The organism is Delftia sp. DT-2 (genome assembly GCF_028401915.1).
In the GTDB taxonomy this organism is placed as follows: Bacteria; Pseudomonadota; Gammaproteobacteria; order Burkholderiales; family Burkholderiaceae_C; genus Comamonas; species Comamonas tsuruhatensis.
The window spans coordinates 56,118-281,854 of record NZ_JAQOTI010000002.1; the positions used below are offsets into that span (position 1 = coordinate 56,118).

General features: G+C 67.3%; 207 protein-coding genes (2 of these 207 cut by a window edge). 87 read left to right on the top strand and 120 right to left on the bottom strand.

Annotation, left to right across the window (positions count from 1 at the left end):
• On the top strand, positions 1-278 hold the end of the coding sequence (locus PO605_RS02790) for a S9 family peptidase (RefSeq protein ID WP_156136052.1). The gene continues 1,615 nt to the left of window position 1, outside the view; the window shows 278 of its 1,893 coding nt (coding positions 1,616-1,893); its start codon lies beyond the left edge, outside the window; its stop codon occupies positions 276-278.
• Between the two features lie 52 nt (positions 279-330).
• Here PO605_RS02790 and PO605_RS02795 read toward each other — a convergent pair whose 3' ends face one another.
• Complete coding sequence (locus PO605_RS02795) at positions 331-2,157, bottom strand: ABCB family ABC transporter ATP-binding protein/permease (protein WP_047472074.1); 1,827 nt, start codon at positions 2,155-2,157, stop codon at positions 331-333.
• Between the two features lie 41 nt (positions 2,158-2,198).
• Between PO605_RS02795 and PO605_RS02800 the strand changes: the two genes are divergently transcribed.
• Positions 2,199-2,675 carry an acyl-CoA thioesterase gene (locus PO605_RS02800; protein WP_012203278.1) on the top strand — a complete coding sequence of 159 codons (477 nt, stop codon included), beginning with the start codon at positions 2,199-2,201 and terminating at the stop codon, positions 2,673-2,675.
• 75 nt (positions 2,676-2,750) lie between these two features.
• Here the strand turns inward: PO605_RS02800 and PO605_RS02805 are convergent, their stop codons facing one another.
• Positions 2,751-3,416, bottom strand: a complete 666-nt coding sequence (locus PO605_RS02805; protein WP_047217710.1) for a bactofilin family protein — start codon at positions 3,414-3,416, stop codon at positions 2,751-2,753.
• Positions 3,417-3,634: 218 nt separating this feature from the next.
• Here PO605_RS02805 and PO605_RS02810 point away from each other — a divergent pair, with 218 nt between their 5' ends.
• On the top strand, positions 3,635-4,102 hold the full coding sequence (locus tag PO605_RS02810; RefSeq protein WP_013804191.1) for a MarR family winged helix-turn-helix transcriptional regulator: 468 nt from the start codon (positions 3,635-3,637) through the stop codon (positions 4,100-4,102).
• Complete coding sequence (locus tag PO605_RS02815) at positions 4,099-5,478, top strand: MATE family efflux transporter (RefSeq protein ID WP_047472073.1); 1,380 nt, start codon at positions 4,099-4,101, stop codon at positions 5,476-5,478. The genes PO605_RS02810 and PO605_RS02815 overlap by 4 nt, the downstream gene beginning before the upstream one ends.
• A gap of 40 nt (positions 5,479-5,518) precedes the next feature.
• Here the strand turns inward: PO605_RS02815 and PO605_RS02820 are convergent, their stop codons facing one another.
• The 19 genes from PO605_RS02820 to PO605_RS02910 all read right to left on the bottom strand — a co-directional run bounded on the left by PO605_RS02820 (position 5,519) and on the right by PO605_RS02910 (position 27,357).
• Positions 5,519-6,010 carry a thioesterase family protein gene (locus PO605_RS02820; RefSeq protein WP_043819902.1) on the bottom strand — a complete coding sequence of 164 codons (492 nt, stop codon included), beginning with the start codon at positions 6,008-6,010 and terminating at the stop codon, positions 5,519-5,521.
• Positions 6,004-6,798 carry an enoyl-CoA hydratase gene (locus tag PO605_RS02825; protein ID WP_013804194.1) on the bottom strand — a complete coding sequence of 265 codons (795 nt, stop codon included), beginning with the start codon at positions 6,796-6,798 and terminating at the stop codon, positions 6,004-6,006. Before PO605_RS02825 ends, PO605_RS02820 begins: the two co-directional genes overlap by 7 nt.
• A gap of 16 nt (positions 6,799-6,814) precedes the next feature.
• Positions 6,815-7,645 carry an acyl-CoA thioesterase gene (locus PO605_RS02830; protein WP_016446427.1) on the bottom strand — a complete coding sequence of 277 codons (831 nt, stop codon included), beginning with the start codon at positions 7,643-7,645 and terminating at the stop codon, positions 6,815-6,817.
• 37 nt (positions 7,646-7,682) lie between these two features.
• The gene (locus tag PO605_RS02835; RefSeq protein WP_047474638.1) at positions 7,683-8,585 is read right to left on the bottom strand and encodes an alpha/beta hydrolase family protein; all 903 of its coding nucleotides are present in this window, start codon (positions 8,583-8,585) and stop codon (positions 7,683-7,685) included.
• 104 nt (positions 8,586-8,689) lie between these two features.
• Positions 8,690-9,886, bottom strand: coding sequence for an acetyl-CoA C-acyltransferase (locus PO605_RS02840; protein WP_017405913.1), 1,197 nt, complete (start codon positions 9,884-9,886; stop codon positions 8,690-8,692).
• A gap of 140 nt (positions 9,887-10,026) precedes the next feature.
• A complete protein-coding gene (locus tag PO605_RS02845) occupies positions 10,027-12,429 on the bottom strand; it encodes a 3-hydroxyacyl-CoA dehydrogenase/enoyl-CoA hydratase family protein (protein WP_017405914.1) in 2,403 nt (800 codons plus the stop codon).
• Positions 12,430-12,483: 54 nt separating this feature from the next.
• Positions 12,484-12,924, bottom strand: coding sequence for a DUF2147 domain-containing protein (locus PO605_RS02850; RefSeq protein WP_047474640.1), 441 nt, complete (start codon positions 12,922-12,924; stop codon positions 12,484-12,486).
• A gap of 80 nt (positions 12,925-13,004) precedes the next feature.
• The gene (locus PO605_RS02855) at positions 13,005-14,810 is read right to left on the bottom strand and encodes an acyl-CoA dehydrogenase C-terminal domain-containing protein (protein ID WP_017405915.1); all 1,806 of its coding nucleotides are present in this window, start codon (positions 14,808-14,810) and stop codon (positions 13,005-13,007) included.
• Positions 14,811-14,872: 62 nt separating this feature from the next.
• On the bottom strand, positions 14,873-15,580 hold the full coding sequence (locus PO605_RS02860) for a TetR/AcrR family transcriptional regulator (RefSeq protein WP_016446433.1): 708 nt from the start codon (positions 15,578-15,580) through the stop codon (positions 14,873-14,875).
• 149 nt (positions 15,581-15,729) lie between these two features.
• On the bottom strand, positions 15,730-16,272 hold the full coding sequence (locus PO605_RS02865; RefSeq protein ID WP_047474641.1) for a hypothetical protein: 543 nt from the start codon (positions 16,270-16,272) through the stop codon (positions 15,730-15,732).
• Positions 16,269-17,369 carry a hypothetical protein gene (locus tag PO605_RS02870; protein WP_047474643.1) on the bottom strand — a complete coding sequence of 367 codons (1,101 nt, stop codon included), beginning with the start codon at positions 17,367-17,369 and terminating at the stop codon, positions 16,269-16,271. The genes PO605_RS02865 and PO605_RS02870 overlap by 4 nt, the downstream gene beginning before the upstream one ends.
• Positions 17,369-18,070: a hypothetical protein gene (locus tag PO605_RS02875; protein WP_016446436.1), complete on the bottom strand. Its 702-nt coding sequence runs from the start codon at positions 18,068-18,070 to the stop codon at positions 17,369-17,371. The genes PO605_RS02870 and PO605_RS02875 overlap by 1 nt, the downstream gene beginning before the upstream one ends.
• Positions 18,048-18,989 carry a hypothetical protein gene (locus tag PO605_RS02880; protein ID WP_016451810.1) on the bottom strand — a complete coding sequence of 314 codons (942 nt, stop codon included), beginning with the start codon at positions 18,987-18,989 and terminating at the stop codon, positions 18,048-18,050. The genes PO605_RS02875 and PO605_RS02880 overlap by 23 nt, the downstream gene beginning before the upstream one ends.
• On the bottom strand, positions 18,986-23,869 hold the full coding sequence (locus PO605_RS02885) for a tape measure protein (RefSeq protein WP_047474645.1): 4,884 nt from the start codon (positions 23,867-23,869) through the stop codon (positions 18,986-18,988). Before PO605_RS02885 ends, PO605_RS02880 begins: the two co-directional genes overlap by 4 nt.
• A 70-nt stretch (positions 23,870-23,939) precedes the next feature.
• Complete coding sequence (locus PO605_RS02890; protein WP_016446439.1) at positions 23,940-24,230, bottom strand: DUF1799 domain-containing protein; 291 nt, start codon at positions 24,228-24,230, stop codon at positions 23,940-23,942.
• A 29-nt stretch (positions 24,231-24,259) separates the two neighbouring features.
• Entirely contained in the window at positions 24,260-24,715 is a 456-nt protein-coding gene (locus PO605_RS02895; protein ID WP_012203259.1) for a hypothetical protein, read from the bottom strand.
• A 43-nt stretch (positions 24,716-24,758) separates the two neighbouring features.
• Positions 24,759-25,685: a phage tail tube protein gene (locus tag PO605_RS02900; protein WP_047474647.1), complete on the bottom strand. Its 927-nt coding sequence runs from the start codon at positions 25,683-25,685 to the stop codon at positions 24,759-24,761.
• A gap of 130 nt (positions 25,686-25,815) precedes the next feature.
• A complete protein-coding gene (locus PO605_RS02905; protein WP_016446440.1) occupies positions 25,816-26,301 on the bottom strand; it encodes a hypothetical protein in 486 nt (161 codons plus the stop codon).
• 441 nt (positions 26,302-26,742) lie between these two features.
• The gene (locus tag PO605_RS02910) at positions 26,743-27,357 is read right to left on the bottom strand and encodes a S24 family peptidase (protein WP_013804208.1); all 615 of its coding nucleotides are present in this window, start codon (positions 27,355-27,357) and stop codon (positions 26,743-26,745) included.
• A 146-nt stretch (positions 27,358-27,503) separates the two neighbouring features.
• Between PO605_RS02910 and PO605_RS02915 the strand changes: the two genes are divergently transcribed.
• Positions 27,504-28,016 carry a Mor transcription activator family protein gene (locus PO605_RS02915; protein WP_047474649.1) on the top strand — a complete coding sequence of 171 codons (513 nt, stop codon included), beginning with the start codon at positions 27,504-27,506 and terminating at the stop codon, positions 28,014-28,016.
• Between the two features lie 102 nt (positions 28,017-28,118).
• Here PO605_RS02915 and slmA read toward each other — a convergent pair whose 3' ends face one another.
• The 6 genes from slmA to PO605_RS02945 all read right to left on the bottom strand — a co-directional run bounded on the left by slmA (position 28,119) and on the right by PO605_RS02945 (position 33,995).
• Positions 28,119-28,814 carry a nucleoid occlusion factor SlmA gene (gene slmA / locus PO605_RS02920; RefSeq protein WP_012203254.1) on the bottom strand — a complete coding sequence of 232 codons (696 nt, stop codon included), beginning with the start codon at positions 28,812-28,814 and terminating at the stop codon, positions 28,119-28,121.
• A gap of 82 nt (positions 28,815-28,896) precedes the next feature.
• Entirely contained in the window at positions 28,897-30,384 is a 1,488-nt protein-coding gene (locus tag PO605_RS02925) for an ATP-binding protein (RefSeq protein ID WP_047474651.1), read from the bottom strand.
• A 37-nt stretch (positions 30,385-30,421) separates the two neighbouring features.
• Positions 30,422-31,141 (bottom strand): response regulator transcription factor, encoded by a 720-nt coding sequence (locus PO605_RS02930; RefSeq protein WP_016446445.1) that lies wholly within the window; start codon positions 31,139-31,141, stop codon positions 30,422-30,424.
• Between the two features lie 121 nt (positions 31,142-31,262).
• Entirely contained in the window at positions 31,263-32,153 is an 891-nt protein-coding gene (gene argB / locus PO605_RS02935) for an acetylglutamate kinase (protein WP_012203251.1), read from the bottom strand.
• 109 nt (positions 32,154-32,262) lie between these two features.
• Positions 32,263-33,366: a glycosyltransferase family 4 protein gene (locus PO605_RS02940; protein ID WP_082001651.1), complete on the bottom strand. Its 1,104-nt coding sequence runs from the start codon at positions 33,364-33,366 to the stop codon at positions 32,263-32,265.
• Positions 33,367-33,371: 5 nt separating this feature from the next.
• Positions 33,372-33,995, bottom strand: coding sequence for a glycosyl transferase (locus tag PO605_RS02945; protein ID WP_231574550.1), 624 nt, complete (start codon positions 33,993-33,995; stop codon positions 33,372-33,374).
• 499 nt (positions 33,996-34,494) lie between these two features.
• Here PO605_RS02945 and PO605_RS02950 point away from each other — a divergent pair, with 499 nt between their 5' ends.
• The gene (locus PO605_RS02950) at positions 34,495-38,286 is read left to right on the top strand and encodes a methyltransferase domain-containing protein (RefSeq protein WP_047474655.1); all 3,792 of its coding nucleotides are present in this window, start codon (positions 34,495-34,497) and stop codon (positions 38,284-38,286) included.
• Between the two features lie 110 nt (positions 38,287-38,396).
• A complete protein-coding gene (locus PO605_RS02955) occupies positions 38,397-40,949 on the top strand; it encodes a DUF7657 domain-containing protein (protein WP_047474657.1) in 2,553 nt (850 codons plus the stop codon).
• Positions 40,950-40,975: 26 nt separating this feature from the next.
• Here the strand turns inward: PO605_RS02955 and PO605_RS02960 are convergent, their stop codons facing one another.
• The 19 genes from PO605_RS02960 to PO605_RS03050 all read right to left on the bottom strand — a co-directional run bounded on the left by PO605_RS02960 (position 40,976) and on the right by PO605_RS03050 (position 60,170).
• Entirely contained in the window at positions 40,976-41,836 is an 861-nt protein-coding gene (locus tag PO605_RS02960) for a class I SAM-dependent methyltransferase (protein ID WP_016446450.1), read from the bottom strand.
• Positions 41,837-41,876: 40 nt separating this feature from the next.
• On the bottom strand, positions 41,877-42,773 hold the full coding sequence (locus PO605_RS02965) for a class I SAM-dependent methyltransferase (protein ID WP_016446451.1): 897 nt from the start codon (positions 42,771-42,773) through the stop codon (positions 41,877-41,879).
• A gap of 54 nt (positions 42,774-42,827) precedes the next feature.
• Complete coding sequence (locus tag PO605_RS02970; protein ID WP_046987374.1) at positions 42,828-44,117, bottom strand: ABC transporter ATP-binding protein; 1,290 nt, start codon at positions 44,115-44,117, stop codon at positions 42,828-42,830.
• The gene (locus PO605_RS02975) at positions 44,114-44,914 is read right to left on the bottom strand and encodes an ABC transporter permease (protein ID WP_016451821.1); all 801 of its coding nucleotides are present in this window, start codon (positions 44,912-44,914) and stop codon (positions 44,114-44,116) included. Before PO605_RS02975 ends, PO605_RS02970 begins: the two co-directional genes overlap by 4 nt.
• An 80-nt stretch (positions 44,915-44,994) precedes the next feature.
• Positions 44,995-45,924: a peptidylprolyl isomerase gene (locus tag PO605_RS02980; RefSeq protein WP_047474660.1), complete on the bottom strand. Its 930-nt coding sequence runs from the start codon at positions 45,922-45,924 to the stop codon at positions 44,995-44,997.
• Between the two features lie 88 nt (positions 45,925-46,012).
• Entirely contained in the window at positions 46,013-47,725 is a 1,713-nt protein-coding gene (locus PO605_RS02985; RefSeq protein WP_047474662.1) for a hypothetical protein, read from the bottom strand.
• A 232-nt stretch (positions 47,726-47,957) separates the two neighbouring features.
• Positions 47,958-48,392 carry a hypothetical protein gene (locus PO605_RS02990; protein ID WP_016446456.1) on the bottom strand — a complete coding sequence of 145 codons (435 nt, stop codon included), beginning with the start codon at positions 48,390-48,392 and terminating at the stop codon, positions 47,958-47,960.
• A gap of 58 nt (positions 48,393-48,450) precedes the next feature.
• Positions 48,451-50,907, bottom strand: a complete 2,457-nt coding sequence (gene gspD, locus PO605_RS02995) for a type II secretion system secretin GspD (protein WP_272206043.1) — start codon at positions 50,905-50,907, stop codon at positions 48,451-48,453.
• Complete coding sequence (locus tag PO605_RS03000; RefSeq protein ID WP_016451827.1) at positions 50,904-51,413, bottom strand: hypothetical protein; 510 nt, start codon at positions 51,411-51,413, stop codon at positions 50,904-50,906. Before PO605_RS03000 ends, gspD begins: the two co-directional genes overlap by 4 nt.
• A gap of 146 nt (positions 51,414-51,559) precedes the next feature.
• On the bottom strand, positions 51,560-52,135 hold the full coding sequence (gene gspM / locus PO605_RS03005) for a type II secretion system protein GspM (protein WP_047469265.1): 576 nt from the start codon (positions 52,133-52,135) through the stop codon (positions 51,560-51,562).
• Positions 52,132-53,295 (bottom strand): PilN domain-containing protein, encoded by a 1,164-nt coding sequence (locus PO605_RS03010; protein WP_223275137.1) that lies wholly within the window; start codon positions 53,293-53,295, stop codon positions 52,132-52,134. Before PO605_RS03010 ends, gspM begins: the two co-directional genes overlap by 4 nt.
• Positions 53,296-53,390: 95 nt before the next feature.
• Positions 53,391-54,182 carry a general secretion pathway protein GspK gene (locus PO605_RS03015; protein ID WP_047469271.1) on the bottom strand — a complete coding sequence of 264 codons (792 nt, stop codon included), beginning with the start codon at positions 54,180-54,182 and terminating at the stop codon, positions 53,391-53,393.
• Positions 54,179-54,859 (bottom strand): prepilin-type N-terminal cleavage/methylation domain-containing protein, encoded by a 681-nt coding sequence (locus PO605_RS03020; protein WP_047469273.1) that lies wholly within the window; start codon positions 54,857-54,859, stop codon positions 54,179-54,181. Before PO605_RS03020 ends, PO605_RS03015 begins: the two co-directional genes overlap by 4 nt.
• A complete protein-coding gene (locus PO605_RS03025) occupies positions 54,856-55,260 on the bottom strand; it encodes a type II secretion system protein (RefSeq protein WP_231574349.1) in 405 nt (134 codons plus the stop codon). The genes PO605_RS03020 and PO605_RS03025 overlap by 4 nt, the downstream gene beginning before the upstream one ends.
• Complete coding sequence (locus PO605_RS03030) at positions 55,260-55,706, bottom strand: GspH/FimT family pseudopilin (protein WP_047469281.1); 447 nt, start codon at positions 55,704-55,706, stop codon at positions 55,260-55,262. Before PO605_RS03030 ends, PO605_RS03025 begins: the two co-directional genes overlap by 1 nt.
• A gap of 61 nt (positions 55,707-55,767) precedes the next feature.
• Positions 55,768-56,208: a type II secretion system major pseudopilin GspG gene (gene gspG, locus PO605_RS03035; protein ID WP_047469284.1), complete on the bottom strand. Its 441-nt coding sequence runs from the start codon at positions 56,206-56,208 to the stop codon at positions 55,768-55,770.
• A 32-nt stretch (positions 56,209-56,240) separates the two neighbouring features.
• Entirely contained in the window at positions 56,241-57,458 is a 1,218-nt protein-coding gene (locus PO605_RS03040) for a type II secretion system F family protein (RefSeq protein WP_047469286.1), read from the bottom strand.
• The gene (gene gspE / locus PO605_RS03045) at positions 57,451-59,157 is read right to left on the bottom strand and encodes a type II secretion system ATPase GspE (protein ID WP_016446467.1); all 1,707 of its coding nucleotides are present in this window, start codon (positions 59,155-59,157) and stop codon (positions 57,451-57,453) included. Before gspE ends, PO605_RS03040 begins: the two co-directional genes overlap by 8 nt.
• 200 nt (positions 59,158-59,357) lie before the next feature.
• Entirely contained in the window at positions 59,358-60,170 is an 813-nt protein-coding gene (locus tag PO605_RS03050) for a type III pantothenate kinase (RefSeq protein ID WP_016446468.1), read from the bottom strand.
• 185 nt (positions 60,171-60,355) lie between these two features.
• Between PO605_RS03050 and lysM the strand changes: the two genes are divergently transcribed.
• The gene (gene lysM / locus PO605_RS03055) at positions 60,356-60,826 is read left to right on the top strand and encodes a peptidoglycan-binding protein LysM (protein ID WP_016446469.1); all 471 of its coding nucleotides are present in this window, start codon (positions 60,356-60,358) and stop codon (positions 60,824-60,826) included.
• Between the two features lie 167 nt (positions 60,827-60,993).
• Here the strand turns inward: lysM and PO605_RS03060 are convergent, their stop codons facing one another.
• Complete coding sequence (locus PO605_RS03060) at positions 60,994-61,752, bottom strand: maleate cis-trans isomerase family protein (protein WP_047469289.1); 759 nt, start codon at positions 61,750-61,752, stop codon at positions 60,994-60,996.
• A gap of 1 nt (position 61,753) precedes the next feature.
• Positions 61,754-62,728 carry a Bug family tripartite tricarboxylate transporter substrate binding protein gene (locus PO605_RS03065; RefSeq protein WP_016446471.1) on the bottom strand — a complete coding sequence of 325 codons (975 nt, stop codon included), beginning with the start codon at positions 62,726-62,728 and terminating at the stop codon, positions 61,754-61,756.
• Positions 62,729-62,833: 105 nt separating this feature from the next.
• Here PO605_RS03065 and PO605_RS03070 point away from each other — a divergent pair, with 105 nt between their 5' ends.
• Complete coding sequence (locus PO605_RS03070; protein ID WP_272206047.1) at positions 62,834-63,769, top strand: LysR family transcriptional regulator; 936 nt, start codon at positions 62,834-62,836, stop codon at positions 63,767-63,769.
• A gap of 9 nt (positions 63,770-63,778) precedes the next feature.
• Here PO605_RS03070 and PO605_RS03075 read toward each other — a convergent pair whose 3' ends face one another.
• A complete protein-coding gene (locus tag PO605_RS03075; protein ID WP_082001581.1) occupies positions 63,779-64,678 on the bottom strand; it encodes a LysR family transcriptional regulator in 900 nt (299 codons plus the stop codon).
• A 201-nt stretch (positions 64,679-64,879) separates the two neighbouring features.
• Between PO605_RS03075 and PO605_RS03080 the strand changes: the two genes are divergently transcribed.
• From PO605_RS03080 to PO605_RS03090, 3 genes are read left to right on the top strand one after another with little or no spacing between them, the layout of a single operon-like run.
• Positions 64,880-65,869: a tripartite tricarboxylate transporter substrate binding protein gene (locus PO605_RS03080; protein WP_334313797.1), complete on the top strand. Its 990-nt coding sequence runs from the start codon at positions 64,880-64,882 to the stop codon at positions 65,867-65,869.
• Between the two features lie 2 nt (positions 65,870-65,871).
• Complete coding sequence (locus tag PO605_RS03085) at positions 65,872-66,897, top strand: NADPH:quinone oxidoreductase family protein (protein WP_047473173.1); 1,026 nt, start codon at positions 65,872-65,874, stop codon at positions 66,895-66,897.
• Positions 66,897-68,048 carry a CaiB/BaiF CoA transferase family protein gene (locus tag PO605_RS03090; RefSeq protein WP_047473171.1) on the top strand — a complete coding sequence of 384 codons (1,152 nt, stop codon included), beginning with the start codon at positions 66,897-66,899 and terminating at the stop codon, positions 68,046-68,048. The genes PO605_RS03085 and PO605_RS03090 overlap by 1 nt, the downstream gene beginning before the upstream one ends.
• Here PO605_RS03090 and PO605_RS03095 read toward each other — a convergent pair whose 3' ends face one another.
• From PO605_RS03095 to glyQ, 6 genes are all read right to left on the bottom strand, one after another.
• Entirely contained in the window at positions 68,049-68,489 is a 441-nt protein-coding gene (locus PO605_RS03095) for a rhodanese-like domain-containing protein (RefSeq protein ID WP_047473170.1), read from the bottom strand.
• Positions 68,490-68,579: 90 nt separating this feature from the next.
• Positions 68,580-69,500: a M48 family metallopeptidase gene (locus PO605_RS03100; protein ID WP_047473168.1), complete on the bottom strand. Its 921-nt coding sequence runs from the start codon at positions 69,498-69,500 to the stop codon at positions 68,580-68,582.
• 13 nt (positions 69,501-69,513) lie between these two features.
• A complete protein-coding gene (locus PO605_RS03105; protein WP_016446474.1) occupies positions 69,514-70,254 on the bottom strand; it encodes a lysophospholipid acyltransferase family protein in 741 nt (246 codons plus the stop codon).
• A 150-nt stretch (positions 70,255-70,404) separates the two neighbouring features.
• Positions 70,405-70,974, bottom strand: coding sequence for a D-glycero-alpha-D-manno-heptose-1,7-bisphosphate 7-phosphatase (locus PO605_RS03110; protein ID WP_047473165.1), 570 nt, complete (start codon positions 70,972-70,974; stop codon positions 70,405-70,407).
• A gap of 180 nt (positions 70,975-71,154) precedes the next feature.
• Positions 71,155-73,266 (bottom strand): glycine--tRNA ligase subunit beta, encoded by a 2,112-nt coding sequence (gene glyS / locus PO605_RS03115; RefSeq protein ID WP_047473163.1) that lies wholly within the window; start codon positions 73,264-73,266, stop codon positions 71,155-71,157.
• A gap of 34 nt (positions 73,267-73,300) precedes the next feature.
• Positions 73,301-74,239 carry a glycine--tRNA ligase subunit alpha gene (gene glyQ / locus PO605_RS03120; protein WP_016446477.1) on the bottom strand — a complete coding sequence of 313 codons (939 nt, stop codon included), beginning with the start codon at positions 74,237-74,239 and terminating at the stop codon, positions 73,301-73,303.
• Positions 74,240-74,597: 358 nt separating this feature from the next.
• Here glyQ and PO605_RS03125 point away from each other — a divergent pair, with 358 nt between their 5' ends.
• Positions 74,598-75,701: an SPFH and helix-turn-helix domain-containing protein gene (locus tag PO605_RS03125; protein WP_272206050.1), complete on the top strand. Its 1,104-nt coding sequence runs from the start codon at positions 74,598-74,600 to the stop codon at positions 75,699-75,701.
• A gap of 73 nt (positions 75,702-75,774) precedes the next feature.
• Positions 75,775-76,950 carry a zinc ribbon domain-containing protein gene (locus PO605_RS03130; protein WP_034365104.1) on the top strand — a complete coding sequence of 392 codons (1,176 nt, stop codon included), beginning with the start codon at positions 75,775-75,777 and terminating at the stop codon, positions 76,948-76,950.
• Positions 76,951-76,966: 16 nt separating this feature from the next.
• On the opposite strand, the gene PO605_RS03135 is transcribed toward PO605_RS03130, so the two are convergent.
• From PO605_RS03135 to PO605_RS03160, 6 genes are all read right to left on the bottom strand, one after another.
• Positions 76,967-78,082: a TIGR03364 family FAD-dependent oxidoreductase gene (locus tag PO605_RS03135; RefSeq protein ID WP_272206051.1), complete on the bottom strand. Its 1,116-nt coding sequence runs from the start codon at positions 78,080-78,082 to the stop codon at positions 76,967-76,969.
• Between the two features lie 33 nt (positions 78,083-78,115).
• Complete coding sequence (locus tag PO605_RS03140) at positions 78,116-79,882, bottom strand: putative 2-aminoethylphosphonate ABC transporter permease subunit (RefSeq protein WP_272206053.1); 1,767 nt, start codon at positions 79,880-79,882, stop codon at positions 78,116-78,118.
• A complete protein-coding gene (locus PO605_RS03145; RefSeq protein WP_272206054.1) occupies positions 79,879-80,952 on the bottom strand; it encodes an ABC transporter ATP-binding protein in 1,074 nt (357 codons plus the stop codon). Before PO605_RS03145 ends, PO605_RS03140 begins: the two co-directional genes overlap by 4 nt.
• A 14-nt stretch (positions 80,953-80,966) precedes the next feature.
• Positions 80,967-82,010, bottom strand: coding sequence for a putative 2-aminoethylphosphonate ABC transporter substrate-binding protein (locus PO605_RS03150; protein ID WP_126311299.1), 1,044 nt, complete (start codon positions 82,008-82,010; stop codon positions 80,967-80,969).
• A gap of 178 nt (positions 82,011-82,188) precedes the next feature.
• Positions 82,189-82,929, bottom strand: a complete 741-nt coding sequence (locus tag PO605_RS03155) for a GntR family transcriptional regulator (protein WP_272206055.1) — start codon at positions 82,927-82,929, stop codon at positions 82,189-82,191.
• A 10-nt stretch (positions 82,930-82,939) separates the two neighbouring features.
• Entirely contained in the window at positions 82,940-84,391 is a 1,452-nt protein-coding gene (locus tag PO605_RS03160) for an NCS1 family nucleobase:cation symporter-1 (protein WP_272206056.1), read from the bottom strand.
• A gap of 213 nt (positions 84,392-84,604) precedes the next feature.
• Between PO605_RS03160 and PO605_RS03165 the strand changes: the two genes are divergently transcribed.
• Positions 84,605-85,486 carry a LysR substrate-binding domain-containing protein gene (locus tag PO605_RS03165; RefSeq protein WP_016446486.1) on the top strand — a complete coding sequence of 294 codons (882 nt, stop codon included), beginning with the start codon at positions 84,605-84,607 and terminating at the stop codon, positions 85,484-85,486.
• Between the two features lie 6 nt (positions 85,487-85,492).
• Here PO605_RS03165 and rfbC read toward each other — a convergent pair whose 3' ends face one another.
• The 10 genes from rfbC to PO605_RS03215 all read right to left on the bottom strand — a co-directional run bounded on the left by rfbC (position 85,493) and on the right by PO605_RS03215 (position 95,056).
• Entirely contained in the window at positions 85,493-86,041 is a 549-nt protein-coding gene (rfbC, locus tag PO605_RS03170) for a dTDP-4-dehydrorhamnose 3,5-epimerase (protein WP_016451844.1), read from the bottom strand.
• Positions 86,038-86,928 carry a glucose-1-phosphate thymidylyltransferase RfbA gene (gene rfbA / locus PO605_RS03175; RefSeq protein ID WP_016451845.1) on the bottom strand — a complete coding sequence of 297 codons (891 nt, stop codon included), beginning with the start codon at positions 86,926-86,928 and terminating at the stop codon, positions 86,038-86,040. The genes rfbC and rfbA overlap by 4 nt, the downstream gene beginning before the upstream one ends.
• 40 nt (positions 86,929-86,968) lie before the next feature.
• Entirely contained in the window at positions 86,969-87,871 is a 903-nt protein-coding gene (rfbD, locus tag PO605_RS03180; RefSeq protein WP_047469453.1) for a dTDP-4-dehydrorhamnose reductase, read from the bottom strand.
• Complete coding sequence (gene rfbB, locus PO605_RS03185) at positions 87,868-88,938, bottom strand: dTDP-glucose 4,6-dehydratase (protein ID WP_047469450.1); 1,071 nt, start codon at positions 88,936-88,938, stop codon at positions 87,868-87,870. The genes rfbD and rfbB overlap by 4 nt, the downstream gene beginning before the upstream one ends.
• A gap of 164 nt (positions 88,939-89,102) precedes the next feature.
• Positions 89,103-90,326, bottom strand: a complete 1,224-nt coding sequence (gene fabB, locus PO605_RS03190) for a beta-ketoacyl-ACP synthase I (RefSeq protein ID WP_016446491.1) — start codon at positions 90,324-90,326, stop codon at positions 89,103-89,105.
• Positions 90,323-90,847 (bottom strand): bifunctional 3-hydroxydecanoyl-ACP dehydratase/trans-2-decenoyl-ACP isomerase, encoded by a 525-nt coding sequence (gene fabA / locus PO605_RS03195; RefSeq protein WP_016446492.1) that lies wholly within the window; start codon positions 90,845-90,847, stop codon positions 90,323-90,325. The genes fabB and fabA overlap by 4 nt, the downstream gene beginning before the upstream one ends.
• Before the next feature lie 178 nt (positions 90,848-91,025).
• Positions 91,026-92,633 carry an apolipoprotein N-acyltransferase gene (gene lnt, locus PO605_RS03200; RefSeq protein ID WP_052195751.1) on the bottom strand — a complete coding sequence of 536 codons (1,608 nt, stop codon included), beginning with the start codon at positions 92,631-92,633 and terminating at the stop codon, positions 91,026-91,028.
• 91 nt (positions 92,634-92,724) lie between these two features.
• A complete protein-coding gene (locus PO605_RS03205) occupies positions 92,725-93,606 on the bottom strand; it encodes an HlyC/CorC family transporter (RefSeq protein WP_016446494.1) in 882 nt (293 codons plus the stop codon).
• A 106-nt stretch (positions 93,607-93,712) separates the two neighbouring features.
• Positions 93,713-94,438 carry a GNAT family N-acetyltransferase gene (locus PO605_RS03210; protein WP_016446495.1) on the bottom strand — a complete coding sequence of 242 codons (726 nt, stop codon included), beginning with the start codon at positions 94,436-94,438 and terminating at the stop codon, positions 93,713-93,715.
• 135 nt (positions 94,439-94,573) lie between these two features.
• Entirely contained in the window at positions 94,574-95,056 is a 483-nt protein-coding gene (locus PO605_RS03215; RefSeq protein WP_016446496.1) for an Lrp/AsnC family transcriptional regulator, read from the bottom strand.
• Positions 95,057-95,430: 374 nt separating this feature from the next.
• On the opposite strand from PO605_RS03215, the gene PO605_RS03220 reads away from it, so the two are divergent.
• Both PO605_RS03220 and phhA read left to right on the top strand, forming a co-directional pair.
• Positions 95,431-96,549, top strand: a complete 1,119-nt coding sequence (locus PO605_RS03220; protein WP_235434573.1) for a Bug family tripartite tricarboxylate transporter substrate binding protein — start codon at positions 95,431-95,433, stop codon at positions 96,547-96,549.
• A 64-nt stretch (positions 96,550-96,613) separates the two neighbouring features.
• Positions 96,614-97,525, top strand: a complete 912-nt coding sequence (gene phhA / locus PO605_RS03225; protein ID WP_047471760.1) for a phenylalanine 4-monooxygenase — start codon at positions 96,614-96,616, stop codon at positions 97,523-97,525.
• On the opposite strand, the gene PO605_RS03230 is transcribed toward phhA, so the two are convergent.
• On the bottom strand, positions 97,459-98,448 hold the full coding sequence (locus tag PO605_RS03230) for an esterase/lipase family protein (protein ID WP_047471759.1): 990 nt from the start codon (positions 98,446-98,448) through the stop codon (positions 97,459-97,461). The genes phhA and PO605_RS03230 overlap by 67 nt on opposite strands.
• Positions 98,449-98,648: 200 nt before the next feature.
• Here PO605_RS03230 and PO605_RS03235 point away from each other — a divergent pair, with 200 nt between their 5' ends.
• The 4 genes from PO605_RS03235 (at position 98,649) to PO605_RS03250 (ending at position 105,154) form a co-directional block, all read left to right on the top strand.
• Positions 98,649-100,349, top strand: a complete 1,701-nt coding sequence (locus PO605_RS03235) for an AMP-binding protein (protein ID WP_047471757.1) — start codon at positions 98,649-98,651, stop codon at positions 100,347-100,349.
• 81 nt (positions 100,350-100,430) lie between these two features.
• Positions 100,431-101,390 (top strand): MBL fold metallo-hydrolase, encoded by a 960-nt coding sequence (locus PO605_RS03240; protein ID WP_047471755.1) that lies wholly within the window; start codon positions 100,431-100,433, stop codon positions 101,388-101,390.
• 672 nt (positions 101,391-102,062) lie between these two features.
• Positions 102,063-104,363: a catecholate siderophore receptor Fiu gene (locus PO605_RS03245; protein WP_047471751.1), complete on the top strand. Its 2,301-nt coding sequence runs from the start codon at positions 102,063-102,065 to the stop codon at positions 104,361-104,363.
• 110 nt (positions 104,364-104,473) lie between these two features.
• Positions 104,474-105,154, top strand: a complete 681-nt coding sequence (locus PO605_RS03250; protein ID WP_047471749.1) for a Fe2+-dependent dioxygenase — start codon at positions 104,474-104,476, stop codon at positions 105,152-105,154.
• 14 nt (positions 105,155-105,168) lie between these two features.
• Here the strand turns inward: PO605_RS03250 and PO605_RS03255 are convergent, their stop codons facing one another.
• A complete protein-coding gene (locus PO605_RS03255) occupies positions 105,169-105,732 on the bottom strand; it encodes a DUF4124 domain-containing protein (RefSeq protein ID WP_046983872.1) in 564 nt (187 codons plus the stop codon).
• Between the two features lie 108 nt (positions 105,733-105,840).
• Complete coding sequence (locus tag PO605_RS03260) at positions 105,841-107,820, bottom strand: lytic transglycosylase domain-containing protein (protein WP_047471740.1); 1,980 nt, start codon at positions 107,818-107,820, stop codon at positions 105,841-105,843.
• Positions 107,821-107,835: 15 nt separating this feature from the next.
• Here PO605_RS03260 and PO605_RS03265 point away from each other — a divergent pair, with 15 nt between their 5' ends.
• Positions 107,836-108,408 carry a 5-formyltetrahydrofolate cyclo-ligase gene (locus PO605_RS03265; protein WP_016446506.1) on the top strand — a complete coding sequence of 191 codons (573 nt, stop codon included), beginning with the start codon at positions 107,836-107,838 and terminating at the stop codon, positions 108,406-108,408.
• A 139-nt stretch (positions 108,409-108,547) separates the two neighbouring features.
• Here PO605_RS03265 and queC read toward each other — a convergent pair whose 3' ends face one another.
• Positions 108,548-109,306, bottom strand: coding sequence for a 7-cyano-7-deazaguanine synthase QueC (gene queC, locus PO605_RS03270; RefSeq protein ID WP_442874693.1), 759 nt, complete (start codon positions 109,304-109,306; stop codon positions 108,548-108,550).
• A gap of 88 nt (positions 109,307-109,394) precedes the next feature.
• Here queC and PO605_RS03275 point away from each other — a divergent pair, with 88 nt between their 5' ends.
• Both PO605_RS03275 and PO605_RS03280 read left to right on the top strand, forming a co-directional pair.
• Positions 109,395-110,087 carry a glutathione S-transferase family protein gene (locus PO605_RS03275; RefSeq protein ID WP_047471738.1) on the top strand — a complete coding sequence of 231 codons (693 nt, stop codon included), beginning with the start codon at positions 109,395-109,397 and terminating at the stop codon, positions 110,085-110,087.
• Positions 110,088-110,299: 212 nt separating this feature from the next.
• Positions 110,300-111,553, top strand: coding sequence for a multifunctional CCA addition/repair protein (locus PO605_RS03280; RefSeq protein WP_047471736.1), 1,254 nt, complete (start codon positions 110,300-110,302; stop codon positions 111,551-111,553).
• A gap of 25 nt (positions 111,554-111,578) precedes the next feature.
• Here PO605_RS03280 and PO605_RS03285 read toward each other — a convergent pair whose 3' ends face one another.
• On the bottom strand, positions 111,579-113,531 hold the full coding sequence (locus PO605_RS03285; protein WP_046239667.1) for a sensor histidine kinase: 1,953 nt from the start codon (positions 113,529-113,531) through the stop codon (positions 111,579-111,581).
• 73 nt (positions 113,532-113,604) lie between these two features.
• Here PO605_RS03285 and PO605_RS03290 point away from each other — a divergent pair, with 73 nt between their 5' ends.
• Positions 113,605-114,288 (top strand): response regulator transcription factor, encoded by a 684-nt coding sequence (locus tag PO605_RS03290; RefSeq protein ID WP_272206070.1) that lies wholly within the window; start codon positions 113,605-113,607, stop codon positions 114,286-114,288.
• A 42-nt stretch (positions 114,289-114,330) separates the two neighbouring features.
• Here the strand turns inward: PO605_RS03290 and trxC are convergent, their stop codons facing one another.
• Together trxC and PO605_RS03300 are read right to left on the bottom strand one after the other, a co-directional pair.
• Positions 114,331-114,765 (bottom strand): thioredoxin TrxC, encoded by a 435-nt coding sequence (gene trxC, locus PO605_RS03295; protein WP_016451857.1) that lies wholly within the window; start codon positions 114,763-114,765, stop codon positions 114,331-114,333.
• 76 nt (positions 114,766-114,841) lie between these two features.
• A complete protein-coding gene (locus PO605_RS03300) occupies positions 114,842-115,036 on the bottom strand; it encodes a DUF2905 domain-containing protein (RefSeq protein WP_012203183.1) in 195 nt (64 codons plus the stop codon).
• A 133-nt stretch (positions 115,037-115,169) separates the two neighbouring features.
• Here PO605_RS03300 and PO605_RS03305 point away from each other — a divergent pair, with 133 nt between their 5' ends.
• A complete protein-coding gene (locus PO605_RS03305; RefSeq protein WP_272206071.1) occupies positions 115,170-116,060 on the top strand; it encodes a hypothetical protein in 891 nt (296 codons plus the stop codon).
• A gap of 20 nt (positions 116,061-116,080) precedes the next feature.
• Here PO605_RS03305 and PO605_RS03310 read toward each other — a convergent pair whose 3' ends face one another.
• Positions 116,081-117,094 carry a class I SAM-dependent methyltransferase gene (locus PO605_RS03310; protein WP_272206155.1) on the bottom strand — a complete coding sequence of 338 codons (1,014 nt, stop codon included), beginning with the start codon at positions 117,092-117,094 and terminating at the stop codon, positions 116,081-116,083.
• A gap of 116 nt (positions 117,095-117,210) precedes the next feature.
• Here PO605_RS03310 and PO605_RS03315 point away from each other — a divergent pair, with 116 nt between their 5' ends.
• From PO605_RS03315 to PO605_RS03340, 6 genes are all read left to right on the top strand, one after another.
• Positions 117,211-117,996, top strand: a complete 786-nt coding sequence (locus PO605_RS03315) for an SDR family oxidoreductase (RefSeq protein WP_272206072.1) — start codon at positions 117,211-117,213, stop codon at positions 117,994-117,996.
• Positions 117,997-118,038: 42 nt separating this feature from the next.
• Positions 118,039-118,410 carry a dihydroneopterin aldolase gene (locus PO605_RS03320; RefSeq protein WP_016446516.1) on the top strand — a complete coding sequence of 124 codons (372 nt, stop codon included), beginning with the start codon at positions 118,039-118,041 and terminating at the stop codon, positions 118,408-118,410.
• On the top strand, positions 118,404-119,375 hold the full coding sequence (ttcA, locus tag PO605_RS03325; protein ID WP_016446517.1) for a tRNA 2-thiocytidine(32) synthetase TtcA: 972 nt from the start codon (positions 118,404-118,406) through the stop codon (positions 119,373-119,375). The genes PO605_RS03320 and ttcA overlap by 7 nt, the downstream gene beginning before the upstream one ends.
• 77 nt (positions 119,376-119,452) lie before the next feature.
• A complete protein-coding gene (locus PO605_RS03330; RefSeq protein ID WP_272206074.1) occupies positions 119,453-120,148 on the top strand; it encodes a DUF4136 domain-containing protein in 696 nt (231 codons plus the stop codon).
• A 146-nt stretch (positions 120,149-120,294) separates the two neighbouring features.
• Positions 120,295-120,654 carry a type II toxin-antitoxin system RelE/ParE family toxin gene (locus tag PO605_RS03335; RefSeq protein WP_047474052.1) on the top strand — a complete coding sequence of 120 codons (360 nt, stop codon included), beginning with the start codon at positions 120,295-120,297 and terminating at the stop codon, positions 120,652-120,654.
• Positions 120,651-120,974, top strand: a complete 324-nt coding sequence (locus tag PO605_RS03340) for a helix-turn-helix domain-containing transcriptional regulator (RefSeq protein ID WP_012203174.1) — start codon at positions 120,651-120,653, stop codon at positions 120,972-120,974. Before PO605_RS03335 ends, PO605_RS03340 begins: the two co-directional genes overlap by 4 nt.
• Before the next feature lie 27 nt (positions 120,975-121,001).
• Here PO605_RS03340 and PO605_RS03345 read toward each other — a convergent pair whose 3' ends face one another.
• Genes PO605_RS03345 through PO605_RS03360 form a run of 4 tightly spaced genes read right to left on the bottom strand, consistent with a single transcriptional unit; the run spans position 121,002 to position 126,225 of the window.
• The gene (locus tag PO605_RS03345; protein WP_061287157.1) at positions 121,002-122,729 is read right to left on the bottom strand and encodes a dipeptide ABC transporter ATP-binding protein; all 1,728 of its coding nucleotides are present in this window, start codon (positions 122,727-122,729) and stop codon (positions 121,002-121,004) included.
• The gene (locus PO605_RS03350) at positions 122,726-123,664 is read right to left on the bottom strand and encodes an ABC transporter permease (protein ID WP_012203172.1); all 939 of its coding nucleotides are present in this window, start codon (positions 123,662-123,664) and stop codon (positions 122,726-122,728) included. The genes PO605_RS03345 and PO605_RS03350 overlap by 4 nt, the downstream gene beginning before the upstream one ends.
• Entirely contained in the window at positions 123,661-124,626 is a 966-nt protein-coding gene (locus PO605_RS03355) for an ABC transporter permease (RefSeq protein ID WP_016446522.1), read from the bottom strand. Before PO605_RS03355 ends, PO605_RS03350 begins: the two co-directional genes overlap by 4 nt.
• 6 nt (positions 124,627-124,632) lie before the next feature.
• Entirely contained in the window at positions 124,633-126,225 is a 1,593-nt protein-coding gene (locus tag PO605_RS03360; RefSeq protein ID WP_012203170.1) for an ABC transporter substrate-binding protein, read from the bottom strand.
• A 355-nt stretch (positions 126,226-126,580) separates the two neighbouring features.
• Between PO605_RS03360 and PO605_RS03365 the strand changes: the two genes are divergently transcribed.
• Positions 126,581-127,072: a DUF2501 domain-containing protein gene (locus PO605_RS03365; RefSeq protein WP_016446524.1), complete on the top strand. Its 492-nt coding sequence runs from the start codon at positions 126,581-126,583 to the stop codon at positions 127,070-127,072.
• Positions 127,073-127,288: 216 nt separating this feature from the next.
• Positions 127,289-127,930, top strand: coding sequence for a histidine phosphatase family protein (locus tag PO605_RS03370; protein ID WP_047472511.1), 642 nt, complete (start codon positions 127,289-127,291; stop codon positions 127,928-127,930).
• A 24-nt stretch (positions 127,931-127,954) separates the two neighbouring features.
• Here PO605_RS03370 and PO605_RS03375 read toward each other — a convergent pair whose 3' ends face one another.
• Positions 127,955-128,959 (bottom strand): Bug family tripartite tricarboxylate transporter substrate binding protein, encoded by a 1,005-nt coding sequence (locus PO605_RS03375; RefSeq protein ID WP_047472510.1) that lies wholly within the window; start codon positions 128,957-128,959, stop codon positions 127,955-127,957.
• A gap of 239 nt (positions 128,960-129,198) precedes the next feature.
• Here PO605_RS03375 and PO605_RS03380 point away from each other — a divergent pair, with 239 nt between their 5' ends.
• The 5 genes from PO605_RS03380 (at position 129,199) to PO605_RS03400 (ending at position 135,762) form a co-directional block, all read left to right on the top strand.
• Positions 129,199-131,034, top strand: a complete 1,836-nt coding sequence (locus PO605_RS03380) for a lysoplasmalogenase family protein (RefSeq protein WP_047472513.1) — start codon at positions 129,199-129,201, stop codon at positions 131,032-131,034.
• Between the two features lie 290 nt (positions 131,035-131,324).
• A complete protein-coding gene (locus tag PO605_RS03385; protein ID WP_016446528.1) occupies positions 131,325-131,561 on the top strand; it encodes a hypothetical protein in 237 nt (78 codons plus the stop codon).
• Positions 131,562-131,775: 214 nt separating this feature from the next.
• Positions 131,776-132,195 (top strand): hypothetical protein, encoded by a 420-nt coding sequence (locus tag PO605_RS03390; RefSeq protein WP_047472509.1) that lies wholly within the window; start codon positions 131,776-131,778, stop codon positions 132,193-132,195.
• A gap of 18 nt (positions 132,196-132,213) precedes the next feature.
• Entirely contained in the window at positions 132,214-134,982 is a 2,769-nt protein-coding gene (mgtA, locus tag PO605_RS03395; protein ID WP_047472508.1) for a magnesium-translocating P-type ATPase, read from the top strand.
• 63 nt (positions 134,983-135,045) lie between these two features.
• A complete protein-coding gene (locus tag PO605_RS03400; protein WP_012203158.1) occupies positions 135,046-135,762 on the top strand; it encodes an MgtC/SapB family protein in 717 nt (238 codons plus the stop codon).
• Positions 135,763-135,769: 7 nt separating this feature from the next.
• On the opposite strand, the gene ruvB is transcribed toward PO605_RS03400, so the two are convergent.
• Positions 135,770-136,855 (bottom strand): Holliday junction branch migration DNA helicase RuvB, encoded by a 1,086-nt coding sequence (ruvB, locus tag PO605_RS03405; RefSeq protein ID WP_047472507.1) that lies wholly within the window; start codon positions 136,853-136,855, stop codon positions 135,770-135,772.
• Between the two features lie 7 nt (positions 136,856-136,862).
• The gene (gene ruvA, locus PO605_RS03410) at positions 136,863-137,435 is read right to left on the bottom strand and encodes a Holliday junction branch migration protein RuvA (RefSeq protein ID WP_016446532.1); all 573 of its coding nucleotides are present in this window, start codon (positions 137,433-137,435) and stop codon (positions 136,863-136,865) included.
• A gap of 125 nt (positions 137,436-137,560) precedes the next feature.
• Here ruvA and PO605_RS03415 point away from each other — a divergent pair, with 125 nt between their 5' ends.
• The gene (locus tag PO605_RS03415; protein WP_016446533.1) at positions 137,561-138,532 is read left to right on the top strand and encodes a PhoH family protein; all 972 of its coding nucleotides are present in this window, start codon (positions 137,561-137,563) and stop codon (positions 138,530-138,532) included.
• Positions 138,533-138,608: 76 nt separating this feature from the next.
• The gene (gene ybeY, locus PO605_RS03420) at positions 138,609-139,067 is read left to right on the top strand and encodes an rRNA maturation RNase YbeY (protein WP_016446534.1); all 459 of its coding nucleotides are present in this window, start codon (positions 138,609-138,611) and stop codon (positions 139,065-139,067) included.
• Positions 139,068-139,091: 24 nt separating this feature from the next.
• Here the strand turns inward: ybeY and acuI are convergent, their stop codons facing one another.
• From acuI to PO605_RS03435, 3 genes are read right to left on the bottom strand one after another with little or no spacing between them, the layout of a single operon-like run.
• Positions 139,092-140,078, bottom strand: a complete 987-nt coding sequence (acuI, locus tag PO605_RS03425) for an acrylyl-CoA reductase (NADPH) (RefSeq protein ID WP_012203153.1) — start codon at positions 140,076-140,078, stop codon at positions 139,092-139,094.
• A gap of 42 nt (positions 140,079-140,120) precedes the next feature.
• Positions 140,121-141,377 (bottom strand): CaiB/BaiF CoA transferase family protein, encoded by a 1,257-nt coding sequence (locus PO605_RS03430; RefSeq protein ID WP_047472505.1) that lies wholly within the window; start codon positions 141,375-141,377, stop codon positions 140,121-140,123.
• Positions 141,378-141,399: 22 nt separating this feature from the next.
• Entirely contained in the window at positions 141,400-142,371 is a 972-nt protein-coding gene (locus tag PO605_RS03435) for a tripartite tricarboxylate transporter substrate binding protein (protein WP_047472504.1), read from the bottom strand.
• Positions 142,372-142,489: 118 nt separating this feature from the next.
• On the opposite strand from PO605_RS03435, the gene PO605_RS03440 reads away from it, so the two are divergent.
• Complete coding sequence (locus PO605_RS03440; protein WP_047472503.1) at positions 142,490-143,434, top strand: LysR family transcriptional regulator; 945 nt, start codon at positions 142,490-142,492, stop codon at positions 143,432-143,434.
• A gap of 190 nt (positions 143,435-143,624) precedes the next feature.
• Entirely contained in the window at positions 143,625-144,383 is a 759-nt protein-coding gene (locus PO605_RS03445; protein ID WP_012203149.1) for a sulfite exporter TauE/SafE family protein, read from the top strand.
• A gap of 28 nt (positions 144,384-144,411) precedes the next feature.
• On the opposite strand, the gene PO605_RS03450 is transcribed toward PO605_RS03445, so the two are convergent.
• Entirely contained in the window at positions 144,412-144,783 is a 372-nt protein-coding gene (locus PO605_RS03450; protein WP_047472502.1) for an Arc family DNA-binding protein, read from the bottom strand.
• 109 nt (positions 144,784-144,892) lie between these two features.
• Here PO605_RS03450 and PO605_RS03455 point away from each other — a divergent pair, with 109 nt between their 5' ends.
• Positions 144,893-145,288: a hypothetical protein gene (locus PO605_RS03455; protein WP_047472501.1), complete on the top strand. Its 396-nt coding sequence runs from the start codon at positions 144,893-144,895 to the stop codon at positions 145,286-145,288.
• A 126-nt stretch (positions 145,289-145,414) separates the two neighbouring features.
• Here PO605_RS03455 and PO605_RS03460 read toward each other — a convergent pair whose 3' ends face one another.
• The 3 genes from PO605_RS03460 to PO605_RS03470 all read right to left on the bottom strand — a co-directional run bounded on the left by PO605_RS03460 (position 145,415) and on the right by PO605_RS03470 (position 148,838).
• Positions 145,415-147,238, bottom strand: a complete 1,824-nt coding sequence (locus tag PO605_RS03460; RefSeq protein ID WP_047472500.1) for a dipeptidase — start codon at positions 147,236-147,238, stop codon at positions 145,415-145,417.
• 122 nt (positions 147,239-147,360) lie between these two features.
• Positions 147,361-147,831 carry a D-aminoacyl-tRNA deacylase gene (gene dtd / locus PO605_RS03465; protein WP_034366821.1) on the bottom strand — a complete coding sequence of 157 codons (471 nt, stop codon included), beginning with the start codon at positions 147,829-147,831 and terminating at the stop codon, positions 147,361-147,363.
• On the bottom strand, positions 147,828-148,838 hold the full coding sequence (locus PO605_RS03470; protein ID WP_047472499.1) for a cation diffusion facilitator family transporter: 1,011 nt from the start codon (positions 148,836-148,838) through the stop codon (positions 147,828-147,830). The genes dtd and PO605_RS03470 overlap by 4 nt, the downstream gene beginning before the upstream one ends.
• 86 nt (positions 148,839-148,924) lie before the next feature.
• Here PO605_RS03470 and PO605_RS03475 point away from each other — a divergent pair, with 86 nt between their 5' ends.
• The 8 genes from PO605_RS03475 (at position 148,925) to PO605_RS03510 (ending at position 158,684) form a co-directional block, all read left to right on the top strand.
• A complete protein-coding gene (locus PO605_RS03475; RefSeq protein ID WP_272206080.1) occupies positions 148,925-150,463 on the top strand; it encodes a sensor histidine kinase in 1,539 nt (512 codons plus the stop codon).
• Positions 150,460-151,101 carry a response regulator transcription factor gene (locus PO605_RS03480; RefSeq protein WP_272206082.1) on the top strand — a complete coding sequence of 214 codons (642 nt, stop codon included), beginning with the start codon at positions 150,460-150,462 and terminating at the stop codon, positions 151,099-151,101. The genes PO605_RS03475 and PO605_RS03480 overlap by 4 nt, the downstream gene beginning before the upstream one ends.
• Positions 151,102-151,258: 157 nt before the next feature.
• Complete coding sequence (locus PO605_RS03485; RefSeq protein WP_197065206.1) at positions 151,259-151,762, top strand: GlcG/HbpS family heme-binding protein; 504 nt, start codon at positions 151,259-151,261, stop codon at positions 151,760-151,762.
• Between the two features lie 209 nt (positions 151,763-151,971).
• Entirely contained in the window at positions 151,972-154,044 is a 2,073-nt protein-coding gene (locus PO605_RS03490) for a putative bifunctional diguanylate cyclase/phosphodiesterase (RefSeq protein WP_047475023.1), read from the top strand.
• A gap of 3 nt (positions 154,045-154,047) precedes the next feature.
• Positions 154,048-155,544 carry an AMP nucleosidase gene (locus PO605_RS03495; RefSeq protein ID WP_016446546.1) on the top strand — a complete coding sequence of 499 codons (1,497 nt, stop codon included), beginning with the start codon at positions 154,048-154,050 and terminating at the stop codon, positions 155,542-155,544.
• A gap of 62 nt (positions 155,545-155,606) precedes the next feature.
• On the top strand, positions 155,607-156,890 hold the full coding sequence (locus tag PO605_RS03500; protein WP_047475021.1) for a GGDEF domain-containing protein: 1,284 nt from the start codon (positions 155,607-155,609) through the stop codon (positions 156,888-156,890).
• 24 nt (positions 156,891-156,914) lie between these two features.
• Positions 156,915-157,856, top strand: a complete 942-nt coding sequence (locus tag PO605_RS03505; RefSeq protein ID WP_047475019.1) for an ATP-binding cassette domain-containing protein — start codon at positions 156,915-156,917, stop codon at positions 157,854-157,856.
• 6 nt (positions 157,857-157,862) lie between these two features.
• A complete protein-coding gene (locus tag PO605_RS03510; RefSeq protein ID WP_016446549.1) occupies positions 157,863-158,684 on the top strand; it encodes an ABC transporter permease in 822 nt (273 codons plus the stop codon).
• A 14-nt stretch (positions 158,685-158,698) separates the two neighbouring features.
• Here PO605_RS03510 and PO605_RS03515 read toward each other — a convergent pair whose 3' ends face one another.
• Positions 158,699-160,291 (bottom strand): GMC family oxidoreductase, encoded by a 1,593-nt coding sequence (locus PO605_RS03515; RefSeq protein ID WP_272206086.1) that lies wholly within the window; start codon positions 160,289-160,291, stop codon positions 158,699-158,701.
• A gap of 157 nt (positions 160,292-160,448) precedes the next feature.
• Here PO605_RS03515 and PO605_RS03520 point away from each other — a divergent pair, with 157 nt between their 5' ends.
• The 4 genes from PO605_RS03520 (at position 160,449) to PO605_RS03535 (ending at position 163,267) form a co-directional block, all read left to right on the top strand.
• Positions 160,449-161,297, top strand: coding sequence for a 3-hydroxybutyryl-CoA dehydrogenase (locus PO605_RS03520; protein ID WP_016446551.1), 849 nt, complete (start codon positions 160,449-160,451; stop codon positions 161,295-161,297).
• Between the two features lie 98 nt (positions 161,298-161,395).
• Complete coding sequence (locus PO605_RS03525) at positions 161,396-162,211, top strand: crotonase/enoyl-CoA hydratase family protein (RefSeq protein WP_034366841.1); 816 nt, start codon at positions 161,396-161,398, stop codon at positions 162,209-162,211.
• 102 nt (positions 162,212-162,313) lie between these two features.
• Positions 162,314-162,784 (top strand): MarR family winged helix-turn-helix transcriptional regulator, encoded by a 471-nt coding sequence (locus PO605_RS03530; RefSeq protein ID WP_047474528.1) that lies wholly within the window; start codon positions 162,314-162,316, stop codon positions 162,782-162,784.
• A gap of 66 nt (positions 162,785-162,850) precedes the next feature.
• Entirely contained in the window at positions 162,851-163,267 is a 417-nt protein-coding gene (locus PO605_RS03535; protein WP_016451896.1) for an organic hydroperoxide resistance protein, read from the top strand.
• Here the strand turns inward: PO605_RS03535 and PO605_RS03540 are convergent, their stop codons facing one another.
• Complete coding sequence (locus tag PO605_RS03540; protein ID WP_047474526.1) at positions 163,268-164,020, bottom strand: 2'-5' RNA ligase family protein; 753 nt, start codon at positions 164,018-164,020, stop codon at positions 163,268-163,270.
• A gap of 30 nt (positions 164,021-164,050) precedes the next feature.
• Between PO605_RS03540 and PO605_RS03545 the strand changes: the two genes are divergently transcribed.
• Positions 164,051-165,115 carry a serine/threonine protein kinase gene (locus PO605_RS03545; RefSeq protein ID WP_272206087.1) on the top strand — a complete coding sequence of 355 codons (1,065 nt, stop codon included), beginning with the start codon at positions 164,051-164,053 and terminating at the stop codon, positions 165,113-165,115.
• Positions 165,116-165,231: 116 nt separating this feature from the next.
• Positions 165,232-166,182 (top strand): diguanylate cyclase, encoded by a 951-nt coding sequence (locus PO605_RS03550; RefSeq protein WP_016446559.1) that lies wholly within the window; start codon positions 165,232-165,234, stop codon positions 166,180-166,182.
• A 74-nt stretch (positions 166,183-166,256) separates the two neighbouring features.
• Here the strand turns inward: PO605_RS03550 and PO605_RS03555 are convergent, their stop codons facing one another.
• Positions 166,257-166,724: a hypothetical protein gene (locus tag PO605_RS03555; protein WP_272206088.1), complete on the bottom strand. Its 468-nt coding sequence runs from the start codon at positions 166,722-166,724 to the stop codon at positions 166,257-166,259.
• Between the two features lie 271 nt (positions 166,725-166,995).
• On the opposite strand from PO605_RS03555, the gene PO605_RS03560 reads away from it, so the two are divergent.
• A complete protein-coding gene (locus PO605_RS03560) occupies positions 166,996-168,207 on the top strand; it encodes an MFS transporter (protein ID WP_432430804.1) in 1,212 nt (403 codons plus the stop codon).
• A gap of 28 nt (positions 168,208-168,235) precedes the next feature.
• Here the strand turns inward: PO605_RS03560 and soxR are convergent, their stop codons facing one another.
• A complete protein-coding gene (gene soxR / locus PO605_RS03565; RefSeq protein ID WP_017407202.1) occupies positions 168,236-168,706 on the bottom strand; it encodes a redox-sensitive transcriptional activator SoxR in 471 nt (156 codons plus the stop codon).
• Between the two features lie 128 nt (positions 168,707-168,834).
• On the opposite strand from soxR, the gene PO605_RS03570 reads away from it, so the two are divergent.
• The 10 genes from PO605_RS03570 to ureG all read left to right on the top strand — a co-directional run bounded on the left by PO605_RS03570 (position 168,835) and on the right by ureG (position 176,796).
• Positions 168,835-169,362, top strand: a complete 528-nt coding sequence (locus PO605_RS03570) for a RidA family protein (protein WP_034366849.1) — start codon at positions 168,835-168,837, stop codon at positions 169,360-169,362.
• Between the two features lie 46 nt (positions 169,363-169,408).
• The gene (locus tag PO605_RS03575) at positions 169,409-170,647 is read left to right on the top strand and encodes an MFS transporter (protein WP_272206089.1); all 1,239 of its coding nucleotides are present in this window, start codon (positions 169,409-169,411) and stop codon (positions 170,645-170,647) included.
• A 201-nt stretch (positions 170,648-170,848) separates the two neighbouring features.
• Positions 170,849-171,757, top strand: a complete 909-nt coding sequence (locus PO605_RS03580; protein WP_272206090.1) for an urease accessory protein UreD — start codon at positions 170,849-170,851, stop codon at positions 171,755-171,757.
• 17 nt (positions 171,758-171,774) lie between these two features.
• Positions 171,775-172,077 (top strand): urease subunit gamma, encoded by a 303-nt coding sequence (locus PO605_RS03585; protein WP_012203116.1) that lies wholly within the window; start codon positions 171,775-171,777, stop codon positions 172,075-172,077.
• An 11-nt stretch (positions 172,078-172,088) separates the two neighbouring features.
• Positions 172,089-172,700 carry a HupE/UreJ family protein gene (locus tag PO605_RS03590; protein ID WP_272206092.1) on the top strand — a complete coding sequence of 204 codons (612 nt, stop codon included), beginning with the start codon at positions 172,089-172,091 and terminating at the stop codon, positions 172,698-172,700.
• 27 nt (positions 172,701-172,727) lie between these two features.
• Entirely contained in the window at positions 172,728-173,033 is a 306-nt protein-coding gene (locus tag PO605_RS03595; RefSeq protein WP_179217966.1) for an urease subunit beta, read from the top strand.
• Positions 173,034-173,045: 12 nt separating this feature from the next.
• Positions 173,046-174,749, top strand: a complete 1,704-nt coding sequence (gene ureC / locus PO605_RS03600) for an urease subunit alpha (protein WP_047469646.1) — start codon at positions 173,046-173,048, stop codon at positions 174,747-174,749.
• Between the two features lie 7 nt (positions 174,750-174,756).
• Positions 174,757-175,425 (top strand): urease accessory protein UreE, encoded by a 669-nt coding sequence (gene ureE / locus PO605_RS03605; RefSeq protein ID WP_272206094.1) that lies wholly within the window; start codon positions 174,757-174,759, stop codon positions 175,423-175,425.
• A complete protein-coding gene (locus PO605_RS03610) occupies positions 175,418-176,134 on the top strand; it encodes an urease accessory protein UreF (RefSeq protein WP_047472625.1) in 717 nt (238 codons plus the stop codon). The genes ureE and PO605_RS03610 overlap by 8 nt, the downstream gene beginning before the upstream one ends.
• 20 nt (positions 176,135-176,154) lie before the next feature.
• Positions 176,155-176,796: an urease accessory protein UreG gene (gene ureG, locus PO605_RS03615; RefSeq protein ID WP_016446573.1), complete on the top strand. Its 642-nt coding sequence runs from the start codon at positions 176,155-176,157 to the stop codon at positions 176,794-176,796.
• Between the two features lie 19 nt (positions 176,797-176,815).
• On the opposite strand, the gene PO605_RS03620 is transcribed toward ureG, so the two are convergent.
• From PO605_RS03620 to htpG, 4 genes are all read right to left on the bottom strand, one after another.
• Entirely contained in the window at positions 176,816-177,571 is a 756-nt protein-coding gene (locus PO605_RS03620) for an exosortase H-associated membrane protein (protein ID WP_012203109.1), read from the bottom strand.
• Between the two features lie 10 nt (positions 177,572-177,581).
• On the bottom strand, positions 177,582-178,133 hold the full coding sequence (gene xrtH, locus PO605_RS03625) for an exosortase H (protein ID WP_034390117.1): 552 nt from the start codon (positions 178,131-178,133) through the stop codon (positions 177,582-177,584).
• Between the two features lie 149 nt (positions 178,134-178,282).
• Positions 178,283-181,873, bottom strand: coding sequence for an IPTL-CTERM sorting domain-containing protein (locus PO605_RS03630; RefSeq protein ID WP_047472624.1), 3,591 nt, complete (start codon positions 181,871-181,873; stop codon positions 178,283-178,285).
• 365 nt (positions 181,874-182,238) lie between these two features.
• Positions 182,239-184,185, bottom strand: a complete 1,947-nt coding sequence (gene htpG / locus PO605_RS03635; protein ID WP_047472623.1) for a molecular chaperone HtpG — start codon at positions 184,183-184,185, stop codon at positions 182,239-182,241.
• A 243-nt stretch (positions 184,186-184,428) separates the two neighbouring features.
• Here htpG and aqpZ point away from each other — a divergent pair, with 243 nt between their 5' ends.
• From aqpZ to PO605_RS03650, 3 genes are all read left to right on the top strand, one after another.
• Complete coding sequence (gene aqpZ, locus PO605_RS03640; RefSeq protein WP_016446578.1) at positions 184,429-185,133, top strand: aquaporin Z; 705 nt, start codon at positions 184,429-184,431, stop codon at positions 185,131-185,133.
• Between the two features lie 238 nt (positions 185,134-185,371).
• Positions 185,372-187,597, top strand: coding sequence for a TonB-dependent receptor (locus tag PO605_RS03645; protein WP_047472622.1), 2,226 nt, complete (start codon positions 185,372-185,374; stop codon positions 187,595-187,597).
• 133 nt (positions 187,598-187,730) lie between these two features.
• Positions 187,731-188,411, top strand: a complete 681-nt coding sequence (locus tag PO605_RS03650; RefSeq protein ID WP_047472621.1) for a Fe2+-dependent dioxygenase — start codon at positions 187,731-187,733, stop codon at positions 188,409-188,411.
• A gap of 13 nt (positions 188,412-188,424) precedes the next feature.
• On the opposite strand, the gene PO605_RS03655 is transcribed toward PO605_RS03650, so the two are convergent.
• The 4 genes from PO605_RS03655 to PO605_RS03670 form a co-directional block, all read right to left on the bottom strand.
• On the bottom strand, positions 188,425-190,872 hold the full coding sequence (locus PO605_RS03655) for a TonB-dependent siderophore receptor (protein ID WP_272206098.1): 2,448 nt from the start codon (positions 190,870-190,872) through the stop codon (positions 188,425-188,427).
• A 119-nt stretch (positions 190,873-190,991) separates the two neighbouring features.
• Positions 190,992-192,071, bottom strand: coding sequence for a FecR domain-containing protein (locus PO605_RS03660; RefSeq protein WP_272206099.1), 1,080 nt, complete (start codon positions 192,069-192,071; stop codon positions 190,992-190,994).
• Entirely contained in the window at positions 192,071-192,568 is a 498-nt protein-coding gene (locus tag PO605_RS03665) for a sigma-70 family RNA polymerase sigma factor (RefSeq protein WP_272206100.1), read from the bottom strand. The genes PO605_RS03660 and PO605_RS03665 overlap by 1 nt, the downstream gene beginning before the upstream one ends.
• Positions 192,569-192,763: 195 nt before the next feature.
• Positions 192,764-194,653: a pseudouridine synthase gene (locus PO605_RS03670; RefSeq protein ID WP_197065182.1), complete on the bottom strand. Its 1,890-nt coding sequence runs from the start codon at positions 194,651-194,653 to the stop codon at positions 192,764-192,766.
• Between the two features lie 176 nt (positions 194,654-194,829).
• Between PO605_RS03670 and PO605_RS03675 the strand changes: the two genes are divergently transcribed.
• Complete coding sequence (locus PO605_RS03675) at positions 194,830-195,369, top strand: hypothetical protein (protein WP_016446585.1); 540 nt, start codon at positions 194,830-194,832, stop codon at positions 195,367-195,369.
• Between the two features lie 17 nt (positions 195,370-195,386).
• Here PO605_RS03675 and PO605_RS03680 read toward each other — a convergent pair whose 3' ends face one another.
• On the bottom strand, positions 195,387-196,211 hold the full coding sequence (locus PO605_RS03680) for an IclR family transcriptional regulator (protein WP_017405420.1): 825 nt from the start codon (positions 196,209-196,211) through the stop codon (positions 195,387-195,389).
• A gap of 99 nt (positions 196,212-196,310) precedes the next feature.
• Here PO605_RS03680 and PO605_RS03685 point away from each other — a divergent pair, with 99 nt between their 5' ends.
• Genes PO605_RS03685 through PO605_RS03695 form a run of 3 tightly spaced genes read left to right on the top strand, consistent with a single transcriptional unit; the run spans position 196,311 to position 199,707 of the window.
• Positions 196,311-197,486, top strand: a complete 1,176-nt coding sequence (locus PO605_RS03685) for an acyl-CoA dehydrogenase family protein (protein WP_047473866.1) — start codon at positions 196,311-196,313, stop codon at positions 197,484-197,486.
• Between the two features lie 14 nt (positions 197,487-197,500).
• Entirely contained in the window at positions 197,501-198,499 is a 999-nt protein-coding gene (locus tag PO605_RS03690; protein WP_047473865.1) for a Bug family tripartite tricarboxylate transporter substrate binding protein, read from the top strand.
• A complete protein-coding gene (locus PO605_RS03695; RefSeq protein ID WP_272206104.1) occupies positions 198,499-199,707 on the top strand; it encodes a CaiB/BaiF CoA transferase family protein in 1,209 nt (402 codons plus the stop codon). The genes PO605_RS03690 and PO605_RS03695 overlap by 1 nt, the downstream gene beginning before the upstream one ends.
• Before the next feature lie 28 nt (positions 199,708-199,735).
• Here the strand turns inward: PO605_RS03695 and PO605_RS03700 are convergent, their stop codons facing one another.
• Entirely contained in the window at positions 199,736-200,464 is a 729-nt protein-coding gene (locus PO605_RS03700; RefSeq protein WP_016446592.1) for a Crp/Fnr family transcriptional regulator, read from the bottom strand.
• A gap of 320 nt (positions 200,465-200,784) precedes the next feature.
• On the opposite strand from PO605_RS03700, the gene PO605_RS03705 reads away from it, so the two are divergent.
• The 8 genes from PO605_RS03705 (at position 200,785) to PO605_RS03740 (ending at position 210,630) form a co-directional block, all read left to right on the top strand.
• Positions 200,785-202,722 carry an AMP-dependent synthetase/ligase gene (locus PO605_RS03705; RefSeq protein ID WP_047473863.1) on the top strand — a complete coding sequence of 646 codons (1,938 nt, stop codon included), beginning with the start codon at positions 200,785-200,787 and terminating at the stop codon, positions 202,720-202,722.
• A gap of 14 nt (positions 202,723-202,736) precedes the next feature.
• Complete coding sequence (locus tag PO605_RS03710) at positions 202,737-203,522, top strand: ABC transporter ATP-binding protein (protein WP_012203089.1); 786 nt, start codon at positions 202,737-202,739, stop codon at positions 203,520-203,522.
• A gap of 10 nt (positions 203,523-203,532) precedes the next feature.
• Complete coding sequence (locus PO605_RS03715; RefSeq protein ID WP_016446594.1) at positions 203,533-204,462, top strand: branched-chain amino acid ABC transporter permease; 930 nt, start codon at positions 203,533-203,535, stop codon at positions 204,460-204,462.
• Between the two features lie 24 nt (positions 204,463-204,486).
• Positions 204,487-205,551 (top strand): branched-chain amino acid ABC transporter permease, encoded by a 1,065-nt coding sequence (locus tag PO605_RS03720; RefSeq protein WP_016446595.1) that lies wholly within the window; start codon positions 204,487-204,489, stop codon positions 205,549-205,551.
• Positions 205,552-205,630: 79 nt separating this feature from the next.
• Positions 205,631-206,947 (top strand): ABC transporter substrate-binding protein, encoded by a 1,317-nt coding sequence (locus tag PO605_RS03725; RefSeq protein ID WP_016446596.1) that lies wholly within the window; start codon positions 205,631-205,633, stop codon positions 206,945-206,947.
• A 175-nt stretch (positions 206,948-207,122) separates the two neighbouring features.
• Positions 207,123-207,956 carry an ABC transporter ATP-binding protein gene (locus PO605_RS03730; RefSeq protein ID WP_016446597.1) on the top strand — a complete coding sequence of 278 codons (834 nt, stop codon included), beginning with the start codon at positions 207,123-207,125 and terminating at the stop codon, positions 207,954-207,956.
• 194 nt (positions 207,957-208,150) lie between these two features.
• Positions 208,151-209,398: a phenylacetate--CoA ligase family protein gene (locus PO605_RS03735; RefSeq protein WP_016446598.1), complete on the top strand. Its 1,248-nt coding sequence runs from the start codon at positions 208,151-208,153 to the stop codon at positions 209,396-209,398.
• Positions 209,399-209,640: 242 nt separating this feature from the next.
• Positions 209,641-210,630: a tripartite tricarboxylate transporter substrate-binding protein gene (locus tag PO605_RS03740; protein WP_016446599.1), complete on the top strand. Its 990-nt coding sequence runs from the start codon at positions 209,641-209,643 to the stop codon at positions 210,628-210,630.
• Between the two features lie 109 nt (positions 210,631-210,739).
• Here PO605_RS03740 and PO605_RS03745 read toward each other — a convergent pair whose 3' ends face one another.
• Both PO605_RS03745 and PO605_RS03750 read right to left on the bottom strand, forming a co-directional pair.
• Entirely contained in the window at positions 210,740-211,255 is a 516-nt protein-coding gene (locus PO605_RS03745) for a hypothetical protein (RefSeq protein ID WP_016446600.1), read from the bottom strand.
• 64 nt (positions 211,256-211,319) lie between these two features.
• Positions 211,320-212,204, bottom strand: a complete 885-nt coding sequence (locus tag PO605_RS03750; RefSeq protein ID WP_272206106.1) for a LysR family transcriptional regulator — start codon at positions 212,202-212,204, stop codon at positions 211,320-211,322.
• A 151-nt stretch (positions 212,205-212,355) separates the two neighbouring features.
• Between PO605_RS03750 and PO605_RS03755 the strand changes: the two genes are divergently transcribed.
• On the top strand, positions 212,356-213,339 hold the full coding sequence (locus PO605_RS03755; RefSeq protein WP_047472828.1) for an aldo/keto reductase: 984 nt from the start codon (positions 212,356-212,358) through the stop codon (positions 213,337-213,339).
• 22 nt (positions 213,340-213,361) lie between these two features.
• Here PO605_RS03755 and PO605_RS03760 read toward each other — a convergent pair whose 3' ends face one another.
• From PO605_RS03760 to PO605_RS03770, 3 genes are read right to left on the bottom strand one after another with little or no spacing between them, the layout of a single operon-like run.
• A complete protein-coding gene (locus PO605_RS03760; protein ID WP_016446603.1) occupies positions 213,362-213,691 on the bottom strand; it encodes a DUF1840 domain-containing protein in 330 nt (109 codons plus the stop codon).
• A 33-nt stretch (positions 213,692-213,724) separates the two neighbouring features.
• Positions 213,725-215,053: a class I SAM-dependent methyltransferase gene (locus tag PO605_RS03765; protein WP_016446604.1), complete on the bottom strand. Its 1,329-nt coding sequence runs from the start codon at positions 215,051-215,053 to the stop codon at positions 213,725-213,727.
• 24 nt (positions 215,054-215,077) lie between these two features.
• Positions 215,078-215,686: a hypothetical protein gene (locus tag PO605_RS03770; protein ID WP_016446605.1), complete on the bottom strand. Its 609-nt coding sequence runs from the start codon at positions 215,684-215,686 to the stop codon at positions 215,078-215,080.
• A 22-nt stretch (positions 215,687-215,708) separates the two neighbouring features.
• Between PO605_RS03770 and PO605_RS03775 the strand changes: the two genes are divergently transcribed.
• Entirely contained in the window at positions 215,709-216,998 is a 1,290-nt protein-coding gene (locus PO605_RS03775; protein WP_272206156.1) for an aminopeptidase, read from the top strand.
• Here PO605_RS03775 and PO605_RS03780 read toward each other — a convergent pair.
• Positions 216,950-218,377 (bottom strand): ATP-binding protein, encoded by a 1,428-nt coding sequence (locus PO605_RS03780; RefSeq protein WP_043789275.1) that lies wholly within the window; start codon positions 218,375-218,377, stop codon positions 216,950-216,952. The two genes, PO605_RS03775 and PO605_RS03780, sit on opposite strands and share 49 nt — an antisense overlap.
• Complete coding sequence (locus tag PO605_RS03785) at positions 218,370-219,044, bottom strand: response regulator (RefSeq protein ID WP_016446608.1); 675 nt, start codon at positions 219,042-219,044, stop codon at positions 218,370-218,372. Before PO605_RS03785 ends, PO605_RS03780 begins: the two co-directional genes overlap by 8 nt.
• 149 nt (positions 219,045-219,193) lie before the next feature.
• Here PO605_RS03785 and PO605_RS03790 point away from each other — a divergent pair, with 149 nt between their 5' ends.
• Positions 219,194-220,960 carry a phosphoethanolamine transferase gene (locus PO605_RS03790; RefSeq protein WP_272206107.1) on the top strand — a complete coding sequence of 589 codons (1,767 nt, stop codon included), beginning with the start codon at positions 219,194-219,196 and terminating at the stop codon, positions 220,958-220,960.
• Positions 220,961-220,978: 18 nt separating this feature from the next.
• Here the strand turns inward: PO605_RS03790 and PO605_RS03795 are convergent, their stop codons facing one another.
• From PO605_RS03795 to PO605_RS03820, 6 genes are all read right to left on the bottom strand, one after another.
• On the bottom strand, positions 220,979-221,494 hold the full coding sequence (locus PO605_RS03795) for a nucleoside deaminase (RefSeq protein WP_082001457.1): 516 nt from the start codon (positions 221,492-221,494) through the stop codon (positions 220,979-220,981).
• Positions 221,495-221,508: 14 nt separating this feature from the next.
• A complete protein-coding gene (locus PO605_RS03800; protein WP_012203071.1) occupies positions 221,509-222,276 on the bottom strand; it encodes an ABC transporter permease in 768 nt (255 codons plus the stop codon).
• 16 nt (positions 222,277-222,292) lie between these two features.
• Positions 222,293-223,135: an ABC transporter ATP-binding protein gene (locus PO605_RS03805; RefSeq protein WP_017406667.1), complete on the bottom strand. Its 843-nt coding sequence runs from the start codon at positions 223,133-223,135 to the stop codon at positions 222,293-222,295.
• A 68-nt stretch (positions 223,136-223,203) separates the two neighbouring features.
• Positions 223,204-224,241, bottom strand: a complete 1,038-nt coding sequence (locus tag PO605_RS03810) for an ABC transporter substrate-binding protein (RefSeq protein WP_017406666.1) — start codon at positions 224,239-224,241, stop codon at positions 223,204-223,206.
• 55 nt (positions 224,242-224,296) lie between these two features.
• A complete protein-coding gene (locus tag PO605_RS03815; RefSeq protein ID WP_047468392.1) occupies positions 224,297-224,812 on the bottom strand; it encodes a nucleoside deaminase in 516 nt (171 codons plus the stop codon).
• 10 nt (positions 224,813-224,822) lie between these two features.
• Positions 224,823-225,737 carry the 3' portion of an ABC transporter substrate-binding protein gene (locus PO605_RS03820; RefSeq protein ID WP_047468389.1) on the bottom strand. 114 nt of this gene lie beyond the right edge of the window, so 915 of the gene's 1,029 nt are visible here — the last part of the coding sequence; the start codon falls outside the window, past its right edge — the gene reads right to left on this strand; its stop codon occupies positions 224,823-224,825.

Sequence of the window (225,737 nt, forward strand, 5' to 3'; positions counted from 1 at the left end):
TGGGCGATCCCGAGCGCGACAGGGAGCGCCTGGCCGCCACCTCGCCGGCCCTGCATGTGGACCGCATCAAGGCCCCGCTGTTCATCGCCCAGGGCGCGCGCGATCCGCGCGTGAACAAGGACGAGAGCGACCAGGTGGTGAAGGCGCTGCGCGAGCGCGGCGTCGAGGTGCAGTACATGGTCAAGGACAACGAGGGCCACGGCTTTCACAACGACGAGAACAAGTTCGAGTTCTACGAGGCCATGGAGCAGTTCCTGGTCACGCACCTCAAGCCCTGAAGCCGTCCAGGCACCCGGCCACCCGGCCGCCCGGTCCCTCGGCCGCCCCGCGCTACAGCACGGCGGGCTCCCCGCTTTGCTGCAGCGCCCACATGTCCGCATAGCGCCCGCCCGCCGCGACCAGCTGGGCGTGGGTGCCGCGCTCGACGATGCGGCCCGCGTCCATGACCAGGATCTCGTGCGCATCGACCACGGTGGACAGGCGGTGGGCAATCACCAGCGCCGTCTTGTTGCGCGCGGCGCTTTGCAGCTCGGCCTGGATGGCGCGCTCGTTGGCCGAGTCCAGCGCCGACGTCGCCTCGTCGAAGATCAGGATGGGCGGGTCCTTGAGCAGGGTGCGAGCAATCGCCACCCGCTGCTTTTCGCCGCCCGACAGCTTCAGGCCGCGTTCGCCCACGCGCGTGGCATAGCCCTGGGGCGTGGCCTCGATGAAGTCGTGGATGCGCGCGGCGCGCGCGGCCGCCACCACCTGCTCGCGGCTGGCGCCAGGGCGGCCGTAGGCGATGTTGTATTCCACCGTGTCGTTGAACAGCACCGTGTCCTGCGGCACGATGCCCACGGCGCCGCGCACGCTGTCCTGGGTCAGCTCGCGCAGGTCGTGCCCGGCGATGCGCACATGGCCGGACTGCACGTCGTAGAAGCGGAAGATCAGCCGCGCCAGCGTGCTCTTGCCAGAGCCCGAAGGGCCGACCACGGCCACGGTCTTGCCGGCGGGAATGGTGAAGCTCACGTCCTTGAGGATGGGCCGCTCGGGGTCATAGGCGAAGTCCACATGCTCGAAGCGCAGCTCGGGCGGTGCGCCATGGGTCTGCAGCGGCTGGGCGCCGGGCGCGTCGGCCACCTCGCGTTCCTTGTCCATGAGGGTGAACATGCGCTCCAGGTCGGTCAGGCTCTGCTTGATCTCGCGGTAGATCACGCCCAGAAAGCCCAGCGGGATGTAGAGCTGGATCATGAAGGCGTTGACCATGACCAGGTCGCCCAGCGACAGGCGGCCATCCACCACGCCCTGCGTGGCCCGCCAGAGGATGGCGACCAGGGCCGTGGCGATGATCAGCTGCTGCCCGCAGTTGAGCAGGCTCAGCGTGCTCTGGCTCTTGAGGCGAACGCGGCGCAGCGCCTCCAGGTTCTCGTCGTAGCGCCGCGCCTCGAAGCCCTCGTTGCCGAAGTACTTGACGGTCTCGTAGTTCAGCAGCGAGTCGATGGCCTTGGTGTGGGCCGCCGACTCCTGGGCATTGGCCTCGCGCCGAAAGCGCGTGCGCCACTCGGTCACCGTGACCGTGAACGTGATGTAGAACACCAGCGCCGCCAGCGTGATGGCCGCGAACCAGATGTCGAAGCGCAGCGCCAGGATGCCCAGCACCAGCGCCATCTCGATGAAGGTGGGCAGGATGCTGTAGAGCGAATACGAGATCAGCGACTCGGTGCTGCGCACGCCGCGCTCGATGTCGCGCGTCATGCCGCCGGTCTGGCGCTCCAGGTGAAAGCGCAGGCTCAGCGCATGCAGGTGCTCGAAGGTGGACAGCGCAATCGCCCGCGAGGCGCCCTGCGTGGCCTTGGCAAAGACCAGGTCGCGCAGCTCGGTGAACAGCGAGCTGGAAAAGCGCAGCAGCCCGTAGGCCAGCAGCAGGGCCACGGGCACGACGAGCACCGCGCGGGCATCGCCGGCCTTCAGATCCAGCGCATCGACCAGGTGCTTCAACAACACCGGCACGCCCACGTTGGCGAGCTTGGCCCCGATCATGAAGCCCAGCGCCGCCAGCACGCGCCACTTGTATTGCCACAGGTAGGGCAGCAGGCGCCGCAGCGCGTTCCAGTCCCGCGACGGTGCCGGGGTTGGGACTAAGGGTAAATCCGTAGGGGAAGCGCTCTCGCGTCGCATGAAAGACAATTCTCGGTTGTTATATTGACCCGATTGTGCCCATGCCACCCCGCCCAGACCTCCCGCCCCATCCCTTGCCCGCAGACAAGGAGCTGGTTCTCAAGGTCATTCCCATGCCTGCCGATGTCAACGCCAATGGCGACATCTTCGGCGGCTGGGTGATGGCGCAGGTTGACTTGGCAGGTTCGGTGCTGCCCTCGCGCCTGGGCCAGAGCCGCATGGTCACCGTGGCCGTGAACGAGTTCATCTTCAAGCAGCCCGTGCGTGTGGGCGACATCCTGTCGTTCTACTCCAGCGTGCAGCGCGTGGGCCGCACCTCGGTCACGGTCGATGTCGAGGTCTATGCCGAGCGCTTTGCCGACCAGGGCCGCTTCGTCAAGGTGACCGAGGCCCTGCTGACCTACGTGGCCATCGACGGCCAGGGCAAGCCCCAGTCGCTGCCGGACAACGACCAGGTGCGTTCCTGGCGCGCAGCGGCCGAGCGCAATGCAGAACGCAAGCAGCAGCAGGCCGGCTGAACCCGCCCCACTTCTGCAGCCATGAAAAAAGCGACCTTTGCAGGTCGCTTTTTCATTTCCGGCAGCAGAGATGGCTCATGCCAGCGACGGCGTGACGCGCGGCTGCAGCGAGGCCGCTGCGGTGGCCGCAGCCAGGGCCGCGGAACTGCTGGCGGCGCTGTCGCTGGAGACGGCCGACGAGGAAGAGGACAGGCTGGAGGCGCTGGACGCCACGGCCGAACCCGAAGATGAACGCGGCGAGGAACCGGCCTCGATCTGGCCCGTGAGCTCGCCGCCCTCTTCGATCACCACCTTGCCGTAGCGGATCTTGCCGCTGACCTTGCCCGTGCCGTAGATGACCAGCTTCTCGCGCACGGTCAGCGTGCCGTCGAACACGCCATGGATCTCGGCGATGTCGATTTCGGCCGTGCCGTGGAAGGCACCCTGCTCGGCGATCTGGATCACGCGCGAGTCCATGGTGGCTTCCACCGTGCCTTCGACGACCAGCGTGTCGCAGTCGGTGATCTCCACGCCCTTGAGCTTGATATTGGGGCCTACGGTGAGCTTGCTGCCCTGGGAGTCCTGCGCCACGGCCGATGCCTGGCGCTGGGCGGTCGACGGACTTGTCACGCTGGAGCTGGGCGTGACGGCACCGGAGGGGCTGCCGCCCGTACCGGTGGCGCCTATGCCGCTGCCCAGGGTGTTGCGGGAGGTGAAAGCATCGTTGTCGCGCTTGCCAAAGAACGGGTTCTGAACAGCCATGGGTGGGTCTCCTTCGGAAAAATCCGATGCTACGCACACGAACTAGCAACAAATGCCGGCATCTCGCAAGAAAAGTAACCAGATGGTTCTCCCGTTTCATGTGCTTGCAAGCCTTTCTCGATCACACACCGCGCATGCGCAGGTCGCGCAGCGGACATGCGCAAATCAATAGGTGCATCTACACTCATTTCCATTCCAGGCCACCTGCCCCACGCCCCATGACCTCCTCCACCTCAAGCGCCGCCAGTCCGGTCTGCACCTGCTTCATGGTGCGCAGCCTGTCGCGCAAGATCTCCCAGCTCTATGACGACACGCTCGCGCCCAGCGGCCTGCGCGGCACGCAGTTCAGCCTGCTGGTGCAGGCGCGCAATGCGCCCGACGGCCCGCCCACGGTCTCGGCCCTGGCCGAGCAGCTGCACACCGACCGCACGACGATGACGCGCAATCTGCGCACGCTGCAGCAGGCTGGCTTCATCGACCTGGTTCCCGGCGCGGATGCGCGCAGCCGCTGCGTGGTGGTCACGCCCGAAGGCCGCGCCCGCATCCGCGAGGCTGCCGCCCTGTGGCGCCAGGCCCAGCAGCGCGTGCGCGAGCTGTGCGGCAGCGAGCAGATCGGCGCGCTGGAAAGCCTGGTGCTGGGCATGCTGCCCGTGCTGGAAACCGCCACGCAGGAGAGCGCGGAATGAACGCCGCCCTGCCCTCCGCAGCCCCTGGCGCTGCGGCCAGCGGGTCCGCGCATCCGTTGGTCAGCGGCCCCATCGCCTCCACCCTGGTGCGCCTGGCCGTGCCCAACATGGTGGCGCTGAGCATGTCGGTGCTGGTCGCCGTGGCCGAGACCTACTACGTAGGGCAGCTGGGAACCGTATCGCTGGCGGCCATGGCCCTGGTGTTTCCGCTGGCCATGCTCACGCAGATGATGAGCAACGGCGCCATGGGCAGCGGCGTGTCCTCGGCCATCAGCCGCGCGCTGGGCGCAGGCGACGGCGCGCGTGCCTCGGCACTGGCCCTGCACTCCATCGTCATCGGCACCATCGCGGGGCTGCTGTACTCGCTCATCTTCGTGCTCTGCGGCGCCACCTTCTACGGCTGGCTGGGCGGGCGCGGCGAGGTGCTGGCAGCGGCCACAGGCTTTGGCGCCGTGCTGTTCAGCGGCGCCATCCTGGTGTGGCTGTGCAATACGCTGGCATCGGTGGTGCGGGGCACGGGCAATATGCGCATGCCGTCGGCCGTGATCTTTGCGGCCTCGCTGGTGCAGATCGCTGTCGGCGGCACGCTGGGGCTGGGCCTGGGACCCATGCCGCGCTGGGGCATGCCGGGCGTGGCCGTGGGCAACATCGCGGCCATGGCACTGGCCGTCGCAGTCTTCCTGGCCTATCTGCAATGGGGCCAGCAGCGCCTGCAACTGGACTGGCGCAGGCCCCGCCTGGCCTGGCCCATGTTCCGCGACATCCTGCGCGTGGGGGCCCTGGCCTGCCTGTCCCCCGTGCAAACGGCGCTGGCCGCGCTGCTGCTGACAGGCATGGTCGCCCGCCTGGGCCCGCTGGCACTGGCCGGCTACGGCATAGGCCAGCGGCTGGAGTTCCTGCTGATCCCCATGGCCTTCGGCGTCGGCATGGCCGCCGTGCCCATGGTGGGCATGGCCATGGGCGCAGGCCAGGTGGCCCGCGCGCGCCGCGTGGCCTGGTCGGGCGGCGCCATGGCCGCCGCCCTGCTGGGCGTGCTGGGCCTGGTGGTCATGGTCTGGCCGCAGCTGTGGTCGGGCATCTTCACCGGCGACCCGGCCGTGCGCGCCTATGCCGACCTCTACCTGCGCACCGTGGGCCCGGCCTTCGGGCTGTTCGGCCTGGGACTGGTGCTGTACTTCGCCTCCCTGGGCGCAGGCCGCGTCTGGGCGCCCGTGCTGGCCGGCACGGTGCGCCTGCTGATCGTGGTGGTGGGCGGCGGCTGGCTCATGTCCAGCGGCCTGGGCAGCGCCCAGTCGCTGTTCATTCTGGTCGCCGTGGCCATGGCCGCCTATGGCGCCGGCACGGCCTGGGCCGTGTGGCGCACGCGCTGGGGGTGAAGAAACGCAAAAAGAAGGCCCGCAGTCAGCGGGCCATGCTTCAAGAAACGATGTACGCCGCCGTCCCCGTGGACAGCAAGCTGCCATCGGCCCCCAGGAATTCCATGCGCGTGTTGGCCACGCGCGAACCCAGCCGCAGCACCTCGGCGCGCAGGATGAATTCGCTGCCGATGCCGGGGCGCAGGTAGTCCACGCGCAGGTCGATGGTGCCCAGGCGCGAGAAGCGGTGCAGGCGCTGCAGCGGTGCGTCGTCCATATGCTTGGCGCCGATGGCCGCCATGACGGCCAGGCCGCCCATGGAGTCCAGGCCGGCGCTGATCACGCCGCCGTGGATGCGCTGGTAGGCCGCGTGGCCTATGAGCTCGGGCCGCATGGTGATGCGGCCTTCAACCCGCTCGGGCAGCACTTCGGTGATGCGCAGGCCCAGCACCTGGTTGAAGGCGATCTGGCGCTCGAACACCTCGCGCAGCCCGGCGATGAACTCGGGCTCGAACTGCACGGGCGCCTCAGAGGCCTTCGTGGATTTCAGCACTGGCTGAAGTCCGGCTTGCGCTTCTCCATGAACGCGGTGAACGCCTCCTTGGCAGCAGGCCCGCCCATCAGCTTGCCGAAGCTCGCACCCTCCTCGGCCATGCGCTCGCGCACCAGGCCGGACTGGCCGGCCTTCATGAGGCGCTTGGTCTCGATCAGGGCCGACAGCGGCTTGGCGGCCAGCTTCCTGGCCTGGGCCTGGGCCAGCGCATTGCATTCGCTGGGCGGCACGACGCGGTTGACCAGGCCCACTTCCAGGGCGGCCTCGGCCAGGAAGGGCTCGCCCAGCAGCAGGGCCTCGGCCGCGCGGTGGTAGCCGAGCATCTGGGGCAGCAGCAGGCTGGAGGCCGCTTCGGGGCACAGGCCCAGGTTCACGAAGGGCAGCGAGAAAGCCGCGTTGTCGCCCGCATAGACCAGGTCGCAGTGCAGCAGCAAGGTCGTGCCGATGCCCACGGCCGGGCCGCAGACGGCGGCGATCACGGGCTTGGGAAAGGCGGCGATGTTGTGCAGGAAGCGCCAGACGGGGCGCTGCTCGCCCTCCGGCCTGGCGGCGCCGCCGGCCGACTGCTTGAGGAAGTCGGCAATGTCGTTGCCCGCGCTGAAGATGGCCATGTCGCCCTGGAAGACCACGCAGCGCACGGCGGCGTCTTCGCCGGCCTGGGCCAGCGCATCGGCCATGCTGGCGTACATGGCCTCGGTGATGGAGTTCTTCTTGTCGGCGCGGTTGAAGGTGATGGTGCAGACACCGGCTTCGGTGTGCACGAGGATGTCCTGGGTGGTTTCGCTCATGATGGTCTTGCCTTGCTTATTCCTTGAAATACACGATCTGGTGGCTGCTCGCCAGCATCACGCCGGCCTCGCTCCACAGCTGGGCGCTCTGGTCGAAGAAGCCGTTGCGAAATTCCTGGCCGCGCGCCTGGGCCAGCAGGTGGCCCGTGCCTGCGGCAGCCAGTTCCTCGCGCCCCGCATGGAAGTAGACGGTGATGGACACCGTGCCCGCCGGGGTGCGCTGTGCGCGGCGCAGCCACACGCGCGGGAAGAATACGTCAGCCAGGCCGGCCAGCGCGCAAAAATCCAGTGCGCGCGGCGGCTCGTCGCGCACCCACAGGCGCGTGAGGCTGTCGGTCTCGCGGCCATCCCAGGTCTGGGGAATGATGCCGTCGAGAAAGCGCATGTCGTAGCGGTTGAGCCATTCCACGCCGCCCAGCGGCGGCACGCGCGGCACGGCGGCGGGCGACGGCACCTCGGGCATGGCCAGGTCGGTGCCGCCCCAGGTGCTGCGCCGCACGGCCGTGACGGCCGTGGCCGTGGTGACGACCTGGGCATCGCCGTCCTGGTCGGGCTGGGTGATGGTCAGCAGCCAGTGCTGGGTGGAGCGGTTGGTGCGAACGGGGCGGGCCTCGATGTCGAAGCGCCCCGCGCCCAGCGCGGCCGCGTAGTTGACGGTGATGGACAGCGGATCGCCCAGGCACAGCGGATGCTGCTGGATGGCCCGCACCAGCGCGGCGGCGGTGATGCCGCCGTACGGGCCCACCATGTTCCAGTAGTCCTGCGTGGTCTGGCCCTGGTAGTGGCCCACGGCGCCGGTGGGCGTGAGCGCCACGGCCTGGTCGAGAGGATGGATGTCTGTGCTCATGGCAAACGAGTGTGATGGCAAGCGGCGCCCGCGTCCGTCAAGCCGGCGACTCTGCGGGTGAGGGAAAGCGCGGGTGGGCCGCGGCGGCCGGCGCCTTGGTCCAGCCCGAGAACACGTCCACGGCCCGGCCCCAGAGCGCGTCGCGCATATCGGCGCGGAAGAAGCCGAAATGCCCTATGCGCCGCAACTGCAGGGCCTTGGGTTCGATGCGCTCGATGCGGCTGGGGGCATTGGCGTAGAGCGCGAACAGGTGCTCGGTGCCGCGCCAGGTCATGAGTTCGTCGTCGCTCATGGACAGCGCCATCACCGGAAAGCGCACGGCGGCGTAGCTGCGCGCGGCGGCCTCGCCCTCAGCACCCACGCTGTAGCGCGGATTCAGGCACCAGCGGCGCCACTGCAGCATGACGCCGGCCGGCAGGTCGCCCACCTTGCGCAGGCGCCTGCCCGGAAAGTAGCCGCACAGGCGCGTGGCCACGGGCACCAGCACATGCCAGAAATAGGGAACCAGGCGCTTGAGGCGGGGCGCATTGTCGCGCCAGTAGCCGCTGCCGGCCGCAATGCTCAAAAGGCCGTCCACCAGCTGCGGGGAGCGCAGCAGGCCCGGCAGCTGGGCGCCCAGGCTGTGGCCGATCAGGAACAGCGGCTGGTCCGGCAGCTGCGCCTTGGCATGGGCGATGACCGCCTCGTAGTCGCGCGCCCAGTCGCACAGGTCGGCACGCACCTGGCGCAAAGAGCCTTGCAGGGAATCGCCATGGCCCCGGTAGTCAAAGCTGGTCACCCGATAGCCCTGGCCCGCAAGCCAGGTGGCAAAGGCCTCGTAGAAGGCCTGGCGCACCCCCATGGCCCCGCCGATGACCACGCTGGCGCGTGGCGGGCCAGCGGGCGTGTAGACGCGCAGCGCCAGCGTGGCGCCGTCGCTGCTGAGTTGGTGTTGTTCCATGGCTGTCTCCTGGTCGGTGCCGTTTCTGTGCCGGCTCGCATGGATGGGAAAAAATGGGATGAGCGAAAAAGACAAAGCCCCGCGAACGGGGCCTTGAGCAACGGTCAGACCCGCTCGAAGATGCCGGCGGCGCCCTGGCCCATTCCGACGCACATCGTCACCATGCCGTAGCGCAATTGCTTGCGGCGCAGCGCATGCACCACGGTGGCCGAGCGGATGGCGCCTGTGGCACCCAGCGGGTGGCCCAGGGCGATGGCGCCGCCCATGGGATTGACCTTGGCGGGGTCCAGCCCCAGCGTGTTGACCACGGCCAGCGACTGGGCGGCAAAGGCTTCGTTGAGCTCGAACCAGTCGATGTCGTCCTGCTTGAGGCCCGCATAGCGCAGCGCGGCCGGGATGGCTTCGATGGGGCCGATGCCCATGATGGCCGGCGGCACGCCCTTGCTGGCATAGCTCACGAAGCGCGCCAGCGGCGTGAGGCCGAAGCGCTGCACGGCGGCGCCGCTGGCCAGGATCAGCGCGCCTGCGCCATCGCTGGTCTGCGAGCTGTTGCCGGCCGTCACCGAGCCGCGCGCCGCGAACACGGTGCGCAGCTTGCCCAGGCCTTCGAGGCTGGTGTCGGGGCGTGCGCCCTCGTCCAACTCCACGGTGCGCGTGCGCACCACGGGCTCGCCCTTGGCCAGGTCCAGGCTCCGGTCAGTGACCTCGATGGGCGTGATCTCGTCCTTGAACTCGCCGGCCTGCTGCGCGGCCAGGGCACGGCGGTGCGACTCCAGCGCAAAGGCGTCCTGCGCATCGCGCGAGACCTTCCACTGCTGGGCCACCTTCTCGGCCGTCAGGCCCATGCCGTAGGCAATGCCCACGTCGCCGTCGCGTTCGAAGATGGACGGCGACAGCGAGGGCGCGTTGCCCATCATGGGCACCATGCTCATGCTCTCGACGCCGGCCGCGATCATCACGTCGGCCTCGCCCACGCGGATGCGGTCCGCCGCCATGGCCACGGCCGACAGGCCCGAGGCGCAGAAGCGGTTCACGGTGATGCCGCCCACGCTGGTGGGCAGGCCCGCCAGCACGGCGCTGATGCGCGCCACGTTCAGGCCCTGCTGGGCCTCGGGGATGGCGCAGCCGCAGATGATGTCCTCGATGGCAGCCGGGTCCAGCCCCGGCACCTGGGCCAGCGCGGCCTTCAGCGTGGTCGCCAGCAGGTCGTCGGGACGGTAGTTGCGGAAAAAGCCCTTGTGCGACTTGCCGATGGGCGTGCGCGTGGCGGCGACGATGTAGGCGTCTTGGATTTGTTTCATGGAGATTGCTCCTAGATCTCAGTTATTCGCGGCCCGCAACGCACGCATGTCCCAAGTCAGGGACAGCAAGCAAGGGCCGCCCCGCCGCGAGGCTGTCGTCCCCCTGGGGGGAAGGCGCGAAGCGACTCAGGGGGGGCATATCAATTGCGGACGGGCTTGCCGGTGTTCAGCATTCCGAGAATGCGTTCATGGGTCTTCGGATGGCCGATCAGGTGGCAGAACGCCTTGCGTTCGAGCTTCATCAGATAGGCCTCGTCCACCAGGGTGCCCGCATCCACGTCGCCGCCGCAGACCACGTTGGCGATCAGGCTGGCCACATGCTGGTCGAACTCGCTGATGAAGCCGCCGTCACGCATGTTGACCAGCGAGCCCTTGATGGTGGCCACGCCGCTGCGTCCCGCCACGGGGAAGCTGCGCGGCAGCGGCGCGCGCCAGCCGCCTGCGGCCATGGACTTGGCCTCGTTGATGGCGACGAAGAGCAGCTCGTCCTTGTGCGGCACGATGAGGTCGCTGTCCAGCAGGTAGCCCAGCTTGCGCGACTCGATGGCGCTGGTGCCCACCTTGGCCATGGCCGCGGCCGTGAAGCCTTCGGTCAGGAAGGGCAGCAGGTCCTTGCCCGTGCTGGTGGCGGCGTTCTCTGCCGCGCGGCGCGCGATGTAGGTCAGGCCGCCCGCGCCGGGCACCAGGCCCACGCCGACTTCCACCAGGCCGATGTAGCTTTCCATATGCGCCACGCGGCGTGCGCTGTACACAGCCAGCTCGCAGCCGCCGCCCAGCGCCATGCCATGGATGGCCGCAACCACGGGCACCTGGGCGTAGCGGATGCGCAGCATCAGGTTTTGCAGCTCCTGCTCCACGCTTTCGATGGCGTCGGCGCCGCCGATCACGAAGGCCGGCATGGTGGCTTCCAGGTCAGCGCCCACGCTGAACGGCGCATCGCCCGACCAGATGACCATGCCCTGGAAGTCGGTCTCGGCCACGTCCACGGCCTCCATCAGCGCTTCCATGACTTCGGGGCTGATGGCGTGCATCTTGTTCTTGATGCTGGCGATCAGGATCTGGCCGTCCAGCGTCCAGGTGCGCAGCGCCTTGGATTCGGCGATCGTGGTACCTGCCGTCTTCCAGTCGGGCAGGCTGTCTTCGCCCAGCAGCTTCTCGGGGAAGATCTGGCGCTCGTAGACGGGCAGCACGCGGCGGGGCACGAACTGGCCCTTGGCAGGGCTCCACGAGCCCTGCGCCGTGTGCACGCCGCCGGCCTCGGCCACCGGGCCTTCGAAGACCCACTTGGGCAGAGGTGCCTTGCTCAATGCCTTGCCGGCATCGATGTCCTCCTGGACCATCTTCGCCACTTCCAGCCAGCCGGCTTCCTGCCACAGCTCGAACGGGCCCTGCTTCATGCCGAAGCCCCAGCGCATGGCCTGGTCCACGTCGCGTGCGGACTCCGCAATGCTCTCCAGGTGGATGGCCGCGTAGTGGAAGCTGTTGCGCAGGATGGCCCACAGGAAGCGGCCCTGCGCCCCCTCGGCATTGCGCAGCAGCTTCAGGCGCTCGGCAGCAGGCTTCTTGAGCATGCGGCCATAGACCTCGTCGGCCTTGCCGCCTGCGGGCACATAGTCCTCGCTGTCCAGCTCGAACTGCAGGATGTCGCGGCCGACCTTCTTGTAGAAGCCCTTCTTCGCCTTCTGGCCCAGGTTGCCCAGCTCGATCAGCTTGGCCAGCACGGGCGGCGTGCCGAAGCTGGCGTAGAAGGGATCGGTCTCGGCGCTGAGGTTGTCCTGCAGCGTCTTGATCACATGGGCCATGGTGTCCAGGCCCACCACGTCGGCCGTGCGGAAGGTGCCGCTGGATGCGCGGCCCAGCTTCTTGCCGGTGAGGTCATCGACCACGTCGAAGGTCAGTCCGAAGTTCTCGACCTCCTTCATCGTGGCCAGCATGCCGGCGATGCCGATGCGGTTGGCGATGAAGTTGGGCGTGTCCTTGGCGCGCACCACGCCCTTGCCCAGGCCGCTGGTGACGAAGGCTTCGAGCTGGTCCAGCACCACGGGCTGCGTGGTCGGCGTGGCGATCAGCTCCACCAGCGGCATGTAGCGCGGCGGGTTGAAGAAGTGGATGCCGCAAAAGCGCGGCTTGATCGCGTCGGGCAGCGCCTCGGACAGCTTGGTGATGGACAGGCCCGAGGTGTTGGACGCCACGATGGCGTGCTTGGCCACATGGGGCGCGATCTTGGTGTACAGGTCGAGCTTCCAGTCCATGCGCTCGGCAATGGCCTCGATGATCAGGTCGCAGCCCTTGAGCAGCTTGAGGTGCTCCTCGTAGTTGGCGGGCTGGATCAGGTCCGCGTCCTCGGCCACGCCGATGGGCGAAGGCTTGAGCTTCTTGAGGTTGGCGATGGCGCGCTCGGCGATGCCGCTTTTCGGGCCTTCCTTGGCAGGCAGGTCGAACAGCACCACGGGCACCTTGACATTGACCAGATGGGCCGCGATCTGCGCACCCATCACGCCAGCGCCGAGCACGGCGACTTTCTTCACATTGAATCGGGACATGGATGTTCCACAAGTGGGAGGGAGGTGGCCGCTGCGGCCGCCTTCCGGAATGGTTTACTGCACGCGCACCCAGGTCTGGGTGCGGCCAAAGGGGCCGATGGAGCCGCGCACCTCGAGCTTGGCGCCGCCCTCGATGGGCGTCAGGCGCAGGGTGTAGGTCTTGCCGTTTTCGGGGTCGAGGATCTTGCCGCCTTCCCAGACGTCCTTGCCCTCGGCCTTCTTGGCGCCGCGGATGATCTCCAGCCCCTTGAGCGGCTGGCCCTTGCGGTCGTCAGAACATTCGGTGCAGGTGGCGGCCGGATCGGCGCCCTTGCGCAGGATCTGCTCGATGCGGCCCGTGACCACGCCGTCGTTCTCGGCCACGCGGATCTCGGACTTGGCTTCGCCGCTCTTGTCGTCCACGCTCTTCCACAGGCCCACGGGCGTCATCTGCGCCTGCGCCGCGACGGCCGCGAGGCCCAGCACCATTGCTGCCAGTGCTTGATATGCCTTCATTTCAAACCCCTTTCGCCTAGAAAGGCGCACAGGCCACGCTGATGCGCACAGCCCGTGCTCCCATGTTGGAGTGAAGCCGTTCAGGCCAGCGCCGCGTCCGTGTCCATCAGGGACTTGCTGCCTGCGCGGGCCGTGCGCATCAGCGTCGCGGTCTCGGGGAACAGCTTGGCGAAGTAGAAACGCGCGGTCTGCAGCTTGGCCTGGTAGAACGGGTCGGTGTTGCCCTTGGCGATTTCACGCAGCGCCACCTGGGCCATGCGGGCGAAGAAGTAGCCGAACACCAGGTGGCCCGCCACACGCAGGTAGTCCACAGAGGCGGCGCCCACCTCGTCGGGGTTTTGCATGCCCTTGAAGCCGATCTCGGTGGTGAACTTGGTCATCTGGTCGCCCAGGTAGGCGATGGGATTGATGAACTCGGCCATCTTCTCGTTGACGCCCTCTTCCTCCACCAGTTGCGCCACCAGCTTGCCGAACTTCTTGAGCGATGCGCCCTGGTTGCCCAGCACCTTGCGGCCCAGCAGGTCCAGCGCCTGGATGCCGTTCGTGCCTTCATAGATCATGTTGATGCGCGCATCGCGCACGAACTGCTCCATGCCCCATTCGGTGATGAAGCCATGGCCGCCATAGACCTGCTGGCTCATGGTGGTGGCCGTCCAGCCGTTGTCGGTGATGAAGGCCTTGACGATGGGCGTCAGCAGCGCCACCAGCTCGGCGCTGTCCTTGCGCACCTTTTCGTCGGGGTGGTTGAACTCCTTGTCGATCAGGAAGGCGCAGTAGGTCACCAGCGCGCGGCCGCCTTCGGCATAGGCCTTGGCCGTCAGCAGCATGCGACGCACGTCGGGGTGGACGATGATGGGGTCGGCCGGCTTGTCCTTGGCCTTGGTTCCCGACAGGCTGCGCATCTGCAGGCGGTCCTTGGCATAGGCCAGGGCGTTCTGGTAGGCCACCTCGGTCAGGCCCAGCGACTGGTTGCCCACGCCCAGGCGGGCGGCATTCATCATCACGAACATGGCCTGCAGGCCCTTGTTCGGCTGGCCCACCAGGGTGCCGATGGCGCCGTCGATATTGATCTGAGCCGTGGCATTGCCATGGATGCCCATCTTGTGCTCCAGCGCACCGCAGAAGATGGGGTTGCGCTCGCCCAGCGAGCCATCGGCCTTGACCACGAACTTGGGCACCACGAACAGGCTGATGCCCTTGGAGCCCGGGGGCGCATCGGGCAGGCGGGCCAGCACCAGATGGACGATGTTCTCTGTGAAATCGTGCTCGCCAGCGCTGATGAAGATCTTGTTGCCGGTGATCTTGTAGGTGCCCTCGGGCGCGCCGGCCACGGGCTCGGCCTTGGTGCGCAGCAGTCCCAGGTCGGTGCCGCAATGGGGCTCGGTCAGGCACATGGTGCCGGTCCACTCGCCGCTGGTCAGCTTGGGCAGGTACAGCTTCTTTTGCTCTTCCGTGCCATGCACATGCAGGGCCTCGTAGGCGCCGTGCGACAGCCCGGGGTACATGGTCCAGGCCTGGTTGGCGCTGTTGAGCATCTCGTACAGCGCCGAGTTCACCGCAAAGGGCAGGCCCTGGCCGCCATAGGCCGTGTCGCAGGACAGTGAAGGCCAGCCGCCTTCCACGTACTTCTGGTAGGCCTCCTTGAAGCCCTTGGGCGTGGTGACCTCGTGGGTTTCCTTGTTCAGCACGCAGCCCTCGGCATCGCCGCTGATGTTCAGCGGAAACGTCACATTGGCCGCGAACTTGCCCGCCTCTTCCAGCACGGCGTTGATGGTGTCGGCATCGACCTCGGCATGCGCCGTCATCTGCCGGTAGTCATCCGTGACCTTGAACACCTCGTGCATGAGGAATTGCATGTCGCGCAGGGGCGGGTTGTAGCTGGGCATTTGTCTTCTCCTGTGTTGGCGGGGTTTGCAGTGGATGCGGTGAAAACGGTGAAACTGAAAAATCAGGTCGGGCTGGCGTAGCGCGCCAGAATGCTCTCGAAGCCGTCGATGGCGCGCTGCATGGAGCCTTCGTTGCGCAGGAAGCGCGCCTCGTAATGCAGGGCCAGGATCAGGCCGTGGATCTCGAACAGCAGCTGGTTCTCGTCCAGGTCGGCACGCAGGTCGCCGCATTCGCGGCACTGCACGATGGTGCGGCGCATGGCTGCGTGCCAGGTCTGCACCGAGGCCGTCAGCGCATCGCGCACCGGCCCCGTGCGGTCGTCGAACTCCACGGCGCCGCTGATATAGATGCAGCCCGAGTCCAGCTCGATGGAGGTGCGCTTCATCCAGTTGTCGAACAGCGCCCGCAGACGCGCCACGCCGCGCGGCGCCTGAAGCGCCGGAAAGAACACTTCCTGCTCGAAACGGTCGTGGTACTCATGCACCACGGAAATCTGCAGCTCCTCACGCGAGCCAAAATGCGCGAACACGCCCGACTTGCTCATGCCCGTCAGCTCGGCCAGAGCGCCTATGGACAGGCCCTCAAGCCCGATGTGCGTGGCCAGGTTCAGGGCAGCCTCCACAATGGTGGCCTTGGTCTGCTGACCCTTGTGCAGCGCGCGGCGCGGCGCGGGCGCAGCCGCTTCGTGCACGGAAGAGCCGGCCTTGGGATCGGCATTGGAGTTGGTCGGAGAGCGAGCGGTGCGGCGTGGGGCGGAAACGCTGGACATGCGAAATTCTTGTTAAAACGAACGTTCGTGCTATTTTGCATGGAAAGCTTGTCGCGGCGAAGACATGCGGGGGAAAACACCTAGCTTGTGGGCAGGCGCAAAAAAGCCGGCAGGTGCCGGCTTGGTTGGTTGTCACGCCTCAGAGCAAGTCATGCCTCCACGGCAAATACCTTGATGCCCTTGAAGCGCATGTGGCGTTCGGGAGGAAGGTCGGAATTGACCATGGCTTCGGTCACTTCCCAGACCCGACTGTCTTCGAAGTGGACAGAGAAACGGATGAAGCCCTTGGCCATGGAGGCCAGCACCACGCGCTCGCGGCCATCGCGCGACCGGATGGGCAGTCGAAAGCTGTCATCCTTGGCCAACACCTGCGCGCCTGCCCGCAGCTCGGCAGAGAAGGCCAGCGTGGCGCCTACCGGCACCGTCGCATCGGTAAAGTCGGGAGTATGTACAAAGTCCTCCTTGTCGGCCGCGATGCCGGTGATGACGATCTCCGGCATCGCGGGTTCGGGCACCGGCTCGGGCAGGGCCTCATAAGGCAGTTCGACCCAGGCCAGGCCCGTGAAGTTGCTGCGCGGACGGCCCGGTGCGTCGTGGGTCTGCATGTTGTCAGGCGGCAGCGTGGTCGTGCGCTCGCTGGGCGACGTGGCCATGCCCACATACCAACCCCACAGGTCATATTCGTAATTCATGCGGCCCCCTGTTCGTAGTAGAACTCACGGTCGTTGTCGACGTCGGATAGCAGTCCCATGCCTTGGGTCCCGAGAAACAAGCCCTTACCAGGCTCCAGGGCAAAGATGGGGGTTGTCACATCGACTACCCCTGTTCGAGGGACGAATGCTGGGGGGAACAAGCGCCAGTTCGCCCCAGCGTCGTATGAGGCCACAAGGCGTAAGCGGCTCGCATTGGCGTTGTCCAGCGTCACGGCCCGCGCATAGATCACGCCGTCCAGCACGATTGCGCTCGTGATGCTCTGGACATCTTCTCCATCAAGCAGGGGCAGCAGTTGGACCTTCAGGTCGAAGTTGTGCCCATCTTCGGACGTTGCCGTCCACATCCGCTTCCCCACCGCACCAAACAGCACGAACTTTGTGCCGACCGCAATGCCCTGATTGAGCGCGGCCGATGCTGCTGATACCGTGTTGCGCAGCGCGTTGAACCCGGTGGAGCTGATGAACGAGGCCCCGGAGTCTGACACTGCAGCGTTGATCCAGGAGGGGCCTGCTCCAGACAATGCCAGATAAGCAGACCCGTTGAAAAGGAATTTATGCCATGGGTCTCCCGAAGGCATGGGCGTGTTCAGCCAGGTATCTGTCCCTGCGACGGACCTGTAGCAGTAGGAGAGGCCGGTCGACGTCTGCTGACCAAAAAAGAACCCACCGGCCCGGCTGATCGCGGCCACGGCTTGAGCGCCAGCGGGCGCCGTGAACGACACATCATTCGTGCTCGCGCGCAGGCCGTATTGCGATCCATCGACATAGCTGACGACGATGGTGCCGTTGTGCTGTGCCAAGCCCTGGATCGTCCCGGTCGTCACAAACCTGGACGTGATGGTGCGCAGGTCCGGTGTCGTGTAGAGCGTCGTGGCAGTGGCGACGGCATACACGCGGCCGTTCCACACTGCTCGAGTTGGAACCCCTAACGAAAAATTCGGCAGGAAGCCCTGGTGCGCCTTGAACATGTTTTCCACGCGCACACTGGCTGCAGGCAGCTTGCGCTCCTCGCCGCTCCAGATGCGCCGGCGCATGAGCGCAGCCGGTTGGCCATACAAGGTATTGAACGAAAGCATCAGATCCACCCCAGGGTTGCGGTTTGTGTAAAGGTGCGGTCGGCGAAGCGCGAATCCAGCACCAAGTCGTCCTCGATGCCGGAGAACTTGCCGCCGTTGCGGCGCAGCACGGGCGTCAGGGCGTTGGAGCGGTTGGTGACGCGCAACTGGTCCTGAGGCGCGGCGCCTGCAGGCATCAGGCACACGCACAGGGGATGCGTGACCAGATAGTGCATGCCGACGATGAGCTGGTGCGGCCCAGCTGAGGTCAGATCCTGCTGCGGCATCGACATGGGAGAGCCTGACAGCCGCCAGCCGGCAGGGTCCTGTGCGGGGTCAATGGCGCTGGCTGAGAGCCCCACTTGTACACGCCGATAGGTCAGCAGCGAGATAGGCGACCAGACTGCATCGCCCTGGGCATAGTTGCCCGGCTCCCAGCGCTGCGCCCCGGCGACCAAGGCGGCGTTCTGTGCGCTAGTGGCCGAAGCTGCGGCGGCAGCCTGGGCGGCGTTCTTATTGGCTTCAACTGTCTGCAGTGCCTGGACTAGTTCCGCAAGAAAGGTCTTCAGCCAACCGGCCAGACCCGCTGTCCAGCTTCTGAAGCCGGAAAGCCAATTCAGGTAGACATCAGTCTTGACGTCGAATACATCCTGCGGGTCGGTTCGTCGGTTGGGTATCGACACTCCTTCATCCGGTGGATCAGGTGGTTGCGTGAAGTTCATCGTCTTCCAGTCCTTCAATGGTTAGGTTGCAATCGGAGAAGCCATGGGCCACCAGTACCTGGTCGAAGCCCGTGATGTAGCCATACGTGGTGAGCACGCTGTAGCCTCGCGCACCTATCCATACGACCGGCCTGGCGCGGTACGCCAAGATTTCGTTGCGCACGCGCTCGTACTGCGTGCCGTGAACGAGTACCTGCAGCTTCAGGCGATCGCTGTATGCGCCGGGCTCGGCTACCCAGCCCCCCCAGTCGTCGCGCTTCTTGAGGCTCCAGTCGTCAAAACTGATGGAGGGTCGCCACTGTGTGTTGCCCAGCCACACGGCACGACCGATGACTGCCTCCGCACAGCGCGCCTTGGCCCCACGGTTGCTGATGCGAATCGTGATGGTGGCCTGGGTGTATGCCGGCAGACCCGTAAGGGAGAACTTGTGTTCGCGAGCGATGGGGGCGAAGAAATAGTTCCAGTGGGAGTTGCCCGACGGCTTGAGCATGAGTTGCGCGCCACTGTCGAATACGTCGCCATCGACGGGATCGCGCATCAGCACTTGGACCGTGTGAGCCTGAATACCCAGCAGCTCGATATCCGTCACGATGCAACCTGGCTTGATCTGCACCTCAATCAGGTCGTCAGCCTCCGTGTAGGAACCCAGACTTGCATCGAACATGCGCAAGCGGTTTTCCACACCGCGCCGTTGCCATTTCCCTTCGGACGTTGCTGGAGCATTGCCCGTATTGCCTGCGACCAGGGATCGCCAAATGAGTCCTGTGACGTCAATGATCTCGTCACCCAGGGCATACGTCTTGTTGACCATCCAGGGCGCCAGTTCACTGGGTGCAACGTTTGTTGTCATATTGGAAAGCGTGACGGCGATGGGAGGCAGAAAGCCCATGCCTTTCGTGAATGCGCCATTCGTGCTCATGCTGCGACCCTCCGCTTGATACCCAACGCATCGGCCTTGCGTGCCAAGCCCTCCATGCTGTGCAACAGCACAATCTGCTGACGGCCTATGTCAAAGATCAACTGATGCAATGCCTGGATCTGCCTGGATGTTTCACCGCCCCCCATTCCGGCGAACAGTTGCTGGGTTCTCTGTGCGCTGTAGATGCGCGATGGGCCGGTGAATTCCAGCTCAGGCCCCAATTCGCCGACCATGCGCACGCCTCCGGCGTGATCGCCACCTCGCGCGAATCGGGGGATTCCCATCTGGTCTAGAACAGCATTCACGTCGCCCAGCGCATAGCCTCCCAGATTCGCGATATCTTTTGCCGTCCCGCCAGCCGCCTTGATATCTCGCACCAAGCCTGCGACATCCCCAGTCCCCTCGTACCTGCGATAGGTCTCAGCGATGCGCTTTGCCCGATCAGCGCCTGAACCATCTCCACCGCCAGGGCCGAAGCCGCTTTCGCTCTTGCCGTCAGCCCCGTCCAGATCGCCTGCGCTGCCATGGCCTACACTCTCCTTGAGCAGTGCCGCGCGGAATTCCGCCCATGCGAGATCGGACGACAGCAGCCGCGTGTCGATGCCACGCGCTATGTCCAGCGCCTCCTTCTCGGTCTTGAGCAGCCGGTCCAACGCATCGACCTGGCTTTTTTCCTGCTCCAGAATCAATTCATCGGCAGACAGCTGCTCGCCCGCCGCGTCATGCAGCACTTCGAGCTTGTTGGCCAGGATCAACTGCGCGGCCTCATAGTCCAGGCGCGAGCGGAAGTTGCCCGAGGAAATACCGCCGCGCGCAGCCGAGACGGCCTCGCCGATGTCAGCCGATTCGGGCAGATAGCCCGTGCGCCGGTACGCAGCCAGTGCCTGGTCAATGACCTCGTTGGCTCTGGCCAAGGCCATGGCCTGGGTGCTCTCGATCTGGCCGCGCAGTTCGACGACATGCCCGCGCAAGGTGTCCATGAGGGCGCGCTCGGTATCCACGCGCTCCTGCGCGACATCGATGCGTGCCTGTATGGCCGAGCGCTCCGCATCGACGGAACGCTGCAGCAGGCTCCACGCCGCATCCGTATCGGCCTCGTTCTTCTTCTTCGCCTCCTGCGCCTGCTCCTCCTGCTTGCGCTTGGCTTCCTCCGCCTGTTTGGCCGAAGCCGCCGCAGCATCCTCGGATGTCTTGGTAACGGCCTTGAACGTGTCGTTGAGCTTGAGCAGCTCGGCAGCGGTCTCGGCCGAAGACTTGCCGGTGCCGCCGATATTGCCGATCAGCTTGTCCATACCGGCAGTGAAGTCGGCCAGCGACGTGCTGGTGTTTGCCAGGTTCTCGAGATCAGCCGCGAGTTTCCCGATATCGCCCGAACCTTCTCCCAGGGTGGAGCTGGCCCAGTCCTTGAAGGCGCCAGTCTTGGCCATGTCCTTGAGGCCTTGCGTGCCCTGGACCTTCGAGATGGCGTCCTTCAATACCTTGGCATTCGCCTCCTCGGAGTTGGCTGCCTTGAGCTTGTCCTCCACCAGCTTGCGGAACCGGGCCTGGGCGTCGTCGGCATCCAGGTCGATGTCCACGCCCAGGTCCTTGAGCTTGCTGCCCACCTCGCGCTTGGCGATGGTCTTGCGCTCATCCTCGCTGTAGAAGTTCTGGTAGAAGCTGCCCGCGTTGGTATTCAGCGCCTCGATGCCGCCCGAAGCCTTGATCAGGGACTCGAAGGCCAGGTCGGTCAGGTCGGCAAAGCCCGTGATCTTCTTGCCCAGTTCCTCGAAGGAGCGGCCGATCAGGTCGATGGTCTGGAAGGCGGCCTGCAACGCCTCGACATTGGGTGCTTCGCCCAGCGAGTCCAGCGTGGTGCGCATCCAGCTGGGCAGGTCCGCCTTCTTGAGTTCGGACACCAGCAGGGAACCGGTCTGGCCCAGGAAGGCCTTGTAGGCCTCTTCCGGGTTGTTGCCCAGCGAGCGGTTCTCGAAGCCGGCCAGGATCATGCCGGTCGTCTTGTCGATGATCTTGGCGTAGCCGTAGGCGTCCTCGTCGGTGTACTTTCCGTTGGCGGCAAAGCCGCCCACCAAGTCGATGTCGCGCACTCCGCCCGTGGCGTACTTGCCCAGGGATCCGTAGACCAGGGCCAGTCCGTCCAGACTGGTCTTGAGCTGCTTTTCGATGCCATCGCTGTGGCGGCGTGTCAGATCGTCGTACCAGTCGCCTGCCGCGCGGCCGAACAGCTGCTCGGCCGCCTTGTCATTGCCAATGCCGGCCGTGCTGTAGGCCGCGCCGCCATGGTTGGCGCCGCGGGAGCCGAAGGCCTTGTCGAGCGCTCCACCTAGGAAGCTGCCGATCATCGAGCCGATGCCCGGAAGGATCCAGGTTCCCACCGCCTGACCCACAGCGGCTCCGTACTGTCCTTGGGACAGGCTGTACAGGCTTCCCAGGTAACCGGCAGCAGAGCCAATCCCTCCCTGGAAACCGGGAATGTCTTTCAGCCAGGTGTCGAACCGGCCCACGGTCTTGCCCAGGTCCTGCAGTGCTTCACCGGCCATGTTCCAGCCATTGGACATGAGCTTGAGTGCGGATTCATTCAGGTACTTCTGCGCCGAGGTGCCCCAGGTGGACCAGTCCGTCAATCCACCGCCCAGGCCCGTGCCCTGCGCATCACCAGCGCCCGCTGTTCCCGGAGCACCGCCTTGACCGAGGAAGTTGCCGACGAACCCCCTGAGCTGAGCGAAGACAGGCACGAGAAACGGCCGCGCAAACGCCTTGTACATCTCATCGGCCACAGAGGCCTTGAACGTCGCACTCAGGCTCTTGGTGAAGGTACGCCAGCCTTCGGTGCCGTTGGCCAGCATGTCCGTGAAGCCCTTGCGGAACATCTCGTCCATCTGGTCGACCGATTTCTGGGTCTCCTGCATGCGGACACGTTCGGCAACATTGGCCTTGGCCTGGTTGGCTGCGGCCGTGGCGTCGTCCTTGAGTTTCTGGGCGCCAGCCGCATCATCCGGATTCTTGGCCGAGATGTCTTCGAGCTTTTTCTTGAGCTCGATCGCGACCTGGTACTGCTCCAGCGCGATCTTGCGGTCGCGTTCCGACATGGCTGCCAGAGACTGCTCGAACTGCACCGCCTCACTGGCCGCCTTCACGCTTTTGGTGTACTCGTCCACCTTGCTGGCAGACTCGTTGTAGCCCTTGACCCGGGCGAGTTCGCGCGTGGCCTCGGCCTCTTTGCCAACGGCCTCGGCGACCTCCCTGGAGCAGCGGACACTCTCTTGCCCGGCCGCGTTGTCTTCCATCTCCGCGATGGTCTTCTCGACCTGCTCCTGGCGCAGTTGTCCCAACGCCTCACCGGTCAGGCCAATCGCGCGCGTTTCCTGCCGGGCGAGGTCCAGGTTCTTTTCAGCCAGTTCGGCCTTGGCCTGGTGTTCCTTGACGAGTTGCGCCACCTCCTGCTGCCTTTTCTGCAGTTCCTGATCGCGCTTGAGCTCCTCATCGTCCTGCTGCGTTCTGGCTGGCACGGCCGGTGGTGCGTAGCTGACGGTGCGGGGTACCGCAGGCGGCTCTTTCTTCTGCGCAGGCGCATCGGTTTTCTTGCTTTGCTCCTGCGGCTGTGGCTGTCCCACCAGCGGCGGATTGATGAACCCGCGGCCGCCGCCTGCATTGCGCTGACCCTGTGCCGCCATCAATTCGCGCTGCACCTGCTGCAATTTTTCGACCAGCCGCTGGGCATCGTCATGGGCCGTGCGCACCCATACATTGCGCGATGTGGCTGCCCCCTTGGCCTGCAGCATCTCCAATTCAGCCCTGGCGCGCGGAAGCTCCTTGGCCAGATAGGCTGCCTTTTCCGCATTCGACTGGAAGGCCGTGCTGATGTATTGCAAGCCCACCGCGCGCCCGGCGATGTTTCCCAGCCCGCTGCTGATCTGGCCCAGGAAGCCCGACCCGTTGTCACGCGCGCGCGACATAGACTCCGAAAAGGCGTTCATGTCGTTGGCCGCTGCATTCATGCCAAAGGAGATCATATGGCTGATGCCGGAATCTCCCACGGCGGACTTGAGCTTGTCCCAGGCGTTGGCCATGCGTTGGGTGCCGGCATCCAGCCTGTCCGCCGCCTTGTCCGTCCCCTCTCCCAGGGAGCTTTGCAGCGCCTGCGAGAAACGGGGCAGAAAGTCCTGCGTCACGACCTCGCCGGTCTGCAGCATCTGGGAGAACCGCTCCTGTGTCACACCCAGGGCCTGAGCGCCGACCAGCGCCGCCTCCGGGATATGTCCCAGTTTCTCGCTGAAGTCCGACGCGCCTATCGTCCCCTTGCCCATCAGGTCGAGTACGGCTGCCAACGAGGCATTGCCCTGCTCCACGGAAAGGCCCATGGCCGCGTTGGCCGAGGCAATCCCCGTGAAGATGGTCTGCACCTGCGCGCCCTCCAGCGCCGTACCTCGCGCCTTGGTGGCGAAGTCGGCGTAGGCCTGGCCGGTGGCATTGAGCTGCAGGCCCAGCCGATCGGCCAGGGCCGTGACATAGGCCAGTTCCTGCGCGCCCTTGCCGCCGGTGGCAAGGTCCAGCCGTGTACGCAGATTCTCTGTCTGGGCACTGGCCGTGTAGAGCGCCTCTCCCACCTTGGCCGCCGAACCCGCCACTTCCAGCATGGCATTGGCGCGGCCTGCAATCTTGCCCATGGAAGTAGACAGGCTCTCGATATCGACGCTGGCACGCGCCGACACAAGCGCCGTGTCCGTTGAGGCACCTGCGAACTGCGACATGCCGGCATACGCCTGCTGCAGCTTGCCGTGGAGTTTGTCGAGCTCCTGGGAGAACTGGGCATTCTGCGCACGCAGCTCGCTCAGGCTGGGCGTCTCGGCGATGCCTATGCTTTTGACCGCTGTACTCATGCTGATCTCTGTTCGGTATGCTTGACCGCTTGTGTTTGTCTTGAAAGGCCGGAGCCGAGGCCCCTATGCCTCAGCCCCGGTTGAGCTGGCGCAGCGCCTGCGCCTCCAGTACCTGCAATTGCGCGAAGACCTCGCCGCGCTGCGCGGCGGGCACCGCGTAGCGGCGCATCACGATCTCGACCCCGGCGTAATCCAGCCCGTCCCAGTGCCACTGGCCCCAGGGCGTGGCCGTCCTACGCCACTGGGTGGAGCAGCCGAGGTACACGCTCCAGGCCATCGCATGCTCCGGCCACAGTTCGTAGTCCTCGGGGTGCTGCCGTTGCAGATCGCCGGGCACCATCCGGTCGGGGTCGATCCCCATCTGCGCGCACTGGGTGCGCAGCTCGTCGTCTACGAGATAGCGGTCTGCGCCGTCGAGGCCGAGGTGATGCCGGACAGCGCCACGGAGTTTTTTGTGGCGGCATCCCGCTGGTGCACGTTGAGTCCGTCGAACCAGGCCACGGCCATGGCCTGCTCCAGTCCCGGGTAGGCCTCCTCGGCCGCCAGGCGCTCGTCGCGGCTGTAGGGCACGGGTGTTCCTTCGTCGCCCAGCATCCCCTCCCAGCCCACAACCACTTCGTCGAGCAGTTCAGGGATGGTCATGCGCCGTACCTCCTGCGAGCCATCGGGCTGCGTGGCGGGCTTGCCGACGACGATGAGTTCATTGATCTCGTCACGCCGCGCCTTGCCCAGGCGCTTGAACACGACGGCAAAGTGATGGGCTCCGAACCTGCCCTCATCGACGGGCAGGTACAGCGTTGCGGGAACGGAGATGGTGGGCTTGAGCCCGGAAATCTTGACGGCCATGGTGATCCTTGGATGTGTAGTTGTCAGGCAGGGAGGTGAGGCGTCAGATCTCGATGGACCATTCGTCGTTGCCCGCGTCGGAGGGAATGAACGACAGGGGGATCGTGATCATCTGCACGCCATCGCTGTCGCTGTAAGTCGGCTTGCCGATCTGGGCGCGCGCGCTCTTGAAACTGACGGTGTTGGTGGCGCCGGGGCCATGCTTGAGCGTGACGGGCACGATGGCGCTGGCGCGCGCCAGGCCGATCCAGTCCTTGGTGGCCACGCTGGTGTTCTCGAAGGTGACGCTACCCGTGGACTTTCGGTCCGTGATTTCCACGGTGTCCACGTTCATCAGGTCTCGCTTGACCACCTGGTTGCCGCACTTGAAGCTGAAGGCGCTGCAGGCCACCGCCAGGCCATCGAGGGTCAGTTGGGTGTTGGTCTTGTTGACGCCCAGAGGAGCGACGAAGTCGCTGTAGTCCACAGCCGGCAGGGCCTCATCCACGGCGGGGACAAAGGAGCCCGTGAACTCGAACTTCCACTTGGGAATGGCCTTGGCATCGGTGCTGAACTCCACCTCGCCGCGTGCACCATGCATCTTGTAGAGGGTGCCGTCCACGTTGCCGTAGATGGTCACGCTCTGGATGCCGTCGGTCACGGGAGAGAAGACTGTCTTCACGCCAGTCTCGGTGCTGGCGCTGGCGGCGCACGCACGCAACAGGTCGGTCACGCCGGGACGCTCACCCGCTGCGGCCACACCCGCGAATTCCACGGAGAACGACACCTTCTGGTATTCGGTGACCAGGGTGCTGCCGCTGGAGCCGAAGAAGGGACGGATGTTGTTGCGCTCGACCACGTCGCCCTCGATGGGGGTCAGGGTCACGTCGCTGACCAACATGGCATTGGCCGCCAGCGGTACGACAGCCGTGCCGACAACGGTTTCAACCAGGGCCAGGAGGGCCATCTTGCGCATGATTTTTGCTGCCATTTGGAGAATCCTTTGAAGAGATGAAGAGATGTTTCGCGACCTTGGGCGCCGTCCTCCAGCGCCGCGGGCCACAGGGGTTGCGGGAAAGGTGCGGGTTATCCGGTCTAGGCCCGGTTCGGGGGTGTGCAGGTCACAGGTAGCTCCAGGTTCTGAGTTGCAGGACAACGGAGTGGCAACGCACTCCCGCGAAATCCACAGGCTCGGCACGCATGAGCTGCACGCCATCGGTGCTGTCGTCGCTGCCTGCCAGGGGACCGGGCTGGCACGCGCCGCCCAGGGTCGGATCGGCTCGCACCAGGGCGCGGAACTGCTCGACCAGGTCGTCCAGCAACAACTCGCTGGCCTGGGCGTCGGCAATGGCCAGGTAGCCATGCAGCGTCCACTGGTGCACGCTTACCGTGCGGGCCGTGCTGCTGCCGTGCTCGGCCGTGCTGCTTCTGCGCAGCCACCAGCCGCGGACATGGGCCGTGCCTGCTGCAGGCGGCGTGTACGTGAACAGGGCTGCCAGTTCGGCATCGCTGGCGGCATGGCGTTCGCGGTCCTGCACAACGCCGATCTGCGGCACCGAGGCCAGGATGGCCACGATGGCGTTGCGATGCTGGGCCAGTGCATTCATGAGCGCAGCACCGGAAAGGCCGCCACCACACTGGCCGCAGCCTCGGCCACGATGGGCCGCAGATGAGCGGCAAAGAGCAGGAACAGTTGTGCGATGGCGTACATGGGTCACTCCGTTGGGGGACGCAGAAAAAGATGCGTCGTTGCGATGGAGTGACTGTGCCGAGGCAGGCAAAAATGAATAAGGCCTGCATATGCAGGCCCGGTTTCAGCGTCCACAGGCGCGCGCCTTCTCAGGCGCAGCGGACCTGGATGCCAGCCACATGTGCCTTGGCCCGGCACATCCCAACGGCCAGGCAAGCGCAAACGTCCTGCCGCTCGGGCAGGCACGGACGCACGAAAGAGGAGGACGAGAAAGGCTGGGTGAAGACGGAAGCGCGCAGGCTGGCCTCAGGCCCGCGGCAAAGTCTTTGGAGCGATGCTGGGCGGCGCGGCCCGGGGGCTAGAGTTCTCCGCCGTGCCAGAGAACCCGGCCGCAGATGCGCAGCCGGTTGGCCGCTTCGCCTTCCAGAACCTGGGGCGGATAAGCGGGGTTGTAGCTGACGATGCGCACACCGCCCGTGCTGAAGTCGCGCTCCAGCAGCTTGACGTAGTTCTCACCCTCCAGCTCGATCACATAGACACCATCCTGGGTCAGCGTATCGACCGAGGTGTTGACCAGCAGGATGTCGCCATCGTTGATGCGGTCCGCCATGGATCTTCCACGGGCACGCACGATCTTGGCGTTGTGTCTGCCCAGCCCCTTGGACTGCAGCCAGGACGAACGGAAGGCGAAGCGGCCTATCACCTCGTCGGGGCCGTTGACGGCCCCATGCCCTGCGCTGACGTGCGCATCGAGCATCTCGATCTGCGTGAACTCGTCTTCGGCCGCCCCACCATGCCGAGCCCCAGGCTTCGCTGCGCCCGTGCCGTTGAAATACTCCAGCGGCCGGCCCGCTCGCTGCGAGGCCCGCAGCAGTTGCCGTGCTGGCACTTCCCCGCGCTTGCGCCAGGTCCGCACCGTTTCAGGCTGAACCTCCATGCCCGCCATCCAGTCGGGTCCCAAGGCTTCAGCCATGCGCGCCAGTACCTCATCAACGTTGGATGTAAGCGCATCAGTCACTGGTTTTGCAGGCATGGCGAATCTTGACAGTGGTTCGTTATGGACCAAGAATATGGTTCAAATTGAACCGTTTCCTTTTGAACCAAGAGCGTACAGCCAAAATGCATTCCGAACACCATCCGGCACCTGTCTTCCAGGGCTTTCGGCCTGCTACCCTGCCCCCCACCATCGGCATACCCACGCCCGGAGCAGCTGCCATTGACCCGCGCCATGGCACTTGCAGTGATCTGCTCCCGCCCCTGCTGCAGGACTTCGAGCGCCTGATCGGACTGCAGCCCACGATGGCCTTGGTGCAGCGCTGGGGTGGGCTGCGCATCTACGTTCCCACGCCGGACAAGGTCACACCCGAGCATCCCTATGCGGCCACCATAGGCGTGAAAGCCTTGCTCCAGCTCGCCCGTGAGTATGGAGGCCTGCCCCACTTCCAGCTGCCCAGGGCAGCGCGCGCACTGCAGGCACTACGCAACCAGCGTATCGCCGCAGACTACGCCACGGACAAGACGGCCCGGCAACTGGCTGCCGAGCATGGGATTACGGAAGGCCAGGTGGGGCGCATCGTTGCGGCGCTGGGCGTGACAGCACCGGCCAGGCGACGGCGCAATCTTGCCGGCTGAGCACTGCCACCGCGAAGAAGCAAGGCCCTGGTCGCAAAAAAGCCACCGGCGCAAGCGGGTGGCTTTGCTGCAGAGCGGACCCTGGGGTCCGCTGGGCCGTGTTCAGACCATCAAGGCCAGGCTGGCTTCCAGATGCTCGGTCGGCAGGCGGCGGAAACCCGAGCGTGCGTAGCGCTGCAGGCGGCCCAGCGCGAACGACGTCAGCACGCTGGCGGCGACCTGGGCATCGACCGTCGGGGCGGAGGAGCCCAGCGCACCGGCGGCGGGGCGCAGGCACTGGCGCAGCGTGGATTCGATGCGGTCGAAGAACTGGTTCATGCGGGCCTGCAGACGCTCGTGCTCGAAGACGATGGCATCGCCCACCATGACGCGCACCATGCCGGGGTTGCGCTCGCCGAACTGCAGCACCAGCGAGATCACGCGGCTGGCCTGGCGCATGCCATCCACTGCGGGACGCTCTTCCTCCGGCACATCCCGCCCGACGATCTGCTGCACCAGCGTGAAGACGGATTGCTCGATGAACTCGATCAGGCCTTCGAACATCTGTGCCTTGCTGGCGAAGTGGCGGTACAGGGCCGCCTCGCTGACGCCCAGGTGAGCGGCCAGCGCTGCCGTGGTGATGCGTTCTGCGCCGGGCTTTTCCAGCATGGCCGCAAGCGCCTGAAGGATCTGCTCGCGCCGCTCCCCGGGTTTGGGGCGTTTGCGCGCAGGCGTGGGGGCGGAAGCGGAGGCGGCTTCGTCGGAAACGACATCAGCGCCAGGAGCGGATAAAGGCGACAGGACTTCAGACTCGGACATAAGCAGATCAACTATTTGTAAGTAATTCTCTCACAGCCCTCGGCGGCAACTCCGCACAAAGCTGTCCCCATGAGCGCAACCGTCAGGATCGCGTCCCTGTTGGCTGCGCTGCTACTGTTTCCGAGAGCACGGCCGGCATTTGCAATGGAAGCTCCAAGCGTACCAGCAGGCCCTTGCCCTGCGCGCCAGCGCCAAAGGCCAGAGTGCCCTGGTGCAACAGGGCGATTTCATCGGCAATCGCCAATCCCAGCCCCGTTCCATCGCCGGACGCACCCTGGGCGCGGTAAAAGCGCTGCGTGATCTGCGAGCGCTCGGCCTCGGGCACGCCGGGGCCATCGTCCTCGATCTCCAGGAAGGCCCACCCTGGCGGCTCATCCGCAGACTGCACCGCGCCATGGTACATGCCGCAGCGCAGCGTGACGCTACCGCCGGGCGGCGTGTACTTGATGGCGTTGTCCACGAGATTGGACACCAGTTCGCGCAGCAGCCAGCTGTGACCCCAGACACTGGCCGGAGCAACGTCAAGGCCGAAGTCCAGCCCCTTGGCGCTGGCCTGGTCGAAGAACATTTCCAGCATGCTTTCGCACAGGTCCTTGAGGTCCACCTGCTGCAGCGGCTGGACTTCGGCATTGCGGGCGTCGGCACGTGACAGCGCCAGCAACTGGCGTGCCAGCTGCGAGGTGCGCCGCGTGGCGTCGCGCAATTGCTCGATCTGCGTCACGCTGAGCACCACCTGGGCCTCGGTGCCCTTGCGCCTCGCTTCGGCCTGGGCAGCCTGCGCGCTCAGCGCCCAGGCCTCGACCTGGGCTTGCAAGGCCGCCAGAGGCGTGCGCAATTGATGGGCGGCATCGGCCACAAAGCGCCGCTGGCCTTCGGCCTGGGCGTTGACCAGTGCAAACAATCGGTTGAGCGAGCGCACCAGCGGGCGGACCTCGGCCGGCGAGCTGTGCTCAGAGATGGGACTGAGGTCGCGCGGCGAGCGCCGCTCCACAGCCTGGGTCAGGGTCAGCAGCGGCCGGAAGGCCCGGCTGACCGACCAGTAGATGGCGATGCCAGCGCCCGCGATCAGCAGAACGCTGGGCAGCAGCACATGCAGCAGCAACTGGCGCACCCATTGCTGGCGTACGTCGCCACCGTCGGCCAGCACGAGCACCATTTCACCGGCGCCATAGGTTTCGGCGCGCATGACGGCCACGCGGTAGGTCAGGCCGTCATGCTCCTGGCTGTGGAACTCGGCCAGCGGCGTGGAAGGCACATCGAAGCGGATCCAGGTGTCGCCGGCAACGACATGGCCCTGCAGGTCGCCCACGGCATATCCGACGTCGTTGCCGCGCTGGCGCAAGACTTCCTCGATGGCGGGCGTCAGCGCGACCAGCGGCGGCGTTCCCTCGGCAATCGACGGTGCCAGCACGGAGTCGGCCAGCGCGGGCAGCAGGCGCAAAAGGCGCTGGTCATGCTGGGTGGAGGCCTCGTCTGCCGAGCGGTAGCCGAACCAGCCGCCCATCAGCGCCAGCAGCGTCAGCGGCACCACCAGCAGCACCAGCAGGCGAAGTCGCAGATTGGCTGTCATGGGCGGTCAGCGCCTGGGGCCATGCGCCATGTCCGCATCAGGCAACGGTATGCGAGAGTTCCAGCCGATAGCCGAAGCCCCGGATGGAGCGCAGGGCCACGCCGTGCGGCTCCAGCTTGCTGCGCAGGCGAGAGACATAGACCTCGACCGCATTGGGCGTGATCTCTCGGTCCCAGCCCGTGAGCGCCTGCAGCAGCTTGTCCTTGCTGGCCGGCTTGGGCGCGTGGATCAGCAGGTATTCCAGCACGGTCCATTCGCGCGGGCCCAGGTCGATGGGCAGCAGCTTTCCCTCGCTCTCATCGTCTTGTGCAGGCTGGCGCGCGCCGGCGCGGCGGCCTGCCGTGTCCAGCTCGATGGGACCGAAGCTGAGGACGGCCGATGTGGCTGCCTGTGATCGGCGCAGCAGCGCGCGCAGCCGGGCCAGCAGTTCAGGAAGCTCGAAGGGCTTGACCATGTAGTCGTCGGCGCCCTGGTCCAGGCCCTGCACGCGGTCCTGCAGCGCGTCGCGCGCCGTCAGAATCAGCACGGGCATGGCCGAGCTCTCCACCGCGCTGCTGCGCAGGCGGCGCGTGAGCTCCAGCCCGTCGATACCGGGCAGGCCGATGTCGATCACGGCCAGGTCGAAGGCTTCCTGGGCCAGCACCTCCAGGGCGCGCTCGGCACTGCCGACCCAGTCCACGGCATACCCCGCATCGGACAGCCCCAGCTTGATGCCGCTGGCCACCATCACATCGTCTTCCACAAGAAGCAAACGCATATCAAACCTAAAAAACAAAAGCCGCCCAAAGGCGGCTTGCAGCAGACCGGCCCAGGCCGTCAGACCACGCCCGGGCCATGCGCGATGGTAACGCGAACCGCAAAGTCCGCGCCATCGGGCCTCAATGGCTGCGGATCATGGTGCCGTAGGCCTGGTCGGTCAGGATTTCCAGCAGCATGGCATGCGGCACGCGGCCATCGATGATGTGCACGGCGTTGACGCCGGCCTTGGCGGCATCCAGGGCGCCGCTGATCTTGGGCAGCATGCCACCCGAGATGGTGCCGTCGGCGAACAGGGCGTCGATCTCGCGCGCCGTGAGGTCGGTCAGCAGGCTGCCCGCCTTGTCCAGCACGCCGGGGGTGTTGGTCAGCAGCACCAGCTTTTCGGCCTGCAGCACCGTGGCCAGCTTGCTGGCGACCACGTCGGCGTTGATGTTGTAGCTCTCGTTTTCCTCGCCAAAGCCGATGGGGCTGATCACGGGGATGAAGGCGTCATCCTGCAGCGCGCGCACCACGCTGGGGTCGATGGAGACGATGTCGCCCACCTGGCCCACGTCGTACTCGATGTTCGGATCCTTGTTGTCGACCATCTTGAGCTTGCGTGCGCGGATCAGGCCGCCATCGCGCCCTGTCAGGCCCACGGCCTTGCCACCGGCCTGGTGGATCAGGCCCACGATGTCCTGCTGCACCTCGCCGGCCAGCACCCATTCCACGACTTCCATGGTCTCCGCGTCGGTCACGCGCATGCCCTGGATGAACTCGCCCTTCTTGCCCAGGCGGTTCAGGGCCGTCTCGATCTGCGGCCCGCCGCCATGCACCACCACCGGATTCATGCCCACCAACTTCAGCAGCACCACGTCTTCCGCGAAGTCGGCCTGCAGGGCCGGATCGGTCATGGCGTTGCCGCCATACTTGATGACCATGGTCTTGCCATGGAACTTGCGGATGTAGGGCAGGGCCTGGGCGAGGATTTCGGCCTTGTCGCGGGGGGCAATCGAGAGGATATCGTTCATGGTGCTAGCCCGGGGGCGTGGAAGTAGTCAACAACAAGGCGGGCATTGTGCCGCAACTGCGCGGCAGTGTTGCATGCCCGGATGACGGAACGCCCATGGCGCCCGGTCATCATCCATTGTTCTGCATCCAGCCCGGCAGCTTGAAGCGCACGATGGCCAGATAGGCCACCACGTAGCTGACCACGAACAGCAGGCAGAACCCCACCAGGACCGGTGTATTGCTCCAGAACAGCAGCGCAGGCACCACGGTCAGCAGCGTGAAGGCCCACAGATAGGGGGAGGTCCGGTTATTGCGGCGAAGCATGCGCCGGGCCAGATCATCGTCGAACACGCCGCGCACGATGCGCCGATAGATGAGCTGGTGGAAATGCAGGGCATCCGCCATGCCCGGCGACATGCCGCGCATCAGCTTGCGGTAGATGGAGAACACCGTCTCCCAGACCGGATAGATCAGCAGCAGCATGGGAAACCATGGAGAGACTGCGGAATTGCGCTGCACCAGGGCGATGCTGGCCAGGGCAATCGCCAGGCCCCAGACATAGGCTCCGCCATCGCCGGCAAACATCATGCCGCGCGGGTAGTTCCAGACCAGGAAGCCGCAGGTGGCGGCGGCCAGCGTCACCAGCATGGCGGCCAGCGTGCGGTCGCCCACCTGCAAGGCCACATGGGCCAGCGCCAGGCAGATGATGGTGGCCACCATGCCCGCCAGCCCGTTGTAGCCGTCGATGATGTTGAAGGCATGGGGCAGGCCTGTCAGCGCCAGCACCGCCAGGCCCATGCCCAGCCAGGGCATGGCAGGACCCAGCGCCTGTTCCAGCCAGGGCCAGCCGAGCCGGGGCACGGTGAGGCCGCACAGCAAAACCGCCAACACGGCGCTCAGCAGGGTCAGCACCAGCCGGTAGCGCACGCTCAGGCGCTGCGATACATCCTCGATGATCCCCCCGACCACGGCCGGCAGCATGGCGGCCAGGCATACGACGACCCACAGCTGCATGCGCAGCGACGAAGGATCTCCGCGCATGCTCAGCCAGGTGCCGACTCCCCAGGAGACAGCCAGCCCGAGGTACATGGGCACGCCCCCCAGCCGGGGTACCTCGCCCATGTGGAAACGCTGAGGCTTGTCGTATCCGTAGGAGGACGTTGCGGACCGCCGGGCCCAGCGCAGCAGCAGCGCACAGCCGATGAAGGAGACCATGAAGGCCAGTACCGACATCCAGATCACGATGGTTCTCCACGCAGGCTGCGCAGCGAGAGCGCTGCCTGCGGCAGGGCCCTGGCCTTGCGGTAAGCCGGCCGGCTCCACAGCCGCAGCAGGCTGGCCACGTGCCATGCGCCGTGGCGCAGGCTGCGCCGGCTCGCCCTCTGGCCCGCATGGACCACAGGCAAACCGCCGCGCCTGAGTTCTCCGCCCAGCACCCGCAGGCGAAGGCACAGATCCACATCCTCACAATACATATAGAAACCTTCGTCAAACCCACGCAGCCGCAGCCAACTGTCCCGGCCCAGCACCAGGCAGGCCGCATTCACCCATTCCACACGCCGCTCCACGCGCCCGCGCAGCTTGCGCCGCAGCAAATTCCACAGCGATGGCAACTCCCGTTCGAAATCCTGCAGCGCGCCGTCTTCACCGATCTGCGGGGGATAGGCCAGGGCCAGTCCCGGACGGGCCACCAGCGCCAGAAGGTCTTGCAACGGCTCCTCCTGCTCGCTCCAGAACACATCGGGATTGATCACGCAGACAAACGGCTCCCGTGCGCTCGCCAGCGCCCGGTTGTGGTTGCAGCCGAACCCCAGAGGCTGCGCATTGCGCCGGATCTCCAGAGCAAAGGGCCAGCCGGCCACGGGCGCCTGGGGCTCCGCCTCGGGAATGTTGAGCGTCAACACCACACGGGACACCGGCGCAAGGCGCGCCGAAGCCAGGCACTCAAGCAGCCTCTGGATATGAGCGCCATGTCCGTGGCTCACCACCGACACGACCAACGATGAACCCATCAATGCCGCCCTTCAAATCTTCAAATTCCCGCACGGGAATCACGCGCCGCAGAAACGGCGGCACAGAGTATTCCGCCGACAGCCTTTGTCAAGCGTCAGCGGCCATGCCGTAATGCAAAAAAAATGCAACAGCCGCGCAATATGTCATTACCCGGCCATGCCATGCAGTCACTGCAGTGGCCGGGATTATGATGCGCGACAATCTGCCGCCCGGACTTCCGGGATTTTTTGCGCCCTGACGTGGGCGCAGCTTGCTGCCCGCTGCGGACTGGCCAAGGCCGTCTGGCATGAATGAATACGGCCGCGGCACCTGCTCCCAGCGGAGAGATTGCCCGGCACCCCTTTTCCTATGACCACACCCATTCCCGATCCCCACGTCTACCTGCGCACCGTCGATCTGAACGAGCGCACGTCGCTGTCCGTGCTGGCCGGCCATGTCCGGGCCCAGGCGCACATACTGGATCTGGGTTGCGGCAGCGGCGCGCTGGGCGCCTTTCTCGCCGAGCACAAGCAATGCGTCTGCGACGGCGTCACCCTGAGCCAGGAAGAGGCACGCCATGCAGCGCCCTTCTACCGCCATGTCCATGTGGCCGACCTGGAAGACTGCGACCTGGACCAGCTCTTCGGCGAAGCACGCTATGACTACATCGTCTGCGCCGACGTGCTGGAGCACCTTCGCCAGCCCGAGCGCATCCTGGCTGCATGCCGCAAGCGGCTGACGCCCGAAGGCCGTCTGCTGATCTCCGTGCCCAATGCAGGCTACAGCGGCCTGGTGGCAGAACTGCTGCATGGCGAATTCCGCTACCGCGAAGAAGGCCTGCTGGACCGCACCCACCTGCGTTTTTTTACGCGGCGCTCGCTTTCGCGCTTTCTGGCCGAGCAAGGCTGGCAGGTGGACGACATCGACACCATCGAACGGGCGCTCCCCGAATCCGAATTCCGCGTCGCCTACGACAGCCTGCCCCCTGCCGTTGCCCGCCACCTGCTGGCCACGCCCGATGCACTGGCCTATCAGTTCATCGCCAGTGCCGCCCCGGTGGCCCAGGCACAGGCCATCGAGCCGCCGGTGAACTATCCACAGGCACATGCCCTATTCACGGCACAGCTCTACATGGCACGCGCTGGCCGCTATGACGAAGAAAGCAAGCTCTCCACCACGGGCATCATTGGCCAGGCACGCCAGACACTGCGCTTTGCGCTGCCCGACCACAACACTTCACTGAGCCATCTGCGTCTGGACCTGGCCGACCGGCCGGGCTTCATACACCTGCATCGGCTGGCCTTGCTCGATGCGCAAGGCGCCGTCGTCTGGCAATGGCTGCCCGAGGATTCGGACGCTGCCCTGCTGGGGCAACGCCCGCATCATCAGCTCGTGTGGAATGGACTTCATCCGGCAGGCGCCTTCTCGCTGATGCTGCTTCTGACCGGCGATGACCCCTGGTTCGAACTGCCCATTCCCGCAGAAACCCTGGCTGCACTGCGTGGCGCCTCGCTGGAGATCGAGATGGGATGGCCCATGTCGGCCGACTATCTGGCGCTGGCGGGCGCCGTGCAGCCGCTTGAACGGCAGATCGCGCAAGAGCGCAGCCGGGCCAATGATCTGCAGGATCAGTGGCACACACAGCGCATGCGGCTTGAGCAGCAGCACGCGCAGGATGTCCAGCAACTGGAAGAGCGAAGCGCTGCGATCCATAGGCTGCAGCACCGCAACGCCCTCCTGGAAGACAGCCACCAGTCGCAGAGCAAGGAGCGCGCCATCTGGCAGCAAGAGGCCACCCGCGTGCAGCGGGACTTCGCGCGCCTGGAGCAGCACCTGCGCGATATCGAGAACTCCACCGTCTTCCGGGCCACGCGCCCTCTCGTCCACGCCAAGATGCGCATTGACCGCCTGCTGGGCCGCACGTCCGTGCCTGCCCCTGTCCTCCACACACCCGTGCCCCAGCCGATGCCGCAGCAACCCGTCGATGTGATCGTGCCCGTGTACCGCGGCCTGGACGACACGCGCAACTGCATCGAATCCGTTCTGGCCAGCCCCTGCCGCACGCACTGGCAACTCGTGGTCATCAACGATGCCAGCCCGGAGCCCGAAGTCACGGCCTGGCTGCGCGAGAAGGCTGCGCAGGAGCCCCGCATCACTTTGCTGGAGAACGAGGAGAACCTCGGCTTCGTCGGCACCGTCAACCGCGGCATGGCGCTGAACACCGCCCATGACGTGCTGCTGCTCAACAGCGACACCGTGGTTGCCAATGACTGGCTGGACCGCATCCGCCAGGCTGCCTACGGCGATGCACGCATCGCCTCCGTCACGCCGTTTTCCAACAACGCCACCATCTGCAGCTACCCGCGCTTTTGCGAGGGCAACGACCTGCCGCCCGGCATGGACACGGCCGCCATCGACGCACTGTGCGCGCGCACCAACCCCGGCCAGGTGGTGGACGTGCCGACCGGCGTGGGCTTTTGCATGTACATCCGCCGCGACAGCCTGAACGCCGTCGGCCTGTTCGACACCGAGCACTTCGGCAAGGGCTATGGCGAGGAAAACGACTTCTGCCAGCGTGCCGCAGCCGCTGGCTGGCGCAACCTGCATCTGCTGGACACCTTCGTGCTGCACACAGGCGGCGTGAGCTTCGGAGAAAGCAAGAGCCCGCGTGAACGTGCCGCCATGGAAACCCTGCGCAGGCTGCATCCGCGCTACGAAGCCGATGTCATGGCCTTCGTCCAGGCCGACCCTGCGCGCACGGCACGCCTGGCGCTGGATGTGGCACGCCTGCAGGCCGAGGCAGCGCAGCAGCCCGTGGTGCTGGCCGTGCTCCACGATCGGGCGGGCGGCACCGTGCGCCATGTCCGCGAACTGGCGCAGTTCCTGCAAGGCAAGGCACTGTTCCTCATGCTGTCCCCAGCCGCAGGTGGAGTCGTGGTCCTGCGCCGTGCCGAAGAGAAGGAAGCCTTCGAGCTCGCCTTCCGCATCAACGACCAGATGGAGGAGCTGGTGCAGGCCCTGCGCCAGCTGGGCGTGGTGCACGTGCACTACCAGCATCTCCTGGGCCACAGCGAAGCCATCCTGGACCTGCCCGCACGCCTGGGAACGGCCCATGACTTCACGGCCCATGATTTCTACACCTACTGCAAGAATATCTCGCTGACCGGCATCGACAACCGCTACATCGTGCCGCCCCGCGCGGGCGAATGCGGCTGCTGCGAACCAACGGACACAGCCCCCTATGCCGGCACCGTGGCCCAGTGGCGCCACCGCAATGCGCTGCTGCTGAACAACGCGCGCCATGTGCTGGCCCCCAGCCAGGACACAGCCAGCCGGATCGCCGGCTTCGTGCCCGGGGCACGCGTCCAGGCCGTTGCCCACACCGACATGCCGGCACAGTTGCCGACCCCAACGGCACGCACATTGGCCGCCACGGCCCCACTCAAGATCGTCGTGCTGGGAGCCATGAGTGCCATCAAGGGGGCCGACGTGCTTGAAGCCGTGGCTATCGAAGCCGCCAAACGCGGAGCTCCTGTGGAATTCCATCTGCTCGGCTATGGCTACCGCAGCCTGCAGACCCAGCCACGCGCACGCCTGACGGTGCATGGTGGCTACAAGGAAGAGGAATTGCCTGCGCTGCTGGAGTGGCTGCAGCCCGACCTGGCCTGGTTCCCCGCCCAATGGCCGGAGACCTACAGCTACACGCTCAGCGCCTGCCTGGCCGCCGGACTGCCCATCGTCGCGCCCGACATAGGGGCCTTCCCCGAAAGGCTGGCAGGCCGCGACTGGTCCTGGGTCATGCCCTGGGACGCCAGCACCGCCCAATGGCTGGACTTCTTCGCGCAAATACGCGAACGCCACTTCATTGAAGGACAGCTGCCGCAGCAACCGGCCGCAACAGGGAGTGCCGCCGCCCAGCCGGGAGCGGCTTTCTATGGCGACGGTTATCTCCAGGGGCTGCAGCCGCGCGATCAGGCCCTGCTCCAGCCACTGGATGCGGCCTTCCTGGCCACACATCGCCTGCAACGCCAGGACCATGCTGCAAGATCGGGGGCCTTGATCCTGCTGGCCCACCTGCGCTCGCTACCCATCCTGCGCGGCGTGGCAAGGCGTATTCCCGCGCACTGGCAGCGCCGGGTCAAGAATTGGCTGCAGGCCTGAGTCAGAAGGCAAGACCGTCGCTGGCGGGCTTGCAGCCCCGACTGCCCTGAACCTTGCGCGCTTCAAGGCAAGGTCCGCATCGCACAAAGGTTGACAACGCTTCTCAGGCCATGCACTCCATACGCCAGTCATTCCACAGGGTCATCCATCGGATATCCTTCCTGCTGCTGACCATACTGCTTTGCGGCTTCCTTCTACCGGCCGGTGCAACTGATACGGCCTTCCATGACCAAGGAGTACTGGAGGATATCCATTTCGATGCGGCCAAACAGCAGTTGATCGCCAAGGGTTGGAGCGCCTCCGGACGCAGCCACGCCTTTCCGACCCAGGCTTCGATCTTCCTGGACGACCACCTTGTCTACCAAGGCCGGCTCAATGCCCTGTCGTATCCCAGGCCCGACGTTGTGGCGGCTACAGGCAATCCGAACTGGGCCAACGCCGGATTCCACATCCGTGCCCCGCTCGACCCGGACTTTGCCTCCGGCACCTACACCGTACGCATGGAAATCATGACCACGGACGGCAGGCGTTTTGCGCTGACCACCATGGACAAGGCGCGACAGATCACGCTGCACCAGGCTGCCCGCGCCGGCCTGCTGCCCAGAGCCGGCGCCCTTGTGGCCTTCTGCCTGCCTGCGCTGCTCCTGTTGCTGTCCCTGTCCGGATGGCAGTCCAGGCTGCGCATTGGTGCCAGGGCTTTTGGTGCGGCAACCGCAGCAGCCTTCATCATTCTGGTGGCGGGTGGATGGACCGGCTCCTCCGTTGCCCTGCTCTTTCAGAACGACGAGCTTGTTACCCATGACGAAAATGCCTGGCTTGGTACCCCCCAGATCATTCGCAGCGATGAATGGCAGGTCATCACCGCCATGGCCATCAGCCAATACCATGCCGCCGCACCCGGACACCTGCTGAAGAGCTTCGAGAACACCAGCACGGTTTTTTCCAGCGCCGGCCACAACATGAACACTGTGGGCATGAGCGGCGTGCCCGTCTCCAACCTGTCTGCGCTTGCCAAGCCAGCTACTTGGGGCTTTTTCATCCTTGACCTGCGGCGGGCGCTCGCATGGTACTGGTGGTTTCCTTACTTTGCCGGATTCGCTGCATGCCTGTGGGTCCTGGTGCGCATCGCACAACTGCGCTGGCAGCCCGCAGCTGTTCTTGCACTTAGCGTAAGTGCGTCCCCCATGTCAGTTGGCTGGTCGGGCTGGCCTGTCTACATCCTGTTTTTCGCACTGCTCGCCTTCGGCATGTTCCTGACCGCTTGGACAAGGCAATCCATCCGGCAGGTGCTGCCCAGGGCGTTGGTGGCAGGCTGGGCACTGGCAGGCTTTGCCCTTACCCTGTACCCGGCCTGGCTCGTAGTGGTGGCCAGCCTGCTGGGCCCGCTCGCCATAGCATGGCTGTATATGCACCGCGGGGACTGGCGCTGGAACTGGCAACAGGCACTGCTCGTGGTGGTCATGGCGCTTGTGCCCGCCCTTTTGCTCTACGCATGGTGGCTTCATGCTGCAGACGCCGTGTCGTCGATTGCTGCCACGGTCTACCCGGGAAGGCGCATGGAGACAGGGGGATACATGGATCCCTGGTATCTGACCAGAGGGCTTTTCGGTCCGGATCAGATGTTCCACATCACCGACATGCTTGTACCCAGCGATGCCGGCTCCTACATTTTCCTGGCCATTCCGCTGGCCTTGCTGTTTGCCTGGCAGCAAACGCAGGACATGCGGTGCAGGACGCCACGGCAACTGGATCTGGCGGGGTGCCTCTGCCTGACCTTCATTGGCTGGACCCTGTACTTTTCATACCAAGGCATACCTGCCTGGCTGGCTCAGGCGACGCAATGGGCCAAGGTTCCTGTCTACCGCACGGATATCGGCTTGCTGCTGGCTCAGACCTGGCTGCTGGCCAGCGTGCTCAGGAAACAATGGCCCACCCAGGCCTCGGAAATCATTCCAACCATCCCGGAAAGGCAGCGCCAGTTGTCGGCACTTGCGGTAACGGGAGCAACCGCCTGCGCATGGCTTGCGGTTTTCACCTATTCAACGCTGCCTGCGGCGATCTCCGAGACCATCAGTCCTGGGGTCGCCGTCATCACGGCAACGGCCTTTGCCGTCCTGGCCCTGCTGCTGGCAAACCGGCAATTTGTTGCCGCAATGGCCATCTACATGGTCTGGATGCTGGGAACAGCCCTGCCCTTCAACCCCTTGCTGCAGGCGCCATTGCATGTGGAACCAGGGCCAAAGCTGCAACAGCTGGACGCCGATGCCACGAGCCGCCAGGCCCGCTGGGTCGTGCTGGACAACAATCGGCAGGCCATGGCGCTGGCGGCATCTGGCATCAGGATCAGTTCAGGGATCTTCTACCACCCGCCTCTCGCGTTCTGGGAAAGACTGGACCCCGGGAGAAAATACTACGGTATCTACAACCGCTATCAGCACCTGACCATAGAAGGCGCCGAACTGCAAGGCACGGATTTCGAGCCCGTCCTCCATAGCCTGGACCATGTGCTGCTGCGTGTGAACACACGCAGCTTCGACTTCTCGAAGATTGCTGCCACCCACATCGCAGCACCGCAACGGCATGAGCAGGGCCTGAATCAGAATCCGCACCTGCGGCACCTGAAGTCCGAGGGCAGCTGGAGCTTCTATCGCACGATAGATTGATGGACGGGCCTGAGGCCCGATCCCGGCTATGGTTTACCCAGCAGCAGCAGGATCTCGTTGTTGCGCAACCAATCTTCGGGATAACGTCCCTGCAATGCCTCGGGAATGGGCATGTCCACATGGCGCCGCTCCTCACGCAACACCTCGAAACCGGCCTGCCGGGCGATATCGATCAGTTCATCAGCAGTGAGCCGGTTCAGCGCCTGGTATTCCTTGAACACGAAGCGCTTGTAGCCATCCGCACCGAAATCCGCAAAGCCAAAATCCACCTCGGCGGCATCGAGAGGGCCCTCATGCTTTTCGATGGTGTTCCACAACTCCTCTTCCGAGGCCATCAAATGGTGCCAGGGCATATCATCATAGCGACGCAGATGCGAGCCCCAAGGGGAGTGGAACAGGGGCTCGATCTGCAGGAAGAAGACGCCACCCGGCCGCAGACAGGCATGCAGGTCCGCCAGGATGGGCAGCACCTTGTCTCGCTGCACATGCTCGAAGGTGGACCAGCTCAGCAAGCCATCGTAGCCTGCATGCCTGCCCGCCAACGGCGAGTTTGGCACGATGGTCTCGAAGCTCAGCGCGGCGGGAATGCGCGACATGCCCAATTGCTCTCGTGCAATCCGGGGCAGCTTGGCATACTCCTGTCGAATGTCTATGCCGTGGATGGATGTCGCGCCGTGGCGCAATACCAAAGCTAGGTCGGTGATGCCGTCGCCACAGCCGAAATTCAGCAATTTGGCCTGGGACAGATTCAGCGACCGTCCCAGCCAGTCGTGGGCCAGATCAGCCGCATAGTTGAAATGCGCACGAAACCATTCATCCGTGATCTTGTCGGCATTCCATGGGGAAATGCCTAACAGCCGCTCCTGCAAACGCAGCATCCAACTCATGCGATCGTCCTCTTTGTTCTTTCTTTAGCCCAGATAACGTCTACAACAGCTGCAGTACATAGGCATCCTGGTGATTCCAGAAATGCACAAGAGAGCGATGGCGCAGCGCATCACTGCCCCAAGTCTCGGCAATGCGGTCCAGCACAAAGCGCTCAGAGGTAAAAGCTGTTCCGTATTCATTGGCGTCGATGGCGCTCGACTCGCTGGATGGGGCGAAGAAAAAACCATCATCATCGAGCTTCACGCTATCGAAGTCCGCCGCCTTCACACCATGCGTGCTGAACACCAGCAAACCGCCTGGTGCCACCGCATCGCGCAATACCTTCAGCCAGCGTGTCCAGGTCGAGCGCGGCAGATGGCTGAACAGCGACAGCACAAACACCAGCTCGTACTGCTGGGGCCAGCGTACCTGCTCCGGCACGCTGGCCGACGCAAAGCCGTTCACGCCGAATGTCTGCTGCGAGAAATCCACGGCATCGGCCACGATATCCGAGACCGTGACGCGTTCAGCCCCCAGGGCCTTGACCAAGTGCCGCGTGAAGCGGCCATGGCCGCTGGCGAACTCCAGCACGCTGGCCGTGCGCAACAGCGGCTTGTCCACGGCCTCCAGCAGCAGCATGAGTTCCGACAGCGTGCGCCAGCCGTCGGCGAAGTAATCGCGCAGCGGATTCACACTGGACGGATGACCTCGGAAGAAGCCAAAAATATCGTCCTTCGGGGAAATTCTGCAGTCCAGTCCCATTATGTTGGAGAACGAGCCCACAAGCCCATGGGCTTCTATCAGCGCATGCGCCTGCAGCAGGCTGTCGTCGTTTTCGCGTGCACGGACCAGCACCTGCGCAGCACCTGCGCGATCGCCACGCTCCAGGAGATGCAAAGCCTCCTGCAGCAATCGCTGCCCTTCACCGAGGGGATTCGAAGAATTGTCGGATGTCATGGGGTGTGGATTATGGAGCCAACGACAGGCAGCCGTGTATCCCGCCGTACGGGCTCAGCTCCAGTGGTGGGGCAACCGCACCAAGCCCGGCAAGGGTTTGGGAAAGATGAAGCGCAGGTGCAGGAACTGGAACCACTCGTCATAGACGGCCAGCCCTGTCTCATCGAACAGGAAAGCGCTGATCACGTAGTCGCCGCTGTGGAGCGGCAGCTCCGGGAACGTCAGTACGGTCTGCCAGGTTCCATCGGGCAACTGGCGAGGGACCGCTCCATCCTCATGCGTGGCCAGGGAGGTGATGCCCACGCCCTTGGACTGCTCGATCATGAAGCCGATATGGGGCCGCTCGCTCCCCCGGCCGCGCGCTGTGATGGTCACGACCAGATCCTGGCTTTGCAAGAGACCGGGCTGGTCGCCGGCAGGTTCGGCCAGATCCTTCACATCCACGGAAAGAATGCAGGCCGAACCACTGTCAACGGCCGCGACGGGACCTGCAGGCTCAGGCTGTACCTCCTGGTGTCCGGCACCCTCGCCCGCAGACACCTGCAGTGCGGCGACGGGAGCCTCCAGCGACTGCTGCTCACGCTCCTGGCGCTCGCGCGTATGCAGATCGTACGCGGCCAGCACTGGTTCGGTCGGGCCGAACTGCGCCACTTGGCCACCCCGCAGCCACAGGGCGGCATCGCAGAGATGGCGAATGTGATAGGGGCTGTGCGAGCAAAACAGGATGGTGCAGCCGCTTTTGCGGAACGCCATGATGCGTTCGATGCATTTCTTCTGGAAATGCTGGTCGCCCACAGCCAGGGCTTCATCGATGATCAGCACGTCCGGCTGCACCGCCGTCACCAGCGCAAACGCCAGCCGCACCGTCATACCGGATGAATAGGTCTTGACGGGCCGGTCCAGTGCTTCGCCCAGCTCGGCGAACGCCGCGATCTCGGGCTCGAGCTCGCGCATACGCTCATGGCTAATGCCGATCAGGCTGCCGCCGAAATACAGGTTGTCGCGCCCACTGAAATCAGGGTGGAAGCCCGCGCCCAATTCCAGGATGGCCGTCACCCGCCCCACGCGCTCGATCTGTCCGCAACTGGGCTGCAAGGTCCCCGCCAGCAGCTTGAGCAGTGAGCTCTTGCCAGCGCCGTTGTCACCGATCACGCCAATGCACTGCCCGCGCCGCAACTCGAAGGACACGTCCCGCAGTGCCCAATGGCTGCGGTGCGTGGCAGCACCTGTCAACAGCGCCTTCAGGCGCGAACGCGGAGAGGGATAGAGCTTGTATTCCTTGCCCAGTTGGCGCACACGCAGCACCATGTCATCGGGCAGGGCATTGCCATGCTTCATGCTCATAGCCAATCCACCAACTGGTCACGGCTGCGCCGCACCAGCGCATTCAAAACGATGGCGCCGCCCGCAAGCCAGGCCAGCGACACCCACCACACACTCAGCGGCGGCCAGGCCCCCTGCAAAAGCACCTGCTGATAGCCCTGGACCAGCCCCGTCATCGGATTGAGCCAGAGCACCCAGCGCCAGCGCTCGGGGAACATGCTCAACGGAAACAGAACAGGGGTCAGGTAGATACCTACGGACAACAGAAAGCCCACCACCTGTACTGTATCGCGCAGGGCGGCGGCCAGAATGGCCAGCACATACGCAAGCACCAGGCACAGCAGCACCTGCAATGCCAGCAGTGGCAACAAGGCCAGGACGGCGGGCTGCAGTCCATGGGAGGGAATATAGGCCAAGGCCACCAGCAGCAACAGCGGGCCATAGATCAGCGCACTGGCCAGCACCGAGCGCGTGACGAAAAGCACGGGGGGCAAGGGGTTCTTCTGCAACAGCCCGCCTGCGTCGATCAGGCTGTTCATGCCCCGCGAGACGGCATCGCAGAAGGCCATCCAAGGCAAAGCACCCACCACGAGAAATGCCCCCACCGCACGTGTTGGTGCGTGCTCACCCAGCCGCATGCCGAACACCACATCGAATACCAGGTAATAAGCTGCCACAGTCAGCAGCGGCTGCAGGTAGGGCCAGGCAATGCCCAGGGCCGTGCCGGTGTGGCGCGAAGCGATCTCGCGGCGTATCAGCACCCACGCCAGACCGCGCCCGCGCCACAGCGCAAGCGCCTCGTTCCATAAAGCGTTCATCGTAGAAAAACTGGAGGCTGCCCGCCAGCGCCATCGAGGCACAGGCAGGGCAGCCTTTGGATCAGACAGGATACGCCGTATCAGCGCTGTGTCGCGGCAGCTTTCTGTGCAGAAGGTGCCTGGCGTTCGACAAACGCGTCGAGCGCCTTGTCATCGGCCACCATATTTTCCTGCACCTTGCGCACCAGCGCCATGCGGGCGTCATTGGCAGACTCTGTTCGAACCTCGCGCAGCAATTCGTCCTTGACTTCATCAAACGGGCGGACCGAGGGCGCACGCCGCTCTTCCAACTGGATCACATGGTAGCCGAACTGGGTCTGGACCACGTCGCTAAGGTCTCCTTTTTTCTGCAGGGCAAAGACGGCCTTGTCGAACTCTGGAACCATGCGACCCTGCGTGAAGAAGCCGAGATCGCCACCGCGCGCCGCGCTGCCCTTGTCGGCTGAATTTTCTTCAGCAAGTTTCGCGAAATCGGCACCCTTCCTGGCCTGGGCCAGCAGTTCTTCCGCTTTGGCACGCGACTCGGGCGTCGTGCCAGAAATCAGGATGTGCCGGGCCTTCACCTGCTCACCCACCTTGAAGCGCTCAGGCTTGGCCTGGTAGATAGAACGCGCCTGTTTCAGCATGGCCGCCTCGCTGGCCCCGCTGTTGCCAGCCGCACGGTTCAACAACTCGTCAGACAGCACCTTGTCGCGTGCCACCTGCAGGGCAGCAGCCACCACAGGATCCTTGTCCAGCCCATCGGCCAGAGCCTGCTTGCCCAAGGCCCGGCGGACAAAGAGATTCTGTGCAATCTGCCCCACAGTCTGCTTGCTGGCCAACGCCTGCGAACGCACCTCGACAGGCAAGCGCATCTGCACATCGGCCTCCACATCAACCGCAGTGACGGCGGTCTGGCCATCGTGCACCAGCGTGACCGCATCGGCGGCGTGCACCACTGGCACAGCAGCTACCAGCGCTGCCACGGCCCAGGCTTGCAACGGAGAGAAACGGATGGTCGAAAGCTTCATGGAATTGAAAACGTATAGTGAAATAAAAAAAAGGCAGGGGAAACCCCTGCCTTTTCGGATCGCGTTACCGCGAAAAAGTGCCCACTAATTAGGGAGCAACGCGCGTGTAGCGGTGAGGCCAAGTCACGCCGTAGGTGCCGGACATGCCTTGACGAGCGGAGGGGTTCTCCAGCTTGATGAAGGCGGAGCCGATCAGGGGCAGGCCCAGGCCGGAGTTGGTGGTCGTCAGAACACCCCAGCCGTTTTCGTAGGTGCCGGAAGTAGCCGTGGTACGGGCCACCGAGGCGCCCAGCACGGAGTTGCCGGTGTCCTTGAATGCCAGCACGCTGACTTCACCGCAGAACTGCACGGAAGTGGTACCGCCGGGCGAGAACTCGGGGATCACGCCGCTGGTGGTTTCTTCACGATCCCAGAACTTCTGACCGTCAGCCAGCACGCAGATGTTGCCCTTGGAGTCAACCGTCGTGTTGCCGTTGCCCTTGTAGGCACCTGCGCCAGCGGCAATATCGTTAGCAGCAGCGGGGTAGAACCAGTTGTTAGTTTGGCTAGCTGCAGCAGTGTTCAGGTTGGTGAACAGGCGGTAGTTGGCATCGCTGGTCTTCGCAGCAGCGTAGTTGGCCACCACGTTGTAACGGCGTGTGGGCATGGAGAACACCCAATCCGTCTTGGCCGAGATGATGGCGTCCGTAGCGTACTGGTTGGTCACCGAGGTGGCAGCCAGGGCCGTGGTCAGGTTGGAGGCCTGAACGCGGGGATCGGTCACACCGCCAGTGTAAGGCGTGGACATGTCGGGCAGGTCGCTGAAGTTCATCGTCAGCGCTGCAGTCGCGATGTTCTTGCCATCTTGACCGTACACGTTGGCCGTGCGGAACAGCGGATCAGCCGTGGTAGCGTTGGCAGAGACGCCAGCAGCTTCCTGGTTGACCTGCGGGAAGTGCACGAAGTTGCCACGGCCCGTAGCCTGGATGGCGGTTGCAGCACCCGAGAACGTGGTGGTTTGAGCCACGTTCAGGATGTACCAGTCAGCCATCAGGCCGCTGGTGGGAGTCTGCAGGCCGGCTTGGGCAGCAGTGGCTTCTGTGAAGTTCGTCACGGCCACGGTGTCGACCAGCGAGCGGGCGGCAGAGCCAGCCACCGAGCAAGGCGCCACTGCGTTCACGTGCTTGACAGCAGTGTACAGGGGCGAGCGACGGTTGCCGCTCAGATCAACAGGAGCCACGCCGTCAGCGTTCCATGCAGCAGCGCTGGTGATGTCAGCCATGTTGAAGATTTCAACGTAGCCTTCACGGGTCTGGTTGGCCTTGTCTGCATCAGACAGGCTGGGATTCAGACGACGGGTGCCGAAGGGCACGGCCACGTTCTTGGTCAGAGCGGGCACCGTGCAGGTGTTGTCGGCGCTGACCAGAGTGGCACCATCGGTACCGTTGGCGGACACAGCACCGGTCCAGACGTCGCCGGGCGACAGGTAGATCTGGAAGTCCAGCAGGTCGTCAGAGTTCGCGGCGCTGCGGAAGCGGATCTTCACTGCCTTACCGTTCACGGTGTCCGTGTTGGTCAGGTGCAGAACGGTAGCGTTGCCGTTCTGGGCGTTGAAGTAAGGCACGACCAGAGCGTGACCGACACCACCGTGGGCGAGAGTCAGGCCGCCGTTGGTAGCCTGCAGCAGCTGCGAAGCAGCGGCAGCAGCCTTGGCATCCGTGCCGGCGTTCGAACCGCCGATAACGGCAGCCGAAGCCACGCCGGCAAAGCCCAGGCCACCAACCATGGCAGCAATGCTCAGGGCCAGAACATTTTTCTTCATAAGAACTATCTCCAGTAAAAAGATAAGGTAGTTGCAACCACCACGATTGATCGCCGAGGAATCGTAGCACAGCCATTTGCGCCACTTACCGCTTATTTCGGGCGCTCAAATCGTGTTTCGGAAAAAAACAACACTTTCAGGGCACCCACAAGTGGAGGACTGGATTATTGCAAACATCTGCGTCCCTGCCTAGCGTTTGCGAGCGGTCAGAGGCGAGCTGCCGATTCCCGGCCTACTCCAGGAACAGCCACCACTGGCCGTCCTCACGGATCCAGACTTCCTGCATGCCCATGGGCACGACAGCTCCCTTGGCCATGGGCAATTGCGCCTTGAACTTGATGTTGAACTCGCAGCGATCCGCCTCGCACTGAGCCTTGCCGGCCTCAAGGTCCTCGACGGCGGGCGGCGTGCCATAGGCACGGCGGAACTGCTCCTGGGTCTTGACCGCACGGTAGCCAGGCGAGGTGAAGCCATAGGCCTTTGCCACATCCCCATCCACGCGTGCTTGCCAGTAGGCCAGCGAGCGCTCGGCCACGATGGTTTCCGGGTCCTTGGGCTTGCCCAGGCCTGCACAGCCGGCCAGCACGGCGACGCCGGCCAGGGCTGCGCCCCATTGCAGCCAGCGCACCCGGCCCGGCACAGGACGTTGGTTCGTCAAGAGATTCATGAGCTTGTTTTCTCCAAAAAGAAAGTTTCGAGGCATGGCGCCTGCATTGGTTCCGGCCTCAGCGCACACTGCTCGACGACAGGGGACCGATCTCCACCTCCGCCTTGGACCCGGCGGGCTCCGGCGTCTTGAGCAGCGGGACCAGGGCACGCATCTGATCGCGCAGATCATCGCTGACGCTGCGGATATCGACATCGGAGCGGACTACGCGCGGTGTGATGATGACCAGCAGCTCGGTGCGCCGCCCGGAGTTGGAGGTTGAGCCGAACAGGTTGCCGACCACGGGCAAGTCGTGCAGGAACGGCACGCCATTGCGGCTATTGGTATTCGTCTCCTGGATCAGGCCGCCCATGACAATGGATTCGCCGGAGCGAACAGACACTCGGCTGGAGAGTTGGCGCTGCAGGAAGGCAGTTTGCTTGGTAATCTTGTCCTCGCTACCCACGTCAATGACCTGCTGGTTGACCGTCATGGTGACAAGGTTGCCGGCATTGACCGAAGGCGTAACCTGCAGGTTGACGCCCGTGTCCTTGTACTGATAAGAATTGGTCGTGGTAGTGCCCACCGTCGCGCTAGTGGAGGTCTCGCCGGACCGATAGGGCTGCTGCGTGCCCACGGCGATGGCGGCCGTGTGGTTGTCCAGCACCATGAGGGAAGGGCTTGCCACCACCTTCACATTAGTTTTGGTCGACAGCGCGTTGAGCGTAGCCCGCACCCTGCTGGCAGAAGACCTCACCGTGTAGTTGAAGCCCATGCCCAGGGCCTCACCAAGGTCGGATGTCGTGCTATCCGCTGTGCGCAGCGTACCGGTGCCGTCGGCATTGCTGTTATGCAATCCACCATTGAAGGACCATTGCAAACCGAATTGCAGTCCATCATTGAGCGTCACCTCGACGATGCTGGCCTCGATCAGCACCTGGGTTGGAGGCAGGTCCAGCTTCTTGAGTGTTACCTCGATGCGCTCGAATTCTGCCGGTGTTCCCCAGACCAGCACGGAGTTGTTGAGTTCGTCGGCCATGACGCGGATGTTGCCGATGCTGGCCGTGCCGCCGCCCTGACCGCCTACACCGGTTTGCCCCAGGCGCTGCTGGTTGTTGCCGAAGCCACTGTTGCCAAGGCCACTGCTACCGAAACCGCTGTTGCCGAAGCCGCTGTTGCCGAAGCCGCTGTTGCCGAAACCGCTGTTGCCGAAGCCGCTGTTGCCGAAACCGCTGTTGCCGAAGCCGCTGTTGCCGAAGCCGCTGTTGCCGAAACCGCTGTTCCCCATGGAGGTCCCCAGCCCCGGCGCCACGCCGCTGTTGGTTGATGAGCCACCACCCGATCCGCCAAAGATGCCCGACAGGACGCCCGCCAGATGCTTGGCATTGCCGTTCTGTACGTGATAGATGTTCAGTTGGGGCTGCGCGCCGCCCGAACCGGGCTGATCCAGCTTGGCGATCCAGCGGCGTGCTTCCTCGAGGTAGGCAGCGCGGGGCGTGATCACCAAAATGCTGTTGAGCCGCTCGATGGGCATGATGCGCAATGCGCCAAACAGCGGGTTGCCTTCGCCCAGGGCGGTTGCAGCATTGGGTGCGGCTGCGGCCGCAGCCCCCCCCGGCCGAGCGGCGCCGGCCGTGCCCGCCGCGCCTGCAGCCGGTGCTGCCGCCTGGGCAGCAGCGCCCCCGCCGCTCATCAATTGCAGAGCAGCATTGACTTCCTGGATGGTCACATACTTGAGCGGGAACACGCCCACCGACATGCCCTCCAGCAGGTTCACGTCAAAGGTGCGCACCATCTCCAGCCAGCCTTCGGCCTGGGCGCGCGACCCCACCATGACCAGCAGGTTGCGGACATTGTCCACGCGCACGATGGCATCACCCGGCACCATGGGGCGCAGGATGGACGCCATCTCGTTGGCGCCAATGTACTGAAGCGGAACGATGATGGTCCCATACCCAGGCGCAAGCGGTTTGTCGACCACTGCCTGGCGCACCGTTGCGCCGATGCTCTTGAGCGCATCGACACGACCCACATGGTAGGTCCCTCGCGCGTCGCGGACCATGGCCATGCCATTGGCCTGCAAGGCCGTCTCGAGAAGGTTCAGCGCCTGGTCGGCGGGAACTTCCTTTTGCGTGCTCAGCGTGACGGTGCCTGCAATGGGCGGATGCAGCACATAGTCCAGCGACAGGATGTCGCCCAGCACGGTACGGACCACTTGCGCGAGCGGAGCATCTTCGAAACTGAGCTTGACCGGCGCGCCGGAGACAGGAGGCAGCGCCTTGGGCTCGCCGATCAGCCTGCCCGTCCCTTCCATGATGCGGGGCTGGCGGCCTTCGTCCGCTTTGGAGTCGGATTTCTTTTCCTCCTCCGGCTCAGTGAAGAAATATTCCTGGGTGTGGCCGGTGCCGAAGTGGCTGACGAAGCTCTTCTGGGCCGGTTGCGCGCACGCCAGCAACAACTGGCATACAGCGACGGCCAATACGGTTTGGACGGGACGGTAGTGGAATTTCATGATTTTCTGACCGATCTCTTTCATTTCTGCGGCTTGGCAACGGCAGGGCCACTGCTGCCGAACGACGGCACAGGCGCTCCCTGGCCGCTTCGGGTCAGCCCGGCGGGCAGCGGGAACTGCGGCTCTTCCGGCGCGGAGTTCGCCTGGGCAGGGGATCCCGGCCGTGGAGCGGCTCCCTTGTCCATACTGGATCTGGCGATGGTGAGCGTGCGCCGGCTGCCTTCACGCTCCAGCTCAACCTCACGTCCATCCACCCGGATGAGCTTCCAGCCATTGAGGCTCTGGTTCACCATCAGACGCTGCTCCTTGCCGTCGACGCGCAGGATGATGCCCGTCACCTTGCCCGCGAACGAGCCCAGCACCTGGGCATTGGCCAGGCGGTCGGGCTCGGGCTCCTTGGCAGGTGGCGGCGGTGGTGGCGGCGGCGGCGGCGGGCGGCGTGTCATGGCGAACAGCGGACGCTCCTGCATCTGCAGGAGTTGCCGGTCATCCTGGCGGGGGGCAGACCCGGACGGAGACTGGGGAACCATGGCCTGGATATCGCCTCGCTGCACTCCTGGCGGTTGCCAGGTCGTGTTCCGAAGTTGAAGCTCGGGCGTCAGCCACAGGGCAGCCAGCCCTGCGCACAGTATGAGCTGGGTGCCTGCAATGCCCCAGACCGGTAAATTAGGCCGCCTCACGAGATTTTGCTCCGGAGAATGCTGAACGTGAATTGCGCGCTGAGCTTGGGTACGGCCTTGGGATCATTGCTCAGCAGGCTGCCCTGCAGGCTGATTTCCAGATCGTCGAGCCATACGGTGGGAGAGAGGTCCTTGAGAGCCACCAGCGCCAACTGGATGGCGGACCATGCGCCCTCGGCCGTCATGGCCACGCTGATGCGTTCATAGGCGCCATCGTCGGTCACCGGCTTGACCTGGCTGCTGACCACCGACAGGCCCGCCGCATCGAGCATGGTGCGCAACCTCTGCTGCATGCCATTGCCGGTCTGGGTCGCATCCAGCTCTCCGGGATAGACATGCTTGGCCTTGATTTCCGCCACCTGGACCAGGGCCTGGCGGATTTCATCTTCCTGGTCGCGCATTCCCAGCAGCCGCGCATACCGGGGCGCCAGCGTATCAAGGGCTTCCTGCGCGGCCTGATGCCGGCCATGGATCCAGAGTCCAGCCAGGCTCACAGGAACGAGCACCAGCAAAACGAGCGCGCCCAGCAGCAGCAACTGGCGTGCCAGGGGGGCAGGTATCGCGATTTTCATTGGCCCTCCTTGGCAGCCGGGGGCACAGAGGCAATACCAGGCTCCGCAGAGGTGCCTTCCGCCGGCGTGGCCGGCTCGTCAGGCAGAGCATGGGAGCCAAACACCTTGGGGTCGATCACGGCCTCCAGGACAAAACTGTCCTTGCTGGTCCCTGCGGCCCGCGTGACGGCACTGGGCAGTTGCACATCGACGAACCCCGGCACCTTGGAGAGCAGGTCCACAGCGTGCGACACATTGCCGCTCAACCCCAGCACCGTGAGCTTGTTTCCCTTGAATTGAATGCGCTGCACAGCGGTGTCGTCGGGCAAGGTGGCCGTCAACGCGGACAGGACACGCAGGTGGTCGAGTTGCTGGCGCTGGCGGTCCAGCAAGGTGGCCACATCCTGCCCCCCTTCCGCCAGACCCTGCCGGGCAGCCACGACCTCCGAGACAGAACGTGAAAGCTGGGTGAACTGCCGCTGGGCATCCAGCGCGCGAAACCGCAGTTGCAAAGAGGGCGTGGCAGCGATCGCCAGAGCCAGGGCCAGCACGGCGCCCAGGCCCAGCATCAGCCAGCGCCAGCGCCATGCTTCTTTTTTCAGGCGCTGCTGCTCGCCGAAGCCGTCAAGCATGACCGGGATACCCGATGCGCTCATCGCCCAGACCTCGGGCTCGGCGCCCTTGGCCAAGGCCGGATGGTCGGCGAACGCCTTCAGAAGCCCGTCGATGTGAGCACGCGAGACGATCACCACATCGACCGGACCCTGCGACGGAATAGCGCCATGCGCCGCGTCGGGGGCCTTGCGCCGGACGTAACCGCAGACGGTGTCCAGCGCGGAAAACGGGGACATGGTCTGCACGTCCAGCGCAACCGCCCCCTGCAGTGAGGCGGGCGGCATGGCAGGCAGGCGAAGGCTGCGTGACAGGACATTGCCTTCATCCACGAGCACCGCCACGCCAGCGGGGACGGAGCTGCCCTGCCCCGGCTCCTGCCAGCTCAGCCAGCGGCCTGCACGCACCCACGCACCTGCCTTGTGGCCCAGCACCTCGATCCCAGAGGCGGGCATGAGGCGGCGGAGCACCGGCCAATCCATCATCTGCGGCCATGCTTCCTGCCATTGGCGCCCCAGCGCCGACAGGTCCAATCCAAAAAGCTTGGCGTCGGAGGTCATCAATCCCATGAAGCCTGCCATTTCCTACAAAAAAACTGTCTCATCACGACGAATCCTTCTAGCAATTGCAGCGCGCTGCCCTGTACATCGCCACGGGGCACCCACTACATACGTCCTTGCCATACCTGCATGGAAGAGAAATCCGTCCACGGCAATTGCCCCATAGGCCGCTGCTGGCGCACGTCCACCTGGCGCATGACCAGCACCGCCCCCGCTGCATCAAAAGGAACGCGCGCTATCACGGTGTACCGCGAACTGGACTGCGCCTGGCGAATCCCACCCACGTCCGCCGTCTCCAGCACCGCCCTCAGTGCCAGGGGCGATGCTTCGAGGTTGACGCCCGGGCGCCCATCTGAATCCGCGACGACGAAATGGCGCAGAGGTGCGTAGATGGCATAGGTCATACCGGGCACCTGCAGCAGGTCTTCAGTGGTTTCGAAAGGCACTCTTATAGAGCGCCGCCTCATCTCCTCGCGGGTCTGGACAATGGCCTGGGCCATCGCTTCCGCCTGCCCGCTTCCGAGTCCCGAAAACCGGGACAGCACCAGTGCCAGCAGGGCAGGCGGCGCATTGTTGATGTTGACCAGGCCACTCCAGGGTATGACTTCGACCGGGATTATCCGTCCCGCGACCGGAACCGTCACCGATTCAAAGGCCTTCAGGTTTGTCGGGCTGGCCGCCATGCGCTGCAAAGTCAGGTAAATCGCCGCCTCACCCACGGCCCGGCCTTCGGCCATGTTGCGGGTCACCCCTCCAACCGCAGCCTCCTGGCGGACGACCCCGCCCAGGCTGCTGGCAAAAATGGCCAGTGCAGCGACAATCCAGAGCACCAGCACCAGCGCCATGCCCTGATCGCCCCTTGCCATGGCCGCCCGCCGTCTGACGCGCGACATCATTGCTGACCTCCACCGAACGAAGGCATCAGAACGCTTCGAGGGTTCGATCCAACCGGTGTGCGCATGGCGATGACCATCATGGGCCACACACCCGACGCCGCCTGCAACTCGATCTGCACAGCGGATGGCAGCTCCTTTTCATTGTCTTTCTCGGGTCCCCATTGCGGCTGCCAATGTGCCACGCCCAGCTTGGCATTCTGGTAACGCAAGGCAAAAGCCGTGACACCGCGATCAATCACATAGGACTGGCTCTGCCCCCAGTCGGGCATGACATCGGGCCCCTGCCAGGGCGCGAAGCGCAACACCAGAGCATCCCCCTCGACCGAGAGCTGGAAGTGGGTTCGGCCACCCATGCCGAAGCGCGCGGGCATGATACCCAGCCAGCGCATACCTTGTGGGCCGCCTTCGAAGAACAGTTCGCTCTCGCCCTGCTTGCGCAGACCCGCCTGCCGCCGTATGGCAGAGGCCTGGCCCAGGACGGAACGCAGGAACGCGACGGACACGCGCTGGTGGTCCATGCGGTCCAGCCGCGCATCGACACGCTCCTGCGTCTGTGAAACCGTGGACATGGCCGAGGCCAGTCCCAGCATGAGCAGGGACAGCAAGGCCATGACCACCAACAACTCGACCAGGGTGAAACCTCCTTGCCCTGCCGGCAAACGGCTATGCCGGCTCATCGGGCTACCTCGCCCTGCTGCAACGGGCGCTGTGGGCGCAGGGTCTCGAAGACCCAGTTGCGCCCTTCGGTGGAGATGGTGATGCGCAAGGCGTGCAGTGGAACAGCGGTCTCGGGCAGATCGGCCACGGGAAAAGGAGCCGATGCCACCTGCCATGCATAGGCACCGTCCTGCCCAGAAACCTGCGTGCCTCCGGGATCGACCATGGGAAATGCATCCATCAGCGAATCTGCCAGCATGGCCACGCCCTGGCTCTGCTCCAGCTTGGCAACGCCCCTTGCGGATCCGCCGACTGCACGGTAGATAAGGGCCAGTGAGAGGGCCATGATGGATAGCGCCACCAGCAGCTCCAGCAGGGTCATGCCCCGCACCCTGGGGCGGAAACCGGTGCGCCGACGCACTACAGTGCCTCTTTGGTGACCTGGCCGGACAGCCAGTCAACGCGCAGGCGCACGCCGCCGCCGCTTTGCGCGCGAGCCAGAGAGATGCTGCCCCCCGTGGCACCGCCCTCCGGCAGGAAGATGATGGTCTGGCTGCCGTCGGGCAGGGCCATACCCGCCGCCGTGGTCAGTTGCACGGTCAGGCTGTCCGGCAGCCTGGCCGGGGCCTGCCCGGCGATGCCGTACTGGCGGCTGTTCGTATTGACCGCAAAGGTCACGGGCATGCCCTGCATCGCGGCCTGCTGGCGCGCCTTGCGCAGCAGGGCCGTCACGTCCTGGACCGTCTGCCGGTAGTCCACGGCATCGCGCAGCTTGCCCATGGCAGGCGGCACGATGCCGATGATGGCGCCAAGAATGGCGAACACCACCAGCAACTCGATCAGCGTAAAACCCTGGGCGCGCTTCAAGACTCATCCTTGGCGAGACGGTACGGCAACGGCTGCTGCTGAGAGGGTGTTGCGCAACGCGTTACTTGGTGTTGCGCACGTCGGCGGCCTCACCCTCGCCACCAGGAGCGCCGTCCGCGCCCAGCGAGAGGATTTCCACATCGCCGTTGGCCGCCGGATAGGTGTAGCGGTAGGGATTGTTCCAGGGGTCGTTGGGCACGCCACCCTTGAGGTAGGGGCCAGCCCAGCCTGCTGCACCCGCAGGCTGCTTGACCAGCGCATCCAGGCCCTGCTGCGAGGTGGGGTAGCGGCCCACGTCGAGCTTGTACAACTCCAGCGCCTTTTCGATGTCGGCAATCTGCACGCCGGCCGTCTTGGTCTTGGCTCCGCCCAACTGATTCAGCACCTTGGGGCCGACCAGGCCGGCCAGCAGGGTCAGGATGGCCAGCACGACCAGCAGTTCGATCAGCGTGAAGCCACGCTTGCGGGCGCGGGAGGACAGTTGCTTTTGCATGCGCATCATCTTCTACATACCTTTCAGACAATTCAGATTCATCAGACGGCCAGATCGTTGACGGACAGGATTCCGAGCAGGATCGACACGATGATGGAGGCGATAAGGATACCGAGGACCAGGATCAGCGCCGGCTCCAGCATGGTCAGGAGGCGTTTGATCGCGTTTTCGACCTCGCGGTTCAATATGTTGGACAGCTCCAGCATCATGTCGCCCAGGCGGCCGGTTTCCTCGCCCACCCGCACCAGATTCAGGGCCAGGGGCTCGAATTCTCCGGTTTTCTGGGCAGCATGGGCCATGCGATGGCCTTCCTTGACCATGGGACCCATTTTTTCCAGGCGCTCGCGGATGGCGACGTTGGAGACCGTGTCGCTGGCAATGCGCAGTGCGGTCAGCAGCGTGACGCCGTTGCCCAGCAGCGTGCCCAGCGATCGGCTGAACAAGGTGAGCTGGTACTTGCGCACCACGCCACCCAGGCCCGGCAGGCCCAGCAGCCACGATTGCCAAGTCTGGCGGCCCTTGGGGCTCTTGACCCAGCGGGAAAAGGCCCAGCCCAGCGCGCCCAGCACGATGAACACCGCCCAGCCGTAGCTGCGAAACGCATGGCCCAACCCCATCACGAACTGCGTGGGAAGGGGCAGCGCGTCGCCCATGTCGTTGAAGAGTTGCTCGAACTGCGGGACCACGAAGCCCAGCATGGCCACCAGGGACAGCACGGCCACGCCCAGCAGGATGGCCGGATAGATGGTGGCCGAGACCACGCTGTCGCGCAGGGCACGCTGGCGCGCCATGTGTTCCACCAGCCGGTTGAGCACGCCCGACATCTGGCCGCTGGCCTCGCCCGAGCGCACCATGTTGATATAGAAGTCGCCGAACAGGTCATGGTGCTTGCCCAGCGCCTGGCTCAGCGGCATGCCGGCCTTGACGCTGTCGAGCACGGACTGGAGCATGGCCTGCATCTGCACCTTGTGGCTCATCTCCACCAGGACCTTGAGCGCATTGTCCAGCGACAGGCCGGCACGCATCATGATGGCCAGTTCCGTGGTCATGCCCTGGATGTCGTCGGCCTTGATGCGGCCTTTCTTGAGCGCACGCGCCGCCAGCGGCACATTGCCCAGGCTTGCGGCTTCCTCGACCTTGATGGGCGACAGGCGGCTCTTGCGCAGGTGCACCACCACCTCGGCCACGGCCGCAGCGGAAAAAGTGCCCTTGACCATCTGACCGCGGCTGTCCACGGCCTCCCAGCTGTAATCAGGCATCGCTCTGGTCCTGGGTCACGCGCAGCACTTCGTCGAGCGTGGTGACGCCCGAAGCCACCTTGCGCAGGCCGTCGTCATAGAGGCTCAGCATGCCGCTCTTGGCGGCCATGGCATGCAGGGCGTTGGCATCCTGGCCTTCGATGATGGCGCGGCGCAGCGGCTCGTCGATGACCATGAGTTCGTGGATGCCGGTACGCCCCTTGTAGCCCGTGCCGCGGCAGTGCTCGCAGCCGACGGCGCGGTAGATGGGCGAGCCCTCGCGCAGAAAGCGCTTGAGGCCGCTGCCCTCGATGGCGGCCGTCGGCAGTGTGTCGGGCTGCTTGCAGCGCGAGCACAGCGTGCGCACCAGCCGCTGGGCCAGCACGCCGTTGACCGAGGAGGTGATCAGGTAGCTCTCCACCCCCATGTCGCGCATGCGGGTGACGGCGCCTGCGGCGGTGTTGGTGTGCAGCGTGGACAGCACCAGGTGACCTGTCAGGGCGGACTGCACGGCGATCTGCGCGGTTTCTCCGTCACGCATTTCGCCGATCATGATGATGTCCGGGTCCTGGCGCAGGATGGAGCGCAGGGCGTTGGCGAAGGTCAGGTCGATCTGGGGATGGACCTGGATCTGGTTGATGCCGTCGAGCTGGTATTCGACCGGGTCCTCGACGGTGATGATCTTGTTGGAAACCGCGTCGATCTTGGACAGGGCTGCATACAGCGTGGTGGTCTTGCCAGAGCCCGTGGGGCCCGTGACCAGCACAATGCCGTGCGGCTTGGCCAGCAGCGTGTTGAATTTCTCGAGCGTGTCCGCCTCGAAGCCCATGCTTTCCAGGCGCAACCTCACGCTGGCGCGGTCCAGCACCCGCATGACGATGCTCTCGCCATGCACCGTGGGGGCGGTGGAGACGCGCAGGTCCAGTTCGCGGCCCTTGGCGCGGGTCTTGATGCGGCCGTCCTGCGGCAGGCGGCGCTCGGCAATGTCCAGATGGGCCAGCAGCTTGACGCGCGAGCCGACGGCCGCGCTCAGGCGCGGCGGCACGAGTTCGGCCGCGTGGATCACGCCGTCCATGCGGTAGCGCACCTGCAGGCCGGCTTCAAAGGGCTCGAGGTGGATGTCGGAGGCGTGCAGCTCGATGGCGCGGGAAATGATGCCTGTGACCAGGCGGATGACGGGCGCCTCGCTGGCCAGGTCCTTCAGATGTTCGACGAAGTCGCCACCCGTGGCGTCCGATTCCCAGTCCTGGCCTTCTTCCCCTTCGGGTTCCTGGCCTGCTTCGGACAGTGCCTTGCGGATGTCGGCCTCCAGCGCCAGCACGGGCTTGATCTGCAGCCCCGTGGCCAGGCGCAGCGCCTTGGTGATGAAGGGGTCCTGCGGCACGGACATGGCCACTTCGAGCACGCCGTCCTGCAGCGAAATCGGGCAGACGCACTGCGCATCCAGAAAACTGGCCAGCAGGCCCGGCACGTCGGGCAGCAGGTCGGGAAACTCTTCCGCACGCAGCCAGCGCATCTGCAGCTGCTCGGCCAGCGCCTGGGCCACGTCGGTTTCCGCCACCACACCCAGCTGTACCAGCACCTGGCCCAGGTAGCCGCCCAACTCCTGCTGCGCCTGCAGGGCGTTTTGCAGATCGCGCTCGTTCAGCTTGCCGGCGGAAAGGAGGCGTTCGCCCAGCCGCCCCTTGATCGGGGCTTCGACAGCGGCAATCGGTTCCATGAGGTGATTGGTGGAAGACATTGCCGCGGATTATCCACTGTCGCCGCATCCCCCGCCAAAGGCATAGCATGCGACACCCAGGGGGCGCCGCCTTCCCGTCATCAACTGTTACGCGCTCAATCGTGCGGCGCGATGCTGCGCTGCACGATGAAAAGTGGCCTCAGGCGGTTTCAGGCGTTGTCAGGTGGTTCAAGGCGGCTTCAAGCCGCCTTCACCGCCTCTGCGGGCAGGCCGCTGGCATCACCCCAGCGGCGCTGGGCCATGACCAGCAGCCCCTCGAAGATGAGGTTGTCCACCAGTTCGAAAGGCCGCGTCATGCTGGGCACCATCTTCCAGCCGGCGCCGCCGGCCATGACGCAGGCAGGCTCCATGCTGCAGTGCATGTAGAGATGCTGGTACATGCGCTCCACGGCACCGGCGATGGCGTAGGTGCCGCCGCTGGTCAGGGCGTCGCTGGTGTTGGTGGGAAATGGCGTGACCGCGCCCGTGGGCACATGCAGGCCGGCCGTGCCGCTTTCCAGGGCGCGCAGCATGATGCCGTGGCCCGGAAGAATCAGCCCGCCCATGAAGTGGCCATGCTGGTCCAGCGCGTCCACGGTGACGGCCGTGCCGACCATGACCACGATCAGGGGCCGCTCGGGGCCGCGCTGCAGGATGTGCTGGCGCGCACCGATCATGGCCACCCAGCGGTCTGCGCCCAGGCGCGACGGAAAATCGTAGCCATTGGTGACGCCGGCCTCGGCTGCGCTGGGCACGGCCCACTGCGGCTCGAAATCCCAGCCCAGCATCATGTCGATCTGGTCGTGCACGCGCCGTCGCGCCGTGTCGCCAGCCACCACGCAGCCCAGCATGCGCGTGGGCGTGGGCAGGTCGCTCCACGGCCCTTCGGCCAGGTGCTCGATGTGCTCAAGGAACTCGGCGCCGTGCGCCAACAGGGCAGCGCCAGGCCGATGCGCGTCGTACATCGCCCATTTCAAGCGGGTGTTGCCGATGTCTATGGCCAAAAAAGTCATGGGCGGGATTATCGGAGTTTTCCGGAGGATAGCGTCAGCCATGGACGACAACTGAGTGAGGACGTGAACGCAAGAATGGCGCAAATGTCAAAAATCCGGGAGCGCTCCTGCCCGGCAGCGCGCGCTGCCACTGTTAGGCGTTACATTGGCCTTTCCGTTTTTCCACCCACCAACAGGAGTCACCCATGGGACTTTTCAGTTTCATCAAGGAAGCCGGCGAAAAGCTGTTCGGCGGCAGCGCCGCACAGGCAGCCGAGCCTGCGCAAGACCTGAATGCCAAGGCGGCCAAGGCCATCGAGACCTATATCGGCACGCAGAACCTGGGCGTCAGTGACGTGAAGGTGCAGTTCGACGGCTCGCAGGGCAAGGTCACGGTGCTGGGCACGGCACCTACCCAGGCGGCCAAGGAAAAGGTGACGCTGTGCTGCGGCAACGTCTCCAGCGTGCAGTCCGTGGACAACCAGATGACGGTGACCAACCCCGAGCCCGAAGCCCAGTACCACGACGTGGTGCGCGGCGACACGCTGTCGGCCATTGCCAAGAAGTTCTATGGCGATGCCAACAAGTACCCGGTGATCTTCGAGGCCAACAAGCCCATGCTGAGCCACCCCGACAAGATCTACCCCGGCCAGAAGCTGCGCATTCCGGCAATCTAAGCCCCCTGAGCGGCGTCGCCGCTTCCCCCTGAGGGGGACGACACCCTCGCGGCGGGGCGGCCCTTGCTCGGTGTCTCTGACCTGGCTCATGCCAGTTCTGGATGCCGCGAATTAGACCTACCCCGCTCCGAGAAAGGCCGCAATAGCGGCCTTTCTCAAGGAAAGATTCAGTATTTACCGCTCAACAGCGCACCGAACCCCGGAACGGCTGTCGGCAAGCCCAGGCGCTTGAGCATCATGAACGTCGTGGCCACCGAGGAAGACAGTACCGGCAGGCCCACGCGGTCCTCGATGGGCTGCACCGAGGCCAGCGAGGGCATCTGCACGCAGGCCGAGGCGATGACCGCGTCGGCATTGGCCGTGTTCAGGCGCCGCGTGATCTCGATGGGTGCGCGCGCATCCTGGGCGCCCACCTGCAGGTTTTCGGCAATCTCCAGCGAGATGCTGTCCACCACTTCGATGCCTTCGTTCTCTATGTAGTCGATGACCAGCTGCGTCAGCGGCTTCATATAGGGCGCCAGCAGCGCCACCTTCTTCGCGCCGATGGCGTGCAGGCCATCGACCAGGGCGCCGGCGCTGGTGACCACAGGCGCGGGGCCGCCGTTGTCCACGGTGCGCTGGTGCAGGCGCGCCTCGGAGACCCGGTGGTAGCCGCGCCCCATGCTCATGATGGCCACCAGGCAGGCATAGCCGAGCACATCGACACGCGCATCCGACAGTTCCAGCGCGCAGCGGTCGCTGTCGCCGTCCATGGCGGCCAGCTCCTCCTTGGTCACATGCTTCATGCGCATGCGGCTGGAGTGAAAGGTGAAACGCTCGGGCGCCAGGGCCTCGCGGGCACGCAGGATGGCAGGGATCTCGGTCTCCATCGTAGTGTTGGAGCTGGGCACGATCTGCCCGATACGGAAATGGGTTTTGGCTGTCATGTCAATCCATCGTGATGTGGTTGGCCTTGATGACCTTGCCCCAGTGGTCCGTCTCGCGCTGGACCAGGGCGGCCAGCGCCTGCGGGCCGAGGAATCGCGGCTCCACGCCCTGCAGGGCCGCGCGCTTTTGCACGTCAGGCGACTCCAGGGAGGTCTTGAGCGCGTCCGACAGCCTGGCGATGGCGTCGGGCGGTGTGCCCGCAGGCGCGAACAGGCCGACCCAGGCCTCCAGCTCGAAGCCCGGCAGGCCCGCTTCGGCCGTGGTGGGCACATCGGGCAGCATGGGGTGGCGCGTCTTGCTGGTCACGGCCAGGGCCCTGAGCTTGCCCGTCTGCACATGGCCCAGCACCGAAGGCGGCGTGGTGATGAACATCTGCACCTGGCCGCCCAGCACGTCCTGGATGGCCGGGCCGGACCCCTTGTAGGGCACATGCGTGATCTGGGTCTGGGTCACCTGGGCGAACACGGCCGTGCCCACGTGCGACAGCGAGCCATTGCCCTGCGACGCATAGTTGACCTTGCCCGGGTTCTTGCGCAGGTAGGCAATGAATTCCTGCAGACTGTTCGCCGGCACCGAAGGATGGACGGCGATCACATTGGTGGCGGCCACGATCAGTCCCACGGGCACCAGCTCGGACTGGGCCCAGGGCAGCTTGGGAAACAGCGCCGGATTGCCCACGTGGTAGGCCGAATACGAAGCCAGCAGCGTGTAGCCGTCCTTGGGTGCCCTGGCCACCATCTGGTAGGCAATGTTGCCGCTGGCCCCGCCCCGGTTGTCCACCACGACCGACTGCCCCAGCAGGCGCGACATCGGATCGGACGCCAGGCGTGCCGCCGTGTCCACCACGCCTCCGGGCGGATTGGGGACCACGAGGGTGATGGACTTGGCTGGAAAGGCCTGGGCCTGGACGGTTCCTGCGCCCAGCAGGGCGGCTGCTGCCAGGCCGGCGGCCTGCAGCACAATGCGTCGATTCATGCTTGTCTCCATGTTCTCTTTGTACCGGCGCATTCTTGCGGGCCTGCTCGCGGTCGAACAGCCGTATCTCGTTGATCCATCCTTCGTCTCTGGTGGAGGATGGGAATGATCAACCTCCACCGCTTCGATCTGCTGACACTGCGCCTGTATGTGGCCGTGGTCGATGCCGGCAGCCTGACGGCCGGCTCGCGCACGCTGGGGCTGTCACTGGCAGCCGCCAGCAAGCGCGTGGCCGAGCTGGAGCAGCACTGCGGCGTGACCCTGCTGGTGCGCAGCAAGCGCGGCGTGACGCCCACGCCTGCCGGCCAGAGCATGTACCACCATGCGGTGGATGTGGTGGCCCGGCTGGAGCACCTGGCCCTGGCCATGGACGACTTTCGCAGCGGCGCCACGGGCCAGTTGCGCCTGTGGGCCAACAACTCGGCGTTCGCAGGCTTTCTGCCCCGGCTGCTGGCCGACTTCATGGCGGCCCACCCGGGTGTGTCGGTGGACCTGGAGGACGCGCTCAGCGAGGAGTCCGTGCGCGCCGTGCTCAGCGGCGTGGCCGAGCTGGCCATCATCGGGGAGAACACGCCCCTGGAAGGCCTGAGCACCCAGGTCTGCGATGTGGACGAGCTGGTGCTCGTCATGCCGCGCGGCCATGCGCTGGATACGGACGACGCCTCCCCCGTGCCCCTGGCCACCGTGCTGGACCACGACTTCGTGAGCCTGGCCCGCTCCACCTCGCTGATGCGGCGCATTGCGGCCGAGGCCGAATCCATCAACCGCCCCGTGCGGATCCGCATCCAGGTGCGCAGCTTCGACGCCATGTGCCACATGGTCTCGGTGGGTCTGGGCCTTGCCATCCTGCCGCGCGCCGCCACTGCGCCGCACCTGGCAGCGCGGGCACTGCGGCTGCGCCCGCTGGGCGCGCTCAACACCCGGCGCCGGCTGCTGCTGGCCATGCGCTCGCAGGCCACGCTGTCAGGGCCGGCCCAGGCCCTGGTGGACATGGTGGCCGCCCGGGCGGTGGCACTGGGTTTTGCGGAGCCGGAGTGCTGAAACCCCTTGTCAAACGCCGTGCTCGCCGCACCACTGCGTGACCGCATCGCGGAAATCCAGGCACAGCGGCGACAACCTGGCGCCTGCACGCCAGCAGACGGCCAGCTCATGGCTCCAGGCCATGCCTTCACCGCACAGGGCCACCAGGCACTGGCCCTCGGGCTGCTGCAAGGCACGCGACAGCATCAGGCCGAGCAGGTCCGACTGACGCAGCAGCTGGGCAAAGGCCACGGGCGAGGCCGTGCTTTCCACTGCCACACGCGGCGGTGTCAGCCCGGCCAGGGCGAACTTCTCATCCAGCCATTGCCGCAGGTACAGCGAGGCGGCCGGCATGGCCCAGCGCTCGCCCACCAGATCCGGCCAGCCGCGCAATCGGCGAAGCCTTGGATGGCCCTCGCGCGCCACGATCTGCATGCGCATGGGCCCCAGCGGCAGGCACTCCACATCCGCAGGAATCTGCGCCGGCACGGCCACCAGGGCCAGGTCGATGTGGCCCTTGCGCAGGAGGGTCATGAGGTGCGCGCTCAGATGGGTTTCTATTGAAAAGGTGGCCAGCGGGCGCTGTACGAAGAAGCGCGCCAGCAGCGGCGAGACCAGCGACGGCATCAGGTAGGGAATGGAGCCCAGGCGCACTTGGCCGGCATGGCTGGCGCGCTGATCGTCCAGCGCGCTGCGCAAGGCCTGCATGGACTGCAGCACGCCGCGCGCATGCGCAAGCATGCCGGTGCCCGTGCGGGTCAGGGCCAGCCCCTTGGCCGCGCGCTCGAACAGGGCCAGGCCAGCCTCGTCCTCCAGCCGCGCCATGGCCTTGGACAGTGCCGACTGGGTGAGTCCCCTGGACTCGGCCGCCCGTTGCTGGCTGCCGTGCTCGGCCACGGCCACAAACAACTCCAGGTCATCGATGCGCATGCGGTATCCCTCCACGAATGGCCCGCGCGCATTCCCGCATGCCCGGCAGGCATTCCAAGTTTCCACATGGGAATACCGGCGCACCAGGGGGATACCTAGACTGGTTTTTGTCGCCAGCCGTGCCAGACCCTTCCCAATCCACAGGAGACAGACATGCGGCAACCCTTGCAAAGAGCGCAGCCCCCATGCGATGGGGCAGCCATGACACGCCGCCGATTCGGTCTGTGCGCTGGAGCGGGGCTGCTGGCCCCGGCGGCCATGGCGGCCGCGCCGGACGGGCCGGACGGACCTTCCCGCTATCCGCGCAGACCCATCACCATCGTCGTGCCGTCGGTGGCAGGCAATGTCAACGATGCCGTGGCGCGCCTGCTGGGCCAGGGCCTGACCGAGCGCTGGGGCCAGCCGGTGGTCATAGACAACCGTCCGGGCGCTGGCACTACCACAGGCACCAAGCTGGTGGCACGGGCACCTGCCGATGGGCACACCGCCTTGCTGACCTTCACTGCCCATGTGCAAAACCCGGCCCTCTATGCGCAGGTCGGATACGACCCGATTGCCGACTTCGAGGCCGTGAGCCTGGTCGCAAAATCCTCGGTCATCCTGGCCGTCTCGGCGGACTTTCCGCACCGCAGCCTGGCCTCCCTGGTACAGGCCGTGGCAGCGGAGCCGGACAGGTACGCCTACGGCTCCTACGGCGTAGGAACCACGGGGCACATCCTGGGCGAGCTGCTCAAGCGCCAGGCCAGGCTGAAGATGGCGCATACGCCCTACAAGGGCGGCGTCCCCCTGGGCAACGATCTGGCGGCAGGCCACATTCCCATCGGACTGATCGCCGTGGGCACGGCCATGCCGCTGCTGCAGGCGGGCCGCATCGTGCCCGTGGCCATCACCGGGGCCCGGCGCTCGGCCCTGCTGCCACGAGTGCCCACCTTCCTGGAGCTGGGCTACCAGGGCTTCGAGCCCGACGCGTGGATGGGACTGCTGTTTCCAGCCGGCACACCGGAGGCCATCACGACGCAACTCTCACGCGAAATTGCGCACTTGGTGCGGCAGCCCGCCATCGTGCAGCGCCTGCATGACCTGAACCTGGAGCCTGTGGGCAGCACGCCCCAGGCCTTTGCCGCCACGCTGCGCACCGACCAGGCCAAATGGGCGCAACTGGTGCGCGAGCTCGACATCCGGCTGGAGTAGAAATGCCCGACAAACACTACCAAGCCCTGGTCTGCACCCACTGGGGCCACTGGAATGAACTGGAACTGCAGGCACTGCAGCGGCCCGCGCTGGCACCCGGCCAAGTCCGCATCCGTGTACGCCATGCTGGCATAGGCTTTGCGTTGAGCCTGTTCGTCGCCGGCACCTACCAGCGCCGCCCGCCCCTGCCCTTCACGCCGGGCACCGAGGTGGCGGGTGAAATCATGGAGGTCGCCCCCGATGTCCGCCAGTTGCGCCCGGACCTGCGCACGGGCCAGCGTGTCATTGCGGCCTTGGACTGGGGCGCGCTGGCGCAGGAAGCGGTGGCTTCGGCCCACACCGTCTATGCCCTGCCCGATGCCGTCCCGCTGTGCGCAGCGGCCGCCCTGCCCATCACCTATGCCACCTCCTGGTCGGCACTGCAGTGGGCAGCCCGGCTGCAGGCCGGTGAAAGCGTGCTCGTGCACGGAGCCAGCGGCGGCCTGGGCATGGCGGCCGTGCAGATCGCCAGCCACCTGGGCGCGCAGGTCATCGCCACGGCCAGCACCGGGGAAAAACGCTCGGCAGCGCTGGCCCATGGCGCCGCCCATGCGCTGCCATCCGACGCCGTGGCGCTGCCCGTGGCCGTGAAGGCGCTGTGCCCCGGAGGCGGGGTCCAGGTGGTCTTCGACCCCGTGGGCGGCGACCTGACCGACGCCTCCCTGCGCTGCATGGCGCCCGGAGGCCGCCTGCTGGCCATGGGCTTTGCCAGCGGGCGCATTCCGCAGATTCCCGCCAACCTGCTGCTGGTGAAGAACCTGGGCGTGCTGGGCTTCAACTACGGCCGCTATATCGGCTGGGGACTGACCGACGAGCGTGCTGTCCACGCACCGGCCGTGCAGGCCCTGGTCGGGCAGATCACGCAGGCCATCGCCAGCGGAGCCATTGCGGCGCCGCGCACCATGCACTTTCCCTTGCCGCAGTGGCAGCAGGCACTGGACACCACCATGTCCCGCCGCGCCGTGGGCAAGGTCATCCTGGATTTCTGATGTCTTCGACTCCCCACCCATTCGACGATGAGCCACTGCTGGCCGGCATCACCGTCCTCGACATCAGCCAGGGCGTGGCCGGCCCCTATTGCGGACTGCTGCTGCGCCAGCAGGGCGCGCGGGTGATCAAGATCGAACCGCCCGGGGGCGACTGGAGCCGCCAGATGGGCAAAAGCCGTGATGGCCAGACCGCCATCTCGGTGGCCTGCAACGCCGGCAAGCACAGCGTGGTGCTGGACACGCGTGCGCCCGAAGGGCGCGCGGCGCTGCAGGCGCTGGCCTTGCATGCCGACGTGGTGCTGCAGAATTTCCGACCCGGCGTGGCGGCCCGCATGGGCGCTGATCCCGTGCAACTGGCCGCAGGCAACCCGCGCCTGGTCTATGTGTCCATCTCCGGCTATGGCAGCGAGGGGCCGATGGCCGGCCTGCCGGCGCTGGACACGACCATGCAGGCCTACGGCGGCCTGATGCACACCAACCGCGACCCGGCCACGGGCCAGCCCCGCCGCATCGGCCTGCTGCTGGCCGACCTGGCCACGGCCCTGTATGCCGCCCAATGCGCCACGGCAGCGCTGTTGCGGGTTGCACGCACGGGCCGGGGCCAGCACCTGGAACTGTCCATGCTGCAGGTCTGCGCGGCCCTGCAGTCCTACCTGGTCATTGAAGGCGCCCTGTTTCCCGGCGCGAAGGCCTCGCCCTTCAACGCGCCCACGGGCCTGTTCCCCGTGGCCGATGGCATGCTCTACCTCAGCATGCTGGACGACGCCATGTTCGCCCGCCTGTGCAAGACCATGGGTTTTGACGATTGGCTGCAGGACCCGGCCCTGCGCAGCAGCGCGGGCCGGCTGCCGCAGGCGCAGCACCTGTCTGCCCGGCTGGCGCAGGCCCTGCTGCACCAGCCACTGGCCCATTGGGAGCGGCTGTTCAAGCACAACGACATCCTGTTCGGACGCGTGCGCCACCCCTTTGAACTGCTGGACGATCCCCAATCGGCTGACCTGTTCCAGCGCACGCCCGACCACTGTGCCTGGCCAGGCCTGCCCCTGCCGCGCCTGCCGGGACAGACGCATGCGACGGATGCCCAGGCCCTGGTGCCGCCCGCGCTGGGCGAACACACGCAGGCCGTGCTGCGGGAGTTCGGCCTGCGCTGACTACTGGCGCCAGGGCAGGCCGCGCAGGCGCCAGCCGCCGACATGGCCGCGCTGGCCGTTGGCGTCCACATCGCCCTCGAAACCTTCGAGGATGTTGTAGGCCTCGATGCCCAGTTGCGCCGCGCGCTGGGCGGCGGCCACCGAGCGCACGCCGCTGCGGCACAGCAGGACCACCTTGCCGCCTTCAGGCACGGCGGCGCGCAGCTGGCTGTCGAAATCGGGGTTCATCGCCATGGACGGCCACTGCTTCCAGGCCACGGCCACGGCGCCGGGTACGCGGCCCACCCACTCGCGCTCGGCATCGGTGCGCACGTCCACCAGCACGGCTTCGCCGGATTGCAGCCATTGCCAGGCGAGTTCGGGAGGAATGTCGCCTGCATAGCCCTGTGCGGGCTGGACGGTCAGGGGAATGGCTGCGGGAACGGGAGCGCTTGCGGACATGGATTGGCTTTCTTGATAGGACGCGGTTGTGTGCCCGGCAAGAATAACCGTCCAGCCCGACTGGCGCCGCCTCGCCGGTGCCCGGATCGCCTATTCCCAGGGCGGCAGCAGCCTGTCGCGCAGCACCTGGCGCTGCGCCTCCCAGCCCGGCATCACGCTGGCCACCGTGGCCCAGAAGCGCGGGCTGTGGTCCATGTGGCGCAGGTGGGACAGCTCGTGCACGACCACGTAGTCGATGACCTCGGGCGTGTGCTGCATGAGCCGCCAGTTCAGGCGGATGGTCCCTGCAGTGTTGGCGCTGCCCCAGCGCGTGCGCGCGCTGGTCAGGCGCAGGCTGGTCCATTGCACGCCCAGCAGCGGCGCATGGCGCTGCAGGCTGGCCGTGAACCAGGAGCGGGCCTCGCGCAGCATCCAGGCCTGCACGCAGGCACGCACCTCGGCAGCCGATGCGTCTGGCGCCAGGGGCAGGTGCAGGGACTGGCTGCCGTCGGCCGCCTGTTCGCGGTGGACCTGGCGGGTGCGCAGCGGCTGGGCTTCGCCACCGGTGAGAAGCAGTGCCAGGGGGCGCCCCAGATAGTCGATCTGGCCGCCGTGCTCCCACCGGATGCGTGCCGACTGCTGGGCCCGCTGGCGCTGCCCGGCCTCCTGGAGCTTGCGCAGTATCCAGCCCGACTTCGCATCCAGTGCCTGCCCGATGGCCGTCATGCTCACCCATGCGGGCGCGCTGACCACCAGCCCCTGCGTGCCGATGGTGAAGCCTATGGTGCGCCGGCGCGACCGCTGCAACCGATAGTGCAGCACCTGCCCCTGGAGAACCGCCTGCTGGTTGGCTTGCGGATGAACGAAGGAACTGTGCACGGAGCCGGCGGGCGGGGTGGGTGCAGGTGCAGGCAAAGCCTGCGGCGCTTCGGGTTGAGCGGATCGCTCACGGCGCGGCCTCAGCCCGCCGTCCTGTCTTTCCACGGCGGGCGGCACCAACCAGTCCCAGGAACGCTGTGCCGTGTCCGCCATGCCGACTCCTGCCTCAGGCGCGGTAGGCCTCGGGGTCGAGGCGCTGCATCTCGGATTCGATCCAGTTTTCGACTTCCACCATCAGCTCCTCGTGCTTGCGGCCCACGGAAGGGATGGGCTTGCCTATGGAGACATCGACCACGCCCGGGGTCTTGATGAAGGCCTTGCGCGGCCAGCACTTGGCCGAGGTGACGGCAATGGGCACCACGGGCACGCCGGTCATGATGGCCAGGCGCGTGGCGCCGGTCTTGTACTCGCCGCGTTCGCCGCGCGGGATGCGCGTGCCTTCGGGGAACATGATGACCCAGGTGCCCTGGGCCAGCAGGCGCCGGCCCTGCTCCACGACCTTGTGGAATGCGCGCGAGCCGTGCTTTCGGTCGATATGGATCATGTCCATGCTGCCGATGGACCAGCCGAAGAAGGGCACCATGAGCAGTTCCTTCTTGAACACATAGGCCAGCGGGCGCGGCATGATCGCCGGCATGAGGAAGGTTTCGTAGGTGGATTGGTGCTTGACCAGCAGCACCACGCCCTGCTTGGGATCGGTGGGCAGGTTCTCCATGCCCTGCACGCGGTGGCGCACGCCCATGATCACGCGGGCGCTGTCCACCGACAGCTTGAGCCAGGCGCGCGCCACGGCATAGACGCGGCGCGGCCCGCCGCCCAGCCAGCGCGTGAGCAGCACGGCCAGGGTGTAGGGGATCACGGTGATGCCCATCCAGAGCATGTGGAGGGTGGAGCGGATCAGGGACATGGCGGCAGTGTGGTGCAGAAAGCGGCGCAGGGGCCGGGCGGCAGGCCCGGGCCTTGCGCCCTCAGGAATCGGAATTCACAAAGATAGCATTGTGCGCAGGACGGCAGGCCGGCGGCGCATGGGCAAAGCGCCATTCGGGCGTTCAGGCGTTCAGGGAGCGGGTGCGGCATCTGCCGGAACCAGCGCATCGGCCAGCGCGGCCAAGCTGGCATGGCGCCGGGTGCCGGCAGGCAATCCGGGCGGAAGTTCGCCGTCCAGAGACACTCCGGCGCTGGCGCCCGTGCAGACCAGGTGCAGGCGCGCGCCCATGGCGGCGCCGGCCTGCAGGTGGGCCACGCAGGAGCCGACCACCCACAGCTGATGCCCCTCGACGCCGAAGCGCTCGGCAATCTGCTCGAACAGCGCCGTGCCGGGCTTGCGGCAATGGCATTCCTCGTCCGGGGCATGGGGGCAGTAGAAAACCGCATCGACGCGCGCGCCTGCCGCCGCCATTTCGCGGTGCATGCGCGCGTGCACGGCATTGAGCTCGGTCACGTCGAACAGGCCCCGGCCCAGGCCCGGCTGGTTGGTGGCGACCACCACATGCCAGCCCGCCCGGTTCAGGCGCGCCACGGCTTCCAGCGCACCGCGCTGGGCCTTCCAGGCCTCGGCCGAGCCGATGAAGCCCTCCTCACCGATCTGGTTGAGCGTTCCGTCACGGTCCAGGATCGCAATTTTCATGGTCGAGGTTCCCGAAAGTTTAGGACTCAATCGCCAGCCAAACCCGCAGCGTACGAGACAGGCATGACCCAAGACAGGGGACACCGAGCAAGGGCCGCCCCGCCGCGAGGGTGTCGTCCCCCTCCCTCGCGCAGCGAGAGAGAGGGGGAAGGCGCAAAGCGCCTCAGGGGGTGCCCCATTTCACGCCAGTCGCGAAAGGTCCGCCACGCGGTTCATGGCTTCGTGCAACGTGGCCAACAGGCCCAGGCGGTTGGCCTTGAGCGCCGGGTCTTCGGCGTTGACCATCACATGCTCGAAGAAGGCATCGACCGGGGCGCGCAGCGCGGCCAGGGTCTGCAGGCTGGCCGTGTAGTCGCCGGCAGCAAACTGCTGCTGCGCCTTGGGCGCCACCGATTGCAGGGCTGCGTACAGGTCCTTCTCGGCCACCTCGGCCAGCACGGCCGCGTCAACCTGGGCCTGCACGGCCTGGTCGGCCTTCTTGAGGATGTTGCCCACGCGCTTGTTGGCGGCGGCCAGGGCCGGTGCCTCGGGCAGCTCGCCGAAGGCGCGCACGGCTTCCAGGCGCTTTTGCACGTCGGACAGGCGCTGCGGGCGCAGGGCCAGCACGGAGTCCACTTCCTGGGCCGAGAAGCCCTGCTCGCGCAGGTTGCCGGCCAGGCGGTCGTAGATGAAGTCGGCCAGCTGGGGCGTGGCGTCCTCGATCTTGTCGCCGAAGGCGGGCAGCACGCTGACCAGTAGGGTTTCCAGATCCAGCGCCAGGTCCTTCTCGACCAGCATGCGGATCACGCCCAGGGCGTGGCGGCGCAGCGCGAAGGGGTCGCGGTCGCCCGTGGGCAGGTTGCCGATGCCGAACATGCCGACCAGGGTTTCCAGCTTGTCGGCCAGGGCCACGACCACGCCGGCGTTGCCGCGCGGCAGTTCGTCGCCCGCAAAGCGGGGCTTGTAGTGGTCCTCGATGGCATCGGCCACGGCCACGTCCAGGCCATCGTTGAGCGCGTAGTAGCGGCCCATGGTGCCCTGCAGTTCGGGAAACTCGCCCACCATGTCGGTCACGAGGTCGGTCTTGGCCAGTTGCGCGGCCAGGTCGGCCTGCTGGGCCAGGCCCGTGTCGCCCAGCTGGCGGGCAATGCTCTTGGCGATGGAGCGCACGCGCTCCACGCGCTCGCCCTGGGTGCCGAGCTTGTTGTGGTAGACCACCTTGCCCAGCCCGTCCACGCGCGAGGCCAGGGTCTTCTTGCGGTCCTGGTCGAAGAAGAACTTGGCGTCGGCCAGGCGCGGGCGCACCACGCGTTCGTTGCCGCCGATGACGGCGCTGGCATCCTGGGGGCTGATGTTGCTGACCACCAGGAACTGGTGGGTCAGCCGGCCGGCGGCGTCCAGCAGCGGGAAGTACTTCTGGTTGGCCTTCATGGTGAGGATCAGGCATTCCTGCGGCACGTCGAGGAATTCCTTTTCGAACTCGCAGACCAGCACATTGGGGCGCTCGACCAGCGCCGTGACCTCGTCCAGCAGGGCCTCGTCCTCGATGGGACGGACACCGCCGCCCACGCGCTCGGCAGCGGCCTGCAGCTGGCGCGCGATCTCGGCACGGCGCTCGGCGAAGCTGGCGATGACGGCGCCTTCCTCGCGCAGCTGCGCGGCGTAGTCATCGGCGGAGCGGATGACCACGGGATCGACCGCCGCCTCGAAGCGGTGGCCATGCGTGGCCGTGCCGGCCGTCAGGCCCAGGGCCTTGACGCCGATCAGCACCTCGGTGCCGTGCAGCACCACCAGGCCGTGGGCCGGGCGCACGAAATGGACGCTGCTCCAGCCGTCGGCCAGCTGGTAGCGCATGACCTTGGGGATGGGCAGCCTGGCAATGGCTTCGTCCAGCGCCTTTTGCACGCCGTCGGCCAGCATCACGCCGCGCACGGTGGAGGCGTGGAACAGGGCTTCGGCCTTGCCTTCGCCCTGGCGGGTCAGGCTGGCAACGGCTTCTTCGCCGGCGCCCAGGGCGGCCAGCTTCTTGATCAGTGCGGGCGTGGGCTTGCCGTCGGCGTCCAGGCCCACGGAGACGGGCATGAGCTTTTGCGACACGGCCTTGTCCTCGGCCTGGGGCAGCACTTCGGTGATGTGGGCGGCCAGGCGGCGCGGCGAGGCATAGGCCGTCAGGCGCGCTTCGCTGGAGGCCAGCAGGCCCTGGGCCTTGAGCTGCTCGAACAGCACGCCGGCAAAGGCGTCGCCCAGCTTTTGCAGCGCCTTCGGGGGCAGCTCTTCGACAAACAGTTCAACAAGAAGATTCGATGCGTTCATGGTCTGGTGTTCTCTCGGTGCAGCGGTGTCCGCCTCAGGCGGCCTTCTTGCCCTGTTGTTCGGCGGCCTTGGCCAGCTCGGCCAGCACTTCGTCGGCATGGGCCTTGGGCGCCATGGGGAAGCCCAGGCGCGCACGGCTGTCCATATAGGCCTTGGCCACGGCGCGGGCCAGGTTGCGGATGCGGCCGATGTAGGCGGCACGCTCCGTCACGCTGATGGCGCCGCGCGCATCGAGCAGGTTGAAGGTGTGGGCGGCCTTGAGCACCTGCTCGTAGGCCGGCAGCGCCAGCTGTTCGCCGATCAGGTGGTTGGCCTGCTTTTCGTGGGCGCTGAAGGCGGTGAACAGGAAGTCGGCGTCCGAGTGCTCGAAGTTGTAGGTGGACTGCTCCACCTCGTTCTGGTGGTAGACGTCGCCGTAGCTCAGGCCGTCGGTCCAGGTCAGGTTGTAGACGTTGTCCACGCCCTGCAGGTACATGGCCAGGCGCTCCAGGCCATAGGTGATCTCGCCGGTGGCGGGCTTGCAGTCGATGCCGCCGACCTGCTGGAAGTAGGTGAACTGGGTCACCTCCATGCCGTTGAGCCAGACTTCCCAGCCCAGGCCCCAGGCGCCCAGCGTGGGGTTTTCCCAGTCGTCCTCGACAAAGCGGATGTCGTTCTTCTTGAGATCGAAGCCCAGGGCCTCGAGCGAGCCCAGGTACAGCTCCAGGATGTTGTCGGGCGCGGGCTTGAGCACGACCTGGAACTGGTAGTAGTGCTGCAGGCGGTTGGGGTTGTCGCCGTAGCGGCCGTCCTTGGGGCGGCGGCTGGGCTGCACGTAGGCGGCCTTCCAGGGCTCGGGGCCCAGGGCGCGCAGGAAGGTGGCGGTATGCGAGGTGCCCGCGCCCACTTCCATGTCATAGGGCTGGAGCAGCGCGCAGCCCTGGTCGGCCCAGTAGGACTGCAGCTTGAGGATGATTTGTTGGAAAGTGAGCATGACTTGTTTCAGGCGTCGCACGCAGGCCGGGGCCGCGCCGGTGAATGAGAGGCGGCTCGCGCCGCGCAAACGACGATTTTAAGGCGCCGCCCGGCCCTGCGCCGTGGCGCGGGCCTGCGGCCCCACGGCAGACGCTCCACAGGGCGATCTGCATCAAAAAACGGAGCAAGCGACACATGCCGGCAAAGGCCGTGGCGCGCGAAGCCCCGAAAGCCCGCCTTGCACGACGCATCCGGATCATTTTTTGACAATTCACCGGGGCAGCGGCCGGTGGCCGTTCTCCCCGCCGCCATGCACGCCGCCTAGAATGGCCCATTGACCTTTTTTGTCGTGGACCACCACCGTTTCGGAGCCTGCCATGAACCTGATGAACATCATCACCAAGCAACTGATAGAGATCATCGAGTGGACCGATGACTCGCGCGACACGCTCTCCTACCGCTGGCCCGACGACGACAAGGAAATCAAGAACGGCGCACAGCTCATCGTGCGCGAGTCGCAGCAGGTGCAGTTCGTCTCGGCCGGCCAGTACGCCGACCTGTTCAGCCCCGGCAAGCACACGCTGACCACGCAGAACATTCCCATCCTGTCCACCATCCAGGGCTGGAAGTACGGCTTCAACTCGCCGTTCAAGTGCGATGTCTACTTCATCAACACGCGGCTGTTCACGGGCAACAAGTGGGGCACCTCCAACCCCGTGATGGTGCGCGACCAGGACTTCGGCGCCGTGCGCCTGCGCGCCTTCGGCACCTATGACTTCCGCATCGTCGAGCCGGCCAAGTTCCTCAAGGAAGTGGCCGGCACGGACCAGAACTTCCGCATCGACGAGTTCGCCGACACCATGCGCTCGCGCATCATCAGCGTGTTCACCGAGTCGCTGGCCAAGGCCCGGGTGCCCGTGCTGGACGTGGCCCAGCGCTATGGCGAGCTGGGCGATGCGCTGCTGCCGCTGATCAACCCGGCCATGACGGACAAGTACGGCCTGGAGATCACCAGCTTCGTGCTGGAGAACGTGTCCGTGCCGCCCGAGGTGGAGCAGGCCATCGACAAGCGCTCCAGCATGACGGCCATCGGCAACCTCAACGACTACGTCAAGTACCAGATGGGCCAGGCCATGACCACGGGCGGCGAAGGCGCTGCCGCAGCCACCCTGCCCGCCACCATGGCCATGGGCTTCGGCATGGCGCAGGAGATGATGAAGAGCATGCAAAACGGCGGCGGCGCCGGTGGCGCACCGGCCGGCCAGGCCTCCGACCCGTTCTCGCCTGCCGCCGCCCAGGCGCCGGCAGCACCCGCCGCCGGTGGCCTGCAGGTGCTGACTCCGGCACAGGCGGCCCAGGTGCTGGGTGTCAGCGAGGCCGATGTGCTGGCCGAGATCCAGGCCGGCAACCTCAAGGCGCGCCAGATCGGCAGCCAGTGGCGCATTGCGCAAGCCGCACTCGATGACTTCCTGCGCGGCTGACATTTCCGTGGTTTGACCCTTTGCGGCGCCAGGCCCTGCCTGGCGCCGCGTCCCGTTTTCCAGGACCGATGCCGTGAGCGCGCCCTCCTCCAGTTCCTCCAGCACCTCGACTTCCCCCGCCTCCGGTTCCTGGGAGGCCGCTGCCGCCGCGCCGGCCATGGTGCGCAAGCACCCCTGCCCCGAATGCGGCGCCAACCTCGAATGGAATGCCCAGGCCCAGGCGCTCAAGTGCCCGTACTGCGGCACCACGGTGCCCTGGAGCGAGGAAACGCGCGAGGAACTGGGCCGCGATGTGGTCGAGCAGGACCTGGCCGAGGCACTGCGCAACCCAAAGTCCGGCCGGGGCTGGGGCACGGAGGACCGCTACGAGGTCCAGTGCCAGAACTGCCGCGCGATCTCGGTCTTCGTCAACCGAACCGTGGCCCAGCGCTGCGACTTCTGCGGCTCGCCCTCCATCGTGGCCCACGAGGGCCAGGGCGATGCCATCACGCCGCAGAGCATCCTGCCCTTCAAGATCAGCGACGGCCAGATCCGCGACCGCATACGCCAGTGGTACGGCAGCCGCTGGTTCGCGCCCAACCGCCTGAAATCCGCCGCGCTGACCGACACGCTGCACGGCGTCTACCTGCCCTACTGGACCTTCGACGCCCACGCCAGCGCCGACTGGCAGGCCGAGGCGGGCTTCTACTACTACACCACCGAGTCTTACCGCGACAGCAACGGCAACGTGCAGACGCGCCAGGTGCGCCATGTGCGCTGGGAGCCGGCCTCGGGCAGCCTCGCCCATTTCTTCGACGACGAGCTGGTGCCAGGCACCGTGGGCGTGCACGCCAACCTGCTGCGCCAGGTGGAGCCCTTTCCCACCACCACCGACCTCAAGCCCTACACGCCCGAGTTCGTGCGCGGCTGGACCGTGGAGCGCTACCAGATCGACCTGGGCAAGGCCGCCCAGGTCAACGTGCAGGACATGGACGAGCAGCTGCGCGCCCTGTGCGCACGCCAGGTGCCCGGCGACACCTACCGCAACCTGCAGATGCAGCGCGAGTACCAGGGCCGCACCTTCAAGCACATCCTCGTGCCGGTCTGGCTGGTGGGCTACACCTACGGCAGCAGGACCTTCCAGATCATCGCCAACGGCTACACGGGCCAGATCGCGGGCGAGCGCCCCTACAGCGCCCTCAAGATCACGCTGGCCGTGCTGGCCACGATCATGGTGCTGGCGCTGCTGTGGGTGATGTTCGGCCAGTAAGTAGGCCGGCTGCCGCTCACCACGCGCTCCAGACCTCCTCGGCCAGACCGAACGCCGTGCTGGCGCCGGACCCACCCGTCACAGCGACCACGCGCGTGGCCTCGTCGGGCGCATGCACCACGCAGGGCGCGTCCTGCGCGCTCGGGTAGACGCCCACCCAGCGCTCCACCACCTGCGCATCGCGCAAGTGCAGGGCCTCGTTCATGTGGCGCAGCATCAGCCGGTCCACGGCCTCGCTGGCAAAGGGCGGGGGCGCTGCGCCGTAGTGGTGGGAGTCGCCCACCACCAGGCTGCCGTCGGCGCTTTGCACGGCGATCAGGTGGATGCCGTGGGCCAGGCTCTCGCCCTCCTCCCGCTCCAGTTCGGCGCGCAGCACGGCGGCTTCGGGCAGGGCGCTGTAGCCCTCGTATCTGACCATGCTCAGGTCCCCCATGACCGAGCCCTTGAGCTGCAAGCCCGGCTGCGGCCGCACGCGCAGCATCTGCAGCTGGCACAGCTGGATGCGGTGCGGCGTCCACAGGCCGGCGAACAGGCCGCCCGGGTCGGCGTTGTTGCAGACCACCACGCGTTCGCCGTGGTAGCTGGCGCGCGTGCTGCGCACCCGGGGCGCGGCCACGTCGAGCACGGCCTCGCCAAAGCGGAAATCCACGCCCATGGCCTGCTCCAGCCACTGCGCCAACCTGGCAATGGCTGTGCGCGACTCCACGCGCAGCTCATGCGGGCTGTAGAGCACGGCGCTGAGGTCTTCGGTGCGCAGTGCCGGGTGGCGTTCGGCGGCCTGGGCCGGCGTGAGCAGCTCGCAGCGCTCGCCCATGGAGGTGCTCAGAAAGGCGTGGAGCACGGCCTCGGCGCTGGCCCGGCGCGCCGTCAGCCACAGGCCGCGGTGCACGACCTCGATGCCGGCCTGCGGCGCGATCTCGGCCCAGGTATCGCGCGAACGCATGGCCCGCTGCCAGTGGGCGCCCGCCTGCTGCCCCGTGACAGTGACAAAGCCGAAATTGCGGATGGAGGCGGAGATGCAGGCCGCGTCGCGCTCGATGACGAGCACGCTGCGGCCACGGCGCGCAGCCGCATAGGCGTGGGCCAGGCCGACAATGCCGGCCCCCACCACGATCAGGTCGTAGTTCTTCATGGGAGAAAACAGAGGAGAGGGAAAGGAAAAAAGTCAGCGCTGGCGCCAGCGCTGCGTGCGCCGCTGCACCCAGGCATCCAGCGCCGCGATCAGCAGCCGGCCCGCAGCGGCCGTGGCAAAGATCAGCGTGGCCATGGCGGCGGCCGGCGCGGTGTCGCCCGCGTCGTCCATGGCCAGCACGGCCACCGAGGCCAGCGTGGTCTCGGGCGAGTACAGGAACACCACGGCCGACACCGTGGTCATGGCGTTGACGAAGAAATAGCCGGCCACCTGCATGACCACGGGCAGGCATACCGGCAGGTGCACGCGCCACAGCAGCGTCCAGAAGGCCACACCCATGGAATCGGCCACGCGCTCGTACTCGGCATCGAGCTGCTGCAGCGCGGCCAGTTGCGTGATGTGCGCCACCGAGAAGAAATGCGCCACCGAACACAGCACCAGGATGGCCATGCTGCCGTACAGGAAGTGCAGCGGATTGCCCTGGGCATTGAAGAACAGGATGTAGCCCAGGCCCAGCGCCAGCCCCGGCACGGCCATGGGCAGCGTGGCCACGGCATGCAGCCACTGGCGCGTGCGCGCCCAGCGCACGGGCTTGGCCACCAGGTAGGCGGTCACAAAGCTCAGCACCGCGCCCAGCACGGCCGTGGCCAGCGCCATGGACAGCGAGTTGCCATAGCTGGCCCAGCCGCCGCCGTCCATCATGTCGAAGCGGTAGTTCTTGAATGTCAGCGTGAGGTTGTACGGCCAGTAGCTGACCAGGGAGGCCAGCACGGCCGTGCCCAAGACGGCCAGCAGCGCCAGCGCCACCAGCGCGCAGTAGGCGAACAGCGCGCGGTCCAGCGGCGCATGGGGCTGGGGCACCAGCGGCACGGAGCGCACGCCCATGGTGGCCGCCTGGCGCGCACGCAAATGGCGCTCGGCCGCAAAGGCCAGGCCGGCCGGCACCAGCAGCAGCATGGCCACCACCGCACCCATGGACAGGTTTTGCTGGCCGATGACCTGCTTGTAGATGTCGGTGGCCAGCATGGCCGTGTTGCCGCCAATGACCTTGGGCACGCCGAAGTCGGTCACCACGAGCACGAAAACCACGATCCACGAAATCATCAGCCCGTAGCGGCTGGCCGGCAGCGTGACCTGGCGGAAGCTGCGCCAGCGGCTGGCGCCCAGCGTGGCGGCCGCCTCGTACAGGCGCGCATCGCCCGAGGCCAGCGTGGTGCACAGGATCATCAGCGCATGCGGAAAGGTCCAGAGCACCGAGCCCACGATGATGCCGAAGGGCCCGTAGGCCGAGCCCCCCTGCAGCCAGCCCTTGAGCAGGCCCTGGCTGCCGAACAGGTAGATCAGGCTGATGGCCATGAGCAGCGAGGGCGCCAGCAGCGGCACCAGGGCCAGCGCGCGGAACCAGCGCGCCAGCGGCATGCAGCTGCGCACCACGCCATAGGCGTAGGCATAGGCCAGCAGCACGCAGACCGTGCTGCTCACGGCCGACAGCCACAGGCTGTTGAACAGCGATTGCGTCACGCCCGGCATGCGCGCATAGGTGATGAACTGGGCCAGGCCCGTGAAGCGGCCCGTGTCGTCCCAGAAACTCCTGCCCAGCAGGCTGGCCACCGGCAGGGCGATGGTGGCCAGCAGCCAGGCCAGTGCGCCCAGCACCAGGGCGCCCAGCCACCAGCGCTCCCAGCCTGCGCTGCGCCCCTGCGGACGCACGGGTCCTGCAGGCGCGCTGCGGCGTGCGCAAGCGAAGCGGTCCACCGGCACCGGCACGGAAACGGCCGTGTCCATGGGATGCGCGCTCATGCGGCCTTCCTCGCATCGGGCGCCGCCAACGGCTGCAGCGCAGCGGCGGGCAACTCCATCAGCACCTCGCCCTGCAGCCAGTCGGGCAGGCCGACGTCGTGGCGCAGGGGCCACTGGGCGTCAACCTGGCATTGCAGCGTGGGGCTGTACAGGCGCACCAGGGCCATCGATCCGAGGAAGGAGGTCTCCACCACGCGGGCGCGCAACAGGTTGGGCAACGCCGTGGGCTGGGCCGGGTGCAGCACCACGCTTTCCGGACGCACGCCGACCAGCAGCGCGTCGCCACGCTCGAAGCCGGCCGGCGCACAGCGCAGGCTGGCTTCGCCGATGCGCACCTGGTCCGCCCCCTCGGCCGTGGCCGGCAGCAGGTTCATGCGGCCCACGAAACCGGCCGCGAACTGGCTCACGGGCTGGGCATAGAGCTGCTCGGGCGAACCCTGCTGCTCGATGCGGCCCTGGTGCATGAGCACCACGCGGTCGGCCATGGACAAGGACTCTTCCTGGTCGTGCGTGACCATGATGGAGGCGATGCCCAACTGGCGCTGCAGTTGGCGGATCTCGCTGCGCAGCTCGGTGCGCACCTGGGCATCGAGCGCGGACAGCGGCTCGTCGAGCAGCAGCAGGCGCGGCCGGGGCGCCAGCGCGCGGGCAAGTGCCACGCGCTGCTGCTGGCCGCCCGACAGCTGGGCCGGGTAGCGCTGGGCCTGCGCGCCCAGACCCACCAGGGACAACATCTCGGCCACGCGCTCGCGCGCCTGCGCCGCAGGCTGCCCGTTCAGCCCGAAGGCCACGTTCTGCGCGGCCGTCAGGTTGGGAAACAGCGCATAGCTCTGGAACACCACGCCGAAGCCACGGCGCGCGGCCGGCCAGCGCGTGATGTCATCGCCCTGGAACAGCACCCTGCCCTCGTCAGGCATGTCGATGCCGCAGACGATGCGCAGCAGCGTGGTCTTGCCGCAGCCCGAAGGGCCGAGCAGGCTGACGAACTCGCCCGCCTCCACGTTCAGGTCAATGCCGCGCAGCACCTGCTGCTCGCGGTAGCGCTTGGCGATATGGTCTATGCGCAGCATGGCGTGGCTCCGGCTTACTTTTTCTCTGCCTTGGCTTCGTAGCGGCGGCTCCACTCGGCCAGGATGCGCTCGCGGTTGGCCGCGGCCCAATCGAAGTCGTTCTTCGCCAGCCGCTTTTCGAGGTCGGCAGGAATGAACTCCAGCTTTTCCTGCGCCTCGGGCAAGGCCAGCACGGCGAAGTTGGCGGCGTAGAGCTTGTTGGCCTCGGGCGTGACGGCCCAGTCGGCCAGGGCCTTGGCGGCTTCCTGCTTCTTGCTGGTCTTGAGGATGGCCGTGGCCTCCACATCCCAGCCCAGGCCTTCCCGGGGGAAAACGATGTCGATGGGCGCACCGTCCTTCTTGGTCTTGCTGGCTCGGTATTCGAAGCTCAGGCCCACGGGAAACTCCCCGGCCCCTGCCTGGCGGCAGGGCTTGGAGCCGCTGTGCGTGTACACGCCCATGTTCTGGTGCAGGCCGTCCATGTAGGCCCAGCCCTTGTCCTCGCCCATGATCTGCAGCCAGGCCGCGACCATCAGGTAGCCCGTGCCGCTGGAGGCCGGGTGGGGCATGGTGATCGTGCCCTTGAACTCGGGCCTGACCAGGTCGGCCCAGCTGGCGGGCACCGGCAGCTTGCGCTTGCCGGCCTCCACGGTGTTGAAGCAGATGGCCGAGGACCACAGGTCCATGCCCACCCAGGTCGGCTGGGCGCGCGGATCGCGCATGTTGGCTCGCACCTTGTCCAGGCCCTTGGGCGCGTAGGGCTGGAGCATGCCCTGCTTGTCCAGCAGCATCAGCGAGGTGGCGGCCACGCCCCAGATCACGTCGGCCTGGGGATTGGCCTTCTCGGCCAGCAGGCGGGCCGTGATGATGCCCGTGCTGTCGCGCACGAACTTGAGTTCGATCTCGGGATGGGCCTTCTCGAAGCCGCTCTTGTAGGCCTTGATCTGGTCGGCCTCCAGCGCGCTGTAGACCAGCAGCTCGGTCTTGGCCGCGTGGGCCAGGGAGGCGAAGGAGGCGACGGTCAGCGCCGCAGAGGCAATGGCGAGGCGGCGGCCCAGGGAGGCAAGGGTGTGGCGCATGGCGTGTCAGTTCCGTTGTGGGTTCGTGGACAGGCGGCAGGGTCGCCACCTCTGACACCCACTGTAGAAAGCGCAGGTGAAACGTCCGTGTCACACAACGGAAATTTAGCGAAGCGGGTATTGGCGGATTTGGGTGCCCTCCGCCCCTCGGCGCCCCCTCGCCCCGCTCCCGCCTTCTTCAGCGGCGCGGCTTTACCCTGCCCGGGCGCTCACCCTGGGCCGTCTGCGGCTGCAGCGCATCCAGCAGCCGGTCCTGCAGGCGCGCGCGGTGGGCAAGGTCCTCGTCCAGCCGCGCGGCCAGTGCGTCGATGTGATCGCGCATCAGCTGCTCGGCGCGCGCCATGTCGCCGGCCGCCAGCGCATCGACGATGGCCTCGTGGTCGGCATTGGAGTGCTGGGCCTCGGTCTGCGACTGGTACAGCGCAGACACCAGGGTGGTGCGCGCCGACAGGTCGGCCATCATGGCCGTGAGAAAGCGGTTGCCCAGTTGCTCGGCCAGGCAGACGTGGAAGTCGGCCAGCAGCACGCTGCGCTGGCCGGCGTTGTCGGCCTCGGCGATGGCGCCGCGCTCCTGGGCCACATGCTCGCGCAGCGTGCGTATGGCCGCCTGCAGCGGCCGGCCCGCGTCGCGCAGCATGCCGGACTCCAGCACGCGGCGCGCGGCATAGGTTTCCTGGGCTTCCTCGAACGAGGGCTCGACGACGTACCAGCCCTGGCGCGAGCGCACCTCGACGAAGCCGCGCGCCTGCAGCTGCATCAGCGCCTCGCGCACCATGGTGCGGCTCACGCCGAAGACCTCGGCCAGTTCCTTTTCGCCCAGGCGTTCGCCAGGGCGCAGCTTGCGCTCGACGATGGAGCGCATCACGCGCTCGGCAATCAAGGCCGGCCCGGTGGCCGGCGCATCCTGCGGCTCGGACATGGCGGCCTCCTCAGGCTGCGGCCGGAATGCGGCGCGGGCGCAGCGTGGCCATCACCCAGTACACGCTGCCGCCGATCAGCACGCCGAAGAACCAGCCGTAGGTGCCCCACCAGGCCGGCAGCAGGCTGGTGAAGTTCGGCAGGATGGTGGAGAACACGCTGCCGATGCCCGTGGCGATAAGCGCGTTGACGTTCCAGCCGCCCTCGTAGCGGTATTCGCCATGCTCGTCATACAGCGCCGCCACGTTGATGTTGCCCTTGGCCACCAGGTAGTAGTCCACCAGGATGATGCCCAGCAGCGGCCCCATGGTGGCGCCGATGGCGTTCACGAAGTGGCCAGCGCCGCCCTCCCATGGTGCAAAGGGGTAGAGAGCCAGGGCGATCAGTGCGGCGATGTATCCGCCGCGCTTGAAGTCGATGCGCTTGGGAAACACGTTGGAAATATCGAAGGCCGCCGAGACGAAGTTGGCCACCACGTTGATGCCCAGCGTGGCCACGGCAAAGGTGACGGCGGCCAGCAGGGCCAGCACCCAGCTGTCGAACTTGGCCGAGATCTGCTCGGGATGCAGCAGCACCTCGCCATAGACCTTGAAGGCCGCAATCGTGGTGATGCCGGCCACCAGCGAGAACGCGATCAGGTTCACGGGCAGGCCCCAGAGGTTGCCCTTGGCCACCGCCTCCTTGTTCTTCGCATAGCGCGAGAAATCGCAGAAGTTCAGGTACAGCGCCGCAAAGTAGGTGATCCAGGTCGCGCCCACGGCCATCAGCGCCCAGAAGCTGCCCGGCGCGCCGCTCACCCCCGCATCCTTGGTCTTGTCCAGCAGCACATCCATGGGAATGCCGTGGTCGAAACTGAAGCCGCCGGCCTTCACGCACAGGCCGATGGCCAGCACCAGCATGGCGATCCACACGGCAGGCCCGGCCCAGTCCTGGAATCGCCGCACGGTCTCCATGCCCCTTTGGATGATCAGCAGCTGCAAGGCCCAGATGACCACGTAGCAGATCACCTCCAGACCCGAATGGCCCAGCCAGTGCGTGGTCTGGTGGAAGGACAGCAACGCCTCATTGCGCACCAGCAGCGCCACCATGGCGCCCGAGGCCGCCGCCGTCTGCGCCCCGTACCAGAAGCAGGCCACGATGGCTCGCACCAGGGCAGCCAGATTCGCGCCCCATACCCCGAAGGACGCACGCGCCAGCACCGGATAGGGCACGCCGGTCTTCTCGCCCGCATAGCCCACCAGGTTCATCAAGAAGAAGATGACCAGGGAGCTGATGCCGATGGCGATCAGAAAATTGACGAAGCTGCCGCACAGCAGAAACAGGCTGGCCGCCAGGTAGTAGCCCCAGAGGCTGTGCACGTCCGAAGTCCAGACGTTGAAAATGCTGAAGGCGCCCCAGCGGCGGTCCTTGGTGGGCGCCAAGTCTTCGTTGTAAAGACCCGGCGAGGGATTGCGAATATCCATTGCTGCGCTCCTTGATCACGAGCAATCACTGACACAAGACCAGCCGAGACCCATGAATCAGCTGGCACACAAATTGGCACGCAAACTGGTATGCAAGAAGTGTGCCTTCAGGCGCAGGAGTTGTTTCCAGGGACATACCCGGCCACGCCGGCCCTGCGCATCACGGCGCCATGTTGAAATGGCGCCAGGCATTCCTGACCCCAACACCCCGCCATGTTCGTCACGCAGCTCAAGTCCTTCTTCTGGGTGGCCCGCCTGGGCAGCATCACGCAGGCGGCACGCCAGCTTTCGCTGAGCCAGCCCACCGTGACCACCCAGATCCGCGCACTGGAAGAGCACTATGGCGTGGAGCTGTTCCATCGCCAGGGCGGGCGCCTGTCCATCACCGATGCCGGGCTGCGCCTGCTGCCCCAGGTCGAGCAATTGCTGCTGCAGACCATCCAGCTGGAGTCGGCGCTGCGCCATTCGGGCGATGCCAGCCAGGGCCAGTTGCGCATCGGTGCGACGGCGCCCTACTACGTGCTGGACATCGTCAAGCGCTACCAGCGGCGCTTCGAGCGGGTGGAAGTGGCCATCGTGGGCGGCAACTCGCGCCAGATGGTGCAAGCGCTGGTGGACTACCAGGTGGACCTGGCGACCTCATCGCACCTGGAAGGTGATCCGCGCCTGCTGCGCGTGGAGCTGGGCCAGGACCCGCTGGCCCTGCTGGTGCACCGCAGCCACCGGCTGGCGCAGCGCACCATGGTGCAGGCGTCCGATCTGGTGCAAGACACGCTGATCCTGCGCGAGCGCGGCTCCATGACGCGCCAGCTCACCGAACAGATGCTGGCCGCCGCCGGCCTGGCACCGCGCCACATCATGGAAATCGCCAGCCGCGAAGCCATCCGCGAGGCCGTGATCCGCGACATGGGCATCAGCGTCTTCGCCCGGCATGAAGCCTCGGCCCACCCCGACATCGTCGTCCTGCCCTTCGCAGGCCCCGTGCCGCGCCTGCCCGAGTACCTGTACTGCCTGCGCGAACGCCGCCAGGCCCGGCTGATCGCCGGCTTTCTGGAGGAAGCCGTGCCGGGCGGGATGCTGCCGGACCAGATGTGAACTGGCTCAGGCCAGCTCGGCATCCGCCAGCAGCGGCTGCCTGAGGTCCTTGTCCGACAGCGATAGCTCCACATCGAGCTGCGGCCACTGCACGCCGATGGCCGGGTCGTCCCAGGCAATGCCGCGATCGGCCTGGGGCGCGTAGAAGGCCGTGGCCTTGTAGAGGAAGTCGGCGCTGTCGCTGAGCACCATGAAGCCGTGGGCAAAGCCTGGGGGCACCCACAGCTGGCGGTGGTTGTCTTCCGTCAGCTCGGCGCCCACCCATTGGCCGAAGGTGGACGAGCCCTTGCGGATGTCCACGGCCACATCGAACACGGCGCCGCGCACCACGCGCACCAGCTTGCCCTGGGCATGGGGAGGCAGCTGGTAGTGCAGGCCGCGCAGCACGCCCTTCTTGCTGCGGCTGTGGTTGTCCTGCACGAACTGGTGGTCCGTGCCCGTGGCCTGGTTGAAGGCCTGCTGGTTGAAGCTTTCGAGGAAGAAGCCGCGATCGTCACCAAAGACCTTGGGCTCGATCAGCATCACCTCGGGAATGGCCAGGGGTGTTGCTTTCATGCGTGCACCTTTTCCTTGAGGATCTGCAGCAGGTACTGGCCATAGCCGTTCTTGGCCAGCGCCTGGCCCAGCGTCTCGAGCTGGGCACGGTCTATCCAGCCCTGGCGGAAGGCGATCTCCTCGGGGCATGACACCTTCAGGCCTTGGCGCTGCTGCAGCGTGGCGATGAACTGGCCGGCCTCCAGCAGGCTGTCGTGCGTGCCCGTGTCCAGCCAGGCATAGCCACGGCCCATGAGCTCCACATTGAGCTGGCCCTTGTCCAGGTACAGGCGGTTGAGGTCGGTGATTTCCAGCTCTCCGCGCGCCGAGGGCTTGATGGACTTTGCCAGCTCAACGACCTGGCTGTCGTAGAAATACAGGCCCGTGACCGCGTAGTTGCTCCTGGGCTGCCTGGGCTTTTCCTCCAGGGAAAGAACCCGGCCCTGGGCATCGAACTCGGCCACGCCATAGCGTTCCGGGTCCTGCACATGGTAGGCAAACACCGTGGCGCCTTCGCTGCGCGCGTCAGCGCGTTCGAGCAGGCGGGGGAAATCGTGTCCGTAGTAGATGTTGTCGCCCAGCACCAGGGCGCTGGGGGCGCCGGCCAGGAAGTCTTCGGCGATCAAAAAGGCCTGGGCCAGGCCATCCGGGCTGGGCTGGACTGCATATTCGAGCTTCAGGCCCCATTGCGAACCATCGCCCAGCAATTGCTCGAAGCGCGGCGTGTCCTGCGGGGTGCTGATCACGAGGATCTCGCGGATGCCCGCGAGCATGAGGGCGCTCAGCGGGTAGTAGATCATCGGCTTGTCGTAGACCGGCAGCAGTTGCTTGCTGATGGCCAGCGTGGCCGGGTGCAGGCGGGTGCCGGAGCCGCCCGCGAGGATGATGCCTTTGCGTGTCTGGTTCATGTCCTGGATCCTGGGGTTCTGCCGAAGCGCGCAGCCGCGCTCAGATGATTTCCTGCAGCATGCGGTCCACGCCTGCCTGCCAGTGGGGCAGGCGCAGGCCGAAGGTCTGCTGCAGCCGGTCGGTGTTCAGGCGGGAATTGTGCGGACGCTGCGCCGGGGTGGGAAAGGCGCTGGTAGGCACGGCAGCTATGCGCTGCACCTTCCAGGGCCGGTCGGGCGCGAGTTCGCGGGCGCGGGCGATCACGTGGCTGGCGTAGGCATGCCAGGTGGTCTCGCCACCGGCCACCAGGTGGTACAGGCCCTGGTCGCCGGGTTGGCGCTGCAGCTGGCGAATGGCATGGGCCGTGACGTCGGCGATGAGGTCCGCGCCCGTCGGTGCGCCCCATTGGTCGTCGATCACGCTGAGTGCTTCACGCTCCTGGGCCAGGCGCAGCATGGTCTTGGCGAAGTTGCCGCCGCGCGCCGCATAGACCCAGCTGGTGCGAAAGATCAGGTGGCGGCAGCCCGAAGCCTGGATCAGCTGCTCGCCTTCGAGCTTGCTGCCGCCATAGACGGACAGCGGCGCCGTGGCCTCGGTCTCCGTGCGCGCAGCGCTGCCGCTGCCGTCGAAGACGTAGTCCGTGCTGTAGTGCACCAGCAGCGCGCCGGTCTGCGCCGCCTCGCGGGCCAGCACCTGGGGAGCCAGCGCATTGAGCAGCCGCGCCTGGTCCGGCTCGCTTTCGGCCTTGTCCACGGCCGTGTGGGCGGCGGCATTGACGATGACATCGGGACGCAGAGCGCGCACGGTCCGTGCGAGTTCATCGAGGAGAGAGAGATCGCCGCACAGGCCCTGGCCACCGGCGTCGCCCTGGCGCTCCAGCGCGACCAACTCGCCCAGCGGCGCCAGGCTGCGCTGCAGCTCCCAGCCCACCTGTCCATTGCGGCCCAGCAGCAGCAGCTTCATGCGCCGGCTCCCTCCGTGTACTGGCGGCTGACCCATTCGCGGTAGGCGCCGGACTGCACATCGGCCACCCACTCGGGATTGTCCAGGTACCACTGCACGGTCTTGCGGATGCCGGTCTCGAAGGTCTCCGCGGGCTTCCAGCCCAGTTCGCGCTCGAGCTTGCGCGCGTCGATGGCATAGCGCCGGTCGTGACCGGGGCGGTCCTTCACATAGGTGATCTGGGCAGCGTAGCTGGTGCCATTGGCCTTGGGGCGCAGCTCGTCGAGCAGCGCGCAGACGGTGTTCACGATCTCGACGTTGGGCTTTTCGTTCCAGCCGCCCACGTTGTAGGTCTCGCCCAGCCTGCCGGCCTCCAGCACGCGGCGGATGGCGCTGCAATGGTCGCGCACATAGAGCCAGTCGCGCACCTGCATGCCATCGCCATAGATGGGCAAAGGCTTGCCGGCCAGGGCGTTGACGATCATCAGGGGGATCAGCTTCTCGGGGAAATGCAGCGGGCCGTAGTTGTTGCTGCAGTTGGTGGTCAGCACGGGCAGGCCGTAGGTGTGATGCCAGGCGCGCACCAGGTGGTCGCTGGCGGCCTTGCTGGCCGAGTACGGGCTGTTGGGTTCGTAGTTATGGTCTTCGGTGAAGGCCGGTGCCGCTGGCGCCAAGCTGCCATAGACCTCGTCAGTGGAGACATGCAGGAAGCGGAAGGCCGCCCTGGCCTCGGCATCCAGCGCGCTCCAGTAGCCGCGCACGGCCTCGAGCAGGCGGAAGGTGCCGACCACGTTGGTCTGGATGAAGTCCTCGGGGCCATGGATGGAGCGGTCCACATGGCTTTCGGCCGCAAAGTTGACCACGGCGCGCGGCTGGTGCTCGGCCAGCAGGCGGGCCAGGACTTCGCCATCGCCGATGTCGGCCTGCACGAAGACATGGCGCGCATCGCCCTGCAGGCTCTCCAGGCTCTTGAGGTTGCCCGCGTAGGTGAGCTTGTCCACGTTGAGCACCGGCTCATCGCCGGCAGCCAGCCAGTCCAGCACGAAATTGGCGCCGATGAAGCCGGCGCCGCCTGTGACAACAATCATGGTTCAACCTTGCAAAATTTCATTGTTCTTGGTTCGGGGTTCGGGCAGCAGCCTGCCGTGCTGCCTCCCGCGCGACCTGGGCATTGTCGGCGTTCACCAGTGAAAAAGCCCGCAGGAGGCGGGCTTTTTCCTTCAGGACACGCCTTTTACACACCAGGGCGTATTCACTGGCCCTGCCAGCGGCGCAGCACCAGCGAGGCGTTCGTGCCACCGAAGCCGAAGCTGTTGGACAGCACGGTGTTCAGCTGGGCATCGCGTGTGCGCGTGACCAGGGGCATGTCGTTCAGCGCGGGATCGGGCGTGTCCACGTTGACCGAACCCGCGATGAAGCCCTTGTTCATCATGATCATGCAGTAGATGGCTTCCTGCACGCCGGTGGCGCCCAGCGAGTGGCCGGTCAGCGACTTGGTGGAGGAGAACGGCGGCACCTGGTCGCCGAACAGCGCGCGCATGGCGCGCACTTCCTGCATGTCGCCCACGGGCGTGGAGGTGCCGTGGGTGTTGATGTAGTCCACGCCGCCTTCGAGGCCTTCAAGGGCCTGCTGCATGCAGGCGATGGCGCCGTCGCCCGAGGGCGCGACCATGTCCTCGCCATCGCTGGTGGCGCCAAAGCCCACGACTTCGGCCAGGATGTTCGCACCCCGGGCCTGGGCGTGCTCCAGGCTTTCCAGCACCACCGCGCCGCCGCCACCTGCGATCACGAAACCGTCGCGGTGGGCGTCATAGGCGCGCGAAGCCTTTTCGGGCTGGTCGTTGTACTTGCTGGACATGGCCCCCATGCCGTCGAACAGCAGTGCCATGCCCCAGGACAGCTCTTCGCCGCCGCCGGCAAACATCACGTCCTGCATGCCCCAGGCGATCTGCTGCGCCGCTGCGCCGATGCAGTGCGCCGAGGTGGAGCAGGCCGAGGTGATGGAGTAGTTGATGCCCTTGACCTTGAAGTTGGTCGCCAGGCAGGCGGACACCGTGGAGCTCATGCAGCGCGTGACCTGGTAGGGCCCGACGCGGCGAATGCCTTTTTCGCGCAGCGTGTCGGCCGCCTCGATCTGGTTGGCCGGCGACCCGCCGCCCGAGCCCATGATCAGGCCGGTACGCGGATGGCTGACCTGCTCGGGAGCCAGGCCGGCCTGGGCGATGGCATCTTCCAGCGCGATCTGCGCATAGGCAGCGGCATCGCCCATGAAGCGCAACTGCTTGCGATCGATACGTGCCTCGACGTCGATCTCCGGCACACCGGCCACCTGGCTGCGCATGCCCAGTTCGGTGAACTTCGGCATGGCCTTGATGCCCGTGCGCCCCTCGCGCAGCGAGGTCTCCACGGTATCGAGGTCGTTGCCGATGCACGAGACAATGCCCGCGCCGGTGATGACTACGCGACGTTTGGTCATGCTGCCGTTCCCTGGCCTTCACCCTCGCGCAGGAACAGGCCCACGCGCAGGTCATTGGCGACGTAGATTTCCTTGCCGTCGGCCAGCAGGCGCGCATCGCCGATGGCCATGTTGAGCTTGCGCTTGATCACGCGCTTGATGTCGATTTCGTAGGTCACGAGCTTGACGTCAGGACCCACTTCGCCCGTGAACTTGACTTCGCCGGCGCCCAGCGCACGGCCCCGGCCGGGAAGGCGCAGCCAGGTCAGGTAAAAGCCGATCAGTTGCCACATGGCGTCCAGACCCAGGCAGCCGGGCATGACGGGGTCGCCCCGGAAATGGCAGTCGAAGAACCAGAGATCAGGCTTGATGTCGAGTTCGGCGACGATCTTGCCCAGGCCGTGGGCGCCACCATCCGTGTCGATGTGCGTGATGCGGTCGAACATCAGCATGGGAGGCAGTGGCAGACGCCCGCTGTCTGCGGAAAACAGCTTGCCTTCGCCCGAAGCGATCAGTTGCTCATACGAAAAAGAATCGGCCATTGTCTAACTTGCTCCACGGCGGCACTGACGCCACCTCTATCTCTGAATGGGTGCGGCCCGCAGCGGACCATGCAGCCGCGCATTATCGGGGCTGAACGTTGCCAGACTGCAACAAAACCCCGAGGCCGCATCAAAACTCTGCCACAAAAGCCACGCCGACCCAGGTCGCGGGACTTGGCTACAGCCCCTGAACCGAGGCCCTGCGGCGGCCGATCCAGGCCACCAGCAGCACCGCCGCAGCAGCGGCGCACAGCGGGACCAGACCTGCTGCATTCACCCAGCGCGCAAACGGTGTCAAGGCCTCGCGGCCCTGCACACTGGCCTCAAGCACCGCGCGCTCGTAAGGCACCAGCGCGTGCGTCACCACGCCCCGGTGGTCGATGGCCACCGTGGCGCCGGTATTGGTGGCGCGCAGCATGGGGCGCTCGAACTCCAGCGCCCGCATGCGGCTGATGGCCAGATGCTGGTCGATCGCCACGCTGTCGCCAAACCAGCCGATGTTGCTGAAATTCACCAGCACCGTGGGCGCCGTCGCTGCATTGCCGAAATGTGCACCCAGCTCTTCGCCAAACAAATCCTCGTAGCAGATGTTGGGTGACAGCCGCTCGCCAGCCCAGGCCATGGAAGGCTGGCCCAGCGCGCCGCGGTTGAAGTCGCCCAGCGGTATGTTCATCATCTGCGTGAACCAGCGAAACAGCGGCGGGATGAACTCCCCGAAGGGCACCAGATGGTGCTTGTCGTATTGGTAGTCCTGGATCTGGCCAGGCTGCCAGCCCACGACCGAGTTCGTATAGCCGGCCTCTTCCGAGCCCAGCGGAATGCCCAGCAGCGCCGCCTGCCGGCCTCCCTTCTTCAGATACGGTTCGCGCAGCAGGTCCAGGTATTCCTCGGGCAACTGCTGGGGCAGCAGGGGCACGGCCGTCTCGGGTGCGACCACCAGCTGCGCCGTGGCCGCGCGCAGCTCCCGCCCGTACCAGCCCAGGGCCAGCGGAATGCCGCTGCCGGCCTCGAACTTCTCATCCTGCGGGATATTGCCCTGCAGCATGGCCACGCTCAGCGCTGGCCGTTCGGCCGATGGTGCATTGATGGCGGCATCGCGAAGCCACCACAGCCCGCCCCAGGCCAGAACCAGGGCCGCCACAGTGGCCGCGCACCGTGCAGGCTGAAGGGCTTGTCCGCCCCGCGAACCGGCCGCCAAGGCGGCCAGCCAATATGCCAGCCAGGACGCCACCGCCCCCGTGCCGTAGACGCCGATCCAGCGCGGCAGCACCGACAGGGGCCCTTCGACGTGGGCATAGCCCCCCGCGCCCCAGGGAAAGCCGGTCCACAGCCAGCCACGCGCCAATTCGGCCAGCAGCCAGACGGCGGCGAACAGCAAGGCGCCGCCCGCCGTGCTGGTGGGGCGCAGCTTGTGCCAGCCCCAGGCGGCCACCGCGTAGTAGCTGCCCAGGAAGGCCGCAAGCGCCAGCACGGCGGCAACGGCCAGCGGCGCAGGCAGGCCGCCATAGACATGCATGGAGATGAACAGCCACCAGAAGGTGGCCACCAGCCAGGCGGTGGCATAGAGCATGGCCCGCCCCGCCGCCTGGGCCGGGCGCTGTGCCGTCTGCAGGGCGCGTGCCAGCACGGCCAGCGACAGAATCTGCAGCCACCACAGCGGGCGGCCATAGCCGCCGACCAGGCTCAGCGGCCCGTCGCCCTGGCCGCGCGCCCAGGGCCAGGCCAGCGACAGGGCCTGGGCTGCACCCGCAAGCAGCAGCAGCACGCCCACGGCGAGCCGGCCCATGCGCCGGCCGTCTTGCGAAAAAGCGGAAGAACTGGACAGGGGCATCGGCCAGGTACGGGAGAGATGTCGGTGGGGATAGAAAGGGGCAGCCTCAGCTGCGCAGCAGACTGTCGGCTGCGGGATCGCGCACCACCTTGAACCAGCGCACGGCGCCGCCCTTGGTGTGCAGCACGGTGAATTCCAGGCCGGCCAGATGGATCTGCTCGCCGCGCTTGGGCACATGGCCCATTTCGTGGGCGATCAGGCCTCCGATGGTGTCGAACTCATCTTCGGGATCGCGGGCATGCAGGGCGACCTCGAAGGCTTCGTTCACATGCTCGATGGTGGTGTCGCCCGCCACGCGGTAGCTGTTGTCGGCCAGGGCGAAGATGTCGCCCTCGTCCTCGGGGATGTCGAACTCGTCCTCGATCTCGCCGACGATTTCCTCCAGCACATCCTCGATGGTCACCAGGCCTGCCACGCGGCCGAACTCGTCGATGACCACGGCCAGATGGTTGCGGTTGCCCCGGAACTCGCGCAGCAGATCATTCAGGCCCTTGCTCTCCGGCACGAAGGCGGCGGGGCGCAGCAGGGCGCGGATGTTCAGGTCCGGTGAACGCTGCAGCTTGAGCAGGTCCTTGGCCAGAAGGATGCCGATGATGTTCTCGCGCTCGCCCTGGTAGACCGGGAAACGCGAATGTGCAGTGGTGATGACCTGGTGCAGCAGTTCATCGAACGGAGCGTCGATGTTGACCAGGTCCATGCGAGGGGCTGCGACCATGACGTCGCCGGCCGTCATGTCGGCCATGCGTATCACGCGTTCGAGCATGACGCGGGACTCGGGGCCGATGACCTGGTTGTCCTCGGCGTCGGCCAGGGTCTCGATCAGCTCGTCAGGAGAATCAGGGGCCGGGTGGATGAACTCGGCCACCTTTTGCAGGAAGCTTCGCTTGCTTTCCTTCTCGGAAGAGCGCGCAGGATGGGGGTCGGACACTGTCTTGGAGTGCAGGACGTGCGGTAGTGAAACAAGCCGCAAGGATAGCGGATTGCTCCGTCACCCCTGCATGCGCTGCGCCAATTCCCTTTGCGGCGTTTTGCGCCTATTCGCCGGCCTGGTGGCGGCCATCCTGCACGCCACGGCGGATTTCCTGCACGTCGGCCAGGAAATCCCAGAACTGCTTGGCCTGCTTCTTGAGCTGGTAGTCCACCTCGCCGATGTGCTCGGTCATCAGCGACGCCATGTGCGTGTCGATGCCGGCGGGCGGCAGCTGCAGGTAGGCCTCGGACTCGGAGCCATCGCGCTTGATGGTGGCGCCGGCCTTGCGCGCAATCTTGAGCATGGCCGTGTTCTCCGACAGCGCGTGGATGAACATCATGGACACGCCCTTGGTGCGTGCATGGATCACCGCGCGGTTGAACAGGCGCCCGCCGTAGCCGCGGCCGCGTGCCTGCTTGAGCACGGAAACGCCGAATTCGGCGCAGCTCTTGTGCTCGGGATGCGAGGCAAAGGCCAGATGCGCCATGGCGATCAGCTCGAGCCGGCGGTTGTAGATGCCGAAGATGTCGTCGCGCTCGAAATCAAGCTGCATCGCATAGCGGCGAACCTGCTCGTCGCTGGCGGCATAGCCGAAGCGCAGGTAGCGGTCGCCTTCATCGAGCTTGAGCAAATGCGCCACCACGCGTTCGCGGTGGGACGGGCCCAGCGAACGAATGGGCACCATGGACGCGGAGCGCCCATCGGGACGGTGCGGCTGGCCTGCGCTCGCACGCAACATGTCCCGGCCGGCCTGCCAGGACGCCTTCAACCAGTCTTTGGATGCATTCATGGCTCAAATATAGGTAAAAACCCGAGGTCGAGCAACGAAGATATTGCAATGCAACAAAACCGTAAGGTTTTGGCATGCAAACCAATTTCTCCTCCCTGCAACACCCAACGGCCTGGCGCCTGTCGAGCCCGAAGGCTACAAAGGCACGGCCGTGGTCACCTTGACGCGATCCATCACGAAGCTGGTCTTGCAATCCTGCACGCTGGGATGCTTGAGCAAGGTGTCCATGACGAAGCGCGTGTAGTGCTGCATGTCGGCCACGACCACACGCATCAGATAGTCCATCTCCCCGGTCAGCGACACGCACTCCACCACTTCGGGCCAAGTCTGCACGCTGGCGCGGAACACGTCCATGGGGTTGCGCTTGCTGGTCTCGGTGTACTTCTCCAGGCGCACGTTGAGATAGGCGGTCAGCCCCAGGCCCACGGTCTCCGGCTGGACCAGGGCCACATAGCGGTCGATCACGCCGCTGTCTTCCAGGCGCTTGACCCGGCGCAGCACGGCACTGGGAGACAGGCCGACCTGCTCCCCGATGACGTCATAGGTTTCCCGGCCGTTGGCCTGCAGGCGGCGCAAAATGGCCCGATCCAGTTTGTCGATGGTGTGCGTGGCGCTCATGGCGGTGGACTCGTAAATAAGTACGGATTTCTTCAGGGTTAACCCGAATTAACCAGTTAAATTGCGATAAACAAAAGAATTCCGCAATTTTCATGCATTCCGCATTTTCCCACCAAGGGCAAACGGCAAAAAGCTGAAGCCCCTCCCGCCTACAGTGACAGCACTGATCGCAAGCCCGCAGGCCATGCCTGGGGCGCCCGAAACACTGTCCTGCACAAAAAGGCCGGAGACCCCCATGAAAGCCCCGCTGAACCTGGCCCAGTTCCCCGCCCGCGCACAGACGGCCCGGCGCGCGCAGGACATGGGCGCGTGCGGCCTCAGCGGCAGTCGGCGCTGCCTATACTGCGGGGATCGCCTCCATTTCGCTTCACGCCATGACGCCCCGCCACGACGCCACCCGCGCCATGCCACGCGATGCCCGTGCATCTGCGCCAGTACGTGCACCTGCGGCAGCCGGCCCGCAGCCGTCGGCCCGGATGGCGCGGCGCAGCCTGCTGGCGGCCCTGGCCGCCCTGCCCTGGCTGCCGGCTTCGGCACAGCCCCAGCCGCCCCAGCCGCCCCCGACAGCCTTGACAGCCCCGGCGCGCGACGCGAAATCCGACGCCCTGACCCTGATCGTTCCCTATGCAGCCGGCGGCCCCCTGGACCGCACGGCGCGTCCTCTGGTCGAGGCCAGCTCCGCGAAGCTGGGGGCCATCCACATTCTTTACGTGCCGGGCGAAGGCGGCGCCAAGGGCTCGAACATGGTGGCCCAGGCCACGGCCCAGGACCGCTTGCTGCTGATGGGCGCGGCCGCCACGCACGCCGTGCTGCCCTGGCTGCAGCCCCAGCTGGGCTACGACCCGCTGCGCGACTTCCAGCCGCTGGTGCTGGTGGCGCGCATGCCCAATGTGCTGGTGATGCGCAGCGATCTGGCGCGCCAGTGGCGCATACGCACGGCGCTGGACCTGCAGCGCTTTCTTGCCAAGCACCGCCAGCCGCTGCGCTATGCCTCGGGCGGGCCGGGCAGCAGCGGGCACCTGTCGGGCGAGATGTACCAGATGCTCACGCGGCTGCCGCTGCTGCATCTGCCGTTTGGCGGAACGCAGCCGGCGCTGTCGGCCCTGCTCGACGGATCGGCCGATCTGCTGTTCGACAGCCTGGCGTCCTCGCTGCCGCACATCCGTGCAGGCCGGCTGCAGGCCCTGGCCGTGACCACGCTGGAACGCGTGCCGCTGCTGCCCGAGGTGCCCAGCCTCAACGACACGGTACCGGGCTTCAACCTCGCCAACTGGTTCGGCCTGTTCGCGCCTGCCGGCTGGCCCGCCGACCTGGCCCAGCGCCATGCCGCCGTGTTCTCGAAGGCCATGCGCAGCAGTCCGGTGCAGGAAACGCTGACCGCCATGGGCGTGCTGCCCGAAGACCTTCAGCTGCAGGAGTTCGCGCGCTTTGTGCGCTCCGAGCACAGCAAATACGGCCTGCTGGTGCAGGCCGCCCGAATCCGCCAGCTCTGAGCCGCGCAGGTGCCTTGCCTGCCCCCGGCCCGGGGCAGCAATGACAAGATCCCTGGAGAGCACCATGATGAGCACCGCAGCGACCCCCACCTCGTCCCACGTACCCGCCCACGCCCCCGGCGTGGCACCCGTGGTCTACGGTCAGGCCGACCGCCCGCCGCGCGGCGACTACAGCCGCGCCAGCGACGACTACACCTGCGCGCAGGACTACGACGCTTACACCGAGGCCGACCACGACACCTACCGGCGCCTGTACGAACGCCAGTCCGCCCTGCTGCCGGGACTGGCCAGCCAGCACTTCATCGACGCCCTGCCCTCGCTGGGCGCCAAGGACCGCATTCCGCGCTTCGAGGAAGTCAACGAGCGCCTGCGCCGCGGCACGGGCTGGGAGATCGTCGGCGTGCCGGGCCTGATTCCCGAGGTGCCCTTCTTCTCGCTGCTGGCCAACCGCAAATTCCCGGTCACGGACTGGATCCGCAAGCCCGAGGAGTTCGAGTACATCGTCGAGCCCGATGTCTTCCATGACCTCTTCGGCCATGTGCCGCTGCTGTTCAACCCCGTCATCGCCGACTATATCCAGGCCTATGGCCAGGGCGGGCTCAAGGCCGCCGAGCTGGGCGCCTGCGAGATGCTGTCGCGCCTGTACTGGTACACCATCGAGTTCGGGCTGATCCGCGAGCAGGGCGGCCTGCGCGCCTACGGCGCGGGCATTCTGAGTTCTTCGGGCGAGCTCAACTACTCGGTGCGCAGCCCCGAGCCGCAGCGCCTGCCGCTGTCGCTGGAGCGCGCCATGCGCACGCTCTACAAGATCGACACCTACCAGCACACCTACTTCGTGATCGACGACCTGCAGCAGCTGTTCGACCTCACGGCCGCCGATTTCGAGCCGCTGTACCGCCAGCTGCGCGATCAGCCGACCATCGCGGCCGATGCGCTGCTGCCCGGTGAAGTGGCCCTGCAGACTTCCGCGTCCTGAAGCCGCTCGCGCAGCTCCAGGCAAAAGCGCCAGACGCGCTCGTCGAACACCAGCTGCACATGGGCCACATCGTCCAGGCGGTGCGCGTGCTGCCCTGGCAGCGTGGCCACGGGGAAGGGAAAGACGATGTTGTCGCAGCAGCTCCACCAGCAGCTGAAGGCCACCTCGGGCGGCGGCGGCCCCAGGCGCTGCAGCCAGGGACTGTCCTCGCGCATCTGAAGCGCCGGCAGGCCCTGGGCGAAGCGCGCCATCCAGGTGCCGCGGTGCGGCGTGGCCAGGGTCACCACATGGGCAGCCAGTTGCCGGCGCTCCTGCGCGGACAACCGGCCCAGCCAGGCACGCACCACCAGTCCGCCCATGCTGTGGGCCACGATCAGCGGCGCCCGCCCCGTGGCCTGGACCATGCGGCGTGCGCAGGCATCGAGGTCGGCCACCATGGCGTCGATGGATGCGCCGTGCGCCGGCTCCAGCGTCATGGCCGCGCAGGCAATGCCGCGTTCCTTGAGCCGCCGCAGCCATGGCGCCCAGACCGCGCGATTGCAGAAGAAGCCGTGGACCAGCACCATGCCGACCTGGCCTGTGACCGGGCTTGAGTTTTGTCCTGCGGCCGGGTCACCTGGCCAGCCATCGGCCTCGGCATGGACCCGGAAGGGCAGGCGCCAGCCAAACACCTGCACGGCCAATGCCCACTCGGCGAGCCAGGCTGCCGCCACCGTGCGCCAGGCGGGCACGGATGCGCCGGCCTTGCGCACCACGCGGCGCATCAACACCATCTGCAGGCCCAGATGCAGGCCCGGCCAGCACAGGCCCGGCAGCGCTCCTGCCAGCGCCAGCCCGCGCGATTCCGGCCACCACCATGCCAGCCAGGCCATGGCGCCGGCCAGCGTGCCCAGCGCCACCATTTGCAGAATGCGTGCGTTCACGGCAGCCCGCCCTCCCTGAAAAAACGCCAACGTAGCACAGAGCGGCCGCACTTTCTCGGGGACGCCGGCCCCTGCCTAGGACAACCCCGCGTAGACCGCAAAGCACCCGCCTGACCAGAATCAGCCGCAGCGGTGGCCGGCCGACCGGCGCCTGCCCCTTTGCCGTTCCCCTGTCTCACCAGCAACCCAAGGTACCCTGCATGGACGCTGCGCCCTGGCTCAAGAACTATCCCGCCGATGTGCCCCACGAGGTGCATCCCGAGCAATACCGCTCGCTCACACACCTGCTGGAGGAGGCCTTCACCCAGCATGCGGACCTGCCCTTTTCGGTCTGCATGGACCGCTGGATGAGCTACCGCGAGCTGGACCAGCTGTCCACCCGCCTGGGCGCCTGGCTGCAGGGACTGGGTCTGGAGCCCGATGCGCGCGTGGCCATCATGCTGCCCAATGTGCCGCAGTTCGCCGTGAGCATGGCGGCCGTGCTGCGCGCCGGCTACACCTGCGTCAACGTCAATCCGCTGTACACCCCGCGCGAGCTGGAGCACCAGCTCAAGGACTCGGGCGCCACGGCCATCATCATCCTGGAGAACTTCGCCCACACCCTGGCCGACGTGATCGAGCGCAGCGCCATACGCCATGTCTGCGTCACGGCCATGGGCGATCTGCTGGGCGGCATATATGGCAGCTGGATCACCTTCGCCGTGCGCCACCTGGCCAAGATGGTGCCGGCCTACAGCCTGCCGCTGGACGGCGAGGGCGGCACGGTGCGCGAGGTCACGACCTTTTCCCAGGCGCTGGCGCGCGGCGCCCAGAAAGAGCTGCGCCCCAGCCAGGCGGGACTGGATTCGGTGGCCTTCCTGCAATACACGGGCGGCACCACCGGGCTGTCCAAGGGTGCCGTGCTCACCCACCGCTGCATCGTGGCCGCCACGCTGCAGGCGCATGCCTGGTTCACGCCGGCCCTGCACGGGCGCGTCAGCGCGCAGGACACGCACATCATCGCGGCGCTGCCGCTGTACCACATCTTCGCCCTCACGGTGAGCCTGTTCGCCATGCGCATGGGGGCCAGCCTGAGCCTGATCCCCAATCCGCGCGACATCCCCAAGTTCGTCAAGGTGCTGCAGAAACGGCCCTTCCACATCCTGCCGGCCGTCAACACCCTGTTCAACGCCCTGCTCAACAACGCCCAGTTCCGCGAGCTGGACTTCTCGCAGCTGCGCGTGTCGCAGGCCGGAGGCATGGCCGCCAGCGAGGGCACGGCGCGCCAGTGGCAGCAGGTCACGGGCAGCGTGATGATCGAGGGCTGGGGCATGAGCGAGACCTGCGCCATCGGCACCAACAACCCCGTCACCGCCACCGCCTTCAGCGGCACCATCGGCCTGCCGCTGCCGGGCATCTCCATCGCCATCAAGGACGACGAAGGCCGCGATCTGCCCATGGGAGAGGCCGGCGAGCTGTGCATCAAGGGCCCCAACGTCATGCGCGGCTACTACAACCAGCCTGACGAGACCGCCAAGGCCTTCACGGCCGACGGCTACATGCGTACCGGCGACATCGGCGTGATGGACCAGGAAGGCTTCACCCGCATCATTGACCGCAAGAAGGACATGATGGTGGTCAGCGGCTTCAACGTCTATCCGAACGAGCTGGAGAACGTGATCTCCATGTGCCCCGGCGTGCTCGAATGCGCGGCCGTGGGCGTGGCTGACGAGCGCCAGGGCGAGGCCATCAAGGTCTACGTGGTGCGCAGCGACCCGGCGCTGACCGAGGACCAGGTCATGCGCTTTTGCCATGACCAGCTCACCGGCTACAAGCGCCCGCGGCAGGTGGAGTTCCGCGACGAACTGCCCAAGACCAATGTAGGCAAGATCCTCAGGCGCGCCCTGCGCGATCCCGCCTGAAATCCGGACAGCCGCAGCTGTAGCCCACGCGTCAGCCGTGGCTGCCTGCGGCTGTTAGCCTTGGGAAAGGCTTCTCCCCTCATGACCTCCTTCGCCCCCACAAGCGCCACCGCTGCGCTGCCCTGCGGCATGACCGTGCTGGAGCGCGGCTGGCTGTCGGCCAACAACATCGTCTTCGCGGCCGACCCTGCCGATCCGCAGGACGACGGCGCAGCCGTGGTCGATACCGGCTACGTCAGCCATGCCGATCAGACCGTGCTGCTGGTCGAGCAGACGCTGGCTGGCCAGCCGCTGGCGCGCATCCTCAACACCCATCTGCACAGCGACCACTGCGGCGGCAATGCCGCACTGCAGGCGCGCTGGCCGCAGGCCCGGACCTATGTCGCGCCGGGGCAGGCCGAATTCGTGCGCCACTGGAATCCCGAGGCGCTGAGCTACACCCCCACCGGCCAGGAATGCCCGCCATTTGCGCTGACCGGCGTACTGCAGCCCGGCGCCAGCGTGCGGCTGGCCGGGCGCGACTGGCAGATCCATGCCGCGCCGGGGCATGACCCGCACTCCATCATCCTGTTCGAGCCCGCCAGCCGCACACTGATCTCGGCCGATGCGCTCTGGGAAAACGGCTTCGGCGTGGTGTTTCCCGAAATCGAGGGCCTGCAGGCCTTCGAGGAAGTGGCCGCCACGCTGGATGTGATCGAGGCCCTGGCACCGCTCACCATCGTCCCCGGCCACGGCGGCGTTTTCACGGGCGTGGCCGCGGCGCTGGACACGGCGCGCCGCCGCCTGGACGGCTTTGTGCGCGCCCCCGAGCGCCATGCCCTCTACGCGGCCAAGGTGCTGCTCAAGTACCGGCTGCTGGACTGGCAGCGCGTGCGCACCACTGAACTGCTGGCCTGGCTGGACGCCACGCCCTACTTCGGCATGCTGCATACAGGCTATTTCAGCCACGAGACCGCCGAGCACTGGAGCCGCACGCTGGTGGATGCGCTGGTGCAAGCGGGCGCGGCGCAGCGCGAGGGCGAATGGGTTCACAACGCCTGAACGAAACAGATCCGCGATAGGCGCAAACCACGCCAATCACATCACCGGCCGCAAGCACTGCGCAGCTGCGGCACCACGGGCAGCATCTTCATCGACCGCGTGCGCAACCTGGGCAGCCCGATGCGCGACACCTTCAACATCGAGGACATCGAGATCGTCAAGGGCGCCTCGGGTTCCGAGTACGGGCGCAGGCGCCCTGGCGCCCGCCAATCTCTACGATCCCGGCGTCAGCGATGCGATCACGGGCCAGGACATCCGCTATGCCGGCCAGATCAACGAAGGCCACACCAAGACCCTTGCGCTGTACGCCTTCATGGCCTGGGAGCTCAGCGCGAACCTGAGCCTGCAGCTGAACGTCTACAACCTCGCCAACCAGCGTTACATCGCCAGCCTGAACAGCGACGGCGCGCGCCACATCCCGGACGGGGCGCGCTCGGCCAGGCTGGTCGCCGCGCTGAAGTTCCGAGACAGGGCTGTTGCTGGGCGGCAACGGCCATCCATTCACTTATCAGATTATTCTTATATTTTTATTAGGAATCATTACCATTCTCAATCCAGGCAAAACTGCCTGATCCAGCCAGCACCGGCAAGCCAAGACAGCTCTCCAGCCGCCCGCGCAACGCCGGCCAGCAAGCCAGCATGTTCACTGCCCATCCCGCTTTCCGTTCAACCATGGCGAACTCCAACTCGTACATCAAAAGCCGCAAACACGACAGCGCTGGCCGCTCGCCGTCGGCCGGCATCATCGCTGCAGCCGCGGCCCTGGCCACCCTGGGCCTGCCGGCCGTGGCCCAGACACAGACGCCCAGCGCCAGGACCGCACCCAGCCTCAAGGAAGTGACCGTCGAAGGCTCGCGCAGCACCGGCTACGAACCCGCACAGGTCTCCTCCCCCAAGTTCACGCAGCCGCTGGTGGACACGACGCAGACCATCTCCGTCATCAAGGAGCAGGTGCTGCAGGAACAAGGCGCCACCACGCTGACCGAGGCGCTGCGCAACGTGCCCGGCGCCGGCACCTTCTACGCGGGCGAGAACGGCAACACCAGCACGGGTGATGCCATCTACATGCGCGGCTTCGACACCTCCAACAGCATCTATGTGGACGGCGTGCGCGACGTGGGCTCCATCTCGCGCGACGTGTTCAACACCGAGCAGGTGGAAGTCACCAAGGGCCCCGCCAGCACCGACTACGGCCGCAGCGCGCCCACCGGCGCCATCAACATGGTCACCAAGCAGCCCAGCCTGGCCGACAGCTTCGGCGCCTCGCTGGGCGCGGGTTCGGGCAGCTACAAGCGCTCCACCGTGGACTGGAACAAGAGCCTGACCGGCATGGGCGGCGCGGCCTTCCGGCTCAACGCCATGGTGCAGGACGCCGGCGTCGCCGGCCGCGACCGCGTGGCCAATGACCGCTGGGGCATCGCACCGTCGTTCGCCTTCGGACTGAACACCGACACGCGCACCTACCTGAACGTGCTGCACGTCAAGCAAAGCAATGTGCCGGACGGCGGTGTGCCCACCATCGGCCTGCCCGGCTACAGCAACACCGATGCGCGCCTGAACGCGGGCCGCCCCGTGGACCCCAGCCGCTTCTACGGCACCAGCGCCGACCACGACGACGTGACGGCCGACATGGTCACGCTGCGCGTGGAGCACGACTTCACGCCCGACACCACGCTGCGCAACACCACGCGCTGGGGCCGCACCAAGCAGGACTACCTGCTCACGGCCTTCATGACGCTGTCCAGCAACAACAGCAGCAATCCCGCCGACTGGACCGTGTCACGCAGCCTGCCGACCTTCAAGAACCAGGTCAACGACATCGTCACCAACCAGACCAACCTGACGACCAAGCTGGCGACAGGCAGCGTGCGGCACGAGCTGAGCACCGGGGTGGAGATCACGCGCGAAAAGCAGAGCAACTACGGCACGGGCACCACGGGCGCCTGGCCCAATGCCAGCCTCTATGACCCGCAGGTGCCCAGCTCCGGCCTGAACTGGTCGCGCAACGGCGCCGACAGCAAGGGCTCGACCGACACCTTTGCGCTGTACGCCTTCGACACGCTCAAGTTCAACGAGCAATGGCAGGCCAACGCCGGCCTGCGCCTGGACCGCTACAAGACGCAGTACGACGCACGCGCCGTCTGCGGCGGCCGCAGCGGCCCGGCCTGCGGCAGCAATCCTGCAGGCACCGTGCTGCCCAGCGCCGTGGGCCTGGAGGCCTCCGACACCCTGCTGAGCTGGAAGGTCGGCGGCCTCTACAAGCCCGCGCCCAATGGCAGCGTGTACGTGAACTACGCCCTGTCGCAACAGCCACCGGGCGGTGCCAACTTCACCCTGTCCACGACCGCCAACAACGCCAACAACCCCAACATGGACCCGCAAAAGGCCAAGACCGCCGAACTGGGAACCAAGTGGGAGCTGATGGACAAGCGCCTGCTGCTGACAGGCGCGCTGTTCCGCACCGAGATCACCAACGAGATCGTCACCAACCCTGACGGCACCGTGGGACAGACCGGCAAGAAGATCGTGCAGGGCCTGGAGCTGGGCGCCACGGGCCAGATCACACCCGCCTGGGGCGTGACTGCCGGCTACACGCTGCAGGACACCAAGGTGGACACGGGCGCCACCGTGGCGCAGGACGGCTCCAGCGGCCTGACCTATACGCCCAAGAACGCCTTCTCACTGTGGACCAGCTACCAGTTCCCGTTCGGCCTGACGCTGGCTGGCGGGGCGCGCTACTCGGGCGGACTCAAGCGTGGCACCGACGGCGCCGTGGGCACGCCCAACTTCACCGATGCCTACTGGGTCTTCGATGCCATGGCCAGCTACCGCATCAACAAGAACGCCGACATCCAGCTGAACTTCTACAACCTGTTCGACAAGGAGTATGTGGGCGCCATCAACAAGAGCGGCTACCGCTATTTCCCGGGCACGCCGCGCTCCGTGCGCGTGTCCGCGAACTTCCGCTTCTGAGTGAATGCAAGACGGGCCGCCGCACCGGCCTAGCCGCGCGCAGAGCGCCGACAATCCCAGTACCGCCCCGGCCCCGCCGGGGCTTTTTCCATGCGAGGAGGATCCGCACCATGATGCTGCACATTCCCGACGTGCTCACGCGCCAGCAGGTCACTGCGATCCGCACAGCCATCGACGCCGCCGACTGGGTGGATGGCCGTGCCACGGCGGGCAGCCAGGGCGCCCGGGTCAAGCGCAACCGCCAGTTGCCCGAAGACTCGCCCGTGGCACTGGAGCAGGGCCGCACCATCGAGCAGGCGCTGGCGGCCAATGCGCTGTACTTCAGTGCCGCCCTGCCCGCACGCACCATGTTGCCGCTGTTCAACCGCTATGCGGACAGTGAAACCTATGGCCTGCACGTGGACGGTGCGGCGCGGCGCCTGCCAGGCGCGCAGCAGTGGATGCGCACCGATGTGTCCTGCACCCTCTTCCTCTGCGATCCCGAGGACTACGACGGCGGCGAGCTGGTCGTGGTGGACACCTACGGCACGCACGAGGTCAAGCTGCCGGCCGGCGACCTGATCCTCTACCCCTCCACCAGCCTGCACCGCGTGGAGCCCGTCACCCGGGGCGAGCGCGTGTGCGCCTTCTTCTGGGCGCAAAGCATGGTGCGCGACGACACACGCCGGGCCATGCTGTTCGAGATGGACCAGACCATCCAGCGCCTGCGCGAAAAACTGGGCGAGACCGATGAAACCCTCAGCCTCGCGGGCCAATATCACAACCTGCTGCGCATGTGGGCCGAGACCTGAGGGATCGGATCGCTTCAGGGCTTGTGCTTTTCCGCGCAGCCGATCAGGTGGTTGTAGCTGTTGGACATGCACTGGTACATGGCCTTGGAGCGGCCCGTGGCGGCCTGACAGTCGGCCACGGTGGCGTGCGTGCGCGCCTCGCGGAACTTGCCCGCGGTCGCATCGAACTGCGCCTGCGTGATGTAGCCGCCCTTGAGGTTCTTCTGGCCGTTCTCGACCATGGTGTCCACCTGGCTGCGGATGTTGTCCACGGCGGCTGCGCAGTTCAGCGGCACCTCCTTGGAATCGACCTTGCTCAGGCCCTTGGCCACGCCGTCCGCCAGCTCGCGCACCTGCTTGGGCAGCTTCTTCGTGCCGTCGGGATTGCGCTCTTCGCCAAACCGGCCCGAGCCTGCGCCCGAGCTGCCATTGGGCGAGACCTTGATCTGGCCGGCATCGGCCTGGTCGACGGGTAGCTGCGAACCATAGTGCGTGCGCCCTTCGGCATCCACCCATTTGTAGACGGGCTGCGCCGCCGCCGTGCACGCCCATGCAAGACCCAGCGCGACCCAGGCCGCGCGGCTCCCTGTTGTTGTCATTCTTGAAACCCCTGCGGTATCCGGGGCCGCGGCATGCGGCCCGCCAGTCGGTAACCAAGTGTAGCGCCGACAGGCATCGCCGCACCCCGCAGGAATGTCAAGTGCGGCTCAGGGCAGATCCTTGCTGGGGTCGGGCGTGGCCGCATCACGCGGACCAATGGTGCCCAGGCGGCTCTTGAGCGACTGGGGCTGGCCCGTGATCAGCGCCGCGTAGTTGGTGGTGTTGGACAGCACCTTCTTCACATAGTCGCGCGTCTCGGTGAAGGGCACGTTCTCGGCCCAGATGGCGGCGTCGAGCACCGGGCCGTTGCGCCAGTTGCGCGGGCGGCCGGGGCCGGCGTTGTAGCCGGCCGCAGCCAGCGCCATGGAGCCGTCGAAATCGTCCAGCGCCAGCTTCAGATAGGCGGTGCCTATGGTGATATTCACATCGCGGTCATTGATCATGGACGGGGAAAAGTCCGTCATGCCGATCTTGCGCGCCGTCCAGCGGGCCGTGGCCGGCATGACCTGCATCAGGCCCGAGGCGCCTACGCCCGAGCGCGCATCCATGATGAAGCGGCTTTCCTGGCGGATCAGTCCATAGACGTAGGCCGGGTCCAGGCCGATGGAGCGCGAGCGCGCCAGCACCGTGTCGTGGAAGGGCATGGGAAAGCGCTGGCTCCAGTCGGCAAAGCTGCGGGTGCGCTCGCTGGTGTTGATGCAGCGGTCCCAGACCTGCTGCTGGCAGGCCAGGTCGGCGGCGGCCAGCAGTTCGCGGTCGTTCATGCCGCCGGCCTGGTGCAGGTTGGTGGCGTAGTTCCATTCACGCACGCCTTCGCTGCGCAAGCCGTTCTGGATGGCGTAGAGGCCGCGCACCAGGCTGGGGTTGGCGCGGGCGGCGGCCTTCTCCTGTGCCGTGGGCGGCGCAGGCGGCGGTGGGGCCGTCACGCGCTGGCCGATGTCCTCCAGCGCCAGCTGCTCGTAGAAACTGCCGGGGCCGGCCATGTCCTCCAGCAGCTGGCGCGCCTCGGAGCGCTCCTGCTCGCTGGGGCGGCCCGACAGCAGGGCGCGGGCCTTCCAGTAGGTCCATGTGTGTTCGGTGCGCTCAGGCCCCATGGCGTCGATGGCGCGGCGCACCGTGCGCCAGTCGCCTGCACGCAACGCGGCACGCACCTTCCAACCCAGCAGTTCGTCGCTGAGATCGCCGTCCTTGCGCACCTTGCCGAAATAGGCCGCAGCCTCGGGCTGCAGCTTGAGCGCGGCCTGCTTGCCGATCACGCCCCAGGCCCAGTTGTTCTCCTCGGCCGTCAGCCGGGCACCCCAGCCGCCTTCCAGCTGGGTGGCCGCCGCCGCCGGGTCGCTGGACGCCATGCGGATCAGCGCCAGCAGCGCCAGTTCCTTGGGCACGGCACCGCGCACGCGCGTCTGCCCGGCAAGGTATTTCGCCGGCGAGGCGAATACCTGCGCCACCTGGGGCAGGGCCTCGGGCGCGACGATGGCCACGGCATCGCGCGTGGCCTTCTGGCGATTGGCCTCGGCCGACTGGCGTGCCTTGCGCCAGACTTCGAGCTCGCTGATCTGCTTGGCTGCGTACAGCTCGCCGGCAGCATAGGTGCAGCCGTCGTCGGCGTCGCGCTGGGCCCACCACAGGTCGCGGACCTGCTGGCCAAGATTGGCGGCAGGCTGGCCCTTGAGGTTGTCGATCAGCAGGGCATAGCAGTTGACGGAACGGTCATCGCGCATGCGAAACGCCCCGTGCACCTGATCGAACATGCCCCAGTCGCGCCGCTGCCCCAGCAGCAGCAGCCAGTCATTGCGCAGCCGGTCTTCCTGGTAGGTGCCGGGCCAGCGCTTGAAAAACCCCAGAATCTCGTCGGCACTGGCTTCTTCGAGCCGGGCCTTGAGTTCCCAATAGGCGGCCCAAGGTTCGAGCACATGGCCACGCGCAGAAGGCAGCAGCTGCGTGAGCTTGGCCTTGTCGCCCTTGCGAAAGGCCTGCTGCATTTCCAGCAGGACGTCGTCGCCACGGTTTTGCGCCAGCGCAGGCGTGGCTGCGGTGGTCCAGAGGGAAGCCGCCAGAAGCGGTGTCAAAATCTTCAGCCAGTGCATGGAGGAAATTATCTGATGGACAAAGCAGCCCTGCGCCGCAGCTTGATAGACCAGCGCCTCAACCTTCCCGACCGATTGCAGCGCGCCGACGCGCTGCAGCAGGTCATGCGCTTTTGGCTGATACAGCGGCCCGACAGCATCATCGGCGCCTATTGGCCGATCAAGGGGGAGTTCGACCCGCTGCCAGCGCTTCACCGGTGGAAGGAAGATGGCGAGCTACAGGGTACCCCACAAAGACGCCGCATCGGATTGCCCGTGATCGACAAGCAGCGTAAGACACTCAGCTTTCACGCCTGGTACCCGGGCTGTCCCATGGAAGAGGATGCCTATGGCATCCCCAAGCCCAAGGACACCGAAACCCTCACCCCCACCCTGCTGTTCGTGCCCTGCGTGGGCTACGCGGCCGGTGGCTACCGCCTGGGCTATGGCGGCGGTTTCTACGACCGCACCCTGGCCGAGCTGCAGCCCAGGCCCTTCACCGTGGGCCTGGGCTACGGCTGCGGCTATGTGGACGAGTTCGAGCCCGAGCCGCATGACCTGCCCCTGGACGCCATCTTGAACGACCACGGAGTCGTCTGGCCGGTGTAGCAAGCTCCCCCTGAGCGGCTTCGCCGCTTCCCCCAGAGGGGGACGGCACCCTCGGTGCGGGGCGGCCCTTCCTCGGTGCCCCTGAGTTGGGCTGCGCCGGTTTCCTGCGCTGCGCCCAGAAGCTCCTTGCGTTCCTCGCCTAGCTGGCCTGGGCGCGCTGCGCCTGCCATTGATGCCAGCCGCGGGCTCGCAGGTCGCAGGCGGGGCAGGTTCCGCAGCCGTAGCCCCAGTCGTGCAGCGTCTCGCGCGTGCCCTGGTAGCAGGTGTGGGTGTCGCGCTGGATGAGGTCCACCAGGGTGTCGCCACCCAGGTCGTGGGCCATTTGCCAGGTCTGGGCCTTGTCTATCCACATAAGCGGGGTTTCGATGCGCAGGCGCCGCTCCAGGCCCAGGTTCAGGGCGAGCTGCATGGCCTTCATGGTGTCGTCACGGCAGTCGGGGTAGCCGGAGTAGTCGGTTTCGCAGACGCCGGTGACGATGACCGACAGGCCGCGACGGTAGGCCAGCGCGCCGGCCAGGGTCAGGAACAGCAGGTTGCGGCCGGGCACGAAGGTGTTGGGCAGGCCGTCGGCCTGCATGGCGAAGGCCACGTCCTCGGTCAGGGAGGAGCCGCCGATCTGCTGCAGCACGTCCAGCGAGAGAACATGGTCGTCACCCAGGCGCGGTGCCCATTCGGGAAAGTCCCTGGCCAGCCGCTCGCGCACCTGCTGGCGCACCTGCATTTCCACGCTGTGGCGCTGGCCGTAGTCGAAACCCAGGGTCTCGACGCGCTCGTACATCGACAGTGCCTGCGCCAGGCAGGTGGTCGAATCCTGGCCGCCGGAAAACAGGACCAGCGCAGCCGTGTGGCGCCCCGCTGGCGCCTGGGGGGAAGAGCTATCGTTTTGCATGGCACGCATTAGAGCGCGGCCAGGCAGCGCCCGGCTCCTACATGGGTTTTCCTGCCATGCTTGCTAAGCTGTAGGGCCTATCGCGGAGGTTGCGGCCATGCTCACGCTCTATATCGGCAACAAGAATTACTCATCCTGGTCCATGCGCCCCTGGGTGCTGATGCGCCAGGCCGGCATCGCTTTCGAAGAGGTCATGCTGCGCTTTGACAGCTTCGAGGAGCAGTCCGCCTTCAAGCAGCGCGCCCGCGCGCTCTCGCCCTCGGGCCGCGTGCCCGTGCTCATGGATGAAGGCATGGCCATCTGGGACAGCCTGGCCATCTGCGAGTACCTGGCCGAGAAATTCCCTGAAAAGCACTTGTGGCCCACGCTGGCCCTGAACCGCGCCCGCGCGCGCAGCCTCTGCGCTGAGATGCACAGCGGCTTCGGCGCCCTGCGCTCGCTGTGCCCGATGAACATCGAGGCCCAGCTGCCCGAGGTCGGCGCGCGGCTATGGGCAGAGAACGTCGCACTGCGCGACGATGTCCAGCACCTGTCCGAGCTGTGGCAGCCGCTGCTGTCCACGGCCAGCGGCCCCATGCTGTATGACCAGTTCAGCATCGTCGATGCCTTTTTCGCGCCCATGTGCATGCGCCTGACGACCTACGAGCTGCCGCTGGCCCCGGCCATCGACGCCTACGTGCGCCGCGTGCGCGCCTTGCCGGGCGTGCAGGACTGGGTGCAGGGCGCACTGGCCGAGCACGATTTCCGGCCGTTCGAGGAGCCCTACCGCAGCGCGCCTGCGGCCGGCTGAGCGGCGCACCAGCAAAAGTCGGAGCACTGCTGCGCTGGGGTGGGCGCGGCCTGCGCAATGCCGCGGTTGCGGAGCCAGTGCAGCGGCCGTCCGGCTGGCGCTGCTTGAGTTCGTCTCCAGAAAGAATCAGGAAGAAAGCATGCGCTCGGCACTCCATCGGTGCGTGGAGGCAGCCCGCCATCATGTCACCGCCAAGGCCCTACCATTGCGGCATGAGCGAATTTCAGGTGTACATGGTGGGCGGCGCAGTGCGCGACCGTCTTTTGGGGCGGGCCGTGCATGACCGCGACTGGGTGGTGGTCGGCGCCACGCCCGAACAAATGTCCGCGCGCGGCTTTCTGCCAGTGGGGCGGGACTTCCCGGTCTTCCTCCATCCCGAGACGCACGAGGAATACGCGCTGGCGCGTACCGAGCGCAAGAGCGGCCTGGGGTACCGGGGTTTCGTCGTGCAGGCGGCGCCCGATGTCACGCTGGAGCAGGATCTGGCCCGGCGCGACCTGACCATCAATGCCATGGCCGCTCCTGCGGACTGGGATGGTGAAAGCGCCATCACCGACCCCTACCACGGCCAGGTCGATCTTCAGGCCCGGGTGCTGCGCCATGTGACCGGGGCCTTCCGCGAAGACCCGGTGCGCATCCTGCGCGTGGCGCGCTTCGCGGCACGTTTCCACGAATTCACGGTGGCGCCGGAAACCATGGCCCTGATGCGGGAGATGGTGGCCGCCGGCGAGGTGGATGCCCTGGTGCCCGAGCGCGTGTGGCAGGAGATCAGCCGTGGCCTCATGGAGCGCCGCCCCTCGCGCATGTTCGAGCTGCTGCGCGAGTGCGGTGCGCTGGCCGTGCTGCTGCCCGAGCTGGAGCGGCTGTGGGGCGTGCCCCAGCGCGCCGAGTACCACCCCGAGGTCGATACCGGCGTGCACGCCATGATGGTGCTGGACATGGCCGCACAGCTCGACGCCCCCCTGCCCGTGCGATACGCCTGCCTGGTGCACGACCTGGGCAAGGGAACGACGCCGGCCGATGTGCTGCCGCGCCACATAGGCCATGAGCAGCGCAGCGCCCGGCTGGCCGAGAAAGTGGGCGAGCGTCTGCGCGTGCCCACGGACTGCCGCGAACTGGGCGACGTGGTGGCGCGCGAGCACGGCAACATCCACCGCAGCGGCGAACTCAACGGCGCCGCCATCGTCCGCCTGCTGGAGCGCTGCGACGCCATCCGCAAGCCCGCGCGCTTCGAGCAGGCGCTCATGGCCTGTGAGTGCGATGCACGCGGAAGACTGGGTTTCGAAGACCGGCCCTATCCCCAGCGTGCCCGCCTGCGCGATGCGCTGGCCGCAGCGCTGTCCGTCTCCACCTCTGACATCGCCGCCCAGGCCGCCGCGCGCGGCAAACAGGGCAAGGCCATAGGCGAGGCCGTGCAGGCGGCACGCGCGCAGGCCGTGGCCGATTGGCTGGCGCAGGCGGCCTGAGCGCAAAGGCCGCCACACACGGGAATCAGGCTCGCGCCACGGGCAGGACCAGTCGCAGGCACACGGGCTGCTCGCCTCCTGCCGTCAACAAGGCCACGCTGCCGCCCAGCCGCTCGGCGATGCGCCGCACCAGGTACAGCCCCAGCCCGGCGCCGGGCCGGTGCTGGGCGTTGCGGCCACGGTAATACCTTTCGAACAACTGGTCCTGGTCCGCCTGGGCAATGGGCTCTGCCGGATTCGAGACCTGGATCTCCAGACCCTCGCCCTGCCTGGTCACGTCCAGGCGGACCGATTCGCCCTCGGGCGTGTGGCGGTCTGCATTGGCCAGCAGATTGCGCAGCGCGATGCGCAGCAGGCCGGCATCGGTGATCAATTGCTGCGTGCCCCCGCCCAGTTGGCAGACGATGCGGCCGGGCGCAAAGTCCAGGCACAAGCCATCCACCAGCGCATGCAGATCGCACGGCTGCAGGCGTGGCTCGGCATGGGGCTGGGGATCGGCCATGCGGTCGTCGGCCAGGCAGTCGTCCACCAGGGCCAGCAGGCGCTGGGCGGCTTCGCGGATGTTGCGGCTGCGTGCCAGCGTCTTGTCGGGCGGTGCCGCCAGATTGCGCGCCAGTTGCTGCGCACTGGTCAGGATGATGGCCAGCGGCGTGCGCAGCTCGTGCGAGACCATGGCGACAAAGTCGCGCTGCTCCTGGCGCACCCTGCGCTCCAGCGCCAGCGCCTCGCTGAGTTCGCTTTCGCGCAACTGTCGCTGCCGCAGTTCCGCCTCCAGCCGGACCTGCTCGCGCTCTCGAATGCGGCGCCTGCGCTCGTATCCGCCGATGATCCAGCCACTGAGCAGCAGCATGTGCGCCATGGTGCCCAGCGCGGACGCATGCGTGGACACCAGCGCGGTCAGCGCGTTCATGGGAAGCCAGCCCAGGTTGCGCAGGAAAGAGATCAGCACGCCGGCATAGAAGATGCCGAACGCCAGCATGAAGAACCGTGCCGGGGCGTGGCCGCGCCGCCACAGCCAAAGGGCGAATGCGAGAAAGCCCACGGTCAGCGGCAGGGTCATGGCCTGCACCGGGACCATGCCCGCCGAGTAGTGCCCCGACACCACCAACAGCATGCAGCACAGGCTGAACAGCCACAGCAGCGGCACGATCTGGCGCACCAGCCGCGGATACAGCGATGCCAGCTCCAACTGCCTGCAGGCCAGTTGCATGGAGATCGCCAGGGCGCCGGCAATGCCGCATCCCAGCAGGCGGTCGCTCCAGAAACCCGGCAGGCCCGTCAACTGCTGCACCAGCCCCAGCGATACCACCTCATTGAGCACGCAGACGCTGAGATAGGCCAGAAACAGGCCGCTCACCGGAGCCCGCGTGCCCAGCCAGAACACCAGTTGCACGCCAATCAACAGCAGGTACAGCCCGAAGTACAGACCGAACGAGAGGGCCTCGCGCCGCGTATGGTTGTCGAACGCCAGTCGCTGCCACAGATCGATACGGGTGACGAGCGCGTTGCGCGCACGCAGGCGCACCAGCAACTCGTATGACCCGGCGGCAGCAGGTTCGAACTGGAATGCGGGACTGCGGTAGTCCACCGGCCAGGCGTGACGCGAAATCTCTTCGCCACTGCGCCCCAGCAGCTGCCAGGGGTCGCCAGGCCGGCGCACATGGACCTCCACCTCATCGAGCAGGGCATTGCCCAGCAACAGCATCCAGCTGCCGGGCTGCTGCACCTGCAGCGGCATGCGCAGCCAGACCGCCGCCTGCGTGAAACTGGCGTTCAGGTGCCCTGGCATCGCCTTCCACCCGGGCGCCAGGTCGGCCTGCCGGACATCGAGCAGACCCGAAGCGTCATCGAGCCGCTGCCACTGCCCTGCGGTCTCCTGCATGGGCACATCGGGGTCCAGCACGAGGGTCCGGGCCTGAAGCAGCAGTGGGCACAGCAGCCAGGCCAGCACGATGAGGGTTGCACGGTAATATCGCATCTGAAGTCCACCACGGGGCCGCCAGCGTACACCAGCTGTCTGCGCTGTCACCCGCCTGCCCTCCTCCCAGTCCATGCTTGATGTGATCCTGCTCGAAGACGAGCCCGTGCTGCGCCATGAACTGGGCGAGTTCCTCGAATCCCTGGGCTATGCACCGCAGTGCGTGGCCAGCCTGCAGGAGTTCGACCGCCATTTCGATGCGCGGCGCCACCGGCTGGCCATCATCGACATCGGCCTGCCCGACGGCAACGGCCTGGCGCTGATCCAGCGCCTGCGCCAGCAGGGCCAGCAACTGGGCATCATCGTCTTCAGCGCGCTCAACAGCAGCGCCCACCGCATCGACGGCCTGGAGATCGGCGCCGACCACTACCTGGGCAAAGGCTGCGATCTCGACGAGCTGGAAGCCACCCTGGCCGCCCTGGTGCGGCGCCTGGGCCTGCAGCAGCGCCAGGCGCCGTGGCTGCTGCAGCTTGGCCCCAGCCGCCTGCAGCCCCCCGCTTCGCCCCCTGTGGCGCTGTCACACCAGGACCTGCTGGTGCTGCACTGCCTGATGGGCAAGGCAGGGACCAGCGTCAGCCGCCGCCAGATCGTGCAGGCGCTGGGTGGAGACTATCTGGTCTACGACCAGCGCCGCCTGGACACCCAGATGCGCCGGCTGAGGCGCAAGGTGCAAGAGGCCAGCGGCCAGCAGTTGCCTGTCAAGACGCTGCGCAACAGCGGCTATTGCTTCTATCTGCCGTGTGAAGTGCAGGCCTGAGGAAGGGCCTGAAGGCGCCCGGTCCTTGCGGCCCGGCAACCATCAGACGACCGAGCGCACCCAGCGCACGATCTCGCCGGCAGGCAGCGCGCCGGAGACACGGGCGATCTCGCGTCCTTCCTTGAACACCACCATGGTCGGGATGCTGCGGATGTTCCAGGGCGCGGCAGCGTGGGGGTGCGCCTCGGTATCGAGCTTGGCCAGTTGCACGCCGGGCGCCAGCGCCTGAGCCGCCTGTTCGAAGGCAGGCGCCATCATGCGGCAGGGGCCGCACCAGGGGGCCCAGAAATCGACCACCACGGGCACCTGGCTGCGCCCCACATGCCTGGCGAAGCTCTGCGCATCCAGCGCCACGGGCTGGCCGGTGACCAGCGGTTGATGGCAGCTGCCGCAATCAGGCGCGCTGCCCAGCTGATCGACCGCAATGCGGTTGGTGGTGTGGCAATGGGGGCAGACGAAATGCAGCTTGTCGGACATGGGCGGCCTCTTGTTGGCGAGTCATGGGGGCAATTGCATGCATATACGGGCGCTGCGCCCATGCTTCAAGCCATGCTCAGACCAGCTTGGCGATCAGGGCGGCAATCACGCTGAGCAACACGGTGCTGGCAATGGGCAGAAAAATCACGCGGCCGAACAGGCGAAAGCGGAAGTCGCCCGGCAGGCGGCCCAGGCCTATGCGTTCCAGCCAGGCGTGCAGGCCATTGAACAGCAGCAGGGCCAGAAAGATGACGAGGAGCCAGCGGATCATGGCGCCGAGTGTACGGCGGCGCGGGACCGGGCCATACAGAGTAAACCGCGTCATGCACACGACATATGGACTGCCTACATTGCCGCTGTCCCCCCCTCTTCATCGCCTCCAGGCCGACCACCACGAATTCGCCATGCAACGCAACCGCCGCCTTCTTCTTGCCGCAGCCCTGCCCGCCGCCTTGCTGATGACCGCCTGCGCCAGCGCACCTGCGCCGGCAGCCCGACCCGGCGCCATCGACAACAGCGCCCTGCAGCGCAGCGACTTCCGCGCGCACCAGGCCACCTATGGCCTGGTCTACCGCCTGCAGGCCGATGCCACCGCCATCCTGGACAGCCAGGTCGCACCCGTGGTGCACGAGCAGTTGCTGCGCCTGAAGCTGGTGGCCGAGGCCAACACCTTCAACCTGCCCCATGTCACCGTGGTGCATATCCACAGCGCCGATCCCTCCACGCCGCGCAAGATGCTGGCGGCCCTGCCGGCGCTGCCGCCCGTGCTGCAGGACGTTCACCTGAAGAATTTCTACACCACCGAGGCCGCCAAGGGGGCCGGCAAGCCCTGGTGGCTGGACCTGGGCATCGTCAAGTCGGGCCCGGCCTACGAGGCCATGATGGACTTCAACACCCGCGCCACCGCCGCCATGGCGCCGCTGCGCGACGGCCCGCTGCCGCGCGTGACAGGACCCGTCTATGCCCGCATGAACGACTCGGCCAAGGCCATGGTGCAAAGCGTGGGTGTCAGCGGCATCAACCAGGTGCAGGCCGGCAAGGAGGTGCGCAGCCACAACCCGCACAACACCCTGGTCTACAGCGAAGCCACCTTCACGCCCGAGATCGAGCGCGCCATGGGCGAGACGGCCGCGCGCCTGAACCGCATCCTGCCCGGCGGCCTCACGACCACGTTCGAGAACCTGTCCATCGTGGAGCTGGGTTTCTCTGGCAACGTCACGCGCGAGATCTACCGCATCAACCTCAAGGACCAGACGGTCCACGACGTCAGCAACGGCCGCAGCGTCCAGCGCTGAGGCAGGCGGGCCCCGGCCCGCTACAGGCGGTGCGTGCGGTCGCCGCGCACAAAGCCCATGGCGTCCCAGGGCTCCACGCCCTTGGCCAGGCCGATGACCTTGAACAGCTCGCCCATCTCGTGCTCCATCATCAGCTTGGTGGCCATGGCGCGCGGGCCCTGGGCCAGTGCGTCGAGCTTGGGGCCCAGGCCGCAGTTGATGAGGAAATGGGCCTGCGAGGTATAGCCCAGCACCTCGAAGCCGGCGTCCTGCGCGGCCACGGCCGTGCCCGTGAAGTTCACATGGGCCGTGATGTCCTTGAGGCCGACATCGGCCAGCGGATCGTCGTCCACCTTGTGCAGCCGGTGGCACACCAGGGTGCCCATGTGGCGCTGCGGGTGGAAATACTCGGATTCGCCAAAGCCGTAGTCGATGAAAAATGCCGCGCCGCGCGCCATGCGCTCGCCCAGCGTGCGAATGAAGGCCTCGCCCTGCGGGTGGATTTCGGTCAGGTAGTCGTGCTCGCCCTCGATCTCCATGGGCGGGCGCAGCTGCGTGGGCCGATCTTCCCAGCCCAGGCTGCCGTCCGGCTGCAGCACCACGCCGCGCTCATGCCAGACACCTGCCTTGCGCACCAGCAGCTGCACGGGCATGGCATCCAGCACCTCGTTGCCGATGACCACGCCTTCGAGCCTATCGGGCAGGGCATCGGCCCAGTGCACCAGGCCTTCGTACTTGACCAGCCTGAGCTGCTGTCGCGCACGCAGCGTGCCCGACAGGTCGACGATGGTGTAGCGGTCCGGCCGCACGCCCAGGGCCGCCAGCTCGTCCAGCACCTGCAGCGCCAGCGCGCCCGTGCCGGCGCCAAACTCCCAGACTTCGCGGGTGTGCGTGCGCTGCAGCGCCTCGGCCACCTGGGCGGCCAGCAACTGGCCGAAGACCGGGGACATCTCGGGCGCGGTCACGAAATCGCTGCCCGACGATGGCATCAGCCCGAACTTGGCGGTGTCATTGGCGTAGTAGCCCAGGCCCGGCTCGTACAGCGCCAGGGCCATGAAACGGTCGAAAGCCAGCCATCCGCCCGAGGACGCAATCTCTTGCGCAATACGGGTTTGCAGGGCGGCCGTTAAAATTGAGGGTTCTGTCGTCACGATCCGTACATTGTCCTCGAATGTCCACACCTGCCCGAACACGCACAGTTTTGGTGACCGGCGCGGCCCGCCGCCTGGGGCGCGACATCGCGCTCGCGCTTGCCAGCGCCGGCTGGCAGGTGGCCGTGCACTACCGCGATTCCCACGACGAGGCGCTGGAGACGGCCGCCACCTGCGCTGAACTGACCGGCGACAGCGCCGCCCTGGATGCCGATTTCTTCAACGAGGACTCGGTGCGCTCCCTGGTGCCGCGTGCCATTGCGCACTTCGGCCACCTGGACGCCGTGGTCAACAACGCCTCTCTGTTCGAGCATGACGACGCCGGCAGCTTCAGCTACGTGGCCCTGGAAGCCCACCTGCGCAGCAACACCGGCGCGCCCATCCTGCTGGCCCAGGCGCTGCATGCCCATATCGAGGACCGCGTGGCGGCCGGCGAGGAGCATGCCAGCGGCGCCGTGATCAACATGCTGGACCAGAAGCTCTGGAACCAGAACCCCGATTTCCTCAGCTACACGCTGTCCAAGGCAGCGCTTGAGGCCGCAGGCACCATGCTGGCGCTGGCCCTGGCGCCGCGCGTGCGCGTGGTCGGCGTGGCCCCGGGCCTGACGCTGACCAGCCACATGCTGAGCCAGGAGCGCTTCGAGGCCCTGCACCGCCTCAGCCCGCTGGGCCGCTCGTCCAGCGCGGCCGACGTGGCCGCCACCGTGTGCTTTGCGCTGGACAACCAGTCCATCACGGGCACCACGCTGCTGGTCGATGGCGGCCAGCACCTGCAGCGCTTCGAGCGCGACTTTTCCATGATGTAGGCGCCTGCCCGCGCCCATCCCCACACTCCACGGCTTTTCCCCATGAACTCCGCCACCGGACAACAGATCCTGACGCTCACGGGTTTGCGTTTCGACGCCAACCTGGGCATCCTCGCCCACGAAAAACAGATGCCCCAGCCCATCCAGGTCGATGCCGAGCTGAGCCTGGGCACCCAACCGCTGGCTCCGCGCGACGACGACATCCTGCATGTGCTGGACTACCGCAAGGTGCGCCAGATCATCATCGATGAATGCACGGCCGAGCATGTGAACCTGCTGGAGAGCCTGATCGGCAAGCTGGCCCAGCGCCTGATGCAGCTGCCCGGCGTGATGGGCGTGCGCGTGAAGATCGCCAAGCTCGAAATTTTTGACGACTGCGAAGTGGCCATTCGCGTCGAGACAGGACAATGGTGAACCCCATGAACGCAGTGACCGACAACCCCTGGCTGGCCGAAGAAGCCGCCGCCGACGCCCCCGCAGACACCGCAGGCGGCAACCGCATCAAGATCGAGCGCGAGCAGATCAAGCTCGAAAAGCGCCTGTGCCGCGAGGTGGGCCGCGCCATCACCGACTTCAACATGATCGAGGAAGGCGACAAGATCATGGTCTGCATGTCGGGCGGCAAGGACAGCTACACGATGCTGGACGTGCTGCGCAAGCTGCAAAAGCGCGCGCCCGTCAAATTCGAGCTGGTGGCCGTGAACCTCGACCAGAAGCAGCCCGGCTTTCCCGACCATGTGCTGCCCGAGTACTTCAAGAGCATCGGTGTGGACTACCACATCGAAACGCAGGACACCTACAGCGTGGTCAAGCGCGTCGTGCCCGAGGGCAAGACCACCTGCGGCCTGTGCTCGCGCCTGCGCCGCGCCATCCTGTACAAGGTGGCCGACGAGCTGGGCTGCACCAAGGTGGCCCTGGGCCACCACCGCGACGACATCGTGCAGACGCTGATGCTCAACATGTTCTACGGCGGCCGCATGAAGGGCATGCCCCCGAAGCTGGTCTCGGACGACGGCAAGCATGTGGTGATCCGCCCGCTGTGCTACGTGCCCGAGAAGGACACCGTGCGCTGGGCCCAGTACCAGAACTTCCCCATCATCCCCTGCAACCTCTGCGGCAGCCAGGACGGCCTGCAGCGCGTGGCCGTGGGCGAGCTGCTGCGCGAGTGGGACAAGAAATTCCCGGGCCGCGTGGAAAGCATGTTCCGCGCCATGGGCCACATCGTGACCACGCACATGATGGACCCCGAGCTGCACGACTTCAAGAACGCCAAGGCCACCGGCATTGCCGACCCCAACGGCGACATGGCCTTCGACCATGAAGAGATGCCAGTGTCCGCATCGCTGCCCGGTCTGCAGGTGGTACAACTGTCGTCCTGACGGCTGAACCTATAACAATCGCCCCACTCCAACCAAGGCCCGTGCAAACGGGCCTTTTTTCGACCAAGGAGTACACCATGAAGCTGCGCTGCATCCATGTCCTGGCCATCGTGGCCACGGCCTTGCTCACCGGCTGCGCCAGCGTGCGCGAAGTCCAGAGCACCGTCCAGAGCTATTCCACGCTGGGCGCCCTGCCCGCGCCGCCCACCTACCGCCTGGAGGTCCTGCCCTCGCAACGCGAGGCGCAGACGCATTTCGCTGCCATCGAATCCCAGGCCCAGCAGGCCCTGGGCCGCGTGGGCCTGCAGCGCGACGACTCCCGGGCCAGCCTGATCGTGCAGATCGGCGCCGACGCCCGCTATGCGCGCGACTACGCCGCCTGGCCCTACTACGACCGCTGGGGCGGCCCGCGCTGGGGTTGGGGCCTGGGCTACGGGCGCGGCTGGGGCATGGGCTTTGGCGGCAGCTTCATGTTCGACGGCCCGCCGCTGGAGTACTACCGCGCCGTCAGCATCGTGATGCGCAACGCCACCACGCAGCAGATCGTCTACGAGACCTCGGCCCAGCGCCAGGATGTGTGGACCGACGACCCGGCCATCTTCGGCATCCTGTTCGACGCTGCGCTCACCGGCTTCCCCAACCCGCCCAAGGGCTCGCGCGTGGTGCGCACCACCATCGGTCCGGTGCAGCAGGGTGGCGCGCCGGCGCAGCCGCCGGCCCAGGGGGCACCTGCAGCGCAGGCCGTGCCGGCCACGCCAGCACCCTCCCGGTAAGCCATCGCGCACCCAAAGCAAAGGCCTGCATCCGCAGGCCTTTTTTTGGTCCATCGCTGTCATTCGTTCCTGGGAACAGGAGAACGCTGTAGGTCATGTGGATAGCGCCTTGCAGCGTTGGTAACTCATAAGTTACCATCCAATCCATGCGAATCCAGTTCCAGGAGTACATCCGCGAAGACGGCAGCAGCGCGTACCAGACATGGTTCAACGGGCTGGATGGCCAGGCGGCCGCCAAGGTGGCCGTCGCCATGGCCCGCATGGAGTTGGGCAACACCTCCAATATCGAATGGTTCCGGGGTATTGGCGAATACAAGATCGACTGGGGCCCGGGCTACCGCATCTATCTCGCCAAAGACGGGGAAAGATTGATCATCCTGTTCGGGGGCAGCACGAAAAAGGGCCAGCAGAAGGCCATCGACGAAGCCGTGGCCCTGCACAGCGAATACAAGGCTCGCAAGAGGCAACGCCCCTCGGACAATGCCAAAAAAGGAACGAAGCCATGACGCTCACCCGCGATTTCAAACAAACGGTCATTCAGCGCATTGAGCGCGACCCTGCTTTCGCACAGGCGCTGCTTGATGAGGCGGCCACTCTTTTTCTGAGCGGTGAGCCAGAAACGGCACGCCTCGTCCTGCGCGATCTCGTCAACGCAACGGTGGGTTTCGAGACGCTGGCCGACCTCACGCACAAGCCGAGCAAGAGCCTGCACCGCATGCTTTCGCCGAAAGGCAACCCCAGCATGGACAATCTTGCCGCGATCTTTGCCGCCATCAAGAACTGGCTTCAGGTCCGGTTCGACGTGCGGGTCGTTGCCGCGACCTGAACGCCAGGCCATGACAGTGCACTTTGCTCAGTGCACATGCTCCATATCCGGCACGGCAGCCATCAGCGCGCGCGTGTACGGATGCTGCGGCGCATCGAGCACGGCGCCAGCCTCGCCGGTCTCGACCAGGCGGCCGCGCTGCATGACGCCGATGTCGTCGCACATGTGGCGGATCACGGCCAGGTTGTGGCTGATCAGCAGATAGGTCAGGCCGAATTCCTCCTGCAGGTCGCGCATGAGGTTGAGCACCTGGGCCTGGACCGAGACGTCCAGCGCCGAGGTGGGTTCGTCGCAGATGATGAACTCGGGCCGGCTGGCCAGGGCGCGCGCAATGGCGATGCGCTGGCGCTGCCCGCCCGAGAACTGGTGCGGGTACTTGCGCGCATCGTCGGGCTTCATGCGCACGCGGCGCAGCGCCTCCTGCACGCGCTCGGCCGTCTCGTCCTTGCCGGCCGTCAGGGCCAGCACCTGCAGGGGTTCGGCAATCAGCTCCTGCACGGTCCAGCGCGGGTTCAGGCTGGCATACGGGTCCTGGAAGATCATCTGGAAGCGCCGGCGCATGGCCACGGTCTGGGCGGCCGGGCTCCACTTGTCCACGCCGTCGAACAGCACGGTGCCGCTGGTGGGCGGCGTCAGCCCGGCCACCATGCGCGCCACCGTGGATTTGCCCGAACCGGACTCGCCGACCAGGCCGAAGGTGGAGCCCCTGCGGATCGAAAAGCCGACGCCGTCCACGGCCTTGAGGATCTTTTTGTCCTCGCGCGCCAGCAGCCGGGCCAGCCAGCCGCTGGACAGGTCGAACTCCTTGCACAGATCCCTGACCTCCAGCAGGGCAGCCGCGGGCTCCTGCGCACCGGCCCCGGGCTGCCAGGGTACGGCGGGCGCGGCAGGGCCGCCGCCCACCTCGGGCACGGGCAGGCGCTGCACGCGGTGGTGCACGCTGGGAATGGCGCCCATCAGCACCTGGGTGTAGGGCTGCTGCGGCGCGTCCAGCACCTGGCGCACGGGGCCGGTTTCCAGCACGCGGCCCTGGTACATGACCATGACGCGGTCGGCCGTCTCGGCGATGACGCCCATGTCGTGCGTGATCAGCATGGCGGCCGCGCCGCGCTCCTTGCACACACGGCGCAGCAGGGCAATGATCTGCGCCTGCACGGACACGTCCAGCGCCGTGGTGGGCTCGTCGGCAATGATGAGTTCGGGCTCGGCGCACAGCGCCAGGGCGATGGCCACGCGCTGGCGCATGCCGCCCGAGAACTGGTGCGGGTACTGGGCCATGCGCTCGCGCGCCTGCGGTATCTCCACCTCTTCGAGCAGGGCGAGCGCGCGTGCCTCGGCCTCCTTCTCGGAGACGGGCAGGTGCGTGCGGATGGTCTCCACCAGGTGCCGGCCCACGGTATAGACCGGGTTCAGGCTGGTCAGCGGGTCCTGGAAGATGGAGCCTATGCGCCGGCCGCGTATGCGCCGCAGGTCCTCGCCGCGCAGCGTGTCGATGCGCTCGCCGCGCAGCTGCACCGTGCCGGCCGAGATGCGGCCCGGCGGCTCGATCAGGCCGATCACGGCGGCGCCCGTCATGGACTTGCCCGCGCCAGACTCGCCGACCACGCCCAGGATCTCGCCGGGCGCGATGTCGAAGGACACATCGTCCAGCACCTGCACGGGGCCCTTGTAGGTGTCGAAGGTGACGGACAGGCCGCGAACGCTCAGCACCGCAGGCTGTGCGGGGGGCTGCCCGGATTGTTGTGTCGTGCTCATTGCAGCTTGGGGTTCAGTGCGTCGCGCAGCCAGTCGCCGACGAGGTTGACGGACAGCGCCAGCGCCAGCAGCACCAGCGAGGGGAACAGCAATATCCACCACTCGCCCGAGAACAGGAAGCCCTGGCCGATGCGGATCAGCGTGCCCAGCGAAGGCTGGGTGGGCGGCAGGCCCACGCCCAGGTAGGACAGCGTGGACTCGGCCACGATGGCATGCGCGAAGCTGATGGTGGCGATCACCAGGATGGGCGCCAGCAGGTTGGGCAGGATGTGGCGCACCAGGATGGCCACGCGGCTGCGGCCTATGAGCTGGGCCGCCAGCACGTAGTCCTTGTGCTTTTCCACCATCACCGCGCCGCGCACGGTGCGCGCGTACTGCACCCAGTCGGACAGGCCGATGGCCACGATGATCACGAAGACCGCCATGTCGTCGCGGTAGCCCTCGGGCAGCAGGCCGCGTGCGATGCCGAAGACCAGCAGCGCCACCAGGATCACGGGAAAGGTCAGCTGTACATCGGCGATGCGCATCATCAGCGTGTCGAACCAGCCGCCCGCATAGCCGCAGACCAGGCCCAGCGGCACGCCGATCAGCAGGGACAGCCCCACGGCCGACACGCCCACCAGCACCGACATGCGCAGCCCGTAGAGGATGGCGCTCCACACATCGCGGCCCTGGTCGTCCGAGCCCAGCGCGTACAGCGTGCCGCTGGTGCCCGCCTGGCCCGGCGGCGTGAAGGCATCCATCAGGTCCAGATTGGCCGGATCGAAGGGGTTCTGCCAGGCCAGCCAGGGCGACAGCAGCGTGGCCGCCACGATCAGCGCCAGCACCAGCGCCGCCGCCTGCACCAGGCGCGAGCGTGCAAACGCGCGCTTGACCGGCGAGTCGCTGGCGCGCCAGCCCGTGGGAGGGATTGCTTGTTTGGCGGAATCGGTCATCGGTTTCTCAAGCGGGGGTCCACGATCACGTACAGGAAATCGACGAGCAGGTTGATGCCCACGTACAGCAGCGCGATGAACATCAGGTAGGCGGCGATCAGCGGCACGTCCACACCCTGGATGGAGGAGATGAACAGCAGGCCCACGCCGGGCCACTGGAACACGGTCTCGGTGACGATGGCAAAGGCGATCAGCGAGCCGATCTGCAGGCCCGCGATGGTGATCACGGGAATCAGGGTATTGCGCAGCGCATGGCCGAAGTACAGGTCGCGCTCGCGCAGCCCGCGCGCACGGCCGAAGCGCATGTAGTCGGCGCGCAGCACCTCCAGCATCTCGGCGCGCACCAGGCGCATGATCAGCGTCATGTTGTAGAAACCCAGCGTGATGGCCGGCAGGATCAGCGCCGACCAGCCCGAAGCCGTCAGCAGCCCGGTCTCCCAGCCGCCCAGCTTCACCGTCTCGCCGCGCCCGAAGGACGGCAGCCAGCGCAGCTCCACGGCAAACAGGTAGATCAGGGCGATGCCGATCAGGAAGGTGGGCAGGGATACGCCCACCAGCGACACCGTCATGATCGAGCGGCTCAGCCAGCCCTCGCGCCGTATGGCCGTGTACACGCCCAGCGCCACGCCGATGACCAGGGCGAACAGCGCCGCCGTCATCGCCAGCTCCAGCGTGGCGGGCAGGCGCTCGGCAATGATCTCGGTCACGGGGCGCTTGAGCCGGTAGGAGATGCCCAGGTCGCCCTGCAGCACCTTGCCCACGTAAGCCAGGTACTGCAGCGGCACGGGCTTGTTGAAGCCCAGGCTTTCCGTCAGCGCCTCGCGCTCGGCAACCGTCGCGTCCTCGCCCAGCAGGCTGATCGTGGGATCGCCGATATGGCGGAACACCATGAACGAGACAAAGGAGACGGCCAGCAGGACCAGGGCGGACTGGCCCAGCCGGCGCAGCAGATGGACCAGCATCGGCGCTTACTTCTTCTCGAACTTGACGAACTTGAAGTGCAGCGCGTTGTCCGGGTGCACGGGCACATTGATCCGGGGCACGGACGCGAAGTGGATCACCTGGTCATGCAGCGCGATGTAGAAGCGCTCCTTTTGCACCGTCTCCCAGATGCTCTTGATGGTGGCATCGCGCTTTGCCTTGTCGCTCTCCGAGGACAGGGACAGGATCTTGGCATCCACATCGGCATTGCTGTAGTGCGTCGCGTTCTGCGCGCCACGGCTGTCCTTGCCGCGCGTGTGCACCAGGAAGTCGAAGATGTAGGCCGAGTCATAGGTGGGCACGCCCCAGCCGTACAGGTAGAAGTCGCTGTCCGCCTTGGTCAGCGACACGCTGTGCATGGCGATCGGCCGGGCCGAGACTTCGGTCTTGATGCCGATGCGGCCCAGGAAACCGGCCACCGCCGTGGCAATGGCCTCGTCGTTCACATAGCGGTCATTGGGCGTGTTCAGCGTGATGGTGAAGCCGTTGGGGTAGCCCGCCTCGGCCAGCAGCTGTTTGGCCTTGGCGGCATCCGCCTTGGGATAGGCCGCGAAGGCCTTGTCATAGCCATTGACGAACGACGGCGCGATCACGCCCGTGGGAATCGACAGGCCGCGCATCACCGAGCGCTTGATCGCGTCGCGGTCGATGGCCAGCTCGATGGCCTGGCGCACCTTGGGATCGGCCAGCGGATTCTTGCCCTTGACGTTGCTGCTCTTGAGCTCTGCCGCACCCACGTTCAGGCCCAGGAAGATGGAGCGGTTCTCGGGGCCTTCATTGATGCGCAGGCGCTTGTCCTGCTTCAGGCGCGCCACGTCCTGCGCGGGAATGTCCTGGGCGAAGTCCACCTCGCCCGACAGCAGGGCCGCCACGCGCGTGGCCGGGGACTTGATGGGCAGGTAGATCAGCTCGGTCACCTGCAGCGGGAACTGGCCCTTGCCCCAGTAGTCGGGGTTGAGCTTCATCACCGTCTTCGAATCGACCTCGCGGCTGGCCAGCACATAGGCGCCCGTGCCGTTGGCCGCGCGCGTGGCGCCGTTCTCGGTCTTGCTGGCCGTGTCCTGCGTGGTCTCGGCGCCGTTGGCCTTGGACCACTTCTCGCTCATGATGAAGAGGTTGGTCAGGTTGTCCGGGAAGATCAGGTTCGGGCCCTTGGTCTTCACCTGCACCGTGAGATCGTCCACGGCCTTGGCCTCCTCCATCGAGGACAGCAGGGACTTGACCTGGGCGTTCTCGCCCTTGGCGCGGTTCAGCGAGAAGACCACGTCGCGCGCCGTGAACGGCGTGCCGTCATGGAACTTGACGTTGGGGCGCAGCTTGAACTCCCAGACCGACGGGTCGGAGGTCATCTTCCACGAGGTCGCCAGCGTGGGCACCAGCTTGCCGTCGGCCGAGCGGATGACCAGGGTTTCGTAGATCTGGTGCAGCAGCACGAAATTGGTGCCCACGTTGAAGGCATGCGGGTCCAGCGAAGTCGGATCGGAGCCGCGCGCCCAGCGCACGGTCTCGGCCTGGGCCAGCGCGGCCGAGGTCAACAGGCCTGCGGCCAGCAAAGAACTGCCCAGAATCTTCATGATCATTTGTCTGCTCCCCTGTGGATTGATTGGAAAGGCGGCGGCCATGCGACGCAGCAGCCCGGGCGCCGCAAGAAGCGGGCCATATAGGTGCGCCCCACTTTAAATAACTTTTTCAGCTTGTTGAATTGATTTTTATACTTAAAAGCCATTTCCAAATAACAAGACCGCCGCCTGCGGCCCGCCAATGGTGTGCGGCCATCATGGACAGGCCAACGGCTTTGACAGCTAGTGAAAACGCGAAAGACCGACACGGCCCGCTCTGGGAAAGGTTTGCAATCGGGCACAGGTCTGCGCCGCACGGCGTGCTAATTTCAGGCCCTGTATCGAGCCTGCGGGTTTCCGCGGAAAGGAAGCATCCATGAAGACATCCATTGCCAGCGCACTGCTGTGCGCCATGCTGGGCCTGGGCGCCCTGCCTGCCCAGGCGTCGGGCCTGGGAGACTCGCTGCGCCAGGCCTCGGGCCTTGGCGGTGACAAGGCCGCCGCCAGCAGCGAAGGCGCCGGCTCCGGCCTTGGCGGCATGCTGGGTGCGGGGGCAGGCGGTGCGGGCGCGCTGTCCGCCCTGGGCCTGAGCCCCTCGGCCACGGCCGGCAATGCGGCAGGCGTCATCTCCTACTGCATGAAGAACAACTACCTCAATGCCGACAAGGCGGCCCAGGTCAAGGACCAGTTGCTGGGCAAGCTGGGCATGCAAAAGCAGGAAGAGCCCAAGGACACGGGATTCCAGAACGGCCTGGGCGGCCTGGTCACCGGCTCCAACGGCAAGAGCTTCAGCATCGACAAGCTCAAGGGCGACCTCAAGGAAAAGGCCTGCGACTTCGTGCTGGACAACGCAAAAAGTCTTATTTGATCCCCCTGAGGCGCTGCGCGCCTTCCCCCTGAGGGGGACGACACCCTCGGTGCGGGGCGGCCCTTCCTCGGTGTCCCTGGGTTTAGGGCGCGCCAGTTTCGCCTTTTAGTTGACTATGCCAAGGATCCACTTGGCCTGCGCACCTGGGCCATGCAGGCTCCCGCAGCTTGCAGGACAATGCCTGCTCTTTTTGCAGCTTCCCCACGCCAGCCCCTCATGCAAGCCACGCGCATCATTGCCATCCGCCACGGAGAAACCGCCTGGAATGTGGACGCCCGCATCCAGGGCCATCTGGACATTCCTCTGAACGACATGGGACTTTGGCAGGCCGCCCAGGCCGGCAAGGCCCTGGCGGGTGAGCCGGTGGCCGCCATCTACAGCAGCGACCTTCTGCGTGCCTATGTCACGGCCGAGGCCGTGGCCGCGACCACGGGCGCATCGCTGACGGCCGACAAGGGCCTGCGCGAGCGCTGCTTCGGCAGCTTCGAGGGCCAGACCTTCAACGATATCGAGGCGTCCCACCCGGAGGACGCGCTGCGCTGGCGCAAGCGCGATCCCGAGTTCGTGCCCGCTGGCGGCGGCGAGTCGCTGCTGATGCTGCGCGACCGCATCTCGGCCACGGTGGACCGCCTGGCCGGCCGCCACGCAGGCGAGCAGATCGTGATCGTGGCGCATGGCGGCGTGATGGATGTGCTCTACCGCCTGGCAACGCACCAGGAAGTGCAGGCGCCCCGCACCTGGGCGCTGGGCAACGCGGCCATCAACCGCCTGCTGTGGACGCCCCAGGGCCTGGGCCTGGTCGGCTGGGGCGATGTGCAGCACCTGGAAGGCGGTGCGCGCGACGAGGTTTTCAGCTGAACGCCCGCACTGCAGCGCAGGCCCTCATTCCACCTGGATATTGGCGGACTTGACGATCTGCGTGTAGCTCGCCTTTTCCTTCTTCAGGAATTGGGCGAACGTGGCCGGCGTGCCCGAGCCGGGCGTGGCGCCGCTGTCCTGCAGGCGCTTGCGGACCTCGGGCAGCTTCAGCACCTCGGCCAGTTCGGCGGCCAGGCGGCTGACCACGGGTTCGGGCGTGCGGGCGGGGGCGAACAGGCCGGTCCAGGCTTCCAGCTCGAAGCCCTTCAAATCAGGAGCCTCCGCAAAGCTCATCACCTCGGGAATCACGTCGATGCGCTGTGCCGAGGTCACGCCCACGCCTTCCAGCTTTTTCTGCTGCACCAGCGGCGTGGCGCCGGTGGTCATCAGAATGCCCAGATCGACCTGGCCGCCCATGACCTCGCTGGTCACCTGGGCCACGCCGCGATAGGGCACATGGACCAGGCGGATGCGGGCGCGCTCCTGCAGCCGTTCCATGGCCAGGTGCAGCACCGTGCCCACGCCCGGCGTGGCATAGGTCAGCGCGCCGGGCCTGGCGCGGGCCATGCTGATCAGCTCGTTGAGGTTGTGCACGGGCAGGCCCGGGCGGGCCACGATCACCATGGGCGCCACCGTAATCAGGCCCACAGGTGCCAGATCACGCTCGGCGTCATAGCGCACGGAGGAGTTCACCAGTTGCGCAATGCTCACCGGCCCGTCAAAGCCCAGCAGCAGCGTGTAGCCATCGGCGTGCGAGCGCGCCACCTTGCTCACGCCCAGCACGCCGCCCGAGGCCGGCACGTTGTCCACCACCACCGACTGGTGCAGCCGCGCACTCAGCTTTTCGGCGATCAGCCGCGCCGTGGCGTCCACATCGCTGCCCGCGCCAAAGGGCACGATCAGGGTGATGGGCCCGGCTGCCGGCCAAGGCTTGCCCGCGCCCGGCGCGGCCTGGGCGGCGGGTGCAGCGGCAAGGGCCGCAGCCAGTGAGGCGGCAGCCGATAGCAGGGAGCGGCGGGACAAGGGCATGGGGCTTGGGCATGCAAGGCGCATGCCGGCAAAGGCGGTGCGGGCTGGCGATGGCCTGCAGGGCAAGCACGTCCAGCGCGTGGAAAGCGGGCGATTCTGCCATAGGGCGCAATTTTCCTGCCATGCGCTTGCCATGAAGCCCCATTTATTGCAATCCGTTTCAACCCTTGTAATTCCGTGTCCTAGGGTTCACGCCTAAGGCGCCGCACAACGGCCCTGTCCAGAATTGGCAGGCCATGATGCCCTCACCCAGCCAAATCATCGTCTTCGCCACGCCGGCCTTTTTGCTGCTGATCGCGCTGGAATGGGGCGTGAGCCTGTGGCGGGGGCGCAATGCCTACCGGCTGGCCGATGCCGTCAGCTCCATCAGCCTGGGCATGCTCAGCCAGACCAGCGCCGTCTTCACCCAGCTGCTGCGCATAGGTCTGTACACACTGGCCTTCGATCATGTGGCGCTGTGGCGCAACGACGCCTTCTGGACCAGCATTCCCGGCTGGCTGCTGGCCCTGCTGCTCTACGACTTTTGCTACTACTGGCTGCACCGCATGGGCCATGAGGTGGCCGTGCTGTGGGCAGCCCACGCCGTGCACCACCAGAGCCAGGACTACAACCTGTCGACGGCGCTGCGCCAGACCAGCTCGGGCGCGCTGCTGGGCTGGCTGTTCTACCTGCCCATGGCGCTGGCCGGCGTGCCGCCGCTGGTGTTTGCCATCGTGGGCCTGATCGATCTGCTCTACCAGTTCTGGGTCCATACCGAGCAGGTGCGGCGCCTGGGCTGGTTCGACCGCTGGTTCTGCGCGCCCAGCAACCACCGCGTGCACCACGCCGTCAACGACTGCTACCTGGACAGGAACTACGGCGGCATCCTCATCGTCTGGGACCGCATGTTCGGCACCTTCAAGCCCGAGGACGACAGCGAGCCCTGTGTCTACGGCACGCGCGGCCTGCTGCAAAGCTGGGATCCGCTGTGGGCCAACGCCGTGGTGTACCGGCAACTCATCCATGACAGCTGGCATGCGCGGCGCTGGAGCGACAAGCTGCGCGTCTGGCTCAAGCCGCCCGGATGGCGCCCCGCCGATGTGGCGCAGCGCTTTCCCAGGCCGGCCTTCGACCTGGACGCGCACCGCGTGCTCTACGCACCGGGGATGGAACGCGGCCTGCGCTGGTTTGCAGGCCTGCAGTTCGTGGCGCTGATCGCCGGGGTGTCGCTGTTTCTGTGGCATGCCGACCAGTCCTCGACGGCGCGCAATGCGCTGTGGTTTGGCGTGCTGCTGGCCTGCCAGTGGGCACTGGGCGCGGCCATGCAGGGGCGCATCAGCCTGTGGGTGGCCCTGGCCATCGAGGCCGGCGCGCTGGCCACCGCCACCAGCGTGCTGGACATGCTGCACTGGCACTGGCTGTTCAAGCCGCTGGCCATGGTCTTTGCGCTGATCGCTGTCATGCAGCTGTGGCGCGGCAGCGCGGCGTTCTCGGCGCTGGCGAAACCCGCGCGCGGCGCCTGCTGGCTGGCCGCGGCGCTGGCGGCCTCGATGGCGGGCGACGTGTTCCTGATGCTGCCCGATCTGTTCATCCCGGGCCTGGCCAGCTTCCTGCTCGCCCACCTGGCCTATATCGTGCTGCTGCGCCAGGATGCGCCCTGGTTTGCGCACCGGCCCTCGCTGGCCGCCACGCTGGCCCTGGGCGTTGCCATGTATGCCGTGCTCTGGCAGGGCGGGCTGCCCGCCGCGCTGCGCCTGCCCGTGGCCGCCTATGTGCTGGTCATTGCGCTGATGGCGGCCCAGGCCCTGGGCCGCGCCAGGCACCTGGGCGGCCAGCCCGCCTGGACCGTGGCCATCGGCGCCTGCTTCTTCATGGTCAGCGACTCGCTGCTGGCCATCAACCGCTTCGTGCAGCCTTTCGACGGGGCGCAAGCCGCCGTGCTGACCACCTACTACGCGGCGCAGTTGCTGATCGTGCAGGGCTGGCTGGCCCGTGGCGCATCGACATCAGGGTTGACCCGAGGCAGCTCGCAAGGCACAATGGCCGGATCGCATTTTCAGGAGTCCTTCCGTGGACAGTGCCAGTTCAACCAGTGACAAACAGCGCGCCGCAATGGCTACGCTGCTGGCTGACTGACCGACTCCTGTGATGGGAGCGGCCATGTCGGTCGGCTTCCATCCATTGCTGCGTTTCCCCTTGGATCTTCGCGCCCGCCCGGCGCTGCAGTGGCATTTGGCTTGCATCATGCATGCCGCGCCTGCACCTGAGATTCCAGTTGCTGTGGTTCACTGACCGCGTGTCCGTGCCTGCCCCGTTGCAGCGCCCGGCCCACGCTGCTTGACGGCCCTGCCCGCGGCAGTCTTCCTGGTTCGCCAAGGAGAAAGCCATGTCCACACCGTTCGCTCGCCCCGCAATGCAACGCCTGCAGCCTGCCACTGCCGCGCCCTGCCCCGGCGCCACCGGCACGCGCGTGGCTGCCTCCCAGGCAGCAATGCAGGCCAAGGCACAGGCACAGATGCAGGCCCAGGCCCCATCGGCCATGGAGCACGCCATGCACCTGGACCTGCAGACCCACTGGCCCACGCACCGCATCCGCAGCTTTCTGAGCCTGCAGCCGCGCTGAGCGCGCGCCGCAGCCTTGTCCGCCCCATCGTCAGAAAGGAGTTCCCCCATGGACCCCGATCCGAGTCGATCTTGCCCTGACCCCTCCGATACGGTCCGGCCGCACATGCCTGCGGCCCTTCCGCCCCTTCCCAAGGCCCCGGCCGGGAGACCCGCGCACGTCCATTGACGGATAGGTGCCGGGCTTCTTTCGGCCGCAACGAAAGAAGCCCGCCATGCAACACGTCATCACCGCGCTGCGGACCATGCCCGCAGCCACGCCCGCAACAGCACCCGTCTCCACGCGCGCCAGCCGCACCTCCCACACCACCCGCGCCAGCACCTTGCAGCTGGCCCTGCAAGCCGCCATTGCGGCACGCCACACCGGGCAACTGCACACCCTGCTGCAGCAACACGGCCCCGACCTCTTCGCCCATGCCCTCGTGGCGCTCACGCAGCGCCAGCAGGCCGACGTTCTGTCCCTGCTGGCGGCGCAGGAGCGCGCCGAGGTCTACCGCCATCTGCCAGCCCATGCACGGCGCCAATGGCTGCAGTCGGCCACCGTGGCCCGCCCGCCGCTGCGCCGCCGCCTGCTGTGCGCCTGCCAGCGCAACTGGCACTGGCTGCACGCCACCCTTCGTTCGAGCCAGGCCTGAGCCGCCAGGGAGGTCGCCATGAAAGCCCTCAAGCACCTGTTCCAGGCGTTTCTGCGCAGCCGCCATGCCCTGGGGCTGTTCCGGCGCAATGCCCTGCCCTCGGGCACGGCCGTGCACCACTCGCGCCCGGTATCGCCGACCCTCACGCGCGAGCTGCTGCGCGCCTCGCGCGATGACATCGCCGCCGTGCTGGCGCGCACCAGCTCCAGCGAGGACGGCCTGACCCGCGAGCAGGCCCGCGCCGCGCTTGCACGTCTGGGCCCCAACGAGGTCGAGCACGAAAGGCCGCTGCCCGGCTGGCTGCACCTGTGGTACTGCTACCGCAATCCCTTCAACCTGCTGCTGACGCTGCTGGCCGTGGTCTCCTACGCCACGGAGGACATGAAGGCCACGGTCGTCATCGCCTCCATGGTGCTGCTGTCCACGCTGCTGCGCTTTGTGCAGGAAGGCCGCTCCAACCGCGCCGCCGCGCGGCTCAAGGCCATGGTCAGCAGCACGGCCACGGTGCTGCGCCGCAATGGCGGCCCCACGGCTCCTGCAGATGCCGACTCCGCAGACGCCCCGCACAGCGGCTTCGGCCAGCAGGCGCGCCGCTACGAGGTGCCGCTGCGCGAGGTCGTGCCCGGCGATTTCGTGGTGCTGTCGGCCGGGGACATGATTCCTGCCGACTGCCGCGTGCTCAGCGCCAAGGACCTGTTCGTGAGCCAGTCCGCCATGACCGGCGAATCCCTGCCCGTGGAAAAGCGCGCCGACGCCAGTGCATCGAATGGCACCGGCGTGCTGGACGCCAGCAACCTGCTGTTCATGGGCACCAACGTGGTCTCGGGCACGGCGCTGGCCGTGGTGCTGGCCACGGGCAACCGCAGCTATTTCGGCACCATTGCCACGCGGGTGACCTCCAACGACCGCGCGCCCACGGCCTTCGAAACCGGGGTCAACAGCGTCAGCTGGCTGCTGATCCGCTTTGCGGCCGTGATGGTGCCCGTGGTGCTGTTCATCAACGGCTACACCAAGGGCGACTGGGCCGAGGCCTTCCTGTTCGCGCTGTCCGTGGCCGTGGGCCTGACGCCCGAGATGCTGCCCATGATCGTGACCTCCACCCTGGCCAAGGGTGCCGTGGTGCTCTCGCGGCGCAAGGTCGTGGTCAAGCGGCTGGACGCCATCCAGAACTTCGGTGCCATGGACGTGCTGTGCACCGACAAGACCGGCACGCTGACCCAGGACCGCATCGTGCTGGAGCGCCACACCGACGCCTTCGGCCAGCCGTGCGATGAGACACTGCGCTTCGCCTACCTCAACAGCCACTACCAGACGGGCCTGAAGAACCTGCTCGACCATGCCGTGCTGGAACACGTGGAGCTGCACACCCAGATGCGCGTGGCCGAGGACTACCGCAAGGTCGATGAGATCCCCTTCGACTTCGAGCGCCGCCGCATGTCCGTGGTGGTGGCCGAACGCAACCACCACCACGAGCTGATCTGCAAGGGCGCGGTCGAGGAGATCCTGGGCACCTGCACCCGGCTGCGCGAAGGCGACGGCACGCGCCCGCTGGACGAGGAGCAGCTGGCCCGCGTGCGCCGCGTGACGCGCGAACTCAACCGCGAAGGCCTGCGCGTGGTCGCCGTGGCCATGAAGGAAGTGCCGCCGCACAAGAGCGACTACGGCGTGGCCGACGAGTCGGAGCTGACCCTGATCGGCTACATCGCCTTCCTGGACCCACCGAAGGAAACCACGGCCGAGGCGCTGGCCGCCCTGGCCGCGCACGGCGTGGCCGTCAAGCTGCTGACCGGCGACAACGAACTGGTGGCCGCCAAGGTCTGCCGCGATGTCGGACTTGGGGGCCTGCCCGCAGACCACATCATCCTGGGCACGCAGATCGAGCACATGAACGACGAGATGCTGCGCCAGACCGTGGAACGGCACCAGCTGTTCGCCCGGCTCACGCCGCTGCACAAGGAGCGCATCGTGCATGCGCTGCGCGCCAACGGCCACATCACCGGCTTCATGGGCGACGGCATCAACGACGCCCCGGCCCTGCGCGCGGCCGACATCGGCATCAGCGTGGACAGCGCCGTGGACATCGCCAAGGAGGCGGCCGACATCATCTTGCTGGAAAAAAGCCTGATGGTGCTGGAGCAGGGCGTGATCGAGGGCCGGCGCACCTTCAGCAACATGCTGAAGTACATCCGCATGACGGCCAGCTCCAACTTCGGCAACGTGTTCTCGGTGATGGTGGCCTCGGCCTTCATCCCCTTCCTGCCCATGCTGCCGCTGCACCTGCTGGTGCAGAACCTGCTGTACGACCTCTCGCAGATCGCCATCCCCTTCGACAACGTGGACGACGAACTGGTGCGCCAGCCGCTGCGCTGGAACCCGGCCGACCTGGGCCGCTTCATGGTGTTCTTCGGGCCCATCAGCTCGCTGTTCGACATCCTGACCTTCGCGCTGATGTGGTTCGTCTTTGCCGCCAACACGCCCGAGCAGCAGACGCTGTTCCAGTCGGGCTGGTTCGTCATCGGGCTGCTCACGCAGACGCTGATCGTGCACATGATCCGCACGCCCAGGATCCCCTTCCTGCAAAGCCGCCCTTCCTGGCCGCTGCTGCTGGCCACGGCGGCCGTGATGGCGGCCGGCATATTCCTGCCGATGGGGCCGCTGGCCGGCTACTTGAAGCTGCAGGCGCTGCCGGCGGCCTACTTCCCGTGGATGATTGCCATATTGCTGGGCTACGCTTGCCTGGCCACGCTGCTCAAGCGCGTCTACATCCGCCGCTACGGCTGGCAGTGACGCACCCTTCAGCGCCTCTTTCAACGCTCCTTCAACCCACTCACCAGGAAAGCCCGGAACCCCATGCAGGCCCTGCAGAACCTCAACCCCGGCGCCATGCTGGACACCTTCGTCAGCCTGACCACGGCCTTCGTGTTCGGCGCCCTCATCGGCCTGGAGCGCCAGGTGCGCCAGCGCACGGCGGGGCTGCGCACCAACACCCTGGTCGCCGTGGGCGCGGCCGTCTTCGTGGACCTGGCCGTGCGCCTGGGCGGGGCCGAGGGCGCCACGCGCGTGGTGGCCTACGTGGTCTCGGGCGTGGGTTTCCTGGGTGCGGGCGCCATCATGAAGGAAGGGGCCAACATCACCGGGCTGAACACGGCGGCCACGCTGTGGGGCTCGGCCGCCGTGGGCGCCTGCGCGGGCGCCAGCCTGGTGGCCGAGGCCGGCCTGGCCACGCTGTTCGTGCTGGCCAGCAACACCTTGCTGCGCCCCGTGGTCAACCGCATCAACCGCCGCCCGGTGGATGACGAATCCACGGAGTCGACCTACTACGTCTACGCCATCTGCCACCGCGGCGCCCAGGGCGATGTGCGCGAGCAGATGCTGGAGCTGCTGGAGAACGCCAGCTACCCCGTGCGCGGCGTGGAAACCCATGCCTTCGGGCCGCAGGACACGGAGATCGAGGCCATGCTCTACGCCACCTCGGTGGACTCCGACGAGCTGGACCGCGTGATCGCCGCCATCGAGGCCCTGCCCGGCGTGCTGCAGGCCTTCTGGAACGCCGGCACGGAGGAATGAGCCTGCGTCAGCTGGCGTCGTCGCCCGGCACGGGAAGGCCCAGGTGGCGGTACGCCGCCTGGGTCGCCATGCGCCCGCGCGGCGTGCGCTGCAAAAAGCCCTGCTGGATCAGGTAGGGCTCGATCACATCCTCGATGGTACCCGCCTCCTCGCCGATGCTGGCCGCGATGTTGTCCAGGCCCACGGGGCCGCCGTCGAAGCGGTGCACCACGGCCTCCAGCAGCTTGCGGTCCATGATGTCGAAACCCTGGGGATCGACATCGAGCATGGCCAGCGCACGGTCGGCCAGCTCGCGCGTGATGCTTCCGTCGCCACGCACATCGGCATAGTCGCGCACGCGGCGCAGCAGGCGGTTGGCAATGCGCGGCGTGCCGCGCGAGCGGCGCGCGATCTCGAAGGCGCCCTCGTCATCGATGGGCGCGTTCAACAGGCCTGCACTGCGCCGCACGATGCGCGCCAGCTCCTCGGCCGTATAGAACTCCAGCCGCGCCACGATGCCGAAGCGGTCGCGCAGCGGGTTGGTCAGCATGCCCGCGCGCGTGGTGGCACCCACCAGCGTGAACGGCTGCAGGTCCAGCTTGATGGAGCGCGCCGCCGGCCCTTCGCCGATCATGATGTCGATCTGGTAGTCCTCCAGCGCCGGGTAGAGGATTTCCTCGACCACGGGCGACAGGCGGTGGATCTCGTCGATGAACAGCACATCGTTGGCTTCGAGGTTGGTCAGCAGCGCCGCCAGGTCCTTGGGCTTTTCCAGCACCGGGCCGCTGGTCTGGCGCAGGTTCACGCCCAGCTCGGCCGCGATGATGTGCGACAGCGTGGTCTTGCCCAGGCCCGGCGGGCCGAACAGCAGCACATGGTCCAGCGCCTCGCTGCGCTTTCGGGCCGCGCCGATGAAGATCTCCAGCTGCTCGCGCGCCTTGGCCTGGCCCACGTACTCCTGCAGCAGCTTGGGGCGCAGGGCGCGCTCCATGGCCTCTTCCCCGCGCGAGACCGGCGCTGCCGAAATCATGCGCGGCTTTTCCGGTGCCTTGTCGGGCGCAAAGCCCCCCTGCGCAAAGCCTCCCTGCCCGAAATCGTCGGTATGGATGCTCATGCGCCGCTCACTTGGCCAGCGCCTTCAGCGCCAGCTTGATGCCTTCGGTCACGCCCACGTCGGGCGGCAGCTTCTTGAGCGCGGCGGCCGCATCCTTGTCGGAATAGCCCAGCGCCATCAGCGCCTGCACGATGTCGTTCTGGTCGTTGTTCACGAACAGCGACTGCGCGCCCGTATCGGCGCCGATCTTGCCCTTGAGCTCCAGCAGCAGGCGCTCGGCCGTCTTCTTGCCGATGCCCGGCACCTTGACCAGGCGGCCCACCTCCTGCAGCGTCACGGCCTGGGCCAGGTCCTCCACGCTCATGCCGCTGAGCACCGACAGCGCCATGCGCGGGCCGATGCCGGTGATCTTGATCAGCTCGCGGAACGCCTGGCGCTCGCTGTGCGTGCCAAAGCCGTACAGAAGCTGCGCATCCTCGCGCACCACGAAGTGCGTCAGCAGGCTGACCCTGGCCCCGCTGGCCGGCAGGTTGTAGAAGGTGCTCATGGGCACCTGCACCTCGTAGCCCACGCCGCCGCAGTCCACCAGCACCTCGGGCGGGTTTTTTTCCAGCAGCGTTCCTGTCAATTTGCCTATCATTGGTGTCCTTTGCCGCCCCAGGGGCGGCTTTTCATGCCCGTCCGCAACCGAACGCCGGCCCATTCACAGGGTATGGCACCACGCCCTCGCGCTGGCCGCCGCCCGGAATCTCTGGAATTATCCGCGTGATCCTGCGCCACACCTTCACACCCCACGACAACAACCGGTTGAGCCATCTGTGCGGCCCGGCCGACGCGCACCTGCGCACCATCGAGATCGCCCTGGGCGTCAAGATCGCCCACCGCCACGAGCAATTCAAGATCGACGGCCCCAAGGCCAAGGCCAACGACGCACTGGAGCTGCTGCAGGCCCTCTACGAGATGGCCGACGACCCCATCCTGGACGACTCCCTGCAACTGATGCTGGCCGGCGACACCGAACTCATCGAGCAGCCCCTGGACGCCATCCAGCTGTCCACGCGCCGCCCCGACCTGCGCGCGCGCACGGCCAACCAGTCGGCCTACCTGGAGAACATCGCCCGCCACGACATCACCTTCGGCATCGGCCCGGCCGGCACCGGCAAGACCTACCTGGCCGTGGCCTGCGCCGTGGACGCGCTGGAGCGCAGCGCCGTGCAGCGCATCGTGCTCACGCGCCCGGCCGTGGAGGCGGGCGAGCGCCTGGGCTTTCTGCCCGGCGACCTCACGCAGAAGGTCGACCCCTACCTGCGCCCGCTGTACGACGCGCTCTACGACCTCATGGGCTACGAGAAGGTGCAAAAGGCCTTCGAGCGCAATGTGCTGGAGATCGCGCCGCTGGCCTTCATGCGCGGGCGCACGCTGAACAACGCCTTCGTCATCCTGGACGAGGCGCAGAACACCACGCCCGAGCAGATGAAGATGTTCCTCACGCGCATCGGCTTCGGTGCCCGCGCCGTGGTCACGGGCGACGTCAGCCAGATCGACCTGCCCAAGGGCGCCCTGAGCGGCCTGATCGATGCCGAGCGCGTCCTGAAGCGCGTCAAGGGCATCGCCATCAACCACTTCACCAGCGCCGACGTGGTGCGCCACCCGCTGGTGGCCCGCATCGTGGACGCCTACGACGCACGCGGCCAGGCCCCGGCACGCCGTGCCGCACCGCGCCTTGCAGCGCCTTGATCCCGACAGCCACAGCAGACGCCCGCCCACGGGCGCTCCAAAGCTCAAGCCCAAGCACACGCCCACGCACTCCCCCATGTCCCTGAACCAACTGCAACTGTCCCTGCAATTCGCGCGCTTTGCCGAGGCACCCGCCCACCGCGCCGTGCTGTCCCGCAGCAAGGTCACGCGCTGGATACGCCACGCCCTGGCCGTCGATGCCGAAATCACCGTGCGCATCGTCGATGCCGAGGAAGGCCAGCAGCTCAACCGCGAGTACCGGCAAAAGGACTACGCCACCAACGTCCTGACCTTCGACTACCAGCAGGAGCCCACCGCCATGGCCGACCTGGTGCTGTGCGCCCCCGTGGTCGAGCGCGAGGCGCGCGAGCAGAACAAGACGCTGGAGGAGCACTACGCCCACCTGCTGGTGCACGGCACGCTGCATGCCCAGGGCTGGGACCATGAAACCAGCGAGCAGGACGCTGAGGAAATGGAAGCCTACGAGACCGAGATCATGGTCGAGCTGGGCTTTGCCGACCCCTACGCCAAGTAGGCGGCACCAGGCCCCGCGCGGGCCTCAGCGCGCCGTATCGATGACGACCCGGCCGCGCACCTGGCCGGCAAGCAGCCGGGGCGCCAGCGCAACCGCATCGGCCAGGCCCGCCTCTTCGGTATTGCGCTCCAGCACCTCGCGCGGCAGTTCGGCGGCCAGCCGCGCCCAGGCCTGCTCGCGCCGCGCCTGCGGCGCATAGACGCTGTCGATGCCCAGCAGCGACACGCCGCGCAGAATGAACGGTGCCACGGAAGCCGGCAGGTCCAGCCCCTGGGCCAGCCCGCAGGCCGCCACGCAGCCGCCGTAGCGCAGGCTGGCGCACACATTGGCCAGCGTATGGCTGCCCACGCTGTCCACGGCCGCCGCCCAGACCTCCTTTTGCAGCGGCTTGCCGGGCGCATCCAGGCTGCTGCGCTCCACGATCCGCGCCGCGCCCAGCGCCTTCAGGTGCTCGGCCTGTTCGGGCCGCCCGGTGCCGGCGTGCACCTCGAAACCCAGGCGCGACAGCAGGGCCACGGCAATGCTGCCCACGCCGCCATTGGCTCCCGTCACCAGCACCGGGCCGCTGGAGGGCGTGATGCCATGCGCCTGCAGCGCCATCACGCACAGCATGGCCGTATAGCCGGCCGTGCCTATGGCCATGGCATCCCGTGCGCTGAAGGCCTCGGGCCGGCGGATCAGCCAGTCGCCGTTCACGCGCGCCTGCTGGGCGAGCCCGCCCCAGTGGGTCTCGCCCACGCCCCAGCCGTTGAGCAGCACGGCATCGCCGGGCTGGAAACGCGCGTCCTCGCTGTCCAGCACCGTGCCGGCCAGGTCGATGCCCGGCACCATGGGGAACTGGCGCACCACGGGCGAGCGCCCCGTGATGGCCAGTGCATCCTTGTAGTTGAGCGTGGAATGCGAGACGGCCACGCGCACCGCGCCGGCGGGCAGGCTGGCTTCGTCCAGCTCCACACACTCGGCACGGGTTTCACGCGGTACGGGTTGGGTCAGCAGCAAGGCTTTGAACATGGGGTCTCCAGCAAGGCAGTGGCAAAGAAAATCCAAAGGCAATCAGGACTGCGGCGCGCCCAGCACGCCGCTGCGGCACAGGCGGGCGATGGCCTCGTCCGCCATCCCCAGCTCCCGCAGCAGCGCAAGGTTGCCATCGCCCAGGACGGGGGCCGGCGCACCCGGCACGGGCTCGGCATCCATCCACCGGAACCCCAGTCCCGGAGTGTCCACCGCAGCGCCGCCGGCGCCATAGCTCACAGGTGACACGGTGCCGGCAGCGCGGGCCTCGCCCAGGAACTCACCCAGGCGCCGCACCCTGGCGGCAGGCACGCCCACGGCGTTGAGCCGGGCTTCCATGTCCCGTGCGCTGCGTGCGGCGAAGGCCTCGGCCAGACAGGCCTGCAGCCGCTGCAGCGCGGACGCATCGCGCGCGGCGACAAAGCCGCCCTCGGGCGCATTGAAGGCATCGAGGTCCAGCAGCGTGGCGTCCTCGCACAGGGCATCGAGCCCCAGCACGCCGGCGAGCCTGCGGAACTGCTGCGGCGTGTTGGCGGCCGTGGACAGCCAGCCGTCGGCGCACCGGTAGGTGTCGGCCGCCGGGCTCCCCGTATAGCCGCGGTTGCCCACGCGCCGCGGCTCCACGCCATGGGTGAGATAGGTACAGGCATGCGGGTACATCAGCATCAGCGAGGCCTGCAGCATGGAGGCATCGATGTGCTGGCTGCGCCGCTCGCCAGGCGCCCAGGCGTTGCGCTGGTGCAGGGCCGCCGTGACCGACAGCGCCCCCAGCATGCCCACCGCCACGTCGATCACGGGAAAGCCCACCTTCACGGGCGGCGCTTCCTCGTCGCCCCCCGCCATCATCATCATGCCCGTGAGCGCCTGCACCACATGGTCATAGGCGCCCCGCCCGGCCCACTCGCCCTGCTGGCCAAAGCCAGAGATGGAGCAATACACCACGTCGGGACGCACCGCCCGGATGTCCTCGTAGCCCAGGCCGTGGCGCGCCACCACGCCGGGGCGGAAGTTCTCGATGAACACATCGGCCGTGCGCGCCAGGGCACGCACGATGTCCGCACCCTCGGGCTGGCGGATGTCCACTGCCAGCGAACGCTTTCCCGCATTGAGCGCCACGAAGCCCGAAGGCATGCCGCCCCCGGGCTCGCCGGGCGCCCGGCTGTTGCGCATGACCTCGCCACGCGTGGGCTCGACCTTGATGACCTCGGCCCCGAGCTGGGCCAGGTAGTGCGAGGCCAGCGGCCCCGCGATCACATGCGACATGTCGATGACGCGCACTCCTTGCAGCGGCTTGTCCATACCCGTCTTGCCTTTCCCTGGTTCAACTGTTGGCGGTGATGCCGGCCAGCTCAATGATGGCGGCCCACTTGCGGTTCTCGCTGCGCACGAAATCGGCGAAGGCCTGCGGCGAAGCGCTGGCCGTGGCCTCGTTGCCGACAGCCTCGAACGAGGCGCGCAGCGCTGGCTGGGCGGTGGCCTGGCGCACGGCAGCGTGCAGGCGCTCGACCACGGCAGGGGGCGTCCTGGCCGGAGCCCACAGCCCGAACCAGGACTCCTGCACCGCCAGCTCGCTGCCCAGCACCTCCTGCAGCGTGGGCACCTCGGGCAGCTGCGCCAGGCGCCTCCGGCTGGTCACCGCCAGGGCCCGCAGCTTGCCGCCCTGCACCTGGGGGATGCCGGTGCCCGCCACCGGAAACGCATACTGCGTATCCCCGCGGATCAGCGATGCCGCAATCTCCACCGATCCCTTGAGCGGTATGTGCGTGACCTGCAGGCCCGCCAACGAGGCCAGCGTGGCGCCCGCCAGATGGGCCGAAGTGCCTATGCCGCCCGAGCCGTAGTTGGCCTGCGCCGGCTGGGCCTTCAGCCCCGCGATCAGCTCCCGGGCCGTGCGCCAGGGCGCATCGGCACGCACCACCAGCACCGTGGGCGATGAGGCCAGGTTGCTGACGGGCGTGAAGTCGCCGATGGGGTCGAAGCGCAGGCCCGGTTGCAGCAGCTTCTGGATCAGGTGGGTGTTGGAGCCCATCAGGCAGGTGTAGCCATCGGCGGGCTGCTGCGCCACATACTGCGCGGCCAGCACGCCGGCCGCGCCCACCTTGTTCTCGATCACGATGGACTGCCCCAGGATCTCCCCCAGCACCGGGCCGGCCTGGCGCAATTGCACATCAGGCCCCCCGCCCGCCGCATACGGGGAAATCACCCGCACCGGCCGGCTCGGAAAATCGCTGGCCCGCACCAGCGGAAGCGCGGCAGCCGCCAGGCTGCCTGCCAGAAAGACGCGTCTGTCCATGGTCCTGTCTCCTTGTCGCTTGTCGTCGTGGGGTCACGATAGAACGGCAGGCCCATTTCCAATAGTGATATGTTTGGATGGATGGCAAACCTCCGGTAATCACTCCACCCCTGGGAACATGCACGACTTCGACCCGCAACGCCTGCTGTCGAGGCTGCGCTTCAAGCACCTGCAGCTCCTGCTGGCCCTGCACCAGGGAGGCAGCCTGCGCGCCGCGGCCGGCCTCATGCATTTGACCCAGCCCGCGCTGAGCAAGGCCCTGGGCGAGATCGAGGCGGCCTTCGGCGTGACGCTGTTCCTGCGCAATGCGCGCGGGCTCGAACCCACGGCCCAGGGCGAGATCGCCATCCGCGGCGCGGCCATGCTGCTGGCCGAGCTGCGCCATCTGGGCAGCGAGACCGCCCAGCAACCCGCCATCACCTTGCTGCGCATCGGCACCCCGCCCTTCGTGGCACAGGGCTACCTGCCCGGCGTACTGGCGGACCTGGCCGCACAGCAGCCCCATGTGCGGGTACAGCTCAAGGAAGAGCGCGTGCCTTTGCTTGTGCAATGCCTGCTGGACGGCCAGCTCGATGCCCTCATCACCAGCTACCCCACCGAACTGCCCGAGGCTGCAGGCCAGCCGCTGCGCTACGAAAAACTGTTCGACACCGGCTTCACCGTCATCGCCCCGCCGGACCACCCTGCAGGCCACGCGCGCAGCAACCGCTGGGAGGAGCTGGCGCGCCAGCGATGGATCCTGCCCACGCGCAGCTCCATGCTGCGCCGCATGATGGAAGAGGTGTTCCGCCGCGAAGGCGTGATCGCGCCCACGCCCGTCATCGAATCCACCAGCCCCTTCACCAACCTGCAACTGGTCCGGGCCGGCCTGGGGCTCAGCGCCGTGCCCGACTCCACGCTGCAGGCCTCGCCCCGGTCGCTGGGGGTGCGCAGGGTGCATGTCACACCCGCCATCTCCATGGGCCCCGTGGCGCTGATCTACCGCAGCGCCGTCGCCAACCCGCGCGTCGCCCTGCTGCGCGCCACGCTGGGCCTGCCCGGCCCGGTGGTGGAGCCGCCCTAGTCGCCTGGTGGCCACCACGCCGGCGCGATCCTGTCCTTTTGCGCAAAGCAGCCCTGACCCTGCCGCCATGCCGGTGCGACAGCCCGGCCGATGGTCCGGCACTAAGATCGGCCTCGACCTATAACACCGGCCTGGCCGCGCAAGGCCACGGCGGCCTGCCGATGCCCGGCTCCAGGAGGAGACAACACCCATGTGGGACATCGCACTGCTCATGAGCGCCGCCTTCGTGGCCGGCGCGCTCAATGCCGTCGCCGGGGGCGGCAGCTTCCTCACCCTGCCCGCCCTGGTCTTCACCGGCGTGCCGCCCGTGGCCGCCAACGCCACCGGCACCGTCGCCTTGCTGCCCGGCTACATGGCCGGTGCCTGGGGCTTTCGCCAGGACATGGAGCCGCCGCCCGGCCTGGGCATGCGCGGCGTGATCGTGCTGTCGCTCATCGGCGGCTCGCTGGGCGCGGCCCTGCTGCTGGTCACGCCCGACCACCTGTTCCGCAAGGTCGTCCCCTGGCTGCTGCTGGCCGCCACCGCCATGTTCGCCTTCGCGCCCCAGCTCAGGCGCATGGCATCACGCGGCAGCGCCGAGCATGCCGCCCATGCATCGCCCCTGAAGGCCGGCGCCGGCATGCTGGCCGTGGCCATCTACGGCGGCTACTTCAACGGCGGCCTGGGCATCCTGCTGCTGGCCCTGTTCGGCCTGCTGGGCCAGACCAGGCTGCATGCCATGAACGGCATGAAGAACCTGGTCTCCGCCCTGCTCACGGCCATTGCCGTCGCCATCTATGCGGCCGGCGGCGTCGTGCAGTGGGAGCAGGCCCTGGTCATGATGATCGCCGCCACCGCAGGCGGCTACGGCGGCGCCCGCCTGGCGCGCCGCATCCCGCCCGAATGGCTGCGCGCGGGCATCGTGCTGACGGGGCTGGTGATGGCGGGGGTGTTTTTCTGGCGGCAGTGAGGCGGGGCTTTTGAAGAAGGGCCGCGGCTCAGGCCTTTCTTGGCCGCTGCCTGGGCCTTGGCGGCTGTGCATCCGTCTCAGCAGACACCAAAGGCACTGCACGCAGGCTTTCAGCAACCCTGCGTGCGACGTCCTCTTTCCATGACTCGTCCTGGGTCAGCGTCAAAACGGCCACATCCGCAAGCGACGCCGCCATCGCGGACCGAACGGCCACATCCTTTCCAAAGTCTGCTTTGGCGCCGGTTGCGTCAAGGCTGCTCTCCAGCCTCGCAATGATTTCTGCGTTCACGCTGCGATTGTTGTTCTTGGCAACGAGGGTGAGCTTTTCACGCAGCTCCACAGGCATACGCAACGGGTAGGACGGCACTTGCTTGTCAGTCATCCGCCAGATTCTGGACATCAGAAAGATTCATGACAAAGAATCTATTTGACATCAAACAATCACAGATATCTAATAGATTCAGAGTGGCTCGCCACGCACCAATACCGAATCGGGAGGAGTTACCGACATGGATGCCGCGTCCAAGCAGTCGCACCCAGTAGACACCGCTGCCTGGCCCACCATGCAGCAAATGATCGCCCTGTCCATTGCCCGCGCAGAGATGGGGCTGGTTGCCCTGATCGAAACACGCTGTGCCGACATGGACTGGCATGACACGGATGTCGAGGTGGACCTGGCCGCAGACCTGGCGCTGAATCACATCCGGCAAATTCGGCACAAGGTATTCGAGGACGCCAGCGAATTCGACAACGAGTGGTACCTCGCCCGCGCAGCCATCGCCCTGGCCGCCCAGGCCTTCAACCGGCCACAGAGCCTCTACGCCCGGCACCTGAAACTGCTCTTGCAACTGTTTGATGAAGCACCGTCCTTTGTGGAATACGCGGAGCATGGTCCGGAAGGTTGAGGGCAGGCAGGCCTGTGCCGCATCCAGGGCAGTCGGCTTTCATGTGTCGAATGACTGGGCGGAATTGGACGAAAAAAAGCGCCTTGCTTTCACAAGGCGCTTTCGCATTTCAATAGCCGGAGAATGTCACTGCATCTGCTTCAGATTCCCGATGCGCACCAGCATTTCTGTGAACATCTGCATGTCGGCGCGCAGGTCGGGCAGTTCCTTGTATTCGAGCGCGTTGTGCGCCGTGTACTTCTTGCCGGGCATGGCGGGGCCGAAGTTGATGGCGTTGGGCATGAGCTTGGCCGTGGTGCTGCCGGCCGTGGGCACGGGCTTGGCGTCCAGGCCCGTGGTGTCGCCGAAGATGTTGAGCAGGGTGGACAGCCAGGCGCCCTTGGGGTCGCGCGCCATCCAGTTGCCCTGGGTGTACTGCAGGGTGAGGGGAACCTTGGCGGCCTCGCTCCAGCGGGTGATGCGCTGCTCGACTTCGGTGCGCAGTTGCTCGGGCGTCTTGCCGCGCGGCATGCGCACGTTGGTGGTGACTTCGAGCTTGCCGTCGGCCGCCTTGATGAGGTTGGGCGACAGGGTCAGCGGGCCCATGAAGTCGTCAGCATAGGCAACGCCCAGCTGCTTGCCGAAGTAGTCGAGGCCGAAGGCGCCGTTGATGTAGCGCAGGGCGTTGCTGTAGGCATTGGGCTGGACCAGGGCCACGCCATCGGTGGGCATGAGCACCTGCTGCAGGAACAGCGTCAGGCGCGGCACGGGGTTGACGCCTTCCTCGGGGCGCGAGCCGTGGGCCGAGGTGCCCGTGACCTTGACGGTGGCCGTCGCGCCGCTGTGCTGTATGTCGATGGTGAACGGTCCGCCCTGCCCGGCATAACTGGTGGTGAAGTCACCCTTGGCCGCCTGCAGGCGCGCGGCGATGGCGGCAATGGCGGCTTCGTCGCTGGCCGTGATGGTGGCGGTGGCGGTCTGGGCAATGGCGTTGGCCGAGGCGGCGCCGGCCATGGCGGTGATGGCCGGGCGGGCGGGGTCGGTCTTCACGTCGTCGAACACGGCCTTGAGCGCGCCCGAGCCCTTTTCCGCGACGACGGCTGGGTACTTGCTGTCCAGCACGATGTTGTAGGCAGGCAGCGTGGTCTTGCCCTGGTAGTACTTCATGGCGTCGCCGCCGGTTTCCTCGGTGGTCTCGATCATGAGGCGTATGCCGCGCGACAGGGGCAGGCCGCTGTCCTTGACGGCCTTCATGGCGAACAGCACGGTGGCGATGGAGCCCTTGTCGTCGATGGTGCCGCGCCCGTAGATCCGATCAGGCATGGGTGGGACAAGCACCGGGGGATGGCTCATCAGGGTGAGCCCGCTGTTGCCGGGCACAAAGGTAACCTCGAATGGGTTGATTTGCTTGCCGTCCAGCACCCATTCGGCGGCCACGGCAGGTACGACGTCGGCATGGGTGAGGATGCCGAATTCATCCGTGCCCGCGTTCGCTGCGTTCGCAGGCAGGGTGACCTCGAAGATGCGGTTGTCCACGTTGCGGTACTGCAGGCCGAAGTCCCTGGCCATCTGCTGCACCAGTTCGCCGAAGGCCAGGATGGCCGGGCTTTCGTGCGGCGGCACCTTGGGGTCGCGCACCGTGGGCAGAGCGACCATGCGCTCGATGCTGGCCAGCACGGCCCGCTCCTGCGTCAGCCGCGTGTACAGGCCCAGCAGGCGGGCGATGTGGTTGAGTTCATCCCCCGTGAGCGCGGCGCCTGCGGCATGGCGCTGCACGGCCTGGGCGATGGCAGGCTGCGCGGCCGCGGCCTGCTTCAGGAAGCTGGCGAAGTCGGTAGGTGCCGGCTGCGCCTGGGCCAGCGCGTCCAGCGCGGGCTTCTTGAGGGTGTCGGCGCCGGCCGCGCCGCTCCACGCCAGGGCCATGCTCATGGCAAGGGCCAGGGTGGAGGCTTTGAACGGATGGTTCTTCATGGTCGTCGGTCTGTCGATGAATGCTGAGGCCGCAAGAATACGGTCTTTGCAGCCCTTTTCCGGCCAGGACGTGCTCGCAGATCGCGCCAGAATCCGCCCCAGAACAGCAGGTCTGCGGCGCGCTATGCCGCGGTGGCCGGAGCTATCGACAGCGGGATGGTCACGGGCCCGTCGTTGAGCAGGTGCACCTGCATGTCGGCCCCGAAGCGGCCCGTGGCCACGTCGGGATGCAGGGCGCGCGCCCGCTGGACGATGTAGTCGTACAGGCGCTCGCCCTCGGCCGGTGGCGCGGCGCGCGTGAAGCTGGGGCGGTTGCCGCCGCCGGTGTCGGCCGCCAGCGTGAACTGACTGACGATGAGCAGGCCGCCGCAGGCGCCCTGCCCGTCCAGGTCCTGCACGCTGCGGTTCATCTTGCCCGCGTCGTCGGCAAAGATGCGCAGCTTGAGCATCTTGGCCAGCAGCTTGTCGGCTTCGGCCTCGGTGTCGCCGCGCTCTGCGCAGACCAGGGCCAGCAGGCCAGGGCCTATGCTGCCGGCGACTTGGCCATCGATTTCCACGCGGGCCTGTTGCACGCGCTGCAGGATGCTGATCATGGTTCGGGGTTCGGGTTCTTGTCGGTGGATGGGGAAGAAGTGTCCGCCTGGCCTGCCGCCTCGATGGCGGCTTCCATGGCGGTCTGCATGCCCAGCGGCAGCAGCTCTATGCGCGCGTACAGGCCGGGCACGGCCTGCAGCAGTTCGGCCTCTATCTCGGTGCGCAGCCGCGCGGCGCGGGCCACGCTCCAGTCACCGGGCACATGCATGTGCAGGTCGGCAAAGCTGCGCTCGCCGGCGCGCCGGCTGGAGATGTTGTCAAAGACCACGCCATGCGCGCGGCGCGCGTGGCGGTCCAGAACGGCGTCGATGCGCAGGCGCTCGGGCGCGTCCAGGGCCTGGTCCATCAGGCCCTGGGAAGACTGCCAGACCAGTTGCGCGCCCTGCACGCAGATGTTGATCGCAACCCCGATGGCCACGGCCGCGTCCAGCCACAGCCAGCCTGTGAGCGCTGCGCCCATCAGGCCGATGACCACGCCGGCCGAGGTCCAGACATCGGTGAGCAGATGGCGGGCATCGCCCTCCAGCGCCATGGAGCGGTGCTGGCGCGCCGAGCGCAGCATGGCCACGGCCAGCAGGCCGTTGAGGGCAGAGCTGGCCACGGACAGCGCCAGGCCCCAGCCCAGCTGCTCCAGCGGCTGCGGGTTCCACAGCCGCGCCAGCGCCGCCCAGCCAATGGCCAGGCTGGCTCCGATGACCAGGATGCCCTCGAAGCCCGCAGAGAAGTACTCGGCCTTGTGGTGCCCATAGGGATGGTCGGTGTCCGCCGGCCGCTTGGCGATGGTGACCATGGTCAGCGCGAACACGGCGCCGGCCAGGTTGACGAAGGATTCGAGCGCATCCGACAGCAGGCCCACCGATCCCGTCAGCCACCAGGCCAGGGTCTTGAGCACGATGGTCAGCAGGGCCACGGCCACCGAGATGCGAAGCAGGCTGTGCGGCGCCATCCAGCCGGCCGCGGAAGCGGGGGCGGGAGCGTTGGCAGTAGAGGGAGTGGGTTCGGCCATGCTGCGCTGCGGTACGTGGGGGGGTGCTTCGGATTAGACCACCGCGTGCCCACCGCGTGCGCGAGCCGCATGACAGAATCCGCGCCATGAATGGATGGCAGCGATCAGCGGGGTGGGTGCTGGCCTGGGCCGTGGCCGCAGGCTGTGGCGCGGCCTGGCTGGCGCATGGGCGCCTGCAGTCGCTGCGCGAGGTCTTCGACACCGATGCCCGCATTGCCCACCGGCTGCTGAGCCAGCGCATGGTGCAGCACGACGCCATTCTGGGCACGCTGGCCCTGCTGCAGCCGCGCCAACCCGCATCCGGCCAGGCGCCATGGAGGCAGCTGCAGCGCCTGTATCCCCAGGTGCTGGATGTGGCGCGCCGCGCGGCCACCGCAGGCGAGCCCTGGCCCGAGACCTGGCCGCCCGGCATGGCCGAGGCCGAGCGCCGCTCCCAGGCCAGCGGCCAGGCCGAACTGGCCCTGGCCGACCTGGTCCGGGGCCGGCTGTACCTGGTGCAGGCCGGGCTGCCGGCCAGCTACGCGCTGCTGCTGGACCTGCGCGCCACGATTCCCGCCGACGAGTGGCCGCTGCCGCCCGCCACCAGCCCGGTGCGCGCATGGCTGGCCCTGGGCGGGCAGGAATTCGTGATCCAGCCGGGCCGAGCCGCCGCGCACGGCTGGAACACATGGTCGTGGGAGGTGAGCAAGACCCTGGCCTCGCCCAGCCAGCCTCTGGTGCTGCACCTGCGCCAGCCGCTGGACGCCTCGGTACTGCCCTGGACGGCCATGCTGGGCTGGGCCCTGGGCTGCGCGCTGGCGGTGGGCGCGCTGCGCACCCTGCTGCGCCAGCGCGTGGCCCGCCGCCGCGCCGAGCAATTGCTGCAGCTGGGCCAGGTGGCGCGGCTCAATACGCTGGGCGAACTGGCCGCAGGCATGGCGCATGAGCTGAACCAGCCGCTGACGGCCGTGCTGTCCAACAGCCAGGCCGCGCGCCGCCTGCTGGCCGAGGACCCGCCCGAGATGGACGCCGCACGCCAGGCCATGGGGCAGGCTGCCGAGCAGGCCAAGCGCGCATCGGCCGTGGTGGGCAGGCTGCGCCGCCTGGTGGAGCGGCCGGGGCTGGCGCCCCAGGCCGAGCCGCTGGATCTGGGCCAGGCCGTTGCCGAGGCGCTGTATCTGCTGGAGCCCGAGCTGCGGCGCCGCCAGGTTCAGGTCATGGTGCAGGCCGCCGATCTGCCCACCGCCCAGGCCGACCCCGTGGCCGTGCAGCAGATACTGCACAACCTGCTGGTCAATGCGCTGCAGGCCATGCAAGAGCAGCCGCCCGCAACACGCCATCTGCGGGTGGAGCTGGCACGCCGCGACAGCCGCCTGATGGTGGCCGTGCACGACAGCGGCCCCGGCGTGGCGCCCGAGATGCGCCAGCGCCTGTTCACCCCGTTTGCCACGGGCCGCGCCCAGGGCCTGGGACTGGGCCTGACGCTCAGCCAGAGCCTGGCCGAATCCATGGGCGGCAGCCTGGAGCTGGCCGCATCCGCCGCCACCCCGCCGCAAGGCGGAGCGCGCTTCGAGCTGCTGCTGCCTGCGGCCCATGGCCCGGCACCTGCCGCACCCAACGCCCCTCAGGAACCACTGACCCCATGACTGCCGCGCCCGCCCAAGACCTGTCCCCGCTGATCCATCTGGTCGATGACGACGAGGCCGTGCGCGACAGCCTGGCCCTGCTGATCGGCACCGTGGGCCTGCGCGTGCAGCGCTGGGCCGATCCGCTGGCCTTTCTCGACGGGCTGGACCGCCAGGGCATAGGCGCCATCGTGCTGGACGTGCGCATGCCCGGCATCGGCGGGCTGGCCCTGCTGGGCCGGCTGATGGAGCAGGGTGTGGACCAGCCCGTGATCATGCTCACCGGACATGGCACGGTGGACATGTGCCGGCGCGCCTTCAAGGCCGGCGCGGCCGAGTTCCTGGAAAAGCCCGTGGACGACGAGGTGCTGATCGATGCGCTGCAAAGCGCCGTGCGCCAGCATGTGCAGTCGCGCGAACGCCAGCAGGCCGACCGCGATGCCCAGCAGCGCTTTGCGCAGCTTTCCGCGCGCGAGGGCGAGGTGCTGGCGCTGATCGTGCAGGGGCTGACCAACAAGGAGATAGGCCGCAGCCTGGAGCTGTCGCCCCGCACGGTGGAGACGCACCGCGCCAACCTGTTCGCCAAGCTGGATGCGCCCAGCCTGGCGCAGCTCATACGCCGCTACGCCAGCCTGGCCGATCCGGCGGCAGGCGCCTGAAGCTCCATCGCCGCGCCCAGCGCGCCTGGCTTCTCCGTATTTCTACGCAGCGGCGCGCGTAACCGTCCGAATGGTGCGCGGCGACGGCATTTTCTACAGTGCAAGCATGCCGTCCGGGCTTGTGGCCCGGGCCGTCCTGACCCCCAAGGAGAAGACCATGCAACGCCGCACCACCAAGCTCGCCACCCTCGCCGCCCTGACCCTGGGCCTGATCGCCACCGCCGCCCAGGCCGATGCCGTGCGCACGGAAAAGAACATGTCGCTGGAGCTGGCCAACCAGATCGCCGCACGCAGCGTGGCCGCCTGCGCCGCCGACGGCCATGCCGTCACCGCCACCGTGGTGGACCGTGCCGGTACCGTGCGCACCGTGCAGCGCGCCGACAATGCCGGCCCCCACACGCTGGAGGCCAGCCGCCTGAAGGCCTACACGGCCGCATCGGCCAAGAACAGCACGCTGGCCATCATGGAAGGCGCGCAGAAGAACCCCGGCGCCGCCAACCTGGTGAATATTCCCGGCTACCTGCTGCTGGGCGGTGGCCTGCCGGTGAAGGTGGGCAACGAGGTGGTCGGCGCCGTGGGCATCGGCGGCGCGCCTGGCGGCCACCTGGACGACAAATGCGCCCAGGCCGCGCTGGGCCAGGTGCAGGAACTGCTCAAGTAAGGCGCCCGCAAGGGCTACCACACTGCGCCGCACCGCGCCCGGCCGCGCCTGCCCTTGATGCGGCGCTGCAAAAAAAGACAGGCCGCCACGGCGGCCCCTGATGCCCGACAGCCGCACGCGCCCCCACGCGTCAGCGGCCGCTCACCCTCGCACAAGAGCGCTATCAAAATCTCTGCGATTCCGCTATAAATCCCCAGCGAGGGGGACGCATGCCAGAGAACATCGATGCGCAAGACACGGGGCCCGATGATGCGCTGTTGCGGCTGATAGCAGACACGGCTCCGGCCATGCTGGCCTATTTCGATGCGCGCACGCTGCGCTGCCGCTTCGCCAACATCAACTACGCACGCAATTTCGGCTTGACGCCCGCCGAGGCCGTGGGCAAGACCGTGCGCGAGATCGTGGGCGAGGCCGTGTGGCAGCTCATCGCGCCGCAGGTGGAGCGCGGCCTGCGCGGCGAGCATGTGCGCTACGAGCGCGAGGTGCCCCAGCCGGATGGACCGCCTCGCCATATCGAGTCGCTGCTGATGCCGCACTTCGAGCAGGGCCGGCTGCAGGGCGCCGTGGTGCAGATCACCGACGTGAGCCACCACCACCATGTGGCGCAGAAGGTGCGTGACAGCGAAGAGCGCATGCGCAAGTTCACCGAGGTCACGACCGAGGCCATCGTCATGCACCGCGACGGCCTCATCATCGACGGCAACGAGGCCCTGTCCCGCCTGGCCGGCTACACGCTGGACGAGCTGACCGGCCGCCCCATCCTCGACTACATCTGCCCGGAATTCCGCCTCTACGCACTGCAGTACATGCGCAGCGGCCGCGAGGACCGTTTCGACGGCGCCATCCAGCACAAGGACGGCCACCGCATCCCCGTGGAGATAGAGGCCAAGACCATGCCGGCCGAGGGCGGGCCCTACCGCATCGTGCTGGTGCGCGACATCACGCTGCGCCAGCTGGCCCAGGAGCGCATGGACTTCCTGGCCCAGCACGACCAGCTCACCCAGCTGCCCAACCGGGTGCGCCTGATCCAGATGCTGCGCCAGGCGCTGTCGCTGGCCTCGGTCAAGCAGCGCTCGCTGGCCGTGCTCCTCATCGACCTGGACCATTTCAAGACCATCAACGACTCGCTGGGCCACCAGGCCGGCGACCTGCTGCTGTGCGAGGTCGCCCAGCGCCTGCGCGGCAGCGTGCGCGCCCATGATCTGGTGGCGCGCGTGGGCGGGGACGAATTCGTGGTCGTGCTCACCGATGATCCCGATCCGCAGGAGACCGAGACCCAGGCCAGGCACCTGCAACGCATCATCGAGGCACCCTGCACCATCGACGGCACGCCGCTGGTGGTCTCGCCATGCATGGGCATCGCCATGTACCCGGGCGACGGAAAAAGCGCCGAGGAACTGCTCAACCGCGCCGAAAGCGCCACGCACACGGCCAAGGACAGCGGCCGGCGCAACCTGCAGTTCTACGCACCCGCCCACGGCGGCCAGGCCACCCAGATGCTGATGCAGGAGCAGCAACTGCGCGGCGCGCTGGAGCGCGGCGAGTTCGAGCTGCACTACCAGCCCCAGACCTTCACGGCCGATGGCCGGCTGGCGGGCTTCGAGGCCCTGGTGCGCTGGCGCCACCCGCAGCGCGGCCTGGTGCTGCCCGGCGAGTTCATCGGCTTTGCCGAGGCGCGCGGCCTGATCTCGGCCATAGACCACTGGGTGCTGCGCGAGGCCTGCCGCCAGGCTCGCCAGTGGCAGGACGAGGGGCTGCGGCCCGTACCCCTGTCCGTGAATGTCTCCGCGCTGGAATTTCGCCAGCGCAACATGGCGCGCGAGGTGGCCCTGGTGCTGGAGGAAACCGGCCTGGAAGCGCGCTGGCTGCACATCGAGCTGACAGAGTCCACGCTGATGCACACCAGCGGCCAGGTGCAGGACACCTTGCAGGCGCTGCAGGCCCTGGGCGTGGGCCTGGCCATCGACGACTTCGGCACCGGCTATTCCTCGCTGGCCTATCTGCGCCGCCACCCCATCAACCAGCTCAAGATAGACCGGTCCTTCATCGCCGACGTGCCCGATAGCGAGGACGACACGGCCATCGTCACCGCCATCGTGCAGATGGGCCACAGCCTGCATCTGGACATCGTCGCTGAAGGCGTGGAAACACCTGCCCAATTGGAGCTTTTGCGCGACCTGGGCTGCGGCATGATGCAGGGGTACCTTGTGGCGCCGCCCATGCCGGCCGACAGAGCGCGCGCCTGGCAGTTGCACAACAGTCATCCAGTCCAACGACAATAGCCCATGGTTTCGCTTCACAACCCCTCGCAGGCCTCAAGGGCCGCAGCCACCTTGCACACCGACCCCCAGCGGGCCCTGGAGCACGTACAGCAGATCTACCGGGAGCAGATAGAGCACCTGCGCACGAACATGCAGCGCTTCGTCTCCGGTGAAACCCCGGCCGCCCCCGTCCACGCCTACTACCCCTTCGTGCGCATGCATACGGCCACCGTGTCACGCGCGGACACGCAGCTGGCCTACGGCTTTGTCGAGGGGCCGGGCACGCACGAGGCCACGCTCACGCGGCCCGACCTGTTCTCGCGCTACTACGCCGAGCAGTTCCGCCTGCTGATCAAGAGCCACGGCGTGCCGCTGGAAGTGGGCCTGAGCGACAAGCCCATCCCCATCCACTTCTCGTTTGCCGAGAACGACCACATCGAAGGCACGCTGTCGCGCGAGCGCCGGCAGCTGATGCGCGATGTGTTCGACCTGCCCGACCTCGAGGCCATGGACGACGGCATCGCCAACGGCACCTGGCGCCCCCAGCCGGGCGAGGCCCTGCCGCTGTCGCTGTTCACGGCCCCGCGCGTGGACTATTCGCTGCACCGGCTGCGCCACTACACGGGCACCCAGCCGGAGTGGTTCCAGAACTTCGTGCTGTTCACCAACTACCAGTTCTACATCGACGAGTTCATCCGCCTGGGCCACGCCGAGATGGCCCGGGAGGACAGCGAGTACGTGGCCTTCATCGAGCCCGGCAACGTGGTCACGCGCCGCACCGGCCTGCCGGCCCAGCCCAATGACGAGCTGGGCACGCCGCCGCCGCGCCTGCCGCAGATGCCGGCCTACCACCTGGTGCGCGCCGACCACAGCGGCATCACCATGGTCAACATCGGCGTGGGCCCGGCCAATGCCAAGACCATCACCGACCACATCGCCGTGCTGCGCCCGCACGCCTGGATGATGCTGGGCCACTGCGCGGGCCTGCGCAACAGCCAGCAGCTGGGCGACTACGTTCTGGCCCACGCCTATGTGCGCGAGGACCATGTGCTGGACGAGGAGCTGCCGCTGTGGGTGCCCATTCCCGCGCTGGCCGAAATCCAGCTGGCCCTGCAGCAGGCCGTGGCCGACGTCACGCAGATGGACGGCCCCGACCTCAAGCGCATCATGCGCACCGGCACCGTGGCCAGCACCGACAACCGCAACTGGGAGCTGCTGCCCAACAACCTGCCCCAGCTGCGCTTCAGCCAGAGCCGCGCCGTGGCGCTGGACATGGAAAGCGCCACCATCGCGGCCAACGGCTTCCGCTTCCGCGTGCCCTATGGAACGCTGCTGTGCGTGTCCGACAAGCCGCTGCACGGCGAGATCAAGCTGCCCGGCATGGCCAACCACTTCTACCGCGAGCGCGTGGACCAGCACCTGCGCATCGGCATGCGCGCCATCGACATCCTGCGCGAGGGCGGCACCCAGCGCCTGCACAGCCGCAAGCTGCGCAGCTTCGCGGAGGTGGCGTTCCAGTAGCGCCCCGCCACCGGCCACCTTCTTCCAAGGGCCCCGCTTCGCACCGCCATCCAGGGACGCACATGCCATCCACGCTGCCCACCCTGGATTTTTTCTCCATGACCTCGGTCGTGGCCCTCAACATGATGGCCATGTCAGCCGCCCTGCCGCTGGCCATGGGGCGGCGCGTCAGCGGTGCCGCGCGCCATGCCCAGCATTTCTTCCTGATCCAGGCCGGGGCCTGGATCTTCATCCTCATCGCCAGCCGCCTGCCGCAAGGCCTGCTCTCGCGCGAACTGCTGTCGCTGGGCGCAGCAGCCTGCGCGGCATCGGCACAGTGGCAGATGGCGCGCGCCTTGCGCGAATGGCTGGGGCCCCGGCCGCCCTGGCTGGAACGCGGCCTGATCGCGCTGTGCTTTCTGGGGCCGCTGGGCTTCACCCTGCTGCTGCCCCACTTGTCCTTGCGCACCGGCTGGTTCAGCGCCGCCCACGGACTGAGCCTGCTGGCGCTGGCCGGCCTGTGCCTGGAGCCACGCCGCCCCGTGGCACGCAGCTGGCGCTATCTGATGTGCGGCGTGGCCGTCTTCATGGGGCTGGTACTTCTGGTGCGCAGCTACCTGGCCCTGGCCACGCCCTTCCTGCCCAGCTTCACGGCCGACAGCGGCGCCAACCAGATATTCGCCCTGCTGGTCACGTTGAGCAGCACGCTGCTGATGGTGGCCGTGCTGGTGGCCTGGCGCGACGAGACCAGCCAGCAGCTGCGCGACATGGCCTTGCAGGACATGCTCACCGGCCTGCCCAACCGCCGCGCCCTGCTGGAGCGCGCCCCCGCCATGCTGGCGCATGCCCAGCGCCACCGGCAGGCCCTGGCCCTGGTGATGCTGGACCTGGACCACTTCAAGCATGTCAACGACGAATACGGCCATGCCATGGGCGACCGTACGCTGTGCCTCTTCGCCCGCCTGCTGCAGCAGCAATTGCGCAGTGACGAAATCGCTGCGCGCTGGGGCGGCGAGGAGTTCTGCCTGCTGCTCTACACCACGGACGACGGTGTGGATACCCTGTGCACCCGGCTGCAGTCCGCGCTGCTGCAGGCCTCGACGCAGACGCTGGGCTTCGAAGTCCGCTTCAGTGCCGGCTGCGCCCACGCGCCCCAGGTCTGGGACGGCCTGCGCCTGGAAATGCTGCTGCCCGCCGCCGATGCCGCCCTCTACGCTGCCAAGCGCCGCGGGCGTGACTGCTGGACGCAGGTGCGGCTGAGCCCACCGCAGCAGCAGGCCTGCGCCGATGCGCCTGCTGTATCGGAGACGTCGGAGACGCCGGATGCGCCGGCCAGGCCCGCACTGGCCGCCAAGCCTGCGCGCTAGCCCCGGACCCCAGGAAAACGCTCCATGCCCGCGCTCTTCGACGCCCTGAACCTGCGCAAGCGCTACGGCGACACCACGGTGGTCGATGACCTGTCCTTTTCCATCGCTCCCGGCGAATGCCTGGGCGTGATCGGCCCCAATGGCGCGGGCAAGACCACCACGCTGCGCATCTGCCTGGGCCTGACGGCACCCGATGCGGGCCATGTTCTCTACCACCCCGAAGACGGCTCGCCGCCGCTGCACATGCCTGCCGATGCACTGGCCATCAAGGCGCGGCTGGGCGTGGTCTCGCAGAACGACACGCTGGACCCCGACTTCAGCTGCGCGGAAAACCTGGGCGTCTACGCGCGCTACTTCGGACTGGGTACGGCGCAGATGCGTGACCGCATACCGCAGCTGCTGGACTTCGCGGCGCTGTCGCACAAGGCCGCGGCCAGGCCGGGCGAGTTGTCCGGCGGCATGAAACGGCGCCTGTCCCTGGCGCGCGCCCTGGTCAACGACCCGCGCCTGCTGCTGCTGGACGAACCCACCACGGGCCTGGACCCGCAGGCACGCCACCTGATCTGGGAGCGTCTGCAGTGGCTGCTGCAGCAGGGCAAGGCCATCTTGCTGACCACGCATTTCATGGACGAGGCCGAGCGCCTGTGCTCCCGGCTGCTGGTGCTGGACCACGGCCGCAAGATCGCCGAAGGCTGCCCGCGCGAACTCATCGCCGAGCACCTGGAGCCCGAAGTGGTCGAGGCCTACGGCAACGGCGCCCTGGGCCTGGCGCATGACGCGGCACTGCGCCCACTGGCCGGGCGCACCGAGGTCAGTGGCGACACCGTCTTCTTCTATACGCACGACGCGCGCCCGCTGCTGCAGGCGCTGGCCGCGCACAGCCACCTGCGCACCCTGCACCGCCCGGCCAACCTGGAGGACCTGTTCCTCAAGCTCACCGGCCGACAGATCAGAACCGACGGCTGAACCACCATGACCGAACCCGCATCGGACACCCCCAGCATCTGGCGCCCGCCCGACCTGTCGCTGCGCTGGTGGCCGGTGTTCCTGCGCAACCTGCTGGTGTGGCGCAAGCTGGCCCTGCCCAGCCTGATCGGCAACATCGCCGAGCCGCTGATGTGGCTGGTGGCCTTCGGCTACGGCATGGGCGCCTTGGTGGGCGAGGTCACCGTGGGCACCACGGGCCGGCAGGTGCCCTACATCCTGTTCCTGGCCAGCGGCTCCATCTGCATGAGCGCCATGAATGCCGCCAGCTTCGAGGCGCTGTACTCGGCCTTCTCGCGCATGCATGTGCAAAAGACCTGGGACGGCATCATGAACGCGCCCATCAGCCTGGACAGCGTGCTGCTGGCCGAGATGCTCTGGGCCGCCTTCAAGGCGCTGTTCACGGTCACCGCCATCCTGGGCGTGATGCTGGCGCTGGGCATCAGCCATTCGCCCAGGCTGCTGGTGGCCTGGCCCGTGCTGCTGTGCGTGGGCATCATGTTCTCCAGCATCGCGCTGATCTTCAACGCCCTGGCCAAGGGCTATGACTTCTTCACCTACTACTTCACCCTGGTGCTCACGCCCATGATGTTCCTGTCCGGCGTGTTCTTCCCGCGCGAGCAGCTGCCCGAGGCCGTGCGCCTGGCCTCGGACTGGCTGCCGCTGACCAATGCCGTGGAGCTGGTGCGCCCGCTGTTCATGGACGAGTGGCCGGCCCACCCGCTGCGCCACGGCCTGGTGCTGGCCGCCACCACGGTGGCGGCCTACTGGTTTGCGCTGGCGATGACGCGCAGGCGCTTCAGGGCCTGAGATCCGGCCGTTCTTCAGCGCGCTGCGGCCCGGATCATGTCCACCGCCTTCTCCGCGATCATCACCGTGGGCGCATTGGTGTTGCCGCTGACGATGCGCGGCATGACCGAGGCATCGACCACGCGCAGGCCCTTGATGCCGTAGACGCGCAGCTGCGCATCGACCACGTCCATGGGCCCCGGCCCCATGCGGCAGCTGCCCACGGGGTGGTAGATGGTGTCGGCATGGCTGCGGATGAAGGCCTCGATGCCCGCATCGTCCTGCGCGCCGGCCGAGGCCGGCATCTCGCGCCCGCCCAGGGCCGCCAGCGCCGGCTGGGCCAGGATCTCGCGGGCGCGGCGCACGCCGTTCACCATGCGCCGCAGGTCCTGCGCGTCGGAGAAAAAGGCCGGATCCACCAGCGGCAGGGCCAGCGGGTCGGCACTGGCCAGGCGCAGGCTGCCGCGGCTGGCCGGCTGCAGCACGCAGACATGCAGGGAATAGCCGTGGCCCCAGACCGTCTTGCGCCCGTGGTCCACCAGCTTGGCCACCACGAAGTGCAGCTGCAGGTCGGGCGCAGCCTCGCCGGGGCTGCTGCGGATGAAGCCGCCCGCCTCGGCAAAGTTGGTGGTCAGCATGCCGCGCCGCTGGCTGCGCCATTGGCCCACGGCGGCCAGCAATCTGCGCGCACCGCCCAGTGACAGGCCGAAGCTGTCGGTCAGCTGCGCGCCATCGACCACCAGCACCACATCCGGGTGGTCATGCAGATGGGCGCCCACGCCGGGCAGGTGGTGGACCACATCGATGCCCAGCGAACGCAGGTGATCGCCCGGCCCCACGCCAGACAGCATCAGCAGCTGCGGCGACAGCAGCGCGCCGCCGCTGAGCAGCACCTCGCGCCGGCAGTGCAGTTGCTGCACCGTACCGCCCTGCAGGTACTCCACGCCCACGGCGCGCCGGCCCTCGAACAGAATGCGCAGCACCTGGGCACCCGTTTCCACGCGCAGATTGGGCCTGGCACGGTGCGGCGCCAGATAGGCCTTGGCGACGTGGTGGCGCTCGCCGTTGCGCTGGGAGACCTGGTACAGGCCCACACCCTCCTGCGCCTGGCCGTTGAAATCCGCGTTGTGCGCATGGCCGGCCTGCACGCCCGCCTGCACGAAGGCCCGGGACAGCGGGTTGGGATCGCGCAGCTCGGCCACGTTCAGCGGCCCGCCCGTGCCGTGCCAGGCGTCGGCGCCGCGTTCGTTGTGCTCGGCGCGCAGGAAGTAGGGCAAGACTTCGCTCCAGCTCCAGCCCGGATTGCCCTGGGCGGCCCAGTGGTCGTAGTCGGCCGGCTGGCCGCGCACATAGACCATGGCGTTGACCGCGCTGGAGCCGCCCAGCACCTTGCCGCGCGGCTGGTGGCCACGCCGCCCGCCCAGGCCCGGCTGCGGCACGGTGGACAGGCCCCAGCTGTGGCGCCCGCCCTTGGCCATGGCGGCCATGCCTGCCGGACAGTGGATGAGCACGCTGGAGTCGGCCGGCCCGGCCTCCAGCAGCGCCACCTGCGTCTGCGCATCCTCGCTGAGCCGCCCGGCCAGCACCGAGCCCGCCGAGCCGCCTCCGATCACGATGTAGTCCAGCATGCCTCCCCCTCCCCTGCGGTGTAGCCATCCACTGTTGCAGTCGCCTGCGCGGCGCCGCAAGCCGGGGCAAACCCGGTGGATGCTCCGAATCCCGCTACGATCGCTGGATCGCATTCACGTTCGCATTCACTTTGTTCGTTTGAGGAGACTGACAGTCATGGCAATTCAAACCGTAGGCATCATCGGCGCAGGCACCATGGGCAACGGCATCGCGCAGGCCTGCGCGGTATCGGGCATCGACGTGGTCATGGTGGACATCTCCGATGCCGCCGTCCAGAAGGGCGTGGCCACCGTCTCGGGCAGCCTGGACCGCCTGATCAAGAAGGAAAAGCTGACCGAGGCCGACAAGGCCGCCGCCCTGGCCCGCATCAAGACATCGACCGACTACGCGGCGCTCAAGGGCGCGCAACTGGTCATCGAGGCCGCCACCGAGAACTACGAGCTCAAGGTCAAGATCCTCAAGCAGCTGGACGCCCTGCTGGATGCCGACGTCATCGTCGCCACCAACACCTCGTCCATCTCCATCACCCAGCTGGCCGCCGTGACGGGCCGTGCCGACAAGTTCATCGGCATGCACTTCTTCAACCCCGTGCCCATGATGGCGCTGGTGGAGATCATCGTCGGCCTGCAGACCAGCGACGAGACGCACGCCACGGTCAAGGAACTGTCCGAGCGCCTGGGCAAGAGCCCCATCACCGTGAAGAATGCCCCCGGCTTCGTGGTCAACCGCATCCTGGTGCCCATGATCAACGAGGCCTTCTTCGTGCTGGCCGAAGGCCTGGCATCGGCCGAGGACATCGACGCCGGCATGAAGCTGGGCTGCAACCAGCCTATCGGCCCGCTGGCCCTGGCCGACATGATCGGCCTGGACGTGTGCCTGGCCGTGATGGAGGTCTACCTCAAGGAATTCGGCGACAGCAAGTACCGTCCCTGCCCCCTGCTCAAGGAAATGGTCGCCGCCGGCCGCCTGGGCCGCAAGACGGGCCGCGGCGTGTACAGCTACTGATACACGGCCTTTGCCTGCCGGCCCGCACGGGCCGGCCGTCTTCTGCGCGACTGCGCCCTCCAGCGGCCTGCTCTAAGGTCCATGCGCAGGAGACACGCATGGACATCAACACCCCCACCCCGCCGCCCGAAGGCTGCATCAGCTGCGAAGTGCGCGGCCATGTGCTGCTGATCGGCATCAACCGCCCCGCCAAGCGCAACGGCTGGACGCCCCCCATGTTCCAGCAGCTGGCCGAGGCCTATACCCGGCTGGACGACGACCCGCAATTGCGCGTGGGCGTGCTGCATGCGTTCGGCAGCCATTTCACGGCGGGGCTGGACCTGCCGGTGATGGCGGAGTACCTGCGCTCGGGCAGGAAGGCCATCCCGCAAGGCCTGGTGGAGCCGCACGACTACGGCCTGGTCGGCTACCGGCGCCGCGCCAAGCCCATGGTGGTGGCGGTCAAGGGCATTTGCTTCACGGTGGGCATCGAGCTGATGCTGGGCGCCGACATCGTGGTCGCGGCCGATGACTGCCGCTTTTCCCAGCTGGAGGTGCAGCGCTGCATCATGCCCACGGGCGGCGCCACGCTGCGCATGGCCGAACGTGCGGGCGTGGGCAATGCCATGCTGCACCTGCTGACGGCCGACGAATTCGACAGCGCCGAGGCCTATCGCCTGAACTTCGTGCAGAAGGTGGTGCCGGCCGGCCAGGAGCTGGCCGAGGCGCTGCGCATTGCCGAGCGGATTGCAGCCCAGGCCCCGCAGGCCGTGGTGGCCACGCGGCTCAATGTGCTCAAGGCCATCGAGCTGGGCCAGGCCGCCGCCGTGGCCGACTTCATTCCCGTGCAGCAGCGCCTGGCCAGCAGCGAGGATGCGGCCGAGGGCGTGCGCTCCTTCATCGAAAAACGCCCCGCGCGCTTCACGGGCCGATAGGCCCCCTCGGTCCCTCGACCCCTGCGGATCTTCACCTTCCGATCCGAAGGGGTTTTTCAAATTAAGTTGTGCACAATTTAATTGACAGCAATAATTCAACCCATGCCCAGCAGCCACCCCCTTCCTCTCGACAGCTCCGAGCTTCTGCGCCTGGACAACCAGGTCTGCTTCGCGCTGTACTCGGCATCGCTGGCCATGACCAAGCTGTACAAGCCCCTGCTCGATGGCATCGGCCTGACCTATCCGCAGTACCTGGTGATGCTGGTGCTGTGGGAGCGCGACGGCCTGACCGTGTCCGAGATCGGCGAACAGCTGTATCTGGATTCGGGCACGCTGACCCCGTTGCTCAAGCGCCTGGAAGGCGCGGGCCTGCTGGAGCGGGTGCGCGATGCGCAGGACGAGAGGCGCGTGCGCATCACGCTCACCTCGCAAGGCCGGGCGCTGCGCGATGCGGCTGAAAAGATTCCCGCCTGCGTGCTGCAGAGCACGCAGTGCACGCTGCCCGAGTTGCAGGCGCTGACGCAGCAACTGGGCGCACTGCGCCAGCGGCTGGTGCCGCGCCGCAGCGATTGACGACCACCCGCAGACGATTTCCTCCACCCGTCCGCACGCCGGACAACTTTGCAAAAGGAAGACACCATGGCCCAGCTCGAAAAAGTCCTGTACACCGCACGTGCCCACACCACCGGCGGCCGCGACGGCGCCTCGCGCACCGATGACGGACGCCTGGATGTGACCCTGTCCTCGCCGGGCACCAGCGGCACGGGCACCAACCCCGAGCAACTGTTCGCCGCCGGCTACTCGGCCTGCTTCATCGGCGCCATCAAGGCCGTGGCCGGCAAGCAGAAGATCAGCCTGCCCCAGGACCTGGCCATCGACGCCGAAGTGGACCTGGGCACCATCCCCAACGCCTACGGCATCGCCGCGCGCCTGAAGGTCAGCCTGCCCGGCATGGACAGGGCCGCCGCCCAGGCCCTGGTGGACGCGGCCCACCAGGTCTGCCCCTACTCCAACGCCACGCGCGGCAACATCGACGTGCAGATCACCCTGGCCTGATCAGGCCCAGTCCGGCCTCTGCAGCCAGTGCAGCCTGCGGCCCAGGAGGTCGTAGCGGGCGTGGCAGGTCAACGGCCCGTGCAGCACATCGGCTGCATAGCTGACCAGCGCGATCTCGCCCACGGCGGCCTGCCAGTGCTCCTGCATTGGCAGGCCGCTCATCCATTGCAGCACCTGGTCACGGGGCCAGGCAGCGCTCCAGGCGCCCAGCGTCACATGGGGCACGTAGGGGCGCATCGCCTCGGTCAGCACCAGCCCTGGCCCTGTCTGCGCGAGTACGCCATGCAGTCCGTGCAGCGTGCAGCCGTCCGGCCTGCCGTCGCGCACCTGAAGGTAGGGCGCCAGCTCGAAACTTCCCCAGCCACCGAACTCCAGCTGCAGCGGCGCGGCCGGCAGGTGCTGCAGCGCGAGCAGGTCGCGCGACAGTTGCGCCGCGCCGTAGGCCTGCGGCAGTTGCGCACCGCCATCCAGAAAGCCCGCGGTGGCCAGGGTCACGTGCAGTTGCCGCTGGCAGTGCGGGACCAGCGCCGCGCCCAGCCAGCGGCGTGCCTGCGCACAGGCGGCTTGCACTGCGTCGCGCACAGGCGGGGCCAGCGCCTGCATCGTCACCACCCAGACCGCATAGCGGCCACGGCCGAGGTGCCAGGCGCTCCAGTCGTCGGATGGCCCGGCCGCACTGGCGATGGCATGGGATTGCAGGAAGTGGGGCAGCAGCGGCACGGCGGGCGGATCGGCGTTGTCGGGCGGACGCAAAGCTTAAGCCAGCCCGGCGACAATCGCCCCATGTCTGCCACACCATACGATCCTGATCTGAGTGCCGTCCCCGATGCCGGTTCGCACGCCTATGCCCGGCTCACGCCCGACGCCGTGCTCGACGCACTGGCCTCGGTCGGCCTGTGGGGCGATGGCCGGCTCACGGCCCTGGCCTCCTACGAAAACCGCGTCTACCAGGCCGTGCTGGAGGACGGCGAACGCGTGGTGCTGAAGTTCTACCGCCCGGGCCGCTGGAGCCGCGATCAGATCCTGGAGGAGCACGCCTTCAGCGCCGAGCTGACGGCCGCCGAAGTGCCTGCCGTGCCCCCGCTGGTGCTGGAAGGTGCCACGCTGCACAGCTATGCGGGCTTTGATTTCTCGGTCAGCCCGTGGCGCGGTGGCCGCCCGCCCGAGCTGGACGATTTCGAGGTGCTGGAGTGGACCGGGCGCTTCCTGGCCCGCATCCACACCGTGGGCGAAGCCCGCCCGTTTGTGCACCGGCCCGCGCTGGACCTGGCCACCTTCGGCCACGACTCCATGCAATGGCTGCTGGACCGGAAAATGATTCCGCTGGAGGTGGAATCCACCTGGAAAGCCGCCTGCCAGCGCGCCCTTGAGCTGATGGCACCCGCTGCCGACGGCCTGAGCGCAGCCGGCCACTTCGGCCTGCACAGCGCGCGCACGCTGCGCCTGCACGGCGACTGCCATCCCGGCAACGTGCTGTGGACGCCGCTGGACGACGAAGGCCATGGCGGCCCGCATTTCGTGGACCTGGACGATGCGCGCACGGGCCCGGCCGTGCAGGACCTGTGTATGCTGCTGTCGGGCGACCGCAGCCAGCGCACGCGCCAGCTGGGGGCCCTGCTGGATGGCTATGAGCAGTTCCGCCCCTTCGACCGCCGCGAGCTGGCCCTGATCGAGCCGCTGCGCACGCTGCGCCTCATCCACTACAGCGCCTGGCTGGCGCGACGCCAGGACGACCCGATCTTTGCCATCAACTTCCCCTGGTTCGGCACGCCCGACTACTGGCGCGGACAGGTGGACATGCTCAACGAGCAGATCGAGGCGATGCAGGAAGAGCCTCTATACGCCTGAGGCCACCGGGCCTCCTGCCTGCCGAAGACAGAGATCTTTACAAATTGTCCACACCCCCTGCGCCCTATCCAGGGCTGCGGGTTCCGGGGTATTCTCGGCCCGAAATCCCACCGGCCATGCCCTACTCCGCCTTCCCCCCTACGCTGCCCAACCCGCTACAGCCCTTGCCTGCCGGGCAGAAGGTGCTTGTGGTGGACGACGTCCCGGACAACGCCGCCATCATCTGCCAGGTGATCAAGGATCTGTGCAGCGTGCTCATGGCCCACACGGGCGAGGACGCGCTGACCCTGGCCCGCCAGTACCTGCCCGACCTCATCCTGCTGGACATCCGCATGCCCGAGATGGACGGCTTCGAGGTCTGCCGGCGCCTGAAGGCGGACCTGGAAACCGCCCACATCCCCGTCATCTTTCTCACGGCGCTGACCGAGCCCCATTGCGAGGAACTGGGACTGAACCTGGGCGCGGTGGATTTCGTGACCAAGCCCTTTCGCCCGCCCGTGCTCAAGGCGCGTGTGCGCACGCATCTGGAGATTGCACAGCAGCGCAAGATGCTGCAGCTGCTCTCGCACAGCGACGGGCTGACGGGCACGGCCAACCGGCGCTTTTTCGGCGCCCAGCTGGAGCGCGAGTTCATGCGCCTGCAGCGGCTGGGCGAGCCGCTGTCGCTGGTGATGATCGATGTGGACCACTTCAAGGCCTACAACGACCACTACGGCCATCTGGTCGGCGATGAATGCCTGAGCCAGCTGTCCCAGGCCATACAGGGCGCGCTGCACCGGCCTGGCGACCTGCTGGCGCGCTATGGCGGCGAGGAATTCGTCTGCCTGCTGCCCCATACGGCGCTGGACGGCGCGGTGCTGGTTGCGCAGGGCATCGTCGATGCGCTCAGGGCGCTGGACCTGCCTCACGCCGCCTCGCCCCTGGGCCATGCGCTGACCGTCAGCCTGGGTGTGGCCAGCATGGCGCCTTCGCCCGACAACAGCGCCGACCAATTGCTGGCCGATGCCGACCGGCGCCTGTACCTCGCCAAGAACGCGGGCCGGGACCGTATCGTCTGGGCGGGGTGAACCGAAGTACCCCCTGAGCGGCTGCGCTAGGCTGGGCCAGGCGCACCTTCCAGGGCGACGCATACGCTTAAGCGTTAGCAACGCCCGTCGACGCGGCAGGCCGGTACGACCTGACCGCTGGCGTCGCGCCATTGCAGCTGGCCGGCGGGGGTCTGGGAGGGCGCTGCAGGTGCGGGCTCCTGCGGTGTTTGGGTGGCGGAGCGCTGCGGGTCGTGCAGCAAGGTGGACGAGCCCACGCCCATACCCACCCGCGCGCCGCCCACGCCCGTGGAGGCGCCCACGCCGGCGCTGCCCAGGACCTGGCCACTCTGGTTGACGCCCACGCCAACGCCCAGCGGCCCCACGCCCGTGCCGACACCGGCGCTCAGCCCGCCGCTGCCCAGCCCGACGCCCACCGATACCGGGCCGACGGGAATGCCTATGCCCACGCCGCCGCCTACCGAGCCGCAACCGGCCAGCAGCAGCAAGCATGCGGCAAGCGCGGCACCAGCCGCCTTGCGCAATGGCGGGCAGGTGATGAAGGCGGTAGGTGGAACTGGCATGCCGGACTCTCTGGACAAGGGAAAACACAGGGACGGCCACAGGGTACACCCACCCGCCTGGCGCACGATGCCAGCGGTATGCCCGGGTGCATGCCAGGGGCTCGGAGGCGGCGAAACACCCAGGACACGCGGGTTTCTTAGAATTCACCCATTGGCCTGCGGGTCATTCCAGATTCCATGCGCTCCCGGACAGTGCCGCGGCGCCTCGGGGCGCAAGGCCTGCGCGGCGCCTCTTTCCCTCGCTTTCGTCTTCTTCGCGTTCCCTTTTTCTATGCAAACCCGTTGGCCGCCCTATGCGTGGGTGTGTTTTTCCATGTGCGTGGGTGTCATGGGCACGGCCCTGGCCAGCCCGCTGTACCCGCTGTACCAGCAGGCCTGGGGGCTGCAGCCCAGCCACATCACGCAGATCTTCGTGGCCTACATGTTCGGCGCACTGGCCAGCCTGCTGTTCCTGGGCCGGCTGACCGACCGCTTCGGCTTTGTCGCCGTGCTGCGCGCCGGGCTGATCCTGATGACGCTGGGCGTGCTGGCCTCCACCGTGGCCTGGAACGTGCCCAGCTTTGCGTTGGGCCGCGTGGTGATCGGCGTGGCTTCGGGGCTGATCACCACCTCGGCCTCGGTGGGCATGACCCGGCTCAACAACCGGGGCGACCTGCAGCGTGCCGCGGCCACGACCAGCCTGACCATTGCCTTCGGCTTCGGGCTGGGCCCCGTGGTGGGCGGGCTGATCGCGCAGTGGCTGCCCTGGCCGCTGGTCACGGCCTACATTCCGTCGCTGGGGCTGGGCCTGCTGGCCGTCTATGCGCTGTACCAGGTGCGCATTGCCGAGCCGGCGGAGCTGGCCTCCACCCAGGCACGCGCGCTGCACTGGCGTGATTTCATGCCCACCATCACCCTGCCCGAGCGCCGCTTTGCGCGCCACTACGCGCTGGGCGGCATGTGTGCGTTCTGCGCCTTCGGCATGTTCAGCCTGTTCGCATCGCTGGCGCCCAGCTTCATGCAGCGCATGGTGCCCTGGCATGGGCCGGCCGTTTCGGGCCTGTCCATCGGCGTGATCCTGTTCCTCTCGGCGGGCTTCCAGTACCTGGCGCGCCCGCGCCCGACCAAGGGCTCGGCCATTCTGGGCTTTGCCTGCCTGGTGGCCTGCAACCTCCTGCTGCTGGTCAACAGCTTTGCGGGCTCGGCCCTGCTGTTCGCGCTCAGCGTGATCGCCACGGCGGCGGGCCACGGCCTGTGCAACCTGGCGGGCATGTCCATCGTCAACAAGGTCTCGACACCGGCCACGCGCACGGGCCTGCTGTCCACCTACCTGGTGGTCGGCTACCTGGGCACCATCGTGCCCATCCTGGGCCTGGGCTGGCTTTCGGACCACATCGGCATCACCGAGGCCCTGGTCGCCTACTGCATCGTCATGGGCGTGCTGGCCGGCTGGCTGTGCTGGATGTGCACGCGCACGCCCACGCTGCCCATGCCCAAGCACTAGGACCTGTTCACGCCCAAGCGCAGGCTGTTCAGCGAAAGTGCGGCCCCGGCCCGTCCTTGGCCAGGCAATCGCCGTCATTGCGCAGCGGGCAGACCTTGAGGGACAGGCAGCCGCAGCCAATGCAGCCGTCGATCTGGTCGCGCAGCTGGGTCAGCCCCTGGATGCGCGCATCCAGCGCATGGCGCCAGCGTGCGGACAGCGCGCTCCAGTCGGCCTGCGTGGGTGTGCGGCCGCTGGGCAGCTCCTGCAGCGCCTCGGCAATCTCGGCCAGCGGCACGCCCATGCGCTGGGCCACCCTGATGACGGCCACGCGCCGCAGCACGGCACGCGCATAGCGGCGCTGGTTGCCGGGCGTGCGCAGGCTCTCGATCAGCCCCTGGCGCTCGTAGAAATGCAGGGCCGAGACGGAGATGCCACTGCGCCGGGCCACTTCGCCCACGGAGAGGATGGCCGGCCCGTCATGGTCGGACGCGGTGACACCGGCAGAAGACAGATTCATGGCAGCAGAAAATAGGCGCAGGAAAAATAGGTCCAAGCAGGCCTGCATTTGACCTCAACTTTGGTTGAGGTTTCACACTGGCAAGCCTCGCCGGTCCAGCCGGCGCACTTTCGGACTCCAGGCCCACCATGCAACACGACGCACTTCCAGCCGCCTCGGCACAGCCCGCCGCTTCCACGGCCCCGCAACTGCACCATCTGCAGCCCGCCGGTCTCTACGACGCCACGCCCAACGGCTACACCCATGTGGTCACCGTGCACGGGCCGGCGCAATGGGCCTTCGTCTCGGGCCAGGGCGGCGAGAACCAGGCGGGCGACTTGCCCGACAGCTTCGCGGCCCAGGCGCAGCAGGCCCTGTCCAACCTCAAGCTGGCGCTGCAGGCGGCGGGCGCGGACATGGGCCAGGTGGTCAAGCTGACCCTGCTCATCGTGGACCACTCGGAGGCCCGCTTCAACGACTGGCAGGCCGCCGTGCGCCTGCATTGGAGCGACGGTGCCCCCGGCGATGGCGCCCCCAGCAATACCCTGCCGCGCTTTCCGGCCTGCACCCTGATCCCCGTGCCCCGGCTGGCCCTGCCCGGCATGCTGATCGAGGTCGATGCCGTGGCCGCACTGCCCGCCACCGCCCAGCCGGCGCGGCCGCCGCTGTGGGTCTGAGCCATCCGCTTGCCACCCATCAGCAGATACCACAGGCATTCGTCCGATGAACAGATCCTCCCCGGCCTCCGCCCTGCCCTCGCCGCCCATGCAGGCCACCGCCGCGCCCGTGCTGCCCCAGAGCACCCTGCTGCTCATGGCCACGGCCTGCGGCCTGTGCGCGGGCGCCAATTACTTCAACCAGCCGCTGCTGCACTCCATCGCCATCGACCTGGGCATCAGCGAGGCGCGTGCCTCACTGACAGTGACCATGGCCCAGGTCTCCTATGCGCTGGGACTGCTGCTGCTCGTGCCGCTGGGCGACATGCTGGAACGCCGCCGCCTGGTGCTGGGCCGGATGCTGCTGGCCGCACTGGGCATGCTGGCCAGCGGCATGGCGCACAGCTTTGCGCTGCTGGCGGCGGGCACGCTGATGACGGGGCTGTTCTCGGTCGCGGCCCAGGTGCTGGTGCCCATGGCGGCCAGCTTTGCGGCGCCCGGCGCCAGCGGGCGCGCCGTGGGCCTGGTCATGAGCGGGCTGCTGATCGGCATCCTGGCCTCGCGCAGCGTGGCCGGCGTGCTCTCGGACCTGGGCGGCTGGAATGCCGTGTACTGGGTCGGTGCCCTGGCCACGGCCGGCGTGGCCCTGCTGCTGCGGCGCGCGCTGCCGCTGGCGCAGCCGGCCCAGCGCATCGGCTATGGCGCGGTGATGCGCTCCCTGCTCACGCTGGCGCGCGAGCAGCCGCGCCTGCGCAGCCGGGCGCTGATCGGCGGCATGGGCTTTGCCACGGTGAGCGTGCTGTTCTCCACCATGGCACTGCTGCTGGCCGGGCCGGGCTACGGGTTCGGCGATGCGCAGATCGGCCTCATCGGCCTGGTCGGCGTGGCCGGCGCCCTCATGGCCAACATGGCCGGCCGGCTGGCCGACCGGGGGCTGGAGCAGCGCACCACGCTGGCCGGCGGCCTGCTCATGCTGGCGGGCTGGGGGGCGCTGTGGCTGGGCGGCACCAGCCTGTGGTGGTTCCTGGCGGGGCTGCTCATCGTCGATGCCGCGCTGCAGGCCCTGCACATCAGCAACCAGAACGTGATCTACGCGCTGGCGCCTTCGGCGCGATCGCGCATCAATGCGGTCTACATGACGGGGTACTTCATCGGCGCCTCGCTGGGCTCGGCCGTGGGCTCGACGGTGTGGCTGCACTGGGGATGGACGGGTGCCGGCGTTGCAGGCCTGGCCCTGAGCCTGTGCACGCTGGCCGTGGTCGCCTGGGACAGAAGCCTGGCGCGCCAGGCCAAGGCACGGGCGTAGGGCATCGCACCAACCTGCGGCACGGCGGCGCGGGAATGCACCGCAAGCGTGCCGCATTCCGCCCCGCGCATGGCAGCGCACGCACCAATCCGATGCGCCAGCGCACCAGCAGGGCGCAGCCGCCACTGCACCGGATTGGCACGCTAAATGCATGACGGAAGGCCGTTACCACCCACACGCCCTGTACCGTCCGCCCCGCCCATGTCCGCAGCGCTACCGATCACCGCCGTGCCCACGTCCGCCTCGGGCTGGCAAGCCATGCTGGAGCTGCGCTTCGGGCACCGTGCCGGCCAGGGCAGCGTGCTTTCCCACGCACGCCACAGCGGCCCGCTGCGCGTGCAAAAGCCGCTGCACCCTGAAGGCCCCGGCATCTGCCATGCCGTGCTGCTGCACCCGCCCGGCGGCGTGGCTGGCGGCGACCAGTTGCAGATCGATGTGACCGTGGAGCCCGGCGCCCACGCCCTGCTGACCACGCCAGGCGCCACGCGCTGGTACAAGTCCCAGGGCCGCCCGGCCGCGCAGCGCGTGCGGCTGCGCGTGGAAGAAGGCGCCATCCTGGAATGGCTGCCGCAGGAAAACATGCTGTTTGCCGGTGCCGACGCCACCATGGCGCTGGACCTGGAGCTTGCCCCGGGTGCGCGCGCCATCGGCTGGGACGCCACGGTGCTGGGCCGCTATGGCGCAGGCGAGCACTGGAACCATGCCGACGCACCGCCTGCGCGGCTGCAGCTTCACAACCGGCTGACCCATGCGGGCCTGCCACTGTGGCTGGAACAGGGCGAGCTGCACTGCGGCCATGCCCTGTTGTCCAGCCCGGTTGCCTGGGCAGGCTTGCCCATACAGGCCAGCCTCTGGGCCGTGGCCCCGGAACCCCTGGCGGCCATGGAGCCATTGAGCGAGCAACTGGCCGCCAGCCTGCCCTGGAGCGACGAAGTGCGCGCCGGTGCCAGCCTGCTGGCCGGCCAGGGCGGCGCGCCCTCGGTGCTGCTGCTGCGCGTGCTTGCCCGCCGCATGGAGGCGGCACGGGCCGTGCTGCATGAAGGCTGGCGCCTGCTGCGCCCGGCCCTGCTCAATCAACAAGCCCGCCCCCCGCGCCTGTGGGCCACCTGATCAACGGAGACTCGTCCATGGAACTCACCCCGCGTGAAAAAGACAAGCTGCTGCTGTTCACCGCAGCCCTGGTGGCCGAGCGGCGCAAGGCGCGCGGCCTGAAGCTCAACTACCCCGAGGCCGTGGCGCTGATCAGCGCTGCCGTGCTGGAGTGGGCGCGCGACGGCAGGACCGTGGCCGAGCTCATGCACCTGGGCACCACGGTGCTGACGCGCGCCGATGTGATGGAGGGCATCCCAGAAATGATCCCGGACATCCAGGTCGAAGCCACTTTCCCGGACGGCACCAAGCTGGTCACCGTTCATCACCCGATCGTTTGAGGAGATCCGCCATGTTCCATCCCCGCCTTCTGCTCGCCCCGGCCCTGCTGGCCGCCGCCACGGCCGCCAGCGCCCATACGGGGGCCGGCGCCCACCTGCATGCCGGCGACGGCGCCATGCAGGCCCTGATGGCCGGGCTGTCCCATCCCATCGCGGGCCTGGACCATCTGCTGGCCATGGTGGCGCTGGGCCTGTGGTGCGGGCTGATGCTCAAGCGCCAGTGGCTGCCGCCCGTGGCCTTTGCCGCCTGCATGGCGCTGGGCCTGGCGCTGACGCAGACCCCGCTGGAGCTGCCGGCCGTGGAGCCCATGGTGGCCGCCTCGCTGCTGGCCTTCGGCCTGCTGCTGGTGGCCCAGCGCCGCCTGCCCGTGGCCCTGGCCATGGTGCTGGCCGGCGCCTTCGCGCTGTTCCACGGATACGCGCATGGCGAGGTCTTCCCCCACGCGCTGCCCGCAGCCGTGTTCTGGGTCTACATGGCGGGCATGGTCGCCACCACGCTGGTGCTGCATGCGCTGGGCGTGGCCTTTGGCCGGGCCATGCGCGGCGGCACGGCATCGGCCTGGGCCGCACGCCTGGCCGGCGTGGCCGCCATGGGCTACGGTGCCGTGGCGCTGGCAGGCTGATCGCGGGAGCCGCACATGACCGAGCGCATCATCCCCGGCGAGCTGCTGGCCGAGCCCGGCGAGATCCTGCTGAACGCAGGCCGGCCCGTGCAGACCCTCACGGTCACCAACACCGGCGACCGGCCCGTGCAGGTGGGCTCGCACTTTCACTTCTTCGAGGTCAACGAGGCCCTGCACTTCGACCGCGCCGCCGCACGCGGCTGGCGGCTGAACATCGCGGCCGGCACGGCCGTGCGCTTCGAGCCCGGGCAGGAGCGCACCGTGGAACTCGTGGAAATCTCCGGCGACCGCATCATCTTCGGCTTCAACGCCAAGGTGATGGGGCCTCTCTGAAAGGGAACATTCATGGCAAGCATCACGCGCCAGGCCTATGCCGAGATGTTCGGCCCCACCGTGGGCGACCGCCTGCGGCTGGCCGACACGGCCCTGGTCATCGAGATCGAGAAGGACCACACGATCTACGGCGAAGAGGTCAAGTTCGGCGGCGGCAAGGTCATCCGCGACGGCATGGGCCAGAGCCAGCGCATGGCCGCCGACTGCGCCGACACCGTCATCACCAATGCCGTGATCATCGACCACTGGGGCATCGTCAAGGCCGACATCGCCATCAAGAACGGGCTGATCGCAGGCATAGGCAAGGCCGGCAACCCGGACATGCAGCCGGGCGTGACCATCGTCATCGGCCCCGGCACGGAAATCATTGCGGGCGAGGGCATGATCGTCACGGCCGGCGGCATCGACACGCACATCCACTTCATCTGCCCGCAGCAGATCGACGAGGCGCTGACCAGCGGCGTGACCACCATGATCGGCGGCGGCACGGGCCCGGCCACGGGCACCTTCGCCACCACGGTCACGCCCGGCCCCTGGCACATGGAGCGCATGCTGCAGGCCGTGGACGGCTACCCCATGAACATCGGCCTGCTGGGCAAGGGCAACGCCAGCCAGGCCGCGCCGCTGCGCGAGCAGATCGCGGCGGGCGCCATCGGCCTGAAGCTGCACGAGGACTGGGGATCGACGCCCGCCGCCATCGACTGCTGCCTGGGCGTGGCCGACGAGACCGACACCCAGGTCGCCATCCACACCGACACGCTCAACGAGGGCGGCTTCGTCGAGGCCACGGTGGCCGCCTTCAAGGGCCGCACCATCCACACCTACCACACCGAAGGCGCGGGCGGCGGCCACGCGCCCGACATCATCAAGGTCTGCGGCGAGGCCAACGTGCTGCCCTCGTCCACCAACCCCACGCGGCCCTACACGGTGAACACGCTGGACGAGCACCTGGACATGCTCATGGTCTGCCACCACCTGGATGCCTCGATTGCCGAGGACATCGCCTTCGCCGAAAGCCGCATCCGCCGCGAGACCATCGCCGCCGAGGACGTGCTGCACGACCTCGGCGCCTTCTCCATGATCTCCAGCGACAGCCAAGCCATGGGCCGCGTGGGCGAAGTGGTGCTGCGCACCTGGCAGACCGCGCACAAGATGAAGGTCCAGCGCGGCAGCCTGCCGGGCGACAACGCGCGCCACGACAACTTCCGCGTCAAGCGCTACGTGGCCAAGTACACCATCAACCCCGCACGCACGCATGGCATCGCCCATGTCGTGGGCTCGGTCGAGGTCGGCAAGCTGGCCGACCTGGTGCTGTGGCGGCCTGCGTTCTTCGGCGTCAAGCCCAGCCTCATCCTCAAGGGCGGCAGCATCGCCACCGCCGCCATGGGCGACCCCAACGCCAGCATCCCCACGCCCCAGCCCGTGCACTACCGCCCCATGTTCGCGGGCCAGGGCAGCGGCGTGGCGGCGGCCAGCCTCACCTTCGTCTCGCAGGCCGCCCAGCAGGCCGGCGTGGCAGACCGCTACGGCCTGCGCAAGCGCACCGTGGCCGTGGAAAACTGCCGCAGCGTCAGCAAGCGCGACATGGTGCACAACGACTGGCAGCCCGACATCAGCGTCGATCCCGAGACCTACCAGGTCGTGGCCGACGGCCAGCTGCTGACCTGCGAGCCCGCCACCGAGCTGCCGATGGCGCAGCGGTATTTTCTGTTCTGATCACCCCATGCTCACCGTCAACAAACACATGCCCCAGGGCGGGGGCCTTGCCGCCGTGCTGGTCAGGCGCGCCGCCACGCTGGAACTGGACTGGGACATGCGCCAGAAGAGCCGCTTTGCGGCCATTGACTCCACGGGGCGCGAGCTGGCCGTGGTGCTGGCGCGCGGCAGCGTGCTGCGCGGCGGCGATGTGCTGGTGGCAGAGGATGGCAGCCTGGTCGCCGTGCGCGCCGCGCCCCAGGCGGTGCTGCGCGTGACGGCGGCCACGCCGCTGGGCCTGCTGCGTGCGGCCTACCACCTGGGCAACCGGCATATCCCGGTGGAGGTCACGCCCACGCACCTGCACCTGGAAAACGACCCCGTGCTGCACGACATGCTGCTGCGCCTGGGCGCGCAGGTGGCCCTGGTGGATGCGCCCTTCGAGCCCGAGGCCGGCGCCTATGGCGGCGGCCACCGCCACGGCCATGACGCCAGCTTTGCCGAAGACCAGGCGCTGGCGCAGAGCGTGTATGCGCTGCATGACCATGGGCACGCACACGGCCATTCCCACGACCATTCACACGATCATTCCCACGGGCATGAACATGGCCACGACCACAGCCATGACCATGACCACAAAGGCTGCTGCGGACACGGACACGGACACGGGCACAGCCACGACCATCCGCATGGCTGACCTGTCGATACAGGGGCTGTGCGCCCTGCTGCACCTGGCATCGCCCCAGCTGCCCGTGGGCGGCTTCAGCTATTCGCAGGGGCTGGAGGCCGCCATCGAGCACGGCCTGGTCACGGATGCCGGCACGGCGCGCACCTGGATTGCCGATGCGCTGGCCCACGGCTTTGCACGCTGCGAGGCGCCGCTGTGGCTGCTGCTGCGCCGGGCCTGGAGCGAAGGCGACGCAGGGGCAGTGCACGAATGGAACCAATGGTTCATTGCCAGCCGCGACAGCCGCGAGGCCCGTGCCGAGACGCTGCAGATGGGCTGGTCGCTGCACAGCCTGCTGCGCTCCGTGCCCTGGGGCGGCGAGGCCTTTGCGCCCCGCATCGCACAACTGGGCGCCCTTGTGGACACCCCTGGCCTGGCCTATCCCACGGCCTTTGCCTGTGCCTGCGCCGCCGTGGATGCCGACGAGGACCATGCCCTGCTGGCCTATGGCTTTGCCTGGCTGGAGAACCAGGTGGCCGCTGCCATCAAGGCCGTGCCACTGGGCCAGGTGGCGGGCCAGAGCCTGCTGCTGGCCCTGCATCCGCTGCTGGAGCAGGCCGTGGGCGAGGCACGCCGCCGCGCCAGCGATACGCCGCCCCGGCTGGACACCATGCTGCCCCAATGGAGCGTGCTGCAGGCACGGCACGAACACCAGTACTCCCGGCTCTTCCGGTCCTGATCACTCACCCCAAGTCCACCATGAACACCCGCACCAAGAAACTCCCCCCGCTGCGCGTCGGCATCGGCGGCCCGGTCGGCTCCGGCAAGACCACGCTGCTGGAGATGCTGTGCAAGGCCATGCGCGCCCACTACGACCTGGTGGTCATCACCAACGACATCTACACCAAGGAAGACCAGCGCCTGCTGACGGTGGCCGAGGCCCTGCCGCCCGAACGCATCATGGGCGTGGAGACCGGCGGCTGCCCGCACACGGCCATCCGCGAGGACGCCTCCATCAACCTCGAGGCCGTGGACCGCATGCTGCGCCAGTTCCCCGAGGCGGACATCGTCTTCATCGAAAGCGGCGGCGACAACCTGGCCGCCACCTTCAGCCCCGAGCTGTCGGACCTGACCATCTACGTGATCGACGTGGCCGGCGGCGAGAAGATTCCGCGCAAGGGCGGCCCCGGCATCACCAAGAGCGATCTGCTGGTGGTCAACAAGACCGACCTGGCGCCCTACGTGGGCGCCAACCTGTCCATCATGGAAGCCGACACGCAGCGCATGCGCGCCCACAAGCCCTATGTGATGGGCAGCGTGAAAAGCGGCAAGGGCCTGCGCGAGGTGATCGACTTCATCACCGAGCGCGGCCTGCTGCCGCCCATGCCCGCTCAGGCCTGAAGTCGGCCGCGCATAACCTTCAGCGCTGCGGCGTGCCGCTGGTGGCCTTGGCCTTGGGCAGGGTGGCCGCGCTGCTGGAGGACACCAGCGGGTGGCCGGTGGAGGTGGCGGCGCCATCGGTCTGGCGCCAGGCCGAGGGCTTGGGCGCCACCATGGGCTGGGGCGCGGCGGCAGGCGCCCGGCTGCGGTTCCAGGCCGGCAGCAGCACGCGGCGCACAAAACCCATGTCCAGCGCCAGCCACAGCAGCACCGGGCACAGCGTGGGCACCATCAGCCCGCCCATCTGGTAAGCGTAGACGATGGCCTCCAGCTGCCATGTCTGTATGCCCAGCACGTTGAGGTCAAGCCGCGCCGCAAGGCACAGCTGCATCAGCACCTGCGAGACCACGCTGAAGGTCTGCAAGGGCAGCAGCGCCACATAGCCCACCAGGATGCGCCACCACCGGCCCGGCCCCCAGGCCGCCAGCAGCATGGCCACCAGCACGGGCAGGCCGTAGCCGTAGCGAGCGGGATCGACCTCGACGATGGCCTCGGCGCGGCGCCAGCCGGTCTGCTCGTTGGAGACCTGGACCGAGGAATTGACGACCAGGTTGCGGGGCGTCTCCAGGTCCACGCGCTGCACCCAGCCGTTGGCGGCGTTCTCCAGCACCCACTTGCTCATGCCGGACACCGGCACGGCCAGCCAGCCGGCCGCCAGCGTCCAGGCCAGGGTCAGCACCACGATGCCGCCCATGGCCAGGGCCGCGAAGCGCGAGATGGGATTGCGTCCAATCATGGCCTGCTCCTCAGGCGGCCACGGCGGCGGAAGCTGCAGCGGCAGGCGGCAGCGGCGGCTGGCCGCCGTCATCCTGCGACGGCGCCTTGCGCCCGCTCCAGCGCACCCACAGCAGCCAGAACACCAGCACGTCCAGCATGATCAGCGCCTGCCAGAGGTACTCATGCGCGAAGTTGAAGGCCGTGGTGCTCCACTGGCCCAGGTAGAACAGGCTGATGACGCGCAGCACGTTGATGGCCTGCACGGCCACGAAGCCGGCCAGCAGGCCCACCAGCTTCTGGCGCCATGACGAGGGGAAGGCCATCACGGCGGCAAACAGCACGATGTAGGCCTCCAGGCCGTTGCAGCCGGCCTCGATGGAGACGCCGAAGCCCGTGGCCGTGTTCCACAGCACCTTGCCCGTGGCCGAGGCCGTGCTGTCGAACCAGGTCACCAGCGAGGCGCAGATGTGCGCAAGGAAGGCCGTCCAGGGCAGCACGATGTGCTGCTGCACCCAACTGAGCAGGTTCAGCCCGAACATCGTCAGCTGGATGGCCAGAAAGATCAGAAAGAAACGCAGCATGGCAGGTCTTGGAGTGTTGGTTGCCGGGCTTGCGACCTGGCGGTTGCGAAACAGTGTCCCTCTATAGGCTCGCATTATCTTCGGACCGCTCAAAGACGACAAAGGCCGGTGCGTGAATCACGCCACCGGCCCTTGTCGTCACGGGCGCATCACCGACGCTCGCGCCTGCGCATGGTCCCCAGTGCCATCAGCGCCAGCAGGGACGACATCAGCATCAGGCCCCACTGCGACAGCGTGGGAATGCTGGCCGTGCCGCCCGGCCCCGGCTTGAGCGGCGTGGTGGTCGTGCTCTTGTCGTTGTCGGGATTGCCGTCACCGGGCACCGAGACCGTTGCCGAGTTGACCAGCGGGCGGGCGCCCTTGTAGGGCTTGTCCAGCTTGGTCTCCAGCGTGAAGACGGCCGTGCCGCCCTGGGCCAGCTGCGGCACGCTGCAGGTCACGGTGCGCGTGCCGCTGGCATAGCTGCAGCCTGCCGAGGCCGAGACGAACTCCAGCCCGGCGGGCAGCACGTCGGTCACCGAGCCGCCCGCGGGCGACTGCGGATCGCGGCCGTAGTTGGTGACGGTCAGCGTGTAGCTGGCCGTGTCGCCATCGTCCAGCGGGCCGGCGGGGCCCTGCTTGCCGATCCCCAGGTCCACGGCATTGCCCTGGCGGCTGGTGGAGGTCCGGTCGGTGGTGGTGTTGTTGACGATCACATCGCCGCCATTGCTCAGCCATTCCGTCTCGAAGGGCTTGACCGAGGCCTCGTGGTAGATGGTGCCGCCCGAAGCCTTGTCGGGCAGGGTCTGTGCACGCATCTTGAACTTGATGGTCATGCTCTGGCCCGGCGCCAGCGAGGGGATGGTGCACTGCAGAGGCCCGCTGGTCGCGTTCAGCGCCGGCTGCACGCCGCACCAGGATGCGGAGGCGCCGGGAATGCCGGCCAGCGCCAGGCCGTTCTGGTAGCTGAAGGTGGCCGTGGAGCCCGATGCGGGGAACTTGTCGGTCACGACCACCTGGGTGGCGTAGGAGGGGCCGGAGTTGGTCACCGTGATGGTGTATTCGGTGTCCTCACCCAGCACCAGGCCGTCCGCCGTGTGGCGCATGCTGATGTTCACATCCAGCTCGGCACGCTTGAGCCGGGCCTTGGCCTCGGCCTGGTTGTTGGCCTTGGTCAGTTCCTCGGTGGCGGTGTCCACGGCGACCGTGTTGAGGATCTCCGTGTCGGCCGCCAGATCGCCGCGCGAGCGCATCTTGTAGGTCACGGTGTACTGCGCGCCTGTGGGCAGCGGATTGGCCCAGGCGCACTCCAGCGTTCCGCCCTGCACGCCATCGGTGGCAGCCGGAGTGCAGGTGCCGCCGCCGGAGACCGTGGGCGTGCCGATGAAGATGGCGTCTGCAGGCAGCACGTCCTTGAGCGTGACATTGGCGGCCGACGAGGGGCCGTAGTTGGGCACCGTGACCGTATAGGTCAGCGGCTCTCCCGCAGCCGCCACCTTGGGCGAGACCTGCTTTTGCGCTGCGATTTCCGCGATGGCCTGCACGGTGATGCTGGCCGTCGAGGAATCGTTGCCGGGATCGGCGTCATGGATGTCCAGAGACTGGGCCGAGGCCGCGTTGGCATAGGTGCCGGTGGTGGCGCGCTTGGGGCGGATCTTGACCTCGATCACCACCTCGGCCTCCGGGGCCATGGAGGTGATGTCGCAGGTCAGATCGCGCGTCTCGCTGTTGACGCCGCCCGAAGGAGTGCCGCAGCTGGCGTTGGCGCCGGAGACGATGCGGCTGGAGACAAAGCCGCCGCCCGGGTAGGTGTACGGCACGGGATTGCCGGCCTCGTCCACCGGGTTGCCGCCCACGATGCGCACGCCGTCGGTCTGCTTGACCAGGGACTGCAGCGCGTCGCGCACGCGGACATTCGTCACCGTCGTGCTGGCCGAGTGGTTCTTCACCACCAGCTGGTAGGTGACCTCCGCACCGCTCTTGATGGCAGCCGGCGGCACGGGGCTGACCACGCTCTTGACGATGCCCACATCCACCTTGTCGGCAGACACGGTGACGGTCGCGGAGGTGGTGGCCGATGCATTGTCCCGGCCGATCACGCCAGCGGAGGCGTTGTTGGTGAAGTCCAGATGGCCCGAAGCCAGCGTGACCTTGGCCCTGACCTTGATCTGGCGGCTGGCGCCCACGGCCAGGCCCGCGGTCGAGGTGCAGCTCGGGGTGGTGCAGGTCCATTCCCCCGCGCCGGTGCCCGCACCGGACATGCTGACGATGGCCATGCGGCCGTCTGCGGGATTGTCGGTCACGGTGATCTGCTGATTCGGCAGCACGGGCATGGGGCCGGTGTTGGTCACCGTGATCGTGTACTCGAACTCCTGGCCTGCCAGCACCGGGCGGCCAGGGCCGGCCTTGGCCAGCCTCAGCCGCGCATCGTTGCTGAAGTCCACGGCCGCGCTGGCCGTGTTGTTGGTCGTATTGGGCTCGTTGAGGCCGGGTGCCACACCGATCACGCCCTGGTTCACCAGCTGCGTGCCGGGTGCACCGCCCGCAGCCACGACGGCCTTGAAGCGGATGGCCTGCATGTTGGCGTAGCCGGCCACCGGGTACTCGCCCGCATGGGTGCAGGTGACGGTGCCGCTGTTGTGGCCGCAGAGCCAGGGCGCCGTGCTGCCGTCGAAGCCCGTGAAGGTCACGCCGGCCGGCAGGGTGTCGGTGACGGTGAGATCGCGCGGCACGAGGGAGCCGCCTTCGCGGCGCGGCTGCAGCGTATAGGTGACCTCGGTCGCCTGCAGCGCATCCAGCACCGTGGGCGCCACCTGCTTGCGCAGCGAGACATCCACGAACTCGCTGCCGCTGGAGACCACGGCGGCGCTGGCGGTGTTGTTGCCGGACTGGCCGTCGGGCATCTCCGTGCTGGCGTCCTTGTAGCCCTTGACGCTGGCAGCGCCGGCAATGGTGCCGCTCATGTTGGCGATGGCCGGCACGGTGATGGCTGGCAGCACGGCGCCTGGCAGCACCGGGCCGCCGCGCGTGCAGTTGAGCTCGCCCGAGGCCGGCGTGCAGCTCCAGCCGCTGCCTGAGGGCACGCCCGTGACCACGGCGCCGTTGGGCACGGGGAAACGCACCACGGTACGGCCACCGGCGGGGACCTCGGACGGGCCCTTGTTCTGCACGTCGATGACGTACTGGAAGGCGCCGCCGTTGGCGACGCTGGCGGGAGCCGCCATCGCGATGGCCAGATCGGCGGCCTCGGTGGTGGTGAAGTTGCGGTCCAGCTGCGTGTTGTTCTGGTCGTTGTCGTAGTCGGGCGAGGCCATGCGCGCGCTGGCCACGGCGCGCCAGTTGGTGCCGACGGTCGGCAGGATGACCTCGAAGCCCACGGACTTGAAGCCATCGGCGGGCGCCAGGTTGCCGATGTTGCAGACCAGCGTGTTGTTGCCTGCGGTGAGCACCGTGCCGGCAGCCGGTGCCGTGCAGGTGATGCCGCCCGGGCTGCTGCTGTAGCCCTGGAACACGGCGCCCACGGGCAGCACCTCGGTCAGGGTGACGCCTACGGCGTCGGGACCGATGTTGTTGTGCCTGACCTTGGCCACATAGGTGAAGGTGCCGCCGGCAGGCCCTGCCGATGCGTCCTGTCCGTCATAGAGACCATCCTGGTTGACCAGGATGTCGGTGTCGGCCGGCGCCGCCACGGCAGCCGCTGTTGCCAGCAAGCCGCCGGACAGCAGCGCACGCGCCAGCCAGCCCTTTCTCGTGAAAGCCATACAAACCTCTCTTTTGCTTCGTTGACAGCGCCGAATGCCGCAGGCACGGACGCACGGGGTGCCCGGCTGGAACAGCTCTGTCAAAAAGCCGACAACCGGACGCACCAAAGGGAGGCATGATGGTTCTTTATTACTAAAAGTAAATATGATATGGAATTTTTGACAAAAGTGAGTATTTAGAAGAATTTGTGAGTTTTTCGTGAGTCCACCGACGACTACCGGTTTTCCTCACGGATTGCAGACGTGAAAAAGCCGGTGGCAGCTTGGCTGGCACCGGCTTGGAAGGCTTGTCTGCCGTGCGCTGGCACGACAGTGAGCAGGCACTGAGGCCTATGGAATGCGCCTGGGCGATCCTTGTGAGGAACTCACGCGAGAAGAGCGTTCACGCGCTTGACGTAGGCGGCCGGGTCCTCGGGCATGCCGCCTTCGGCCAGCACGGCCTGGTCGAAAAGGATGTTGGCCAGGTCATGGAAATGCACCGATCCGTCCAGCTTCTTGACCAGCGGATGCTCGGGGTTGACCTCCAGCACGGGGCGGGCGTCCGGCGCCTGCTGGCCGGCCTGCTTGAGCAGGCGCGCCAGCTGCAGGCTCATGCCGCCGTCCTGCACCACCAGGCAGGCCGGCGAGTCGACCAGGCGCGTGGTCACGCGCACGTCCTCGGCCTTGTCCTTGAGCGCCTCCTTGAGCTTGGCCAGCAGGGGCTTGAAGGCTTCGGCCGCTTCCTCGGCGGCCTTCTTTTCCTCTTCGTCCTGCAGCTTGCCCAGGTCCACGGCGCCCTTGGCCACGGACTGCAGCGGCGTGCCGTCGAAGTCGGTCAGGTAGCCCATGGCCCATTCGTCCACGCGGTCGGCCATCAGCAGCACTTCGATGCCCTTCTTGCGGAAGACTTCGAGCTGCGGGCTGTTGCGCGCTGCCGTCAGGGAGTCGGCCGTGATGTAGTAGATCGCGTCCTGGCCTTCCTTCATGCGGGCCTTGTAGTCGGCCAGCGAGACCATGGCGTCTTCCTGGCTGGTGGAGGCAAAGCGCAGCAGCTTGGCGATGCGTTCCTTGTTGGCGAAGTCCTCGCCCAGGCCTTCCTTGAGCACGGCGCCGAACTCGGCGTAGAACTGGCTGTACTTGCCTTCCTTGGCCTTGTCCTCTTCGCTGACCACGTCGGTGACGCCGTCCGTGCCTTCGCCGGCCTCGTGGCGATCGTGCTTGGCCAGGTCTTCCAGCATGGACAGCACGCGCTTGGTGGAGCCGTCGCGGATCAGGCGCACGTCGCGGCTTTCCTGCAGCAGCTCGCGGCTGACGTTCAGCGGCAGGTCGGCCGAGTCGATCACGCCCTTGACGAAGCGCAGGTAGCCGGGCATCAGCGCCTCGGCGTCATCCATGATGAAGACGCGCTTGACGTAGAGCTTGACGCCGGCCTTCTTGTCGCGGTTGTAGAGATCGAACGGTGCCTTGGCCGGAATGAACAGCAGCTGCGTGTACTCGGTGTTGCCCTCCACGCGGTTGTGGCTCCAGGTCAGCGGGTTCTCGAAGTCGTGGCTGATGGCCTTGTAGAAGTCCTGGTACTGCTCGGCCGTGATGTCCTTCTTGGGACGCGTCCACAGCGCGCTGGCCTTGTTGATGGTCTCCCACTCGCCGGTCTTGACCATGGCGCCGGGCTGGTCGTTCTCGCCGTCCTTCCATTCCTCCTTTTCCATGAGGATGGGCAGGCTGATGTGGTCGGAGTACTTGCCGATGACCTGCTTGATCTTCCAGGCATTGAGGAACTCCTCGGCCTCGGGGCGCAGGTGCAGCGTGATGCTGGTGCCGCGCTGGGGGCGCTCGATCTGCTCGACCTCGAACTCGCCCGTGCCGCCGCTGGTCCAGCGCACGCCTTCGGCGGCCGGCAGGCCCGCGCGGCGTGTTTCCACGGTGATCTTGTCGGCCACGATGTAGCCCGAGTAAAAGCCCACGCCGAACTGGCCGATCAGTTGCGAGTCCGACTTCTGGTCGCCCGACAGCTTTTCCATGAAGGCCTTGGTGCCGCTCTTGGCGATGGTGCCCAGGTTGTCGATGGCTTCCTGCTCGCTCATGCCGATGCCGGTGTCGGCAATGGTCAGCGTCTTGGCGGCGGCGTCGAAGGACACGCGCACTTCCAGGTTGGGCTGGTCTTCATACAGCGCGGCGTTGTTCAGCGCCTCGAAGCGCAGCTTGTCGCAGGCGTCCGATGCGTTGGAGACCAGCTCGCGCAAGAAGATCTCGGGGTTGGAATACAGCGAATGCGTGACCAGGTGCAGCAGCTGTGCAACTTCGGCCTGAAAAGAATGGGTTTGCTTGCTCATGCAGACAGTGTCCTATGTCCTATGGGTTCACAACAGGGAAAAAATCAGCCCTCATCTCGGGTCGGCGGATGCAATTTCAAGAGCCCGCCGCCCCTGTGGCGACGCAGGCTGTGGACGATTGTTCACTTTCTTGCCCTCTCGGCAGGCCAGGCGCAGCGCTATAACTGCGCCACTTTCCTCCATTCGGCGGGCAGTGCGCGCAGGGCCCGGGCGCAGCGGCGGGCCTGTTTCAGGAGATTTCCCATGCACAGCTCTGTTCAAAAATGGTCCGCAGAATTCCTCGGAACCCTGTGGCTGACCCTGGGCGGCTGCGGTGCGGCCGTGCTGGCCGCCGCCTTCCCGCAGGTGGGCATCGGCCTGGTCGGCGTCTCGCTGGCCTTCGGCCTGACGGTGGTCACCGGCGCCTATGCCTTCGGTCCCATCTCGGGCGGGCACTTCAACCCTGCCGTCTCCGTGGGCCTGGCCATGGGCGGGCGCTTTGCCTGGAGCGAGCTGCCGGGCTACGTCGTGTCCCAGGTGCTGGGCGCCATCACGGGCGCAGGCATTCTCTACGTGATCGCCACGGGCAAGGCCGGTGCCGACATCGGCGGCTTTGCCACCAACGGCTTCGGCACGCATTCGCCGGGCGGCTACGGCATGACGGCTGCCCTGGTCACCGAGGTGGTGATGACGGCCTTCTTCATCCTGGTCATCCTGGGCGCCACGGCCAAGCGCGCGGCAGCCGGCTTTGGCGGGCTGGCCATCGGCCTGTGCCTGACGCTGATCCACCTGATCTCGATTCCCGTGACCAACACCTCGGTCAATCCCGCGCGCAGCACGGGCCCGGCCCTGTTCGGTCCCGAGATCGCCGTCTCGCAACTGTGGCTGTTCTGGGTGGCCCCCATCGTGGGCGCGCTGATCGGCGCCGTGATCTACAAGGCCCTGCTGTCCAATCCGGCCGACGAGTAAGGCCAGGCACGGGCGCAGCAGGCGCCCCGCAGCAAACCACGGCGGCTGGCGACAGCCGCTTTTTTTCGTCCGGCAGCAGCCGCGTTTTCATTGGACCTTTGGTGAAACACGGTTTTCGTTTGTTGCATGGCGGCAACGCGAAGGACTTTTACCCAGGGCAAACAGGCCAACTTTACGAAGCAGAAACCGAACACTAGTGATTCGCAATAACAATCCGCGGGCTTTCATCGGAGTGAACATGAGCAAAATCCAACAAATCCTCCCCCCCGCGAACCTCACCCAGCTGGCCCTTGCCGCTGCCCTGTGCCTTGCTGGCACCCCGGCCTTTGCGCAGGCCAGCACCACGCTGGGCACCGTGAACGTGACGTCTTCGACCGAAGCGCCCGTGAAGACCGACAACGCCTCCTCGGCCAAGTTCACGGCCCCGCTGGTGGACACGCCCAAGACGGTGCAGGTCATCAACGAGGAAATCATCAAGCAGACCGGCGCGACCAGCCTGCAGGAAGCCCTGCGGTCCACGCCCGGCATCACCTTCGGCAACGGCGAAGGCGGCAACCCCTCGGGTGACCAGCCCTTCATCCGCGGCATGGATGCCCAGGCCAGCACCTTCGTGGACGGCATGCGCGACATTGCGGCCGGTACGCGCGAAGTGTTCAACCTGGAATCGGTGGAGGTCATCAAGGGTGCCGATTCGGCCTATGCAGGACGTGGCGGCGCTGGCGGCTCCATCAACCTGGTGACCAAGAAGGCCAGGAACGAGAACTTCATCAGCGGCGACGTGGGCCTGGGCACGGACAGCTACCGGCGCGCCACCATCGACGCCAACCGCGTGCTGGGCGAAGGCGTGGGCCTGCGCCTGAACGCCATGGTGCACGACGCCGACGTTCCCGGCCGCAGCGGCCCCGAGAACAAGCGCTGGGGCATCGCCCCCACGGTGACCTTCGGCATGGGCACGCCCACCGAGGTCTCGCTGTCCTGGCAGCACCTGCAGACCGACAACATTCCCGATGGCGGCGTGCCCTACCTGTACACCAGCACGGCTGCGGCCGGCCTGCGCGGCGGCAGCGTGGTGCGTCCCACCTACGGCAACAACCGCGACAACTGGTACGGCCTGACCAGCCGCGACTACGAAAAGGAAAAGAGCGACCTTTTCACGGCCACCGTGGAGCACAAGTTCACCGACACCCAGAAGTTCCGCAACAGCCTGCGCTACAGCAAGACCGAACAGGACTACCTGTGGACCCAGCCCGACGACAGCAAGGGCAATGTCGTCAACGGCTATGTGTTCCGCCGTGGCAATGCACGCGTGGCCGACATCAAGACACTGCAGAACCTCTCGGAATTCACGGGCAAGGCCCAGACCGGCAGCGTGGGCCACAGCTACTCGTTCGGCCTGGAACTGTCCAAGGAAAAGGCAGAATCCCGCACGGCTGCCGTACAGACCACCAACACCACCTGCACGGCTGCCAGCCTGTGGTGCGCCTCGCTGAACAACCCCGACAGCAGCCCGCTGTGGAACCTGCCCGTGACCCTGGGAGACCCCAGCCACAACAAGATCGACACCGTGGCGCTGTACGGCTTCGACACGCTCAAGTTCAACGACCGGTGGCTGCTCAACGCCGGCCTGCGCATGGACCACTACAAGCTCAGCGCCTCCGGCCCCGCCGGCCGCAACACGCCGGCCTATGACCTGAGCCGTTCGGACACGCTTTTCAACTACCAGCTGGGCCTGGTCTACAAGCCGGCCACCAACGGCAGCATCTACGCCAGCCTCGGCACCTCCTCGCGCCCCGGCGGCTCCATGCTGGGCAACGGCAACGAGGACCTGGGCATCTCCACCGACCAGCTGGCCAACCTGGCGCCCGAGAAGACCCGCTCGCTCGAGCTGGGCACCAAGTGGGACCTGATGGAAAAGCGCCTGGCGCTCACCGCCGCGCTGTTCCGCAACGACGTGACCAATGCGCGCATCACCGAAAACGGCGTCACCTACATGGGCGGCAACAAGGTGGTCAACGGCGTGGAGCTGGGCTTCACGGGCAGCGTGCTGCCGGGCCTGAGCGTCTTCGGCGGCTACACCTACATGGACAGCGAGCAGAAGAACGCAGGCGCGGGCAGCGTGGCCAATGGCCAGCCCTTCCCCAACACGCCCAAGCACAGCTTCAGCCTGTGGACCAGCTACAAGCCCATGGCCAAGCTGACCGTGGGCCTGGGCATCTACGCCCAGAGCAGCGTGAACCAGAGCTACATCCTGTCCACGGTGGATGGCGGCATCGTCACCAAGGGCGCCAGCGGCTATGCGCGCTACGACGCCATGGTGGCCTACCAGATCGACCGCAACCTGACCGTGCAGCTGAACCTGTACAACCTGGGCGACAAGGTCTACTACAGCGGCGTGCGTTCGCCCCACTACGCGACCATGGCGGCAGGCCGCTCGGCCGTGGCCTCGCTCAAGTGGACGTACTGATCTGCTGATCGCCCCGGGCGAACGCGCAGCGGCTTGACGCTGCGCAGATCACCGCAAAGCCCCGCAGGCCATCGCCGCCTGCGGGGCTTTTTTGCAGGACACTCATTGATTCCGCCCCTGAGGACCGCCTGCCATGATGCTCCGCATACCCGCCCTGCTCAGCCCCGACGAAGTGCGCCAGTGCCGCCAGGCGCTGGAGCAGGCCCCGTGGCAGGACGGCCGCGCCACGGCCGGCCCCCTGGCGGCCCAGGTCAAGGCCAACCTGCAGCTGCCGCTGGACAGCCAGGCCGGCCAGGCGATAGGCAACCTCATCCTCGACAGGCTGGGGGCCAGCGCGCTGTTCATGTCGGCCACGCTGCCGCTGAAGGTGCTGCCGCCGCGCTTCAACCGCTACGAAGGCGGCGGCACCTACGGCAACCACATAGACAACGCCATCTTCACCATCCCCGGCACGGCCATCAAGGTGCGCAGCGATGTCTCCACCACCGTATTCCTCAGCGAGCCCGACGAATACGAAGGCGGCGAACTGGTCGTGGAAGACACCTTCGGCCACCAGAGCGTGAAGCTGGCCGCAGGCGACGCCATCGTCTACCCCGGCACCAGCCTGCACCGCGTCAACCCCGTCACGCGCGGCACGCGCTACGCCAGCTTCTTCTGGACCCACAGCCTCGTGGCCTCGGACGAGAAGCGCCGCATCCTGTTCGACCTGGACCAGCAGATCCAGCAACTGACGCTGCGCCACCCGGGCGACCCCGCGCTTTCCGCGCTGTCCGGCACGTACCACAACCTGTTGCGGATGTGGTCGCAGGCCTGACGACAGAGCGTCCTCAGAACCGGTACTTGAGGTTGAGCGTCACATTGCGCGTGGCCGCGTAGTAGCCCGTGTAGAACGTGGTGTCCAGGCCTTGCAGGTAGCGCTTGTCGAAGAGGTTGTTGAGGTTCAGCGTGGCCGACCACTGCCTGTCGAACTCGTAGCGCGCCATCAGATTCACCACGGCATAGGCCTTTTGCTCGGCCGTGACGGCCTTGCCCAGTTGCCAGGGCGTGGCCGTGAAATGGATGCGGTCCTGCCAGTTCACGCCACCGCCCAGGGTCAGGCCGCGCAATACGCCGCCAAAGCGGTAGCTGGTCCACAGCTTCGCCATCTGGCGCGGGAACACCGTGCGTATGCGCTGGCCTGCGGCATCCTCGGTGCTGTTGTAGTTGTAGCTGGCACCGACCTGCCAGCCCCGCGCAATCTCGCCATTGATCTCGAAGTCCACGCCCTGGGTCCTGGCGCCCTTGACGGCACGGTAGGCGGCCACGGCCGGCAAGGTGCCCGGCACGGTCTGGCCCGCATCGACCTCGGCCAGGTTGTCCTGGCGCACCCAGTACAGCGCGGCCGAGCTGGCCAGCCGCCCACCCAGGAATTCGCTCTTGATGCCCAGCTCGTAGTTGTCGCCTTCGCGGGGATCGAGCACGGCGCCGTTGCGGTCGCGCTGGCTTTGCGGCTTGAAGATGCTGGTGTAGCTGGCGTAGAGGGAGTGGTTGTCGTTCAGGTCATAGACGATGCCGCCGTAGGGTGTGAAGGCCGCGTTCTCCCGCATGCCGACCACGCTGCTGCGCGGCGCCAGCGCGGCCGAGGTGTAGAGCGTGGACAGCGCGTAGCGGTAATTGCTCAGGCGGGCACCCACGATCACCGACAGGTCGTCGCGCGGCTTCAGACGCAGCACGCCATAGGCGCCGTACTGCTTTTGCCAGGTGTCGTAGTCCATGAGCTTGTCTGCGGCAATCACGGGCAGCCCGGTCTGGTTGCCCCAGTGGTAGATATTGATTGCGCGGCCTTCTATGTCGTCATCGGCCGGTTCGTGCTGGTTGTCGTACTCGGCCCAGTTGAAGCCCAGCACCATCTCATGGCGCCGGCCCCATAGCTGCAGCGGTCCCAGCACGGAGGCATCCACGCCGGTCTGGCGCTGCCAGGCGCGGCTGTAGCCGCCGTAGAGCATCACGCCTTCGCCGGTGTCCCGTTCGGGGAAGCCCCAGCTCGCATCGGCCGACGAGCCGCTGCGCTTGCCGCGCAAATGGTTGGCCGAGAGCTTGAGCAGCCAGCCTTGCGGCAGCGGCTTTTCCAGCGTGGCGAACAGGTTGTAGGCCTCGATGCGGTTGGTGTTCCAGCGGGCGCCGGCATTGGTGTGCGGCCCGAAATCAGTGGGCGATCCGTCGCTGTGGAACAGCGGCAGGCCGCTGCCCGAGCTGCCGCGCGGATTGCTGCGCTGGTAGTGCAGGCCCGCCGTCAGCAGGGAGCCATCGGGCAGATCGACCTCGGCCACGCCGTAGAGCGTGCGCTTTTTTTCCTTGTAGAAGTCCACATGCGTGCCGCCCTGCTCCGCAGCGGCCACGAAGCGGCCGCGCACGCGGCCTTCCTGCGCCAGCGGGCCGGAGACATCGATCTCGGCACGGCGCCGGCCCCAGGAGCCCAGGCCCGTCCCCACATGGCCCTGAAAGTCGCGCGAGGGCTTCTTGCGCACCAGATTGATGGTGCCGGAAGGATCGCCCGCGCCCACCAGCAGACCTGCGGCACCGCGCAGCACCTCCACGCGGTCATAGATCACCAGGTCGGTTTCGGCCTGGGGAATGTTCTGCGTCACCACATCGATGGAGGTGGCGATGCCGTCGAACTGGTAGTTGTCTATCGCATAGCCGCGCGAGTAGACGGTGTAGCGGCTGGCACCGATGTTCTGCACCGACAGGCCGGGCGTCTGCTCCAGCACCTCGGACATGCTGTCCATGCCCTGGTCATCCATGCGCTGGCGCGTGATCACGCTGACGGACTGCGGGGTCTCACGCAGCGACAGGGCCAGCCGGGTGGCCGTGGCGCTGGGGCCTTTTGCCGCGTAGCTGCCCGAGTCGTCGGAGGCCGCGCCTGGGGCCGTGGCCGTGACATTCACCGTGGCCAGCGTGGCGCCGGCTGCCGCCGCGGGCACCACCTGCTCCACCCGCCGCAGCGCATAGGCGCCGCTGGCCTGGCGCACGGCCTGCCAGGCGGTGCCGGCCAGCAGGGCCTCGAAGGCGCCCTCCACCGTATAGCTGCCGCGCAGGCCCGCGCTGCGCTGTCCGGCCGTCTGATCGGCCGTGAAGATCAGGGCCACGCCGGCCTGGGCGGCCGTGCTGCGCAAGGCGGCATCCAGCGGGCCGGCAGCGACGTCATAGCTGCGCTGGGCCTGGGCCAGCACGGCGGCGGGCATGAGCGCGATGGCCAGCGCCAGCGCGGGGCGGGGCATGAAAAGGGGTTGCATGGTCCTGGGTTCTCCCTGTGTTCCGATATCGAAAATCAAAGCTCTCGGAAACAAGGAAGCGCGGCGCGGGAAATCGGGTCACCCCCGGCGCAAAAAAAGCGAAAAGGAAGAAAAAAGCCTCAGCCGCGCGCCTGCGCAGGCTCCACCACCACCCACCAGCGCGTGCGCCAGCGCAGTTGCACGGGCAGTGCACCGGGCAGCATGGCCAGCACGGCGTCCGTGCCATCGATGCCGCCTTCGTCCAGCGGGAACACGCCCGAGAACCGCAGCCCGGCCACGGCCGGATCGGCGCGCAGCCAGCCGGGGCGGTAGCGGTTGAGTTCGGCCAGGAAGTCGTCCAGGCGCTGGTTGTCCACCCACAATTGGCCCCGGCTCCAGGCGTCGTCCGCAGGGCCGGCCGGCTGCACCGTGCTCCAGCCCGTGCGCGTGAAGTCCATGGCCTCGCCCGCCTGCAGACGCAGTGCGGATGCGCCTGTGCCGGCCAGGCGCAGCTCCACGGCGCGCTCGAACACCGCCACGCGCGCACCTGCCTGGCTGCTGCGCACCATGAAGCGCGTGCCCAGAGCGCGCACGCGGCCGTGGGCGGTCTCCACCACAAAGGGCAGATCGCCCAGCGCACCTGCGGGATGACCGGTGGTGAACAGCGCCTCGCCGGCCAGCAGGCGCAGCCGGCGCTCGCTGCCGTCGAACTGCAAGGCCACGGCGCTGCCGGGGCCCAGCAGCATGTCCGTGCCGTCGGGCAGGCTCCAGCGGCGGCGCTGCGTGCCGGTGGAGTAGTCGGCCGCCATCTGCTGCCACTGCGGCGTGCGGCTGGCCAGCCAGCCCGCGCCCACCGCCGTGCCCAGGCCTGCAAACAGGCCCAGCAGGCGCCGCCGCGCAGCCCGGGGAGCGGCGGACAGGCCGCGATAGCCCGCGCCACCGGCGTTGAGCCCCGTCAGCGCGCCCGTGACGGCCTGCAGATGGGCCCAGGCGCGGCCATGGTCGGCGTCTTCATCGAGCCAGCGCTGCCAGCGCGCCCGGTCGGCGGCCGAGGCCTGGCCCGATTGCAGCAGCGCAAACCAGCCGGCAGCCGCCCGCGCCACGCCGGCCGGCAAGGGCCGGCCCAGCGCCTGGGGCGCCTGGGGCGCCTGGATACTGCTGCCGGGTAGCGGCGTGGCGCTGGACAGGCGCCGAGGATCGGAAGGAGGCACCGGCGCCATCAGGACAGCGCCAGCACGAAGCAGCGCTCATAGCCCTGGGCCAGGTAGCGCTTGACGCTGGTCATGGACACGCCCAGGCGCGTGGCGATGTCCGCATAGCTCAGGCCTTCGAGGTTGGCCAGCAGGAAGGCCTCGCGCACCTTGGGCGCCAGCGCGTCCAGCGCCTGGTCCACGGCCTGCAGTGATTCGAGCGCGATCAGCCGCTCCTCGGGCGAGGGAGCCAGCTCGGCCGGCAGCAGGGCCAGGGTGTCGAGATAGGCGCGCTCCAGCAGCCGGCGCCGGTGCTGGCGGATCACAAGATGGCGGGCCACGGTGGCCAGGAAGGGGCGCGGCTGCTCGATGCGGCCGGCCATGCCCGAGGTGATCACGTTGACGAAAGTGTCGTGCGCGACATCGGAAGCCTCGAACACATTGCCCAGCTTGCGGCGCAGCCAGCCTTGCAGCCAGCCGTGGTGTTCGACATAGAGGGTGTGTACGGGATCGGCCGGTGCGCGCATGAAAAGACGGACGCGCCCCGGACTGGCGTGCCGCAGCGCTGAAGCTCGTTTGAGAATGGTTCGCATTCTAAACACGAGCTCAAAACCGTCGCTGCCCAAATCAGGGGCACCGAGGAAGGGCCGTCCCGCACCGAGGGTGCCGTCCCCCTCCCGCGAAGCGAGAGAGGGGGAAGCGGCGCAGCCGCTCAGGGGGTGCTAAAAATTCTCGTGTGCACCCAGATAGCGCCACTGGCCCACAGGCAGGTTGCCCAGCGTCACGCGGCCGATGCGGATGCGCTTGAGGCCCACCACGCGCAGGCCCACCAGTTCGCACATGCGGCGGATCTGGCGCTTCTTGCCTTCGGTCAGCACGAAGCGCAGCTGCTCGGGGTTCTGCCAGTCCACCTTGGCGGGCTTGAGTGCCTCGCCGTCCAGCGACAGGCCATGGCACAGGCGTGCCAGCTGCTCGGCCGGGAACACGGATTGCACGTCGATGTCACGGTCGCCGTAGGTCACGCGTACCAGGTACTCCTTGTCCATCTCCGAGTCTTCGCCAATGATCTGGCGCGCCACGCGGCCATCCTGGGTCATGACCAGCAGGCCCACGGAATCGATGTCCAGCCGGCCGCAGGGTGCCAGGCCCTTGAGCTGCGCGAAGTTGAAGCGCGTGCGGCTGGTGTCCTGGTTCCAGTGGTTCTGGGGAGTGACCAGGACCACGGCCGGCTCGTGGCCATCCTCGGCCTGTCCGCTGACGTAGCCCATGGGCTTGTGGATCAGGATGGTGACCTGCTGGTCCTGGCGGTCACGTGCCTCGCGCTCGACCGTGATGCGGTCGGCGGCCACCACGTTCTGGCCCATCACGGCGAGTTCGCCGTTGACGCGGACCCAGCCCTTGTCCACCCACTCGTCGGCCTCGCGGCGCGAGCACAGGCCCATGTCGGCCAGGCGCTTGTTGATGCGCACGGCGCCCGGAACCTGCTCCTGCACGGGCGCGGGGGCACGCTTGACGGGAATCTCGCGGCTGGCGCCACCGTCGGCGGGACGGTAGGTGCGGATGCCGCTGAGCGGACGGTAGGCGGGTTCGGCCTGGGCCGGCGCATCGCGGCGCGGGCCGCGGGCGTCATCACGGCGGGGGCCCCGGGCGTCGTCACGGGGGCGATCACGGAAGCCGCCCTCCCGGGGGCCGTCACGGGGGCCGTCACGTTGCCCATCACGCGGACGCTCGTCGCGCTGGCCATAGGGCCGGTCGCGGCGATCATCCGGACGGGGCGGACGCGGGGGACGGGAGTCGCGCATGTCGCCCGCATGGCGCGTGTCACGCGCATCACGGGGATCGCGCTGCTCGCGCGGGGCACGGTTTTCGCCGCCGCCCTGGCCACGCCAGTCGCCACGCGGCTGGGAACGGTCCAGGTCCTCGGCACGGCCGAAACCGCTGCTGCGCGGGCGCTGATCACGGGCGTCGCCGCGGGGTGCCGCATCACGGGCATCGCCGCGAGGGCCTGCGTCACGGCGGTCGGAGCGCTCGTAGCGTTCATTGCGCCCGCCGCGGTCATTGCGGTCGTTGCGCGGGCCGCGTGCGCCCGCAGATCTGCCTGCGCCACCAGAGGGGCGGCGGGCATCGCCAGCCGGCTCGGCCTGTGGCTTTTCGGGGCGGCGCAGCACAGGGCGCGCGGAGGGCGCTGCCGCCTCGTCGGCGCCGGACCGGGACGGTTTGGAAGAAGTAGGGGATGACATTAGGCCGCCATTGTCGCGCGGCACGGCCTGCAGCGGCAGCGCCCTGCGGCCAATACGGGCATTGCGCTCGGCTATCGGCCCCGCGCTGCCCCGGCCCGCCGGGACCCCTGCGCGGTCCCGCAGCGAAGCGCCTGCACGAAGGACGGCACACCCGTTGTGCGAGCCCGATTCCCGTCCATGGCAATGCACCTGGCCCCCAGGCCCATCCCATTCGCTGTATCCGTCGCGATATGCATATTCATATGAATCCCCAATGAAAGATGGATCAGGATGAATCAACTCGCCACGAAAATTCTCCATCCGGCCAATGAGGAAATAACAGCCCATGGCATTTGATATGTAAAAAACTGTATTTCTCACGAGCGCATTCATTCATCTTCCATTGCAAACCAATCCATTGGGCTTGCCATTTCCCATGTATCTGCCCATAGAATGGCGCCCGTCCAGAGACAGGGGCTCTCTTTCGAGACAACAGCCCTGCGCGCAGCGCCCGCTGCGGCATCCAGACCATCACGCCCGGAATCCCGCCTCATTCAACAAGGAAAACCATGAGCGATACACCCAACCTATTGAATTCCATGCCCTTGAAAGAACAATTCAAGGCGCTGCTCATCACCAAAATGGACTTGACGGGAATCGAGTGGTCCGATATGGAGACCGCCATCGGCCCGAATGCCGACAAATACCGTCCGCTGTGGGAGCGCATGGTCGGCGGGAAAAAGGGATTCTTCGCCGCACTCAGTCCCTGCTGGACGGCCATTCCCTTCATGGGCGTGTCCTGGGCCATTGCCCGCCGCGTCTACGCCTATGCCGTGGTGGCCTTCATCACCCTGTTGATCATCAACCTGCTGATGCCCGGCACGGGCGGCGCCGGCCGCGTGCTCGGCATCGCGGTGGCGATTTCCTTCACTGTCAAGCGCACCTACCTGCAGTGGCTGGTCACGCGCGTACAGCAGGTCAACCAGATGGGCCTGGCGGGCGCTGCGCGTGAAGAGGCGCTGCGCCAGATCGGCGGCCTGGACCAGAAGAACGGCTGGATCTCCTTCGGCGTGCTGCTGGCCATCGGCATCGTGCTGGCCGCCTTCTGAAGCGCCAGGCCCGCAGATCAGCGGTCCACGGGCAGCCGGTCGCACAGGGCCACCAACTGCGCCAACTGGGGGCCCACATCCCGGATCAGCGTGCGGGCCGGCATGCGCAGGCCCGGCACGGCGCAGTTGAACAGCAGCCGGCGCGACCCGTAGCGGATGCGCGAGGCCGCACCCACCGCGCACACGCCCAGGCCGGAGTCGCCCATGTTGACTGCGAAGCCCCGGGCGGCATAGTGCGCCAGGCTTTCGCTGGCGTTGTCCCTGCAGCGCGCGTATTCCTCGGGCCGCTGGCTGCGCACGCGGTCCAGGAAGCGCTGCAGTTCCCCGGCATCGAGCTGGGCCAGCCCTGCCCGGCCCATGGCCGTTTCCAGCACGCCGCGCACGGCGCCCACGCCGGGTCGCTTGAGCGTGCCGCCTTCCCAGGCGCAGGTATCCAGGTAGACCACATCCAGGTCCATGACCACGCCCACCGATACCGCCCCCTTCACGCGGTCGGCCAGGGCCTGCATGGGCAGGCGCAAAGGCCCCAGCAGCGGCGTGTTGATCACATAGGGGTAGCCCAGGGCGACGGCGGCCGGGCCGACGAAGTAGCGGTCCAGCCGCTCGTCATGGTCCAGGTAGCCCATGGTCTGCAGGCTGCGGCACAGCCTGGACACGGTAGGGCGCGGCAGGCCCAGGCGGCGGGCCAGCTCGCTGTTGGCATGCGGGCGCGGGTCGCTGACGAAGCACTGCAGGATCATCAGCCCCTTGGCCAGCGTGCCCGCGAAATACGGGTCCTGCTCGCGGATGCGGCAGACATCCTGCGAATCCCTGGGTTGGTGGGCAATGGGGGCGTGGGGCACGGCGCCATTGTGCGGACTGCGGCCACAAGGCCGCAACTGCGTTTCAATAATTGAAACAGCATTGCCGCCTTCCCGGCCGCGCTTCCTACAGTGCGGCCCATGAACCACGCCCCAACCTCCACCCCCCATCCCGCCGACGCCCGCCTGCAGGCGTTGATTGCAGACATCCGCCATTTCGTGCGCCACCGCTGGCATCCGCTCGAAGAGCAGATCGAGCGCGACGACAGCATTCCGCCCGCCGTGGTCCAGGAGCTGCGCGACAAGGGCTATTTCGGCTGGAGCATTCCCCAGGCCCATGGCGGCCTGGGCCTGAGCACCGAGGAACTGGTGCGCTGCGCCTTCGAGCTGTCCCAGGCCTCGGTGGCGCTGCGGGCCCGCGTGGGCACCAACACCGGCATTGGCTCGGAAGCCCTGGTGGCCGACGGCACCGAGGCGCAAAAGCAGCGCTGGCTGCCGCGCATGGCGCGCGGCGAGCTCACGGGTTGCCTGGCGCTGACCGAGCCGGACGCGGGCTCGGAGGCGAGCAACATCCAGACCACGGCGCGCCGCGAGGGCGACCACTATGTGCTCAACGGCAGCAAGCGCTTCATCACCAATGCGCCGCTGGCCGATGTGTTCACCGTCATCGCCCGCACCGGCGAAGGCAGCACGGGCAGCGAGGGGCTGACGGCCTTCTTCGTGGAGCGCTCGCCGGGCCTGGTGACAGGCCAGCCCTATCGCAAGATGGGCCAGGCGGGCTCGCCCGTGTCCGACGTGCATTTCCAGGACTGCCGCGTGCCGGCCGACCAGATCATCGGCGGGCGCGAGGGCCAGGGCTTCAAGACCGTGATGAAGGTGCTCAACAAGCAGCGCCTGCACCTGGCCGCGCTGTGCACGGGGCCGGCGATCCGCATGCTGGACCTGGCGCTGGCCCATGTGCGCCAGCGCGAGCAGTTCGGCCAGCCGGTGGCGAACTTCCAGCTGGTGCAGGCCATGCTGGCCGACAGCCGCACCGAGATCTTCGCGGCGCAATCCATGATCCTGGAGGCCGCCCGCGCCCGCGACCGGGGCGAGGACGTGGCGCTGTCCGCCTCCATGTGCAAGTACTTCGCCTCCGAGATGTGCGGCCGCGTGGCCGACCGCGCCGTACAGATGTTCGGCGGCGCGGGCTATGTGGCCGACTTCAGCCCCATCGAGCGCTACTTCCGCGACGTGCGCCTGTTCCGCCTCTACGAAGGCACCAGCCAGATCCACCAGCTCAACATCGCCAAGCTCATGCTGCGCGAGAGCGCCTGACACCGGAGGCCCCCATGACACGCTCCCTCACCTCGAAGCACCTGGCCAACCTGGGCCTGCTGGCCGCGCTGTGTGCCTGCGCGCAGGCTGCCCAAGCGGCACAGGCGGCCCAAGCGGCTTTTCCCGATCGGCCCGTGCGCGTGATCGTTCCCTTTCCCGCAGGCGGCAGCACCGACCTCGTGGCCCGAGCGCTGTCGGTGGAACTGGGCAAGGCCCTGGGACAGCCCGTGGTGGTGGAGAACAAGCCGGGCGCGGGCAGCCTGGTCGGCTCGGAACTCGTGGCCCGCGCCGCGCCCGATGGCTACACCCTGCTCATGGCAGGCCTGAGCAATGTCTTCCTGCCCCATGTGCACGCCAACCTCAAGTGGAATCCGCTGACCGACTACGAGTACATCGGCCTGGTGGCGGACCTGCCCAACGTCATCGCCGTCAACGCCAAGACCCCCTACCGCACGCTGGCCGAACTGGTGGCGGCCGACAAGGCCAGGCCCGGCACGCTGTCCTTCGGCTCGGCCGGCACGGCCACGCCCTCGCACCTGGTCTGCGAGATGGTCAACCACCGGCTCGGCACCAAGATGCAGCACCTGCCCTACAAGGGCAACGCCCCGGCCGTCAACGACCTCATGGCCGGCCACATCCCGGTGATGTGCAACAACCTGGGCGGCACCCTGCCCTACATGCAAGGCGGGCAGATCCGCATCCTGGCGCAGACCGGCAAGAGCCGCTCGCCCGCAGCGCCCGACATTCCCACCTTTGCCGAGCTGGGCGTGGCCGGGCTGGACACCGGCCTGTGGGTGGGCCTGGCCGCGCCCAAGGGCACGCCGCAGCAGATCGTGGCCACGCTCAACCAGGCGCTGGCCAAGGCCATGGCCTTGCCCGAGACACGCGACAAGCTGGCGCGCCTGGGCGCCACGCCGCTGCCCACGCAGGCGGCGGACTTCCACCAGCGCGTGGCCGAAGACCGCCGCGCCTGGGAGCCCGTGCTGAAGAACGTGGACCTGAAAGGCAACTGATGCAGCGCCAAGGCTATCCGCTGGAGGGTGTGCGCATCCTCGACATGGCCACGGTGCTGGCCGCGCCCTTCTCGGCCACGCTGTGCGGCGACCTGGGCGCCGACGTCGTCAAGCTGGAGCTGCCCGGCGGCGGCGACACGCTGCGCAGCCTGGCCCCCGTGCACGACGGCCACGCCGTGTTCTGGAAAACCGCCAACCGGGGCAAGCAGGGCATCTCGCTGGACGTGCGCAAGGCCGAGGGCCGCACGCTGTTCCTGCGGCTGATCGAGGATTTCGACGTACTGGTGGAGAACTTCCGCACCGGCACGCTGGACCGCTGGGGGCTGGACCTGGCCACCTTGCATGCCCGCAACCCGCGCCTCATCGTGCTGCGCCTGACGGGCTTCGGCCAGACCGGCCCCTATGCGCGCCGGCCGGGCTTTGCGCGCATCTTCGAGGCCATGAGCGGCTTCGCCCACCTCACGGGCGAGGCGGGCGGCCCGCCCCAGCACATGAACTACCCGCTGGGCGATGCCGTGGCCGGGCTGTTCGGCGCCTTCTCCATCGCGGCCGCACTGGCCGAGCGCAATGCAAAGCCTCCAGGCGAACGGCGCGGCCTGGAGATCGACCTGTCGGCCACCGAAGCCATGCTGCGCCTGCTGGACCCGCTGGCGGCCGAATTCCAGCTGGGCGGACAGGCGCGCAGCCGCACGGGATCGTGCGCGGGCTACACGGCGCCCTCCAACGTCTACCGCACGCGCGACGGCGCCTGGCTCACCGTGGTCGCCACGGGCGATGCCATCTTCGCGCGCCTGTGCCAGGCCATGGACCGCGCCGAGCTGGCCGCCGACCCGCGCTTTGCGGACAACGCCGCGCGCATCCGCCACCTGCAGGCACTGGATGCGCTGATCGTGCAATGGTGCGCAGGCCTGGACTGCGCCCAGGCCACGGCCGCGCTGGCCGCGCACGACATCCCGTTCAGCAAGGTCTGTTCGGCCGAGGACGTGCTGCAGGACCCGCATTTCGCGGCACGCGGCAGCTTCATCGCGCTGCCCGACCCCGACCTGGGCCCCCTCACCGCCCCCGCGCCCGTGCCACGCTTCACCGGCCGCCAGGCCCCTTCGCCCCGCAGCGGCCCGGCCACCGGCCAGGACAATGCACGCATCTATGCGGCATTGGGGCTGGATGCGCAGCAGCAGGAGAGGCTGCGGCGCGAGGGCGTGATCTGAGGCCTCAAGCGGGTGGCAGCGGGCGGCGTCAGGCCGCCCTCCGCGCCGTCGCAAACAGCCCGCTGCGCAGCGCTTCCAGGTCGAGCACGCGCAGGCCGCCGTACTCCACGACGATGGCGTTTTCGCGCTGCAGCACGGACAGCGCCTCGTTGACGCGCTGGCGTGACAGGCCCACCAGGTAGGCCAGTTCCTGCTGGGTGATGCGCAGCACCTCGCCGACGCCGGGATACAGCAGCGGGTGAAAGAGCGCCGCCAGGCTGCGGGCCACGCGCAGGTCGGGGTTGGTGAGGCGGTCGATTTCGCGGGCCGAGATGAACTGGCCCAGGCGCTCGTTGAGCTGGCTCATGACGAAGCGGTTGAAGCCGATGGAGTGATCCAGCAGCCAGTGGAAGGTGTCGATGGGCAGGCCGGCGACCACGCTTTTGCGGATGGCCTGCACGTTGTAGCGGTAGGGCTCGCGCTTGACGGCCGTGCCCTCGCCGAACCAGCCGCCCGGAGGCAGGCCGGCCAGCGTCATGCTGGCGCCATCGGCGCCATCGGTGTTCATCTTGAGCAGGCCTTCGACCACGCCGAACCAGTAGGTGGGTGCGCGGCCGGTGCGGCAGACGTAGTCGCCGGACTGTGCGTCGCCGACGACCAGCGCCTTGTGCGCGCGCTCGCGCTCGGCGGGCTGGAGCAGGGCCAGCCAGGGAATGCCATCGAGTTCCTCGGGTCGGGGCGCACGACGGCGCTGGTGCAGTGACAGTTCTTGGCTCATGGAGTCGCGGCGAGGGTGCGCGGATGAATCAACAAAACCACCCAAGCATTGCCCGAGGCCAGTGGCTGGCGTGAGCGGGATTTCCAGAAGGACGGCGACCCGCTGCGAACGGGCTGGAGCGCAAGCCCCCCAACGGGCAATGAGACCGTTTTGGCACCATTTGTTACGGCGCGTTTTCCCGATGATGAGTTTCCCGAAGATTGTCGTCAAACAGACACCACGGCGTCAAAGCCAGTCCTACGATGCAGTCCAAGCCGGTGGGTCTCAGCCTGGGCATTTGCACCACGCGGCCACCATCCACGAACAACCAAGGACATGGAATGACGACCACGTTCCCGCACCTGCTGCTCCAGCATGCTGCCCAGCGCCCACAGGCACCGGCGCTGCGCGAGAAGGAATACGGCATCTGGCAGACCTGGAGCTGGAGCGAGGCCGCGCAGACCGTGCGCCACATGGCCTGCGGCCTGGCGGCGCTGGGCCTGGCACGCGGCCAGAATCTGGCCTTCATCAGCGACAACCGGCCCCATGTCTACATGGGCTTCCTGGCCGTGCAGGCGCTGGGCGCCGTGCCGATCCCGCTGTACCAGGACGCGGTGGCGGCCGAGATGCGCTTCGTCATCGAGGATGCCGAGATCGACTTCGCCTTCGCCGAGAACCAGGAGCAGGTGGACAAGCTGCTGGAGGTGCGCGAGAGCGTCCGCGGCCTGGGCCACATCATCTATGACGACCCGCGCGGCCTGCGCCACTACGACCAGCCGGGGCTGATCAGCACCGAGGCGCTGCTGCAAAAGGGCAAGGAATGGGAGGCCGCCCACCCGGGCGCCTGGGATGCCATGCTGGCGGCGCTGTCGCCCGACGACGTGTCCGTCATCCTCTACACCTCGGGCACGACGGGCAAGCCCAAGGGCGTGTGCCAGACCCACCGCAGCTTTGGCGAGTCGGCACGCGGCGGTGTGCAGGTGGACCGCCTGGGCCCTGGCGACAACGTGATCTCCTACCTGCCTCCGGCCTGGGTGGGCGACCACCTGTTTTCCTTCGCGCAGTGGCTGGTGGCGGGCTTCACCATCAACTGCCCGGAGTCGGCCTCTACCGTATCCATCGACCTGCGCGAGATCGGCCCCAGCTACTACTTCGCGCCGCCGCGCATCTTCGAGGGCATGCTGACTTCGGTGTCCATCCGCATGGAGGATGCCGCGCCGTTCAAGCAGTGGATGTACGGCCACGCCATGGCCGTGGCGCGGCGCGTGGGATCGGACATCCTGGACGGCAAGAAGGTGGGCGCGCTGGACCGCCTGAAGTACGCGCTGGGCGACCTGTGCATCTACGGCCCGCTGCGCAATGCCATGGGCCTGTCGCGCATCCGCGTGGCCTATACGGCGGGCGCGGCCATCGGGCCCGAGCTGTTCCGCTTCTTCCGCTCCATCGGCATCAATCTCAAGCAGCTCTACGGCCAGACCGAGACCTGCGCCTATGTGTGCATACAGCGCGACGGGCAGGTGGAACTGAGCAGCGTGGGCCAGGCCGCACCGGGCATCGAGCTGAAGATCGCCGACAACGGCGAGGTGCTGCTCAAGGGCGTGTCCGTGCTCAAGGAGTACTACAAGCGCCCCGACGCCACGGCCGAGGTGGTGGATGCCGACGGCTGGTTCCACACGGGCGATGCCGGCGTGATCGACGCCAGCGGCCAGCTGCGCATCATCGACCGCGCCAAGGACGTGGGCAAGACCAGCCGGGGCGCCATGTTCGCGCCCAACTACATCGAGAACAAGCTCAAGTTCTTCCCCCAGATCAAGGAGGCCGTGTGCTTCGGCCACGGTCGCGACCAGGTCTGCGCCTTCATCAACATCGACTACGAGGCCGTGGGCAACTGGGCCGAGCGCCAGGGCCTGCCCTACGGCGGCTATGTGGACCTGGCATCGAAGGCCAAGGTGCTGGAGATGGTGGCCGACTGCGTGGCCCAGGTGAACGCCGACCTGGCCGCCGAAGCCGGCATGGCCGACACGCAGGTGGCGCGCTTCCTGGTGCTGCACAAGGAGCTGGACCCCGACGACGACGAGCTGACCCGCACGCGCAAGGTGCGCCGCGGCTTCATTGCCGACAAGTACGGCGTGCTGGTCGATGCGCTGTACACGGGCAAGCGTGAGCAGTTCATCGAGACCCAGGTCAAGTTCGAGGACGGCCGCACCGGCAGCGTCAGCGCCACGCTGTCCATCATCGATGCCAAAACCCATTCGGTGGCTGCCACCGCCAGGGCCTGACCGGAGCCGCTGACATGACCCACAAGAAGATCGGCGATGTCATCCTCGACATCAAGAACATCAGCCTGCGCTTCGGCGGGGTGAAGGCGCTGACGGACATCTCGTTCGATGTGCGCGAGCACGAGATCCGCTCCATCATCGGCCCCAACGGCGCAGGCAAGAGTTCGATGCTCAACTGCATCAACGGCGTGTACACCCCGTCCGAGGGATCGATCACCTTCCGGGGCAAGACCTTCAGCCACATGAACAGCCGCCAGGTGGCCGAGATGGGCGTGGCGCGCACGTTCCAGAACCTGGCGCTGTTCAAGGGCATGAGCGTGATCGACAACATCATGACCGGCCGCAACCTGCAGATCAAAAGCGGCATCCTGATGCAGGCCCTGCGCCTGGGCCCGGCCCAGCGCGAGGAGATCCGCCACCGCGAGTTCGTCGAGCACATCATCGACTTCCTGGAGATCCAGGCCTACCGCAAGACCCCCGTGGGCCAGCTGCCCTACGGTCTGCAAAAGCGCGTGGACCTGGGCCGCGCCCTGGCCATGCAGCCGCAGGTGCTGCTGCTGGACGAGCCCATGGCCGGCATGAACGTGGAGGAAAAGCAGGACATGTGCCGCTTCATCCTCGATGTGAACGACGAGTTCGGCTCCACCATCGTGCTGATCGAGCACGACATGGGCGTGGTCATGGACATCAGCGACCGCGTCGTGGTGCTGGACTACGGCAAGAAGATCGGCGACGGCGCACCCGACGAGGTGCGCCAGAACGAAGACGTGATCCGCGCTTACCTTGGCACAGGCCATTGAGGGGACTGACATGGGATTTTTTCTGGAAACCTTGTTCGGCGGCCTCATGGTGGGCACGCTGTACGCGCTGATCGCCATCGGCTTCGTGCTGATCTTCAAGGCCTCGGGCGTGTTCAACTTCGCCCAGGGCGCGATGGTGCTGTTCTCGGCCCTGGCCATGGCGCGCTTTTCCGAGTGGATCCCGAAGTGGATCGGCATGGAGCCGGGCTGGTTCACCAACCTGCTGGCCATCTGCGTGTCGCTGGCCATCATGGTGGTCGTGGCCTGGGTGATCGAGCGGCTGGCGCTGCGCCACCTGGTCAACCAGGAGCCCATCACGCTCTTGATGGCCACGCTGGGCATCGCCTACCTGCTCGACGGCCTGGGCCCGATGATCTTCGGCAGCGCCGTCTACAGCATCAACGTGGGCATGCCCAAGGACCCCATGTTCATCCTCGACGGCCTGTTCGAGGGCGGCGTGCTGCTGAGCCAGGAAGACCTGTATGCGGCCTGCATCGCCGCGCTGCTGGTGGCCGCGCTCAGCGTGTTCTTCCAGAAGACCAAGACCGGCCGCGCGCTGCGCGCCGTGGCCGACGACCACCAGGCGGCGCAGTCCATCGGCATCCCGCTGTCGCGCATCTGGGTCATCGTCTGGTCGGTGGCCGGCGGCGTGGCCCTGGTGGTGGGCATCATCTGGGGCTCCAAGCTGGGCGTGCAGTACTCGCTGTCGCTGGTGGCCCTGAAGGCCCTGCCCGTGGTGATCCTGGGCGGCCTGACCTCGCTGCCCGGCGCCATCATCGGCGGCCTGATCATCGGCGTGGGCGAGAAGCTCTCCGAGGTCTACCTGGGCCCCATGGTCGGCGGCGGCATCGAGACCTGGTTCGCCTACGGCCTGGCCCTGTGCTTCCTGCTCGTGCGGCCCCAGGGGCTGTTCGGCGACAAGATCATCGACCGCGTCTGAGACCGTATACGGAGAACTTGCACCATGTTTTATCGTGAGAACGGTCAATTCAAGACGACCTACGCATCCGACCAGCAGATCTTCGGCGTCGCCCAGGACCGCTGGGCCATCGTGGCGCTGCTGGCCGTCGCCTTCCTGGTGATTCCCTTCAGCGTCAGCGACTACACCTTCCAGGCCGTGCTGATCCCCTTCCTGATCATGTCGCTGGCGGCGCTGGGGCTGAACATCCTGGTCGGCTACTGCGGCCAGATCTCTCTGGGAACGGGCGCCTTCATGGCCGTGGGCGCCTATGCGGCCTACAACCTGCAGGTGCGTTTCGAGGGCATGCCGCTGCTGGTGGCCCTGATCGGCGGCGGCGTGCTGGCCATGGTCTTCGGCGTGATCTTCGGCCTGCCCAGCCTGCGCATCCGCGGCCTGTACCTGGCCGTGGCCACGCTGGCCGCCCAGTTCTTCGTGGACTGGCTGACCAGCCGCGCCGCCTGGGTGACGAACAACTCCTCCTCGGGCTCGGTGAGCGCAGGCCCGCTGTCCATCATGGGCTGGAAGATCGACACGCCCATGGAAAAGTACCTGCTGTGCCTGGGCATCCTGTGCCTGCTGGGCCTGGCGGCCAAGAACCTGGTGCGGGGCGCCATCGGCCGCGAATGGATGGCCATGCGCGACATGGACGTGGCCGCCAGCGTGATCGGCATCCGCCCGACCTACGCCAAGCTCAGCGCCTTTGCCGTGAGCAGCTTCATCGTCGGCGTGGCCGGCGCGCTGTGGGGCTTCGTACACCTGGGTGCCTGGGAGCCTGCGGCCTTCAGCCTGGACCGCTCGCTGCAGCTGCTGTTCATGATCATCATCGGCGGCCTGGGTTCGGTGGTCGGCAGCATCTTCGGCGCGGCCTTCTTCGTGCTGCTGCCGCTGCTGCTCACCCAGGTGCCTCACTGGCTGGGCCTGCCGCTGTCCACGGCCACGGCGACCTACCTGGAGCACATGATCTTCGGTGCGCTGATCGTGTTCTTCCTGATCGTGGAGCCGCACGGACTCGCGAAGCTGTGGGCCACAGCCCGCCAGAAGCTTCGCGTCTGGCCCTTCCCGCATTGAGTTGATCTGTATCGAGACAGGGCGCCACAGAGTGCCGGATAACCGGGGAATCTTCCCCAGCCAACTAGGAGACAACGTCATGATGTTCAAGAAAGTCGCCATCGCCGCCGCCACCGTCGCAGCCGGAATCGGCGGCCTCGTGGCCGCCCCCGCCGTCCAGGCCCAGGACCAGTTCGTGCCGCTGCTGGTCTACCGCACGGGCCAGTTCGCTCCGCTGGGCATTCCATGGGCCGATGGCAAGCAGGACTACATCAAGCTGGTCAACGCCAAGGGCGGCATCAATGGCGTGAAGATCGCCTACGAGGAATGCGAGACGGCCTACGACACGGCCAAGGGCGTGGAGTGCTATGAGCGCCTGAAGGGCAAGGGCGGCGGCGCGGCGGGCTTCGATCCGCAGTCCACCGGCATCACGTTCGCCGTGACGGACAAGGCGCCCGGCGACAAGATGCCCATCATCACCACGGGCTACGGCCTGTCGCAGTCGGCCGACGGCAAGGTCTTCGAGTGGAACTTCCCGCTGCTGGGCAACTACTGGACGGCGGCCGACTCCATCATCCAGGACATCCTCAAGAAGGAAAAGGGCAGCCTCAAGGGCAAGAAGATCGCCCTGGTCTACCACGACTCGCCCTATGGCAAGGAACCCATTCCGCTGCTGCAAAAGCGCGCCGCCAAGGAAGGCTTCGACCTGACGCTGCTGCCCGTGACGGCGCCCGGCGTGGAGCAGAAGTCCACCTGGCTGCAGATCCGCCAGCAGCGCCCCGACTACGTGCTGCTGTGGTCGGCCGGCGTGATGACGCCCACGGCCGTGCGCGAGGCGCAGGCCACCGGCTACCCGCGCGAGAAGATGTACTCCATCTGGTGGGCCGGCTCGGACCATGACGTGAAGGACATCGGCGCCGGCGCCAAGGGCTACAACACCGTGACCATCCACAACACGGCCGAGCACGACAAGGTGCACGACGAGGTCAAGGCCATGGTCTACGACAAGGGCCAGGGCACGGCCACCGACGCCAAGGAACTGGGCGCCATGGCCCATACGCGCGGCATGGTGATCTCCATGCTGCAGGTGGAGGCCATCCGCACGGCACAGGAAAAATACGGCAAGGGCAAGGTCATGACCTCCGAGCAGGTGCGCTGGGGCCTGGAGAACCTGAACCTCACGCAGGAGCGCCTCAACGAGCTGGGCTTCGGCAAGATCATCCGCCCCGTCAAGACCAGCTGCGACAACCACCTGGGCACCGACTGGTCGCGCATCGCCCAGTGGGATGGCGCCAAGTGGAAGGTGGTCTCCGACTGGTACCAGGCCGACAAGTCCATGGTCGAACCGCTGGTCAAGGAGTACGCGGACAAGTACGCCAAGGAAAAGAACGTAAAAGCTAGAACTTGCACCCCCTGAGGCGCTTGCGCGCCTTCCCCCTCTCTACCCGCTTCGCGGGGGGGAGGGGGACGACACCCTCGGTGCGGGGCGGCCCTTCCTCGGTGTCCCTGAGTTGGGGCATGCCCCGCGCAGAGATGCTTCGAGAGTTGCGGCCCCGCACTCCGCTTTCGTATCAACGCCCATGGACGACGCCATGACCACCGCACCCACCTCCGCCCCGGCCGCCAGCGATCCGCTGCTCGTGGTCAATGGCATCGAAGTCATCTACAACCATGTGATCCTGGTGCTCAAGGGCGTTTCGCTCCAGGTGCCGCGCGAGAGCATCGTGGCCATTCTGGGCGGCAACGGCGCGGGCAAGACCACGACGCTGCGCGCCATCTCCAACCTGCTCAAGGGCGAGCGCGGCGAGGTGACCAAGGGCACGATCGAGCTGGAGGGCGAGCGCATCGAAAGCCTCACGCCCTCCGAGCTGGTGCAGCGCGGCGTGGTCCAGGTCATGGAGGGGCGGCACTGCTTCGCCCACCTGACCATCGAGGAAAACCTCATGACCGGCAGCTACACGCGCACCGACAAGGGCGAGATCGCGGCCAACCTCGAGAAGGTCTACAACTACTTTCCGCGCCTGAAGACGCGCCGCACCTCGCAGGCCGCCTACACCTCGGGCGGCGAGCAGCAGATGTGCGCCATCGGCCGCGCGCTGATGGCCAACCCGCGCATGGTGCTGCTGGACGAACCCTCGATGGGCCTGGCCCCGCAGATCGTCGAGGAGGTGTTCAACATCGTCCGCGACCTCAACAGCAAGGAAAAGGTCACCTTCCTGCTGGCCGAGCAGAACACCAACATGGCGCTCAAGTACTCGGACTACGGCTACATCATGGAAAGCGGCCGCATCGTCATGGACGGCGCGGCCTCGGACCTGGCCAGCAACGAGGACGTCAAGGAGTTCTACCTGGGCGTGGGCGGCGGCGAGCGCAAGAGTTTCAAGGACGTGAAAAGCTACAAGCGCAGAAAACGTTGGCTTGCATGAATACCCCCTGAGTCGCTTCGCGCCTTCCCCCTGAAAGGGGGACGACACCCTCGGTGCGGGGGCGGCCCTTCCTCGGTGTCCCTGGGGTTGGGCCGCGCCGGTTTCGCAGGCCAGGGGCGGCACAAGGATTGTTGGAATCTTTCTTTCACCGCTGGCCGGACTCCATCTGCCCTTTTCCACATACAGGACTAGCCATGAGTGCCTTCTACGACGCGCTGGAGACGCGCACCCCTGACGAACGCGAAGCAGCGCTGCTGGCCGCCCTGCCCCGGCAGATCGCCCATGCGCAGCAACAGTCGGCTGCCTTCGCCCGGATCCTGGACGGCGTCGACGCCGCGCAGATCACCAGCCGCGAGGCCCTGGCCCGCCTGCCGGTGACGCGCAAGTACGAGCTGCTGCAGCGCCAGGCCGAGCAGCGGCCCGCGCAGATCTTCGGCGGCTTCAACGCCATCGGCCTGGGCCAGCCCATGCCGCGCCTGTTCTGCAGCCCCGGCCCCATCTACGAGCCCGAGAGCCGCCGCCCCGACTACTGGCGCATGGCGCGCGCGCTGCATGCCTCTGGCTTTCGGCCCGGCGAGCTGGTACACAACTGCTTCAGCTACCACTTCGTGCCCGCGGGCTCGATGATGGAAAGCGGCGCCCATGCGCTGGGCTGCACGGTGTTCGCAGGCGGCACGGGCCAGACCGAGCAGCAGGTGCAGGCCATGGCCGACCTGCGTCCCGCCGGCTACGTGGGCACGCCCAGCTTCCTCAAGATCATTGTGGAAAAGTCCGTGGAGATGGGCCTGCCCATCCCGTCCGTGACCAAGGCCATGGTCTCGGGAGAGGCCTTTCCGCCCTCGCTGCGCGACTGGCTGGCCGAGCGCGGCATCGCGGGCTACCAGTGCTACGCCACGGCCGACCTGGGCCTGATCGCCTACGAGACCGAAGCGCGCGAAGGCCTGGTGCTGGACGAGCAGGTCATCGTCGAGATCGTGCGCCCCGGCACGGGCGACCCCGTGGCGCCCGGCGAGGTGGGCGAACTGGTGATCACCACCTTCAACCCCGACTACCCGCTGATCCGCTTCGGCACGGGCGACCTCTCTGCCGTGCTGCCCGGCCAGTGCCCCACGGGCCGCACCAATGCGCGCATCAAGGGCTGGATGGGACGCGCCGACCAGACCACCAAGGTGCGCGGCATGTTCGTGCACCCGGGCCAGATTGCCGACGTCGTGCGCCGCTTTCCGCAGGTGGGGCGCGCAAGGCTGGTGGTCACGGGCGAGATGGCCAATGACCAGATGCAGTTGCTGGTCGAAACCCGCGAGACCTCGCCGGGCCTGGCCCAGCAGCTGTCCGACGCGGTGCGCGAAGTGACCAAGCTGCGCGGCGACGTGCAGATGGTGCTGCCGGGCACCCTGCCCAATGACGGCAAGGTGATCGAAGACGCGAGGTCGTACAAGTAGCCACCGAGGCGCGGGGGACGGTGGCCGCGCCGCCGCGCAGCCGGCGCAATCCCTGAAAACATGACGCCTGTCAAGCCTCCAAGGGTTTGCACTAGATCAATGGCAAGGGAATCTGCTGCGGCGCAATAGAAACAATTCTTAAAATTCGTCTCCTCGTGCATTCGGTTTCTTTTGCGTGTTTGCCCTTTAGGGCGAAAACGCATCGCCCCCTATCATTTGCACGCCATTCACCTGGAGACACTATGAAAGCATTGTTCAAGATCGCAGCCATCGCCCTGGCAGCCGGCGCAGCCATTGGCGCTCATGCGCAGGACTATCCTGCCGCAGGCAAGACGATCACCCTCATCGTGCCGTTCACCGCAGGCGGCCCGACCGACAAGGTGGCCCGCGATCTGGCCGAGTCCATGCGCAAGCATCTGAACAATGCCACCATCGTGGTGGACAACGCCGACGGCGCCGGCAGCACCATCGGCACGGCCAAGGCTGCACGTGCCCGCCCTGACGGCTACACGCTGCTGATCAACCACATCGGCATGTCCACGATCCCGTCGCTGTACCGCAAGCTGTCGTTCAACGTGCTCAACGACTTCGAGTACGCCGGCATCATCAACGACGTGCCCATGACCCTGATCGGCCGCCCCAGCCTGCCGGCCAAGAACTTCGCCGAGGTCAAGGACTGGATCGGCAAGAACCAGGGCAAGGTCAACCTGGCCAATGCCGGCATCGGTTCCGCCTCCCACCTGTGCGGCCTGATGCTGCAGGCGGCCATGAAGACCGAAATGACGCCCGTGCCCTACAAGGGCGCCGCGCCGGCCATCGCCGACCTGATCGGCAACCAGGTCGACCTGCTGTGCGACCAGACCACCAACACCACGGGCCAGATCACGGCCAAGAAGGTCCAGGCCTATGCCGTGACCACGCCCAAGCGCCTGGTCATGCCCGCACTGAAGGACCTGCCGACGCTGGCCGAAGTGGGCGTGCCTGACTTCCAGGTCACCATCTGGCATGGCCTGTACGCGCCCAAGGGCACGCCGGCCGACGTCGTCAAGAAGGTCAACGAGGCAATGAAGGCCGCCCTCAAGGACCCCGAGTTCATCAAGCGCCAGGAAGCCCTGGGCGCCGTGATCGCCAGCGACGGCCGCATCGAACCCGAAGGCCACAAGAAGTTCGTCCAGGCCGAGATCGAGAAGTGGGGCAAGGTCATCAAGGCAGCCGGCACCTACGCCGACTGATCCCGAGGACCACCACCGCGACGGATCGCCCAGTTGCAACCACGATCAAGCCCGGCTTCGGCCGGGCTTTTTCGTTGGCGGGGACGGCGCGACAGCGGCGATGCAGGGTTCAGGGCGCCGGCCCGCGCAGCGCCATCACGGCCTGCCAGCTGCCGCCACGCTGGCTTGCGTTGTAGAGGTTGCTCTGCGTGTTGCCGGGACCTTCGTAGTAGCTGCCGCGCATCAGGCATTGCGATCCCGAGGCCGTGCAGTGCACAAGCTCGACGCCGAACATCAGCGCCGGCCGGCCGCTGGCCCGGTCCAGCACCTGCTCGCCGCCCTTGCCCACGTCGCAGGCCGAAGCCGGCCGCACCTGGCTCTGGCCGCTGAGCAGGGCCAGCGTGCCGGCATCGGGGTCCAGCAGCGCCCATCCACGGCCGTTGCCTATGCAGTAGGCCGCCGCCTTGGGGCCGAGGTTGGAGGCGTTGTCCAGAAACAGCAGCGAATACACGGCCGCCGCCGCTCCCGGAGGCGCCTGCGGGCCGGTGGGCGCCTTGGGCCTGTCGGCGCAGGCGGCCAGCGCCAGCGTGGCGGCCAGCGCGCCCAGCCAGGGCAGGAATCGGGAGGAATGACGGAGGCGGTGCATGGAAGTCCTTTCTTTCTCGCAATCTGCGTGCGTGTTTAACACGGCGCGCGGCCCCTGCTGCGGCTCAGGCCGGGCCTTCGAGTTCGGCATGCCGCCGCTCGAACAGTTCAATGAGGTGGTCCGCCACGGCCCGCACCCGCCGCGACTGGGCAAGGTCGGCATGCATGGCCAACCAGATCGGCTGGTCGGCGCCCAGCTGCGGCTCCACGCAGATCAGCCCCGCCTGCCGCGCCAGGAAATGCGGCAGCACGGCCAGGCCCAGGCCCGCCTGGGCCGCGGCCAGCTGCGCGGACAGGGTGTTGGTCTCCAGCCGGCAGGGACGCCCGCGCAGGGCGCGCGCCATCCAGCGTGCGGCGGGCAGGTGGGCATGGCTGTCGTCCCAGCCGATGAAGGCGTCGCCTTCGAAGGGGTCCGGGCCGCTCCGGCCAGCGCGGCCAGCAACATGGCCGGCCGATCCGTACAGGCCGAAACCCAGCGTTCCCAGGCGCCGGATCGTGACGTGGCCGGCCTCGGGCTGGGACATGCGCACGGCCAGGTCGGCGTCGCGCCGGTGCAGGTTCAGCGTCTGCACGCCGCTGACCAGCTGCACGCGCAGCCCCGGATGGCGGGCGAACAGAGGGACCAGCGAGGGCGCGATCAGCGGGTTGGCCAGATTCTCCGCCGTGGCCAGCCGCACCACGCCCGCCACCTGTGCCTGGCTGTGCGCGGCATCGCCCAGGGCCTGGGCCGCCTGCTCCAGCGTCTCGGCCGGGGCCAGCAGCGCCTGGCCGTCGGCCGTGAGCCGATAGCCGCTCTGGTGGCGGCTGAACAGCGGCATGGCCAGCGCGGACTCCAGCCGGTCCAGCCGGCGCGAGACCGTGGCCACGCCCAGCCCCAGCGCGGCCGAGGCGCCGCTCAGGCTGCCGGCGCGGGCAATGGCCAGGAAGATGCGGGCGTCGTCCCACTGCAATGAAGTGCTCCTTGGTTTTCCTGGAAAGCCCTTGCGGAGAGCCTTTGCGGAAATGTTTTCCGGAAATGGAAGATCGAAGCGCGATTTTCTCAGTAGGCAAGCCCACCCCGGAAAACCATACTGGCCCCTTGTTTCAGCAAGAGGATATGCAATGCAACAACGCACACTTGGCCACGATCTGCAGGTATCCGCCCTGGGCCTGGGCTGCATGGGCATGAGCGAGTTCTATGGCCCGCGCGACGACGCCCTGGCGCTGCAGGCGCTGGACCATGCCGTGGAGGCCGGCATCGACTTCCTGGACACGGCCGATGTCTACGGGCCGCACCACAACGAGGAGCTGATCGGCCGCTTCCTGGCATCGCGCCGCCCGCGCGTGAAGATCGCCACCAAGTTCGGCATCGTGCGCAAGGCCGGGGAGTACCGGCGCAGCATCGACAACAGCGCGCAGTACGCGCGGCAAAGCTGCGAGGACTCGCTGCGGCGCCTGGGCGTGGAGCGCATCGACCTGTACTACGTGCACCGCGTCGATGCCACGCGGCCCATCGAAGAGACCATGCAAGGCCTGGCGGGCCTGGTGCAGGAAGGCAAGATCGCCCGCATCGGCCTGTGCGAGGTCAGCGCAGCCACGCTGCGCCGCGCCCATGCCGTGCACCCGGTGGCGGCGGTGCAGACCGAGTATTCACTGTGGACGCGCGAGGTGGAGGACGAGGTGCTGCCCGCCTGCCGCGAGCTGGGCGTGGGGCTGGTGGCCTATTCGCCGCTGGGGCGCGGCTTTCTCACGGGACGCTTTCATGGCGGCACGGCCTTCGAGCAGGGCGATTTCCGAGCCAGCCTGCCGCGCTTTCAGCCCGGCAACATCGACACCAACCAGGCCCTGGTGGGTGCCGTATCGGCCCTGGCGCAGCGCAAGGGCAGCACGCCTGCGCAGATCGCCCTGGCCTGGCTGCTGGCCCAGGGGCCGGACGTGGTGCCCATTCCGGGCACCCGGCGCATCGCCCATCTGCAGGACAACCTGGGCGCGCTGTCCGTGGCACTGACGCCCGGCGAGCTGGACGAGCTGCGGCGCGCCAGCGACGAGCTGCCCGTGGCCGGGCAGCGCTATACGGAGGAAGGCATGAAGGGCATCAACGCCTGACGGGCCAGCGGGGGCCGCCGGCTTACCAGGTGACGTCGCTGTTCTCGGCGGCGCTGCGGCGCAGCATGTCGATCATGGGCGCAGCGCGCTGGCGCAGGCTGACGGCATCGCGTGCGCCCGGTGCGGCATTGTCCTGGTCGCCATCCTGCGCATCCTCTTCCTGGTTGGCCTTGCGGCGGGCATCGTCATCGGCCACGGCGGCTTCCAGCGCATCGATGGCGGCCGGGATCTGCTGGACGGTGATGATGCCGCTGGCGCCGGGCGTCTTGCCGACGATCTCCAGGACCTGGCGGCCGTTGGATTCGAGCATGATGACGTCGGCCGTGGCACGGGACTTGAACTTGTAGAGCATGGCTATCCTTTTTCTGTGTGGCGTGTCATGCACTCAGCGGTACATGTACTCGCGGTTGAAAGCATAGTCCGATTGGGCTCCCACCATGGACCCCGACTGCAGCCGTCCGTCGGGATGCGTGCACAGCATCTGGTGCAGGGCGATCCAGCCGCGCTCGAAGCCCATGGCGCAACCCGCCAGATAGAGCCGGTAGGCGCGCAGCACCTTGGCGGCACCTTCGGCATCGGCATGCTGCTCAAGGATACGCTGCGCCTGCGGCAGCTGGGCTTCCAGTGCGTCGGACCAGTTCCACAGCGTGCGTGCGTAGTGGGGCCGCAGGTTCTCCGTGTCCACCATTTCCAGCCCGCTGTGGCCCATGTCGTGCAGCACGCGGCTCACATGCATCAGCTCGCCGCCGGGGAAGATGTAGCGGTCGATGAACTCGCCCATGCCCGCGCCCAGCTGGGTGTTGTCCACGCCGCCCGCGGTGATGCCGTGGATCAGCGCCATGCCGCCCGGGCGCAGCAGGCGGTGCACGGTCTGGAAGTACTCGGGCAGCTGGGCCTGGCCCACATGCTCGAACATGCCCACCGAGCCTATCTTGTCGAAGGGCTGGCCGGGCGCCAGCGCGCGGTAGTCCAGCAGTTGCATGTCCACCCTGCCCTGCAGGCCGCGCTCGGCAATCAGCTGCTGCACATGGCGGTGCTGGTTGTGCGAGAGCGTGATGCCCGTGGCCGTGACACCGTAATGCTCGGCCGCCCACAGCAGCAGCGCGCCCCAGCCCGCGCCGATGTCCAGGAAACGCTCGCCGGGCCGCAGGTCCAGCTTGCGGCAGATGTGGTCGAGCTTGGCCTCCTGGGCCTGGGCCAGCGTCATCTGCGGATCGCGGAAGTAGGCGCAGGAATAGACGCGGCGCGGGTCCAGCCACAGGCCGTAGAAGTCGTCGGAGATGTCGTAGTGGAACTGGATCTGCTGGGCGTCGCGCGCCAGCGTGTGCGCGGCCATGGAGCGCATGCGGGCCATGGCATGCACCCACCAGTGCGATGTGCCGCGCACCGGATCGGATTGCAGCAGGCTGGCGGCCACCGCCATCACGTCGCGCATGCGGCCATCGATGCGTACCAGCCCCTCCACGATGGCACTGCCCAGTGTCCCTATCTGCCCCGCCGCCAGGCTGGCCATGGCCGCCATGGACTGGAAATGCAGCACCACCTGCGCATCCGCAGGACCGGCGCGCTGGCCGGACGGCAGGATCACGGCCACGGGAACAGGGAGAGACGCCAGCCGCGCCTCGATGGAGCTCAGCACTTGTGTCATGGCGTTCATTTTTGACAGCAAGCCGCACTGCGTCAATCGCAGCCTGGGCTGTGCATGGCGGGGCATGGCGCCCCGCCACAGAAGGGGCGATCAGGCGATCAGCTGCCTGTAGTCGCGCCGTGTCTGGTCACTCACCGAAGCAAGCACTTGCTCGAAGGGCGTCTTGTGCCGTGCGACCAGCCGCAGGGATGCCACGGCGCGCGATTTGCAAAACCAATGACAGGTGTACTGCATGAGCAACAGCTCGGCCGTCATCATGAAGGCGCGCGCACGGCGTTCTTCCTCGGTGGCGCTGTCGGCCACGCGCACGGAGGCAATGCCGCGCGCATGCAGCTGCATGGCTTCGCGCAGATCGAAGCCGGACGACGGGAACAGCCGGTCCAGATAGGGCAGCGCCACGGGCAGCGTGCTCACGCGCGTGAGCTGCGGATCGGCCGAGGCCATTTCCTTGGCAAAGCGCTGGAACTGCTCGACCAGGCTGGTTTCGGTGTTGTCCAGCACGGTCCAGATCTGGGCGCGGCGCTGCTCGTCGTTCTCGCCCAGGGCGCGCAGATAGCCTTCGATCAGGCCGCCCATCAGCTTCTCTATCTGGAAACGCCCCAGATACTGGGCCAGCAGCAGGGTATGCCGGCGCTGCTCCTGCGTCTTGAGAAGGTAGATTGCGATGAAGACAATGATCGCCAGCGTGAAGAAGTCCATGAAAGCAGCAAGGGGGCCAAGGGTGCGTGAAGGCTTGAGTGTAGTCAGGCGCGGCCTGCCCGCGATTTTGGCGGGCATAGGCCTGCTGCTGGGCGGCTGTGCCAGCACGGGGGCCGGCGGCGACGGCCTGGGCTATTACTGGCAAAGCCTGCGCGGCCAGATACACCTGCTGCAGGCCAGCCGCCCCATTGACGACTGGCTGCAGGACGACAACCTGGCACCCGCGCTGCGCGAGCGCCTGCTTGCGGCCCAGCGCATGCGCAGCTTCGCCGTGCAACGGCTGGGCCTGCCCGACAACGCCAGCTACCGCCGCTACGCCGATCTGCAGCGGCCCTTTGCCGTGTGGAACGTGGTGGCCGCGCCGCCCGACAGCCTGGAGCTGCACCGCTGGTGCTTTCCCGTGGCCGGCTGCGTGGGCTACCGGGGCTACTTTTCCGAGGCAGACGCCGTGGCCCAGGCCCGGCTGCTGGCCGACCAGGGCCTGGAGTCCGGCAGCTACGGCGTGCCCGCCTATTCCACGCTGGGCTACCTGAACTGGCTGGGGGGCGATCCGCTGCTCAACACCTTCGTGGGCTGGGGCGAGGGCGAGTTCGCCGGCCTGCTGTTCCATGAGCTGGCCCACCAGGTGGTCTACGTGGCCGGCGATACCGCCTTCAACGAATCCTTTGCCACCACCGTGGAGCGCCTGGGCACGCCGCTGTGGCTGGCCACCGAGGCCGGCCCCGCCGCCCGCGCACGCTGGGATGCAGGCCAGCTGCGGCGCGCGCAGTGGCGGGCGCTGACCGGCCACACGCGCCAGGCGCTGCAGCAGCTGTACCAGGACCCGCAGCAGCGCGGCCCCGCCATGCAGCAGGCCAAGGCGCAGATCTACCAGCAGCTGCGCAGCGACTACGCTGCGCTGCGCGCGCAATGGCGCAGCGCCGATGCAGCCTTGCTGACCACCGACGCGCAGCGCCAGCTCTACGACCGCAACCAGGCGCGGCTGGACCAGTGGGTGGCCGATGCCAACAACGCCAGCTTCGGCGCGCTGGCCGCCTATGACGACTGGGTGCCGGCCTTCACCGCGCTGTGGCACCAGGCCCAGGCCCAAGCAAAGACCCAAGCTCCGGCCCAGGCCCAGCCCGGCAACGAGGCAATCCAGGGCTGGCAGCGTTTCTATGCCGAGGTGCGGCAGCTGGCCGCCCTGCCCGCAGCGCAGCGCAACGCCAGGCTGTGCAGGCACATGCCGGCCGATGCGCCCCTGCCGTCTGCCTGCGACCCGGCTCAGGCCGGGGCGTCGGGATCCGCGGACGGATCGCGCCCCGGCAACTGAATGCGTGCCAGCAGGCCGCTGGAGCTGCCAGGCGGTGGCGACTGCAGCTGCAGGCTGCCGCCGTGCTGGGCCACGATCATGGACACGATGGACAGGCCCAGGCCATAGCCCGGCGATGCCAGTTCGCGCACGGCGCCCTGGGGCAGGCGCAGATCGTCCACATGGCGCACATGGCGCTCGCGCGCGGTGCCCAGCGCCACGGCGTCCATGCCCGGCCCCTCGTCGCGCACCTGGACGGTATGGCTGTCGCAGACTTCGAGCAGCACCTCCGAGCCATCGCTGTAGCGCAGCGCGTTCTCCACCAGGTTGCGCAAGGCAATGGCCAGCGTGTCCACGTCGCCCGCCACCGGCCCGCAGGGCTGCTCGGGCAGCACCACGTCCAGCCGCAGCTGGGTGGATTCGTCCTGCTGCCAGAACTCGGAGGCCACCATGCTGGCCAGCGTATCCAGCCGCACATCGTCCTGCGCCAGCGCCGAGCCCGAGGCCGCGCGCGACAGCTGCAGCAGCTTTTCCGTGCGCTGGCTCAGCCGCTCCAGCGCCTCGTGCGCGGCCCGCACGTCGGCGTTGTCCACGCCACGGTCCAGGGCCGTCTGCAGGCGCAGCGTGGCCACGGCCAGCGGCGTGCGCAGCTCGTGGGCCGCATTGGCGGCCATGGAGCGCTCCACCTGCAGCGCATGCGACAGGCGCTGCATCAGGTGGTTGATGCCCCGGCCCAGCCGCCACAGCTCGCGCGGCATGGCGTCCAGGTCCAGCGGCTCCAGGTTGGAGCCGCCGCGCTCGCTCAGCTGCAGCTGCATGTCGCGCAGCACGCGCAGGCGCCGCCGCGCGGTCACGCGCAGCGCCCAGCCCATGAGGGCGAGCATGACCAGCATCACCGAGCCCAGCGCCAGCAGCGCCCGCTGCAGCGCCTCGCTGCGCTCGACCATGGGATCGGCCAGCATCAGGAACAGCGGCTGCCGGGGATGGGCCACCACATAGATGCGCCAGCCCTCGCGCTCGTAGAAGCCCTCGCGCATGGGCACGGCAAAGGCCGCCACGGGGGCGGCCTGGGTGCGCAGCAGCACGTTGCCGCGGCCGTCCTGCAGCTGGTAGACCAGATCCTCGGCCTCGTCGCCCGGCTGCGAGGCCACATGCGGGCGCTGCACGCCCTCGCGCGAGTGGTCTTCCTGTTCCAGCTGGTGCACGGCCACCTCCAGCAGGCGGTGGCCGCTGTCGATCATTTCCTGGTCGAAGTTGTGGTGCACGATGTGGCTGACATACCAGGCCAGCGCCAGCACGCAGGCCAGCCAGACGGCGGCCAGGGCCAGTGTCAGCTCGCGGGCCAGCTGGTCGGCCAGACGGGGCGGCAGCGCCAGGCTGTAGCGCTGCGGCTCATCCATGCTCGAGGGCCAGGCGGTAGCCGGTGCCGCGCACGGTCAGGATGCGGTCGCGCCCGAGCTTGCGGCGCAGCCGGCTGATGAACACTTCCAGCGTGTTGCTGTCGGCCTCGGCATCGAAGCCGTAGAGCGCATCGAGCAGATGCTCGCGCGCGTGCACACGCTGCGGCTGGGCCGTGAGCACGCGCAGCAGCGCCCATTCCTTGGGCGTGAGCAGCAGGGTGCGGCCGGCATCGCGCACCATTTCGCGGGCCAGGTCGATCTCCAGCGTGCCCATGCGCAGCACGGCGTCCTGCCCGGCCTGCATGCCGCCGCCGCGCCGGCTCACGGCGCGCAGGCGGGCCAGCAGTTCCTCGGGGTCGTAGGGCTTGACCAGATAGTCGTCGGCCCCCGCATCCAGCCCGCGGATGCGATCGCTGACCTGGTCGCGGGCCGTCAGCACGATGGTGACGGGAGGCTGCGCCAGCCGGCGCAGCGTGGGCATGAGCGCCAGGCCGTCACCGTCGGCCAGGTGCAGGTCCAGCAGCACGGCCGCGTAGCTGGCACCGGCCAGGCAGGCGCGCGCCTGGGCCAGCGAGGGCACGCTGTCGATCAGAAAGGCCTTGGAGCGCAGATAGCTGCCCACCGCCTGGGCCAGAGCCTCATCGTCTTCGACCAGCAGGATTCGCATGGGAGGTTGGGCCTTCGCACGTCAGGATGCGCACCGGATACGGACTGAACAAGCGTGGCGCAAGGGGGGGGGCGGCAGGGGTTCAAGCTGAACGGAGTCTGAACGCCGGGTTCAGATGTTCTTAAGCTGCGAATTCTACGCTCGCGGCCATGTCAGAACGCCTGCTCGCCCGCCCCCCCTTTGCCGGCTCCTCCGGCACCGGCCAAGCCCCGGCCCCATCTTCTGCCCAGCCTGCCCAGGCGGCCCCCGCCAGCCTCGCGGCACGGCTGCGCAGGGCCTGGAGCGCACCGCGCTCGCCCCAGGCCGTGGCCCTGGTGCTGGCGCTGTGGCTGCTGGCCACCGCCAACTGGGCGCTGTGGCGGCGCCTGCCCCACCTGGAAGGCTATGACGGCAGCCTGGCCGCCCTGGTGCTGCGGCTGCTGCCCCTGGGCCTGGGCGGCCTGCTGCTGCTGCTGTCGCTGACGGCCTGGCCGCGCGGCATGAAGCCGCTGTGGATTGCCCTGCCCTGGATTGCCGGCGCGGCCCAGTACTTCATGACCGCCTACGGCACGGTGATGGACGGCGGCATGATCAACAACATCCTGCAGACCGACCTGCGCGAGAGCAGCGACCTGTTCAACCCCCAGCTGCTGCTGCAGCTGCTGCTGGTGGCCGGACTGCCCACGGCCTGGCTGCTGCGGCTGCGCGTCATCCGCCCGCGCCGCAGCATGCAGACCGTGCTGCGCACGCTGGCGCTGCTGGCCGCCTCGGTGCTGCTGCTGGCGGCCTCGGTCTTTGTCTCCTACCGCGAGCTGGCGCCCGTGGTCCGCAACAACCTGTGGATGCGCCACATGCTCAATCCGGTCAGCCCGGTGCTGGCCTCGCTGGACGCGGTGCTCAAGCCCATCCTGCGGCCCAAGCGCCCGTTTGCCAGCATTGCGGCCGGCGCCACGCTGGGGGCCACCTATGCGGCCGAGCGCAAGCCGCCGCTGTTCGTCATCGTCGTGGGCGAGACGGCGCGCGCCGCCAACTGGGGCCTGAACGGCTATGCGCGCGACACCACGCCCGAGCTGGCCAGGCGCCAGGTGCTCAACTGGAGCAACGTGACCTCCTGCGGCACCAGCACGCGCGAATCCGTGCCCTGCATGTTCTCGCACCTGGGCCGCACCGGCTTCTACAAGAGCAAGGTGGACTACGACAACCTCGTGGACGTGCTGTACAGCGCCGGCCTGGCCGTGCTGTGGCTGGACAACCAGGCCGGCTGCAAGGGCGTGTGCGAACGCATTCCCAACGCCAGCACCGCCGACCGCCTGGACACGCCCGACGGCAAGGCGCTGTGCTCCAGCGATGGAGAATGCCTGGACGGCATCCTGCTCAGCGGCATCGACGAACGCATCGCCGCGCTGCCGCGCGAGCGCCGCGAGCGCGGCGTGGTGCTGGTCATGCACGAGATGGGCAGCCACGGCCCGGCCTACTACAAGCGCTCCACGCCCGAGACCAAGGTCTTCCAGCCCGAATGCCTGACCAATGCGCTGTCCAGCTGCTCGCGCGAGCAGGTGGTCAACGTCTACGACAACTCCATCCGCTACAACGACCACTTCCTGTCGCAGACCATCGACTGGCTGGCAAGCCAGCAGTCGCGCTACCAGACCGGCATGGTCTACATGTCCGACCACGGCGAGTCGCTGGGCGAGATGGGCATCTACCTGCACGGCATGCCCTACGCCATGGCGCCCGACGAGCAAAAGCACATTCCCATGATTGCCTGGCTGGGCAACCTGGGCGAGCGCACCGGCGTGTCCGAACGCTGCGTGCGCGGCCAGCTGGACGCGCCGCTGTCGCACGACAACCTCTACCACACCACCCTGGGCCTGCTGGACGTGACCAGCCCCACCTACCAGAAGCCCCTGGACGCGCTGGCCGGCTGCCGCAGTTGAGCCGCCCGCGCAGGCGGCTCAGCCCTGTTGCCAGAAGCCCCGGTGCGGCGCCAGCATCTCCTCCTGCAGCGCAGGCACGGGCCCCACGACCTGCACGCTGCGCTGCCCGCGCGCGAAGACCTCGCGACAGGGCAGGGACAGCGTGGGATTTTCGGGATGGTCGCCCGTCAGCGCCAGCAGCGCCGTTTCCTCGGCGCCGTAGAGCACACGGCCTATGCCGGCCCAGTAGATGGTTCCGGCGCACATGGCGCAGGGCTCGAAGGTGGTGACCAGGGTGCACTGCGCCAGGTAGGCGCCCGGATAGTTGGCGGCGGCCGTGCGCGCCAGCGTGGACTCGGCATGGTTCACCGTGTCGATGTTGCCCTGCTCGGCCAGCACGGTCTCGCCATCGGGCGCCAGCAGCAGCGCGCCAAAGGGATGGCGGCCCATGGCCATGGCCCGCCCGGCCACGGCGCCTGCGCGCCGCAGCTGGCGGGCCGCCTGTTCGTCGGTCAGGGGCGTCATGGAAGGTGTCGTCGCGGGTGCGGGCGTCATGGCCGGATTTTCCCTCACTCGCCCTGCGAGCCGCGCCGGGCCCAGCCGGTGGTGCGCTTTTCGATGGCGCTGAACAGCTCGTACATCACCATGGCCATGGCGCCCACCACGATCAGGCCGGCAAAGGCCAGGCCCATCTGCATGGACGAGCCGGCCGACACCAGCAGGTAGCCGATGCCTTCGTTGGCCGCCGTCATCTCGCTGACCGTGGTGCCCACGAAGGCCAGGGTGATCGCCACCTTGAGCGAGCCGTAGAAGTACGGCATGGAGCGCGGCAGGCCGACCTTGATCAGCACGTCCCAGCGCCGGGCGCCCAGCACGCGCAGCACATCCTCCAGCTCGGGCTCCAGCGTGGCCAGGCCGGTGGCGATGTTGACCATGATGGGAAAGAAGCTGATCAGGAAGGCCGTGAGGATGGCCGGTCCCGCGCCGATGCCGAACCAGACCACCAGGATGGGCACGAAGGCCGCCTTGGGCAGCGCGTTGAAGGCCGTCATCAGCGGATAGAACGCCGCATAGGCCAGGCGCGAGGAGCCGATCAGAAAGCCCAGCAGCACGCCCACCACGATGGCGATGCCAAAGCCCGCCATCGTCACCCAGTAGGTGCGCCAGGCGTGGGCGGCGATGATGCCGCTGAACTCGGCCAGCTGCCGGCCGATGGCCCAGGGGCTGGGGAAGATGAATTCCGAGACCTCGAAGGCCGAGCAGATGACCTGCCACAGCAGGATGACCGCCAGCAACAGCACCCAGGGCGCCCAGCGTTCCGCGTATTTCTTGTGCATGTGAATCTCCCCCGTTCTATTGTTGGATGGCCGCGCCGGTCTTGCGCATGGCGCCGATGTGGCCGCGCAGCTCGTGCACGATGTCGGTGAATTCGCGCGTGTAGGTCAGCTCCAGCTCGCGCGGGCGCGGCAGCTCGATGTCGCGGCGCACCACGAAGCGGCCCGGGCTCTTGCTCATCACGTACACGGTGTCGGCCAGGAAGACGCTCTCGCGCAGGTCGTGCGTGACCAGGATGACGTTGAAGCGCTGCTCGGCCTGCAGGTCGCGCAGCACGCACCACAGCTCCTCGCGCGTGAAGGCGTCCAGCGCGCCGAAGGGTTCGTCCAGCAGCAGCATCTGGGGCTCGTGGATCAGCGCGCGGCAGATGCTGGCGCGCTGCTGCATGCCGCCCGACAGCTGCCAGGGGTACTTGTCCTCGTAGCCGCCCAGGCCCACCTTCTGCAGCAGGGCGCGCGCACGCGCCTCGTACTCCTTGCGCTTTTGGCGGAACTGCGAGCGGTGCGGCTCCACGATCTCCAGCGGCAGCAGCACGTTGTCCACCGTGGTGCGCCAGGGCAGCAGCGACGGCGCCTGGAAGGCCATGCCCGAGATCTTCAGCGGCCCGGTCACGCGCTCGCCGTTGACCATGACGCGGCCCATGGACGGCATCTTCAGCCCCGTGGTCAGCTTCATGAAGGTGGACTTGCCGCAGCCCGAGGGGCCGACGATGGCGATGAACTCGCCGCGCCGCACCTGCAGGTCGATGGCCTCGACCGCGAAGTGGTTGGCGCGCAGCAGCTCCTCGTTGTAGGCAAGCCAGACGTCGCGGAACTCGACGAAGAAGGCGTCGTCATCGCCGTGGGATGTGGAGGAATTCATGTCAGGCAGCAGGCAAGGGCCGGCGCGTCGCCCGCTGGCGCACGCGCACGGTGTCAATCACTTTGTCGTCACTTCTTGGGCAGGATGTTCAGCTCGGCCGCGGACGGCAGGAAGCTGCCGTTCCAGACCTCGGCCGGGTTCACGCGCGTCTTGGTGGCGTAGACATCGGAGACCTGCGACGCCATCAGCGACAGCCGTGTGGGCACGACCTGGCCAAAGCCTTCGGCACGCGCGTCGGCGCTGTTGACCACGGTGTCGATGGCCAGCTGCAGGCGGCGCGTCTCCAGCTGGGTGTTGACGATGCCGTCGCGCTCCTTCACGTAGGCAATGGCCGCGCCCGGGTTGGCGATGACTTCCTTGGCCCCCTTGGCGAAGGCCTGCAGGAAGGCCTTGATGGCCGCCGGGTTCTCCTTGATCAGCTTCGGGCTGGCGATGATGGCGTTGCCGTACAGCTTCACGCCGAAGTCCGCATAGGGCATGACCACCACGTCGGCGGCCTTGATGCCGCGCGCCTCCAGGTTCAGCAGCGAGGTGAAGGTGAAGCCCGTGATGGCATCCACATCGCCGCGCACCAGCATGGTCTCGCGCAGCGGCGGGTCCATGGCCGTCCACTGCACGGTGCCGACCTGGTTGGCCTTGGCGAACAGCGGGAAGGCGCGGCGGCCCGCATCGAACACGGGCGCGCCCAGCTTCTTGCCGGTGAGGTCGGCCGTCCTGGCGATGCCGCTTTTCTTGAGCGCCATCACCGAGGCCGGCGTGTTGTTGTAGACCATCATCACGGCCACGGGCTTGTTGGGCATGTCCGGGTTGTTGGCCTGGAACTCCATCAGCGCTGCGATGTCGGCAAAGCCCAGGTCATAGGCGCCCGAGGCCACGCGCTGCACCACGCCGCCCGAGCCGCTGCCGGCATCGACCGTGACATCCAGGCCCGCGTCCTTGAAGTAGCCCTTGGCCACCGGCTGCAGGAAGAAGGCGGCCGGCCCCTCGAAGCGCCAGTCCAGCTGGAACTTCAGCGGCGTGGCCGCGTGGGCCTGTGTATGGGCCGTTGCCAGGCCCGCGCTGGCGGACAGGGCCAGGACGGTGTGCAGGAACAGTCGTTTTTGCATGGTGGGCTTCCTCTCTGGTGGTCAAAAGAAACGGTGGGGACGGAACGGGGCCGGGTCAGCTTTTCCAGGCGCCCTGGTGCGATGCGGCGGCCTCGCCGATCAGCGCCGGGCCTACGCATTCGATGGCGTGGGACGAGGCGGCGAACACATCGCGGCAGGACAGCTCGGCATCCTTCTGGTCCAGGCGCTCGCCGCGGAATTCGCGCAGGCGCACGGCGTCTATGCCGTAGACCACGCGGCCTATGGCCGACCAGAAGATGGCGCCCGCGCACATCACGCAGGGCTCGGCCGATGAATACAAGGTGGCTGCGGACAGCGCCTCGCGGTCATGCAGGGGGCTGGCCAGGCGGATGGCCGACAGCTCGGCATGGGCCGTGCAGTCGCCGCTCTCGCCGTTGGCGTTGGAGGCCTCGGCCAGCACGCGGCCATCGGCGGCCACGATGAGTGCGCCGAAAGGGCGATTGCCGCGCTGGCGCGCGCGGTCGGCCATGGCGATGGCGCGGCGCAGGTACAGGCCGTCGCGCTCGTCGAGCGAGGCCTCAAGGGGCAGTGAAACGGTGGCGTGGTCCATGTGCACTCCCTCAGGCCTTGGCCATGCGCGCGGCCAGCGGCGGCAGCAGGCTGCGGTTGAAAAGCGCGTCGGCCGACACGGGTGCCTTGAGGCCGAAGACCTGGCTGACCTGCTCGGCCTGTCGGGCCAGCAGCTGCGGGTCGATGTCGCCCAGGCCGTGGCGCTGCGTATCGGGCGCGGCCAGGTATTGCGAGGTGATGGCCCAGCGCGCCAGTTCCAGCTTTTCATCCAGGATGGGCTCGCGCTGGCGCACGGCGGCCACGGCCAGCGAGGGCTGGGCCAGGCATTCGATGAGGGCACGGTTGCTGGCACGCAGGAATCCCGCCACCAGCGCCGGCTGCTCGGCCACCAGAGCGCTGGAGGCCAGGATGGCATTGCCGTACAGCTGCACGCCCGCATCGGTGTAGCGCAGCACCGACAGCTCCTCGGGCTTGATGCGTGCGAACAGCGACACGGCCGAGTCATGGAAATAGGTGGCCGCATCCACATCGCCGCGCACCACCACGTTGTCGCGCGCCGAGAACTCCGTCGTGGTCCAGGCGAACAGGTCGGCCGGCAGGTTCTGGCGCTGCGCGACCAGGGGCCAGACGCGGCGCGTGGACTCCACGGCGGCGGCGGCCACCTTCTTGCCCTTGAGGCTGGCGAACTCGCCCGTGATGCCCCGGTCCTTGCGGCCGATGATGGCGAACGGCGCGCGGTTGTAGTACTGGTAGACGGCCTGCACGCGCGCCGCGCCCGCGTTCTGCGCATTGAACTCGATCAGCGAGCTGATGTCGCCCAGGCCCAGCTGGTAGGCGCCACTGGCCACCCGCGTGATGGATGCCACCGAGCCCGAGCCCACGTCGATGCTCACGTCCAGCCCCTCGTCACGGTAGTAGCCCTTTTGCAGCGCCACGAAAAAGGGCGCGGTCTGCGAGGTCACGCG

Bases quoted from the DNA above. Each gene is read 5' to 3' on its own strand.
- PO605_RS02795 (WP_047472074.1), bottom strand. From the start codon at position 2,157: ATGCGACGCGAGAGCGCTTCCCCTACGGATTTACCCTTAGTCCCAACC.
- PO605_RS02800 (WP_012203278.1), top strand. From the start codon at position 2,199: ATGCCACCCCGCCCAGACCTCCCGCCCCATCCCTTGCCCGCAGACAAG.
- PO605_RS02805 (WP_047217710.1), bottom strand. From the start codon at position 3,416: ATGGCTGTTCAGAACCCGTTCTTTGGCAAGCGCGACAACGATGCTTTC.
- PO605_RS02810 (WP_013804191.1), top strand. From the start codon at position 3,635: ATGACCTCCTCCACCTCAAGCGCCGCCAGTCCGGTCTGCACCTGCTTC.
- PO605_RS02815 (WP_047472073.1), top strand. From the start codon at position 4,099: ATGAACGCCGCCCTGCCCTCCGCAGCCCCTGGCGCTGCGGCCAGCGGG.
- PO605_RS02825 (WP_013804194.1), bottom strand. From the start codon at position 6,798: ATGAGCGAAACCACCCAGGACATCCTCGTGCACACCGAAGCCGGTGTC.
- PO605_RS02830 (WP_016446427.1), bottom strand. From the start codon at position 7,645: ATGAGCACAGACATCCATCCTCTCGACCAGGCCGTGGCGCTCACGCCC.
- PO605_RS02835 (WP_047474638.1), bottom strand. From the start codon at position 8,585: ATGGAACAACACCAACTCAGCAGCGACGGCGCCACGCTGGCGCTGCGC.
- PO605_RS02840 (WP_017405913.1), bottom strand. From the start codon at position 9,886: ATGAAACAAATCCAAGACGCCTACATCGTCGCCGCCACGCGCACGCCC.
- PO605_RS02845 (WP_017405914.1), bottom strand. From the start codon at position 12,429: ATGTCCCGATTCAATGTGAAGAAAGTCGCCGTGCTCGGCGCTGGCGTG.
- PO605_RS02850 (WP_047474640.1), bottom strand. From the start codon at position 12,924: ATGAAGGCATATCAAGCACTGGCAGCAATGGTGCTGGGCCTCGCGGCC.
- PO605_RS02855 (WP_017405915.1), bottom strand. From the start codon at position 14,810: ATGCCCAGCTACAACCCGCCCCTGCGCGACATGCAATTCCTCATGCAC.
- PO605_RS02860 (WP_016446433.1), bottom strand. From the start codon at position 15,580: ATGTCCAGCGTTTCCGCCCCACGCCGCACCGCTCGCTCTCCGACCAAC.
- PO605_RS02865 (WP_047474641.1), bottom strand. From the start codon at position 16,272: ATGAATTACGAATATGACCTGTGGGGTTGGTATGTGGGCATGGCCACG.
- PO605_RS02870 (WP_047474643.1), bottom strand. From the start codon at position 17,369: ATGCTTTCGTTCAATACCTTGTATGGCCAACCGGCTGCGCTCATGCGC.
- PO605_RS02875 (WP_016446436.1), bottom strand. From the start codon at position 18,070: ATGAACTTCACGCAACCACCTGATCCACCGGATGAAGGAGTGTCGATA.
- PO605_RS02880 (WP_016451810.1), bottom strand. From the start codon at position 18,989: ATGAGCACGAATGGCGCATTCACGAAAGGCATGGGCTTTCTGCCTCCC.
- PO605_RS02885 (WP_047474645.1), bottom strand. From the start codon at position 23,869: ATGAGTACAGCGGTCAAAAGCATAGGCATCGCCGAGACGCCCAGCCTG.
- PO605_RS02890 (WP_016446439.1), bottom strand. From the start codon at position 24,230: ATGGGGATCGACCCCGACCGGATGGTGCCCGGCGATCTGCAACGGCAG.
- PO605_RS02895 (WP_012203259.1), bottom strand. From the start codon at position 24,715: ATGGCCGTCAAGATTTCCGGGCTCAAGCCCACCATCTCCGTTCCCGCA.
- PO605_RS02900 (WP_047474647.1), bottom strand. From the start codon at position 25,685: ATGGCAGCAAAAATCATGCGCAAGATGGCCCTCCTGGCCCTGGTTGAA.
- PO605_RS02905 (WP_016446440.1), bottom strand. From the start codon at position 26,301: ATGAATGCACTGGCCCAGCATCGCAACGCCATCGTGGCCATCCTGGCC.
- PO605_RS02910 (WP_013804208.1), bottom strand. From the start codon at position 27,357: ATGGCTGAAGCCTTGGGACCCGACTGGATGGCGGGCATGGAGGTTCAG.
- PO605_RS02915 (WP_047474649.1), top strand. From the start codon at position 27,504: ATGCATTCCGAACACCATCCGGCACCTGTCTTCCAGGGCTTTCGGCCT.
- slmA (WP_012203254.1), bottom strand. From the start codon at position 28,814: ATGTCCGAGTCTGAAGTCCTGTCGCCTTTATCCGCTCCTGGCGCTGAT.
- PO605_RS02925 (WP_047474651.1), bottom strand. From the start codon at position 30,384: ATGACAGCCAATCTGCGACTTCGCCTGCTGGTGCTGCTGGTGGTGCCG.
- PO605_RS02930 (WP_016446445.1), bottom strand. From the start codon at position 31,141: ATGCGTTTGCTTCTTGTGGAAGACGATGTGATGGTGGCCAGCGGCATC.
- argB (WP_012203251.1), bottom strand. From the start codon at position 32,153: ATGAACGATATCCTCTCGATTGCCCCCCGCGACAAGGCCGAAATCCTC.
- PO605_RS02940 (WP_082001651.1), bottom strand. From the start codon at position 33,366: ATGTCGGTACTGGCCTTCATGGTCTCCTTCATCGGCTGTGCGCTGCTG.
- PO605_RS02950 (WP_047474655.1), top strand. From the start codon at position 34,495: ATGACCACACCCATTCCCGATCCCCACGTCTACCTGCGCACCGTCGAT.
- PO605_RS02955 (WP_047474657.1), top strand. From the start codon at position 38,397: ATGCACTCCATACGCCAGTCATTCCACAGGGTCATCCATCGGATATCC.
- PO605_RS02960 (WP_016446450.1), bottom strand. From the start codon at position 41,836: ATGAGTTGGATGCTGCGTTTGCAGGAGCGGCTGTTAGGCATTTCCCCA.
- PO605_RS02965 (WP_016446451.1), bottom strand. From the start codon at position 42,773: ATGACATCCGACAATTCTTCGAATCCCCTCGGTGAAGGGCAGCGATTG.
- PO605_RS02970 (WP_046987374.1), bottom strand. From the start codon at position 44,117: ATGAGCATGAAGCATGGCAATGCCCTGCCCGATGACATGGTGCTGCGT.
- PO605_RS02975 (WP_016451821.1), bottom strand. From the start codon at position 44,914: ATGAACGCTTTATGGAACGAGGCGCTTGCGCTGTGGCGCGGGCGCGGT.
- PO605_RS02980 (WP_047474660.1), bottom strand. From the start codon at position 45,924: ATGAAGCTTTCGACCATCCGTTTCTCTCCGTTGCAAGCCTGGGCCGTG.
- PO605_RS02985 (WP_047474662.1), bottom strand. From the start codon at position 47,725: ATGAAGAAAAATGTTCTGGCCCTGAGCATTGCTGCCATGGTTGGTGGC.
- PO605_RS02990 (WP_016446456.1), bottom strand. From the start codon at position 48,392: ATGAATCTCTTGACGAACCAACGTCCTGTGCCGGGCCGGGTGCGCTGG.
- gspD (WP_272206043.1), bottom strand. From the start codon at position 50,907: ATGAAAGAGATCGGTCAGAAAATCATGAAATTCCACTACCGTCCCGTC.
- PO605_RS03000 (WP_016451827.1), bottom strand. From the start codon at position 51,413: ATGGTTCCCCAGTCTCCGTCCGGGTCTGCCCCCCGCCAGGATGACCGG.
- gspM (WP_047469265.1), bottom strand. From the start codon at position 52,135: ATGAAAATCGCGATACCTGCCCCCCTGGCACGCCAGTTGCTGCTGCTG.
- PO605_RS03010 (WP_223275137.1), bottom strand. From the start codon at position 53,295: ATGGGATTGATGACCTCCGACGCCAAGCTTTTTGGATTGGACCTGTCG.
- PO605_RS03015 (WP_047469271.1), bottom strand. From the start codon at position 54,182: ATGATGTCGCGCGTCAGACGGCGGGCGGCCATGGCAAGGGGCGATCAG.
- PO605_RS03020 (WP_047469273.1), bottom strand. From the start codon at position 54,859: ATGAGCCGGCATAGCCGTTTGCCGGCAGGGCAAGGAGGTTTCACCCTG.
- gspG (WP_047469284.1), bottom strand. From the start codon at position 56,208: ATGATGCGCATGCAAAAGCAACTGTCCTCCCGCGCCCGCAAGCGTGGC.
- PO605_RS03040 (WP_047469286.1), bottom strand. From the start codon at position 57,458: ATGCCTGATTACAGCTGGGAGGCCGTGGACAGCCGCGGTCAGATGGTC.
- gspE (WP_016446467.1), bottom strand. From the start codon at position 59,157: ATGGAACCGATTGCCGCTGTCGAAGCCCCGATCAAGGGGCGGCTGGGC.
- PO605_RS03050 (WP_016446468.1), bottom strand. From the start codon at position 60,170: ATGACTTTTTTGGCCATAGACATCGGCAACACCCGCTTGAAATGGGCG.
- lysM (WP_016446469.1), top strand. From the start codon at position 60,356: ATGGGACTTTTCAGTTTCATCAAGGAAGCCGGCGAAAAGCTGTTCGGC.
- PO605_RS03060 (WP_047469289.1), bottom strand. From the start codon at position 61,752: ATGACAGCCAAAACCCATTTCCGTATCGGGCAGATCGTGCCCAGCTCC.
- PO605_RS03065 (WP_016446471.1), bottom strand. From the start codon at position 62,728: ATGAATCGACGCATTGTGCTGCAGGCCGCCGGCCTGGCAGCAGCCGCC.
- PO605_RS03070 (WP_272206047.1), top strand. From the start codon at position 62,834: ATGATCAACCTCCACCGCTTCGATCTGCTGACACTGCGCCTGTATGTG.
- PO605_RS03075 (WP_082001581.1), bottom strand. From the start codon at position 64,678: ATGCGCATCGATGACCTGGAGTTGTTTGTGGCCGTGGCCGAGCACGGC.
- PO605_RS03080 (WP_334313797.1), top strand. From the start codon at position 64,880: ATGACACGCCGCCGATTCGGTCTGTGCGCTGGAGCGGGGCTGCTGGCC.
- PO605_RS03085 (WP_047473173.1), top strand. From the start codon at position 65,872: ATGCCCGACAAACACTACCAAGCCCTGGTCTGCACCCACTGGGGCCAC.
- PO605_RS03090 (WP_047473171.1), top strand. From the start codon at position 66,897: ATGTCTTCGACTCCCCACCCATTCGACGATGAGCCACTGCTGGCCGGC.
- PO605_RS03095 (WP_047473170.1), bottom strand. From the start codon at position 68,489: ATGTCCGCAAGCGCTCCCGTTCCCGCAGCCATTCCCCTGACCGTCCAG.
- PO605_RS03100 (WP_047473168.1), bottom strand. From the start codon at position 69,500: ATGGCGGACACGGCACAGCGTTCCTGGGACTGGTTGGTGCCGCCCGCC.
- PO605_RS03105 (WP_016446474.1), bottom strand. From the start codon at position 70,254: ATGTCCCTGATCCGCTCCACCCTCCACATGCTCTGGATGGGCATCACC.
- PO605_RS03110 (WP_047473165.1), bottom strand. From the start codon at position 70,974: ATGAAAATTGCGATCCTGGACCGTGACGGAACGCTCAACCAGATCGGT.
- glyS (WP_047473163.1), bottom strand. From the start codon at position 73,266: ATGAACGCATCGAATCTTCTTGTTGAACTGTTTGTCGAAGAGCTGCCC.
- glyQ (WP_016446477.1), bottom strand. From the start codon at position 74,239: ATGCTCACTTTCCAACAAATCATCCTCAAGCTGCAGTCCTACTGGGCC.
- PO605_RS03125 (WP_272206050.1), top strand. From the start codon at position 74,598: ATGAACCTGATGAACATCATCACCAAGCAACTGATAGAGATCATCGAG.
- PO605_RS03135 (WP_272206051.1), bottom strand. From the start codon at position 78,082: ATGAAGAACTACGACCTGATCGTGGTGGGGGCCGGCATTGTCGGCCTG.
- PO605_RS03140 (WP_272206053.1), bottom strand. From the start codon at position 79,882: ATGAGCGCGCATCCCATGGACACGGCCGTTTCCGTGCCGGTGCCGGTG.
- PO605_RS03145 (WP_272206054.1), bottom strand. From the start codon at position 80,952: ATGCTGCGCATAGACCATATCGCCAAGCGCTACCGCGAGCAGCAGGTG.
- PO605_RS03150 (WP_126311299.1), bottom strand. From the start codon at position 82,010: ATGCGCCACACCCTTGCCTCCCTGGGCCGCCGCCTCGCCATTGCCTCT.
- PO605_RS03155 (WP_272206055.1), bottom strand. From the start codon at position 82,929: ATGTCCGAGCCGCAGGATGCGCCGGCCACCGGGCCGGCCTTGATTGCC.
- PO605_RS03160 (WP_272206056.1), bottom strand. From the start codon at position 84,391: ATGGATATTCGCAATCCCTCGCCGGGTCTTTACAACGAAGACTTGGCG.
- PO605_RS03165 (WP_016446486.1), top strand. From the start codon at position 84,605: ATGTTCGTCACGCAGCTCAAGTCCTTCTTCTGGGTGGCCCGCCTGGGC.
- rfbC (WP_016451844.1), bottom strand. From the start codon at position 86,041: ATGAAAGCAACACCCCTGGCCATTCCCGAGGTGATGCTGATCGAGCCC.
- rfbA (WP_016451845.1), bottom strand. From the start codon at position 86,928: ATGAACCAGACACGCAAAGGCATCATCCTCGCGGGCGGCTCCGGCACC.
- rfbD (WP_047469453.1), bottom strand. From the start codon at position 87,871: ATGAAGCTGCTGCTGCTGGGCCGCAATGGACAGGTGGGCTGGGAGCTG.
- rfbB (WP_047469450.1), bottom strand. From the start codon at position 88,938: ATGATTGTTGTCACAGGCGGCGCCGGCTTCATCGGCGCCAATTTCGTG.
- fabB (WP_016446491.1), bottom strand. From the start codon at position 90,326: ATGACCAAACGTCGCGTAGTCATCACCGGCGCGGGCATTGTCTCGTGC.
- fabA (WP_016446492.1), bottom strand. From the start codon at position 90,847: ATGGCCGATTCTTTTTCGTATGAGCAACTGATCGCTTCGGGCGAAGGC.
- lnt (WP_052195751.1), bottom strand. From the start codon at position 92,633: ATGGGCCGGCTCGCCGTGGGCGTGCTGCTGCTGCTTGCGGGTGCAGCC.
- PO605_RS03210 (WP_016446495.1), bottom strand. From the start codon at position 94,438: ATGAATGCATCCAAAGACTGGTTGAAGGCGTCCTGGCAGGCCGGCCGG.
- PO605_RS03215 (WP_016446496.1), bottom strand. From the start codon at position 95,056: ATGAGCGCCACGCACACCATCGACAAACTGGATCGGGCCATTTTGCGC.
- PO605_RS03220 (WP_235434573.1), top strand. From the start codon at position 95,431: ATGACGCCCCGCCACGACGCCACCCGCGCCATGCCACGCGATGCCCGT.
- phhA (WP_047471760.1), top strand. From the start codon at position 96,614: ATGATGAGCACCGCAGCGACCCCCACCTCGTCCCACGTACCCGCCCAC.
- PO605_RS03235 (WP_047471757.1), top strand. From the start codon at position 98,649: ATGGACGCTGCGCCCTGGCTCAAGAACTATCCCGCCGATGTGCCCCAC.
- PO605_RS03240 (WP_047471755.1), top strand. From the start codon at position 100,431: ATGACCTCCTTCGCCCCCACAAGCGCCACCGCTGCGCTGCCCTGCGGC.
- PO605_RS03245 (WP_047471751.1), top strand. From the start codon at position 102,063: ATGGCGAACTCCAACTCGTACATCAAAAGCCGCAAACACGACAGCGCT.
- PO605_RS03250 (WP_047471749.1), top strand. From the start codon at position 104,474: ATGATGCTGCACATTCCCGACGTGCTCACGCGCCAGCAGGTCACTGCG.
- PO605_RS03255 (WP_046983872.1), bottom strand. From the start codon at position 105,732: ATGACAACAACAGGGAGCCGCGCGGCCTGGGTCGCGCTGGGTCTTGCA.
- PO605_RS03260 (WP_047471740.1), bottom strand. From the start codon at position 107,820: ATGCACTGGCTGAAGATTTTGACACCGCTTCTGGCGGCTTCCCTCTGG.
- PO605_RS03265 (WP_016446506.1), top strand. From the start codon at position 107,836: ATGGACAAAGCAGCCCTGCGCCGCAGCTTGATAGACCAGCGCCTCAAC.
- queC (WP_442874693.1), bottom strand. From the start codon at position 109,306: ATGCGTGCCATGCAAAACGATAGCTCTTCCCCCCAGGCGCCAGCGGGG.
- PO605_RS03275 (WP_047471738.1), top strand. From the start codon at position 109,395: ATGCTCACGCTCTATATCGGCAACAAGAATTACTCATCCTGGTCCATG.
- PO605_RS03280 (WP_047471736.1), top strand. From the start codon at position 110,300: ATGAGCGAATTTCAGGTGTACATGGTGGGCGGCGCAGTGCGCGACCGT.
- PO605_RS03285 (WP_046239667.1), bottom strand. From the start codon at position 113,531: ATGCGATATTACCGTGCAACCCTCATCGTGCTGGCCTGGCTGCTGTGC.
- PO605_RS03290 (WP_272206070.1), top strand. From the start codon at position 113,605: ATGCTTGATGTGATCCTGCTCGAAGACGAGCCCGTGCTGCGCCATGAA.
- trxC (WP_016451857.1), bottom strand. From the start codon at position 114,765: ATGTCCGACAAGCTGCATTTCGTCTGCCCCCATTGCCACACCACCAAC.
- PO605_RS03300 (WP_012203183.1), bottom strand. From the start codon at position 115,036: ATGATCCGCTGGCTCCTCGTCATCTTTCTGGCCCTGCTGCTGTTCAAT.
- PO605_RS03305 (WP_272206071.1), top strand. From the start codon at position 115,170: ATGCAACGCAACCGCCGCCTTCTTCTTGCCGCAGCCCTGCCCGCCGCC.
- PO605_RS03310 (WP_272206155.1), bottom strand. From the start codon at position 117,094: ATGGCCCTGGCGCTGTACGAGCCGGGCCTGGGCTACTACGCCAATGAC.
- PO605_RS03315 (WP_272206072.1), top strand. From the start codon at position 117,211: ATGTCCACACCTGCCCGAACACGCACAGTTTTGGTGACCGGCGCGGCC.
- PO605_RS03320 (WP_016446516.1), top strand. From the start codon at position 118,039: ATGAACTCCGCCACCGGACAACAGATCCTGACGCTCACGGGTTTGCGT.
- ttcA (WP_016446517.1), top strand. From the start codon at position 118,404: ATGGTGAACCCCATGAACGCAGTGACCGACAACCCCTGGCTGGCCGAA.
- PO605_RS03330 (WP_272206074.1), top strand. From the start codon at position 119,453: ATGAAGCTGCGCTGCATCCATGTCCTGGCCATCGTGGCCACGGCCTTG.
- PO605_RS03335 (WP_047474052.1), top strand. From the start codon at position 120,295: ATGCGAATCCAGTTCCAGGAGTACATCCGCGAAGACGGCAGCAGCGCG.
- PO605_RS03340 (WP_012203174.1), top strand. From the start codon at position 120,651: ATGACGCTCACCCGCGATTTCAAACAAACGGTCATTCAGCGCATTGAG.
- PO605_RS03345 (WP_061287157.1), bottom strand. From the start codon at position 122,729: ATGAGCACGACACAACAATCCGGGCAGCCCCCCGCACAGCCTGCGGTG.
- PO605_RS03350 (WP_012203172.1), bottom strand. From the start codon at position 123,664: ATGACCGATTCCGCCAAACAAGCAATCCCTCCCACGGGCTGGCGCGCC.
- PO605_RS03355 (WP_016446522.1), bottom strand. From the start codon at position 124,626: ATGCTGGTCCATCTGCTGCGCCGGCTGGGCCAGTCCGCCCTGGTCCTG.
- PO605_RS03360 (WP_012203170.1), bottom strand. From the start codon at position 126,225: ATGATCATGAAGATTCTGGGCAGTTCTTTGCTGGCCGCAGGCCTGTTG.
- PO605_RS03365 (WP_016446524.1), top strand. From the start codon at position 126,581: ATGAAGACATCCATTGCCAGCGCACTGCTGTGCGCCATGCTGGGCCTG.
- PO605_RS03370 (WP_047472511.1), top strand. From the start codon at position 127,289: ATGCAAGCCACGCGCATCATTGCCATCCGCCACGGAGAAACCGCCTGG.
- PO605_RS03375 (WP_047472510.1), bottom strand. From the start codon at position 128,959: ATGCCCTTGTCCCGCCGCTCCCTGCTATCGGCTGCCGCCTCACTGGCT.
- PO605_RS03380 (WP_047472513.1), top strand. From the start codon at position 129,199: ATGCCCTCACCCAGCCAAATCATCGTCTTCGCCACGCCGGCCTTTTTG.
- PO605_RS03385 (WP_016446528.1), top strand. From the start codon at position 131,325: ATGTCCACACCGTTCGCTCGCCCCGCAATGCAACGCCTGCAGCCTGCC.
- PO605_RS03390 (WP_047472509.1), top strand. From the start codon at position 131,776: ATGCAACACGTCATCACCGCGCTGCGGACCATGCCCGCAGCCACGCCC.
- mgtA (WP_047472508.1), top strand. From the start codon at position 132,214: ATGAAAGCCCTCAAGCACCTGTTCCAGGCGTTTCTGCGCAGCCGCCAT.
- PO605_RS03400 (WP_012203158.1), top strand. From the start codon at position 135,046: ATGCAGGCCCTGCAGAACCTCAACCCCGGCGCCATGCTGGACACCTTC.
- ruvB (WP_047472507.1), bottom strand. From the start codon at position 136,855: ATGAGCATCCATACCGACGATTTCGGGCAGGGAGGCTTTGCGCAGGGG.
- ruvA (WP_016446532.1), bottom strand. From the start codon at position 137,435: ATGATAGGCAAATTGACAGGAACGCTGCTGGAAAAAAACCCGCCCGAG.
- ybeY (WP_016446534.1), top strand. From the start codon at position 138,609: ATGTCCCTGAACCAACTGCAACTGTCCCTGCAATTCGCGCGCTTTGCC.
- acuI (WP_012203153.1), bottom strand. From the start codon at position 140,078: ATGTTCAAAGCCTTGCTGCTGACCCAACCCGTACCGCGTGAAACCCGT.
- PO605_RS03430 (WP_047472505.1), bottom strand. From the start codon at position 141,377: ATGGACAAGCCGCTGCAAGGAGTGCGCGTCATCGACATGTCGCATGTG.
- PO605_RS03435 (WP_047472504.1), bottom strand. From the start codon at position 142,371: ATGGACAGACGCGTCTTTCTGGCAGGCAGCCTGGCGGCTGCCGCGCTT.
- PO605_RS03440 (WP_047472503.1), top strand. From the start codon at position 142,490: ATGCACGACTTCGACCCGCAACGCCTGCTGTCGAGGCTGCGCTTCAAG.
- PO605_RS03445 (WP_012203149.1), top strand. From the start codon at position 143,625: ATGTGGGACATCGCACTGCTCATGAGCGCCGCCTTCGTGGCCGGCGCG.
- PO605_RS03450 (WP_047472502.1), bottom strand. From the start codon at position 144,783: ATGTCCAGAATCTGGCGGATGACTGACAAGCAAGTGCCGTCCTACCCG.
- PO605_RS03455 (WP_047472501.1), top strand. From the start codon at position 144,893: ATGGATGCCGCGTCCAAGCAGTCGCACCCAGTAGACACCGCTGCCTGG.
- PO605_RS03460 (WP_047472500.1), bottom strand. From the start codon at position 147,238: ATGAAGAACCATCCGTTCAAAGCCTCCACCCTGGCCCTTGCCATGAGC.
- dtd (WP_034366821.1), bottom strand. From the start codon at position 147,831: ATGATCAGCATCCTGCAGCGCGTGCAACAGGCCCGCGTGGAAATCGAT.
- PO605_RS03470 (WP_047472499.1), bottom strand. From the start codon at position 148,838: ATGGCCGAACCCACTCCCTCTACTGCCAACGCTCCCGCCCCCGCTTCC.
- PO605_RS03475 (WP_272206080.1), top strand. From the start codon at position 148,925: ATGAATGGATGGCAGCGATCAGCGGGGTGGGTGCTGGCCTGGGCCGTG.
- PO605_RS03480 (WP_272206082.1), top strand. From the start codon at position 150,460: ATGACTGCCGCGCCCGCCCAAGACCTGTCCCCGCTGATCCATCTGGTC.
- PO605_RS03485 (WP_197065206.1), top strand. From the start codon at position 151,259: ATGCAACGCCGCACCACCAAGCTCGCCACCCTCGCCGCCCTGACCCTG.
- PO605_RS03490 (WP_047475023.1), top strand. From the start codon at position 151,972: ATGCCAGAGAACATCGATGCGCAAGACACGGGGCCCGATGATGCGCTG.
- PO605_RS03495 (WP_016446546.1), top strand. From the start codon at position 154,048: ATGGTTTCGCTTCACAACCCCTCGCAGGCCTCAAGGGCCGCAGCCACC.
- PO605_RS03500 (WP_047475021.1), top strand. From the start codon at position 155,607: ATGCCATCCACGCTGCCCACCCTGGATTTTTTCTCCATGACCTCGGTC.
- PO605_RS03505 (WP_047475019.1), top strand. From the start codon at position 156,915: ATGCCCGCGCTCTTCGACGCCCTGAACCTGCGCAAGCGCTACGGCGAC.
- PO605_RS03510 (WP_016446549.1), top strand. From the start codon at position 157,863: ATGACCGAACCCGCATCGGACACCCCCAGCATCTGGCGCCCGCCCGAC.
- PO605_RS03515 (WP_272206086.1), bottom strand. From the start codon at position 160,291: ATGCTGGACTACATCGTGATCGGAGGCGGCTCGGCGGGCTCGGTGCTG.
- PO605_RS03520 (WP_016446551.1), top strand. From the start codon at position 160,449: ATGGCAATTCAAACCGTAGGCATCATCGGCGCAGGCACCATGGGCAAC.
- PO605_RS03525 (WP_034366841.1), top strand. From the start codon at position 161,396: ATGGACATCAACACCCCCACCCCGCCGCCCGAAGGCTGCATCAGCTGC.
- PO605_RS03530 (WP_047474528.1), top strand. From the start codon at position 162,314: ATGCCCAGCAGCCACCCCCTTCCTCTCGACAGCTCCGAGCTTCTGCGC.
- PO605_RS03535 (WP_016451896.1), top strand. From the start codon at position 162,851: ATGGCCCAGCTCGAAAAAGTCCTGTACACCGCACGTGCCCACACCACC.
- PO605_RS03545 (WP_272206087.1), top strand. From the start codon at position 164,051: ATGTCTGCCACACCATACGATCCTGATCTGAGTGCCGTCCCCGATGCC.
- PO605_RS03550 (WP_016446559.1), top strand. From the start codon at position 165,232: ATGCCCTACTCCGCCTTCCCCCCTACGCTGCCCAACCCGCTACAGCCC.
- PO605_RS03555 (WP_272206088.1), bottom strand. From the start codon at position 166,724: ATGCCAGTTCCACCTACCGCCTTCATCACCTGCCCGCCATTGCGCAAG.
- PO605_RS03560 (WP_432430804.1), top strand. From the start codon at position 166,996: ATGCAAACCCGTTGGCCGCCCTATGCGTGGGTGTGTTTTTCCATGTGC.
- soxR (WP_017407202.1), bottom strand. From the start codon at position 168,706: ATGAATCTGTCTTCTGCCGGTGTCACCGCGTCCGACCATGACGGGCCG.
- PO605_RS03570 (WP_034366849.1), top strand. From the start codon at position 168,835: ATGCAACACGACGCACTTCCAGCCGCCTCGGCACAGCCCGCCGCTTCC.
- PO605_RS03575 (WP_272206089.1), top strand. From the start codon at position 169,409: ATGAACAGATCCTCCCCGGCCTCCGCCCTGCCCTCGCCGCCCATGCAG.
- PO605_RS03580 (WP_272206090.1), top strand. From the start codon at position 170,849: ATGTCCGCAGCGCTACCGATCACCGCCGTGCCCACGTCCGCCTCGGGC.
- PO605_RS03585 (WP_012203116.1), top strand. From the start codon at position 171,775: ATGGAACTCACCCCGCGTGAAAAAGACAAGCTGCTGCTGTTCACCGCA.
- PO605_RS03590 (WP_272206092.1), top strand. From the start codon at position 172,089: ATGTTCCATCCCCGCCTTCTGCTCGCCCCGGCCCTGCTGGCCGCCGCC.
- ureC (WP_047469646.1), top strand. From the start codon at position 173,046: ATGGCAAGCATCACGCGCCAGGCCTATGCCGAGATGTTCGGCCCCACC.
- ureE (WP_272206094.1), top strand. From the start codon at position 174,757: ATGCTCACCGTCAACAAACACATGCCCCAGGGCGGGGGCCTTGCCGCC.
- PO605_RS03610 (WP_047472625.1), top strand. From the start codon at position 175,418: ATGGCTGACCTGTCGATACAGGGGCTGTGCGCCCTGCTGCACCTGGCA.
- ureG (WP_016446573.1), top strand. From the start codon at position 176,155: ATGAACACCCGCACCAAGAAACTCCCCCCGCTGCGCGTCGGCATCGGC.
- PO605_RS03620 (WP_012203109.1), bottom strand. From the start codon at position 177,571: ATGATTGGACGCAATCCCATCTCGCGCTTCGCGGCCCTGGCCATGGGC.
- xrtH (WP_034390117.1), bottom strand. From the start codon at position 178,133: ATGCTGCGTTTCTTTCTGATCTTTCTGGCCATCCAGCTGACGATGTTC.
- PO605_RS03630 (WP_047472624.1), bottom strand. From the start codon at position 181,873: ATGGCTTTCACGAGAAAGGGCTGGCTGGCGCGTGCGCTGCTGTCCGGC.
- htpG (WP_047472623.1), bottom strand. From the start codon at position 184,185: ATGAGCAAGCAAACCCATTCTTTTCAGGCCGAAGTTGCACAGCTGCTG.
- aqpZ (WP_016446578.1), top strand. From the start codon at position 184,429: ATGCACAGCTCTGTTCAAAAATGGTCCGCAGAATTCCTCGGAACCCTG.
- PO605_RS03645 (WP_047472622.1), top strand. From the start codon at position 185,372: ATGAGCAAAATCCAACAAATCCTCCCCCCCGCGAACCTCACCCAGCTG.
- PO605_RS03650 (WP_047472621.1), top strand. From the start codon at position 187,731: ATGATGCTCCGCATACCCGCCCTGCTCAGCCCCGACGAAGTGCGCCAG.
- PO605_RS03655 (WP_272206098.1), bottom strand. From the start codon at position 190,872: ATGCAACCCCTTTTCATGCCCCGCCCCGCGCTGGCGCTGGCCATCGCG.
- PO605_RS03660 (WP_272206099.1), bottom strand. From the start codon at position 192,071: ATGGCGCCGGTGCCTCCTTCCGATCCTCGGCGCCTGTCCAGCGCCACG.
- PO605_RS03665 (WP_272206100.1), bottom strand. From the start codon at position 192,568: ATGCGCGCACCGGCCGATCCCGTACACACCCTCTATGTCGAACACCAC.
- PO605_RS03670 (WP_197065182.1), bottom strand. From the start codon at position 194,653: ATGAATGCGCTCGTGAGAAATACAGTTTTTTACATATCAAATGCCATG.
- PO605_RS03675 (WP_016446585.1), top strand. From the start codon at position 194,830: ATGAGCGATACACCCAACCTATTGAATTCCATGCCCTTGAAAGAACAA.
- PO605_RS03685 (WP_047473866.1), top strand. From the start codon at position 196,311: ATGAACCACGCCCCAACCTCCACCCCCCATCCCGCCGACGCCCGCCTG.
- PO605_RS03690 (WP_047473865.1), top strand. From the start codon at position 197,501: ATGACACGCTCCCTCACCTCGAAGCACCTGGCCAACCTGGGCCTGCTG.
- PO605_RS03695 (WP_272206104.1), top strand. From the start codon at position 198,499: ATGCAGCGCCAAGGCTATCCGCTGGAGGGTGTGCGCATCCTCGACATG.
- PO605_RS03700 (WP_016446592.1), bottom strand. From the start codon at position 200,464: ATGAGCCAAGAACTGTCACTGCACCAGCGCCGTCGTGCGCCCCGACCC.
- PO605_RS03705 (WP_047473863.1), top strand. From the start codon at position 200,785: ATGACGACCACGTTCCCGCACCTGCTGCTCCAGCATGCTGCCCAGCGC.
- PO605_RS03710 (WP_012203089.1), top strand. From the start codon at position 202,737: ATGACCCACAAGAAGATCGGCGATGTCATCCTCGACATCAAGAACATC.
- PO605_RS03715 (WP_016446594.1), top strand. From the start codon at position 203,533: ATGGGATTTTTTCTGGAAACCTTGTTCGGCGGCCTCATGGTGGGCACG.
- PO605_RS03720 (WP_016446595.1), top strand. From the start codon at position 204,487: ATGTTTTATCGTGAGAACGGTCAATTCAAGACGACCTACGCATCCGAC.
- PO605_RS03725 (WP_016446596.1), top strand. From the start codon at position 205,631: ATGATGTTCAAGAAAGTCGCCATCGCCGCCGCCACCGTCGCAGCCGGA.
- PO605_RS03730 (WP_016446597.1), top strand. From the start codon at position 207,123: ATGACCACCGCACCCACCTCCGCCCCGGCCGCCAGCGATCCGCTGCTC.
- PO605_RS03735 (WP_016446598.1), top strand. From the start codon at position 208,151: ATGAGTGCCTTCTACGACGCGCTGGAGACGCGCACCCCTGACGAACGC.
- PO605_RS03740 (WP_016446599.1), top strand. From the start codon at position 209,641: ATGAAAGCATTGTTCAAGATCGCAGCCATCGCCCTGGCAGCCGGCGCA.
- PO605_RS03745 (WP_016446600.1), bottom strand. From the start codon at position 211,255: ATGCACCGCCTCCGTCATTCCTCCCGATTCCTGCCCTGGCTGGGCGCG.
- PO605_RS03755 (WP_047472828.1), top strand. From the start codon at position 212,356: ATGCAACAACGCACACTTGGCCACGATCTGCAGGTATCCGCCCTGGGC.
- PO605_RS03760 (WP_016446603.1), bottom strand. From the start codon at position 213,691: ATGCTCTACAAGTTCAAGTCCCGTGCCACGGCCGACGTCATCATGCTC.
- PO605_RS03765 (WP_016446604.1), bottom strand. From the start codon at position 215,053: ATGCCCCGCCATGCACAGCCCAGGCTGCGATTGACGCAGTGCGGCTTG.
- PO605_RS03770 (WP_016446605.1), bottom strand. From the start codon at position 215,686: ATGGACTTCTTCACGCTGGCGATCATTGTCTTCATCGCAATCTACCTT.
- PO605_RS03780 (WP_043789275.1), bottom strand. From the start codon at position 218,377: ATGGATGAGCCGCAGCGCTACAGCCTGGCGCTGCCGCCCCGTCTGGCC.
- PO605_RS03785 (WP_016446608.1), bottom strand. From the start codon at position 219,044: ATGCGAATCCTGCTGGTCGAAGACGATGAGGCTCTGGCCCAGGCGGTG.
- PO605_RS03790 (WP_272206107.1), top strand. From the start codon at position 219,194: ATGTCAGAACGCCTGCTCGCCCGCCCCCCCTTTGCCGGCTCCTCCGGC.
- PO605_RS03795 (WP_082001457.1), bottom strand. From the start codon at position 221,494: ATGACGCCCGCACCCGCGACGACACCTTCCATGACGCCCCTGACCGAC.
- PO605_RS03800 (WP_012203071.1), bottom strand. From the start codon at position 222,276: ATGCACAAGAAATACGCGGAACGCTGGGCGCCCTGGGTGCTGTTGCTG.
- PO605_RS03805 (WP_017406667.1), bottom strand. From the start codon at position 223,135: ATGAATTCCTCCACATCCCACGGCGATGACGACGCCTTCTTCGTCGAG.
- PO605_RS03810 (WP_017406666.1), bottom strand. From the start codon at position 224,241: ATGCAAAAACGACTGTTCCTGCACACCGTCCTGGCCCTGTCCGCCAGC.
- PO605_RS03815 (WP_047468392.1), bottom strand. From the start codon at position 224,812: ATGGACCACGCCACCGTTTCACTGCCCCTTGAGGCCTCGCTCGACGAG.